We start from the raw sequence: 230,686 nt of genomic DNA, 5'->3' as shown, positions 1-230,686 counted from the left end.
TTTTCTTATTTAATTTTGTTCCCCCAGCTAAAGCTGGAGGCAATTCAAATTTTTCTCCAGTTAAAACTGGAAACCATTTATATTTATAATACAATCAGATTAACATGATTACAAAAGCAACAATCGAAGATATTCCAGCATTAACCATCTTAATAAACTCAGCCTACAGAGGCGAAACCTCAAAAAAAGGCTGGACAACCGAAGCCTATTTATTAGAAGGAAAAAGAACCGACGAACAAGAAATGACCGAAATCTTTCTGGATTCAAAAAATACAATTCTGAAATTTACAGAGAATGACAAGATTATTGGTTCGGTTTTATTGGTTGAAAAAGGTCATCAATTGTATTTAGGAATGCTGACCGTTTCACCTGAACTTCAAAATAGCGGCATCGGGAAAAAACTTTTGGCTGAAGCCGAAAATCATGCAAAATCTCTAGGATTGTCAAGTATTATTATGACAGTAATTTCGGTGCGTGATGAACTTGTAGCTTGGTACAAACGTCATGGTTATGTAGATACAGGAAAACGTGAAGCTTTTCCTGAGAGTGAAATTCATGTAACGGTTTCAGAAGAACCTTTGGAGTTTATATATTTAGAGAAGAAAATTTAGTTTATTTATTTCAGGTTTAAAGTTTAAAGTTTTTGGTAAGATTTGTCATTTCGAAGAAGGAGACCCAAGCGATAGCGAACAGGCGAAGCAAATCTCCACTAGAAGCTCTACAAAGATTGGATTATCGTTGCGGAGTTACTTGCTAGGATTTCTCCTTCGTCGAAATGACAAACTGCAAGGGAACTTTATATAAAATCTTCCCGTCTCAGCTCCCGAATAGCTATCGGGATTGTGAGATTTTCATGTAAAGTGAGACGCACTACAGTGCGTCTCTAAAGAAAACCTTTGTCACTTTGTTACTCTGAACCTTAACATCTTAGCACCTCCTTTTTATCTTCGAAAGAAACTCGTGAGAAACTCCCAAATACGAAGACAAATTCTTATTGTTTATCGAACTTACCTTTTGCGGATAACGCTCTTTAAAATCAAGATAACGCTGTTTCGAAGTTTTATTAAGAACATCCAATAGTCTTTGCTGGATGGCAACATTAGCACGTTCAATCATAAGAACGTGAAACTGCATAATTTTTGGAATTTCTTGAAACAGCTGCGCTTTTTTGATTTTACTGATAACCAAAATTTCGCTGTCTTCAATGGCTTTAATGTTGTAGGTCGTTGGTTTTTGATGGTAAAAACTTTCCAGGTCACACATCCATTCGTCTTCAAAGGAAAAGAAAATTACGGTTTCTGTTCCGTTTTCGTTTACGATGTAGGTTTTAAACGATCCTTTTAAAATGAATCCTTCATAACTGTTATGAGAATCCTGAATCTGCAAGAACTGATTTTTCTTTAATTTTACAAGTTCTGCTTTTGAAACAATAATGTTCCATTCTTCATCAGTGAGCGGAACTTTCCTTTCAATGTTTTTTCGTAGTAGGTTGTACATTTTGTGTTTTGTTTAAGGAATAAAAGTGGTTACTCAATTCATTATTAATTAGGGGCTTAAATAATGTAATCGATTACGTAAAAATACACTATTCATGCATTTTTGTAAATTTACAACTGTTAAAAAAACACATTTACAAGATTTTTTTACAAAAGTTTGAACTTGTTCAATTTTTTTTCTACAGATAATTCTGAGTTTTGCGTTGTTAAACTTTTATAAATAACCAAACTTATTATGAACTTAAAATTAAAACTTTCAATGTTTTTACTAACATTGACTTTCGGATTTACAGCATGTAACTCTGAAGAAATTGCTTCGAACACAGAAGCAAAAACTGAAGCAGTAACCGAAACTCCTTCAGGCAATTTAACTGCTAAAATTGGAAACTGTGCCGAAGTTCCGGGCTGGGCTTCTCAAAACGGCGGAACAACCGGCGGAGGTTCTGCTGCTGAAACTACGGTTACTACTTATGCTCAGCTGAAATCGGCTATTGAAAACAGCTCTGTAAAAGTTATTAAAATTTCAGGAACTATTACAGTTACGACCAGATTGTCATTTCAGGATCAAACCGGTAAAACTATTTATGGTGCAAACGGTGCAAAGTTGGTTTCGACTAATCAGACAAAAGATGCTTCTGGAATCATCAACATCAAAAGATGTAAAAACATTATCATTAGAAACCTAATTTTTGAAGGCCCGGGTGCTTATGATACTGACGGATGGGACAATGCAATTTTGGACGAATGTACAAATGTATGGGTTGACCACTGCGAATTTAGAGATGGTGTTGATGGAAACTTCGACATTAAAAACAAATCTGATTATATTTCGGTTACGTATTCTAAATTCCATTATTTAAAACCGCCAAAAGCTGGAGGTTCTGGAGGATCTGATGATCACAGATATTCAAACTTAATTGGTTCAAGCGACGGTGCAACAGGCGACCGCGGAAAATTGAGAATCACTTTTGCAAGATGCTGGTGGGCTCCTGGATGTAAAGAAAGAATGCCGAGAGTTCGTTTTGGGAAAGTACATATCGTAAACAGTTTCTTTAACAGTACGGTAAGCAACAAATGCATCGCTGCAGGTTTTGAAGCTGATATTCGCGTAGAAAGCAATGTTTTTGAAGGTGTAAAAACACCAATCGATTTAATGACAGGTTATACTGCAGTTACAGCAACCGACAACGTATTTACAAGTGTATCAGGAAATCAGGCTGGAAGCGGTACAGCTTTTACACCGCCTTATTCTATTGTAAAGCTTAATAAAACAGCTGTAAAAGCCGATATTTCTGCTAACGCAGGAGCAACTTTGGGCGGTAACATTTGCGGCTCTTTCTAATAAACTCTGGATAGCAAAAAAATGAGTTAGTTTTAGTTTCTAAAACCACGGATTGCAGTAAGGCAGTTCGTGGTTTTTTATTTTTTTTACTAAGACACAAGGACATAAAGTTTTTATTTAATCTTGTAATCACGATAAGCGTTGATAGAGAGGAGAAAAGATTTTTCACGCAGATTTAAAAAGATTTAAGCAGATTTTAAATAGATGAATTTATTAAATTAAATCTGCGTAAATCTGGAAAATCTGCGTGAAACTAAAATCATTTTAATCCCTTTAATCTGTGGCAAATACCTAAACGCATTGGAGTGCATCACAGAAAACCTTAGAATCTTAGCCCCTTTTAAAGCACCAACTCTTCAAACAATCTCTGAATGGTTTTCTCTAAATCCTGACACAATCCCGGATGAGGTCTTGAAGTTTGTATTGCAGAACTTCTAATAGCTGTTAACCAGCGAAAACGCTCTGGAATCTCAAATTCAGCAATTGGACCGCCATCTTTGGCTCCGTTTGCAATTTTTTCTAATGATGTTAAATTGCATTCTAATTGTTCGATGTCAAAATCAGAAGAAAGCGCTTGTATTTTTTCTTTATTAAGATGAAAAAGCACTTTAATAAACTTGGCTTTTTTGCAGAATAAAATGATTCCGATATTTAGGAATTCTTCGCGTTCTACCCTTGGCACAACACGAATCACAGCATATTCGTATAAGTGATTATCTTGCATTTTGAGCCTGATTTACAAATATTTCTGAATTCTCTAATCTTGTTTTTAAAAACTGTAAATAAACGTTTCGTAAGCCTTCTGGTGTTTCATCTGCATCTTCCCACTGCAGCCAGTCAAGCGGAATTGTGTTTACAATTTCTTCTAAAATTTCCGGCGTTAAAATGGCTTTAAACTCAGCGTCTACTTCTTTTAAAAGTGAAGCCTGAGGCAGTAAAACGTGATCTTTTATCAATGCAAACGGACTTTTGGCATGCTGTTCCCAGTTGTTCCATGAATGATGGAAATACAAACACGCTCCGTGGTCGATAAGCCATAATTCTTTATGCCAGATCAACATATTGGTATTTTTAAAAGTTCTGTCTACGTTTGTAATATAAGCATCAAGCCAGACAATCTGCGAAGCTAATTTTGCATCGACTGTTGTTACGGCAGGATCAAAAGTTATCGCGCCGGATAAAAAATGAAGTGCCAGGTTTAATCCCTGACTTCCCTGCAGTAAATCCTGAATTTCTTCATCGGCTTCGGTTCTTCCAAAAGCTTCGTCGAGATTTGCGAATACTAATTCTGGTAATTGTAGTTTTAAAGCTTTTGCAATTTGTCCGCCTACTAATTCGGCTATAAGGGCTTTTACACCGTGACCGGCTCCCCTGAATTTTAATACGTATTTAAAATCGTCATCGGCTTCTGCCAAAGCAGGTAAAGAACCTCCTTCGCGCAGCGGCGTTATATAACGCATGACATTTACTGTTCTAAGATCGAAGTTGTTTTTCATTTTTTAAAGGTTCAAAGATGCTAAGGTACTGAGTTGCTAAGTTTCTAATCTTTGATATTACAAACTTACAATTTTTGATTTTTTATTTAACCGCAAAGTTCGCTAAGATTTTATTTAATGAGGATTTTACAAAATCGCAAAGTTCGCAAAGCTATGTCTAAAAAACCTTGCGAACCTTGCGTTCCCGATAGCTATCGGGATTGCGTACTTTGCGGTTAAACTAAACTCAAAAACGCTTTTCCAAGATATTTAATAATGGTAGAAGCCGTAAAAGACTCATAACCTGTTTTGGGTAAAGCTAAATCAGCTGTTAATCCATGAAGATAAACTCCTAATTTTGAAGCGTATTTAGGTTCATAACCTTGCGCTAAAAGACTGGTGAGGATTCCGGTTAAGACATCGCCGCTTCCTGCTGTTGCAAGTGCCGCGTTTCCGGTTGTATTTTCGTAGACTGAAGTTCTGTTTATAATGAATGTTGGTGCGCCTTTCATGACAACAATGATTTTATATTTTTCTGAAAAGGCGATTGTTTTTTGAAATTTTTCAGCTTCAGAATTCCATTTGCCTATCAGGCGTTCTAATTCTTTTGGATGAGGTGTTACTATTGTGTCTTCGGGAACTAATTCTAACCAGGATTGGTTTTCTGCTAAAATATTCAATGCGTCTGCATCTATAACTAATGGCGCTTTGTTGATTCTTAAAAATTCGAATAAAGCTTTTTGTGTTCCGAGTTCTTTTCCTATTCCGGGTCCAATTCCAACAGCCTGCGGCTGTAATGGTAAATGAATACTGGTTATAAAATTGGTATTTTCGTCTGTCACAGTCATCACTTCTGGAATGGAAATTTGAAGGATTTGATAACCGCATTTTGGTATAAAAGTCGTTACGAGTCCGCAGCCAGATTTTAAGCAGGATTTTGAGGCCAGAACTCCTGCTCCAATTTTGCCATAACTTCCGGCAATAATCACGGCATGTCCTTGAATTCCCTTATGTGTGTGCGGATTTACGGGTTTATAAATCTTTACAATTTCTTCTTTGTTGATTAAAAACGGAGACTTCATTTGATGGCTTTTTATTTTAAACACATAGAATCATAGTTTTTTCTTTGCGGATAAAGGCGTTTCACTTGTTTAATAAACATAGCTAAACTTGAAAAAGTATGACTTTATATATATTAAAGTTACATAAAAAATCGAAAGCATAAACGTTACTTTCTAACGGTCACCCCTAGCCCTGATAGCAGCGGCATCCTTTTTGTTTTTTCTTTAAAAACAAAAAGATATAGCGGATAGCAGGAAATAGCTCCTAATTATTGCGAAATTTATAATTTAAGGCATTCTAATTAGATATTTTTTGAATAGATTTGCAAAACAATTTTATAAAACAACACAATGAAAAATACTGCGCTTACGCACATACATGAGAGTCTGGGAGCGAAAATGCTGCCTTTTGCAGGTTATAACATGCCTATTACATACGAAGGTGTAAATGCTGAACATGAAACGGTTCGTAATGGTGTGGGAGTTTTTGATGTTTCGCACATGGGAGAATTTTTGCTGACTGGTCCTAATGCATTGGCATTGATTCAAAAAGTAACTTCAAATGATGCTTCGACGTTGACAATTGGAAGAGCGCAATATTCTTGTCTGCCAAATAATGAAGGCGGAATCGTTGACGATTTGATTATTTATAAAATGAAAGAAGAGCAGTATTTGCTAGTTGTAAATGCTTCGAATATTGAAAAAGACTGGAACTGGATTTCTTCTTATAATGATTTGGGAGTTGAAATGAGAAATCTTTCTGATGACTATTCTTTATTGGCAATTCAGGGACCAAAAGCAGTTGAAGCTATGCAGGCTTTAACTTCTGTAGACTTGTCTGCAATTACGTATTACCATTTTGAGGTAGGCGATTTTGCCGGAATCGAACATGTAATTATTTCTGCTACAGGTTATACTGGTTCTGGCGGATTTGAAATTTACTGTAAAAACAACGAAGTAGAACAAATCTGGAATAAAGTTTTTGAAGCTGGAGCTGCTTACGGAATCAAACCTATTGGTCTTGCGGCACGTGACACTTTGCGTCTTGAAATGGGATTCTGTTTATACGGAAATGATATTAACGATACTACTTCTCCACTTGAAGCTGGTCTAGGATGGATTACTAAATTCACCAAAGATTTTACAAACTCTGAAGCTCTTAAAAAACAAAAAGAAGCTGGTGTTGCCAGAAAATTAATTGCTTTTGAAATGCAGGAGCGTGCGGTGCCAAGACACGATTATGAAATTGTAGACGGTGAAGGAAATGTTATAGGAATTGTAACTTCTGGAACTATGTCGCCTTCTATGAATAAAGGGATTGGTTTAGGATATGTAACGGTGGCAAACAGTGCTGTTGACAGCGATATTTTTATTAGAATCAGAAAAAATGATGTTCCTGCTAAAGTGGTAAAATTACCTTTTTACAAGAAATAATTTTTTAAACATATAATTTTCATAATGCATTACAAGTCAAATTGTAATGCATTTTTTTATGGCAGATTAATTCATTTTAAAGTTAATTCTTTACATATTTCAATCATTAAAGTTTAGATCGAGTATTTATCTGTAAGATTTTTTAGAAATAATATAAAATCGTATCACAAAATTAGCGTAACTTTAATGTAGATATTGACATCAAACTTATGAGAAAATTTTCGCCGCTGTTTTTACTGATTACCTCTTTCCTATTTAGTCAAAATAGCGCGGAGACATGCGAAATACTGAACAAAATAAATGCAGTTATCCAAACTGAACATCTAAGACCAAAACCTGTAGATGACAGCTTGTCTGTTTTTGTTTTTGATAATTTAATCAACGAATTAGATCCGTCCCGAAACATTTTCTTTAAAAGTGAATATGACGAATTAGCTGCTAAATATCGTTTAAATATTGACGATTTAATACTTGAAAATGACTGCAGTTTTTTGACTGATATTACGGCAAAGTATATAAATGGATTAATAAGAACAAAGGAAGTTCTCGAAAAGATTCAGTCGACCGCTTTTGATTATACGAAGAAAGATACTATTCGATTTTATAAAAAATCATTCGCTTTTTACCTTAAAAAAGAAGATCTGGAAAAAGTATGGCGTAAAAAACTCCGCTATCAAATCCTGGATGATATAGCCGAAGTAAGTAACAATTTAGATTCCATAAAAACCAACTTTAATTCGATTGAAGCAAAATCCAGAAAACTGATTTTGTCAAATGAAATATGCCGTATAAGCACGCTTTTGGAAACTAAAACAAAACAAGACGAAAATCTGTATAATTTCTTTTGCACTTATTTTGATCCGCATACAGCTTATTTTAGCAATGATTCTAAATCGAGTTTTGTAGCGTCATTATCAAAAGAACATTTATCTTTAGGAATGACCGTTAATTTAAACGAAAAAAATGAAATTATTGTACACGAAATTGACCCAAATGGTCCAGCTTACCAAACAGGATTGATAAAAAAAGGAGATCAGATTATTTCGGTTTCTAACCATAAAGAAACGCTTCAGGTATCGTGTGCTTCATTAGAATCTATTTCTACAATGATTATGTCTGAAGCTAATAAAAGCCTTACGCTTACGCTGAAAAGAAACTCAGGCAAAAACTTTGACGTGCATATTGAAAAGCAAGTTATGAAAGACGAAGAAAATTCGGTTTTCAGTTTTATAATAGGTAAAGAAAGTAAAATAGGTTACATAAAAATTCCGAGTTTTTATGCTGATTTAGATGGAAACAGCCGTAAAGGCTGCGCCGATGATGTAGCACGCGAAGTTATTAAACTCGAAAGAGATAATATTAAAGGTCTCGTTATTGATTTAATTGATAATGGCGGTGGTTCTATGGAAGAGGCTATAAAACTGGCCGGAATGTTTATTGATTACGGGCCTCTTTCGATAGTAGTCGATCATACTAAAGAAAAATCAGTAATAAACGATCCATACAAAGGTCTAATTTACAGAGGTCCAATTGTGGTTTTGGTAAATAGCAACACGGCTTCGGCAAGTGAATTCTTTTCTTCTATCATGCAGGATTACAATAGAGCGCTTTTACTTGGAAGCAGTACGCTTGGAAAAGCTACCATGCAGACGATTCTTTCGCTGGACGAAACTAAAAATACAGATTTCTTAAAAATTACAATCAATAAGTTTTATCGCGTTACTGGAAAAAGTCATCAATATATTGGCGTTACTCCAGATGTTGTTCTTCCGGAATTTTATGAAGATGTTTATCAAAAAGAAAGTGATTTTCCTACTGCTATTAAAAATGACAGTATTGAATCTGTTCTAAAATACCGCCCTTATGTAAAACGCAGCCTGATTGATAAAATAGCTAAAAACAGTACTTTGAGGCTAGCTGACAATTATTATTTTAACGGAATTAAAAAAATCAATCAAAAAATAGATCAGCTGGTTAATACTCCAAAAGCAGAAATTCCGATGACTTTAGATGCTGTTTTTAAACAGAAAAAAGTTGTGAATTCACTTTGGACTGAGATTAACACTTTTAATGACGAGAACAATCCGCTGGATGTTTACAACTCTTCTGTAAATCAGCTTTTATTAGGCGTTTATCCAAACGACAAAACAATCAACCAATATCAAATGGATAATTTGAAAACAAATCCTTATCTAAACGAAGCCGTAAATATTATTAATGAGTTTAACGGTTCGAAGTAAGCTCTTTTTTTCAAGTTTGAGGTTTCAAGTTAAAAACTGAGACTGCAAACCTGAAACAAATAGAAAAAACTTAAATTTTGATTTTGGATAAATAAGGAATAACCTTTATTTTTGCAACACAAAACTAAAAATTAGAAATGGGAAGAGCGTTCGAATTTAGAAAAGGAAGAAAAATGAAACGTTGGTCTGCAATGGCCAAAACATTTACCAGAATTGGTAAAGACATCGTTATGGCTGTTAAAGAAGGCGGTCCTAACCCTGACGCCAATTCTAGATTAAGAGCTGTTATACAAAACGCGAAAGCAGCCAACATGCCAAAAGACAATGTTGAGCGTGCAATAAAAAATGCAAGTAACAAAGATACTGCAAACTATAAAGAGATTTTATTTGAAGGATATGCTCCTCATGGAATTGCTATTTTGATCGAAACTGCATCTGATAACAATAACAGAACAGTAGCAAACATTAGAAGCTATTTTAATAAATGCAACGGTACAATGGGAACTCAGGGTTCTGTTGAATTTATGTTCGATCATACTTGTAATTTCAGAATTGCAAAAGATGGCATCGATGCTGAAGAATTAGAACTTGAATTAATTGATTTTGGTGCCGAAGAAGTTTTTGAAGACGAAGATGGAATCTTGATCTACGCTCCTTTTGGAAGTTTTGGTGCTTTACAAAAAGAATTAGAAAACAGAGGTCTTGAAATTTTATCTTCTGGTTTTGAGCGCATTCCTCAAATCACAAAAGAATTAACAGAAGCCCAAATCGCTGATGTTGAAAAATTAATCGAAAAAATCGAAGAAGATGATGACGTTATGAACGTTTATCATACTATGAAAGAAGAATAGTTTTTTCTGAAAATACATTATTAAAGCTCCGGATTTTTCTGGAGCTTTTTTTGTTTTAGCACGCTTTGGCTTTTTTAAATCAAATAAAAAATTATATTTGCTAATCTCAGCAATAAACTTAACTAAATATAATTTTATGCAAACCTCAAAAATCACACGATACGCTGTAATATTACTAGTAGTTCTATTTATAGTAATCAGCGTAATCAGCTAGAAAAACAAAAGCCTTCTGAATTTCAGAAGGCTTTTTTATATATAAAAATTACCAATTACTTTTTTGGAGCGCCATTTGTCACTTTAATCAAATAAGTACCTTCTGGTAAATCGGTGATATTAGAAGCGTTAATTCCTGGAATTTGTTTGCCTTGTGAGAAAACCTCAACATTTTTACTCATTTTATAAGATTCAACCGGAGGAGCAGCACTTGAAGACAATGAGGTCTTAGCAGGCAGAATAGTTACTTTTCTTGCAGTAGAAATTGGTGCAGTTTCAGTTACCGCAGGAACCGGCTTTGAACTGTTATACGATTCCATAACCTGTTCATCTGTCATTGCTACAGTATATAATTTTAAATCATCAATATCAGCGTTAATACTTGTCGATGTATTCAGTTTTCCGATATTTAAAATATAACCTTTTGTAGCACGCGAAATTCCTTCAGCAGTTTTTATTAATACTCCGTTACGATATACTTTTGAAACATTTCCGTCATAGGTAATACTATAAAAATACCAAGTATCTTTTGCAAGCGGAACAGAAGCCACAACATTACCTGCATCTCCCCAGCCTATCAGGCTTACATCTGAATTTCCTCCTGCCGCTGTTTGCTGTGACAAACCAAAATACTGTCCGTTTACTGCTGTACCATAACCTAAAACATAATTAGGCAGTGTTATGGTATTAAATTTAACCCAAACAGAAATTGTTCTTGGTTTATTAGCTTGCGGAAGATCGCCAACTACAGCCTGAAATGCTTTATTATTTAATCGTAAAGCTCCGTTTGCCACACCCAGCCTGTCTGGAGCAAAAGTTGGCGAGCCTAAAAACGAAATAGAATTGTCAGCACTATTTAAATTTCCATTAAAATTAAATTCCTGAACGGGATTCTGAGCGTTCACGCTTAAAAAACTCACAAACAAGAAAGTGAGTAATGTTTTTTTCATATGCAAAAAGAGATTATATGGTATATTTTATATGTTTTTCAATAATATAAGTCACAGTAAAAGCCTTCTGCTTCTTAAAATATTAATTATATTTTTACAAATTTTGTTAAAACTATAATTTTAATTCAACATCACCAAGCAATTCTTACACACAAATATAGAATTCTCACAAAAATAAAAACACACCTTTTTCTGAATCATTTTAACGAAGCATGAAGTTATTTGAATACTCAAAAATCAAAAAGCCTCCTGAAATTCCAGAAGGCTTTTTTCGTATTCCAAAACCTGATTGCTGCTAAAAAATATAAAAAAACTAACTAACTATTTAAAATTAAAGTAATGCCTTATTTCGAAGTAATTTTCTTGCCTGGTGTATTTGTTATTTTCAACAGATAAGTTCCTTCCGGAAGATCGCTCATAGTAATTGAACTATTATTCCCCAGTACCTTCTGCCCTTGTGAAAACACTTCGATATTTTTTGAACCCGCATTTAAATCAGCAGCTGCAATTATTGAACCTGATCCTGCTGATTTAATATTGGTTTTAGTTTTTGCTATTCCCTTTACTGCTTTTGCTGTAGTTGTTGTTTCTGAAATCGCCGGAATAAGTGGTTTTGAGCTATTATAAGACTCCAAAACCTGATCATCTGTCAAAGCAATATTATAAATCTTTAAATCGTCTATATCAGCATTGATTCCTACCAATGTATTGATTTCTCCTAATCTAAATATATTTCCGTTTGTAGAACGCTTTAAACCGCTTATATACTTCAACAATTCTCCATTTCTATACATTTTGGAAACAGTTCCATCAAATGTTATCGTGTATTGGTACCAAATTCCTTTTGCTAATGGAGTCGAAACAATAACATCATTACTTGCTCCCCATCCTGCCAGACTTAAATCTGAGTTTGATGATGTTGTACCTTGCTGCAATAAGCCAAAATACTGTGCATTATAAGCCGAGCCGTAACCCCAAATATAATTTGCCGAAGCAATATCATTAAATTTAACCCAAATACTTATTGTTCTTGCTGTATTAGCCTGAGGCAGATTATCTATTACAGCTTCTAACGCTTTATTGTTTAGTCTTTGGGCTTTTCCCACAGCTCCAGTCCTATCAGCAACAAAATCATTTGTCCCCATGAAAGAAGTTGTATTAGAGGTATTATTTAAAGTTCCATTGAAATTAAACTCCTGAATTGGATTTTGAGCATCAACATTCAAATAACTTACAAACAGCAACGAGAGTAGTATTTTTTTCATGATAATAGATTTAAAGGGTTAAAACTAAGTGTGTTAATTTTACACCCGCTAATCTATGTTAATATGCTGTTCGTCGAAAATTTCTTCGTTAAGTAACCTAAAAAATCGTTAAAACAACCAAATTTGATGATTTTGACTCTAAATCAGATTGTTATACTTTAGGATTTTTTATTAAAATTATAATTTTATTTCAATCAAAAACATTATTTCCTACGTATTAATACTGTATTTCTAAATAAATACCAATATTTAACATTTGCAAAAAACAAGATTTCTCCACAAAAGATACAATTTAGACAATAAAATAAATATGATTAATAAAAAAAACTCCATTCTTGGCGAATGGAGTTTTAAATATATTTAAGATAAATCTTATTTTACAAATTCAATTTTTTGAGCTTCTTCTTCATTAACACTATCAAAGAAACCTTGTTCATTCATCCAGTCGTCGCTGAATACTTTACTCATGTAGCGTGAACCATGATCAGGGAAAATCGCTATAATATTACTGTCTTTTGTAAACTCACCTTCTTCTGCATATTGTTTAATCGCCTGCATTACTGCTCCAGATGTATAACCAACAAATAAACCTTCTTTACGAGTGATTTCTCTTGCTGAGTGTGCACTTTCTTCATCGGTCACTTTCATGAATTTATCGATGATATCGAAATCTGTAGCTGATGGAATTAAATTTTTACCTAAACCTTCTATACGATATGGGTAAATTTCTTTGCTGTCAAACTCTCTTGTTTCATGATATTTTTTCAATACTGATCCAAAAGCATCAACACCTAAGATTCTAATATTCGGATTTTGCTCTTTTAAGAATTTCGCCGTTCCTGAAATTGTTCCTCCGGTTCCGCTGCAAGCAATAAGATGTGTAATTTTTCCTTTTGTTTGTTCCCAGATTTCGGGACCTGTAGTGTTGTAGTGGGCATCAATATTTAGCTGGTTGAAATATTGATTAATGTAAACTGAACCTTTTGTTTCCTCGTGTAAACGTTTTGCTACATTATAATAAGATCTTTCATCATCTGCAGAAACGTGGGCCGGACAGACATACACTTTTGCTCCTAAACTTCGCAGCATGTCAATTTTGTCCTTAGATGATTTTGAACTTACAGCCAGAATACAATTATACCCTTTTATTATACTTACCATCGCTAAGCTGAAACCTGTATTACCAGATGTTGTCTCAATTATGGTGTCGCCTGGTGATAATATTCCTTTTCTTTCGGCTTCTTCAATAATATATAACGCTATTCTATCTTTTGAGGAATGACCTGGATTAAAAGCTTCTACCTTTGCGTAGAAATTTCCTTCTAACTCTTCGGTGATTTTATTTAGTTTAATAAGTGGGGTGTTACCTATTAACTCTAAAACATTATTATAAGCGTTTATTTCTTCTTTCATAAAAAAATAGTTAATCGAAGGTATTTTTAAATAACCTTGATAGGTTGCAAATTTAACAAAAAATTTCTAATTAGCTTTTAATTTTTTCTAAATCTAATAAAAAACTAAATTCTTTTGCTAAGTCTTTTAAAGCCTCAAAACGTCCTGAAGCCCCGCCATGTCCGGCATCCATATTAGTATCTAAAAACAATTGATTATTATTTGTTTTTAAAATTCTCAATTTGGCCACCCATTTAGCTGGCTCCCAATATTGTACCTGCGAATCATGTAATCCTGTAGACACATACATATTAGGATAATTTTGCGCTTTTACATTGTCGTAAGGTGAATACGACAACATATAATCATAATACTTTTTATTATTTGGGTTTCCCCATTCGTCATATTCTCCTGTTGTAAGCGGAATACTGTCATCCAGCATTGTTGTAATAACATCTACAAAAGGTACCTGAGCAATAACGCCGTTGTATAATTCTGGTGCTTCATTTACAATAACACCCATTAAAAGTCCTCCTGCAGATCCACCTTCAGCATAAAGATGTTCTGGCGAAGTATATTTCTCGTCTATTACAAATTTAGAGCAATCGATGAAATCTGTAAAGGTATTTTTCTTTTTTAACAGTTTTCCATCCTCATACCATTGTCTTCCTAAGTCCTCTCCTCCTCTAATATGCGCGATTGCATAAACAAATCCGCGGTCTAATAAAGAAAGTCTAGTTGATGAGAAATAAGTATCCATTGTAATTCCGTATGAACCGTAAGCATAAAGAAGTAACGGATTTTTACCGTTTTTCTGTAACCCTTTTCGGTAAATCATCGAAATTGGCACTTTTACGCCATCTCTGGCAGTTGCCCAAACACGTTCTTCTACATAATTTTCTTTATCAAATTTTCCGCCTAAAACCTGCTGCTCTTTTAAGATCTCTTTGGTTTTAGTTTTCATATTAAAATCAATTACCGAAGAAGGTGTTGCCAGCGACTGATAACTGTAACGCAGAATATCGGTATCAAAATCAATATTTGTAGTAGTGAAAGCACTATAAGTTTCACTTCCAAATGGCAGATAATAATCTGGTTCGTCATTCCAGGGCATAATTCTAATATGGTTTAAACCATTAGAACGCTCCTCTACCACTAAATAGTTTTTAAAGATCTCAATATCTTCTAATAAAACATCTTCTCTATGCGGAATCACATCAACCCAATTTTTTTTGCCTGTTTTATTTTCAGGCGTTTTCATCAGCTTAAAATTGGTCGCTTTATCTTTATTCGTTAAGATATAAAATGAATCTTCGTAATGAGAAATACTGTATTCTAAACCGCGTACACGAGGCTGAAATACCTCAAACTCTCCATCTGGATTATCAGAATTCAGAATTCTATATTCAGTCGTTAAAGTACTTCCTGAACTAATTACAATATATTTTCTTGATTTTTCTTTGTTTACCGAAACATTAAAAGTATCGTCGGTTTCATTATAAACCAAAACGTCAGAAGCTGAATCTGTATTTAATTTATGTCTGAAAATTTTATCAGCTCTTAAAGTAACTTCGTCCTGTTTGGTATAAAAAATAGTGTTGTTATCATTGGCCCAAACTGATCCTCCTGTAGCATTTTCGATTTTATCTGCCAGAATTTCTCCTGTTTCGAGGTTTTTAATTTGAATTGTATAAATTCTTCTTCCTACAATATCGGTTCCAAAAGTCGCAAATTTGTTATCCGGACTTATGCTTAAACCTCCTAATTTAAAATACGCGTGGCCTTTTGCTAATTCATTGCAATTAAAAAGAATTTCTTCATCTGCCGAAAGGCTTCCTTTTTTTCTGGCGAAAATAGGGTAATCCTGTCCCGTTTCAAATCGTGTAATGTAGAAATAACCGTTGTAGAAATAAGGAACAGACGAATCGTCTTCTTTAATTCTTCCTTTCATTTCCTCATATAAAGATTCTTGTAAACCTTTTGTATGAGCGGTCGATTTTTGGTAGTATTCGTTTTCTTTATTCAGATAATCGATAACTTCTGGATTTTCTCTGTCATTCAGCCAAAAATAATTATCGATTCTTGTTTCTTTATGTTTCTTTAATGATTTTGGAATTTCTTTAGCCTTTGGAGCCAGTATATCGTTCTGCATTGATTTAATTAAGCATTAGGTTTTTAATTCGGAGACGCAAAAATACTACAATCACATATAGAACGAAATTAAATTTTTCATAAAATATTCTATTGTAATCATACAGCAATATACTAATTTTGTATGAAATAATATTAAAATCAACAAAAAATGGATTTAATGGGAATGATGGGTAAACTTAAAGAAACCCAGCAAAAAATTGAAGATACAAAGAAACGCCTTGATACTGTTTTAATTGACGAACAAAGCGCTGACGGATTATTAAAAATTACAGTTACTGCAAATAGAAAAGTAAAATCAATCTCTATCGATGATTCTCTTTTAGAAGATAAAGAACAATTAGAAGATTACTTAGTTGTAACTCTAAACAAAGTAATCGAAAAAGCAACAAGTGTAAATGAAAGAGAACTTGATGCTGTTGCCAGAATGGACATGCCTTCTATTCCTGGAATGGATAATTTGTTTAAATAATTTTAAGAAACAAAGGTTCAGAGATACAAAGGGACAAAGGTTTTTTATTATGAAAACCTTGAATCAAAAAAAAGACGCAAATAATGCGTCTTTTTTTTTAACCTTTGCCCCTCTAAACCTTTGTCCCTCTTTCCTAAATCTTCGAAAGCGTTTCAACTACATAAGTATGCATTACCTCTTTATAATCTAAATGCGTAACGATTCTAAGTTTATTATGACCTAAAGAGCTTATTAAAATATTTTTTTGTTTTAATTTTTCTATCAAAAGCTGGTCGCTGTAGCCTTCTGCTAATGAAAAAATCAAAATATTTGTTTCAACTGGTTCTACTGAAGCCACCCAAGATTTGGTGCTTAAAATTGCTCCAATTTCTTTTGCTCTGCGATGATCTTCGGCAAGACGTTCAATATTGTTTGCCAAAGCATATAATCCCGCTGCAGCCAAATAACCTACCTGACGCATTCCACCACCTAATATCTTTCTGATTCTCAACGCTCTATGAATATCAGCTTTACTTCCAAGCAAAACAGAACCAATTGGAGCTCCTAATCCTTTAGACAAACAAACTGAAATAGTATCGAAAATAGCTCCAAATTCCTTCGGGTTTTGTCTTTTAGCAACCAATGCATTCCAAATTCTGGCACCGTCTAAGTGGAACTTCAAATTATTAGCGTCGCAAACTTTTTTAATATCTCTTAAATCCTGCAATTCATAACAAGCACCTCCGCCTTTGTTTGTTGTGTTTTCTACACAAACCAAACTCGTCAGCGGACTATGGTAAAATTCCGGATCGTTTATCGCTGCAGCAACCTGTTTTGCATTTATCATACCGCGGTCTCCATCTAACAAACAGCATGAAACACCACTGTTAAAAGAAACTCCTCCTCCTTCATAATGAAAAACATGAGCATATTTATCAGCAATTAACTGTTCACCCGGCTGTGTATGAAGTTTAATTGCAGTTTGATTTGCCATAGTTCCAGACGGAAAAAAAAGTCCAGCTTCCATACCAAAAAACTCGGCTACTCTTGTCTCTAATTCGATAACCGTAGGATCTTGCTTGTATACATCGTCGCCAACGTGAGCGTTAAACATATACTGAAGCATCTCATACGTAGGCTTAGTAATGGTATCGCTGATTAAATTTATTTCCATATAAAACTATATATTTTGGACTGCAAAATTACGTATAACTGTTTGTTAATAATCTCAAGTTTTAATAAATTTTAACTTAGAGATTACATAGAACCAAATTAACGTAATATTTATAAAAAACATATAAAACTAGCATTAATAATTCAAAAATTGATTTCTTATTTTTCTAAACAATTGTTTTTACTAAAAAATTAGTTCTCAAATATCTCTCTTTTTTGCACCATAATTTATAGCTGTATTCTAAAAACTAAATCTTATTTTTGTACAACGAAATTAAGCATTGGGTTTTAAAATCTAAACCAATGCAATATCAACAAAAAACATCTAAAACAAGTTATTAATTTATGACAACAGCCGAACAAGTAAAAGGTATTGTGGAGCGCCTTGGTGCGTTGAGGAGGTATCTTTGACGTTGATGCCAAGCTAATCGAAATTGCAAACGAAGAAGAAAAAACTTTTGCTCCTGACTTTTGGAACAATCCTAAGGAAGCAGAAAACATTGTAAAAAATCTTCGAAACAAGAAAAAATGGATTGAAGATTATGATAAAGCCGTATCTCTAACAGATGAATTACAGCTTGCTTATGATTTTTATAAAGAAGGTGAGCTTTCTACAGAAGAATTAGACGAACAATACAATGTAACTCAGTCTCATATAGAAAACATCGAATTCAAAAACATGCTTTCTGACGAAGGTGACAGTTTAAGTGCAGTAGTTCAAATTACGGCCGGAGCCGGAGGAACAGAAAGTTGTGACTGGGCCGGAATGCTGATGCGTATGTACATGATGTGGGGAGAAAGTTATGGTTACAAAATAAAAGAACTTAACTTTCAGGAAGGTGATGTAGCAGGAATTAAAACTGTAACTTTAGAGTTCGAAGGCGATTATTCTTTTGGGTATTTAAAAGGCGAAAACGGAGTTCACCGTCTGGTTAGAATTTCTCCTTTTGATAGTAATGCTAAACGTCATACTTCATTCGTGTCTGTATATGTTTATCCGCTTGTTGATGACAGTATCGAAATTGACATTAATCCTGCCGATATTGAAATTACAACGTCACGATCAAGTGGTGCCGGAGGACAGAACGTAAATAAAGTTGAAACAAAAGTTCAATTAGTACATAAACCAACCGGAATCCAGATTCAGTGTTCTGAGACAAGATCACAACAGGACAACAGACAGCGTGCTATGCAGATGCTTCGTTCTCAATTGTATGAAATTGAGTTAAAGAAACAACAAGCTCAACGTGCCGATATTGAAGCCGGAAAAATGAAAATCGAATGGGGTTCGCAGATTCGTAACTACGTTATGCAGCCTTATAAATTAGTAAAAGACGTTCGTACAGGTTATGAAACCAGCGATGTCGACGGCGTTATGAATGGAAATATAGATGCATTCCTGAAAGCCTATTTAATGATGATGGGACAGAAGGAAGAGGAATAGTATTCAGTCGCAGTCTCAGTTTTCAATAAACTGAGACTGTACTGAGACTGAAAACTGAGACTGAAAACTAAAAAAAATAGTTATGATAAAATGGGCAGATGTAATTCATTTTACAAATAAAGGAAATCCAACTCCGGATAAAAGAGTAGAGAAAACAGAAGAAGAATGGAAACAGCTTTTAACTCCTGAAGAATATCAGGTAACACGTTTAAAAGGAACCGAAAGATCTTTCAGCTCTGAAATGTGCAGTTTATTTGATCCTGGAATTTACGAATGCAAATGCTGCGGAACTGTTCTTTTTGATGCGAGTGAAAAATTTGAATCAGGAACAGGCTGGCCTTCTTTTACACAGCCAATTAAAGAAAATGCAATTGGTTATCATGCAGACAAATCATACGGCATGATACGTGTTGAAGTTGTCTGTAATGTATGCGACGCGCATTTAGGACACGTATTCCCTGATGGACCTCCTCCAACAGGTTTACGATACTGCATAAATGCCATTTCACTATCAAAAATTAAAGAATAAATTCTACAAGCGATTCCTTCAAAAAAAAGCGAATCGCTTTTTTTTAATCTTCACTGAACTAAACAATTAACAAAACAAATGTAAGTCGCTACTTATCAATTAAATTATTTATTTCCTACAGCATCAAAATTTAAGACAATTAAGTCAAAAACACAGCTACAGCAATTCCAAACATTAAAAAACTTTCAGTAATTTAATAGTTAAAATGTTAATTTTGTAATATTTAGACTTCTATTTTAAATATTTATTAAGAAACATAAAAAATTTATTAGGTAATTAAAATCTAATTTGTTTTATTTGGCAAAAATTAACCCTAAGTCGATTAAAATTGTCAATGAGATCCTATTCAATTCAAGAAATTAATGAAGTAATTAATGGCGTAATTTACGGCACTACTTCGCAGAACATTACCGCAACTGAGCAATTAGAAAAAGCTACAACTTCAGAGATTTCTTTTATAGGAAATAAAAAATACGAAAAATACTGGTCGACATCAAATGCTTCAATTGCAGTTGTAAACGAGGATATTTCGATTGAACCTGGTGAAAATCGCGCTTTTATTAAGGTTAAAAATGCAGATTTGGCGATGTCACAAATCCTTGCTCTTTTTGCTCCTCCTACACCAATATTCCATAACAATATACACAAAACCGCCACTATAGACGAAACAGCTGTAATTGGTGAAGGTGCTAAAATTGGTGCGGGATGTTATATTGGACCTAAAGTTGAAATTGGTGCTAATGCAACGATTTACCCAAACGTTACCATTTTGGATGAATGTACTATTGGAAAAAACACCATTATCTGGTCAGGAAGCGTTGTACGTGAGCGTTGTCATATTGGAAGTGATTGTATTATTCACCCAAATGCTACAATTGGAGCCGATGGTTTTGGATTTCGTCCTTGTACTGAAAAAGGTTTAGTAAAAATTCCTCAAATTGGAAACGTAATCATTGGAAACGGAGTTGAAATCGGAGCCAATTCCTGCGTTGACCGTGGAAAATTCAGTTCGACCGTTTTAGGCGACGGCTGTAAAATTGACAATTTAGTACAAATTGGACATAACAGTAAATTAGGCCGATTCTGTATTATGGCTGGAAACAGTGGTTTAGCAGGTTCTGTAACTTTAGGAAACGGAGTTATTATTGGCGGAAGCGCTTCAATAAAAGACCATACCACAATTGGTGACGGAGCTGTAATTGGCGCCGGATCTGGTGTTACTGGAGATGTTCCTGCCGGAAAAACAATGCTGGGTTATCCTGCTGTTGAAGCTCGTGATGCATTAAAACAATGGGCAATGCTAAAACGAATGGTTTGCGCTCCTAAAAAATAATCTGCAATTCTAAATATTTTTAAACACATAGAAACATAGATTTTGTTTTCGCAAAAGGCAATTTCATTTGCATTAACAAATATAGCCTATGTGTAAATGATATATCATTTTTTTTTTAATCTTTATTAAGAAAACTAAAAACCTATGTTTCTATGTGTTTAAATTAATTACACACAATCGTTTATATAAAAAAAAACATCCGCTGCAACGGATGTTTTCTGTTTTTATAAGGCTTCACATTCGAAACCAATTACTTTCATTAAAAAAATTACCTTTTCAATATTATCATCTTTACATTCAAATCGCAGAATATTATCACAATCTTCGAGATCAAAATTCCATTTTGAATTGGGAAATAACCGATTCAGTTTTGGGGTAACTTTCTTTACTTTCGAAATGCTGTCAACGTTTGTTTTGAATACAAAAATCATAAATTTTAATGGTTTTGAATTTTACTTAAAATCTTAGAATCGATGTAAAAAGTACCAAATGGAATTACACAGGCCAAAAGTACTTTCCAGGTTGTGTCCTTAAATTTCCAGTTCTGCTCTACTCCAACACTTAAAGTGTTAAAAACAAAAAGCAGAAATAAAGCGCCATGAATTGTCCCAACAGGTCTCGTTAAAAATGGCATTTCAAAAACATATTTCATTGGCATTGCAATAAAAAGCAGAATTAAAAGTGATGTTCCTTCAAGGAAACCAATAATTCGTAATCGTCCGGTATTTGTATTTAATAAATTTTTCATAATTATCTAAAATAAGGTCGGCTTGCAAGAGGAGAAAATGGCCACGGAATGGCAATAAAAATAATTATCAAAGCAATTGAAAACCACAAAAACATGGTTCTGAATTTTTGCTCATCAGAAAGTTTTCTTTTGGCTAAAGCCGAACCAATTGTAATAAAAACTATCGCAGTTAACATTAAAAAGATATGAATAATTCCAAAAAATGAAGCATCCAGATTTAGAAAAGCATCTTTGTAATTTCTCCAGAAATATTTCACAATTGGACTCTGCATATAAACCAAAATTCCAAAAAGAAGCTGGATATGAGCAATTGTTGCTGTCCAGTGCCGGATGAGATTATCTTTTTTGGTAAAAGGAAGTTTTTGAGAATAACCTTTGTAAGCGATATACATAGAATATAATAAGCTTAACAATACGAGCCATCTTATAAACGAATGGCCTGATAAAAGAGTTTGATACATTGTTTTTTGATTTAGACAATGCAAATATATTCAAAAAACATACTAATTAGTATGTTTTAAAAAATAATTTTATTTCAAACCGTCCAAATATTTCTTAAGCTCTTCTAAATAAATAAGATATACTGAATTATCATTTTGAAGTTTTCCAAAATTTCGTATTCCCCAATAGCCTGAAAGGATAAAAAAAGCTACTTGTTCACCAATAACATCTTTGCGAATCAAACCAGATTCTTTACCTTTTTCAATTGAATTTATAATTGTAGTTTTCCATAAATTGACTAATTCAGTCAAAGCTTCGCTAAACTTAGTATTCCAGGGCGTCATTTCCTGAGTAAGATTTCCAACCGGACAGCCATATTTTACCTGCAAAAAAGGATCTTCTAATAACAGATATGAAATCATATTATAAAAATCTTCTATTGGATTTTGAGAAACTTCAGTTGGTTTTATAAAATGTTCCTGCATTGTCGGCTTTAGAATTTCTTCTATAATTGCAACTCCCATTTCATCTTTATTTTTAAAATGATAATAAAAAGCTCCTTTTGTAACTTGAGTAGTTGCAATAATTTCATCAACACTAGTAGTTTGATATCCTTTAGTGTATATCAATTCAAATGCTTTATGAAGAATAGTAAGTCGGGTATTGGCAGCTTTAGACATAAAAATACTAATTGGTATGAAAAAGCAAATTAAAGAAAAATAATTGGTGTAATTGATTTAAACACATAGAAACAGAAATATAAACTTTTTCTTAATTCACAAAGCAATCGGTTTATTTCAATTGATTTTGTAAATTAGCCAACACTATTTTGTAAAATCAATATTATATCATGGATTTAAACTTCAATAAAAACGAAGATCACAATAAACTCTTACTTTCAGAATTAAAACAAAAATTTGCCAAAGTAAAATTGGGCGGAGGCGAAAAACGAATTGAAAAATTACATGCCGAAGGAAAAATGACGGCTCGTGAACGTATCGATTATTTATTAGATGAAAATTCAAATAGTATTGAAATTGGCGGTTTTGCCGGCGAAGGAATGTACGCTGAACACGGCGGATGTCCGTCTGGCGGAGTTGTAATTAAAATAGGATACATAAAAGGAAAGCAATGCATTGTGGTTGCGAATGATGCGACGGTAAAAGCCGGAGCCTGGTTTCCAATAACAGGAAAAAAGAATCTTCGAGCGCAGGAAATTGCAATCGAAAACAGACTTCCAATTATATATTTAGTAGACAGTGCCGGAGTTTACCTGCCTATGCAGGATGAAATTTTTCCTGACAAAGAACATTTCGGACGCATTTTTAGAAATAATGCTCAAATGAGCAGTATGGGAATTACACAAATCGCTGCCGTTATGGGAAGCTGTGTTGCCGGAGGTGCTTATCTGCCCATTATGAGCGATGAAGCTTTAATTGTAGACAAAACAGGCAGTATTTTCCTTGCCGGAAGTTATTTGGTTAAAGCAGCAATTGGAGAAACTATCGACAACGAAACTCTGGGCGGTGCAACAACACACTGCGAAATTTCTGGAGTTACAGACTATAAAGCTAAAGATGACAAAGATGCTTTAGATAAAATTAAAAATATTGTAGATAAAATTGGTGATTTTGATAAAGCCGGCTACAGCCGAATCAAAGCTGAAAAACCTGCTTTAGACCAAAATGACATTTACGGAATTTTACCAAAAGCCAGAACAGATCAATACGACATGATGGAAATCATAAAACGTTTGGTTGATAATTCAGAATTTGAAGCGTATAAAGAAGGTTACGGACAATCATTAATAACCGGTTATGCCAGAATAGACGGCTGGGCTGTCGGAATTGTGGCGAACCAGCGAAAAGTGGTAAAGACCAAAAAAGGCGAAATGCAGTTTGGAGGCGTAATTTACTCTGACAGCGCAGACAAAGCAACCCGATTTATTGCAAATTGCAATCAAAAAAAGATTCCGCTGGTATTTTTACAAGATGTTACCGGATTTATGGTAGGTTCAAAATCTGAACATGGCGGAATTATTAAAGATGGTGCTAAAATGGTAAACGCAGTAAGCAATTCTGTTGTACCAAAATTCACAGTAATTGTAGGTAATTCTTATGGTGCAGGAAATTATGCGATGTGCGGAAAAGCCTATGATCCAAGATTAATTTTCGCATGGCCAAGTGCAGAACTTGCTGTTATGGGAGGAACTCAGGCAGCTAAAGTTTTAGCGCAAATTGAAGCTTCTTCGCTTAAAGCTAAAGGCGAAGTTATTGATGAAGCCAAAGAAGCAGAATTATTCAATAAAATAAAAGCACGTTACGACGAGCAGACTTCTCCATATTATGCGGCATCAAGATTATGGACAGATGCTATTATCGATCCGCTTGATACCCGCAAATGGATCTCAATGGGAATCGAAGCAGCAAACCACGCTCCTATTCAAAAACCATTTAATTTGGGAGTTATTCAGGTTTAGCAGTTTTAAAATTTTGAAAAGCTGTTAAATAAATATCAAAAAACTCATTTTCAGATACTTAAATTAAATATATCATTAAAAATTAGTAACTTTATATGTAATTTTTAATCACGTAGTATCATGGAAAATGTTAAAAGCTTAAATAAGTGGGCTAATTCGCATACTTATTTACCAGTAGATTTGGTGCGTATTATATTGGGTGTTTTTTTATTTATGAAAGGAATTTCATTTGTAACAAACATTCAGTATTTACATGATTTAATTTCTCCTATAGATCAGTTTGGGGGCGGAATGTTTCTTCTGCATTATATTGCACCGGCCCACATGATTGGAGGCATAATGATTGTATTCGGGCTGCTTACCCGCTGGGCAATTGCAGCTCAATTACCTGTACTATTTGGTGCTGTTCTCGTTAATTTTATGGGACGCATGCACTCTGAAAGTTTAATTCTTGCCATAGTAGTTTTACTGCTTTGCATCTTCTTCTTATTTTACGGAGGAGGAAAACACTCAGCCGACTATTACTTTAAAATGCAGCAATAAATAATTTTATCCTCAACTATTCTACAAATGTTGAGGATAAAATAATAAAGCTACTTTTAAGAAGTAATTAGCACTTAAAATTTCATTTATTGTGTTTTATGAACTAAATTCGCAGCCATGAATTGGATTCGTAAAACCATATTTTTTGTATCACTTTTGATCATCGGACTTTTTGCTGCTCAGGCAAACGAGTTTCCTGTGCAAAAAAATGAAAGTCAAAAAACGGATACCAATTTCTGCAAAGAAACAGCCGATTCATCAGCATTTATTCAGCCTCAGGGCAGTTATCAATTTGCTGCAAATATTAAAACAGATACAGCCGTTGTCATCAAATGGTTTGATGCGCTGTTAGTTGTTATTCCGCCTCACAAAGCAGTTAAATCTGCATTCAACTTTACAAATCAGTTTACTGCTCAGAGCAAAAAAATCATGTTATTGCTCTACGCCTTCCATTTTTTCTGGTAAATAAAACTTGAATTTTATTCTGAAGAGCAATTCTTCACAAATAAGTAAACCGTTTTCAACCTGAAAACTGTTTATCATTTCATTTATTTTTCACCAAAAACTTAAATCAAAAATGGAAACAAGTGTAACCATAATTGGTATTGTGATCGCCATCATAGTAGCCATTCCAATGTATTTTTCGGCACGATCGAGCGCTGCAAACAAATCAAGAATATTAAATATCAAGAAGAAATTCAATCCAAATAATCCAGAGCAATTTGATTTGACTGAATCTCAAAACAACAAAACACTTACGATTGATCAAAAAAACAGAAAATTCATTTTAATGAATTTCAATCCAAATCAACAGGAATCTACTTATGTAGATTTAAAGAGTGTTTCGTCTTGTAAATTAGTTTTAACTACAGAAGGCAGTTCAGATACAATCGTAAAAATTGATTTTGAATTTCAGGATAAAGAAACTTCTAGAAAAATAATAATTCCATTCTATGATTTTGATGATGACCGCATTAAACAAATAAGCGTTTATCAGGATCATATGTTTGCGAAAAAATGGCATAAAATCATTCAGGATTCTATTTAATGTTAGTTATTTAATTCAGTAGAAAGAGGCTCTTTATGGGTCTCTTTTTTTTTGTTAATTAATATGATATTTGTCATTTTATACCCCGGTTTCGTGTAGTAATTTTGGTGAAAACTAAATCCGTCTTTATGAAAATTTCACTAACCCAAAAGTACAATGTACCAGGGCCAAGATACACCAGTTATCCTACCGTACCTTATTGGAATGAAGCTGCTTTTACGATAGAAGAATGGAAATCATCATTTCAGAGAGCGTTTTCTGAAAGCAATTCTCAAAACGGAATAAGTTTATACATTCATCTTCCATTTTGCGAAAGCATGTGCACCTTTTGCGGCTGCAACAAACGAATTACAAAGAATCATACTGTTGAAGAAAAATACATACAAGCCGTTTTAAAAGAATGGAGATTGTACTGCAAATTATTACCAGAAAGACCTCTTATAAAGGAAATTCATTTAGGAGGCGGAACACCTACTTTTTTTTCAGCACATAATTTAGAGCATTTAATAAATGGTATTTTCAGCTTTGCCAATAAAGCCGAAAATCATGAGTTTAGTTTTGAAGGGCATCCCAATAACACTACTTATGATCAATTAAAAAGATTATATGATTTAGGCTTTCGCCGGGTTAGTTTTGGAGTTCAGGATTATTCTGAAAAAGTACAGAAGGCAATCAACCGAATTCAGCCTTTTCACAATGTAGCCAAAGTAACTTTTTGGGCCAAAGAAATTGGTTACACTTCTATAGGACACGATATTATATTTGGGCTTCCTTTTCAAACGGTTGAAGATGTAATTGATACAGTCGAAAAAACCAATTCTGTAAAACCAGACAGACTGGCATTTTACAGTTATGCTCACGTACCCTGGATAAAAGGAAACGGACAACGCGGTTTTAATGAAGAAAACCTCCCAAAAGATGGCGAGAAAAGAAAACTTTACGAAACTGGTAAACTATTACTTTCTGCAAATGGGTATCATGAAATTGGCATGGATCATTTTGCTTTAAAGTCTGACAGTTTATATCACTCGGCACAAAACAAAACAATGCATCGAAATTTTATGGGTTACAGTGCTTCTAAAACACAGCTTATGATTGGTTTAGGAGTTTCTTCAATTAGCGACAGCTGGTATGGCTTTGCTCAAAATACTAAAAACCTGGAAGATTACTATCAAATTTTAGAATGGAACCAGCTTCCGGTTGTAAAAGGTCATATTTTAAGTGATGAAGATCTTATCATTAGAAAACATATTTTAAACTTAACCTGTGAGCTTGAAACATCATGGAGCAATGATTCTTTATATTTTAAAGAACTGCCTGAAGTTTTATTATCTCTAAAAGAAATAGAAAGCGATCAATTGATTTTAATTGAAGAGAATAAAATAAAAATTACTGAAGCCGGAAGACCATTTGTTCGTAATATCTGTATGGCTTTTGATTTACATTTAAAAAGAAAGTCACCGGAAACCAATTTGTTTTCGATGACGGTTTAATGACAATTAGGAGTTCCCTGAACAAACAAACTCATATTTGAAGGAGATAAATAGGGAATTCCTAAACCTAAACCTCTCAGAATAAACAAAATTCCAATAATTACTGCAACATAAGGAATTGCTTTTTGAATCTTATTTCTAAATGGTAATTTTAAAAGTGATTTTACATAAACCACAATTGTCATTAAAGGAATAGTTCCTAATCCGTACAGGAACATATACAAAACACCAAAGCCGGCACTCTGCATGGCAATTGCCCCAAATAAAGCAACATAAACCATTCCGCAAGGTAAAAACCCATTAAGTAAACCAATCGTAAAAAGAGATTTATAACTTTTCTTTTTAAACTGGCTTCCTAAACTTGATTTTATGTTTGAGATAACTTTATAAACGGGTTTTGAAAAGTTGTATCTGGCAAATATTTTTTCTGGTATCAAAGCAATTAAAATCATTGCAATACCAATAAAAATAGACATTCGCTGCTGCATTCCTGCCAGGAAAAATCCCCTGCCCAATAATCCGAAGATTAAACCAATTGCTGCATATGCTGTTAACCTTCCTAAATGATAAGTAATAATCTGCGTTACTTTTTTAGCTTCATTTTGATGATCAACTGGAAGCATCATAGCAATTGGCCCGCACATTCCAACACAATGCAGACTGCTGATAAGACCTAATATAAAAGCTGAAAACAACATTTTATTTGTTTTTATAATTAATTCAGAAAAATATCTAGTCCCTGCGAGACTTTTTTCGTGGGGACTGTATTACTTTAGGGTAAAAGACGAATCAATTTACGTAGATAACTTCTTTCGTTAAGTATTTTTTACCTTCATACTGCCATTCCATATTAACATCCCAGCGTCCTTTAATTAACTTTTTGTGCGGAATAACTATAGAAGAATTGGTTAAGGCAATTTGCGTATCAAAATCAAATTTTTTATTTGAAGGTCTGTATAATAAAATGTTACCTTTTATTTTATCACTTTCAAAAGTGGCAGGAAAAGTAACTTTTACTCCTTCTTCTTCAAATTTAATTGAAGGTTTATGCTGTAAATCATGCGCATTCTGAATTCGGGCCATTTCTTCCTGAAAATGCGTATCATGTTTGTAATATTCTTCTACAACCAAATCATTGTCATATTTACTATTTGATTGTACTTCAAAAACAAAATATAAAATAAAGGTCATAAACAATGCAAATGCAATGACAATTCCTGTTCCCCAATTAATTTTCATGATGGTATATATTTTAATTAAAACTTCGTGGTCCTAAGAAATTTGTTTTGGTAGTTTCTAGAAGTTCTTTGCCGTTGTACACACCAATTTTTACATTAGTTTTATCACTTTCCAACAGTACTTCATCAATTTCTATAAACAATGTTCCTTGAGAAATCCCTTCTTTTGGTACTTTAAAATGCTGTTTTCCTACATTTCTAATTTCACCTTTTTGATCGATTAATTCAAAATGAATATCGTTGTAATCTTTCATTGTCTTGTTGACAATTTTATAAGTATAAACGTTGCTTATTTTTTCTCCTTTATGTTGAAAAAGCTGCCCTGGCAAACGTAAAACAACAGCCTGAAGATCAGTTCTGAGAAACAACATTCCAACAAAAATACTCAATAATATAAATAAAACTGCACTGTAGCCTTTCATTCTGGCAGTGAACTTAAAAGGTTCTTTTTTAACGATTTCATCTTCTGACGCATAACGTATAAGTCCTTTTGGCAGTCCTACACTTTCCATAATATGATCACATTCGTCAATACAAGCTGTACAGTTTGTACATTCTAACTGAGTTCCGTTTCTAATGTCAATTCCCATTGGGCAGACATGAACACATTGAAGACAATCAATACAATCTCCTTTTCCGGTTAAAGCTCTGTCTTCTTTTTTATTAAACTTTGCTCTTCCTTCTTCTTTTTCTCCTCTAACAAAATCATACGCTACATTGATTGATTTATTATCTAAAAGAACGCCTTGCAATCTTCCATAAGGACAGGCAATGATACAAACCTGCTCACGAAACCACACAAAAACAAAGTAGAAAACTCCGGTAAAAATTAAAAGTGCAATAAAATTGCTTGCCTGCTGAATTGGGCCTTGTTCAATCATTAGCAGCAAAGCATCACTTCCTACCAAATAAGCTAAAAAGACATTTGCAATAGCGAAAGAAATTATAAAGAAAATCGTCCACTTAATCAATCTCTTTCTTATTTTTTCGGCATTCCATTCCTGTCTTGCCAAACGTGATTGTGAACCGCGGTCACCGTCAATCCAATATTCTATCCGGCGAAAAACCATTTCAAGAAAGATGGTCTGCGGACAAATCCAGCCGCAAAATATTCGGCCAAAAACAACGGTAAATAAGATTATAAATACAACGCCTACAAGCATTGAAATTACGAAGAGGTAAAAATCTTGCGGCCAAAACGGAAATCCGAAGATATTAAAACGACGTTCAATGATATTGAACATCATAAACTGGTTTCCGTTTACTTTTATAAACGGATTTATGACTAAAATTGCCAGCAAAACATAACTGACTATTTTGCGGTAATCATAAAATTTACCAGACGGTTTTTTGGGAAAAATAAATTTCCTTTTACCACCTTCATCTATTGTTCCAATGGTATCTCTAAAAGCTTCGTCTGGTAAATTTGACATGGTATTCTATTTTATTTTTTAACTTCTGTGGTATCTTTTTTTGGTGCAGCTGAGGTTGCATCGTTGATTGGTGCACTTTCGTCTACCCAAACTTCACCTTCTGCTTCTTTTGGATCTTTAGGATTACTTCCTTGTAAAGACAAAATATAACTCGCAACTTTTTGAATTTCTTTTGGTTTCAGAGTACCTTTCCAGGCGATCATCCCTTTTCCGTCACGGCCTCCGTTTGTAATTGTGTGGAATAAGTTTTTAATTCCTCCTCCTAAAATCCAACGGTCGTCTGTTAAGTTTGGACCAATCTGCCCTCCTGCATCTGCTCTGTGACAAGCTGCACAATTGTTTGTAAAGATTTCTTTTCCTGCCGCAAGGCTTGGTTCATCTGTAAGTAAAACAACTGTTTTTTCATCCATTAAATCCGGTGCAGTTTTCAGGTATTCTTCAACATCAATTTTTGCCTGAGCCATTTCTTTCTTAAGCTCCATTTCCTGATCGTCAGCTCCTAATACATCGTAACGAACTACGTAGATTACTCCAAAAATGATACAGATATAGAATAAATACACCCACCAAGGCGGCAAATTGTTGTCTAGCTCTTTAATTCCGTCATAATCATGATCCATTAATAAGTCAGCTTCTTTAGACATTGGTTCTGTCTTAGTAAGCTTGTGCATTAATTCTTTGAACCAAGTGCTTTCTTTTAAGCTTAAACTATTTTCGTATTCTAATTTTGCTTTTTCTTCCGGAGACATTAATTGATACATCACTCTGTTTACAGCACTAAGTGTAACTTCGATTGCAATCAAAATGAATAAGAAAACAAATAAAAAGACAGATACCATTGGATATTTAATAAAAGCGGGCTTATCGCCTGAATCTATAAAATATTCCATCAAAGCAAATACGATGAAGAAAATCAACGGTACTCTAACATATACTGGGAAAAACTTTTTCATTTTTTATCTATCTTTTGAGATTATAACTTGTCCTTCTTCTAAAGGTATATTACTCATTTCCTGAATTTTATCTTTTCCATAAGAAAACACCCAAATGCCTAATCCTACGAAAAAGAAGAAGAAAATCAAGAGGGAAAGTATCGGGTAAATTTCTACACCCGATATCGTTTCCATATTGTGTTTTATTTGTTCAAACATAATGCTGTTATTTAGTTTCTTTTACTTTAATATCAGTACCAAGTCTTTGTATATAAGCAATCAAAGCGACAATTTCTCTTTCATTCATCGGAATGAATTTTTCTCCTTTTGCAGCTGCTTTTTTCTTGCTGTCTTCGTAGCTTTTCACAAAGTCAGGATCACTTTCTAAGCTTTTCTCAATCTTAACTGCCTGTTCTCTTAATGTTCTTTGTGCATTTTCAACATCTTGTGCTGAATAAGGAACTCCTAGTGAAATCATGGCATTCATTTTCTTTTGTGTCAATGAAATATCAAGCGGTTTGTTATCAAATAACCATTTGTATCCTGGCATAATAGATCCTGCCGATGTACTTTGAGGATTCCACATGTGGTTAAAGTGCCAGTTATCGTTGTACTTACCACCTACTCTTAATAAATCTGGCCCTGTACGTTTTGATCCCCATAAGAATGGATGGTCGTAAACAAACTCTCCAGCTTTTGACTGTACTCCGTAACGTTCAACTTCACTTCTAAACGGACGAACTGACTGAGAGTGACATCCTACACAACCTTCTCTGATATATAAATCACGTCCTTCAAGTTCTAACGGTGTATATGGTTTTACACTCGAAATAGTTGGAATATTTGATTTTACCATAATGGTTGGTACAATTTGAATAATACCTCCTATTAAAATGGCAATAGTAGCCAGAATAGTTAACTGAATTGGTTTTCTTTCTAACCATGAGTGGAATTTTTCTCCGCTCAATCTGTTGCTGCTTATTTTTTGTAAAGCCGGAGCCTGAGCTAATTCGTCTTCAACTGGCTCACCAGCTCTAACTGTCATGATGATGTTATAAACTAATGTCAGCATTCCTATTAAGTACAAACTACCTCCAATAGCTCTCATCCAATACATTGGCATAATCGCTGTAACTGTCTCTAGGAAGTTTCCGTAAGTTAAAGTTCCGTCTGGATTAAATTGTTTCCACATCGAAGCTTGTTGGAATCCGGCAACATATAAAGGAATTGTATAGACAATAATACCCAGAGTACCAATCCAGAAATGGAAGTTTGCCAGTTTCTTAGAGAACAAAGTTGTTTTTGTCATTCTTGGAATCAACCAGTAAATAATTGCAAATGACATAAATCCGTTCCAAGCTAAAGCACCTACGTGTACGTGCGCTACGATCCAGTCAGTATAGTGCGCAATAGCATTTACATTTTTAAGAGATAACATCGGCCCTTCAAAAGTCGCCATTCCGTAACCTGTAATTGCTACTACGAAGAATTTTAAAACCGGTTCTTCACGAACTTTATCCCATGCACCTCTTAATGTTAAAAGTCCGTTGATCATACCTCCCCAAGATGGAGCGATAAGCATTACTGAAAACGCAACTCCTAAGTTTTGAGCCCAGTTTGGTAAAGCTGAATATAATAAGTGGTGAGGTCCTGCCCAGATATAGATAAAAATTAAAGACCAGAAGTGAATAATTGATAATCTGTAAGAGTAAATAGGACGGTTTGCAATTTTAGGAACAAAATAATACATCAATCCTAAAAATGGTGTTGTTAAGAAAAACGCAACTGCATTGTGTCCGTACCACCATTGCACTAAAGCATCCTGAACACCTGCATAAACTGAATAACTTTTTAATGCTGAAACCGGAATTTCGATGTTGTTAAAAATATGCAGTACAGCAACCGTAACAAACGTAGCAAGGTAAAACCAAATTGCTACATACAGGTGGCGCTCTCTTCTTCGAAGCATTGTACCTATCATATTAATTCCCATTACTACCCAAATTAACGCTATAGCAATATCAATAGGCCATTCAAGCTCTGCATACTCTTTTGAAGAAGTATATCCTAATGGTAATGTAATTGCGGCAGCAACAATAATTAACTGCCATCCCCAAAAGTGCAGATTACTTAAAAAGTCACTGAACATTCTGGCTTTCAGCAATCTTTGCATTGAGTAATACATACCTGCAAAGAAAGCATTCCCAACAAAGGCAAAAATAACAGCATTAGTGTGCAAAGGTCTTAAACGACCGTAACTAAGCCATGAGATCCCGTCTGTGATATTGGGAAAAAGGTACATAACCGCTAAGGTCAGTCCCACTAACATACCCACGACTCCAAAAAGAATGGTGGCGTAAATGAATTTTTTTACAATTTTGTTGTCGTAATAAAACTGTTCCATTTCCATAATTTATACTTGTTTTTCTTCGATTGGTGAATTATTATTTTGGGAAGTAATTTTTGTCTCGTCATCAAAAAGAATTCTGACCGAGGGCGTATAATCGTCATCGTACTGACCGGATTTTACAGCAATAATGAAAGCAATAAAGAAACAAACTGCTACGAAAATACTTACTGAAATTAATAGATAAATAACACTCATACCATAAATTTATATTAACAAAATTACTAGGTGATTGGCGTTTAAAATATGATAATTATCATAGTCGGAGAAGAATACTAAAATTAAAAAAAATATTCTTTGAATTATTTAAATCTAATCTAAATTACTCTTGCTGAAATAGTTAGACATAATAGTAACGAAGCTTACAATGGTAATTGTACTAAGCGGCATTATGATTGCAGCAACGAGCGGATTTAGATTTCCGGTGACTGCAAATGCCAATCCTACTACATTATAAAGCAGCGATAAAGTAAAGCTCATTTTAATTATTAAAATTGACTTATGAGACAGTTTTAAAAAGTAATTCAATTTTGAAAATACACCTGCATCTAAGATCGCATCGCAGGCCGGAGAAAATACATTTACATTCTCAGAAACTGAAATACCAACGTTACTTTGCGCTAAAGCTCCAGCATCGTTTAGACCATCTCCAACCATCATAACGTTTTTGCCTTGCGATTGAAGTCCTTTGATAAATTCTAATTTCTGTTCTGGTTTTTGATTAAAAACCAATTCTGTATTGTTTGGCAGGATTTCTTCAAGAGTATTTCTTTCTCCATCATTATCTCCAGAAAGGACTTTGATGTTGTACTCTTTGCTGAGTGTTGCAAATAATTTTTCTAACCCTTCGCGATATTGGTTTTGAAAAACGAATTTTCCCAGATAAAGATTATCTATTTTGATATGAAGCGCTGTTCGTTCTATCTCAGATACCTCTGCAACAGGACTTTCTACAAATGATGAAGACCCTATTTTTATTTCTTTACCTTCTACGACTGCCAGAATACCTTTTCCGGTAATTTCCTGGAAATCATCAATTTTAATTCGTTTGTTTTCAGGCAAAAAGTCATACAACATTCTGCTTAACGGATGATTAGATCCTCGGAGAACATTTTTAATCAACAAATAATTATCGTCAGAAATATTTGTTCCTTCGTATATGATATTCGATTTTTTATTGGTTGTAATAGTTCCTGTTTTATCAAAAACGATGGTATCAACTTTATCCAATTGCTCTATAACCAAAGCATTTTTTAGATACATCTTTTGTTTTCCCATTATTCTGAGAATGTTTCCAAAAGTAAACGGAGCTGTTAAAGCCAATGCACAAGGGCATGCAACAATTAAAACTGCCGTAAAAACATTAAAAGCTGTATTGGCATCAATAAATATCCAATAACCAAATCCTGCAAATGCAATTAATAATAAAATTGGCGTAAAATAACGGCTTATTGCATCTGTAATTGTTTTATGCTTTTGCTGCACTTTTTTCTGAAAAACTTCATTGCTCCATAACTGTGTTAAGTAACTTTGAGAAACAGAATGTAAAACTTCCATTTCTATCACTTTTCCAATTTGTTTTCCGCCGGCAAAAACTTTATCTCCCGATTTTTTTGTAATTGGAACTGCTTCTCCCGTTACAAAACTATAATCGATCTCAGCTTTTTCACTAATTAAAATACCATCAACAGGAATTAGCTCCTGATTTCTAATTAAGAGTCTGTTTCCTTTTAAAACATCGTAAATTGGCACACTTTCTTCAGATGCATCTGAATTAATTCGGGTAACAGCAATAGGAAAATAGGATTTAAAATCTCTTTCAAAACTTAAAAAACTGTAGGTTTTAATTTGAAACATTTTCCCAAGCAGCATAAAGAAAACCAAACTGGCAAGACTGTCAAAAAATCCCGGTCCGTGGTCCATTAGCATATCATAAGTACTTCGTATAAACATTACAATGATTCCTAATGCAATTGGAATATCAATGTTAAGCATACCGCTTTTGATACTTTTATAGGCCGAAACGTAATAACCACTCGCTGAATAAAAGAAGCTTGGCAGAGCCAAAACAAAAATCAAGAGTCTAAAAAACGGTTTGTAGCTATCTAACCAAAATTCTTTCATTTCGAAATATTCCGGAAAAGAAAGCAGCATAATATTTCCAAAGCAGAAAAAGGCAACTCCCAGTTTATAAGTTAAACTTCTGTCTACTTTTGTTTTTCCTGTTTCGTAGTTTTCTAAGCTTATATAAGGTTCATAACCAATTGAACTCAATAAATAGGCAATTTCTTTCAGTGATACGATTTCTGAATTAAAAGTGATTCTAACTCTTTTTTCCGGAAAATTAACCTGAGAACTGCTTATACCTGAATTTAATCTGTTTAAGTTTTCCAGAATCCAGATACATGAACTGCAGTGAATGTGAGGGATATTTAAAGAAACTATTGAAGTATTTGATTCCTGAAACTCTAAAACTTTTGCAAGAATAGATTCGTTGTCTAAAAAATCATATTTGCCTTTAATATCCTGCGGAGTTGCGCCAGGAGATTTTTCGAAATCATAATAACAGGTTAAATCATTTAGACTAAAAATTTCGTAAACTGTTTTACAGCCTGTACAACAAAATGTTTTTTCATCAAAATTGATCTCTTCATCTTTAGGAATTTCAAGCCCGCAATGAAAACAACTCTGCTCACTCATAATTTGTTTTTTTAATTCGACAAATATTCCAAAAAAGCAGTAATTATAACTATGATATTTATCATGTTACAATGAATTCAAAATTCTAATTTAGCAAATTAAAACGCTCAAACAGCGATAATCACTTTTTTATGTATTTTTTAGACAATAAAATTACCAAGAAAGCCCAATATTGGTTAATTTTGCATCAAACTTTTTTTAATTGCTATGAGTAAATGTGATCAATGTATCGTTAGACAGCTTTCTTCATTAAAGGCTCTTAATAAAGATGAAGTTGTAAAACTTGCCAGCAGTAAAACGACTTACACTATTAAAAAAGGTGAGGCTATTTTTGAAGAAGGTGAAGTTACCAACGGCGTTTTTTGTGTTAAGGACGGAGTTGGAAAACTATCTAAATTAAGCGCCAACGGAAAAGACCAGATTGTAAAACTTGTAAAATCTGGTGAACTTTTAGGCCAGCGTTCTATGATTAGCAATGAACCAGCCAATTTATCTGCAAAAGCAATTGCTGATATGGAAGTTTGTTTTATTCCGAAATCTGAAATTATTCATTTCTTTAATAACAACAATCAATTTTCTTTGAACCTGATGCAGTCTGTATGCGAAGATTTGAAGGAATCTGATAATGACAAAATCGCTTTAGTTCAAAAAACGGTAAAACAGCGTCTGGCTGAAACCTTACTGCAGCTTCATGATGATTTTGGTGAAAATCCAGATAAAACCCTTAAAGTACAGCTTACCAGAGAAGAACTTGCCGGAATAATTGGTACTGCAACTGAAAGCTGTATTCGATTACTATCTGATTTTAATAAATTGGAATTGATTGAATTAGTTGGTAAAAAAATTATGCTGAAAAACGTAAAAGCCTTAAAAAAACTGGCAGAATAGTTTTATTGCTTTTTCGCTTCATTCCAAAAAACATCCATTTCGGCCAGAGTCATATCCATTAAAGGTTTTCCTAATTCTGAAGCTTTGCTTTCTAAATATTGAAAACGCTTAATGAATTTTTTATTGGTGCGTTCTAAAGCATCTTCCGGATTAACATTTAAAAATCGGGCATAATTAATCATCGAGAATAAAACATCTCCAAATTCAGCTTCAATTTTATCCTGATCTCCAGTCTGAACTTCAACTTGTAATTCTTCCAGCTCTTCCTGAACTTTATCCCAAACCTGATGCGGTTCTTCCCAGTCAAAACCAACGCCTTTTACTTTATCCTGAATTCGGCTTGCTTTTACTAATGCGGGTAAACTTCTCGGAACACCTTCTAAAACTGATTTTTTACCTTCTTTCAATTTTAGTTTTTCCCAGTTTTGTTTTACTTCTTCTTCATCTTTTACAACAGTATCGCTGTAAATATGCGGATGACGATGAATTAATTTATCGCAGATTTCATTGCAGACATCGGCAATATCAAAATCATTGGTTTCTGAACCTATTTTTGCATAAAACACGATATGTAGCAGTAAATCGCCAAGTTCTTTTTTAACTTCGTTTAAATCATTATCCAAAATAGCATCGCCCAATTCATAGGTTTCTTCAATAGTTAAATGCCTTAGTGTCTGCAAAGTCTGTTTTTTATCCCACGGACACTGCTCACGAAGTTCATCCATTATAATTAATAATCTTTCGAAGGCTTTTAATTGAAGTTCTCTGCTCATTTTTGAAGTATTTTTGATATTGTAACCGAATATGTAAAAGTAAAAAATCCTGTCAAGAAAACATCTTAACAGGATTAATATATTTTGAATGCAGTAAACTGCTATTCTTCTTTTTTAGCTTTTGCTTTTTTAGCAGCTGGCGCTTTTTTTGGTTTTTCTTCAGCAGCAGGAGCTTCTTCCGGAGTTTCAGCAGCAGCCGGAGCTAAATCTGTTACTAAACCTTTAGCCTGAAGTGTATTGTACCAGTTTAATACTTTTTTAATATCTGAAGGATAAACTCTTTCTTCATCATATTCTGGCAAAATTTCTTTGAAGTAAGCACTTAAAGTTGCATTATCTTCCTTATGAGAAATAGCCTGACCTTTGTTTTCTTTTACTGCAATTTTTTGCATTACTTCAGTCAATGGTTTTTCACCTTCGTATGTATAAATTGAAATTTCAGATAATAAACTTACGTTACTTTTTAAGTTTACTGTGATTTTTTTTCCATCTAATAATGATTCTGCCACAAAACCTGTACGAGTCTGCACTTTCAATACATATAAACCTGGTTTCCCAGAAATGGCTAAAATTTTGTCTAAATTCATGTTTATTAAAATTAGTATTAAGAATTTCTAGTATTTTTTTGATGTTCTTTTTTTAGAACATTATCTGCCTTTTTTAGCGGCTGCAAATTTCATTCTGTATTCCTGAAACGTTTTGCCTTCTGTGATATTTTTCAATTTCTTTTGAATCAAACGCTTTTTCAAAGAAGATATTTTATCTGTAAATAAAACTCCTTCGATGTGGTCGTATTCGTGTTGAATTACTCTTGCAATTAAACCGTCAAAAACTTCTGTTTTCATTACAAAATCTTCTTCGCAGTATTCAATTGTAACAGTTGGTTTTCTGTAAACATCTTCACGAACATCCGGAATACTTAAACATCCTTCGTTAAAACTCCACTCCTCACCTTCTTCTTTAACAATTTTAGCATTGATAAAAGTTCTTTTAAAACCTTTTAAATCCTTTTGTTCATCTGCCGGCAAATCCTCGTCATCACTAAAAGGTGTTGTATCGATAACAAATATACGTATTGGCAAACCTACCTGCGGTGCAGCAAGTCCAACTCCGTAAGCATTATACATGGTTTCATACATGTTTGCTATTGTCTCTTTTAAGTTAGGATAATCTGGCGTAATTGCCGTACCTACTTTTCTTAAAACAGGATCACCATATCCTACAATTGGTAAAATCATTTGTTTTTATTTAATGTTTTTCTAACGAAAACCTTAAAAATCGGTTCTCATAATTCAGCTGGCAAAAATAGTAAAAAATAGTCAACCAATAGTTGTAAACGCACATTATAACATATTTTTTATATGCTTTGGAAAACTCAGCTATAATTATGCCAAAATATTTCGTACAATTCTTAACTTTGCTAGTAAACCTCATTATATGTTTGACCGCATCTCAAAATTTACAAACAGTACTTCTTTTTTAAACGCTTCAAAAGTAACAATTGCTTCAGTTGTGCCCGTTTTAATTTTGAATTTTTTAGGCCATTTCGAAATAGGTTTTACTATTGCACTGGGTGCTTTTTATACTTATCCCAGTGATATCCCAAGTTCTTTAAGCCACAAAATTAAAGGATTAATCGTTGCATCGTTTATCGTATCGGGTGTAAATTTATTAGTAAATCTTGCTTATCCTTTTCCTTTTTTATTTTATCCTTTTTTAGGATTTTTATTGTTTTTATGTTCGATGATTTCAGTTTATGGACAGCGTGCCACACTGGTTTCGTTTTCTGCCTTATTGTCTATTTCGTTATCGTTTGGACATTTGCACGAAGGCTGGGAAGCTTTTCAATATTCTGGGTTTATTTTTATTGGAGGAATTTTATATCTGATAGTTTCACTTGTTTTTCATTTTGTACAGCCCTATAAATATGTAGAATTGCAAATTGCAGAAGGTATAAAGCTGACGGCAAAATATTTAAAACTAAGAGGAGATTTATGGAGTCCAGAAGCGAATCGCGAAAAAATAATTGAAAAACAGCTTGCCATACAAGTCGATTTGAATTTGATTCATGAAGATTTGCGTAAAATGCTTATAGGAAATCAAAATGCATCTGGAACAACAAGCCAAAACCGAAAAATGCTTTTGGTTTTTATTACTTTGGTTGAAATTCAGGAACTTGCATTATATACATCATTCGATCATAGTAAACTTCATGAAAAATTTGCTAAACATCCTGAAGTTCTTCGTACGTATCAAAATGTAGCTTACAAACTGGCTTCAACACTTAAAAAGCTTTCTAAAAATGTACATCATATTGCGGTTTATGTTGACAAAGACGATCTTAAAAATGAATTAGATGCTTTAGAATTTGCCATTTTTGATTATGAAAAAACATTAGGAAAAGAAGAAGCTGCAGAAGGCGTTTTAATGCTGACCAATATGCTGAAATATGCCAAAAATCAGGTTGGAAAAATTAAAATTATTCAGCGTGCGTTATCACTGGCAATGCAGTCTTATAAATTGAAAGATAAAGATAAGGAGTTAGAAAAATTCTTAACACCTCAATACTACCCTTTAAGAACACTTACTGAAAATTTAAGTTACTCTTCGTCTATTTTCAGGCATTCTCTGCGATTAACCATTACGATTTTAATTGGTTTATTTATTGGAGAAATGCTGGATCTTCAAAACGTTTATTGGATTTTACTAACCATTGTAGTAATTATGCGCCCTGGTTACGGATTAACCAAAGAACGATCTTATAATCGTATGTTTGGGACTATTCTAGGCGGATTATTAGCCTTTGGAATTGTGTCCATAATTCAAAATCATGTTGCATTAAGTATTTTTTCAATTGTATGCATGCTTTTAGGTATTTCTTTTACTCAAATTAACTATAAAATAAGTGCAACATTTGTAACTATGTATGTTGTATTTATCTATGGTATTTTAACTCCAAATGTTGTAGAAGTTATTCAGTTTAGAATTTTAGATACGCTTACCGGAGCGACTTTGGCATTTATAGCCAATCAGTTTTTATGGCCTGCCTGGGAGTTTATAAACACGCCTATTCATATCGAAAATGCAATCAGGGCAAATCGAAATTACCTTAAAGAAATTGCTGATTTTTATAATAAAAAAGGAGAAATTCCAACTTCATACCGATTAGCCAGAAAAAATGCTTTTGTTGAAATTGGAAATTTAATGACTTCTTTTCAGCGTATGATGCAGGAGCCAAAATCTAAGCAAAAAACAATGCCTTTGGTAAATAAACTGGTAGTTTTAAATCATTCGCTTTTGTCTGCATTAGCGTCTTTATCAACTTATATTCAGTCACATCAAACAACATCTGCTTCAGATTCATTCAATTATATTATAAAAACCATTTTATCTAATTTAGATAACTCTATTTCTATTTTAAGAAATGAAACTATAATTACGGATACTTTTTTTGACAAAGAAGATGTGACTTTACAGTTTGAGGAACTAAAACGCAAAAACTTCACTCGTCTGGCAACAGATGATGAATTGGATAAAGAAACTCGTCAGGCAAAAATGCAGGAAGCTTCAATGGTTATTGAGCAGTTAATCTGGATGAGCAATCTTGCCGAGAAAATTTTAAAAATAACAAAAGAATTAAAAGCCGTAAAGAACGATTAAGGCTTTTAATTCTTTTATTTTCTTTGTTTTTATTTGATATTTTGTTTTACAAAATCAGTTGTTACAACAGCTGCAAATTCATTGTTTAAACTTGCCAAAGCGGTTTCATGAATTAGTTCTGCCGAAAAATTCTGTCCGTCCACTCCTTTTTTATTAAAGGTTGCTGTCGCATCTGAAACGATAAAAGTATCAAAACCAAAATTTCCTGCCATTCTTGTTGTTGTCGACACACAGTGATCTGTTGTTAAACCTACAATTACCAATGTCGTTATTTTAGCATTATCCAATTTTTCTTTTAAATTTGTACCTATAAAAGCGCTGTTTACATTCTTTTTAATAACGATTTCTCCTTCATTTGGTTTTACCACATCTTTAAACTCATTCCCCGCATTATTTTCGTTGAGCAAAGAATTTGGATTTGAAGAACAATGCTGAATATGAAAAACTGGCAGATTATTTTGTCTCCACAGATTTAAAATTTCAGCAGCGTTTTCTTCTGCATTTACATTATTTCTCTGTCCGCCCCAATAATCAATATCATCAAATCCTTTTTGAATATCGATTAAAATTAATGCCGGATTGTTTGTTTTTGAAAGTGCCATATTCTTTTTGGTTAAAATTAAAAAAGGACTCAGTTATTTACAAACTAAGTCCTTGGGTATTATTTACATTTCGAAATTTTAATTATTTAATTTTTAAAACTTCAGCCGTATGTTTTCTCATTTCTGCTAAAAGCTCTGGTTTGTCGTTCAGAGTTTTACCGTAAGAAGGAATCATTTCTTTCATTTTAGCTTCCCACTCAGGAGTTTTAATCTGATTGGTAAAACATCTGCTGATTAAGTCAACCATAATAGCTACTGCAGTTGATGCTCCCGGAGAAGCTCCTAATAAAACTGCCAGAGTTCCGTCGTGTGTATTGATTACTTCTGTACCAAATTCTAAAACACCGCCGCCATCTTTTCCTTTTTTAATAACCTGAACACGCTGACCTGCTTTTTCTAATTTCCAGTCTTTAGAGCGTGCAGTAGGCAAATATTCACGAAGTGCTTTCATTCTGTCTTTTGGAGACTGACGAACCTGCTCGATTAAATATTTCGTTAATGGAATATTATGGAATCCCGCAGAAAGCATTGGGATTAAATTGTTTGCTTTTATAGATAGAGGTAAATCTAGATATGAACCATTTTTTAAGAAACGTGTTGAGAATCCGGCGAAAGGGCCAAAAAGAAGTGCTTTTTCACCATCGATTACACGTGTATCAATATGAGGAACTGACATTGGAGGTGCTCCAACACTAGCTTTACCATAAACTTTTGCCTGGTGTTTTGCAATAACTTCCGGATTAGTACATTTCAGCCATTGTCCGCTAACTGGGAAACCGCCGTAACCGTGACCTTCCGGAACATCTGCTTTTTCTAATAATGGCAATGAACCGCCGCCAGCACCAATAAATACAAATTTTGTATATGCTTTGCGTTTTTGTCCTGTCGACAAATCTGTAATTTTAATTCTCCATGATTTATCTTCACGCTGTTTTAACTTTTTAACTTCGTGATTAAAGTATAAAGTAACGCCGTCTAACTTTTCAAGATAATTAAACATGCTTCTTGTTAAGGCTCCAAAATTAACATCGGTACCTATTTCCATGTGAGTTGCAGCTAATTTTTCATCTGCTTCTCTTCCTTCCATTACAAGAGGCATCCATTCTTTTAACTGATTAAAATCAGTACTGAATGTCATATCTGCAAAAATTGGGTTACTTTGAAGTGCTTCGAATCTTTTTCTTAAATATTCTACATTTTTGTCTCCCCATACAAAACTCATGTGAGGAACACTTTTTATAAAATTTTCCGGAGATGGAACTTTATTCTGCTGTACTAAATACGACCAAAACTGTCGTGAAATTTCAAATGATTCAGCAATACTGATTGCTTTTTTAGGGTCAATACTTCCATCAGCCTTTTCTGGAGTATAATTTAATTCACAAAAAGCTGAGTGTCCGGTTCCTGCATTATTCCAGGCATCCGAGCTTTCGGCAGCCGCCACATCTAATCTTTCGTAAATTTCAATTTTTATATCCGGCTGCAGCTCTTTTAAAATTAATCCAAGAGTTGCACTCATAATTCCAGCTCCAATAAGCACTACTTCACTATTGGAACGTATTGTATTGTCAGGCATAACAGTATTTTGTTTTTAAAGTGCAAAGGTACTTCTTTCAATCGCAAAAAAAAACTAATTTTTGCATGATAAAAGTTAGGAAACTATAATTTTTTCTAAAAAAGAAAAATTAATCAGAAATACACTTAAAAACGTTTAGAAGAAAGATAATCCTGAAGCATAATTGTTGCCGAAATTTCGTCGATTAAACCTTTGTTCTGGCGTTGTTTTTTGCTGAGTCCGCTGTCGAGCATGGTTTGAAATGCCATTTTTGAAGTAAAACGTTCATCAACACGAATTACTTTCATGTCAGGAAAAATATTTGAAAAGTGAGTTACAAACCCATTAATAACAGATGCACTTTCAGATGGCTGGCCATTCATTTGTTTGGGCTCGCCAATTAAAACGGCTTCAACTTTTTCTTTAGCAAAATAATCTTTAAGAAAATCGATTAAAGTGTGAGTTGGAATCGTAGTTAAACCAGATGCTATTATCTGCATTTCATCTGTAACTGCTATTCCGGTACGTTTTTGTCCGTAATCTATAGAGAGTATTCTTGGCATTGTATTTTTTTAGCAGGTTTACCTTAAAATAATTTATTGTGTTTTAAAAAACCAATAATATAAACAATTTCTAATTCCGATTCAATTCTAATAATTGCAGTGTAACCTTTAAAAACATAGTCTCGATACTTTTCCTCATCAAAATAAATGGATTTTTTAAAGTAAAAAGGGTTTACCAAATCTTTTTTAATATTCTTAAGCAAATCTTTTTTAAATTTTCTCGCAGCAATTGGTTTATCTTTAGCTATATATTTTATTTGTTCTTTTAGTTGCAACATAAAATCCTCAGTAAAGCTAACTTTCATATTTAGAAATAGTTTTTTCTAAGATTTCATCTAATTCCTCAAATGTGTAAATCTTTGCTGTACCATTATCAATTTTAGCCGCTGCAGCCTCTAATTTTCTTTTATTTTTAATAAAATTAGGATCAACAAAATTACTCTCCTCAACTATTTTCAATTCATCAGAAGAAAATGAACTTAATAATTTCAATATCTTTTCCTTAATTTCTGGCTGAAATTCCAATCTTATTGCTTCCATAATACTTTATTTTACAATACAAATATAAAGCTTTTTGAATTGATGTTTTTACAATTTAACTTACTTCAAAAAGTCCATAATTTAATCTCTTAATTATTTAACCCAAAAGGTCCGCCTTGAGCGAACTCAAAACGGACCCGAACCTAAATATTTAAAAACTAAAACTTTATTCTATCTATTAAATAATCTGCTGAAAAAACCTTTGTGTTCTTCAGTATCTTGTTCTTCTTCATAATGAGCAAATTTTGCTTGTGCTTTTTCGTGCTCAAAAATTAACTCTTTAATATATTCTACATAAGTTCTCTTTTTTTCTTCTAAGAAACCTATTAGGTATTTTTCACTAAATTCTACTCCGCTTGCTGCTTCAATTTGAAGCAGTTTTTTATATAATGGTTCAATATGCATTGTAACAACCTCTTGCGGAACGGCTTGTCTTCTTCCAAAGTAGTTTACAATAACTCCATTTTCGTCTCTGGCGATATCAAAGTCAGTTATAACCCAATAGTATCTTCCAGATTTAGCTAAGTTTTTTACTATTGCATGAAAGTTTTTTCCGTTTTTAAGATTTTCCCACAGGACTTTAAAAATAACTTTTGGCATATCCGGATGACGAATAATGTTATGCGGCTGTCCCATTAACTCATAATCTTCGTAACCACAAACGTCAACAAAAACTTCATTGGCATATTCAATAATACCAAAAGCATTTGTTTTGCTCATAATTACCTGCGTTTTATCCCAAGTAACTTCTTTATCAATAACTGTAACTGGTGTTCGAAGTTGATTTTCTTGATTCATGTCTCGTAAATTTAATATGTTTTTGGATTGGATTTTTTAATTCTGGTTTGTAAGAATTAATTACACAAAAGTAGAGAGAAGAAAAAGTGCAAAATCTGACTTTTGTCATATTTTGATATAAAAAAAACTTTTAGTGGATGTTTTTTAAATTTATTCCACTTAAAGACCATTAAAAAAATTTATCAAATTAAAAACAAAATGTTACATATGTAACATTTTCAATCTCGTTTACTTTTTTGCTTTTCTTTAAATACTTTATCTTTGCCAAAAATTTAAACTATGAATTCTTTACAGACTACAATTGAACAAGCTTGGGAAAACAGAGCTTTATTACAAGAAACAGCTACAACTGATGCTATTAGAGAAGTTATCGAATTGGTTGATGCAGGAAAATTACGTGTTGCTGAACCAGTTGGTGATAAATGGCAGGTAAACGAATGGGTTAAGAAAGCGGTTGTAATGTATTTCCCAATTCAAAAAATGGAAACATGGGAATCTGGTATTTTTGAATACCACGATAAAATGCTCCTTAAAAGAAATTATGCTGAGAAAGGAATTCGTGTAGTACCAAATGCTGTTGCACGTTATGGAGCTTATATTTCAAGCGGTGTTATTTTAATGCCTAGTTATGTAAACATTGGTGCTTATGTTGATGAGGGAACTATGGTTGATACATGGGCAACTGTTGGAAGCTGTGCACAAATTGGTAAAAACGTACACTTAAGCGGTGGTGTTGGAATTGGCGGTGTTTTAGAGCCATTACAAGCTGCTCCGGTAATTATTGAAGACGGTGCTTTTATTGGTTCTCGTTGTATTGTTGTAGAAGGTGTTCACGTTGGTAAAGAAGCTGTTCTTGGTGCTAACGTTTGTTTAACTGCTTCAACAAAAATTATTGATGTTACGGGTGACGAACCAGTTGAAATGAAAGGTTTTGTTCCTGCACGTTCTGTTGTAATTCCAGGAAGTTACACTAAGAAATTTGCTGCTGGTGAATTCCAAGTTCCATGCGCTTTAATCATTGGAACTCGTAAACCTTCTACAGATTTAAAAACTTCATTAAATAATGCACTTCGCGAATACGATGTTGCAGTATAGATTTTAAAAATCAATAAAAAATCCAAATTTCGATTGAAATTTGGATTTTTTATTATTTATTACTTTTCTGAAGTTTCAAAAGCTTCGCATATTTCATGTAAGAGAAAAAAGCCTGAATCATTGAAAACGTTATACCATCCAATCCGTTTAAAAAACCTTTTTTAAAGAAATAGCATCTTATAAAAGAAACTGTTCCATTTAATACAGGTTTAAAAGCATTGACTCTTTTTCCCTGATCATAAAGCTGCTGCGAATGCCAGGTAGTGTATAAATTTTTCTTGGCGATAAATTGATCAAAATTTTCCCAAGCGTAATGATTTATATGAACATTTAAATGGGTCTTATTGCTTTCGCAAACTTTTTGATGAACTCTCTCATTTGATGGAGAAGCTGTTTTTTTATTAAAAAAACGTGCTGTTTTATCAGGATACCAGCCTGCAAAATTTATTTTTTTACCCCCCAGATAATTATACAATCTAAAAGTATAGACATCAAAATCTTGATTTTCATGTTTTCCTGATAATATGAATTTTTCGGCATCTTCGGCTAAAATCTCATCTGCGTCCAGATTTAAAATCCAGTCGTTTTTACAATATTGAAGTCCATGAATTCGCTGTGGTCCATCGCCTAAAAACTTCTGCGGGATAACTTTAGCTCCTTTTTCTTCTGCAATTTTTACTGTATTATCAACACTTAATGAATCTATTACGATTACTTCATCACAAATTCTAAAAAGTGCATCTATACATTTACCTATATTTTTCTCCTCATTATAGGTTATTACCAATCCGCTGATTTTCATGTATTATTTAAAATAATTTAAGTTTTCCAATCTTTAATTTTAACCTAAATCTAAACAGACTGTCCTCTCCTTTTATGTCAATTCTTTTTACTAAATAATTATTTTTAAAAGGAAATTTATTAACCCTGTTTCCAATTCTCAAACCATATTTTATGCCATTATCGCGCATAATTTTTTCAAAAACAGCAAATTGAGCCTCTTTTTTAGCATAATTACCATAAGGATAAGCTAAAACTGGTTTTATATCTAATTGATTTTTTTTTATAAAATCATTTGACTTAATGAAATCAGCTTCTAATTCTTCTTTTGATAATGAGCTGTATCTTTTATGTTCAAAAGAATGATACCCTAATTCAATAAGATTAGTGTTTAATTCTTTTAATTGGTCAACACTCATTATTTTTTCTTTTCCTTCAATCCAATAATCAAAATTACCAACGAAAGAAAATGGTATAAAAAAAGAAGCTTTTAATTGATATTTTTCAAGCAAAGGCACCGCATACAAAAGCTGGCATTCTGTAACATCATCAAAAGTGATGATAATGCTTTTTGAAGGCAGCTCATTTAAATTCTCTAAATCCTTAAAATGAAATGTTGTATAATTATTATCATGCAGAAACTTTAATTGAGATTCCAGCTTAGAAATAGAAATACTTAAATTCAAAGATTTAGCTTCATCCACAACAACATTGTGGTACATTAAAATGGGTAACTTTGACATCTACTTTTTTGTGCAAATCTATATATTTATAGAATTGATTAACAAAAAAAAGAAAAAATTAAACAAAAAATAATATTTCACATATTTCAAGCCTATTATTGTAAGAATTACGAATCATTTTCTTAATTCACTTAGAAATGCATAATTGAGCAATATATAAGAATATAAATACAATTAATACAACCAAAAGACTTTGTTGTTTATAAGATGGTTTTAATAGATCACTCAGCAGGTTTAGAGTACTATTATTTTAAAAAAAAGCTGAAATTTTATTTCAGCTTTTTTTGAAGTTTTAAAAGTTTAGCATATTTCATATAAGAGAAAAAGCTTTGGATCATTGCGATTGACAATCCATCGATGCCATTAAAGACTCCTTTTTTGAAAAAGTAACAGCGTATAAAAGATACTGTACCATGAATTACAGGTTTTAAAGCATTAATTCTTCTCCCCTGATCAAATAATTGTTGTGCATGCCAGCCAGAATATTGATTTTTTTTAGAAATAATCTGATCTAAAGAATCCCAGCCATAGTGCAAAATATGCACGGCAACTTTTTTTTCATTTTGAGTAATTATTTTCTGATGCACTTTAGAATCAGAGGGATGGGCAGTTTTCTTATTGAAAAAACGAACTTTATGATCTGGATACCAGCCTGAAAAATCAATCAGTTTATCTGCTAAAAAGTTTTTCACTCTAAAACTAAAAGCATCATAATTACCTTGCAGATATTTTTCATTAAGGATAAACTGTTCAGCATCTTTATCCAAAAACTCATCGGCATCAAGATTTAAAATCCAATCATTTTTGCAATAAGGCAAACCATGTGTTCGTTGTGGGCCATCTCCTAAAAAAGCCTGTTCAATAACTATTGCACCCTTTTCTTTTGCAATTTCAACTGTACGATCCTTACTGAAAGAATCTACAATAATAACTTCATTGCATACTTTCAATAAAGCATCAATACATTTTCCAATGTTCTTTTCTTCGTTGAACGTAATGACGAGGCCGCTAATTTTCATTCTAAATTTTAATTTGATTTTTACAAAAATAACACATTTTATTTTAATTCATTTTTAATGTCTGGAATGGTTGCACACTTCATAAAATAGTTTGTAATTTAGCCTTCAAATTGAACTGAAAAAAATGAGGATATTAGTTATTCAACAAAAAAGGATTGGAGACGTACTAACGAGTACAATAATTTGTAACAACTTAAAGGCTAAGTTTCCAGATTCGGTAATCGACTATATGTGTTATCCAAATTCTATAGATGTACTAAAAGAAAATCCAAACATCGACAACATTATTCCGTTGTCAAACGAAGTTAGAAAATCTATTCCTTCTCTTTTTAAATTCATTTTTCAAATTCGCAGAAAAAAATATGATGCGGTAATTGATGTGTATTCAAAATTAGAAACTAACCTGATTACCTTATTTTCTGGAGCAAAATATAAAGTTTCGTACCATAAATGGTATACTAAAATATTCTACAATTATACATACGAACGTTTTGATGCCGTAGAATCTGAGCACGGTTTAGCAATTGAAAACCGATTATTACTTTTAAAACCTTTTATTTCAGAAAAAATTACAAATGTTAAACCTAAAATATTTTTAAAAGACTCTGAGATTAACGAAGCTAAACAACTTTTAAAAAGTTACAACATAGACAGCGAAAAACCGCTTATTATGTTTGGTATTTTAGGAAGCGAAGTTTATAAAACCTATCCTCTTGAAGGAATGGCAAAAATTATAGATTTTACAGTAGCAAAAACTAATGCAACCATAATTTTTAATTACGTTCCATACCAAAAAGATTTGGCATTAGAAGTATATAACTATTGCAGTGAAGAGACAAAAAAACATATTGTTTTCGATTTGTACTGTACAGAACTTCGTCCGTTTTTAGCCTTACTTTCACAATGCGAAATGTTAATTGGAAACGAAGGCGGTGCCGTTAATATGGCCAAAGCGCTTGAAATTCCAACTTTTTCAATCTTTACACCTTCTGTTAGAAAAGAAACATGGCAGATATTCGAAAATGAAGCAAAAAACTTCTCTATTCACTTAAAAGACTTAAAACCAGAAATATACAAACAGCATACTGAGCAATATATTAAAGAACATACTTTTGAATATTATGCTGAGTATCCTCTGTCTTTAATATTGGAAAAATTAGAAGCTTATTTTCGAGAGTACAAAAATTGAGAAAAGTATAAGCATCGGATGAATACTACTGAAAAACAAAAGCTGTCGGTTTTAATTATTACTTTTAATGAAGAGCGATACATAAAATCCCTGCTCGAAGATGTTGATTTTGCTGATGAAATCATCGTTGTTGATTCTTACAGTACCGATTCTACAATTAAAATAGTGCAATCTTTTCCAAATGTTACTTTAATTGAAAAGAAATTTGTTGACTATACTTCTCAAAGAAATTTTGCAATAGATCAGGCAAAAAACGATTGGATATTATTTATTGATGCCGATGAACGTTTAACTCCAGAACTGAAAACTGAAATTATTTCGACAATACACAATAAAGATGCTGTAAGTGCTTATCTGGTTTACAGAATTTTTATGTTTAAAAACAGTAAATTACGTTTTAGCGGCTGGCAGACTGATAAGATTTTCAGGCTTTTTAATAAAACTTACTGCAGGTACACCGAAGACAGAATGGTACATGAAAAGCTTATCGTAAACGGAAAAATAGGTATCTTAAAAAATAAAATCATTCACTTTTCTTATACTTCATATCAGGAATATAAACTGAAAATGTATAAGTATGGTATTTTAAAGGCGAATGAAAAAGTAAAAAAAGGACAAAAACCAGTTCGAATATTACTGATTTTTCATCCTCTTTATACATTTTTATATCAATATTTAATAAGACTTGGTTTTTTAGACGGCATAAATGGAATTATAATATGCTACCTAAATGCTTACAGCATTTATATTCGTTACAAAGAATTTTTCCGTCTTACTTCTTCCAAAATTTAAGCTTCTTTTTTAGGCGTTTCTTTCTATAAAACTGCTCCTGAAAATCGGCTGTATATTTCCACAAAGTTTCAAAAATCTTTTCCTCAGATTCTTTTTTATACAATTTTGCATATTCATTACTCATAACTGCAACCATTTCCTTAAGAGGAGTCAAACGGCACAGGTTTTTCATTCGCATTTCAAAAGTCATCGATTCATGAAATTCCATTCTGTTTAAATCAACAAGAAAAAAATCATAAGTACCTTCACTATTCTTTTTAATTAGGGTATTTCCTGGAGAATGGTCTAAAAATTCAATTCCTTTTTCGTGTAGTCCAAAACTAAATCTGGTAAACTGTCTTAATATATTTTCATTATCTGGATAATTTGGAATTTCTACCAGTTCTCTATATGTTAAATCAGCATTTAAATGCTCACTTACATAATAACTGTCTTTTAATCCCAGAATATTAAAATTTTCAAGAAATGCAATTGGTTCGGGCGTTCCAATTCCTTTTTCTAATAAAATAGTTGCATATTCAAATGATCGTCTTGCTTTTGACTTTCTAAAATATCGATAAGCAATCTTGTTAATTAAATTCGGAATTTTAAATGACTTTATATTGATTTTTTTTTCGTTAAAATCAAATAATTTTATCTTATTACGATCTCCATTTCCAAAAAGTTCACCCGTAGAACTGAACATTTTGATTGTATTAAGTATCGACTCAGTGCTATTTTCGAAAATTGGATTTACTTTAAAATTCATCAGCTTTTTTTTATAAACAACAAAAATACGTATACGATCTAAGACTTCAAATTATTATTGTATTTTCGTAAAAAAAAGAAAAAAAATGCCACCTAAGATTTTTCTGGAAACACATAATATAAGCAATCGGGCAGCTGGCTTAGGAACTTTCAATTATGAACTGGTAAAAGGTTTATCTGCTTTGGATTTTAAAGATTATGAACTAATTTTAAACACTCCTGAGCCTGATATTTTAAAAGAGGAATTCAAAGCTAAATTTAAATATCACAAATACAGTAGCTTATCAAGACATCCGTTATTTAGAGTTCGTAAAAAACACGATTTATGGCACTCTGTAAATCAAAATACTAAAGTCGAACCTTTTTCTTGTAATAAATATCTGTTAACTATTCATGATGTTCATTTTATTGAAGAAGTTTCTCCAGATCCTAATCATAGACTGAATCGATTATTTAGGGCTAAACTTGAAAAATCAACTGCCATAACTTATATCTCAGAGTTTGCAAAGTCTGAGACCCATAAAAATTTTAATGTGCCAGATGTTCCAGAATATGTAATTCATAACGGAAATCCGATTTCTACAGTATTAGACACATCTAAATACATTACAAATATTCCTGTTGACAGGCCTTTTTTCTATGCTATTGGAGATTTTCTTGAAAGAAAAAATTATCAGTCGATTGTCAATATGATGAGACATGTAAAAGACTTCAATTTAATTATTTCCGGGAACAATGATAAAAAATACGGTGACAAAATAAAGCAGTTAATTGCTGATAACGGATTAACGAAGCGAGTATTTTTGACTGGAAAAGTAAGCGAAGAAGGCAAACAGTTTTTTATGAAAAATTGTACTGCATTTCTTTTCCCTTCAATTAGAGAAGGTTTTGGACTTCCGCCAATTGAAGCAATGAGTTTTGGAAAACCTACTTTTTTATCAAATAAAACATCTTTGCCTGAAATTGGAGGTGAAGCATCAATTTATTGGGATAATTTTGATCCTGAATACATGACGAATGTTTTAATTGAAGGGTTGCATGATTATGAAACCAATAAAACTGAAAGAGAAGCAATCATAAAAAAACGAGCAGCCGACTTTGATTGGAAAAGAACAGCTGCTGATTATTTTGATGTTTATAGATCTATTTTAGAGTAATTATTTGAACAAAAATTTAAACCACTGTCCAAAATTTTTAGAAAACAAATAGGTCTTAGAGAGCTTTAAGACCTTAGATTTTATTACAAATTCTTTAATTTGTTTTAAATCTTTACTTGGAAAATAATTTAATCGTTTCCATCTTTCCGGTTCTATGTAATAGAAATTTTCAAACTGAGAGTAGTTGTTTTCATTTACTTTAATCCATTTATCTAAGAACTCCGGGTTCACTTCGCGTTTATGTCCCCAATTTTCTAACTTAAAGCGTAACTCTTCTTCAGTTCTGGATAAGGATTCATGCAAAACAATATTATCTGTGTAGATTACCTGTGCTTTTGTTCGTCTTGCACAAGTATAATCAGGATAATTGGTAGCAAATACTGCTTTCATTGGCAGATCAACATACAATATTCCATTGTCAGTATATTTATAAAGTATTACCCAAAAAGCAGCAATCTGAATTTTCTTTTTTTCTGGATTGTCAAGATAATGGTCAAATTTTCTTAAATCTTTGACAAATTTTTCAAAATCAAAAAAATACTCGTCGCTGTCTACCTGAATAAGCCAATTTCCTATTCCCATTTTTAGAGAGAGTAAATGACGCTCTCTGGTATCCATATCAATTTCAGTAAGAGATGGGATATAGAAATTATCTTTATAAATTTCAATCTTTTTATCTACATCAAACTCTTCTAACCAATCAAAGAAAGAAGGATCTACTTCGAACTTATTTCCTGACCACGTAATGAAATTTTCATCCATAGCAATAAAAATTCTATCAGAAGCTTCATAAACAGGAGGAATGGACAACTTTAATTTCTCATAATCATGCGAAAATAAAAAGCCAACATGGATTTTCTTCATATACATTTGTCAATCAAGGGGGAGTTATTTCTTTCCAATTTTAGGCAAAAATAACAATAATATACTAATAAACCCTTTTAATAACTTCCAGCTGAGTTTATTTTTTCTTATATGCTGAAATTGTAAGAATCTTTTTGAATTTAAAACTTCAACTTCTTTATAGTCATCCGCAAATGCGGGAAAATATTTTTGAAAAGTTTGTTTTTTTTCTTCATTATACAAATCTCTAAATTTTGGATTTGAAGAGATTCCTGTAAAATCATAAATGGCAATAGTTTTCTTTAAATACTTGTAAGCAACATTTTGATGACATATAGTGTAAACAAAAAATTCCCAATCTGAAGCAATTTTATAATTTTCGTTATAATAAAAATATTTATCAAAAAGACTTTTTCTTATAAATGTTGACTGATGATTGATAGAACTTGTATAAAAAAAAGAAAAATGAAGTTTTTCAGTATATGTTTTTAGTCTTTTTGATCCATTACTTTGTTTATAATTGTCGCCATAATAAATATCATATTCAGATGTCAGACTTGAAACATTATCTTGTAATACCAAATTATCATTAAAGCAGTCTCCACCATTCATAAATATTACAAATTCTCCTGTTGCAGCTTTAATCCCCTTATTCATGGCATTAAAAACACCACTATCTTTTTCACTAACCCAATATGTAATTTTGTCTTGATATTCTTCAATCAATTCTTTACTTCCATCCGTACTTCCTCCATCTATTACAATGAATTCAAAATCTTTGTATGATTGATTAGTAACACTTTCAAGTGTTTTCTGCAATCCATTTTTATCATTAAAATTTACAGTTATTACAGATATTACACTCATATTATTCTTAATTATATTTTTTCCAAAATTTTAATTTTCTCCACTTATTTTTTCTTCTCTTTCTTTCTACATTAAACTCTCTGGATAAGGTAAAAAAATCAGCATTTTTGCTGGCAAGAACCAAAATAGGATGTGTGATCTCTCCGAGTTTTTCAGTTTTAAGATTTGAAAAAGTATCGTTAACATCCATAGTGTGTGTAGCATTTACACCAAAACCTATATTACTAATTAAATTTACATTAGGAATAATTGACAAACTATTATTAAAAAAATTAGTTATGGTCCATTGATAATCCCATGTATCAATTCCGTTTCTTAGCATTTTATTAAAAATATACTTCCAGCTATCAACAATAATTGGATCGCTGAAAATCAATTTAAAACTGCTTTCAGCATCAATATCTTTATATTTCGAAAGCTCAACATCATAATCTTTCCAAGCTCTACGCCATGAGGCCCATCCCCATACATGAGTTAAATTAGAAAAATAATAACTGTCTTGTCCATGTTTTTGTCCCATTTGCAAATTACTGCCGCCAATATGTCTTATTCTAGTATCATATCGGTATTTTTCAAGCATTGCATCGCAAAAGATGAAAAAATCATCAGAAGGAAGACAATCATCTTCTAAAATAATTCCTTCTTCTTCATTTTCAAAAAACCAATTTATCGCAGATGAAACTGCATATTTACAACCTAAATTTTCATCACGAAACAAGGTTTTAACTTCACAATTCCAGTCAATTTTATTTATAATACTTCTGGTTTCGCTGCAAAGTTCTTCTTCATTAGACTTGTCTTTTCTAGGGCCATCAGCAGCTACATACAACTTTTCAGGCTGCATTTTTTTAATCTGTTCAAAAACCTGCTCAGTTACATCTGGACGATTAAAAATTAAAAATAGTACTGGTGATTTTGTTTTATAGTTATTCATTCTTTTCTAATTAATTTGAACTGACTTTTTATAAAGATCTAGACATTGCTGTGCGGCGTTTTCCCAAGTAAACCTTTTAATTTGTTCGATACCTTTTAATGAAAATTCTATTCTCATTGCTTCATTTTCAAGAAGACTTTGAATCTTGTTTCTTAAATCATCTTTACTATTAACATCAAAATAAACTCCTGCATTTCCTGCCACCTCAGGAAAAGAACTATGATTTCCTAAAACCACCGGGCATTCGCAAGCCATCGATTCTAACACAGGAATTCCAAAACCTTCATAAAGGGAAGGAAACACAAAACATTTTGCTTTTTTATAAAAATATCCCAATTCATGTTCTTTAAAATCCAGCTGCAATATTTGTTTTTCTAAATCTAAACTTTTTATAAATTCGATTTCCTCCTTATCAAATTTTCCTCCTCCTGCACAAACTAAAAACAAATTCGGATTATTCTTTAAAAGTACTTTTATAGAATCTGCTAAAAATTTAAAGTTTTTATAATCTGATCTGGAACCAACATATAGAATATAATTTTCTGGTAAATCCGCCTCAGTATTTTCATTCACTTTAATTGATGTACCATGATAGATGACTTCTATTTTTGATTCATCTATATGAGGATACAATGTTAAAATGTCTTTTTTTGTATTTTGAGAAACAGCAATAATTTTTGCGGCCTTTTCGATTAATAATAATTTATTTTTTTTCAGTTCATCTGCATCAGAAAAGTATTCGGGAAAGAGCTCATGAATCATATCGTAAACTGTTAAAACGAAAGGCTTTCCATTTATTAAATTCAAAAAATAAGGATCGTAGTATGTTGGTACAAATACATCAAAAGTATCCTTTGAATTCAATCTATTAATAGTTCTGGAATAGTTTAGTTTTTTACTTTTCTTCCTAATACTAATTCCTAATTTAGATAAAAGCTCTAAAAAAAAAGTGTTTTGCTTCTGTGTCTTATTGTAGAGCACACTTTCCTTGTAATATATATTTCTTGTATAAAACCAAGGCGTAATAATTTCTAAGTTGTCTTTTTTAGAAAGAATAGAAAAAATCTCTGTATAATATCTTGAAACCCCTCCATATTTCTGGTAATTAAAAGCTTGCGAATCGAGGATTATTTTCATCATTAAAAATTAAATTTCAAGTTTAAAATAAAAAATAGTTATTAATTTATCTAATGCAAAGTATAACAAATAACAATGCAAAATAAGCGTTAAAAAAACTTATACCCTATTTTTTTATCGGTTTTTAAAATAATTATTTGAGCATTTTTTCATTAAACTCAATTACTTTTTCAAACATCTTTTTTTTGCGTTTATTATTTACCTTTGCATTTCTTTATCTTTAAAGAACAAATTACTTATTATGGATACTATAAATCAAGAAATAATCAACGCTTACGAAGTTATAAAAGAAGGCGGAATCATACTTTATCCAACTGATACCGTTTGGGGAATTGGCTGTGATGCGACGAATCCGGAAGCTGTTGCAAAAATATACAAGTTAAAACAACGTGCCGAAACACAAAGCATGATCGTTTTAATGAATGGAGAAAAAATGATGTACAATGTTTTTAAGAATATTCCCGAAGTCGCATGGCAGATTTTAGATTTATCTGAAAAACCAACAACATTAATCCTGGACGATGCCAGAAATGTAGCTCACAATGTTATTTCTGCAGATAAATCACTTGGAGTTAGATTAGTAAAAGAGCCTTTTTGCTACAAACTAATGGAAAGAATGAAAAAACCTTTGGTTTCTACATCGGCAAATATTTCCGGACAGCCAACACCAATGTCTTTTAAAGAGATCAGTCCTGAAATTATTAATGGAGTCGATTATGTCGTAAAACTAAATCAGGATAAAGTTGCCGGAAAACCTTCGACAATTATAAAACTGACAAATGATTCTCAGGTAAAAATTATTCGAAAATAGAACTTAAATTAAAAAGCCGGATCAAATTGTTTTTTGATCCGGCTTTTTATTATTTTAAAAAATGCAAACTCAGAGTTGTACATCTTTTTAAACATTTTTTAAACTCTCAATCAGCCAGTCGATATCTTCTCTTGTATTGTAATGACTAAATGAAATTCTGAGATTTGGCAGTTTTAAGTCAGCTTCTGAAAGCATTTCTTTTAAAACATGCGAAGGCTTTATACTTCCTGACTGACAGGCACTTCCTCTAGAAACAGCAATCCCCTTCATATCCAAACTAAACAAAAGCATAGAAGTTTTATCTGAAGAAAATGGCAGTGTAATATTTATAATATTATAAAAATCATCCTTTTTCCCGTTTATTCTAAAACCCGGAAATTCAATTTCTAATTGTTGTATTAGATATTTCTTTAAATCAGAAATATAATTTCTCTCCTGATCTAAATTTTCATAAGAAAGAGACAGCGCTTTAGCCATTCCGGCAATTTGATGCACTGCTTCTGTCCCAGCACGCAATCCTTTTTCCTGCTCACCTCCAAAAATTAAAGGCTGTAAACCAGTATTTTTTCGAATAAAAGCAAAACCAATACCTTTTGGTCCATGAAATTTATGTGCGCTTGCTAAAATAAAGTCTACAGAAGTTTTTTGAAGATCAATTTCTGTTTTACCAACTGACTGAACTGTATCTGAATGAAATAAGGCATTATATTGCTTGCAAATAACACTTACTCTTTCTAAATCTAAAATAGTTCCTGTTTCGTTGTTTACATGCATTAAACTAACGATTGTCTTCTTTTCGTCAGATAATAAATTAGACAGATGCGTTAAATCAATGCTTCCGTCAGTATTTACATTTACATAATCAACCTGAATATTATAATCAGACTGTAAAGCCAAAACAGTGTATAAAACGGCATGATGTTCAATTCTTGAAGTAATAATACGTTCTACCTTAAGATCTTCAACTGCCGATCTTAAAATCCAGTTATCAGCTTCAGTCCCGCCCGAAGTAAAAAGAATTTCCTGTGCAGAACAATTTAAATATTTAGCAATAGTTTTTCTTGAAAGTTCTAAAATTGTTTTTGCATTACGTCCAAAACTATGTGTAGATGATGGATTTCCAAAATCTTCACTCATAATTTTAGTCATTTCCTGAACAACTTCTGGACGCATCGCAGTAGTTGAGGCGTTATCGAGATATACTTTTTTCATTAATGCAAAGTTATAAAATATCAATTGTCTAATCTTAAATATCATTTGCCAAATTTTTCACTATTTTTGGCACAAATAAAACTACAATGAAAAAATATGCAAGCCTTATATTTCTGGCGTTTTTGTTAAACGGCTGCGACGATGGTGATCTAACCGTAGACGAAATCAATTTTGATTCTGTAACTCCTGTAAGCTGTACTACATTTACAGAAAACTCGCTTAGTACTGATCCTACGATAATATATAAGTTAAAAACTCAAGAAGCATTTGTTTTACAGCTGCCTCAAACCAATGGACTTGTAAATAACAATGGAACTGTAACGTACGACATCGATAACTCAATATACCGAGTTTTATACAGAGCTTATAACGGAGCGGTCGCAAAAGATAATATCTGCGGCACTATTCCGCCTAGTTCTCCAAATGTTACTGAAGAATGGGTTGGAGCTTCTGGAAAAATAAAAATTGTTTCTTCTCAGGTTCCTACAACGACAGATGCAAATGATTCATTTCGAATCGAGGCATATAATCATGTTATTACATTTGAAAACATTACTTTTCAAAAACCATCTGGTCCTCAGGTTCAGGAAATATTTGAGTTTGGTACTTTCAAAACAACTGTTACACCTGCTGATTTAACATTTCAAAATACTGATACTGGAGAAGCTTTTAACTGTCCTGACAATAAAAAAATCTATAATTACAATGCTTCATTTACTTTAACAGTAGAGAATTTAGATCCTGCTTTACTTACTAATGAAGCAACTGCACCGAATCAACCAAGATCTCAAGCAATTACTGCAACAACCAATAAAGTTGTTTATCGAAATTTTGTAAACGGGTCTGGAAGTATTACTTCTACATATGATTTCTGCGCAGCTCAAATTCCAAGCTTGCCATTACTAAATCAAACCTGGATTGGTGCTGATACAAGTGAAACAAAAAAAGCAACTATAGAAGTAACTACAGAAAAAATTGGAGACAAAACATTTATCCATACAGTTGTACTAAAAAATGTAAAACTAACAAAAGACAGCAGTTACTTTCAGTTAGGGAACACTTTTACTTTGGGTAAAATAACAGTAAACTTATAGTAAAAACAAAAGGATTCACAGCTTTTATTTCTTACAAAAAAAACGTCCGTTTTTCATTTGATTTTTAAATTAAATCAATACTGAAAAACGGACGTTTTTTTATGCTCTAAAATGAATGATTTTAAACTATAAAAACAATTTTATTTGTTACTCTGACGAATATAAACTTCGGTTGCACCTAAGCCGTATTTTTGATAATTCGCATCCTGAAAATCAATTCCGTCATAACGGCCTAATAAAAAATCAAGTTCGGCTTTTAAAATTCCTTCGCCGACACCGTGAATAAAAACAATTTTTGGAATGCGGTTTCGTATCGCAAATTCAATATGTCTTTTTGCAGTTTCAGTCTGCAGAGTCAGGATATCATAATTTGACATTCCTCGTTTATTTGGAACCAGTTTTTCGATATGTAAATCAAATTCTGGAACTGCAACATCGCGTTTATCCTTCTTTTCTTTTACAAAACTTCTCGGTTTAGGCTCAGTTTTCTCTTTTGTAACTTCTTCTAAATTAATTCTTTTAATAGAATTCATTAAATCACTGGAATCTTGTATTTTAACTAATTCATTGACAAAAAATGTCATCGTAAATCCGTCTTCAGTTTCTATTAAAACTTCATTGTTTTTAACCGAAACCACAGTTCCGTTTATTGCCTCGTCTAAAACCGAAACTTTATCTCCTTTAGTCAACATCCTGCTCTTCTTTTTCTTGATTCTTACTTGGTGTTTTTGCGCTCAGCTGCATCATTCCGTACATGAAAACTGCAATTGCAATAACCATTACATAGATATTTTTTTGATCTGAAACCTGCTCGTACAAAGCAACTGAAATAGCAAGAATCATGATTATAATTTTAAACGTTTTCATTTTTTTGAGTTTGAGATTTCAAAAGTATAAAACTTTAAATTAACTGTTGTTTTTCTTTTAAAATGTTATCCAATATTTTTTTGTAAAATTGTAAAAAAATCACCCGTGAATTTAGAGAAATATATGATCCCCTGCCCGTTTAAAAAACTCTTTGGTTTTGAGTGTCTGGGCTGTGGTTTTCAACGCTCTTTATTCTTACTTTTTAAAGGCGAATTTTCGGCAGCATTTTATATGTATCCGGCAATTTACACAACTCTTCTTTTTTTAGTTTTAGTTGGTTTATATTTTTTGGATAAATCCAGAAATTATCACAAAATAATATGGAAAGCAGCAACCCTGAATATCATTTTTATGTGCATTGGTTACATCTATAAACACTTTTATATTTAATTTTAAGAAAGCAGTTTTACTTCTTAACCTGGTTCAAAATATCATTCATCATTTCGATCTGCACTTTTTGAATTTCAATTAATTCTTGCTGCTGATGCATAATAAGATGATCAATTTTATCGTGAATCATTCTAATTTCTAATTCAGATTTCAGATTAATCATGTAATCTTTTTTAGCGCGGTTTCGGTCTTTTTCTTCCTGACGGTTTTGGCTCATCATGATTACCGGAGCCTGAAGTGCCGCAATACATGATAAAATTAAATTCAATAAAATAAACGGATACGGATCAAAACCTTTGTTAACCAAAATATAAACATTTGAGCCAATCCAAATGACAATAAAAACAACAAAAGAAATTATAAACGTCCAGCTTCCGCCAAAATCTGCCACTTTATCGGCTATTTTTTGACCAAAACTTCTCGTTTCATCTTCATCTTCAACAATGCTTACAATCGATTTGTCTTCTTTTAATGACGAAATAACATTTTTCTCAAGATCAGAAAGCATTCCTATCTCAGTAGACAAATAATTCGAAATATACTTTTGACGGTATTCATTTAATTCCTGAACCGAAATAGAATCATCATCACAAAAAGAAGGATGATCTTTTACAATAAGGCTTAAAATTGGATCATGAATCGATTTACCGTAAATTTTCTCGCTTTCGGGAAAAGAAATACTAGAAATCGCACTTTTAAAAGTTGAATTGTTTTTCATTTTTGCAAATTTTATCTGCTAATTTACACAATTAACTTCTTAAGAATCATATAAAATATAACCATTTATAAGTGCTTGATTTATCACAAATAGGATTTTTAAAACAAAATTTCTTTAGTTAATTCGTGTCCTTATTTACAAAAAACACCTTACTTTTAACGTTTTAAAATATCCACTCAATTTTATTATTGTGACAAAAGACAATATCATACAAAATATTAAGGCTTTAAAGAGCCATTCTAATATAAATTACGGTATCAAAACCAAAACTGAAGATTTTACCGAGAAGCTTTTCTATACCCTTTTTGATTCGAATGCCGCACTTGACGAAAGCATTGACGAACTTGAAATTCGTTTTAAAGAAATTGCTGTTTTAGCCTGCAAAAAACCCGAAAATCTTTGCGAATCAATCTGGGATCGCTTTGTAGAAAAACTTCCGGGCGTTTTAGAAAAATTAAACGAAGATGCTGCTTATATTCTTGAAAATGATCCGGCATCAAACAGTATCGATGAAGTTTATCTAGGATATCCTGGTTTTTATGCCATTGCAATTTACAGATTAAGCCACGAATTATACAAACTAGATCTATTGTTGTTTTCGAGATTAATGAGCGAATATGCACATAGAATTACCGGAACTGATATTCATGCTGGTGCTGATATTGCTTCGCCATTTTTTATAGATCACGCCACAGGAATCGTTATTGGCGAAACTACCGTTATTAAAAAACATGTCAAGATTTATCAAGGAGTTACTTTAGGAGCTTTAAGCGTAAGCAAAGACATGAAAAATGCCAAAAGACATCCAACCGTTGAAGCAAATGTCTGTATTTATGCCAATGCCACCATTTTGGGCGGAGGCACAATTATAGGAAAAAATAGTGTTATTGGAGGAAATTCATGGGTTACTAAATCTATTCCCGAAGATTCTATCGTATTAAACACCACTACAACAGAAGTCAAAATAAAAGAAAAAAAATAAAATGGGTCCACAGAAACTGCTAAACCTAATTGGAAATACTCCATTAATGGAAACGGTCAATTTGGTTAAAAATAAAAACGTTAAACTTTTACTGAAACTCGAAGGAAACAATCCGGGAGGAAGCGTAAAAGACAGAGCAGCATATAACATGATTGCAGCAGCTCTTGAAAGAGGCGAAATTAAAAAAGGAGACAAATTAATTGAAGCAACAAGCGGTAATACAGGAATTGCCCTTGCTATGATTGCACAGTTGTTTGGAATAGAAATCGAATTGGTTTTACCGGAAGATTCAACAAAAGAAAGAACACAAACCATGCGTGCTTATGGCGCTACGGTTATTTTAACGCCTGCTGAAGAAGGAATTATCGGTTCAAGAGATTATGCTGATAAAAAAGTAGCACAAGGCGGATATCTTATGCTGAATCAGTTTGCAAATGATGACAACTGGAAAGCACATTACAAAACAACCGGACCAGAAATATGGAATGATACAGAAGGAACTGTAACACATTTTGTTTCGGCAATGGGAACAACCGGAACTATTATTGGAACTTCGACTTATTTAAAAGAAAAAAATCCGGCCATTCAAATTATTGGCGCACAGCCAAGCGACGGATCGCAAATACCGGGAATCCGTAAATGGCCTCAGGAATATTTACCTAAAATTTTTGATGCTTCGAAAGTAGATACTGTTGTAGATGTCAGCGAAGAAGAAGCCCGAGAAATGACCAAAAGACTAGCTCTTGAAGAAGGTGTTTTTGCCGGAATGAGCAGCGGCGGTTCTGTAGCTGTTGCCCTTAAAATTGCTGAACAATTAGAATCTGGAGTTATAGTTGCCGTTATCTGCGACCGCGGCGACAGATATTTGTCATCGGATTTATTTGACTAAAAAGGAACAAAGCGACAAAGGTTCAAAGGGACAAAGGCAGTCACAAACTACAACCCTTATACCCAAAAAAGACGCACTGCTGTGCGCCTCTATAAAAAACCTTTACACCTTTGTACCTCTGAACCTTTGTAACTTAAAAAGAAAATGAACTACAGAAAACTAGGAAAAACCAATTTTAATATCTCTGAAATCTCTCTGGGAACCTGGCAGGTTGGCGGAAAATGGGGATCAGGATTTAATGATAAAACAGCCGACGAATTAATAAATACTGCCATAGATAATGGCGTAAATTTTATTGATACGGCCGATGTTTATGAAAACGGACTAAGCGAAACTGCTGTTGGACGAGTAGTTCGTTCACGATCTGAACGTATTTATGTAGCCACAAAATGCGGACGCCAGATTAATCCGCATGTGAATGAAGGCTATCAGCCAAAAGTACTTCAAAAGTTTGTTGAAGACAGTTTAAAAAGAACTGGATTAGAAACTTTAGATTTAATTCAGCTGCACTGTCCGCCGACAGAAGTATATTACCGTCCTGAAATCTTCGAAATGTTTGATCGTTTAAAAGATCAGGGTAAAATTCAAAATTTAGGAGTAAGTGTCGAAAAAGTTGAAGAAGCTTTAAAAGCAATCGAATACTCTAATGTAACGACTGTTCAGATTATTTTTAACCTGTTTCGTCAGCGTCCGTCGCAATTATTCTTCTCAGAAGCCAAAAAGAAAGATATTGGAATCATTGCGCGTGTTCCTCTTGCCAGCGGACTTTTAACGGGTAAATTTGATGCTAAAACGACTTTTGATGCTCAGGATCATCGTAATTTCAACAGAAACGGAGATGCTTTTGATAAAGGCGAAACTTTTTCAGGAATCGATTATGATTTAGGTTTAAAAGCTGTTGAAGAATTAAAAGCACTTTTTCCTGAAACTACAAACCTCGCTCCTATTGCACTGCAATGGATTTTAAGTTTTAACGAAATAAGCTGTATTATTCCGGGAGCTTCAAAAGAAAGTCATGTACTTTCCAATTTATCTGTTTATGATCTGCCAAAATTATCTCCTGAGAAAATTTTGGCTATGAATAAAATTTACGAAGAGTATATTAAACCTTCTGTGCATCATCTTTGGTAGCTTTATGCTTCTAAGATATTAAGCAGCTGAGTTTTTAAGTTTTTCCAGGCTTAGAAACTCAGTTTTTATTTTTCTTCCTGACGCAACCATTTTACTAAAGAAACATCTTACTAATAAAACTAACCCTAAAATTCACTAACCATGAAAAAATTAAGTTTTATTTTGTTTTCGATCTGCCTGATATTTGCTTCTTGCAGCAGTGATAATGAAGAATCTGCTGAAGAAACATCAAAAAGATTAGACAAGATGTATAATGAAATTATCGAACTTTCCTTAATTAACTCCCAAACTTGCACAAATCCGGAAGAATGGGGCTTTGAACTTCTCAGCTCGTCAGGATGCGGTACCAATAGAGGTTATATTCTATATTCTAAAAAAGCTGACAAAGCTAAACTAGATGCAAAAATAAATGAGTATATCAAAACAAAATCAGAGTATGTAACAAAATGGAATGTTCTTGGCGATTGTGCTCCTACTAATGCGCCAACCAGCATTAACTGCGTTGATGGAAAAGCAAAACTTGTTTTTCAAAATCCCTTATAAACGAATTATTGCTTAATTCAATTTCCTGCAAAAAATAAGGTCATTAAGAGTGAAAATCTTAATGACCTTATTTTTTTTAATTGATATCGAACTCAATTTTAAACTCGGCGCCTTTATTTTTACCTTCGCTTAAAGCACTTAATCGGCCTTTATTTTTTTCGATAATTTTTTTACATAAATAAAGTCCAATTCCAGTTGATGATTCATTCGCAGTTCCCAATCGGCTCATTTTGGTAAACTTCTTAAATAACTCTTCTATTTGATGTTTATCAAAACCAATTCCCCTGTCGGCAACTGTTATAATCAAATCTGATTGTTCTTTATAAATTCTGACTTTAATTACACTGTCAAAATAAGAGAATTTTACAGCATTGCTAATCAAATTCACAATCACCTGAACTAAGAGACCTTCATCTATTCTAAGTTTAGCTTCATCTATTTCAAGACTTAAATTAAGTATTATGTTTTTGTCTAATAAACGCTGTTCGACCTGCTCATTTATAAGAGGCAGAATATTTTGGAAATTAATGATTCTGGATTCAGATGTTATTTTTGAAATCTGATCCTGCTCTTTTAATAATTTTATGAAGTTTTCGATGTAACGAAACTGTAAATTAGTCGATTCGCAAATTAAATCGGCTAAATGTTTTACAGATTCAGATGGATTTTCACTTAAAATTAGTTTCGCCAGTCCCTGCGGATTTCCGGCAAAATTTTTCAAATCATGCGAAAGCATATAAATCAAATCCTGCTTTTCATTTATAAAACTCTCAGACTCATAAATCGATTCCTGAATGTTGCACATCAGCAAACCTGCTTCATCGGTATATTCGGTTGGAAGTATAGACAATTTACGGCTGTTTCTGTAATCGTCTAAAGATTTTGATGCAATAGAAATGGGTTTAATAAGCTGTTTTAAAACCATTAGAGTTATTGCTGTCGCCAGCAATGTCATTATTAATGAAAAAAACAAGATTGATGCAGGAGAAATAGTGTGCTCAAAAAAAAGGACAAAAAAAAGGATTCCTATTAACGGAATATGTATTCCTATAAAAGCAACAAACAAAAATTTAAACGCATAACTTTTTTTCAAAAAGCTAATTTGCGAAAGGTTATGATATAATTTCATAAAACATAACAAAACTATAGGTTATATACTGCAGCTTGGGGCTCAATAGCAGAAACAAAGTTAACTTTTAAAGTTAATTAAACTAGCAAATTACATAATTTGATAAAATATTATGAAAATAAAATTTGTAAAAGTTTACAAAGGCTTATTTTTGCGCTATGGGAAGAAAAAATACAGACAAAGTTGTCTTTCATCAAATTCAGGTTCTTGATGCCGGAGCCAAGGGAGTATCAGTAGCAAAAGCTCCTGACGGAAAAGTTATCTTTATTCCAAATGTCGTTCCTGGAGATGTTGTTGATGTACAAACATTCAAAAAAAGAAAAGCATATTACGAAGGAAAAGCCGTAAAATTTCACGAATTATCAGAACATCGTGTAGATCCTATCTGCGAACATTTTGGTGTTTGCGGCGGATGCAAATGGCAGAATATGAAATACAGCCAGCAGCTGTATTACAAACAAAACGAAGTAAAAAATCATTTACAGCGTATTGGAAAAGTTGAATTGCCGGAATTTGAAACTATTTTGGGTTCGGAAAAACAGTTTTTTTACAGAAATAAAATGGAATTTTCGTTTTCTAACAGCCGTTGGTTAACCGAAAAAGAAATAGGAAGCACTGAAGATTTAGGAAACAGAAATGCATTAGGATTTCATATTCCAAAAATGTGGGATAAGATTCTGGACATCGAAAAATGTCATTTACAGGAAGATCCGTCAAATGCTATTAGAAACGAAATTAGAGCTTTTGCCAACGAGCATAATTTAGCTTTTTTTAATCCAAGAGAACATTCCGGACTTTTAAGAACTTTAATGATACGTACGGCTTCAACCGGAGAAATCATGGTTTTGATCCAGTTTTTTGAAGATGATAAAGCAAACCGCGAATTGGTTTTAGATCATTTATACGAGAAATTTCCGCAGATTACTTCATTACAATATGTGGTAAATGCCAAACAAAACGATACTATTTACGATCAGGATATAAAACTTTACAAAGGAAGAAATTATATCTTAGAAGAAATGGAAGGCTTAAAATTCAGCATTAATGCTAAATCTTTTTACCAAACCAACTCTGATCAGGCTTACGAATTATACAAAATTACACGTGATTATGCAGGACTAACAGGAGAAGAAACTGTTTATGACTTGTATACAGGAACAGGAACTATTGCACAGTTCGTTTCTAAAAAAGCAAAAAAAGTAATTGGTGTAGAAAGTGTTCCTGAGGCAATTTTAGACGCTAAAGCAAATGCAGAACGCAATAATATTACCAATTGTGAGTTTTTTGTTGGAGACATGAAAGTCGTATTCAACGAAGCTTTTATTGCACAGCACGGAAAACCAGATGTTATTATTACAGATCCTCCAAGAGACGGAATGCACGCTGCGGTTATCGATCAGATTTTAAAAATTGCGCCTAAAAAAGTAGTTTATGTAAGCTGTAATTCTGCAACACAAGCACGTGATTTAGCTTTAATGGACGAAAAATACAAAGTAACACGTGTACGTCCGGTTGATATGTTCCCTCAAACGCATCATGTTGAAAATGTTGTACTTTTAGAACTTCGATAATTATAAAACTGTAAATGAAAAAAATAATCTCTCTTTTATTACTTTTTACTTTTGGCTTGTCCAGCTGTGAGAAAGATGATATTTGCGACGCAAATACGCCTACAACTCCCAGACTTGTAATTACATTTTATGATAACGCAGCTCCAACAAGTCTTAAAACGGTTACCAATTTAAAAGTAGTCGGCGAAGGTAAAGAGGATACTGATGCAATTATTTTTAACGAAACCGGAACTTCGGTAACTAAGTATTTAACAAATGCAAATACTATTTCTATTCCGTTAAAAACAGATGCAAAAACAACAACATACAAGTTTATTTATAATGCAACAAGCGCAACTCCAAATATCGATGTTTTGACGTTTAATTATGAAACTCAAAGTGTTTATGTTTCGAGAGCCTGCGGTTTTAAAACCACTTTTACACTAAATCCTCGTGATAATACAGCCAATTCAGGATTGATAAGAACAGATCCCGCTGGTGACGGACTTTGGATGCTGAATATAAATGTAGTTAATTCTAATATCGAACTTGAAAATGAAACACACGTTAAAGTATACTTTTAGTCTTTGTTTTCTTTTATCAATGTTCTTGGGATATTCTCAGGTGGTAATAAAAGATACCGTAACAGTAAGAGATCTTGATGATCAAAAACCGAAAACTGAAGTTGCGGCAAAACCTTCAGTCAAAGAAATTAAAAAAGACAGTATTTCTATAAAAACTGATCGTTATGGTTTAAGAGTTGGTGTCGATCTATATAAACTAACCAGAGGCTTTTATGATAAAAATTATAAAGGAATTGAGTTTACAGCAGACTGGCGTTTAACTAAAAAGTATTACATCGCAGCCGAATTAGGTTTTGAAGATAAAACTACAGATGACGATAGATTAAATTCTACAGCTACAGGAACGTACATAAAAGGAGGTTTTGATTATAATTTATATGACAACTGGCTTGATATGGAAAACCTTATAACGATTGGTTTAAGAGGAGGTTTTAGTTCTTTCAGCCAGGATTTAAACAGTTATAAAATATACAATCCAAATCCATATTGGGGAGAACAGCCCGCAATGTCAGCAAATCAAAAATACAACGGATTATCTGCTGCCTGGTTAGAAGTTGCATTGGGAGTAAAAGCCAAAGTTTTCAATAATATCTTTGTTGGATTTGGTGTACAGCTTAAACTTTTGGCAATGAACAACAAACCTTCAGGATTTGATAATCTTTACATTCCGGGATTCAACAGAACGTATGACGGAAGTTTTGGAGTAGGATTCAATTACACTGTTTCGTATTTCATTCCTATCTACAAGAAAAAAACAATTGTACCTGAAATCATAAACCAAGCTCCAAAAAAGTAACGTTTTAATTCATAAAAAAAGCCCTGAATTTAAAAATTCAGGGCTTTTTTATTTAAGACAACTGAAATTCAACAGCCGCTTTTGCGTGTATTAAAGTCGTATCAAAAATAGGAACAGATAAATCGCCTTCTTTTATTACTAACGGAATTTCTGTACATCCTAAAATAATACCTTCTGCTCCATTTTTAATTAATTCGTCTGCAATTTCAAGATAACGTTTCTTTGTTTCATCTGTCACAATTCCTCTTCCCAGTTCTTCAAAAATAGTATAATGAACAAAATCTTTATCTTCCTGACTGGCTGGAATTACAGCTTCAATTCCTTTTTGTTTTAATTTATCTTTAAAAAAATCAAGCTCCATTGTAAACTTAGTTCCCAATAAACCTACTTTTTTAAGATTCTGTTTTTGAATTTCAATCGCTGTTTCGGCAGCAATATGAATGACCGGAAGACCAATTGCTTCCTGAAGTTTATCTGCAATTAAATGCATCGTATTGGCGCATAAAACAATAGCTTCTGCCCCGCCCGATTTTAAAAATTCACAACCTTTAAAAAGCATCTTAAAAGTAGAATCCCAATCGTTGTTATCGTTATTCTTTTTAATATCAGCATAATTGAAAGAGTAAACTAAACATTCAGAAAAGTTTAAACCTCCTAGTTTTTCGTTTATTCCAAGATTTATAAGTTTATAATAATCTGTAGTCGAAACCCAGCTTATACCGCCAATAAGTCCAATTTTTTTCATATTGCTGATTTAAAAATTTTATCCAATCTCTCTAATTCCTTTTATAAAAATCCATTTCATAAAAAGCTTTTCGCCGTCTTTTGTTTTCACAGCCTGAAATTTAGGCGAAATCAAAGTAGCCGCGATAAAAGCAGTCATAGGAATCCAAAGTCCCGTTAGACCCGTGTACATTGCCACCAAAAATCTTCCTAAAATAAATAAAATTGCGAAACATCCTAATTGATATAGAAATGCTCTTACTTGTAGTTTTGTCATTTTTTTTTGAGATTCAAAGCTGCAAAGTGACAAAGGGACAAAGTTTTTTTCTTTGCGACTTGAAGCTTTATATTATTTACTTGACTTATTATTTCATTTTTTTGAGATTCAAAGCGGGCAAAGTTTTAAAACCTTTGTTACTTTGAACCTTTGTTACTTTGTAACTATTCAGAAACCTGAAACTTCGTTCTCTTACTTCCTTCGTACATTTCGTATTTTACCAAACGTGCTTCAAGACTTCCGTTAAAAAGTTTAATTTTTCTTGACGGTTTTAATCCAACGAATTTTAAAGCTTCAAGGTTTGCAGTTATAAACCACGCATTTGTTCCCGGATAATTTTTCTTTAAAGTATCGCCGATATTTTTGTAGAACTGCTCCATGTGAATATCCAGACGCTCATCATACGGCGGATTAAAAACAATATGCAGTTTTCCTTCTACTTCTTTTTCAGTATCAAAAAAGTTATCTTCATGAATTGTTATATAATCTTCAAGATTCGCATTTCTAATATTGTCTTTCGCTTTGCTTACAGCACTTGGCGCTTTATCAAAACCTTTTATGGTGTAATGAAACTCTCTTGTTTTCTTCATCAAACTGTCAACAATAGTATCAAACAAATCGTTGTCCCAGTCTTTCCATTTCTCAAAAGCAAATTCTTTACGATTAATATTTGCCGGAATATTGCAGGCAATCATAGCTGCTTCGGCAAGAAAAGTTCCAGATCCGCACATTGGATCTAAAAAGTGAGTTTGTCCGTCCCAGCCTGATAATAAAAGAATTCCAGCTGCTAAAACCTCGTTTATAGGCGCAATATTAGTTGCCGTTCTGTAACCGCGCTGATGAAGTGAACTTCCCGAAGTATCTAAAGAAACCGAAACCTGATCTTTATCAATATGAACATTAATTCTTAAATCCGGATATTGTTTATCAATACTTGGTCGTTGTCCCGTTCTTTCTCTAAACTGGTCAACAATAGCATCTTTACATTTTTGAGAAACAAACTCAGAATGATTAAAATAAGTAGAATGAACTGTTGAATCAATTACAAAAGTCTGATTAGCGTTCAACAACTTCGACCAGTTAATGCCCGAAATTCCCTTATACAAAGCCTGTTCATTGTTAGCTCTGAAAGAATAAATTGGTTTCAGGATTTTTAATGCAGTTCTAAGCGACAAATTGGCTTTGTACATAAAACCTTTATCTCCTTTAAAACTTACCATACGCACTCCTTTTTCAACATCCTGAGCCCCAAGCGTGCGCAATTCTTTCTCTAATATTTCCTCAAAGCCAAAAAAACATTTGGCTATCATTCTAAAATTTTCTTCCATTTTTACTTTTTGTATTAAAAACAACCCCAATCGCAGACAGATGCCGCGAAATAGTTATTTTTCGGCAAAAATACACTAAATTTGCCGGACTTTGAATTAATTGAAATAGAATAAATGTCTGACGCACCGAACTCATCAACACCAAATCAGGAAAGAAACACTGAAAACTGGTTTACATCATGGTTTGATACTCCATATTATCATATTCTGTATAAGGATAGAAACTATAGAGAAGCTCAGATTTTCATGGATAATTTAACGCATTATTTAAATCTTCCCGAAAAAGCTAAAGTTCTTGACTTAGCCTGCGGAAAAGGACGCCATTCTATTTACTTAAACCAATTAGGTTATAATGTTTTAGGCGCAGATTTATCTGAAAACAGCATCGCCGAAGCGAATAAAAACAGCAACGAACATCTTCATTTTAAAGTGCACGATATGCGCGAACCTTTTGAAGAAAAATTCGATGCCATTTTTAATCTTTTTACCAGCTTTGGTTACTTCGAAAATGACGATGATAACCTGACAACACTAAAAGCCATCAAAGAAAGCTTATCTGAATATGGTTTTGCGGTTATCGATTTTATGAATGTAAATCAGGTAATTGAAACTCTCGTTCCTGAGGAAGTTAAAACCGTTGACGGAATTGATTTTCACATCAAAAGATATGTAGAAGACGGACATATTTTAAAAGAAATTGATTTTGAAGACCAAGGCAGAAAATACCATTTTACCGAAAAAGTAAAAGCCTTAACTTTAAAAGATTTTCAGGATTTAATGGATGAAGCCGGAATCTATCTTTTAGATATCTTTGGAGATTATAAGCTTAAAAAGTTCCATAAAACTGAAAGCGAAAGATTAATCATGATTTTTAAATAGGTTTAATTGGTAAACCGTTTATTTGTTTAACCGTCAAACCGATTAAACAAATACAACGATTAAACGATTAAACAACAAAAAACGATTAAACAAAAATGAATTATCTACTACCCTTATTTTCTGTACTTTTAGGATATAGTGTGGCTTTGTTTATAAAACCCGAAAACAAAACCAATTTAAAATTGCTTCTGGCATTCAGCGGTTCATTTTTGTTATCGTTAACTGTAATGCATCTTCTGCCCGAAGTTTACAGTACTCACAATCATAAAATTGGAATATTTATAATGATTGGGATTTTATTTCAGATTGTTTTGGAATTTTTCTCAAAAGGAGCTGAACACGGACATGTTCATGGTCATGCAAAAATGTCACAGATTCCGTGGTTGCTTTTCATCAGTTTGTGTATTCATGCCTTTTTAGAAGGATTTCCGGTAAGTCATCATCATGATCTGGCCGTCGGAATTGCCATTCATCATTTGCCAATTGCTGTGATTCTAACGACATTTTTTATCAATGCCGATCTTAACAAAAAAGCTATTTTTGCTTTTATGCTGACTTTTGCCCTCATGACACCGCTTGGAACTGTGGCTTCTCAATATTTACAATTCTTAAACGATTATTATACCGAAATAACAGCCATTGTAATTGGTATTTTATTCCATATTTCTTCGACCATTATTTTTGAAAGCAGCGAAGGACACAAATTTAATATCGCCAAAGTTTCGATGATTGTTCTCGGAATCATATTGGCATCTTTTTTATAATCTGGACAATTTAATAAAAATGCTCCAGAGGAGCAGAATATCTATAACAATTATTTCCCCTTGATTTCAAGCTCCAGAGGAGCGAAACCTACATTGTTTAAAATTATGCAGCTCCTCTGGAGCTTTTATACATGGGAATAAATTGATTATGTTATAAATATCATGCTTCTCTGAAGCTTTGAATTATCTAATTACCTAATTGACTAATTTTCTAATTACTTACCTGTTCGTTTTTTCTCCTCTTTATTTCCAAAATCACGTTCCTGAACTTTAATTTTCTTATTTCCAAAATTATACGTTGCAGATAATCTCACAAATCGGTTGCTTTCATTTTGGCTGTAAACCTGCACTACTCCGTTTACAATTGATTTATAATCTTTTAAATAAGAAGTATTAAAAATATCATTCACCAAAAAAGTCAATTGCAGATTGTTTTTCAAGAAACTTTGTCTAATTGCAATATTCAATCCCGCCATATAACCAATTTCATATAAACCTTTTTTGAAAGGTGAACTGTAAAAATATTCCAATTGCAGTTTTGTAGTTTCACTCAGTGAAAAAGAATTTTCGGTTGTAAAATAAACCTGTGCACTATTTGACGGAACCGCATTTATATTCGAAATAAACGAAGTTTTTGAACCTAAAAGATAAACCGAAGTCTGTGTTTCAAACCAGTTTGTAACTTCTGCCGAATAGCTTTCACCAATTCCAAAAGAACTTTCGTCAAAATAATTCTCTCTCGTTACAATCTGTGTATTGATTTCAGGATTTGAAGTAAAAACAACACCGTAACCATTAGTATTTTTATTAAAGAAAATATTAGTTCTTAAATTCTTTTTAAACGAATATGTAAAATCAAAATTATTACTGAAAGACGGTCTTAAAAACGGATTTCCTTCTGAATAACTGTTACTGTTAATATAAGATCGAAACGGATTTAATAATCCAAATCCCGGACGGTTAATACGTTTTCCGTAAGTAAAATTAAAACCATGATTGTCATTCAGCTGATAATCCAGATACAAACTCGGAAACAGTTTTAAATAATCATTTTTTACTTCTTGATCTAAAGTTGCAGAATAACCGTTTGTCTGTGTATTTTCTAATCGGAAACCAAGCTGAACAGAGATTTTATCATTGATTTTTTTATTTCCATTCAAATAAACTGCCTGATTATTTTCTTTGTATTCAAAAACATTCGACTGATTGGGATCCAGAACTTCGCTTCCCGAAATGGTATTGTAATAAAACACATCGCTGTTACTTTTTACAAAACTTACTTTTCCTCCGTAAGACAAATTAACAGCTTTCATTGGGTATTCAAAATCAGCTTTTAAACTAAAATTATCAATATTCTGATTTGAGTTGTTTCGTGCTGCCTGATTCGTATTTTGATACGTTCCGTCTGGCAGATACGATTTGGCTGTGAAATTTTTATCAAATTTTGAGTCGTAAGTAAAATAATCCACATCAACGCTTACTTTTCTGCCAATAGAATCCAGTTTCGAAATCAAATGTGTGTTATAAGTCTGGCTTCCTGAATATTTATTATTAAAACCTTTATTTATAAGGACAGAATCTATTGAATTAGAATTGTTAAAAATGGAAATAACTGTATTCGAATTCATATCAGGATTATAACTTTCGTTTAAATACTGAAAACCAATTGTAGTTTTATCAGAAACATCATAATCTAAAGAAAAACGTCCTGAAATACTGTTTTCCTTTTGCTTAGAAACGTCTCTTAATTCCCAAAGCCCTGTTGGATAATAAATATCTAAATCTTCTGTATTATTGGTGTTTCCAATTCTTCCATTTCCGCTGAAAGCAAATCTAAATTTGTTTTTGTTGTAGAAAAAGCTATTTCTTAAAGTATAAATTCCGTACTTATTTTGGTCGTAAGAAATTGTTGTCGCATTTTTCCATGAATCGCGGATTCCTTTTTTCAAAATGATATTGATGATGCCGCCTGTTCCATTTGCTTCATATTTTGCCGGCGGATTCGCAATAACTTCGATACTTTTAATATCATTGGCAGAAATAGATTTTAAATAACTATTTAATTCTTCGCCTGATAATTCAATCATTCTGCCATCGATCATGACTCTCGACGCGCCTTTTCCTAAAATATTGATAACATTGTTCTGCACCACAACGCCCGGAGCCGTATTTATAGCTGTAAGTGCATCTCCGCCAGTTACTGAAATATTATTTTCGACATTGTAAACAACTCGATCTATCTTTTGTTCTACCGTTTTCTTTTTGGTTTGAATTACAACTTCTCCCAAATTGGTTGTGGTTTCTTTTAAAATAATGATTCCTAAATCTGTATCTTTTTCTATCGAAATTTCTTTTTCATATTCTGAATATCCCAAAAGACTGATTGTAATTTTATAAGTTCCTTTTTTAAGATTGATTTCAAAACTTCCGTCTTGTTTGGTTGTCGTTCCATCAATAATTTTCCCTTCTGAATTGAATACAGAAACATCTGCCCATTCTAATCCTGCAGTTTCATTTGACACTTTCCCTTTTAATTTTAAAGTTGACTGCGCTAAACAAAACAAAGGCAATAATAAAAAGATAAGGAGATTTGACTTTTTCATAATTTCTAATTTTAACTTGTTCGATTAATTTGAAGCAAAGCTGCGTTAGAAAATCTCCCTGCGCGACCGACAAAAAAAGTCGAACCATTTTCTAACTCAGAAATTGGTTCGACTTTATTTGTTATGAAGTACGACTTTTTACAAAACGTTTATTTTCAACTGTTTCTATAAGCTGTTGGCGTTAAATTGGTATATTTTTTAAAAGAAGTATTAAACGAAGATTTTGAATTAAAACCTACTTCGTATAAGATTTCTAAAACTGTAAGCTCTTTTTTTGATGGATTTTTTAAAATACTCATGGCTTTTTGAATGCGGTATTCATTTACAAAATCAAAAAAATGCTGATCGATATGATGATTAATCAAAACTGATAAATCGCGAACGGGAATATTGATTTGGTTTGCCAATTCCTGTATCGTAAGCGACGGATCGAGATAAGGTTCTTTCTCAGTCATATATTGTCTTAAAGTCTCAATTTGAGCACTAATTACACCATTTTGAGAGTTTGCGGTTTCTGATTTTATTTCGCCTTCAGGCAGAATATCTTTTGTGAGTTTCAGCTTAGAGTTAATTCCCCTGAAAAGTTCCGGATGATTCAGGGCTTTCATTATAAACCAGCAGGTAATCAATAACGCAATGCTTCCTACCAAAACATTGGCCCAGAGAAAGGTTTCATTTAAATCTGTATATCGCAATAACGTTTTTAATACTACAATAATATGTGCGATCAGGAAAACGGTTGCCATTTGAAAAAGCCACATATAAGTTGAAAAACCTGTATTGGCGTAATTCTCTAAATAAAGTTTTTTGTATTTCTTTAAAATTAAAAATACACCTACAATATAATATACATACTGAAACTCAACAATTGAACGAAAGATCAGCATTTCGGGCATTTGATTGTGTATTCTAAAAAACTGTATTTTTTCTACTTCACCTGCCAGATAAAACCTTGGAACAAAAATTAAATTAACAGCCAAAAACGGAAAGAGATGCCATAAATGTTTCCACTGTAATCTAAAATCAGAATAACATACAGCAAGAACAAATAAATAAAACAAAGGCATTCCAAGCAGGCAGGTTGTCCATCTAAAAACCTCAAGATCAAATTGTCCGTCTATAAATTCATAGAAAAAAAATCCGCTGAGATCAATAGCAGATAAAATAAAAAAGAAAGCAAATAAACGATTGGCAAGTTTATTTTGGGTTTTTACCGTAAATAAAAAGAAAGCCAGAAGCATAGAAACAAAAACAGCAATCCAGGCAATACCATTCAAAAAACTTAGTTTATCCATTTGTCTATTAATATTAAACAAATATAATATTTTAGTTCTTGTAACAAAACGGCATGTGGGTAGTCTTTATACAGAAAAATAAGAAGAAAAAAAAGAGTATAAATCTTTGAGACTTTGCAAGATTGAGATAAAAAATATTAATTTTGACTGGTCTAAATAACACTAAAATGACATTTACGAAAACCACTGAACAATCATCAAAATACGAGCATTTAGAAAAAATGTCTGTTCATGAATTGTTATCAAATATTAATCAGGAAGACAAAACTGTTCCTTATGCAGTAGAAAAAGCTCTTCCGCAAATAGAAGCTTTAGTACCGCAAATCGTGGCAAAATTAAAGCTGGGCGGAAGATTATTTTATATAGGAGCAGGAACTTCTGGCAGACTTGGTGTGGTAGATGCATCTGAATGTCCTCCAACTTTTGGTGTTCCGTTTGATTTAGTAAATGGCATAATTGCCGGCGGCGATACTGCTATTCGTCGTGCAGTAGAAAACGCCGAAGACAATGCAGCACAGGCGTGGATTGATTTGCAAGCGCATAATATTGGCGAAAATGATGTGGTTATAGGAATTGCGGCCTCTGGAACAACTCCGTATGTTATTGGCGGATTAGAGACTTGCAATCAAAATAATATTGTTACAGGCTGTATTACAAACAATGCCGGAAGTCCGCTGGCGTTAACAGCAAAATTTCCAATTGAAGTTGTCGTGGGACCTGAATTTGTTACCGGAAGTTCAAGAATGAAAGCCGGAACAGCTCAAAAACTGGTTTTAAATATGATTTCGACCGCTTCGATGATTCAGCTTGGAAAAGTAAAAGGCAACAAAATGGTCGACATGCAGTTAAGCAACATAAAACTGGTTGATCGCGGCGTAAAAATGATTATGGGAGAAATTCCGGTTTCGTATGAAGAAGCTTCAGAATTATTAAAAAAATACGGCAGTGTAAGAAACGCTGTTGACAATTATATAAAGTAAAAGGTTTTCTGCTTAGTTATTTAACCGCAAAGCGTGCAAAGGTTTTTCGCAAAGTACGCAAAGTTTAAATTAATAAATCTTTGTCAAAATTTAAAACTTGAGACAAAGCAGACCTGAAACTTGAAACAAAAAATAAAATGGCAACAAACAAACAATTATTAGGGAAAGGAATTAAATATCTAACAGGCGCTCTGCCTTTAATGTTTATTGGGCCGTCATTGATTTATAATGCTTTTATGAATCAGCATACAAATTGGCATTACTTAGTTTTAGGGATTGGAATTGTGGCTTGTCTGAGTTCTATGGTTTTGATTTTCTTAGGATTGAAAATCATTATGAAAGGTATATTTAATGACTAATTTGTATCTTTACTAAAATTCTTTATTATGGATATACAGGCAGAAATAAATTGGATTCATCAGGAAATCGATAAAGTAAAAGATCCTTCTTTTGTAGAAAAACTAAAACATCTTTTACAATCAATTAATAATACCTCAGTTGACTCAGATGCGTCTTATAATTTAGACATCGAAAATGCCTTAAATAATATAAAAAAAGGTAATTTTTATACTGAAGACGAAGCAAAAGAGATTGCAAAAAAATGGGGAAGAAAATAATTTGGTCAAGCGATGCTTTAGATCAATTAGAAGACATTCATTTTTACATTTTCTTTGAAAGTAAATCAATTAAAATTGCAGACAAGGTTGTCAATACAATTTTTGACAGCACAGATATACTGAAAACACAGCCGGAGGTTTATAAATTAGATAAACAAAAAAATAAAAACGACGGCAGTTTTAGAGTTTATTTCGTTTATAACTACGCTGTTTCATATCAAGTAACAGAAGAAAACATCTATATTCTTCGAGTTCGTCACAATGCACAGAAACCCCAAAAACACTCATGGAAGAAATAATTCACATTCAGAAAACATTTGAGAAAGTTGTTTATATCGATAAAAGAATAAACAACAGGGAATTTGAAGACTGTGTGTTTAAAAACTGTGATTTTTCGAATAGTAATTTCGGCTCTAATACATTTTTGGACTGTGAATTTATTGACTGTAACTTATCTATGACAACTCTAGCCGGAACGAGTTTAAAAAATGTGAGTTTTAGGAACTGTAAACTTCTGGGAATTGCTTTTAATGAATGTGATGATTTCTTATTTCAGGTTCATTTTGAAGACTGCACTTTAGATTATGCTGTTTTTTCAAATAAAAAAATGCCAAAAACAAAATTCATCAATTCTTCGGTGCGTGAAGTAACTTTTATTGGCACTAATTTAACAAGCTCTGTTTTTGACAATTGTAATCTTGACGGTGCAATTTTTAATGAAACCCAATTGGCAGGTGTCAATTTTAAAACAGCTTATAATTATAAAATCGATCCAGAATTCAACCCAATGAGAAAAGCACAATTTTCTACAGAGGGAATTGTTGGACTTTTAGATAAATACGATATTAAGATCGTATAAGAAATTTTAAACAGCATAAATTTTACTTTTCAATTGTTCTCAGTGCTTTCTTTATAATATAGGCAGTTTCTTTTGTTGGACTTTCTGTCTGCCATTTTTGACATAAATCTTTAACAAAATCAGGCCGTGATTTGCTTGCATCATTGAGCCAGTTACCTACACTATCCTGAACATATTTAGAAGAATCCGATTTCAGTAAATCTAAAATTTTCAAAGCTGATTCCGGTTTTTTCTTAAGCTCTTCGATATGTTCACACCAAACACCTCTTGGTCTTATTGCTTCAGTTGCAAAACGTCGGATATTTTCATCTTCAGATGAAGTCCATTTTAATAAAATTTCAAAACTTCTGTCCAAATTCTTAGTAATATTATGGCGGACAGCTAACCATGAAATTTCCCGAACTCCAAAATGTTTATCGGCTGCCAAAAACTGAATCTGCTCTAACATTTCTTCAATTGTAAATTTGGAATTTCTGCCAATTGCATATGCTGACCAGCATCGAACTAAATCTGATTTATGCTTAGAAATAATTGATACAATTTTTAAATCATTATTTAAAACAGACTGTTTTAATATTCCTGTTCCAATTGCTTCGTTTATCGTATTAACTGTTTGCTTTTTTAAATTTCTAACATCTATTAAAACAGGTTCCAGATATTCAATTTTATTCAATTCATTTAATACATTCTTAAGAAGCACAATTTGATCTACTGCCAGCCATTCAACCAAATTTGCTGATTCAATTTCACCTTTATTAAGCTGTTCTAAAATAGAGACTGGAATATCTTTGGCAGATCGCGCCCCTTTACGTTTTACTTCCTTCATAATACGTTAATTAATTCTTCAATATCAATCCTATTCATATAATTTACATCTAGGAATTTATAAATTATAATTCCGTTTTCGTTTACTGCAAAAACAGCAGGAACCGGCAATGTATTCTCTTGATCTTTATTAAAATCTTCAAGATTAATACCAAGAGTTTGATAATGCGGTATGACAAAATCCTGCAGCTGAAAAGTAATCCCTAACTGTTTTGCATAAGCATTATGTAAATCTGTAAGCACTTCAAACTGTAAATTGTGTTTTTCTTTAAGTGTTAAACTATTATCTGAACTCTGCGGTGAGATTGCGACTAAAGTCGTATTTTTTGCCGTAATTCTCAAAAGATTTTCTTGTAATGTTCTTAACTCCAAATTGCAATAAGGACACCAGCTTCCTCTGTAAAACGCGATTATCATTTTTCCATTCCTTAAAATACAGTCAGATGTAATGGTATCATTTACTGCATTTTTTAAAGAAAAATCTGGAATTTTATCTCCAACTTTTAAACTATTAATTTCTATATTCAGACTTTTCAAATCTTGAATTGATTTTTGGAAAGCTCCCAGTATTTCTTGTGGAACCTGTTTTAAAAGTTCGATATTCAATGTTTCAATTTGATGAGCTAAATCATTCATTCTACTTTAATTTTTGATTATTTTTGCAAAGATCGGAAAGCCGGATAGGTCTGGCAATACCGCATATTTTTGTCTCATAGGGATATAAAAGTCAATTTTATGCAAACAAAGGAACGTAGCACAGAAAATAAAATCTGCCCATTAGAAATTGCTGTAAATACTATCAGCGGAAAATGGAAAATCCCCATTGTCTGGCAGATTAATGATGGAAAAAAAAGACCAAGCGAATTTTTGCGCGGTATTGCTAAGGTAGACAGACGTGTTTTAAACCAGCAGTTAAATGAAATGGTTGAAGATGGCATATTAATCAAACATTCTTTTAACGAACTGCCTCCGCGGGTTGAATACACTTTGACCGAAACAGGAAAACAATTAGTCGAAATACTTTGGAAACTAAATGACTGGGGAAAAACACTGATTTCTGAAAACAAAACCGAACTCCAATCTTAAAACATTTCAATCATGAAAACTGATGAATCATATCTGGAAAGCGTAAAAAAGCAATTTCTATACTACAAAATGCTTGGAGAAAAGGCAATGGATCAATTAGAGCCGGAACAGCTTTTTACAGCCATAAATGAAGATACGAACAGTATCACCGCTATTGTAAAACACATTTCGGGTAATATGCTTTCGCGCTGGACCGATTTTTTAACTTCAGACGGTGAGAAAGAATGGCGAAACCGCGATGCAGAATTTGAAAATGATTTACACTCAAAAGAAGAAGTTTTAGAGATCTGGAATAAAGGCTGGAATTGTCTCGAAAATGCTTTAGAGAGTTTAAAACCAGAACAGCTTTCAGATATTATTTATATTAGAAATGAAGGTCATACAGTTATTGAAGCCATAAATCGTCAATTAGCGCATTATCCTTATCATGTGGGACAAATCGTTTTTTATGCCAAACAATTGAAAAAGAGTTCATGGGAAAGTTTATCAATTCCGAAAAATAAATCCGGAAATTATAACGCCGAAAAGTTTGCCAAAGAAAAAGAAATCAAGAACTTTACCGATGATGAATTAAAGAGATTGAAATGATAAAAGCCATGGGCTTAAAGCATAAAAAAATGAAAAAAATACTATTCTTATTTCCGGTACTGGCTTTAGTTTCCTGTTATAATGCCGAACATAATTGCAAAGATTTCAAAAACGGAAAATTTAAATTTGAGTTTGAAGTAAACGGCGTAAAAAAGGTGACTTTTTTTGAACGCAAGGACAGCATCGAAATTGAAACTTTTGAAGGAAAAACAGATACTGCAACCATTCGCTGGGTAAGTGACTGCGAATATGTACTGCAAAAAAAACATCCAAAAAATATGGCTGAAGAAAAAGCCATAAGCATGAAAATTTTAACAACAGCAAAAGATTCTTATACTTTTGAATTTGGAATGGTTGGTTCTGAAGAGAAACAACGAGGCACTGTTCACAAAGTTGATTAAATCTGATTTTATAATATAAAGCTCCTTATGGGGCTTTTTTTATGCCGTTAAGCCACTAAGTTTTTTGTATTCTCATTTTTAAAAACCTTACAGCTCTGTATCTTTTCTCTTTACTACTAAAAAATAAACGTGTTTCTTTTACATTTCTATTTTAAATAGTACATTAGAACTCTAATCTAACCCAATGAAAAATACCATTTCGCAAAGAGTTGCCGACTTTTTAAAAAATTATCCGCCTTTTAATTTCCTGCATCCAATGGATCTTGAAAAGCTTTCGGAACAAATTTCTATTGTTTATAAAGATAAAGACGCCGTAATTTTTGCCGAAAATGATAAAACACATGATTCTTTTTATGTGGTACATAAAGGTGCGGTGGCACTCAAAAAAAGCACAAAAAACTCAGTTTTAGATATGTGCGACGAAGGCGATATATTTGGACTTCGCCCACTTTTGGCACAGGAAAATTACATTATGGAAGCGGTGGCGCATGAAGAAAGTATTCTTTACGCCATTCCTATTGCCGTTTTTAAACCTTACGCACTTGAAAACAGAAATGTGGGTAATTTCCTGATCGAAAGTTATGCTTCTAACACAAGAAATCCGTATTCTGACATTCATAAAGACAAATTATACGGTGATGATCTCTTAAATGAAAATCTGCATTCCAGCAATCATTCTTTTGATTTAGCACCGATAAAATATTCAAAAAAAATAGTAACCTGCAGTCCGTCAACTACCGTTAAAGAAATTGCCAGGATAATGAATAAAAAGAAAGTCGGAGTGATTTTAATTGTAGACGAAATGCTGCCAATAGGAATTTTGACAGATAAAGATCTCCGCAATAAAATTGTAACAGGAGATTTTCCGATTACCACAACGGCCGAAACGATAATGACAAAACCCGTTATTACGTATCCAAAAAAAATGACCGTTACAGAAGCTCAAATGGCGATGATGAAAAGCAACATCAGCCATTTATGCCTTACTAAAGATGGTACTGTTAATACCAAAGCTGTCGGGATTTTGTCGAAACACGATGTAATGGTGGCTTTAGGAAATAATCCAGCCGTTTTAATTAAAGCTTTAAAAAGAGCTAAAAAAACAAAGGAAATAAAACCTATTCGAAACCGAATCATGCAGCTGCTTCAGGGATATTTAGATCAAAATATTCCGATGACTTTAATTTCTAAAATCATAACAGAGCTCAATGAAGCTTGTACAACTCGTGTTATTGAAATATGTTTAGAAAAAATGAGCAGTCCGCCGCCGGTAAAATTTGCGTGGCTGGCAATGGGAAGTCAGGGACGTGGTGAACAAATGCTGCATACAGATCAGGATAATGCGATTGTTTACGAAAATGTAAATGAAGTTTTTAGGGACGAAACGAGAATTTATTTTCTGAAATTTGCCGGACTTGTTAATAAAGGTCTCTTTGAAATTGGTTACGATTATTGCCCTGCAGATATGATGGCATCAAGTCCAAAATGGTGTATGAGTCTGGATGAATGGAAAAATCAGGTACACCACTGGATTACCAATCCGGGGAAAAATGAGGTTTTATTGTCGTTCATTTTCTTTGATTACAGCATGACATACGGCGACGCTGAAACTGTAGATCAATTATCAGAATATATTTTTGAAACCATAAAAGCAAACCCGATTTTTTATATGCATTTAGTGAGCGGTGCTTTACAAAGCCCGTCTCCTACTGGTTTCTTCAGACAATTTTTAGTAGAGCAAGACGGTGCCAATAAAGATAATTTTGATATTAAACGAAGAGCTTTAATGCCGTTGACAGATGCTGCGCGTGTTTTGATTTTATCACATTCTGTAAAGTCAATCAGCAATACGGCAGAACGCTTTGAAAAACTGGCCGAACTAGAACCTAATAATCGTGAATTGTATTTATCATGTTCATATTCTTTTAAAGCTTTACTGAAATTCAGAACCAAACAAGGGCTTTTACATCATGATTCGGGTCAGTTTATTGAACTTGAATCTCTAACCAAAATGGAGAAAATTAAACTGAAACGCACTTTTAAAACCATTAAAGAGCTTCAGGAATTAATTTCTGTTCGTTTTAATATTTCAAATCTGGTATAAAATGGGATTATTCAGTTTTTGGAAAAAAGAAGAAAATCTCTTCGATGAAAGTATTACTATAGAAGAAACCAGGTTTGTGGTTTTAGATACCGAAACTACTGGTTTTGATTATGAAAACGACCGAATTTTATGCATCGGCGCTTTGGCATTACAAAACGGCGTAATTTCGGTTCAGGATAGTTTTGAAATATATTTACATCAGGATCATTATGATAAATCGACAGCGCAGATTCACGGAATTTTAAAAGATCTGCTTGTTAAACGTCCAACAGAACTAGAAGCTTTACAGCAGTTTTTAGATTTTTTAGGCGATTCAATAATCATCGCACATCATACTGTTTTTGATGTTACTATGATTAATAAAGCTCTCGAAAGAAACGGACTGCCTCAACTCACAAATAAAACTTTAGATACAGCTTATTTATACAAGAAAACCTTGATTCAGTCGCATTTATTTGAGCGAAAAGATCATTATACTTTAGATGATCTGGCAGATAAATTCGATATTTCTAAAAAAGACAGACACACTGCTCTAGGAGATGCTTATATAACTGCTATTGCTTTTCTTAAAATTGTAAAGAAATTGCGGGAGAAAAAGGCAGTTTCATTAAATCAGCTTTTTAAAAATTAAGATATTTTTATGAAGCTTAAATTTATATTTGACTGAAAATTTTACATTTTAGTAATACAAGACTTATTATTTGTTAGCAATAAGAAAAAATTCACGTAACATGTATTTTATTTTTGAAAGATAGCTTTGCTTAATCAAAAAAAATAAAAACACAGTTATGAAACTAAATTTTCTAAAATCAATTGCACTGCTTGGTATTACAGGTTTCTCTGTAATAAGCTGTCAGAATGATGACAAAGATTCTTCAAACGATGTAAATACAAGCATCGATTTTACTTCACATTCAAAAGTTCCTGCTTTTGTTTATCCAATGACAGGTTTTGAAAACTTAAAAATCAGCACTTTAATCGCAAGTTCTGATGTTTTACCAGAATCACCTTCATTTGTTTATGGTGCACAGCCAGATGGTGCAGGATTAATGAGAAATCCAAATGGTGAAGGTTACATCATGATTACAAATCACGAAATCCTTCAATCAGTTTCAAGAGTTTATTTAGATAAAACTTTCAAACCTGTAAAAGGAGATTATATAGTTGACGGCGTTGGAGGTTTAACACGTTTATGTTCTGCGACTTTGGCTACTCCTGAAATCCACGGGTTTGGACCAATCTTTTTAACTGCCGGAGAAAGCGGACAGGAAAGTATGGTTCACGGAATTAATCCGCTTGGATTATCTTCTGATAAAGCAAGAACTGACAGAGTTTTGCCAGCTTTAGGAAAAGCAAGTATGGAAAACGCTGTTCCACTTACAAAAGAAGCATATCCTGGAAAAACAGTTATTTTAATTGGAGAAGATCAATCGTATGCAACTTCTCACGTAAGTGCAGGACAATTAATCATGTACATCGGTTCTTCTGTTGGTGACTTATCAAACGGAAAACTATATGCTTTAAAAAGAACAGATGGAAATCAGGTTGAAACTTCTATCACTTTAAATAATTCATATCCAGTTGAATTTGTTGAAATTCCAAATGCTAAAAACCTAACTGGAGCTGTTATTAATACTACTGTAAACGACTTAAAAGCAATTCGTTTTTCAAGAGTTGAAGATGTTGATTACAGAAAAGGAAGCGCAAGCAATAACAGAGAAATCTATTTTACAGCGACTGGTCAGGCAACAAACAACGCTCCTGTTGAAGGATATACAATGTGGGGAAGAGTTTATAAATTGAAATTGGATGCTGCAAATCCATTAAAAGGAACTTTAGAATTAGCTGTTGAAGGTGACAGTACTCCTGGAACCGGAATTATCAATCCAGACAATTTATGTGTAACTGAAAACTACGTTTACATTCAGGAAGATGGTGACAGTTATTATGCTGATGCTAAACACGATTCATACATCTGGCAGTACAGCATCGCAACAAAACAAAATAAACCGTGGTTAAACATGAACCATAAAAGAACTGATGCTGCATGGAATGGACTTTACAACCAAACTGGCGAAATGAGATTTGGAAGCTGGGAATTTGGTGCTATGGAAGATATTTCAGATATCATTGGTGTTCCGGATACTTTTACGGTAAATATTCACCCTCATACCTGGCAGAGTGATGCATTTAAAAATGCAGACGGTTCTGGTACTCAAACTAATAAAGAGGGAGGTCAAACTGTAATTATCAGAAACGTACAACGATAATAATTTCGTTTAAATCATAAAACAACCCTTATTTTCAATAAGGGTTGTTTCTATTACAATACTATTATGAAATTAAAACATTTTACTTTCCTGATTTTACTACTTTGTTTTTTCTTTTCATGTCAGAAGAATGAAAAATCAAAAGCAACAATACAACAAGATTTACTTATTGATTTAAGTAAACTAAATAATGAAATTGTTCAATTTCAAAAACTGGTAAATAACAATTCTTCTCAAAAAGAAATTGTAGAACAGTTTAAAAAATCGCGTCTGGTTTATAAAAAAGTCGAATGGGCTATTGAATATTTTGTTCCCGAAACTGCCCGATTTATGAACGGTCCAGCTCTTGACGAAATGGAACTGGAAGAAAACAGATCTTTTGAACCTCACGGTTTTCAGGTTATAGAAGAAATGATTTATCCGGAATATAATTCTGAAAGTAAAGAAGATTTAATTCGGGAACTGAATATTTTTCAGGCGAATATTAAACAGTTAAAAAGTACTTTTGAAGTTATTACAGTAAGTGATGATTATGTTCTGGATGCTGTTCAGCAAAATGTGTTCCGTGTGATTGCTCTGGGAATTACAGGTTTTGACAGTCCAATTTTACAATCTTCAATTCCCGAAGCGGGAGAAAGTTTAATTTCGATTCCTGAATCTCTTTCAAAAATTAATTCAAATAATAAATCATTAGCAGAATTAAAAAATCTGACTGAAAAAGCTCAAAAGTATTGTGCAGCTAATAACAATTTCAATGCCTTTAACAGAGCTGTTTTTATAAGTGAATATTTGAATCCGATTTCTAAAAAGCTAAAAGCTTTCCAGAAAGAAGAAAACATTAAAAACGTAAAGAAAAACAGTCCGCTAAAACCAACAATTGAAACTTTATTTGATAAAGATGCTTTTGATGTAAATGCTTTTGTGCTTTCTAAAGAATATAATTTCACGAAAGAAAAAGCGATTTTAGGCGAAAAATTATTCTACGATAAAAGCCTTTCTAAAAACAACGATAGAAGCTGTGCAACCTGTCATAATCCTGAAAAGGCTTTTACAGACGGCTTAAAAACCAATGTTTCATTAACCGGAATAAATTTACCCCGAAATACTCCTACTCTAACCTATGCTTCGTTACAAAATGCCCAGTTTTGGGATATGCGTCAGCTGGATTTAGAAAAACAAAGTGTAGATGTAATACAGAATAAAGATGAAATGCACGGCTCAATGGAAAATATTCATGCTAAAATTCAATTAGACAAAGAATATATCGATCTTTTCAAAAAGGCCTATCCAGGAAATTCGAAACCTGAAGCCTGGCAGATTCAAAACGCTATTGCAAGTTATGTACGTTCTCTAAACTCTTTTGATTCGAGATTTGACGAATATATGAGAGGAAAGAAAAATGCGTTAAATAATGAAGAAATTGAAGGAATGAACTTGTTTATGGGAAAAGCAAAATGTGCCACCTGTCATTTTACTCCATTGTTTAATGGAACGGTTCCGCCAAGTTATTCCAAAACCGAACACGAAGTTATTGGAACTCCAAATGAACCTTCCGGAAAATCCATAAGTCCGGATAAAGGACGTTATATATACAATCAAATGCCTCAATTGGTTGGTGCTTTTAAAACTCCTACAGTTAGAAATGCTGCTGTAACTGCACCATATATGCACAACGGAGTTTTTAAAACACTGGAAGAAGTAGTTTCTTTTTACAATAAAGGCGGTGGAATTGGTTTAGGTTATGAAGTAGAAAACCAAACACTTCCTTTCGACAAACTAAATTTGACTGTAAAAGAAGAACAGTCGCTTGTTGCTTTTATGAAGACACTTACAGATAAAAAATATCAGTAAAACCAGAATAATTTTTTAACCAAAAAAGCCGGAAAATAAGCAATCCGGCTTTTAACTATTTTGAAAATTCGCTCTCTTCTTTAAATAAATAAATTTTATGCTTTTTTAGATTTCTCTTACTAAACATTCCCAGAGAATCTGGTCTGCGGTATACTTTTTTTACTTCATATTCCTCTTTCTGCAATAGTATTATACAATCTTTATTTGATTTTATTTTAGCAGAAAAATAACCCGTACTGTCTGTTTGGGTTGCTATACCATTTATATTGACCTGTACGTCTTTTATTGGTTTTTCTGTATCATAGTCATAAACATAACCAAAAAATTTATTATTAGTACAGCCGGATAGTAATACTATCAGAAAAATATATTTGAACTTCATACTAAAATATAGTGTTTAATTTACTAAGAAATACAAATGTAAGTTGCAGATATTGAGAAAAAGTCTAGTATAGGTTTTAAAACTATAACAATAAGCCTTTTTTAATAACATAAAAAAAACGCTAAGAGTTATTTCTTAGCGTCTTATTTATATTATTCTAAAACCAATCCTATTTGGCCGTCGTCGTCTAATTCTGTTTCTACAGGATCATCTTCTGATATTTCCGGTTTTTCAGGAATTTCTTCAATCGGCTCTTCGTAAGGAAGCGGATCTAAGAGATTTACTTGTTTTAATTTATCTGTTGTTAATTGATTTCCTAGAGCTTTGAAACCTTTTACAGCTATAAAGTCTTCTACATCAATATGCAAATCGTCTTTTTGAACGCCTTTTACTTTGGCAAAAACCAATTGTGCTACCGGACGATAATCAGTCGATACAATCTCTAACTGCGAATTTGGATGGTCTGTAATAAAGCTTTCTTCTTTTCCTTCATTTTCAACAAGGAAACGTTTTAAGAAATAACGCTCTTTTTCCCCATCATAATAAATCGCAGAAATTGGTTTTTTAGGTTTCCATTTTTCCAGAACAATCATGTCTTCATCAAAATGAGTTGATAATTCAGGGATTATTACTTTTAATTTACCTGACTGATTAATTATTAAGATTTTGTCTGTTGGTTTAAATTCACCTAACAACTCTCCTCTTGCATCAACATTTAAACGTTTTACAGTATCATCAAACCAAACTTTTCTTGGCAGTAATGTCGAAATTCCTTTTTCTTTCAATTCGATTTTCTTAATTGGATATTTGGTCACCAAATTTCCTTTAGAACCACGTCCTTTAATTGCTAACTTAGCAAAATCAATATCGAATTTCAGTTTCTTAATCGTTCCAACCTGACGCAGCAATATAGTAACTACCTCAGCTTCACCATTTGGATTATGTGAAAAATAAACTACCTGAGAACCGTTTGTACCATTTGTTAAGTCGTAAGCTTTATCACGGGTTACACCGGTAACATTGAAACGTTTTATATAAGACGGCCCTGATTTACCATCACGGTACATCATGTTATAAATGGTACGTTTATCGTTTTTATCAAAAACTGCAACGTGTATAATGTCTTTTCCAATAAAAGTTTTGGCGTCGACTTTGGTTATCATCAATGTTCCGTCTCGTAAAAACACAATAACATCATCAATATCCGAACAATCGCCAACGTATTCATCTTTCTTTAAACTCGTTCCTACGAAACCTTCTTCGCGGTTTACGTAAAGTTTTGTATTACGTAAAACTACTTTTGTAGCCTCAACGTTATCAAAAACACGAAGCTCTGTCTGACGTTCGCGGCCTTTTCCGTATTTCTCTTTTAATTTAGTAAAGTAAGCAATTGCAAAATCTGTTAAATGTTCCAGATTATGCTCTACTTCTTTCATTTCGTCTTCTAACTTCGCGATTAAATCATCAGCTTTATCAGAGTCGAAACGTGTAATACGAATCATCGGGATTTGAGTCAGTCTTTGTAAATCGTCGTCATTAATTTCTCTGACAAATGATTTTTTGAAAGGCTCAAAACGATCGTATAAATATTTGTAAAGTGATTCTCTGTCTCCGTATAATTTGAAGTCGATATACATTTCTTCACGAATGAATATTTTCTCCAAAGTAGAAAAGTGCCACTTATTTTTTAATTCTTCTAACTGAATTTCTAATTCCTGACGAAGTAAATCAACTGTTCTGTGTGTTGAAATTTTCAACATTTGGGAAACACCAATAAACAACGGTTTATTGTCTTCGATAACACATCCTAAAGGCGCTACAGAAGTTTCGCAGGCTGTAAAAGCAAACAAAGCATCAATTGTTTTGTCTGGTGAAACGCCTGGGAAAAGATGGATTAAAATCTCAACATCAGCAGCCGTATTATCTTCAATTTTTTTGATTTTGATTTTACCTTTATCATTGGCTTTCAAAATACTATCAATTAAACTCGATGTATTGGTAGAAAACGGAATCTGTGTAATTACCAATGTATTTTTGTCTAATTGCGAAATTTTAGCACGTACACGCACACGTCCGCCGCGCATTCCGTCGTTATAATTTGAAACGTCGGCAATACCCTGCGTCATAAAATCAGGATAAAGCGTAAACGGTTTTCCTTTTAAGATTTTAATCGAAGCATCGATTAATTCGTTAAAGTTATGAGGCAGTACTTTTGTAGAAAGTCCAACCGCAATACCTTCTGCTCCCTGCGCTAAAAGCATTGGGAATTTTACCGGAAGATTAATCGGTTCGGCTTTTCTACCGTCATATGATAGTCCCCATTCTGTAATTTTTGGAGAATATAAAACTTCTAAAGCAAATTTAGATAAACGTGCCTCAATATAACGGGGTGCAGCTGCACCGTCGCCCGTTAAGATATTTCCCCAGTTACCCTGGCAGTCAATTAATAAATCTTTCTGACCAATCTGCACCATGGCATCACCAATACTCGCATCTCCGTGTGGGTGATACTGCATGGTGTGACCTACAACATTGGCAACTTTATTATAACGACCATCGTCCAGCTCTTTTAAAGAGTGCATAATACGACGCTGAACAGGCTTAAATCCGTCCTCGATAGCAGGAACTGCACGTTCCAGAATTACATACGAAGCATAATCCAAAAACCAGTCCTTGTACATTCCCGTTACTTTAGTAATAACGTCCTCGCCTTCTTCTTCCTGATTTTCGTAAAAATGCTGTCCCTCGAAATGCTTCGCATCTACGTTTATAATATCCTCGTCATCTCCATCCTGATTGTCATCCATCAGGTTTTCATCTTGATTATTCTCGTCGTCGTTTGGAATTATGTTATCGTCTTCTTCGTCTTTCATTTTTATGCTGAATTATTTCAGTATTTTCTATTTTTCTATTTAGATTTTCGAATATTTTCTATAAAATCAATTTCTTCCTTTACTCTTTTTTCATCACCACTTTCAATAAAAAGGGTTATTCCAAAGTTCTCTAATAGTTTTTGCATATCCGAATAACAATATTTTTGGAATCCGTTTAAGTTATCAGAACTTCTTGAACCAACACATTCGATGCAAAATTCATCGTAACCAATAATTCTGTTTTTCTTATCTCGAAACAAAATCATATGTCTTGGTTTGTAACATGCAGCGGATATTTGCTCAGGAACACAAGTATCACAAACCATCAAATTAAGAAGTTCTTTTTCTTGTACTTTATTTAATATAACTCTCTCTTGTATTTTTGTACTATCAAAAGTTAATTTATAATTGTCAACCAAAACTTTATTAAAAGGTACTTCCTTTTTATATTCTAAAGCATCCCACATTATTCTGTCATAATAAGAAACAACTTCAATTTTGGAAAAATCCTTTATTGGAAATTCTCTTTTATAAATTGTTCTACTAACCGATTTTACAATTGGAGTTCCTTCGTCTTCTATTGATAAATTCTTTGACTTTTTATCATAACAAGCTATCACACTAAAAACAATAATAAATAAGCAAAAGATTTTCTTCATACAAAACCAGTTCAATTAAGCTTCTTCTAATTCATCAATCTCAACCTTCAGGTTCTTAATAATAAACTCTTGTCTATCTGGCGTATTTTTACCCATGTAGAACGATAACAACTGCTCGATAGAAGTATTTTTATCCATCATAACCGGATCAAGACGGATAGTGTCTCCAATAAAGTTCTTGAACTCGTCTGGCGAAATCTCTCCTAAACCTTTAAATCGGGTGATTTCCGGTTTTGGTTTTAGTTTCTCGATAGCGTCTTTTCTTTCTTCATCAGAATAACAGTAAATTGTTTCTTTTTTGTTTCGAACCCTGAAAAGCGGTGTTTGTAAAATATACAAATGCCCTTCTTTTATTAACTCAGGGAAAAACTGTAAAAAGAATGTAATTAAAAGCAAGCGAATGTGCATTCCGTCGACATCGGCATCGGTTGCGATTACGATATTGTTGTAACGTAATTTTTCTAATCCGTCTTCGATATCAAGTGCTGCCTGCAATAAATTGAATTCTTCGTTTTCATACACGATTTTCTTCGTCATTCCGTATGAATTCAAAGGTTTACCACGCAAACTGAAAACTGCTTGTGTATTCACGTCACGCGACTTTGTAATCGATCCGGAAGCCGAATCTCCCTCGGTAATAAAAAGCGTGCTTTCTAAGTTTCTTGGGTTTTTGGTATCAGGAAGATGCGCGCGGCAATCTCTTAATTTTTTATTATGAAGATTCGCTTTTTTAGCACGATCTGTTGCCAGTTTTCTAATTCCTGATAATTCTTTGCGCTCACGTTCTGCCTGCAGAATTTTACGCAATAAAGCATCTGCAGTTGTTGGATTTTTATGCAGGTAATTATCCAGTTTCGTTTTGATAAAATCGTTTACGAAAGTACGAACAGAAACTGCTGGTGTTCCGTCATCAGAACCCATATCTGTAGAACCTAATTTTGTTTTGGTCTGAGACTCAAAAACCGGTTCCATTACTTTAATACTAATCGCACTTACAATCGATTTACGAACATCTGATGCTTCGAAATTCTTATTGTAAAACTCACGAATCGTTTTTACAACGGCTTCTCGATAGGCCGCTAAGTGCGTTCCACCCTGCGTTGTGTTCTGACCGTTCACAAAAGAGTGATATTCTTCGCTGTACTGCGTTTTACTGTGTGTAAGCGCAACCTCGATATCATGCTCTTTTAAGTGGATAATTGGGTATTCTAAATCTTCTTCGCTGATTGTTTCTTCTAATAAATCACGAAGTCCATTTTCTGAATAATATTTTTCTCCATTAAAAATAATTGTCAAACCATTGTTTAAGTAACAATAGTTTTTAACCATTTTGATAACGTATTCTAAACGGAATTTATAGTTTTTGAAAATCGTTTCGTCTGGCGTAAAAGTTACTTTTGTTCCTTTACGTTTTGTAGTATCGATTACATCTTCTTCTGAAACTAAATTCCCGCCGGAAAACTCCGCCGCTTTTTGTTTATCATCACGAACCGATTCTACACGGAAATAGGTAGAAAGCGCATTTACCGCTTTTGTTCCGACACCATTCAAACCAACTGATTTCTGGAAAGCTTTAGAATCGTACTTTCCTCCTGTGTTCATTTTCGAAACTACATCGACCACTTTCCCCAACGGAATTCCACGCCCGTAATCACGAACCGAAACCGTTTTATCTTTTATCGTTACCTCAATAGTTTTTCCAGAGCCCATTACGAACTCATCGATACAGTTATCTAAAACCTCTTTTAATAGAATATAAATACCATCATCTGGAGAAGAACCGTCTCCAAGTTTTCCGATATACATTCCCGGACGCATACGGATATGTTCTTTCCAATCAAGTGAACGAATATTATCTTCGGTATATTGATTTTGCTCTAGCATATATGAATTTAGGATTTTTTGCTAATGTACCATTTCTTAGCAAAAAATGAAAGCGTATTTTCTTTTTGTTATGAATAATAACAGTTTAAAATCTATTTAAATTGATTTTAAAATAAAATGGGCGGTAAAATTATAAAAAACTGCTTTTTTGTCAAAAAAAATACTATTTGATTCCCAGTACTTCTTTTGCCAAAGCAATCATTTCGGGCGTTCCTGTGTTTTTATTTTTCTCGTCAGAAAGTTTAACTACACCTTGCCAATGTATATTATCAGGTTTTGTATCCGTTAATTTTATAACCATATTCATAGCTGGAAGTCCAACATCGTTGGTGAAATTTGTCCCGATTCCAAATGACATTTTTATTTTGTCCTGACAGAAATCAACAATCTTTTTTACTTTATCGTAATTGAGTGAATCTGAAAAAACAATAACTTTTGATTTTGGATCAATTCCCATTTTGGTATAATGAGAAATTACTTTTTGGGCAAACTCAATTGGATCACCGCTGTCATGTCGAACGCCGTCAAAAAGTTTGGAATATTTTTTATCGAATTGGTTGAAAAATATTTCTGTAGTATAAGTATCTGTTAAAGCAATTCCGAGATCACCTCCGTAGACTTTTGTCCAGTTTTCGAGACTTATAAAATTCGCTACCTGAAAACCATATTGAGCAGCATGAAACATAAACCATTCATGAGCGTGAGTTCCCAAAGGCCTTCTATTGTTAACCATTGCAAAGTGTACGTTGCTGGTTCCAATAAAACTGTTTCCTCCGTAGGTTCTTAAAGTTTCATTTACTAAATCATGAACATCGTAAGAATGACGTCTTCTTGTTCCAAATTCTAAAATCGAAACTCCTAATTTATTATAATTATCAATTTTCTCTTTTGTCAGCTCTTTTATGGCTTCATCATTTAAACGAATTAAATGATTTGATTTATAAAAAAGTTCCGAAATCAAAGCCATTAAAGGAACTTCCCATAAAATAGTTCTGTACCAATAACCTTCTACGGTTACTGAAATTTCTGAACCTTCCTGACTAATTTGAACTTCAGATGGATCAAAACTATATCCTTGCAGAAAATCTAAATAGGTTGGGTCGAGATAAGGACAATAATGAGCTAAATAACTTTTTTCTTCTTTTGTTAAACGAAGTTCAGACAATGCATCAACTGAACGTCGAAGTAAATCTGCAAATCCTTCAGGAAAGATATGTTTACCACGATTTATAAATCCGTAACGAACTTTTGCTTTTGGAAAAAGTTTAATTACAGCATGCTGCATCGTAAATTTATAGAAATCATTATCTAAGATCGATTTCAGAAAAGTCGCTTCCATAGTGTTCAAATTCGAATCATTCTTGCTAAGATACGGCAATTTCAGAAAAGATTAAAATTTGTATAATCCTTAAATAAATTATTTTGAAACTACTTTAAAAGAAACAACACTGTTCGTATCTGCAAAAACAGTGATATAATCTCCAATATTGTTATCTATAGTAATTTGAAATTCTAACCCTCCTCTTTTTTCTTTCGGGTTTTGAACTTTAACCGGCTGATTCTTTTTATTTAAATAAAAAACCTGATTGGATTTTGAGAGATTTTTGATTTCTACCGTAATCTTATCTCCATTTCTGGCTTCAATTATACCAGAGTCCGGTGATTTAATTTTATAATCTTTTTCGATTGTGGTATTGTAAATCAATGGACCGTTTAGAAAATCGTCTTTACTTAATCTTTCTCCTAAATAAGTTCCGGAATCCGGAAAATGTTTGGCAAAAAAGTAATCCGGATCTGTGTCAAAGTAAACGGGATTAAAATCGTTTACCATTCTGCCTTTGCTGCTGTCATAATAGCCTTGTCCCCAGGTCACATCAATCAAGCGCCATTTTTTATCAATCAAAACCATATTCCAGGCATGATTGAATGAAGTAGTTTTTCTTCCGATATCTCTAACTGAAATTTTAGAATCGCCGCGGATTATTTCGCATTTAATTCCCATTAGAGAAGCCAAATGCTGATACAAAGCCGTAAAACCTTCACAAACTGCTTTCTTTGATTTGAAAGCTTTCTGAATGAGGTTATCATTTAATTGTTTGATTTTACGCTGTTTTTCTGCTTCTGTAGAATAACTAAATCCCTGCACTCTCGTCGGATTCAAATACGCATTATAATCGTATCTTATATTAAAGGCAATCCAGCCGTAAATAGCGCGTGCACGCTCAGCATCTGAATCAAAATCTTTTTCGATTCTTTCTGCTAACTTTTCGGTGCTGTCAAAACTTTTAGGATATTTTGCAACTATTTTATCGACTTCGCTAATCTTTTGAGAAAACGTAAAATTGATAAAAATGCTATTTAATAAAAGGAAAATAAGGGCAAATTTTTTTTGTGGCATTTAAAAATTTGATTTAATAATGTTTTTCAGTTCATTATCTAACTCAACGTTAGAAATTTTATTTTCCTGTAAATCAAAATTCGAGCCAAATACTGGTAATGAGAAACTTCCTTTAATTTCTGCCCCATAACGAGGAAAAAGAGTTTGGGCAATTCCCAAGACAGATGCTCCTCCTCTGCCGCCTGGAGAAGTTGCTAATAATAACATTGGTTTATGCTGAAAAACATCTTTTTCAATTCTTGAACTCCAATCGAAAACATTCTTGAAAGCAACAGAATAATTTCCGTTATTTTCTGCCATTGAAACAACCAGAATATCAGCTTTTTTAAGTTTATTCAGGAATGCCTGCGCCACTTCATGCTGACCTATTTCTTTTTCAAGATCTACGCTGAATACAGGCATTGCAAAATCATTAAGATCTAAAACCTCAACTTCTGCATTTTCAAATAAACTTGACGCGTAAGCCGCTAAACGTTTGTTGATTGACTGCTTACTGTTACTTCCTCCAAAGGCAATTATTTTCATATGTGGTATTTGTTTTTTGCCACAGATTAAGAGGATTAAAATGTTTTTTTAATCTGCTGCGGTTCTTTAATTATTTTCTATTTCAAAAATTTCTTTTTGAATTTCAACTGAATATTCATTTGGGTAAATTTTACCGCCGTAAGACTTTGCATATACTTTAGTAAATTCTGCTCCAAAATACAGAATAATTGCCGAATAATAAACCCAAACCAAAATAATTATTACAGATCCCGCCGCTCCATAAACAGAAGCTACAGTTGAACTTCCTAAATAAAAACCTATCGCAAACTTCCCGATCATAAATAGTACCGCAGTAACTCCTGATCCTATAAAAGCATCTTTCCATCTTATTTTTCCGTCTGGTAAAGTCCTAAAAATTATAGTAAAAAGAAGTGTTATACTTGCCAGTACAATCACTACATTAACAACATAAAACAAATAAACGGTACTTTCCGGAAAGTAGATTTTTAATCGCGAACTCACTAAATCTAATGTTGTATTTACGAGTAAACTCACCAGCATTAAAAAGCCTACAGATGCTATCATTGAAAAGGACATTAATCGATTCTGAATGAATTTCTTAATGCCTTTATCTGGTTTGGCGCGTAATCCCCAAATAAAATTAATAGAACTTTGTATTTCTGCAAAAACCCCAGATGCTCCAATTAACAGCATCACGATTCCAAACACAGTTGCAAACATATTATCTCCAGACAATTGCACATTTTTTATAGCTTCCTGAATTTGAATTGCGGCACTATTTCCTACCATTCCGTTTATTTGACCATACAGCTGGCCGGTTACTGCATCTTCTCCAAAAAAGAAACCACAAATAGTAATGATAATAATTAACAGCGGAGGCAGTGCAAATATCGTATAATACGATAATGCCGCGCTGAGCTTAATAGCGTTGTCATCATTAAATTCTAAAAAAGTATTCTTTAATAGAAACCATATTTTTTTTAAGATATTTTTGATTTTCATCTGCTGATTAATTTGATATTCTCTCAAATTTACGCAATAATAAAAAATCTTGAATTCTCGTTTTTTAATGGAATTTTATATTTTTTCCATCTGCCAATATTTAATTCCCAGCGGAATAACTGTAGTGAAAAACATGTTTTAGTTACCAACATTTATAATTCCATAATTTGAATTAACAATATACATTATGAAATAATCTCGTAGAGATTCAACATTGGTAACTAAAAAACTAACATCTGAAGAATGTCCCATGAGGACAGTATTTATACATTATTTATAATGATAGAAAATCCCTTTATCATAAACGGTCCATAAGCTGGCTTTTTGGTTCGCCGCTTTTAGCGCGTTATTTGCCCAAGTATTGCAGGTATAAAAAAGACTATAACTTCCTTTGGCTTCATAAAAAGCATCTTTTTTTCCGTAGCTGTGTCCCTGAATCCATTCGGGATGAACTGGATCACTAAAACTATTTGAAATATAGTTCACTAACTTTTGATAATCATCTTTTGAAACTAAAATACGTTTACAATCATCGCCTTCTCTCAACTGCTTAAAAAATGTAGCATGTACAGCCGATGAACTGATTCCAAACGCAGCTTTAAATGCTGTGCTTGCTTTTAAATCTGCCCATTCTGGAGTTTCAAGATAAAATCCTTTATCTCCCCAGCCAAAAGCGATATAATTCATTAAAGAATCTTTTGATTGTGTTTGATTAAATTGAATTTCACTTCGCCAGTCTTTAATCTCATTTTTTATTGGAACAACAATATCAGTATGGACTCCGTTTGAAAGAATGTAAATTGGAACGGCATCTTGTTCTTCGACTTTCGCAATATCTGAATTGACCGTAATTTTAGAAATAATTAAAACAGATGTAACATACAAAGCAAGAAAACTGAAAATTCCGAAAAGCGTCCAGCCTAGAATTTTAAATGATTTTTTCAGCATTTTAATTTGGTTGATTTTAGATTAGTAATTGGTTAATTTTTTACTAACCAATTTTTGAGCCAAAAATTTTTAAGCAGTTAATTTGTTTGCAAAATGGGACGCGGATTCTACTGATTCGCTTTCGCGAAAGCGCGGATTTAAACGGATTTTTTGTCATTGCGAGGAACGAAACAATCACACTACGAAAAGCGACAAAGAGAATCGACAATCTTTGCGGGCTTCGACTTCGCTCAGCCTGACAATAAAAACCTAAATAATAAAAACAAAAAAAACTGCTGAATTCCTCCAGCAGTTTTAGTCTATTCTCTTTGTTCTTTCTTCTTCTCTCTAAAAAAGATTAAACATTAAAACGGAAATGCATTACATCACCATCTTTCACGATATATTCTTTTCCTTCAACTCTGAATTTTCCAGCTTCTTTTGCTTTTGCCTCAGAACCATACTGAACATAATCATCGTATGAAATTACCTCTGCACGGATGAAACCTTTTTCAAAATCTGTATGGATAACTCCAGCTGCTTGCGGTGCTGTAGCTCCAATATTGATTGTCCAGGCACGAACTTCTTTTACACCAGCAGTAAAGTAAGTCTGCTGTTTCAATAATTTATAAGCTGCACGAATTAGAACAGATGCTCCCGGCTCTTCTAATCCCATATCTTCAAGGAAAACCTGACGCTCTTCATAGCTTTCTAATTCTGTAATATCAGCTTCTGCTCCTACTGAAAGTACAATCACTTCAGCTTCTTCATCTTTTACTAATTCACGAACCTGATCAACATATTTGTTTCCGTTTACAGCAGAGCTTTCGTCAACGTTACAAACGTATAAAACTGGTTTTGCTGTAATTAATTGGAAAGCTTCCATAAGAACTTCTTCATCATTGTTTTGAGGAACAATTGTTCTTGCAGATTTTGCCTGTAAAAGAGCTTCTCTAATTCTGTTTAATAATGCTTCTTCTGCCTGAGCTTCTTTATTTCCGGTTTTTGCAGCACGTTTTACTTTTTCTAAACGTTTTTCGACTGTTTCTAAATCTTTTAACTGCAATTCGATATCAATTGTTTCTTTGTCACGAATTGGGTTTACGTTTCCGTCAACGTGTACAATATTGTCATTATCAAAACAACGTAAAACGTGAATGATAGCATTACACTCTCTAATGTTTCCTAAAAACTGGTTTCCAAGACCTTCTCCTTTACTTGCTCCTTTTACCAAACCTGCAATATCTACGATATCTACAGTTGCCATTTGAACGCGTTCTGGTTTTACCAATTCCTCTAACTTGTTGATTCTTGGATCTGGAACGTTTACAACACCAATATTAGGTTCGATAGTACAAAATGGAAAGTTCGCACTCTGCGCTTTTGCATTAGATAAACAATTAAATAATGTTGATTTTCCAACATTTGGCAATCCTACAATTCCTGCTTTCATTTCTTGTTTCTGTTTATTTTATTCGACACTGAACTATCAGGTCTGGTCATTAACAATTGTATTGTAATGATTTATGATTTACGTTTTTATTTTTCGTTTCTGCCAAAATGATATTTTTTGGCTTTAAAATTTTGCAAATATAAGATTTAATACCTCTTAACCGAAGTAAAAATGTGCATTAATATAATTTTAAGGCTATTCTTAAAAATTTTTAAACTTTTTATAAAGTTTTTGTAAAATAATAGTAATTTTATAAAAATTTCCAACAAAAAACAAACCAAAAAACCAATAACCATGAAAAAGATTGCATTATTTTTATTGATGCTGAATTCAGCATTTCTTTTTGCGCAGAAAGAAGTATCGGGTGTCGTTAGAGACAAAGCAGGTTCACCGCTTCCTGGAGTTAATATTGTTGAAAAAGGAACTTCAAATGGTGTCTCAACCGATTTTGAAGGAGGATTTAAAATTAAAGTAAAAGAAGGAGCAGTATTAATTTTCAGTTATGTTGGTTTTGCTTCAATCGAAAAAGCAGCTTCAGATAAAATGAATATCACTTTAGATGAAAGCGGCGGACAGGTTTTGAGTGACGTTGTAGTAGTAGGTTCCAGAAATACCAAAAGAACCGTTGTAAACTCTGCCGTACCTATTGATGTTATTAACGTAAAAGAGGTTACAACACAAAGCGGAAAAATCGAAATCAATCAATTACTGCAGTATGTAGCACCTTCATTTAATGCCAATAAACAATCGGGTTCTGATGGTGCCGACCACGTTGATCCTGCTTCATTAAGAGGAATGGGACCTGACCAGACTTTAGTTTTAATTAATGGAAAAAGAAGACACCAATCATCTTTAATTAATTTATTTGGAACTCGCGGACGTGGAAATACTGGTACCGACTTAAATGCAATTCCGGCAGCTTCTATTAAAAGAATCGAAATTCTGCGTGACGGCGCAGCAGCTCAATACGGTTCTGATGCAATTGCAGGTGTTATCAATATCGTTACCAATGATAATGTAAACGAACTTACAGGTTCTGTTACGTATGGAGTTTTTAACACAAATGCAAAAGGCGATTTCCTGCCTGGAACTCCAAACACAAAAGGATATAGATTAGATCAGCATGGAAACGGAAATTCATACGGAAAAGATCAGGATTTTGACGGAGGTTCTGTAAGAGTTGCCGCCAATTATGGTGTTGCATTAGGAACAAAAGGCGGTTATGCCAATTTTACGGGAGAATTTTTAAACAAAAATAAAACCCTGAGACCAGCCTACGATTTTAGAAAAGGTTTTGGCGATGCCGAAATGCAGGGCGTTAATCTCTTTGTTAATCTTGCTGTTCCAATTGCTGACAAAACTGAATTTTATGCTTTTGGAGGAAGCAATTTTAGAGATACTGATGCGTATGCTTTTACCAGAAATGATGGCGAAAGAGTCGTAGAATCAGTTTATCCGGGAGGTTACACACCAAGAATTACTTCAAAAATTAATGACAACTCGGTTGCTGCAGGAATTAGAACAGAATCTGGCGGAGGATGGAAATTTGATTTAAGCAACACTTTTGGAAAAAATAAATTTCAATACGATATTAAAGGAACTATAAATGCTTCTCTTGAGGAAAAATCTCCACATGAATTTGACGCTGGAGGTCACAGTTTACTTCAAAACACAACTAATTTTGACATTTCTAAAAACTATGACAGCGTTCTTAGCGGTTTCAACATCGCATTTGGAACCGAATTTAGAGTTGAACAGTTTAAGATTTTTGCCGGCGAAGAAGGCTCTTATGCTACTTATGACACAAACGGACAGCCAATAACCGATCCAACGACTCAAAGTCCGCCAACAGTTCCTAATCCTGATTACGATCCTTCAGATCCTACTTCGTCACCAACAATTCCAAGACCAGGCGGTTCGCAAGGTTTTCCAGGATACAGTCCTGCCAATGAGGTTAATAAAAACCGTACAAACTTCTCTTTGTATGCAGATGGAGAATTGGATATTACAGAGGCTTTAATGGTAAGTGGAGCAGTTCGTTTTGAAAATTACAGCGATTTTGGAAGCACCGTAAACGGAAAATTAGCATCAAGATTAAAAATAAACAAACATATTAATTTAAGAGGATCTGTAAGTACTGGTTTCCGTGCGCCTTCATTAGCGCAGATTTATTACAATTTACGTTTCACCAACTTTAACGCAAGCGGTGCGACCGAAGTTTTACTGGCTCCAAATGACAGTGAAGTTACAAGAGCTTTTGGGATCAGCAAGTTAAACGAAGAAAAAGCAGTTAATGCTTCTTTAGGTTTTACAGCTTCTTTTGGAGATTTTACTGCAACTGTCGACGGTTACTATATTAAGGTAAAAGACCGTATTGTACTTACTGGATATTTTGATGCTGAGTCTTTAAACTTAGGCGTTTCAGAAGCACAGTTTTTTGCTAACGGAGTTGACACAAGCACACATGGTTTAGATTTGGTTTTATCCTGGAAAAAAGCATTTGATTTTGGTCAATTGAACGCCACTTTGGTAGGAAATATAAATGACATGAAAATTGACAAAGTAAAAAATGGTCCTCTGGACGAAGCTACTTTCTTTGGTAAAAGAGAAAAAGCCTTTTTACTAGCCTCTGCACCTGATAACAAATTTGCTTTAAATTTAAATTATGCCAAAAATAAATTCGATGCAGGATTAGCTTTTACCCGTTTCAGCAAAGTAGTTTTAGTTGATTATGCCGATGAAGATGATGTTTACAATCCAAGATTGGTTACAGATTTGACTTTGGGTTATCAATTAAGCAAAAGTTTAAAACTAAGCATTGGAAGCAACAACTTATTTAATGTATACCCAACGAAACAAGATGAACAAGGAAATACTGAAGCCGGAGGTTATTGGGACGCTGTACAAATGGGCTTCAGCGGTGCATATTACTATGCCAGACTTGGATTTAATTTCTAAGTTTCTCACAAAGCTTATGAATTGCTCAGCCTGACAATACAATTTACATACACCCTAAAACAAAAAATCCTGAACTATTGTTCAGGATTTTTTTATATCCAAAAGACATTTCACAGTTTACATTTTACAAAAAAGTCTACAATTACAACTTAAATTCTAACGAGTTTATAATTGCTTTTTCTTCGTCAGTTGCTGTAAAACCAGAAATATCCCAATAATTTGTCAAGATTTTGTTCTTTTTATTAAACAGTGATTTCTCTTTAAAAACATCGCTTTCACTATAAGTAAAATTCTGTCTGTTAAAATTCGTGGTTACAAAACTATTTCTCACCTGAATTTTCTTTACCTCTTCTTTTAACATAAGATTATAGGCAATTTCTTCATTTGAATTCAGCAGATAATAATCTTGTCCGTCAAATCTATAATCTACTTTAACAGAAGACTTTGTAATATTTTTTGAGTTTACCGTTGTTTTCTCTTCAATTTTATCAAGATTTTGAGGCGTAATATCTATTGTAAAACCCATAATAAGCTTTTTTACAGGATCGTACACAATCTCAAAATTATCTACAGCTTCCTTCGCTTTGTCAAGAGGTGTAACATACATTACATAATAATCTTTATTTTTAGCATGCCCTCTAATAACAAAATCATATCCTTTTTTTGTTTTTGAATCCAGTAACGGATCAAAATATTTAAAATCAGAATAATTTTTCATGATATTATTCAAATCATACCCTCTCAAGTCTGCACTTATATCAGTTTCCAACAATCCATATGACCTGTTTTGTTCAACAAGCAAAGTGGTTGCATTATTATTTTTATCGAACTGAAAATTAACTAATCCGTCATTATAATACGAATACTGATTATTGAGCATAAAAAACTCCCTTACATATACTTTTTGTCTATGCGAAATGCTGATTTTTTTGGTAGAATTTGAAACTAATTTCTGCAGTATTTTTTCCGGATCTTCTCTAGACAAAACCACTTCGTCCAGTTTATTGTTTTTACTCTTTAAATAAATAACAAATTTTTGATCTCCATTTAATGATGTCCAGCGTACAGTCGCATCCTCATAATCTGTTTGAGAGACCTGAACATTAGAACCGCCCGTAAGCATAAAAGTTACCTTACCTTCTTCATTGCTTAATAAAATCTGTTTGGTTTTCATTATTACAACAGCAGCATTTTCGATAGGCAGTAACGTTTCTATATCTCGCACAAAAATAGAATACTCTTCATTTTGTGAGAAAACACCAACACTAAACAAAACAAAAAATAAAAGTATACTTCTCCTCATAAGCTTGTTAAATTTTCAACTAAAGTATTGTTTTTTTAACATTAAAGCAACACCCTAAAAAATAAAACATTCGTTATCAAGAAACTAACTTTTACAAATACCTGATATCAGGGTAAAAAAAATCCTGAGTAAAACTCAGGATTTCTATATCATTAAATCAAAAGATTTATTATTCACCGTGCAGAAACGCTTGTCTGTTTAACAAAGTTTCGTCATCTTCTACGTGGTTATCATCTGGCACACAACAATCAACAGGACATACAGCTGCACATTGAGGTTCATCATGAAAACCTTTACATTCTGTACATTTTCCTGGAACGATATAATAAATTTCATCAGAAATTGGAGTTTGTGCATCATCTGCATCAACTTCAGTTCCGTCAGGTAAAATTACAGTTCCAGAAAGACTTGTTCCGTCTTTATATCTCCAGTCATCCGCTCCTTCATATATTGCTGTATTTGGGCATTCTGGTTCGCAGGCCCCGCAGTTTATGCATTCGTCAGTTATAATTATTGCCATCGTTTATTATTCTTAGAGTTAAAAGTCTTAAAGTTCTAAAGTCAAAATAAAGACAAGCATAGCTTTTGACTTTATGACTTTTGACTTTCGACTTAATTATGCTTATTTTTGTGCAAAATTACAATCAAAACAATTCATAAACAAACATTATGACATTAGAAACAAAAAAAAGTGTTTTTGTTGAATTAGGAAAATTTTTAAGTCAGTTTTCTGAAGGTGCTTCTGCAAGAAAGTCTGACGTTTTATACAATGATATCTTTTTTGATGATTTCGAAAAACTTATACATTTATCACAGTCCCATAACGGCTGGTACACACCGGAGCAGGTTTATTTTGCCATAAAATCATGGGCAGACGCTCTAACAGACGAAAACATTGCCAAATGGATTTCTAAATATGATTTTAGCGCCAATCAAAAAGAAAAGACTGTTGCTTTGATTTTGGCGGGAAATATTCCGTTAGTTGGTTTTCATGATTTTTTATCTGTTTTAATTACCGGAAACAAAGCATTAATAAAAACTTCTTCAAATGATCAGCATTTACTGCCGTTTTTAGCTAAGTATTTAATCGCTGTTGATGACAGTTTAAAAGATAAAATCACTTTCGTGGAAGGTAAACTGGAAAATTTCGACACAGTAATCGCTACCGGAAGCAACAATACCGCTCGTTATTTTGAATATTATTTTAAAGATAAACCTTCGATTATTCGAAAAAACAGAAATTCGGCAGCTGTTTTAAACGGAAAAGAAACCAAAGAAGATTTAGAAGCTTTGGGTGAAGATATTTTTAGATATTTTGGTTTAGGATGCCGAAATGTTTCTAAACTTTTTGTTCCTAAAGACTATTCTTTTGAAAATTTCTTTCAGGCTGTTTTTAAATATCAGGACGTTATACATTATGAAAAATACGCTAATAATTACGATTATAACAAAGCGGTTTTCTTAATGAGTAATTTCAAGCTGACAGATAATGGTTTCCTTACCTTAAAAGAAGATTCAAGTTACGCCTCGCCTATTTCGAGCGTTTTCTTTGAATACTACGAAAATCTTGAAGATTTAAAATCCCGCCTTAAAGCCGAGGAAGAACAAATTCAATGCATCGTAAGCAATAATTTAATCGAAAATAGTGTTTCGTTTGGGCAGACCCAAAATCCTCAATTGTGGGATTATGCAGATAACGTTGATACTATAACGTTTTTGTTAACAACAAAGTAAAAAAATGTTTAATTATTTCGAATTATTTATCGCTTTTTCAGCTCCTATTACCGAAATTTGCATCTTTAAATTTTTCGACAAATTTTTCGACTATTAACAACAACCATGAAAAAACACAACTACAGCGCAGGACCTAGTATTTTACCTCAGGAAGTTTTTGAAAAAGCATCAAAAGCAGTTTTAAATTTTAATGATTCAGGATTATCTATTCTTGAAATTTCGCACCGAAGCAAAGATTTTGTGGCTGTTATGGATGAAGCTCGTTCGCTGGCTTTAGAATTATTAGGACTTCAGGGAAAAGGATATCAGGCTTTGTTTTTACAAGGTGGTGCAAGTACTGCATTCTTGATGGCTCCTTATAACTTAATGAAAGAAAACGGAAAAGCAGCTTATTTAGATTCAGGAACGTGGGCAACTGCGGCTATTAAAGAAGCTAAACTTTTTGGAGAAACTGTTATCGTAGGCTCTTCAAAAGATGACAATTATACTTATATTCCAAAAGGTTACGAAATACCAGCCGATGCTGATTATTTTCACTGTACAAGCAACAATACTATTTTTGGAACTCAAATACAGGAATTCCCATCGACTAACATTCCAGTAGTGTGCGATATGAGTTCTGATATTTTCTCTCGTGAATTGGATTTTTCTAAATTCGATTTAATCTATGCCGGAGCTCAAAAAAATATGGGACCTGCAGGAACAACTCTTGTTGTAGTTAAAGAAGAAATCTTAGGCAAAAACGGAAGAACAATTCCTAGTATGTTAGATTATGCTAAGCATATCAAAGCAGAAAGTATGTACAATACTCCTTCTGTATTTGCTGTATATGTTTCATTACTGACATTACAATGGATTAAAGCTAAAGGCGGAATTGCAGCTGTTGAAAAATTAAACAATGCAAAAGCAGATTTACTTTATGCTGAAATTGACAGAAACCCATTATTTAAAGGTGCTGCTAATGTAGAAGATCGTTCTAAAATGAACGTTACTTTCTTATTAAACAACCCTGAGCATACTGAAACTTTTGACGCTTTATGGAAAGCTGCAGGAATTTCTGGATTGCCGGGACACCGTTCTGTTGGTGGTTACAGAGCTTCTATTTACAACGCTATGCCTATCGAAAGTGTTCAGGTTTTAGTTGATGTAATGAAAGCATTGGAATCTAAAGTTTAGTTTTCAGTTTTCAGTCTCAGTTTTCAGCAAACTGAGACTGAAAACTGAGACTGAGTACTAACCTAGCCCCGATAGAAGTAGAAATCCTTTTTTGTTTTTTCTTTAAAAACAAAAAAGATTGTAAGGAATAGCGGGATTAGCTCCTAAATCAAAAAAAAATATAATACTTGGTTCATCGATTAAACAATTAAACGAATAAACAGTTAAACTTTTATACGATTAACCAAATAAACAATAAACACACAATGAAAGTATTAGCAAATGACGGAATTTCTAAAAGTGGAATTCTAGCCTTAGAAAAAGGCGGATTTGAAGTTATAACTACAAAAGTAGCTCAGGAACAAGTAGCTAACTTTATTAATGAAAATAATGTAGACGTAATTTTAGTGCGCAGTGCGACTAAAGTTCGTAAAGATATTATCGACGCTTGTCCTGGTATCAAAATCATCGGACGTGGTGGTGTTGGTATGGATAACATCGATGTTGATTATGCTAAAAGCAAAGGAATTCATGTAATTAATACTCCAGCTTCATCTTCAGAATCTGTTGCTGAATTGGTATTTGGACACTTATTTTCTGGTGTTCGTTTCTTACATGATTCAAACAGAAATATGCCTCTTGAAGGAGATTCTAACTTTGACGGTTTGAAAAAAGCGTATGCAAACGGAGTTGAATTAAGAGGAAAAACTCTTGGTATTGTTGGTATTGGACGTATCGGACAAGCTACTGCAAAAATGGCGCTTGGTCTTGGTATGAAAGTTATCGCTGCAGACAGCTTTATTCCTCAGGTAGACATAAAAGTTGAATTTTTCGACGGACAGTCTATCACGACTACAATCGTTTCTCAATCATTAGAATCTTTATTTAAAGAAGCTGATTTCATTACATTACACGTTCCTGCACAAGATGGTTACATCATTGGAGAAAAAGAACTTGCAATCATGAAAGATGGTATTGGAATTGTAAACTGTGCTCGCGGCGGTGTTATTGATGAAGTAGCTTTAGTAAAAGCTTTAGATTCAGGAAAAGTAGCTTTCGCTGGTTTAGACGTTTTTGAAAGTGAGCCAAAACCAGAAATGGCAATCTTAATGCATTCTAAAATCTCTTTAACTCCTCACATTGGAGCTGCGACAGGAGAAGCACAAGACAGAATTGGTACTGAATTAGCTTCACAAATTATTACTTTGTTGAGTTAAATATCAAAAAAAAACAAATAAATCTATTAAAGGGATTTACTGCTTATTTGCAGTAAATCCCTTTCTTTTTAATTAGTTTTGACGCACAATCTTGTAATTATGAAAATTGATACAAAAAAATCTGTTTATAAATGGATTATCCTTTTGATAGTATTAACAGGTACAATTATTTTATACTGCACAACTATCTTAGCAAATACATTTTCGCTTATTATCGAAAAAGAATATTTTATACCAAAGCAGTCTTCAATTTTTACTTTTAAAGAAACTGTAAAAAATGATGGTTCAAGTGATGTATGGAGATATGGAGAAGATTGCACTAATTATTATTACAACCTAAGCACATTTAATAATGATGTACTGGTTTTTCCTAAAAAGAAAACTAATAATTGCCCTGGATTTAATCCTGAAAACATAAACACTTAGTGCGGAGTAAAAATACCGAAAACTATATTTACTATTGATTCCTATTTAAAGTCAAATAAGTAAACAAAAAAACATAACTACTTATAAATAAATCATTTGAAAAACATTTATTAACATCGTTTACTAAATCCCTTTCTTTTTTTGACTAAATTTGATTTCTAATCCCTAATTTATCGAAATCATGTTTGAACAATTAACCCAATTAGTACAGCAATATGGAGGCGATGCTGTTACAAACAATGCCGCTGTCCCAAATGAACATAACGAAGCCGTAATAAATGAAACCAGCAGTTCTATTTTTGAAGGCTTAAAAAAAATTGCTTCAGAAGGCGGAGGTGAACAACTTGCCGGATTATTTAATGGAAATTCCCCTATAGACAATTCAAATCCTGTTGTACAGCAGATCACACAACAATTATCCGGAAATTTAGGAGAAAAATTTGGTTTAAGCAGTACTGCTTCATCAGGTGTTGCTTCAAGTTTAATTCCACAGATTTTAGGCTCGCTGGTTAACAAAGCAAAAGATCCAAACGACAGCAGTTTTCAAATTTCAGATATAATTAATTCTATTTCTGGAAACAGTACACAAGCGTCTGGAATTATGGATACAATTTCAAAATATGGGGTTCAATTTGGACTTGACCAAAACAACGACGGAAAACTAGACGTTGCCGATGTTCTTGTAGTAACCAAAAGTAAAGGCGGTATTGCAGGATTTATTGGTAAATTATTTGGAAGCAAGTAGAACCGCTAAGGTTTTGAGATTTTAAGATACTGAGTTTTCAGTATCATTTATAAATAATTAAAAAGCTGTTTGTAAACCAAACAGCTTTTTTAATTATATAAATCTCTAACACTGCTAAACCTCTTTATAAACTGTTAAATAACACTTCTCTTTCCTCAATAAATCGTAACTTTAAATCTTCAAGAATAGTCATGAAAAAATATATTTCCATATTAATCCTTCTGCTTATTATAATTGCGTGTTCGACAACCTCGCAGACTATTGCCAATAATGATAGTACTTCTGCAAAAAAAATAAACGATACGGTTAGAATTGCAAATGATTCTCTTGAATATGAAGTAATAATTATCGATAACGGCTTTAGCACCTGGCTTGCATCAAGAGCATATCCTAGAAATTATTATTCATTGCAGTACCTTGAAAATAAAAACTATTTGTACGTAACAGAATGGAACAATCGTGTCTTACAGCCGCAGCGTTATAATCCAAATTTATACGAAATGTCAATAAACTACAGACCAGACATTCATTACGGATATGAAGTAAATTATCTAATTTATAATTATATGATTTATTTTCAAAATACTTACAAACAAAAGCTTTGGGGTAACGTTCCTTCAAGATAATATACTATATTTGTAATCATTACAAATAACAATGAATAGATTAAAAAAACGCTGGGGAATTACCTCAAATTTACAAGCCATTATTATACTTACCGTTTTTGCTATCACTGGATCAGCTTCTGCCTGGCTGTCTAAACCATTCTGCGTTTGGCTGGGTATTACTAAAGAAGATTTTGCAGGCTGGTTTACCTTAATTCGTTTAATAATTATTTTCCCTATTTATCAGGTTTTACTGGTTGCAATTGGAACCGTTTTTGGGCAGTTTAAATTCTTCTGGAACTTTGAAAAGAAAATGCTCAAAAATATGGGATTAGGATTTTTATTTAAAAATGATATCTCTAAAAATTAAAATCATTTTTCATTTCTAATTTCCTGTTTTTTCATTTCCATTTCTATTTCATTTTTCATCCCCAATTGTATACAAGATACCTGCATCTCTACCCTTTTCTGCTTTTCTCTCAATTTGATTTCTAAAAATAAATAAGCAAAAAATTAAGATAAAAAATACACTTTACTAAAAAATAAATACAATTAAGTGTAAAAAACACATTTTTACAGGATAGTGCAGGATAGTTTTATTTTAAGTATTCCCAATATTTACATTACTCATAATCATAGAGTTATTTCTAAATCAACACGTAATATCTAACCAATATTACCATTTTCAGCCATTTAGAAAACAAATAATTTTATGACAAAGAGTAACCTAGATTTTACTTAACTAACCTAAAAACATTATGTCTAAAAGCTCTATGAAATTACGTTATGTAATGGCATTAGCCTGCCTTACAATGACATTTACTGCACTTTTTGCACAAAACCCTGTAGTAAAAATTGATTTTGACCAATCCGGCCGACCAAAAGCCGAAGTCAACGAACCTGATTACACCGCTTGGGTAATAGGATCAGGAAACACCAGCACTTATACTGAAAATGGAGTAACTTTTACGGTTACGAGAGTCGGAAATAACGGAGATGCCCTGGGAACCAACTGGTATAAAGCCGGAATACAGGCACCTTATTATGCCCGATTAGTCTGCGACGGACTCACAGTAAAAGGAAACACCGCTAATCTGGGTGCTCAAATTGAACTTAGAATATCAGGACTAGCTCCCGGACAGCACACTTTATTAGCTTTTTTTAATGCTGTAGATAGTCCAACAACCAACACCTTTAGCCCAATTGACATTTCTATAGACGGCAGCTTAGTAGTCGATAATTTAATTCCTAGTGTAAGAGCCACAAAAACAGCCGATGCTAAATCTACCTATTTGAAATTTCAGGCAAATACGGATACCGATGTAGTTTTCTTATTTGCTGCTGAAACTTCAGGAACTGAAAATGTAAAAAACTTTATTTTAAATGGTTTCGAATTAAATACTCCAAACATTTTTTATCAGGCAACAAATCCTTCGCCAAAACATAACGATGAGCATATTGAATTAACTTCAAAAAATCGGGTTTTAGGATGGACAGCTGCTGCAAATGCTTTATCGCACAATGTTTATTTTGGAACAGATCCTGCAGCTGTTGAGGCTGCCACAACATCATCACCGGAATATAAAGGAAATCAAAGTTTAGCCAATACCACTTTTCAGGTTAACGGACTTTATACCGGAGCAACTTATTATTGGAGAATTGACGAAGTTTTAGCTAACAATGCAGTAGAAAAAGGCAATTTATGGCGTTTTCGTCCTGCACAGCTTGCTTTTCCTGATGCAGAAGGTTACGGACGTTTTGCACGAGGCGGAAGAGGCGGAAAAGTCATTGCCGTAACCAATTTAAACGACAGCGGTCCGGGAAGTTTACGCGAAGCCGTAACCAATGACATTGGTCCAAGAACAATTGTATTTAATACTTCGGGAATTATTCAGCTTACTTCACGTTTGGTTTTAAGCCAGCCTTATGTAACGGTTGCCGGTCAGACTGCTCCGGGAAAAGGTATTTGTATAAAATCAGCTCCTTTTGGCGTGACCGGAAATGATGCAGTAGTTCAAAATATTCGTGTTCGTGTTGGCGGCGGTCCTACTTTTGACGGAATGGGTTTAACCGGAGCAGATCACAGTATAATAGATCACTGCTCAATAAGCTGGACAATCGACGAAGCTTTCAGTTCCCGTTCTGGCAAAAACATTACTTTGCAAAGAACCTTAATATCTGAAGCATTAAATGCCGCTGGTCATCAAAATTATCCTGCCGGAACAGAACATGGTTATGCCGCTACCATAGGAGGTGACATTGGAAGTTTTCATCATAATCTTTTAGCGCACTGCTACGGCCGTAACTGGAGTTTAGGAGGCGGACTTGACGGAAGCGGTGCTTATACTGGAAAAATGGACATTACAAACAATGTTGTTTATAATTGGGGAAGCAGAACAACTGACGGCGGTACTAAAGAAGTAAATTTTGTAAACAACTATTATAAACCTGGTGCCGGATCAAAAATATTTGTGGCGTTTAACCAGCAAAATGAAGGCGTAGGAACCGGAATGCAGCAATGTTATTTTAACGGGAATGTAATGCCCGGCTATTTTGATGAAAGCAGTCAGACTGCAGGAAGAAAAGCTTCCGGAATAACAGTTTCTTACGAAAATTTTGTAAACACACCGTTTTTTCCTTCTTATGTAACTACACAATCAGCTAAAAATGCCTATAAAATTGTTCTTTCAGATGTAGGATGTGTTCAGCCTGAATTTGACGAACACGATCAAAGAATAATCTCTGAAACCTTAAACGGAACATATTCAATAAGAGGAAGCGTAACTAACAAACCCGGATTTCCGGATAATGAAGCAGATGTTGGCGGTTATGAAGATTATCCGGTTGTAAATAGAAATGAAGATTGGGACACTGATCAGGACGGACTGCCAAATTGGTGGGAAAATATCATTGGCACCAATGTAAACTCTGCAACAGGTGATTTCTCAGATTCAAATGCCGATGCTGATCAGGACGGTTATACTAATCTTGACAATTATTTACAATGGATGTCCCTGCCTCATTACGAATCGACAGACGGAAATAAAATTGATATTAATATTCAAAAACTATCCAGAGGATTTACCAGCGGTGTTTCATACAGCATTTCAGATATAGTAAACGGAAATGCCGTATTAAATACAGATACTGTTGCATTTACTCCATCTGCCAAAGGATTAGCTTCTTTTAACTTTACAGTAATCGATTCTGAAGGCGGTACAATGACCAGAAAAGTAAATATCCTAAGCGGCTATTCTACCTTATCTGTAAAAGAAAATAATAAAGAAACTGCCGACAGTTTTAAAGTCTGGCCGGTGCCAACTAACGGGAATTTTTCTGTTTTGCTAGATAATGAAATTGAAAAAGCAGATCTTAAAATTTATGATGTTTTAGGAAAAGAAGTTCAAAAACGCAACATAAATGGAAAAACTACAGAAAATATTCATCTTCGAGAAAAAGGTGTTTATATCTTAAAAGTTTCCAATCCAAATAATAAAAAAGTACTACACGTTAAAAAAATTATAGTACAGTAAAACAAAAAGGCCTTTTCATTAATTGAAAAGGCCTTCTTTTATATTCAAACTCTAAAATGAGTCATTGTTTTCTCTTTGAAAAAAATAAGTATAAATCCATGTCAGGGTAAAAGAAGGAATTATATCCGTAAACGGAAGTATCTCCTCAAGAAAAGTCAAAACTCCGGCTACTTTCCCTACTCTGCCTCTATACATTTTGGCCATAATAATACCTGCAATAGGTGCCCAGATTACATCTGAAAATTCACCAAGAAGCGGAATCGAAAAAGAAATCATACCAATTCCGTCCAAAATTAACCCAATTATTAATTTTGACATTCTGTTATCTTCTACAACCTTTAAGTCCTGCATTTTAAGTCTTATTTGAGTTTATTCGAAATTAAAAATAATTCACGAAAACTGTTTTATTTCATTATTAAATTTAATTTCTAAATTCCCATACAATAAATGTACCCTTTTTTAAAATACAGATTTCTGATTTTAAATTTAAATTGAAACAAAGCCAAAGTTTTGGAATTTAAAATATTGCAATTTGATTATAATTATAATCTTCGTTTCTTTGTAAAAACAGTTTCACTAAATGATACACGCAAAAAACATACATAAATTCTACGACAAACTTGAGGTTTTAAAAGGAGTTGATTTACATATTAAAAAAGGCGAAATTGTTTCGATTGTCGGCGCTTCCGGAGCCGGAAAAACAACTTTACTGCAAATTTTAGGAACACTGGATAAACCTGAAAGAAACCCAGATTCATCTTTAACTATAAATGGAGAAAACATTTTAAAACTGCAGGATATTGAAAACGATAATTCAAAACAAGAAAAAACTTTTAAAATCATAACCTGGGCAGGTTCTCTTTATATCATTATCCTGGCTGTTTATTTATTGTTTTTTAAAACTAAAATTTTCGACGATACGTTACGCATAGTAGTAGTTACAGCTTTATTTTTACCTATAATTTCAATGCTTGTTTACTATAACAGATATTTTAAAAAGAAAAGCAAGCAAGACAAAATACTATCTGATTTTAGAAATTTAAATCTCGGATTCATTTTTCAGTTTCACCAGTTACTGCCTGAATTTACTGCCTTAGAAAACGTTTGTATTCCCGCTTTTATGGCCAATAAACCAAAAGCTGAAACCGAAAAAGAAGCAAAAAAAATCTTAGAATATTTAGGGTTGTCACACCGAATTAACCATAAACCCAACGAACTTTCGGGTGGAGAACAGCAGCGTGTTGCTGTTGCAAGAGCCTTAATTAACAAACCCGATGTTATTTTTGCCGATGAGCCGTCTGGAAATCTGGATACCCATTCTGCAGAAAATTTACATCAGTTGTTTTTTCAGCTTCGTGACGAATTCGGACAGACTTTTGTAATCGTAACCCACAATGAGGAATTAGCCAATATGGCTGATAGAAAATTAATCATGGTCGACGGCCAGATTAGCAATTAAGCATTCCCATCAAAATGAATCAAAAAGAACTCAAAGAATTTCTCGACGAGAAAGTCATACAATATAACAATCAGGATTTTATAGAAAGTGATCCTGTTCAGATTCCACATTTATTTTCTCAAAAAGAAGACATTGAAATTGCAGGTTTTCTTAGTGCTTCAATCGCTTGGGGAAACCGTAAAATGATCATCAAGAATTCACATAAAATGATGGAATTAATGGGCAATACGCCTTACGATTTCGTTATGTCACATTCTGAAGATAATTTAGCCGATTTAGAAACGTTTGTTCACCGTACTTTCAACGGAAAAGATTTTGGAGGATTTATAAAAGGCTTAAAGCATATTTACCAAAACCATAACGGACTTGAAGCTGTTTTTGCTAAAAATCAGGAAAAAGACAGTCTGCAGAAAAGTATCAGCGAATTCAAAAAAATATTTTTTGAAACAGATCATTTAGCCCGAACTCAAAAACACATTTCAGATCCCCTAAATAATTCGGCAGCAAAACGCATTAATATGTACCTGCGCTGGATGGTTCGCCAGGACACAAAAGGAGTCGATTTAGGAATCTGGAAAAGCATTTCACCAGCAGTTTTATCATGTCCGCTTGATGTACATTCCGGAAATGTAGCAAGAAAATTGGGCATTTTAGAACGAAAACAAAACGACGCAAAAGCTTTGGCAGAATTAGACAAAAAACTCCGCAAAATGGACGCTGCAGATCCTGTAAAGTATGATTTTGCTTTGTTTGGTTTAGGTGTTTTTGAAGGGTTTTAAAATTGAAAATCAAATAATTATCATTACAAATTATTAGATGATTCGAAAATTTTAGTGATCTAACCGTCATTTTAATGTACATTTGCACAAAATTTAATGCAAATGAGCACTTTCGAAAAATTCAATCTCCCAAAATCATTACAAAAAGCAGTTGACGAATTAGGGTTTGTTACGCCTACTCCTATTCAGGAAAAATCTTTTTCTGTAATCATGTCTGGACGCGATATGATGGGAATTGCACAAACCGGAACCGGTAAAACTTTTGCTTATTTACTGCCTCTTTTAAAACTATATAAGTTTACCCATACCAATACGCCAAAAATCGTAGTGCTTGTACCAACCCGCGAATTAGTAGTTCAGGTGGTTGAAGAAGTAGAAAAGCTGACCAAATACATGTCAGTTAAAACTTTAGGTATTTATGGCGGCGTAAACATCAATACACAAAAAAAAGCCGTTTACGAAGGTGTCGACATTTTGGTTGGAACACCAGGACGTACAATGGATTTAGCGCTTGATGCTGTCGTTCGTTTTGACGAAACTCAAAAATTAGTTATAGACGAGTTTGACGAAATGTTGAATTTAGGTTTCAGACCACAGCTGACTTCACTTTTTGCGATGATGAAAACCAAACGTCAAAACATTCTGTTCTCGGCAACGATGACAGATGAAGTTGATGATATCTTAAATGATTATTTTGATTTCCCGGAAGAAGTAACATTAGCACCATCTGGAACACCGCTTGAAAAAATTACACAGTTTACTTATAATGTTCCAAACTTCAATACAAAAGTAAATTTGCTGAAACATTTATTAGAAACCGACGAAAGCATGAATCGTATTTTGGTTTTCGTAAACAACAAAAAGATTTCGGATATGCTTTTCAATCGTATTGATGAGCTTTTTGAAGGTCAGTTTGGTGTTATCCACTCTAATAAATCTCAAAATTACCGTTTGAGCACAATGGCTGAATTTCAGGAAGGAAACCTTCGCGGTTTAATTACAACCGACGTTATGGCGAGAGGTTTGGATATTTCGAATATCACTCACGTAATTAACTTCGAACTTCCGGAAGAACCAGAATTGTATATGCACAGAATTGGTCGTACAGGTCGTGCAGATGCAACTGGAACAGCTATTAGTTTTGTTACACCAAGAGAAGAAGAATTCAAAATTGAAACTGAACTTTTAATGGATCAGGAACTTAAAATTTCTGATTTTCCTGAAGAAGTAGAAATTTCTGAAAAATTGATTGAAGCTGAAAAAGATAAACTGCCAAGAAAGTTTTTATTGAAAAAACCAAAACTTGAAGGTGACGGTGCTTTTCACGAAAAATCTAAGAAGAATCAAAAAATTAATCTGGGCGGTCCTTCAAAAACCAAAAAGAAAACACACGGATCAGTTAATAGAAATATGCTGAAAACGAGAAATGAGAAGAAGAAAAAAAATAATAAGTAACTTTTTTTAGTTACAAAGTGACAAAGGAACAAAGTGACAAAGTAATAAAAAAGGCTCAAAAGTACAGTTATAAACCTCTGTACCTTTGAGCCTTTGTTACTTTGAACCTTTAAAAAAACTATATTTTCGTAAAAACCAATCCAACAGGCGAACACAATTGAATTCTTTTTCCTGTGTCTGTAAGTTTTCCTGTTGCAATATCTCTTTTAAAAATTACAATATCATTTGTGTATTGATGTCCCACTAAAAGATAATTTCCAGTTGGATCAATAGCAAAATCTCTTGGGCCTTTTCCTAAAGTACTCTGCTGTTCTACCTGTTCAATACTTCCGTTTTTAAGAATTTTATAAACTGTAATCGAATTTGCATCTACACGATCAGAAACATATAAAAAGTTTCCGTCAGGAGAAATTTTTATCGCTGCTGCTCCCGTTCCTCCTTTAAAATCTTTTGGAAGAATACTTGTTTCTGCAATTTGTTTTAAACTTCCGGTTTTATCATAACTAAAAGAAGTAAGTGTTCCATCTAATTCCTGAACCAGATAAACAAATTTCCCGTCTTTACTAAAAGTCAAATGTCTTGGACCGCTTCCAGGTTTTACATCAACACTGCTTTTTAAAGTCAGAATTTCATTTTTAGAAGCTGGATTATATTTATAAATAAAAATTTTATCCAATCCTAAATCATTTACCAAAACAAACTTTTTATCCGGAGAAAAAGTAACCATGTGTACGTGTGCTTTTTCCTGACGCGCAGCATTTGGACCTTTTCCTTCATGCTGAATCAGCTGCTGTACCTCTGAAATACTTCCGTCTGCATTCTTTTTATAAACAACAATACTTCCGCCCGAATAATTGGCTGCAATTACATTTTTATCGTCATTAATTAAATGACACGGATCTGCTCCTAAAGCATCATTTTTATTTAATAAACTAATTTTTCCCGAAGCAGAATCATAACTAAAGGCACTTACAGTACTATGGCTTCCGTTTTCGTTTACAGCATAAATAAATTTATTATCTGCTGATACTGATAAATAACTTGGACTTACCACATTCTCTGAAGATTTCTTCAATTTAAAATCACCAGATGAAGCATCAAATTCGTAAACGTAAATTCCGTTACTCTGGCATGTGTTGGTATAGGTTCCAACCAATAGGTTAAATTTATTCTGCGCTTTTGCCGTTGTGAAAGCTAAAGCAGAAAATAATACAAGATATATTTTTTTCATAGTTTGTTTTTTTGAATAGCTAAAATACACATTAAAATCTTTTAGAAATAGTTTCTTTGTTACAAAGAAATTACAAAAGTTACATTTCTGCACTTTTTTTCAACGTACAAGTTATATAAACCTATTTTAATTTCATTCTAAACTTTCCTTGCTCTCTTATATAAACTTATATGGTTTAAATAATTTTTAATTTGTATTTTTGACCTGCATCTTCGCGAAAAATAAAACGTAGCGAAGTAAATCGAAGCTAGAATGCACTTTAAACACCCCGAAATTCTATACTTTCTGTTTTTATTGATTGTTCCAATTTTGGTTCATTTATTTCAATTACGACGTTTTAAAACTTCTTATTTTACCAATGTTCTTTTCTTAAAAGAACTTGCAATACAAACCCGTAAAAGTTCTAAAATCAAAAAACGTTTATTGCTTGCCACTCGTATTTTACTGCTTACCTGTGCCATAATCGCTTTTGCGCAGCCATTTTTTGAGGCGAAAGACAGCAAAAATGCATCAAACGAAATGTACATTATTTTAGACAATTCGTTTAGTATGCAGGCAAAAGGCAAAAAAGGAGAATTATTAAAACGTGCCGTTCAGGAATTACTCGAAAACACGCCCGAAACTGCTCAGTTTTCATTACTTACAAATACCGAAAACTACTGGAATACAGATATTAAATCAGTAAAAAGTTCTTTACAGAATTTAAAATACAGTGCCGCGCCATTTGAACTTTCGTCGATTATGGCAAAAGTAAAAGCGCACAAATCTGCATATAATAAAGATATTGTAATTATTTCGGATGCAGTTGGCTTAACTGATATTAAAAATATTGATACTGGAAAAAAACCTTATTTTATAATTCCCGAAGCAGAGCAAAAAAACAATGTATCTATTGACAGCGTTTACATTAATCAGACTTTAGAGAATTTCTACGAAATTGGTGTTGATTTATCAGGCTACGGAGAAGATTTCAAACCCATTTCTACAGCATTATACAATCAAAACAAACTGATTGCCAAAACAATCATCAATTTTGATACAAAGAAAAAGAAAATCAGCTTCACGATTCCAAAAGAAGCTTTTCATGGTTATGTTTCAATAGAAGACAATGGTTTGACTTACGATAATAAATTGTTTTTCAGCATTTCTAAAAACAAAAAAACAAACGTAATCAGCATTGGCGAACCCGAAAAAAGTAATTTCTTATCAAGAATTTATACTTCTGCCGAATTCAATTACAACAATTACTCTATCAGTTCTCTGGATTACAATAGTTTAGAGAAACAAAATACGATAATCTTAAACGAATTAGCTGAAATTCCGCAGGCTTTGCAGACCACTTTAAAAGCATTTGTTTCAAAAGGCGGTAATTTAGTTGTAATTCCTTCTGAAAAAACTTCAGTTTCAAATCTAAATTCGTTTTTAGGAAATTTTGGAAAAGTTCAGTTTAACAATCTAAAAACAGAAAGTAAACTCATTACCAAAATTAATTTTGATCATCCGTTATTTTCTGGTGTTTTCGAAAATAAAATCACAAATTTTCAATATCCAAAAACAAATAGTTCATTTGATATTTCAAGCCCATATCCGGCTGTTTTATCTTATGAAGATCAAAGTGCATTTGTAACGGCAGTTCAAAATCCTACAGCTGGAATTACAGTTTTTTCGGCTCCTATAAATGCCTCTAATTCAAATTTTCAGCAATCACCTCTAATTGTACCGTTGTTTTACAAAATAGCGCAGCACAATCAAAAAACTGGTATAAATGCCTTAACAATTGGCAGCAACCAGCCTTATTTCGTTGATGTTTTATTGACAAAAGATGCTATTTTGGAAGTAAAAGGAACTGAAGATTCGTTTATTCCGATTCAGCAGATTTTGAATAATAAAGTCAAATTAACATTTAATGATTTTCCTGAAACAGCTGGAAATTACAGCATTTTTGATAAAAAAGAATGGGTTGAAAATTTGAGTTTTAATTATAAAAGAACCGAAAGTGATTTGAGTAAGGTAAACACAAATGTAGTTTCTGATTTTAAAACTGCGGATACGATTTCGACCATTTTTAACACCTTACAAACTGAGCGTACCGACAGTCAAATTTGGAAATGGTTTGTTATCTTTGCACTGTTATTTTTAGCATTAGAAATGGCAATTATAAAATTTGTAAAATAATTTTTTCACCATTAAAGAACATTAAGAATATTAAGCTTTCTCTTTATTAACTTAATTCTTCATGGTTCAAAAAAATTAAGCACTAATGTTTTAAAAATAATTTTACTTTTTACAGAAATCATTTTACGACAAAAAAATATCTACATATGAAAATAATCATCAAAAGCGCCAAAATTATCGACTCAAAAAGTCCGTTTCACAACCAGACCGTTGATCTTTTAATTGCAGATGGTTTAATAGAAAAAATAGGAGTTTCTCTTCCCGATGATGGTGCCGAAATAGTTCGATTTGATGATCTGTATGTTTCTCAGGGATGGTTTGACAGCAGTGTTTCTCTTGGAGAACCTGGTTACGAAGACAGAGAAACCATTGCAAACGGACTTAACGTTGCTGCAAAAAGCGGTTTTACAGCAATTGGTTTACAGCCAAACTCCTTACCTGTTATCGACAACCAGTCGCAGGTAAGTTTTGTAAAAAACAAAGCAAATGGTTTTGCGACAGAAATTTTCCCAATTGGAGCTTTAACCAAAGCAAGTGAAGGAAAAGATATGGCAGAACTTTTTGATATGAAAAACGCCGGCGCAATCGCTTTTGGAGATTATAACAAAAGTATCGACAACGCTAATATCCTAAAGATCGCTTTGCAGTATGTACAAGATTTTGACGGATTGGTAATTGCATATTCGCAAGACCCGAATATTAAAGGAAACGGCGTTGCAAACGAAGGAATCGTTTCTACAAGATTAGGTTTAAAAGGAATTCCAAATCTAGCCGAAGAACTGCAAATTTCAAGAAACTTATTTTTATTGGAATATACAGGCGGAAAACTTCACATTCCAACTATTTCAACAGCAAAATCAGTAGAATTAATTAGAGAAGCTAAAGCTAAAGGCTTAAATGTAACAGCAAGCGCATCTGTACACCATTTGGTTTTAACCGATGAGAAACTAGACGGTTTTGATACTCGTTTTAAAGTTACGCCGCCATTAAGAACTGAGGTTGACAGACAGGCTTTACTAAACGGAATCGCCGATGGAACTATTGACATGATTACTTCTGACCACAACCCAATTGATATTGAATTCAAAAAAATGGAATTTGATACGGCCAAAAACGGAACAATTGGCTTAGAAAGTGCTTTTGGAGCATTATTAACCGTTTTACCAGTTGAAACTATAGTTGCAAAACTAACTGCAGCAAGAACGGTTTTTGGTCTTGAAAATCATACTATTCAGGAAGGAGCAAAAGCAAATATCACTTTATTTACAACCGAAGGTAAGTCAACTTTTACGAAAGAAAACATTCTTTCAAAATCTAAAAATTCTGCTTTTTTAGGAACTGAACTTAAAGGTTCTGTGTACGGAATTTTAAATCAAAATCAACTTGTTACAAAATAATACAATGAACAATACAATCGAAGAGGGAAAATCAATCGCAATTACCAGTTATATTTTAATTATTGGTGTTTTGATTGCAATGTCTATGAATTCTGAAAATAAAAACAGTTTTGCGTCTTTTCACATTCGCCAGGCTTTAGGTTTATCACTAACTTTTATTTCTTTTGGAGCGATCATCAGCAATTTTGACAGCTTTTATATCACTTTCCCAATGTGGATCTGTATTTCGATTCTTTGGACATATGGGATTTTCAGCGCTATTCAAGGCCAGATGAGACCAATTCCTTTAGTTGGAAATGTATTTCAAAAATGGTTTAAATCTATTGGGTAAATATTCGGAATTTTGAACTTCCCAAAAAGAAATCTGTTCAAATCAGCGTTTTCGCTTTTAGCGAATCTGTTTTATCAGCGTATAAATTTAGAACACAGATAACACGGATTTGCAAGCAAAAACACGGATTTCAACGGATTTACCTAATAACATCATCAACAAAGTTTGTTAAAGTTAACAACTAAAAATTGAGACTGCGACTGAAAATCAACAATTCACAATTTACAATTCACAATTAAAAATATGAGTCTATCTTTAGAATACAAAATAAGAGAACCAAAAGTAATTTTAGATAAAAATCCGTTGTTGCTTTTATTACACGGATACGGAAGCAATGAGGCTGATTTATTCTCATTTGCATCTGAACTTCCTGATAATTACTATATAATTTCGGCAAGAGCACCTTATGATTTACAATATGGAGCTTATGCCTGGTACGCGATTAATTTTGATGCAGATCAGAATAAATTTTCAGACAATGAACAAGCCAGAACTTCAAGAGATGTAATTGCAGGTTTTATTGATGAATTAGTGGCAAATTACCCTATTGATGCCAATAATGTGACTTTGATTGGTTTCAGCCAGGGATCAATTTTAAGCTATGCGGCAGCACTTTCTTATCCTGAAAAAATTCAGAGAGTTGTAGCAATGAGCGGTTATTTTAATGATGAAATTATAAAAGAAGGTTTTGAAAATAATGATTTCAAAAACCTAAAATTTTTCGCTTCACACGGAACTGTAGATCAGGTTATTCCAATTGAATGGGCTAGAAAAACCCCGGCAATTCTAGAAAAATTAAATATTCCGGTTATGTATAAAGAATATCCTGTTGGTCACGGCGTTGCACCGCAGAATTTCTTTGATTTTAAAAATTGGTTAACACTATAGTTCATTGAAGGAAATATCTTTCATTTTAATTTAATTTTTCATTTTTAAGTTTTAACTTTGAAGCCAAAAAGTTGACTCATTTGTATTGAGTTTACAATAAATTTAAATGGCTATGAGCAAATTTCCTGAAATATTAACTGATGAAAAAATCAAAGAAAATAAACCTGATTTTAGAAAAGCTTTATTTTTTTTAGATAAGAATTTGATTGATAAAAACAATATTAGTCATCTAATAAGAATTTATTCTACTACAAAACATCTTGATATAAGAAATAAAATATTAAAATTATTATATGACTGCGATTTTCCAGAATTAAAAGATTTCTTTAATAATGCTTATAAAAAAGAAAAATATCTGGACATGAAGATATACGCTCTTCGCGGGCTTGCAAAATTTATATCTGAAAAAGAGATAGAAAAGCTTCTGATAAAATTTAATGAAATATTAAAAAAAATACAGGTAACTACGCCTTATAATTATCAGGAATATGAGCTATTAAGAGGAAAAAATGCTTTACCATACCTCGCTGATAAATATAAATACAATTGTTTCAAAGTAACTCTAGATCAGGTAAATGAACAATATGAAGTAATGCCGGAAGTGTTTAAAGGAATTTTTACAATAGATGAAAATGGAGAATTTATACAATTGAAACAACCTGAGGAAACTTCAAAATCATTGACTGCCTTTTTTGATAATAAATAAAAGACTTTAGTCAAATTAAAAAAAGTAAATATGTCAGATTGGTTTAGAAAAAAAAACATGGGCGAAAGATGATGAAGAACATTTCTTTACTAAACTTGCACGTGCAAGAAAAGATGGACGTGCGCAATATCTAAAAATTCAGGCTATTGAATTATTGTACACTAAAGACAATAAACTTTTAAAAATTGCAAAAGAATTACTTCAAAAAGTTCTTGATGACTATCCTGACAATAATTTGGAGAAAAGTTCTGTTTATAAAACTTTTGGAGATATTTTTTTACTTGAAAAAAATTTAGAAAAAGCAATCGAATATTATAGAAAAGCAATTGATTTTGAAAAGGTTTACCCAAACGTAAAAACAAATTCCGATATAATTTATTCTGAGTTAATTATCAAAAATAAATTAACTAATGAATATTTAAATGTAGAAAAGATATTAGAAGAGAAAATATCTGGTTTATTATTTCCTATTGATAAGTATAAAGTTTTTTCGATGCTGGCAATTCTAAATTATTATAATTCCAACATTCAAACTGCAAAAGGATATGCTCTGTTAGCAAATGAAAATGCACAGGCTGAAACTTCTGGATTGCGTTATCATAAACACTTAGGAATCGTTTCTGAAAGAGATGACTTTTTTGATCGAATAATAAATAAATTATAGCAAAAAAAGTCGCAGTTTTCAGCCCAACAACTGAGACTAAAAACTGCGACTGTAAACTTTATTTCCCAGTATAAAGAATTTTCCCTGATTTCTTCAAAACATATCCTTTCCACGGAATTAACTGCCAATCGCCATTAATCCACGAATCTCCTTCTGATTTTCTTTCTAAAATGATTGATTCTTTTTGAGTATCTAAGAAAAGTTCGGCTTTATTTCCTTCGAAGATTACGTAAGAAACTGTAGTATAGGTTTTACCATCATCGTAATGCGACAGTTTTGTTCCTTCAAAAACTCTAACACATTCTTTTTTAAGCGTTGACCAGGTATAGCCGGCTGAACCTTTACATCCGTGTTCATCAGAATCTCCTCCAACTAATTTCTTTTCCTGCGGTTCTTTTACAACAGTATTTTCCTGAGAAACTTTTTTAGCACAAGAAAATCCCGCAATTGCAATAATCGTTAACAAAAACATCTTTTTCATAATCCTATCTATTTTATTGGGTCAAAAAAAAATAGGATTAAAAAATCCTATTTTTGATATAACCAAGTTTGATTTACTTCAAAGGTAATGTTATCATCATTATCAACAAAATATTTTAACAAGACTTCTCCCCATAATTCTCCGTTACTGTAATCTGCAATGATCCAACGGTGGTTTAAAAGTTTCACTTTGTTAATGATAAATTTATTTGGTCCAATTTGGTCTTGTCCTGTATATGGATTCCCTTTTGGATTTGCATTAAAATCTAATAATTTCTCTGTTACAACCGGAATCAGTTTTTCAAATAAAATTACTTTTCCTCCAGATGCACTGTTATCAAAATAGTTTTGTGCATTTTCGTTATGTTCCAAAGAAAAATAATCTGCTTCGGCTAATTTAGCTGAAACCAAATTTATGCTGTCTCTTAGCTTTTTAGTTGTTTTCTCATATCTTTCTTCACCAAATTTAACTTCGCGGCTATAAAACATGTATGTAAAAACATTCATTAATATCGCAAGGATAAAAAGGTAAAGCATTAAGGATTTTTTCATTTTTGTGGTATAATTAAATTGTAATTTCTAAATTATCGTAAGCCAGAAAAACATTTTCCGGAAGTTGTTTCTGCACTTCTTCATGAAAACCTAATACGTGGCTGATATGTGTTAAATACGCTTTTTCTGGTTTTACCAAATTAATAAAATCCAGTGCTTCCTGAAGGTTAAAGTGAGTGTCATGAGGTTCTACACGCAAGGCATTTACCACTAAAACTTTTAAACCTTTTAGTTTATCTATTTCAGCTTGTTCAATCGTTTTTACATCAGTTAAATACGCAAAATCCTGAATGCGGTATCCAAAAACCTGTAAATCACCATGCATCGCGTTTATTGGGATCGCTGTTTTATCTCCAACGGCAAAAGGTTCATTGTTTTTTACTTCAATAGTTTTTACGCTCGGTGCTCCGGGATATTTATTTACGGTTTCAAAAACATAATCAAAACGACGTCTTAAATTATCGAGAACGCGTTTATGTCCGTAAATTGGAATTTCTCCCTGACGGAAATTAAACGGACGTATATCATCTAAACCAGCCGTATGATCAGAATGTTCGTGAGTAAACAAAATAGCATCGAGTTTACGGCATCCGCATGAAAGCATTTGCTGCCTGAAATCGGGACCGCAATCGATTACATACGAATGCTCCTCCCATGTAATCCAGATGGATACACGGAGTCTTTTGTCCTTAGCATCAGTGCTTTTACAAACAGGATGATCGATTCCGATGATAGGAATGCCTTGAGAAGTACCAGTACCTAAAAAATAGACCTTCAATTGAACTTATTTTTTTTACAAAAATAGGATTATTTCCTTTCATTAAAAGCCTAATTTACTAACTTTGTAACAAATCTATTTAAAATAAAATGGGTACAGAAATAAAACTCAAAGGTGACAAAGTCATCGAACAGATTCCTTCTATAAAAGACAAAGCATTACGCATTAATTTAAACGAGAATATTTACGGAACATTTGCTGAAATTGGAGCTGGACAAGAGACAGTTAGACATTTTTTCAGATCCGGAGGTTCATCAGGAACTATTGCAAAAGCGATGTCTGCCTATGACAAAGATTTTAGCGACGCCGTTTATGGTGCTGAAAACGACGGAAGATATGTTACTGAAGAGCGTTTAAAAAAAATGCTTACCCATGAAGGACAGATCATTGAAGAGCGTTTAAGCCGCGAAAAACATCCAACCAAACTTTTTTTCAGTTACGCCAATACGGTTGCTACAATAGATTTTGCTAAACAATTTAAAGGTCACGGATGGGTTGGAATTCGATACCAAATTGAACCAGACGAAGCTTACAACGAAATTATTCTTCATATTCGTTTTAAAGAGACTGATGCAAGACTACAACAAGAAACACTTGGAATTTTAGGTGTAAACTTAATTTACGGTGCTTTTTACAAATACAACGATCCAAAACGATTACTTCGTTACTTATACGATCACTTAGACAAAGATCAGTTAGAAATTGACACTATTAACTTCTCCGGACCTCGTTTTGCTGATGTTGATAATCGTTTGATGAGTTTACAACTGGTTAAAAACGGAATGACTGACGCGGTGATGTTTAACCCTGAGGGAAAAAATATTCTGCCTGCTGCTATTCTTTACAAAAAGAACCTTTTAGCTTTAAGAGGAAGTTTCCGCCCGGTTACGAAAGTAAACATGGACATGTATGAGAAATCATTAGAGATGTTCCTTAAAGAAAATAAAGTAGAAAAAAATAACACTCTTGTTGTTTTTGAAATCACGCTTTCAAATTTACGTTCTGATGGTGAGATTGACGAACGTGATTTTATGGATAGAGCCGAACTGCTTTGTTCATTAGGACAAACAGTTATGATCTCGAATTTCCAGGAGTATTATAAAGTAGTAGAATATTTCGCTAATTATACTAAAGCCCGTATGGGTCTGGCAATGGGTGTAAACAACCTTGTTGATATTTTTGACGAGAAATACTATCGTCATTTGAGCGGAGGAATTCTTGAAGCGTTTGGAAAATTATTCTATCGTGATATGAAAGTATTCTTATATCCAATGTTAGATGAAGATGGTGTATTGATGAATTCAAACAACTTAAAAGTACATCCAAGAATGAAAGAACTTTACAAGTTCTTTAAGTTTAACGGAAAAGTTGTTGATATTGAAGATTACGATCCGGATAATTTATCAGTATTCTCTCGTGAAGTTCTAAAAATGATCAATCAGGGTAAAAAAGGCTGGGAACCTATGCTTCCAACCGGTATTTCAGAGATTATAAAAGAACATCATCTTTTTGGATATCATCCTCAGAAAGAATTAGAACAAAATACGTAATAAAAAAAGTCCCTTTATTGGGACTTTTTTTTTGTTTCAAGTTTCAAGTTATTGTTGGAGCGGGTATTTTTTTACCGCAAAGCACGCTAAGTTTTTTTATGGGCCAAACTTAATAAATGCGCAAAGTTCGCAAAGCTTTATACAGATTTAGCTTTGCGAACTTTGCGGGTTTCAGCTCAAGCTCAAGCAAAAAAACTTAGCGTGCTTTGCGGTAAAACTAAGCGTTAAGTAAAACAACTTGAAACATGAAACTTGAAACAAAAAAACTCTATTTCAAAATCTGCGAAGCGTGTTCTTTTGTTTTTACTTTTTCAATTACTTCTTCGATGATTCCTTTTTCATCGATTACAAAAGTAGTTCTGTGAATTCCGTCGTATTCTTTTCCCATAAACTTCTTTGGTCCCCAAACTCCAAAAGCATTAATAACAGCTTTATCTTCATCTGCAATTAATGGAAAAGGAAATTCATATTTGTCTTTAAATTTTGACTGTGCTTTCTGGCTGTCTGCACTTACTCCCAAAAGTTCGTAATTATTTGCTTTAAAGCGCTCAAAGTTATCTCTCAAATCGCAGGCTTCGGCTGTACATCCGGGTGTGCTTGCTTTTGGATAAAAAAATACTACAAGTTTTTTTCCAGCATAATCTGCTAGTTTATGTGTTTTTCCGTCTTGATCTGTTCCTGAAAAGTTTGGTGCTTTATCTCCGGCTTTTAATGTTGTCATATTTTTATTTTAGGTTTTAGATTGTTGATTTTAGGTTTTATTAACTTTCGATTTCAAATTTATGTAATACTAGTTTTGTTTTGTCATCAGGTTCAAACAAAGACGTAAATATTTTATAACATCCCTTTTTAATATTTATTTCCAAATATTGTTTTATTTTCTTATCGAACGAATTAACTGAATCAAACAAAAATTGTTTATCCGAAAAAAAATCAATTATAAATTCAAAATGCCAATTTTCAATCAAATCCAATTCAATATTCAATAAAAAATAATTAACCGAAGCTTTATCTTCTCCATAAATCCATCTTGCTAAAACAGGTTTTTCAGACACAAAAAAGAATGATGTTGATAAAGGTTCATCTGCAATTACTAATACATCTTCATTTTGAACTTTAACAAGTCCTAAATAATTATTAATCATACAAGCCTTTCCGTAATCAGTTTCATTTGGATCTAAAAAATCTTCTACATCTTCTTTAATTTTTGCTAAATATGCGCTTCGTTTTAATATTCCACTCCAAAATTCTGCTGATTTATCAGAAATAAGAACAAGAGGACCTCCTGATGAATCTACCCATTGTAAATTACCCATATTTTATATTATTACTAAACTGCTCAAGTAAAATTTATATTACTTTTACGACTTTAAAATTACGGAAATGAATAAAGAAGCCCGCGTACAATTTGTTATAAATACCTTAAAAGAACTCTACCCTACTATACCTGTTCCGCTTGACCATAAAGATCCATATACTTTATTAATTGCCGTATTGCTTTCTGCTCAATGCACAGATGTACGTGTGAACCAGATTACACCTCTTTTGTTTGCAAAAGCAGATAACCCGTATGACATGGTGAAGATGTCGATTGAAGAAATTAAGGAAATTATTCGTCCGTGTGGTTTATCGCCAATGAAATCAAAAGGAATTCATGGTTTATCTGAAATATTAATTGAAAAACATAATGGAGAAGTACCGCAGAGTTTTGAAGCGCTTGAAGAATTACCAGCTGTAGGACACAAAACAGCAAGTGTTGTAATGTCTCAGGCTTTTGGCGTTCCGGCATTTCCTGTAGATACACATATTCATAGATTGATGCACAGATGGAATTTGTCGAACGGAAAAAGTGTAGCTCAGACTGAAAAAGATGCTAAACGATTATTCCCAAGAGATTTATGGAACGATTTGCATTTACAGATCATTTGGTATGGCCGAGAATATTCTCCTGCCCGTGGATGGAGTCTTGAAAAAGATATTATTACCAGAACTGTCGGCAAAAAATCAATATTAGAAGAAGCTGCTAAAAAGAAAGTCTAGCAGCTTCTGTTTTTTTTACATCCCGTTTTTTAACGCATTGTATTCATTTGTCATATCAAGTGATCGATATACGCCTAAAAGTGTTTTTGTAGCTTCTTCATTTTTAGGTTCAATTGTCAATGCTTTTTTAAGATAAGGAATGGCACTTTTTACAATTTCATCTTTTTGTGCACTTAGTTTGTCATACTCTTTCATTTCTTTTGGACTATTACCCAATTGATTCATCTGATCCAGTATTTCTTTTTTTAACTGCATTTTTACATAAGCAAGGTTAATACAGCAATCCAGGCAATTTGGATTTAACTGAAGATCGCTTTCGTAATATTTTGCTGCATTGACATAATCATTTCTTTCTAAGTAGCAATATCCTAATGATATAAGAATATCTTCTTTTTTAGACGGAGGCAGAAAATCTCTGGGTTTTTCATAAAGTCCGGCCTGAATATTTGATTCTCGCGCACTTCTTGAAATAAAAGCTTCTTCTGTTTTTGTTTTTTTATTCATAGCATAATAAACCATCCCTTTACCGGTATAATTTATCTTTCTAAGCTCTTCATAATACTTAATTGCAGAAACATAATCTTTTCCGTTTAATGAAGATCCTGCCGCATTGAAAAGGTTCAAAGTATCTTTTTTATCTATGAGATAAACTTCATAACTTTTAGCTGCGCTTTCTTTAAACTTTCCTGCTTTGTAATCACTAAATGCTCCGTCTACTAATGTAGATTTCATACCTTTTAAAGCTAAATTGGCTTTGAAAGCATATTTGTAATTACGGGAATCATTTTCATACAGAAGAACATCCTGATAAGCGCTGGAAGCCTGAGCAAAATTATTTATTGCATCTATATTTTTTGCTGCTAAATCTTTGCAGATGTTTCCTTTTAAATAAAAGAAATCCGACTTATCTGAATCTGATGCATTTATGATCAAATATTCTGTTTTTTTTAAAACTGCTAATGCCTCTTCGTTTTTTCCTTTATCATATAAAGACTGGGCTTCTTTTATCTGGTCTTTTTGAGCAAATGCTCCTACTGTTACCAATAGAAATATTGATAACACAATAAGGTTATTTTTCATTTCTTGTAAAGTTTTGTTATTAAATAGACTGGGGTTTTAAAAGATTTTACGTTTTATAAAATCCTGCTCTTAATAAGTATTAAGGTCTAAACAAAACTAAAATGAAGCTGAGTAGTTTTTCGCCATACAATTACTGGTATTAAATTAAACATTTATTACTGGTTGGTTAGTTGGTTTATATTAAAAGTAAACATTACTCATTTTTACTGAAATAAAAATTACTTTTTAACTAAAATAAAATTAATAATCGAAAAAACTAACAAATAAGAGTAAAAATTAAAAACTTTAACAAATAACAATAAAAAACCACCAAAAACCTTACATTATTTAAATTTCACCAAGTTTATTGCATAAAAAAACTCACTATCTGTATCTGCATACAAATAGTGAGCTTTTAACCAAAACGACCATTTGGTTTTTCTTTCGAAATAAACATCCGACCAAAGCAGCGGGCTGTTTAATTAGCTATGATTTCAAAACTTTTATCTTCGATTTTCACAACTTTTAAAGCTTGTGAATAACTTAATAAAAAAGAAACTACTTCTTTTTTAGGTTTTAAATCTTTAGAAGCTAATGCTTTTTTTGAGTAAATTTTCGCCATACTATGTTAGTGTTTTATTATAGTATAACGGGCTAATTTTCAAAATAGTATTAGTTGGTCAAAATAATTTGATGTTTGTCGATAATTTTTCTCAAATTCATCAACGCATAACGCATTCTTCCTAATGCTGTATTGATACTTACGTCTGTTAATTCTGATATTTCTTTAAAGCTCATGTCCTGATACATTCTCATTACCAAAACTTCTTTTTGGTCTTCAGGAAGTTCTTCAATTAGTCTTTTTAAGTCCACCTCAACCTGATCGACAATCATTCTGCTTTCGATGTTTAGCGAATCATCAGACATAATTGAGAATATTGAAAACTCTTCGGTTTCTCTGTACATTGGCATCTTTTTGGTTTTGCGAAAGTGATCCACAATTAAATTGTGTGAAATACGCATGACCCACGGAAGAAATTTCCCTTCTTCGTTATAAGAATTGCTTTTTAATGTTTTTATCACTTTAATAAAAGTGTCTTGGAAAATATCATTTGAAATGTCTCTATCAGCAATCTTAGAATATATAAAACCATATATCTTAGATTCGTGCCTTTTAATTAATGTTGCAAGAGCAGCTTCACTGCCTTCAACATAATTTTTTACTAATAGAGCGTCTGGAGTATGCAGATCAGCCATAATACTACTTTTTTAGTTTTAATAATTTGGAGTAATTCTAAAAAGTAATTTTATTTTATAGGCGGATCTCTTTTTTGAGTTATGTTAATATTGTGACCAAATTTAACAAATATTTATTTTAAAAAGCAAACAAAAACAATAATAATTAACAATAAATCGTTAAGTTTTTTACTGCAAAGTTTTATTTCATTAAAAATAGTTAAAAAAATGGATTTAAAAAAACTATTTGCAATATTTAAAAAACAGATGTAAATAACTTACAATTAATCACTTAAACTACTTACACCTGCTTTATTACTGAAATTTTAAGGTATTATTTTTTATTGGTAAACTCGTACATAATCTACGTAATATTTTTGCGGTAACACAGAATCATCTACTTCCGGACCTCCAAAATTGCCTCCAATTGCCAAATTTACAATGATATAAAATGGTTTATCAAAAGGCCATGTATCTTCATTTTTTACTTCTGGATTGAAGGTGTAAACTAAAGTTGTATCAACAAAAAAATCAATTTTGTCCTTGTTCCACTCAATGGCATATACATGATAACCTTCTTCAATATTTGGAAATTCTGTACGTTTTGTATTGATTGTATTTCCGTGGCTGTCTTGCGTATGCAGGGTTGTATAAACCATATGAGGATCTCTGCCTATATATTCTAAGATATCAATTTCACCTGTTTTTGGCCATTTTACCTCATCAATATTAGCTCCAAGCATCCAAAATGCCGGCCATAAACCGTGTCCGATTGGCAGTTTTGCCCTTGCTTCAATTCTGCCGTATTTAAACTCCTTTTTGCCTTTTGTAGTAATTTTGGTCGAAGTATATATATTTCCTTCTTTCCTGGCTTCAATAATTAAATTTCCATCTTTTATTTCGTGATTTGTTTTGGTATAAATCTGTCTTTCATTATTTCCGTAACCACATAAATCTGGACAGCCGTCGCCAAGTTCAAAATTCCAGTCTTTTTCGTTTATATTTTTTTTACTGAAATTTTCTTCCCAGACTAATTTTCTTTTTGTTTCCTGTGCATACGAAAAACTACAGATTAACAGCAGTAAAACTATTTTATTCATATTCTTTTTTTAATTAAGAAGGCCAGCCGAAACTGACCTTCTCAGAATTACTAATTAATTAACTCAACTTATTGATATACTCTAACATAATCAACCTCCATAGAAGATTGTGAAAAAGCACCATCAATAGCTCCTCCTAAATTACCTCCCATTGCAACATTTAAAATCAAGAAAAAGCTGCTGTTAAAAGGTAATGATGCAGTATTTGCCAGTGTATGAATCAGTGTATCATCAACATAAATTGAGATAGATTCCGGACTCCAGATTGTTTTATAAACATGAAACTCTGTAGATACATTTGGAATTGTTTTCGATGCTGTATCTGCGTTTCCGCCAAAACGTGCCGGATAATGAAATGTACCGTGAATCACGTTCTGATTGTTTCCTACGTGTTCCATAATATCAATTTCTCCGCAGGCAGGCCATGGTTTTGTTGCATAATTCTGCCCAAGCATCCAGATAGCCGGCCAGGTTCCGCCGCCAGAAGGAAGTTTTGCTCTAACCTCAACTTTACCATATGTAAAAGAATATTTTCCATCTGATTTAAGTCTTGCCGAAGAATAATCTGCTCCGCCGGAAGCTTCTTTTTTAGCTGTAATAATTAAGCTTCCGCCTTGTACTTTTATGTTTGAAGCTGAACTGGTATAATTTTGTTTTTCATTATTTCCCCAGCCGTTATCGCCTCTTCCTAAATCATAAACCCATTTTGCAGGATCTGGCGCTCCGTCTGTATTAAATTCGTCCTGCCATACAAGGTTTGTATAATCCGTTGATGGATTTGGATTTTGATTTGGAGGCGTAGTTGTAAAGGTATGGTACCATGCCAATGCCGGATTTCCGCCCATTACTGCTCTTACAACCATACGGTTAGCAGTAAGTGATAAAATCTCATAAGAATTTTGACCAATATAGTACCCCATAAATCCATTGTCAGAGAAGTTCATTGTTGTACCTCTTGTCTGCTCTGCATGTTTTGGATTATTCATTATTACAGATTCAGAAGGACTTAATGAAACTGTTTTTGCAGCACCAGTGTTATAGCTTAAACACATGTCTTCTGATAAACCAGATGCTCCTGCAACGCTTCCAAAATCTTTATTGAAGAATGTTGCTCCGCCGTTATCTAATTGGAATTTAAGCTGATCCCCATCAAGAGAGAATGTCAATACGTTATCGTATAAACAGCTGCTGTTTGGTGAATTTGCTTTTTCAAATGCTCCTGCACTGTAGTAATTAGGGAAGAAGTTTTTCTCTGCATCGCCATCGTTCTGACCTACACCAAGATGTCCTGGTTCTCCGGCAGCCCAATACCATTTTTTAGAAGATCCGCCTGTAAGCAATTGAACGGCCTGATCGTCGCTAAAATCACTTTTTACTTCAACATCGATTGTTGTATTTGTTGCTACTCCTCCTGCTCCTGTTGCAACAATAGTTACGGTATAGGTGTTAACTCCTGTTTTGGTAAATCTTTTAGAGATTTTTCCGCTTGGAGCATTATCAGAAGTCCCGTCTGGATAAACATATTTATACGAAATAGCATTATCTGCTGTTGCAGCAAACTTTACTATTCCAGATCCGTCTCCATAAGGAGCATCAGCTGTTTTACCAACAATTTCGGCTGTTACCTTTAAATTAGATGGTGTAGTTATTGATCCGAATGTAAAATCGTCTTTCTGACAACCCGTCATCAAGAGAATCGTAAATAGGGATACTATCTTTATAATTAATTTCTTGCTCATGATTTCTTGTTTTAATTGGATTGTTTTATATCATCAAAGTAATACGTTTCTCCTAGTCCGTTTTTACCAAAATCAGGGAATAGAATTACTCTGTCGTATTTTATACTGCTGTTAAAAGAAGCAGCGCTTGTAAGATCAAATGTCAGGACTTCCCAGGCATTGGCAACAGTTGTAAGCACCTGTACCTCAAAATTAACCGTTGGATTTCCATTACCGTCTTTTGGTGATGTAGAAAGTTCCATTTTGTATAATATTGGGGCTCCAACTTTTGGCGACCATACTGCTACTTTTACTTTAGTTCCTTTTGTACCATCAAATGGATTTTCAAGATTTAAGCTTGCTCCTCCCCAGGTTTCTGCTCCATTTTTCTTATCTATCTTCACTACTTTATTAGAAACATTTAATCCAGTTTTATTAGGATTTGTAACTACTGAAGCATCTACATTTCCAAATCCGCCCCAAGCGTAAGTTAAAGCTGCAGATTCAAAGTCAATTGGCAGTCCTATTGTTTCAGCAGCTGTTTTATAGAAATAAATATTATCAATATAAACGCTTTTTCCTGCCGTAACAGCATCTAATTTTAATTGGAAAATATCAGCAACTGTAAAACCAGACTGACTTGTAAAGTCTGAAATAGGAATGTCTATACTAGTCCATTGGTTTGCTGTAAGATCTTTTACAACCTTTCTTTCTCCGTTTGATTTACTAATTGGGAAAATTGCCAGTTTATCTAAATCTGCTGTCCAGATATCCATGTGAAGATATTCCATTCCTGAAACATCAATCGTAACATTATCTGCCAGCGCAATTCCCTGATAGTTTAGATTTGTATAGTTCAACATTTTATCTCCATCTAAATCAAATTCAGCAAATCCTGTTGACTGTCCCCAGTTTGGATAAAAATTAGTTCCTGCAATATCTGTGTATTTAGAGCTGAAAATTGAAATAACATCTCCTGCTTGTCTGCCTGGCTGTGCCGGTGCAGATGTAGTTGGGTTCAATACTAATTTTGCTGTAACTTCTTCTGTGTGCTCAGTTGTTTTAATAGCTGCACTTTTAGAAACAACTTTAATTGTATAAACTCCTGCAGCCTGATAAGTGTACGAAACTGGTTCTCCATTATTAGCTGAAACTGGATCAGGATGTCCTGCTTCTCCAAAATAGACATCATAAAACAAGGCAAAATCAGCGGTTGCTGTAACGGTTATTTTATTAGAAACCAATTTATCATTTGTTACAACAACTTGTAAATTTTCCGGAGCTCTAAAAGAAACAACAACTTCTTTCTCTATTTCAGCTGTTTTGCCGCTAAGTCCTGATGCAATAATTTTTGACTTATAAACGCCTTCTTTGTAAACGTGAGAAACTGTCGATCCAACTCCTATGTAATCAGAGTCTGGTGTTCCGTCGCCAAAACTAATTTTGAACTGCGTTGCACCTTCACCTTTTGGCAGGAAGGTAACTTTTCCGGTATTATCCTGCGTAACTGTTGTTAAGACCGAAATATTTGCCGGGGCAGCTATTCCGTCTAAATCAATATCTAAGTCATCGTTTGCACAGCCTATGAGTACTGCCAAAACGAAAAAATTTATAATAAAATGTATTTTTTTCATAATTGATGTTTTTTAGTATCCAGGATTTTGTGCCCAGTTTCCGTTAGCAAATTGAATTTCTTCAATAGGAAGTGGAAATAATTCGTTTTTATTCGCTTTAAAGCCAGGGATAGTTCCGGCAGCTTTACCAGTTCTAACCAAGTCAAAGAAACGATGTCCTTCGCCAAAAAGCTCAACTCTTCTTTCTTCTAAAATATTATCAGTCAAAGCCGCTCCCGAAGTTGCAATATCATGATTTGTATCCCCAAAAGCACGTCTTCTTACTTCATTTAAATATGTTCTTGCTTTTCCATCATCAATTCCTCCTCTGTTATACGCTTCTGCTGCCATTAAAAGTACATCTGCATAACGGATTGCTCTGTAGTTGTTTGGATTTGTTAAATTCAAATCTCCAGCTGCATCTTTGCTTCTTTTTCTTGGAAGATATTTTCTATTGAAGAAACCTGTATCTTCATTTCCTTTTCCGAATGTGATACCGTTTCCGTTATCATAAGAAGCATTAGCCAAAGCCCATGCATTAATATCTAAAATAGCTACATCTTTGCGTTTATCTCCGCTTTTAAATGCATCATACGATTCCTGAGTTGGAATATTAAAGCTGTATCCAGAAGAGAATAAAGGCCCAGAATAGTTACGAATACCATTAAAACCAACAGCTACGTTTCCTTCACTACATTGTAAACATCCAAATCCTGCTCCTTCAACATCAGTATACTGCACTTCAAAAACAGATTCTGTTCCGTTTTCTCCTTCTGCTTCAAACATTGCATTATAATCTGTTACCAATTTGTATTTCCCAGAAGTAATTACAGCATCAAGTGAAGCTGCAGCCTGAGCAAATTTATTTTGGTACAAATAGGCTTTTCCTAATAATGCCTGAGCAGCGCCTTTTGTTATGCGTCCCTGCTGCGCTGCATTTGGAGACAGATTAGCAGATGCGAAAATCAAATCGGCTTCAATAGAAGCGTACACTTCCTGAACTGATGAGCGGGGAATTATTTTTTCATCTCCAATTTTAAATCTCGCATCTCCTTTCATCGGGATACCTCCAAACCATTTTACTAACTCAAACTGATAATACGCTCTTAAAAAACGTGCTTCTGCTATGACTTGGGTTCTTCCCGGAAAATCTGTTTTATTTTGAAATTCAAGGATATAATTTGCTCTTTGAACACCGGCAAACATCCAATTCCAGATATCTCTTAAATTACTGTTTACAGGTGTATGAATCATATCATCGATCTGCTGGAAACCAATTACATCGGTTGGGCTTTCTCCTCCGCAAAGTGTATTATCTGAAGCAATTTCTCCTAATAAAACATTTACATAAGAAGACTGCAGTAAATCATAAGCTGCAATTAATGCATTGTCATATTCTTCTTTAGAATTAAAGTAATTCTCAGCATCGATAGAATATTCTGGTTTTGGATCTACAAACTCATCCGAACATGATGTTAGTACGGTCGAGAATAAAACCAGTGTTATAGTGGAAATAAATAAATACTTTTTCATTTTAACTGAAATTAAAAATTAATGTTTAAGCCCATTAAATAGGTTCTTGGGATTGGATAGAAACCATAATCGATTCCTCCTCCAATTGGAGCTCCATTTGAAGCACCTGGATCAAAACCTTTGTATTTTGTAAATGTGTAAAGGTTATTTACTCCTGCATAAAGTCTTAATTTAGATACTCCTGCTCTTTTTGATATTTCCGGATTAAGTGTATAACCAAGCTGTACATTTTGAATTCTTACATAAGAAGCATCTTCTACAAAATAATTTGAAAAAACATTATTTGATGTTGCTCCTGTTGTTACTCTTGGCGTCGAATTACTTGTCCCAGGTCCTGTCCATCTGTCTAAAACATAATTTATACGATTGGCATCAGAAAGTGTTCTTTCGTAGTTACGCACCATATCATTTCCTACTGATGCAAATGTAAATACAGCGAAATCAAGTGACTTGTAATTTAACTGCAGATTGAAACCCATTGTAGCGTCTGGAATTGGATTACCAATATCCGTTTTATCTTTTGTATCAATTACACCGTCTCCGTTTAAGTCAACATAACGAATGTCTCCAGGCGCAGCATTTGCTCCTAAAGCCACCTGAGATGGATGTGCGTCAACTTCTGCCTGAGTCTGAAAAATTCCGTCAGTTTTGTATCCATAGAAATACCCCATCGGTTTACCAACTTCCATTCTTGAAGGAGCAGGCTGTCCTACACCAAATGCACCGCCTTCAATAAATCCTGTTCCGTTATTCACTTCAGTAACTTTATTTTTAAGGAAAGTAACATTGTAACCTACGCTGAAAGTCAGTGCATCAGATATTTTATCTTTATAATCTATAGAGAATTCAAAACCTGAATTTTTAACTGTTCCAGCATTTAAAGTCGGTGCACTCGCACCTGGCGCACCAGTACCGTTAATACCTGAAACCGGAATATTAGGAATCAATAAATCTTTTCTGGTATCAATAAAATAATCAGCAACGATGAAAACTTTGTCATTTAATATTTTTAAGTCTAAACCAACATCAAACTTCTGAGCTTCTTCCCATTTCAAATTTGGATTTGGCACCTGCCCGTTTGCTGTTCCGTTTACTAAAGCTCCATTAAATATATAAGTAGCTTCTCCATTTAATAATCCTAAATAACCGTAGTTAGGAATCTGGTCATTTCCTAAAGTTCCGTAACTCGCTCTAAATTTCAGGAAGTTTACAAATTTAGGCTGTCCAAAGAAACTTTCGTCAGAAACTACCCATCCAGCTGTAAACGAAGGGAAGTAACCTACTTTGTTTCCAGGTCCGAATTTTGTAGAAGAATCACGTCTTAACATAGCAGAAAGTAGATATTTTCCTTTGTAATCGTATTGTAATCTTCCAAAATAAGAAAGTCTTCTTTGATCGTAAACATAAGAACTATTGGTAAGTGTTTCTGAAGTTCCTTTTGTTAAAGAGATATCGGCATTTTCCCAAACATTATTAGGCACATCAAAACCAGTTGCTGTCAAGCCATTCCCCCATTCTTTAAAAATGGTTGTTCCAATTGTTCCTGTAATATTATGAGATTGTGCAATTTTTGCATTGTATGTACCAAAAAGGTCAAATGAGTAATTGTTATCATTTACAGCTCCTTGTGTAACTGAGCTTCTTTGTACATCAAAAACTTTTCCGCCGTAGCTTATTTGTTTATTAAACGTTTTTGATTCACTGTTTGACGTATTAAAACCTATAGAACTCGATAAGGTAAATCCTTTGAAGATTTTATAATCTAAACCAAAATTTCCGTTTAATTTTTTATAATTATAATCATTGTAAGTATTAGCAATCTGCGCCAAAGGATTAATAATTTCGGTTCCTAAACCTGCTGTACTCGGCACTAGAGTAAAATCGCCGTTTGCATCATACGGACTTAATGTTGCCGGAACGTTTAAAGCGTTAAAAAGAACAGATCCTAATCCGTTTTCATTTAATGTATTTCTTGTAAAATAGGTATAAATAACGTTGGTCTTTAATTTAATTTTATCGCTTAAATCTGCACCTAGACCAATTCTGGCTGTATTTCTTAAAAATCCAGATTTGTCGCCTCCCACAATACCTTCCTGATCTAAATGAGAACCACTGATAGAATAAGTAATTTTATCAGATCCGCCGGAAATTGTTAAATCGTTATTGATAATTGGAGCATTTTGAAAAACTTCATCCTGCCAGTTTGTTCCTTTTCCTAGTGAACTCACATTTGGATAAGGCAGTGGTCTTCCTCCATTTGCATAACTTTCATTTAAAAGCAGTGCATATTCTGTAGCGTTTAAAGTAGGCAGTTTTCTTGAAGTCTGCTGAAAACCTGCATAACTATTAAATGAAACTCTGGTTTGAGAATTCTTTTTCCCCATTTTAGTAGTAACCAAAATGATTCCGTTTGCACCAATTGTACCGTAGATTGCTGCCTGAGCATCTTTTAAAACTGTAATGGTTTCTATATCATTAGGATTTAAAAGTCCTAAATCTCCAACATAACCGTCAATAATAACCGTTGGTCTGTTTTCACCATTTGTGGCTATACCACGAATACGAATATCAAGCGGTGCACCCGGCGCTCCTGACTGCGTCGTTACATTCACTCCTGAAACAGTTCCCTGCAGAGCCTGCTCGATTCTGGCTGGTTTCAAAACATCTAGTGTTTTGCTGTCTACAACAGCAACAGACCCGGTAACTTCTCTTTTTTTCTGAGTACCGTAACCAATAACAACGACCTCATCAAGTGACTTAGCATCGTCGCTCATTTTAACTGTCATTTTAGTTCCAGAAACAGCAGCCTCCTGTGTTCTGTAACCAATATAACTAAAAACAATTACAGTTCCTTTTGGAACATCGGTTAGTTTAAAAGATCCGTCGAAGTCCGTGGTTGTACTTTTAGACGAATTTTTAACTTTTACATTTACACCTGGCAATGATAAACCAGAAGCATCTAATACCGTTCCTGATACATCTAAGTTCTGCGAGAATGCAAAAGATGTAAACAGTAATAGTACTGTTAGTAATAATTTGGATTTCATAATTAGTTAGTTTTTATTGAAAGTTAAATTTATTTGTTCCTCTTATTAAAACGATAAAATTAACCTCAACAAAAAACATACATCATAAAAAAACAAAGCCTAAATTCAGGATATGATAAAATAAAGCACCAAATAACTACAATTTCAGAATGTTAATTTTGTTAACATTTCCCTCTTAAATTCCTAATAAAACCATAATGTTGTGGTAATGTATAGGTATTTTATACTGATTTTGGGATTACTATACAGCCAGAATATATTCTACTAAACCGATTTCGTGTTGCAAATCCATCTTTTTTCGCAAACGGTATCGTTTTATCTCAACGCTTCGTACCGAAATATTAAACATTGGAGCAATTTCTTTAGATGAAAGATTCAATCTGAGATAAGCACACAAACGCAGATCATTTGGCGTTAAGGCTGGATGCATTTGTTTTATTCGTTTAAGGAAATCTTTATCGGCATTATCAAAAGCTTCTTTAAACACATTCCACGAATCTTCTTCGGTAATGTTTTTATTGATGGTACTAATTACAGATTTAATATTTGAACTGTCATTTTGAGCTGTTTTTTTCAAATCTTCTTTAATAAAAGCCAGTAATTCGTTCTTACTGTTTAAACTCATCGTAGAAACTGCCAGTTCACGGTTTTTATTATCTACATCCTGAGAAAGCTGTTCGTTGCGAAGTTTCATTAACTGCTGTTCGTTTTCAAGCTCTTTAATCTCTAATAAAAGGTTGTTTTCTTCAATAAGTTTTTCTTTCTGCTTTTGATAATAGTTTCGATACGCCTTATTAATAAAATAAGCCATTGCAAGCATCAAAAGAAAATAAATAAAATAAGCCAGATTAGTTAAATACCACGGTTTTAAAACCACAAATGTATATGAGGCCGGATTTTGCAAAATTACATTGGCATATTTTGCCCTGACTCTAAAAGTATATTTTCCCGGAGGAAGATTTTTAAAATTCACCGTTGCTTTTGTACTCCATTCGCTCCATTCATTCTGAAAGCCTTCCAGCAGATATTGATATTCAGAATTGATGTATTTATTGTATTCCGGAACTGTATAATTCAGGGTAATGTTATTTTCATCAGACTTAAAACTTCCTTCGTTAAAAATCGCAGCATTTCTAAAGGTTTCATTTTGTTTATTAGTCATAATATCAGTAATAAAAACATTGTAATTTTTAAAACTCAGATCATCAATATTAAGCGTATAATATCCGTCTGTAGTTCCTATTAAATAAGTCGATTTTGAAATTTGGGTGATATTTTCATATCCTAACATCGAATTGGTCAGCGAAGACGGAATTGGTATTATATTTTCTTTTAACTGACTGCTCAATTTACTGGCTGAGAAATAATGAATGTAGTTTTTAGAAAACAGCCAGATTTTGTTTGAATTATCAACAATTAATTTACCCGATGTATATTCGTCTTTTTCAAAAATAGAGCTTAATACATTGTCTTTTACAAACTGTTTTGTTTTTGGGTTTAGTTTAAAAATACCGCCTTTATAAGCGTAATAAATCGAATTATTGAATTTTGTTAAGCTCGCATATTTTCCTTTATCGGGACTTTTATACGTATAGAATCCTTGTGTTTTTGATAAAGACGAATCCAGTTTTAATCTAAAAATCCCTTTGTATTCATGACTTACATATACTTCGAGATTATCACCTATTTCAAAATAACGCGATGAATAATCAAATCCCTGTACTTTATTTTTGAAAACCCACTGATTTCCTGTTTTTTCTAAAACCGATAGACCATAATAATTTCCCTGAAGTAATTGGTTTTTATTTCCCGGAACCGGTTCAAATTTCCAGGTTCCTGAAGCCGAAAATATACTTTTGGCAATATCATTTATCACTACAAAAGTTCCCGAATCATGTCCGCAGAAAAGCGTATCATCATAAACTGCTAAAGACCAGACCTGCCCTTTTGTGCCGTTTATAAATTTAAAATCAGAATTACTTTGACTTGGTTTGCAAAACAATCCCTGATTGGTTCCAATATACAGCATTCCGTTATGAATTGCAGATGCGTAAACGGTTCCTAAAACACCCGAATCATCGGTAAAACTACGCACCGGCGACTGCATATTGATGCAGTTTATTCCGTTATCGAGTCCCGTCCATAAATTTTGGTCTTTATCTTCAAAAAGAGATAAAGCAGTATTATTGCTCAAACCTTTGCTCTGTGTCAGGTGATATTTCAGTTTTCCTTTATCAGACAAAATAAAAATCCCGTTTGAAACAGTTCCTAAAGCAAAACTGCCGTCCTGTAAACGCTGGCTGCTGTAAACAAAACTTGCTTTTAATTCGGCATCAACATCTGTCACTATACGGCTTAATGAGTTTCCCGTAAGTTTATGTATTCCGTCTAACTGTGTTTGGATTATCAAGCCTTCATCTGCTGCAAAAACATTGGCAACGGTAAATTTTTTCAAAATCGGATCATCTGAAACTAATTTGGCTTTACCGCTTTCTATTTCAAAAAGTCCTTCTTTTAAAGTCTGAAAATAAATAGCATTGGTTGAAGCAAACGATTTTACAACACCATTTTTGGGTGCAATTATTTTAAACTGCATCATTTTGGTATCATAAATATAAATTCGGTTTAAAGACTGAAACAATATCCAATGATCATATTTTAGGATATTCCAAAACTGTTCATCATCTAAAATTTTATTTTTTATACTGTCACTCAGCGAAGTATATTTTAGCTTCCCGTCTGCTTGTCTCGTCCAGAAACCAAAATTCATATAACTGCCCGTATACACTTTATTGCCAATCACTTTTACAGATCGAATAATGGTTTCGTTTGGCCCCGGATATAACTGCCAGCTTGTTCCGTTATATTCTAACAATCCGTCATTATTAGCGAAATACAAATAATTATTATGATCCTGCGAAATCATCCAGCTCTGATTTCCGGCTCCATAAACAGAAGGCGAATATTTTACGATGGGTGGAAATTCCTGAGAGAACATCAGGAAATGAATTAAAAGCAGTAAGGTAGATAGTTTAGTTTTCAAAATTTGGTCAGGATATTAAAATAGTACTAAAACAGTTCTAAAGTAGGATATTTTTACAATGAAATAACAAATTTTCAATAAAAAAATGTCTGCTTATAATCAGATGTTAACATGGTAATTCTGTTAAGATTTGGAACAATATCCTTAACAAAACTCTGCTTAAAATTGATTACTTTTGTAAAAATTGACTTTTTTTATGCAAATTGATCTTTCTACACTCGACCCAAAGCAAAATATTATAATAAAGGGCGCACAAGTACATAATTTAAAAAATGTAGATGTTGCCATTCCGCGAAACAAACTCGTTGTTATTACAGGGCTTTCGGGGTCGGGAAAATCAAGTTTGGCTTTTGATACTTTATATGCCGAAGGACAGCGTCGTTATGTTGAAAGTTTGTCATCATATGCACGTCAGTTCCTTGGACGTTTAGATAAACCAAAAGTTGAATATATAAAAGGGATTGCTCCTGCAATTGCTATTGAGCAAAAAGTAAATACAACCAATGCCCGCTCAACGGTTGGAACTTCTACAGAAATATACGATTACATTAAACTTTTATTTGCCAGAATTGGAAGAACTTATTCGCCAATTTCAGGTCAGGAAGTCAAAAAAAATACTGTAACAGATGTTGTTTCTGATGTTAAAACGCTCGAAATCGACAGCAGATGGCTTCTTCTTGCTCCTATTCATTTAGAAGAAGGACGACAGCTTGAAGATAAACTAAAAATACTTTTGCAGCAGGGTTTTGCACGTATTTTGGTTGGAAATGAAATGGTTCGTTTAGATGAATTTTCTACAGAAAACATTCATGAATTAGACAATAAGGATATTCTCTTAATTATTGACCGTATTGTAGTTAAGGAAGAAGAAGAATTTTACAACCGTCTTTCAGATGCTGTACAAACAGCATTTTTTGAAGGAAAAGGAATTTGTTACCTGCAAGAAGTGGGTACAGATAAAAGATTTTCTTATTCTAACAATTTTGAATTAGACGGAATTTCGTTTCTGGAACCAAACGTACATTTGTTCAGCTTTAATAATCCTTATGGAGCTTGTCCTGTTTGTGAAGGTTATGGAAATATTATTGGTATTGATGCTGATCTTGTAGTTCCAAACACTTCTTTATCTGTTTTTGAAAGTGCTATTTATCCTTGGCGCGGCGACAGTATGAGCTGGTATAAAGACGAATTGGTTAAACACGCTTATAAATTCGATTTCCCAATTCATAAGCCTTATTTTGAACTTTCAGAAAGTCAAAAAGATTTAATCTGGACTGGAAATCAATATTTTCAGGGATTAAATGATTTCTTTAGAGAATTAGAAGAGAAAAATTATAAAATACAAAACCGTGTGATGCTTTCTCGTTATCGCGGGAAAACAAAATGCCACGCCTGCCGTGGGAAACGTTTACGCGAAGAAGCTTCATACGTAAAAATTGGAGGAAAAACGGTTTCAGATTTAGTAGATCTTCCTATTAAGCATTTGGTTACATTTTTTAAAAATCTGGAATTAAACCCATACGAACAGCAGATCGCAAAGCGTTTAATGGTAGAAATCAACAATCGTTTGTCATTTCTAACCGAAGTTGGTTTAGATTATTTAACCTTAAATAGAAATTCTTCTACACTTTCTGGAGGAGAATCACAGCGTATAAACCTTGCTACTTCTTTAGGAAGCAGTTTAGTGGGCTCAATGTATATTCTGGATGAACCAAGTATTGGCCTGCATCCAAAAGATTCAGAACGATTGATAAAAGTTCTCCTTTCACTTCGTGATTTAGGAAATACCGTAATTGTGGTAGAACATGATGAAGACATCATGAAAGCAGCTGATATGATTATTGATATTGGCCCGGAAGCCGGAACTTTTGGAGGCCAGCTAGTTGCTCAGGGAACTTATCCTGAAATTTTAAAATCAGATTCGCTTACTTCTAAATACCTGAACGGCGATCTTGAAATTTCTGTTCCAAAGAAAAGACGAAAATTCAAAAATCATATTGATATAATTGGTGCCCGAGAAAACAACCTGAAAAATATCAATGTTACTTTTCCTCTTGATATTTTAACAGTTGTAACCGGAGTTTCAGGAAGCGGAAAAAGTACTTTGATTAAAAAGATCTTATTTCCTGCCATGCAGAAAAAACTGGAGAATGCAGCCGAAAAAGCAGGTCAGTTTAGTGAACTTTCAGGTTCTTTTTCGCAGATTAAGCATATCGAATATGTAGATCAAAATCCTATTGGAAGAAGCTCTAGATCGAATCCAGTTACTTACATAAAAGCTTATGATGATATCCGTGATTTATACGCCAAAGAAAAATTATCCAAAATAAGAGGTTATCAGGCAAAACATTTCTCTTTTAATGTTGATGGCGGCCGATGCGAAACTTGTAAAGGAGAAGGCTCTATAAACGTTGAAATGGTCTTTATGGCCGATGTTTCGCTGCCTTGTGAAACTTGCGGCGGTAAACGATTTAAAAAAGAGATTCTGGAAGTGACTTTTGATAATCAAAACATCAACGATGTCCTTACCATGACTATTGATGATGCAATTGCTTTTTTTGAAAAAAACAAACAATCTAAAATCACACAAAAATTACAACCTCTACAGGATGTAGGTTTAGGATATGTACAATTAGGGCAATCTTCTTCTACCCTTTCAGGCGGTGAAGCACAGCGAATTAAACTGGCTTCCTTTTTAGTAAAAGGTGCTACAAAAGACAAAGCTTTGTTTGTTTTTGATGAACCAACAACTGGACTGCATTTTCATGATATTAAAAAGCTTTTAGCTTCATTTGATGCTTTAATCGAAAAAGGACATTCGATAATTGTAATTGAGCATAATCTTGACCTGATTAAATGTGCCGACTGGATTATAGATTTAGGCCCGGAAGGCGGTGAAAACGGCGGTCATTTATTAGCAGCCGGAACTCCCGAAGATATAGTTAAGGTTAAAGAATCGGTTACTGGGGTTTATTTGAAAGATAAATTATAGAAAAGGTTCTGTGAGATACTAAGCTTTTTTTAGAGCTTAGCTGACTAAAAATAAAAATTCCAAATTCCGATGACTTATTAATCATATCTGGAATTTGGAATTTTTTAATTTTGAAATTTAAGCTGCTAAGCAACTAAACATTTTTCTTCGAAAGGGAAACCATCTTCGTCAATGGCAACTAATACCTTTTTTTGTTTTGAAGCCTCAAATGTTAGATAAAGCCACGCAAATGACCATAATCCGAGGGTTAAACAAAAAATCATGAAATTTAAACTGTGGTTAACTACTTTTCCTCCTTTGGAAAGAACAGCAAAAAGTAACTCATCATTTCTCTCTTCTAGTGTGAATCCGTTATGAACTTTATTAGATATCATATTAGAGAACACCTGTACACTTTGTTCCTGACTTAGCTTATTGCTTTTCATAATCATCTGTTTTGGTTTGTCTGTTTTGATACTTAAAAAATTAATAATATTGAATGGGTATTTCAATTTTAATAAAACACTTATATATCTCTTTTATTGCATTTTATAAAACATTTTCTACAATAAAAATGTAAGAGTGTTCAAAAAATGAACATAAAATTAATTTTAATAAATTGAATTTCAAAGAAATGAGCCAAAAAAGTTAAGATTATATTCACATTTTCAACATCTTACAAAAAGAGACTAACTTTTATTCTTAATATTAAAAAATGAAGGTTCATAATCATCATTTAGATAATCTGGCGGTATTGTAGTAGTGTTTCCATCTCTTAAAGCACTGTAATGAGGTGACATAATCTCTATTCTGGCAGCATTAAAAGAATCCTGAATATTTTGATGGAGTGATGAATAAATTCTAGGCTGTTTTGTTGGTTCTTTTGTGTAAACATTGATTTGATACGAAACATAAAAATCATCCAAACTTGTCTGGAGTACAAAAGGTGTTGGTTCTTTTTCAGTCATTTCTGTTTTTAGAGCGGCATCTATTAATGCTTTATGAATGTCTTTCCACGGAACATCGTAACCAATTGTTACTGTTGTATGTATTAGTAAACCATTATTGTTTTGTTTCGTATTAGCAGAAAAATTGGTTGAAGTGCTAGATAAAACAGTTGAATTGGGAATGGTAATATCTTCAAATTTTGGAGTTCTGATTCGGGTTACTAAAGCTGTTTTTTCTATTACTTCACCGCTTACATCGCCAATTTTTATAAAATCGCCAATTTTAAACGGACGCATATAAGTAATAACTAATCCGGCTACCATATTGGCTATGGCATTTGATGAACCTAAAGAAAATAAAACCCCGACAAACACTGAAACACCTTTAAAAATAGGAGAATCTGAACCGGGAAGATAGGGAAATATAACTACAATCATAAAAGCAAAAAGCAATAATCTGATGATATTAAAGGTAGGCATTGCCCAATCGCTGTAAAAACCATCAATTTTGATATTCTCTTGTTTTATTTCGTCAAAAAAGAACTTAATGACTTTTATTGCATACTTAAAAATGAAAATTATAACGATTATAGTAACTAAACTTGGTAAAAATCGAATAAAGCCCATTAACGTCGATTTTGCAGGCGAAAGAATCCAGTGCAGCAATGTTTTGGTATAATTTTCAGTGGCAGGAAAAATACTGAATAAGGCAGGAAGCGAAAGATAAACGATAAAAATTAAGGCTGCAATTTTTATAAAGCCATACAATCGCATTAATAATGACTGCTGTCTTTGAGGCGATAAAAAATTTATATTATTGTAACTGACACCCTTAAAATACTTGTCGCTGTTTTTTAAGATGTATAATTTTATTCTGTTAAAAATTTTCCCGACTACATATAAAATTATACCAATAATTAAAATCAACAATGCCGTATATCCAAGTCTTTTTGGAAGCAGTGAATAATTTTCATTTTGATAAATTACTGCTTTCTTTATTATATTTAAATTCCGTTTTGCAATAAAAGCAGTTGTTTGATTTTCTGCTTTTGCATCGGCTTCAAGAATCGACATGATAATAAAATCATTTTTATAAATAATATCTTGTGACAGATCTGAAGGAACGACTAAAATAGAATCTTGTTCGAAAAAAGAATCTTCATAAAGCTTTCTAATTTTTTCTGTAATGGCATGTGCCCGGTTTTCGGCAGAAAATGAACCAACTTTATTGTAGATAAAGAAAAGTGTATCCTTAAATGGAGCAACCGGATATGGTTTTAATTTGGGCTTAACTTCAATTTTATGTAAAGTATCGTGATTGCTCTTTTGAGCAAATGAAGCCCAATAAAACGAAACAGTGAAAACAGCTAAAAACCAAAGTAATTTATTTTTCATATTTCATTTATAATTAGTTAGTTACTACTAACAAATATAAAAACAAAATAGATTCGATTTTAAATTACCCTCCTTATTTCGAAATAAAATCGTACTAAATTTTAATTCCTATTTTTCTCAGAATGTTGTCTATAACTTTATTAATATCCGGAGAAATATTAAATCTGTAATTCAGGTAAACATATAAAATGGTTACCAAAATAGATTTTAAGGCAATACTGATAAGCTGAAAAAATGGAAACTCCCAGAAATAAAATACTAAAAACAAAGCAAATGTTAATAGCATTGACGAGATTGTTTCTTTTGTAAAAGGATATAAATTAAGCTTTTTAACCACAAAAAGCAGCTTAGCTAAACTGTATAATGTAATAGATAATAAAGTAGCAAAAGCAGACCCGAATATTCCGAAAATTGGAATAAAGATCATATTTAAAACAACTGTTAGTACAACCAGCATTAATCCTAAATAAAGCACCATGCGGTAATATTTAGTATTAAAAATGATAGCGTTATTGTTTCCTAAAATTAAATCAAAGTACTTAGATAAACCAATCATAAATACAACTGCAATTCCGCCGCTGTATTCTTTTGGAACCAACTCATACAACTGATTAATGTTTACGAATATGCAAAGCATTACAAAACCACCCACAATCTGCAGGTTTATAGAAGTCTTTTTATAAAGCTGATTCAGTTCGTCATGTTTATTTTCATGCATTAATTTTGCCGTAATGGGATATACAATTTGGTGCATGGCACGACTCGGAACCGAAATTACCAAAGCAATATAAGTTGCTACAGAATAGAACGCAATATTTTCAATCTGCATGTACTGATTCAATATCATTTTATCTCCATCTAAAAGCAAATTGGCAACGCTTCCAGATAAAATAATATAAAATGTATATATCAATATATCTTTTGTATTAACTGGTATTGTAAACTGAAAAGTTGGCTTTTGAATACTGAACGCGTATAACATCGTAACCAGAAATGCCAAAAAGTATAAAACAGCTGTTGCATACACAAAACCTTCTACACTGAGCCAATCGTAATAAACGCCTATCAATAGAAATAATGAAAACAATCGTAAACCTACTTCTTTAATAAAGTTTCCAAAAACGGAATGCATATTTACACGGAGCCAGGCATAAAAAATTTCAAAATAAGCCATGCACAGCCCTATAAATGGTATTAACCAGATATAACTTTTTACAATCGCATTCTTTTTTGATACAAAGAATATAATCTCATCATAAAAAACAAGACCAATAAGCAAAAGTGGAATTATTAATAACAGCGGAAATAAAACCGTAAAGGATAAAAAACGGGATTTTTCTTCATCTGTTTGGTACTGCGAATAAAATTTAACCAAAGTATTCTGCATTCCAATTGCAAACAAAGGCATAATAACATTTGCTGCAGATGTGATATAATTCGTTAAACCATAAAAAGTTGCGCCTAAAAAAACAGGGTATAAATAAAGCGTATTAATGGCTCCAATTCCAAAGCCTATATATGTAATTATGGTGTTTTTAAAAGACTGGTTTAAGACAATACCCATTTTTTGATTGCAGAGTTTAGATTGTAGAGTTAAGATTTTTGATTTTCTGCTCTCTTTTTATTTTTGAAATTGTTGTTTTAATTTATCAATTGTACTAATTGCTTTGTCAGGTTTTTTCGTGAATACTGCTGTAAACCAACACCATTAGCTTGTAACTTTCCTTCCAAAAATTGATTATAAAAGTCCAAAATTACACTTTTTAACTTCGCTTTTTCTGAATAATCAAAAAATACTCCTGTATTTGTTTCTTTTATAATATCGGCAAAATCAGAACCATTTGGTCCAATCGCAATTATTGGGCGGTTTGAGACCATATATTCAAACAATTTACCCGGAATAATGCTTTTGGTATCTTCTGAATTAATTTCGATTAAAAGCAGAACCTGAGATTTTTTTTGATGTGCAATCGCTTCATTGTGCGAAACATATCCTAAAAGGTTCAAATAGTCATTTAATTTAAATTCGTTTATAGAATCTAAAATTTCCTGACTTACGGCTCCAATTAGTTTAATTTCTAAATGAGATTTAAAATCTTGGATTTCCTGAAGTAGTTCAACTAGACATTCCCATAAGAATTTAGGATTTCGGTCTGATAAAAATGAACCAATATGCGCAAGAGTGAATTTTTCGTCTAAAGGCTGTTTTTCAACCTTTTCAATATCGTATCCGTTTGTAATTACAGAAATCGGCTTATTAGTAATCGCTTCAAATTCTGTTTTTGTTGTTTTACTCGTTACAATAATAGTATCAGCAGAATTCAGAACTTTGTGTTCTAAATTTTTATGTTTTTTAGCTGCATAGCCAGATAAACGAAGTGCTTTATGATAGCCAATAGTTGTCCACGGATCGCGGAAATCGGCAAACCATTTTACATTTAGTTTTTCTTTTAATTCTAAACCTATCAAATGCAGACTATGCGGCGGTCCAGAAGTTACAATAGTATCAATATTGTTTTCTTTGATATATTTCTCAAGGTAAGCAACAGAAGGTTTTACCCAAAAAACGCGTGCATCCGGAATGAATAAATTACCACGCACCCAAAGAAAAGTTTTATCTAAAAAAGTCTGCTTTTTTTTATGCGGAAAAATTCCGGAACTGATTTTCTTAGTCTTATTTTTTGAAAACACAGAAGCCAGCTGGTAGGGCTCCCAAATTTTATTTTTTAGAACAATTGCTTTATCTGATATTTCGCTTACTAAACCTTCATCAACAATTGGATATGTTGGATTTTCTGGAACATAAACAATAGGCTGAACACCAAAATCCGGCAGATATTTTACAAATTTCAACCAGCGTTGTACTCCCGGTCCGCCAGCTGGAGGAAAGTAATACGTAATAATTAAAAGCTTTTTTTGTTCCAATGAAAATCGATTATTATTTAAAGTGCAAACTGATGCTAATTACTTAGCTTGTTCGCTAAACTTCTTTCTTTCAAAATATATTCCTCCAATTAAAAGCACAAACATTCCAATAGAACTAACCAGGTTAATTGTACCTCCTGTTTTAATAACATTTGGCTCAAACTTAAATTCAATTGTATGTTTTCCACCCGGAATTTCCATAGCTCTTAAAACATAATCAACAGGGAAATGATCCGTTAATTGTCCGTCAATGTAAGCGTTCCAGCCGTTTTTATAATAGATTTCAGAGAAAACAGCCAATCCGTCTTTTCCATTATCAGATTGGTATTTAATGTAGTTTGGTTTGTATTGAACTAGTTTTATTGTTCCGGTTGTATCCCATTGCTTTTTCATACGGGCATTTCTAAACTTGCCTTCATGCTCATGAACATTGAAAACAGCCACCTTTTTAGTATCAAGATGATCTAAAGTTTTCATAACTTCATCAGCTTTATTAACCAGCTTAATTGAGCTTACAAACCATGCATTTCCATTTGCATCGGGATTGATTGTTGGAATTTCTTTTCCTTCTTTATCGGTTTGAATCACATACTTAACATTTAACATATTAAGTACTTCCAGATTGTTTTTAGCAATTTGATAATCGAATAACTGCTGCATTCTTCTTGGTTTTGCTGCATGATAACCTCCAATAGAATGGTGAAAAAAGGAAGCTCTTGCGCTTGACATATTACCGTTTACTTCAAAAACTCTATAATGTGTTGTATCTTCTAAAATTTTTGCATCAGCAGGTGTTTCCTGAAACGGAGCCGCAATTTGAACCGGGCTCACAAAATCTTTCGCAGAAACATATTTTTTGTCAACAAAAAACAAATCAAAAATCATTAAAAGAGCTACAATTACCAAAGTAGTTGTTTGCGAGAACTTATTTTTAATAAACAGCCATAAAGCTCCAAAAGTCACGACTATAAAAAATCCTGAACGAAGTAAATCAGCTAGGTATAAAGATTTTCTGTCTTCTTTTAATGCATCTACAAATGCTGCTCCATAACTTTGAAGGAAATAATTATCATTGCTTCCTGTAAAGTGGAAAAAGCCTTTTGCAAAAACTAAAATCAAAATAACTCCTATACCAAAAACTCCTGTTTGTATAAGAGCTTTTTGCTGTAATTTAGGCTCTTCTTTTGCTTTAAAAAACGATTGAATTCCCATTACTGCTAATACTGGAAAACACAATTCTAAAATAACCTGAATAGATGATACTGCTCTAAACTTATCATACATTGGCACATAATCAATGAAGAAATCAGTCAAAAGCGAGAAATTTTTTCCCCAAGAAAGCACTAATGAAAACAATGCTCCTGAAAGAAATACGTATTTTATTTTTCTTTCATCAATAAATAATGCCAATACTGCCAGGAAAAAAACAACTATACCAATGTAAGCAGGTGCAGCAACTATTGGCTGATCTCCCCAGTATGTCGGCATTCCTGATACAAAATCTTCTGCCTGACTTGCCGGTACTCCCTGCTCCATCATAAAAGAGTACATACTGCTGTCAGTTCCTATATTTTCGTGGTTAGAACCTCCAAAAAGTCTTGGAGCAATAAGGTTAAAACTTTCAGCTATTCCGTAACTATACTCAGTAATATACTCACGGCTTAAAGCATTTTCATTTGTCTTTTTTGTTCCATCTGGATTAAAAGTCAATTCACTATTGCTTCGTGTACTAAATTTAGCATACTCGCTAGTTGCCATTAAATTGGCTGCATTGGCACCAATAGCAAAAATTCCGGCAACAGCCAAAGTTCCAATTGCAATTAAAAGCGGTTTATATTCTTTATCTTTTATAAAATTGAAGGTAAAATAACCTGATAATATCAATAAGAAAATCAATAAATAATAGGTCATTTGAAAGTGGTTGGCGTTAACTTCTAACGCAACGGCAAACATGGTAAGCAGACCTCCCCAAATGTATTTTTTCTGAAAAACGAGTATAAATCCGGCAATAACCAATGGCATATACGCAATAGCATGTGCCTTAGCATTGTGCCCAACTCCAAGAATAATAATTAAATAAGTAGAAAATCCAAACGCAATAGCGCCAATAAAAGCTTTTAACGGATCTGTTTTTAAAACCAATAACAAACCATAAAAACCTAAGAAATATAGAAATAAATAATCTGCAGGACGCGGCAGAAAACGAAGCATATCATCTATTTTACCCACAAAATCGTTTGGATAATTAGCCCCTAACTGGTAAGTCGGCATTCCTCCAAAAGCAGAGTTTGTCCAGTATGGTTCAGCGTGTTCTGCTGCTCTAAAATCATTTTGCTCTTTGGCCATTCCGGTGTATTGAGCTATATCTGACTGGAAGATTTGTTTTCCCTGCAGAACCGGATAAAAATAAATTAATGAAACGAGAATAAAGCCCAGTACTACAAGGGCATGCGGATAGAATTTATTTACTATTTTCAATTTTGGGCTGGTTTGGTTAAATGATGAATCCTTATTTGTCAGGATGCAAACTTAATCTATTTCTTCGTAATCAACATAATCCCCCACTTTTTTGGTCTCGCGCGGCTTTTTAGCATTAGCGGTATTGATGATTATTTCGTCATTGTTGTTATTGCGGGTTTGCTGCCATGAATTATCCTGGCTGTATTGCTGTTGTCTTTGGAAGTTTTCTCCTGCCTTTTCAACTGCTTTTTTTACCAATACAGGCAAAAAGATTCGAGCCAAAAATTTAAAAATATAATAAAACGCAATAATCCACATTATCGTTTTAAACAAATTTGTAAAAGATGCTTCTTGCATGATCATATAATTTTTTTCCAAAATTAGTAAATCCGTTGTTTAAAATTAAAATATCAATCTTAAATAAATAATAAAATATAGTACATTTGAATTGCGTTATTATTTTTCTAATCCCCAAATAATTATGTTGAAAATTAAAAAATTACTTTTTACCGCACTTTTTTTTACTCCGCAAATTTTCTTTGCACAATACACAGACGTCATTAATTCAAACCGTCCCGGCGAAAGTATGTCTGCTTATTCAGTTGGAAAATCAGTTATTCAAGGTGAAATAGGTGTTTATGGCATTAAAGAAAAACACAATTTACTAGATTATGACGCCTCTGGTTTTGGTACAGATTTAAGCATTAGATATGGTGCTTTTCTGGAACAGCTGGAATTTGTTCTGGATGTTCAATATCAAATGGAAAACTTTGACACACCTTATACCAGCTACAAAAAAAACAATTTCAGACAAACGCTTTTAGGAGCAAAATATCTTATTTACGATCCGTACAAAAACTACAAAAGAGAAGCTAATATTTACAGCTACAAAGCCAATCGTAATTTTCAATGGCGCGAATTGATCCCGGCGGTTTCTGTTTTTGCTGGAGCTAACTTTGTTGGAGCTGATAATCCGTATTATTTTTCTCCTGATGGTGCCATTTCTCCAAAAGTTTCGTTAATTACACAAAACTTATTAGGAGGCGGATCATGGGTTTTTGTAACAAACATTTTTGCTGATTATATAAGTACAGATTACCCAAGTTATGGTTATATCTTAACTTTAACGCACGGATTTAATGACAGATGGTCTGGTTTTGTTGAAAACCAAGGATTTAAAAGTGATTTTTACAGTGACGCAATTATTCGCGGCGGTGCAGCTTTTCTTTTATCATCAAACATGCAGGTTGATACTTCAATAAGCACCAATTTCAAGAACACTCCTTCTGTTTTGTATGGCGGAGTTGGATTCTCTTGGCGTTATGACGGATGGTATAAAGAGAAAGTTATTGAATACAAAAACAAAGAAAGAGCCAAAAAGAACATCGATAATAAAAAACCTATCGATTATCAGGAAAAAGAAAGAAAACGTAAAGCTAAGTACGAATAAAATAAACAATCAAATACCTCTGTAAAAAGAGCAAATACCAACTTAATGATTACAATTAAAGAAGCCAAAACCAAAAAGGAATTAACTGAGTATATCAAATTTCCGTTTTCACTTTACAAAGACAATCCATATTGGGTTCCTCCTATTATTGCTGATGAATTAGAATCATTTGATAAAACTAAAAATCCTGCTTTTGATAACGCCGAAGCTTATTTTTACCTTGCTTACAAAGACAATCAAATTGTTGGAAGAATAACAGCAATTATTAATTGGGCAGAAGTAAACAATCAGCACAAGCGAAAAGTTCGTTTTGGATGGTTTGATGTTATTGATGATATTGAAGTAACAAAAGCACTTCTTGACAAAGTATTTGAATTAGGAAGAAAACACAATCTGGAACATGCAGAAGGTCCAATGGGATTTTCGAATCTGGATAAAGTGGGAGTTCTTACAGAAGGATATGATCAGGTTGGAACTATGATTACGTGGTACAACCACCCATATTATGTAACACATTTAGAACAACTAGGATTTGCAGTAGAAAAACAATACATCGAAAGCATATTTCCTTTTTCGAATGTTAAACCTGAATTTTTCCAAAAAGCCCAGGAATTAATTAAAAAACGTTACGGACTAAAAGCGCTTAATTTTACAAAAACTAAAGACATTATGCCTCATGTAGACAAAATGTTTGATTTGTTTAATGAATCTTATGAAAAACTGGCTTCGTTTGTAGCGATTTCTGATGTTCAAAAAGAATATTTTAAAAAGAAATATATCAGTTTTATCAATCCGGAATATATAAAATTTGTAGTTGATAAAGATGATAATTTAGTAGCTTTCAGTATCGTAATGCCAAGTTTTACAGAAGCATTGCAAAAAATAAGAGGTAAATTATTTCCTTTTGGTTTTTTAAAGCTGCTAAAAGCAAAAAAACACAGTAAAGACGTAGTTTTTTATTTAATTGGAATTCGTCCGGAATATCAAAATAAAGGTGTTACAGCCATTATTTTTGATGAGTATTATAAAACTTTTTCTGAAAAAGGAATTCAAAATTGCATTAGAACTCCTGAACTTTTGGAGAATAATGCTATTCACTTACTTTGGAAAAACTTTGACCCAACGATTCATTGCCAGAGAAAGACTTATTTGAAGAATCTTTAAAAAAGTTTTCTGTTCAACTTACGTGAACACTAAACACTTTGTTATAATATAAAAAAAATCCATTCGCCCCCAAAACGAATGGATTTTTCACTTTATAAACACTTCATTTATTCTACTTTACAATCTACTTTAGTAAGTGTATTTTTTGGATCAAATTTCAATTTTGTTTTATCTTTAAAAGTCACTTTGTCATTTGCAGATACTACATCTCCATATCCTTCAATAAAGGTATTTTCTCTTTTTAAAAAAGCAACCTCTCTTACTGATGAAACCCCTTCAGAATTAAAAGTATAATCAGCAATTAAAGTATCACCTTTCATATTACCAATCAGAGTTCCTTCATTTTTATCTTTTCCTACTATATCAACTTTTAATTTTCCATTTACTTCCTGATGAGAGTTTACATTAAAACTCATCTCCATAATGCTTCCGTTTGATCTCCATTCATAACATTGATCTCCGGCTGGTTCTACAATTTCGGCCTTTTTTGGCGGGCTTGGAGTAATTTGTATTGGCTCTGTTTCGGTTGCTTTTTTACAAGAAATAAGAACCGTAAAAACAAGGGCCGTTAGTGTTAGTACTTTTTTCATAATGCTGTTTTTATTTTGTGATTATGAAATAAAGTTACCTCAAATAAAAAAAATCCATTCGCATAACGAATGGATTTTTTTACATAATTCCCATGTGAGAATTTATTTTTAAATCAATTACGAAACGTCTACTGTTGTACGTTCTGCAATTTCTTTATACGTTCCGTTTACCAGTTTCTCACGAATTGCTTCAAAAGCTGCTAATGTTTCTTTGATATCTTCTAATGTATGAGAAGCTGTTGGAATCATTCTTAACAAAATAATTCCTTTTGGAATAACAGGATATACAACAATAGAAAGGAAAATACCGTAATTTTCTCTTAAATCGTTAACCATTACCATTGCTTCTGGAATACTTCCTTCTAAATAAACTGGTGTAATACAAGTATTTGTATCTCCAATATTAAATCCTCTTTCTTTAAGACCGCTTTGTAAAGCATTTACGTTTTCCCAAAGTTTGTCTTTAATTGCAGAAGACTGGCGTAATAACTCTAAACGTTTCAAAGAACCAATTGTTTGAATCATTGGTAATGCTTTTGCAAACATCTGAGAACGTAAGTTATATTTTAAGTAATCAATAACTGTTTTATCTGCTGCTACGAAAGCACCAATATTAGCCATAGATTTTGCAAAAGTAGAGAAATAAACATCAATATCTGCCTGAACTCCCTGCTCCTCACCTGCTCCTGCACCTGTTTTACCAAGTGTACCAAAACCGTGTGCATCATCAACTAATAAACGGAAATTGTATTTTTGCTTTAACGCAACAATTTCTTTTAATTTTCCCTGCTGTCCGCGCATTCCAAAAACACCTTCGGTAATAAATAAAATACCTCCACCTGTTTCTTCAGCCATTTTAGTAGCACGCTGCAGGTTTTTTTCCATACTTTCAAGATCATTGTGTTTGTAAGTAAAACGTTTACCCATGTGCAAACGAACACCATCAATAATACAAGCATGTGAATCTACATCATAAACAATGATATCATTTTTTGTAACCAAAGCATCAATAATAGAAACCATTCCCTGGTAACCAAAATTCAATAAATAAGCTGATTCTTTCATTACAAAAGAAGCCAGTTCATTTTCTAATTGCTCATGATAAGTAGTGTGTCCAGACATCATACGAGCACCCATTGGGTAAGCTGCACCAAACTGAGCTGCTGCATCTGTATCAGCCTTACGAACTTCTGGATGATTAGCTAAACCTAAATAATCATTTAAACTCCAGTTTAGGATATTTTTTCCATGAAATTGCATTCTAGGACCCAACTCTCCTTCTAACTTTGGGAAAACGTAATAACCTTCTGCCTGAGAAGCCCATTTTCCTAAAGGTCCCTTATTGTCCTGAATTCTTTCGAATAAATCTTTTACCATAATATAGTGTAGTAATTTTTTTAACTTAATCAGCGAGCAAAAATAATCATTATTATTCTAAAATTCAGACAGTCATTTATTTTTATTAAAAAATAATCAACATACATTTTTTAACAAGATTTAACTCTGGCTTTTTCAGTTTTTATAATTAGCAAATTAATTTTTTCTTTCTCTTCAAAGTATGACTTTTATCATAATAAAAGACAAATTAGTCTTTTATTTTTGATAAAAATTTTAAACCTGAAAAATAAAAACTAAGTCTTATGAAAAAGAATAACTGCATTTTAATAAAATTATTGGTTTATTCTCTTTTTGTCGTCCTGTTTTTAGGAAGCTGTAAAAAGGAAGAATCAAAAAACTATGCTGATATCATGACCGAAGGAGAAATGGAAGCAGAACTTACCTCTCCGCCTCATGTGCCAAAACCAGTAGGTAACAGGACAGCCGTGAAACTAAAACTAAACATGGAAATCAAAGAACAGGAAGGTACAATGACCGATGGCGTAAAATATACCTATTGGACATTTGGAGGTTCTGTACCGGGAAGTTTTATCAGAACTCGTGTGGGTGACGAAGTAGAATTTCATCTAAAAAATCACCCAGACAATAAACTGCCTCATAATATTGATTTACACGCCGTAACAGGTCCAGGTGGCGGAGCAACCTCATCATTAGTCGCTCCGGGGCATGAAAAAGTATTCAGCTTTAAAGTAATTAACCCAGGGCTCTATGTTTATCATTGCGCTACTGCGCCTGTTGGAATGCATATTGCAAACGGTATGTATGGTTTGATTTTGGTTGAGCCGGAAGGCGGACTTCCTCCGGTTGATAAGGAATACTATGTTATGCAGGGAGATTTTTATACTCAGGGCGAATATGGAGAAAAAGGTTTACAGCCTTTTGATATGAACAAAGCTGTAAAAGAAACTCCGGATTATGTAGTTTTTAACGGAAAAGTGGGTTCTTTAACAAATGGCGGTGAATTGACAGCAAAAGTGGGCGAAACTGTACGTTTGTTTGTTGGAAACGGCGGACCAAATTTGGTTTCTTCTTTCCACGTAATTGGTGAAATCTTCGACAGTGTTCATATAGAAGGCGGAAGCACTATCAATAAAAATGTTCAAACTACTTTAATTCCTGCCGGCGGTGCAGCAATTGTAGATTTTAAAGTAGAAACTCCGGGAACTTTTATTTTGGTTGACCACTCTATTTTCAGAGCATTTAATAAAGGGGCGCTGGGAATGCTGAAAGTTGAAGGAAAAGAAAACAAAAACATCTACTCTGGAACAATTCAGGAAGGTATTTATCTGCCGGAAGGAGGAACAATTCAAAAAATGCCGGGAGGTTCAACTGCAAAAACCGTTGTTCCGAAACGTACAGTTGAAGAGAAAATTAAAATTGGAAAAGAAATATTTGGTACAACCTGCTTTGCCTGTCATCAATCTGAAGGGCAGGGAATTCCAAGTACTTTCCCTCCTCTTGCCAAATCAGATTACTTAAATGCCGATTCTAAACGCGCTATTACAACAATATTACATGGTTTAACTGGCGAAGTAACTGTAAACGGAAAAAAATACAACAACGTAATGCCCGCTCAAAATTTATCTGATGATGAAATAGCAAACGTTCTAACTTATATCTACAACAGCTGGGGCAATAATAAAACAGAGATTACTCCAGAAATGGTAAAAGCATTAAGATAACAGCAATTCTTTAGCATGAAAATACACTTTTTCATTATTACCTTTTTTTTGATGCTCTCAGGGTTTTCAAGGGCTCAGGAAAATGGAATGGTTCCGGTAAAGGAGGGCACGTTTGTCCCTCTTTACGGAGCCTCTTCCAAAAAGCCTGTACTTGTAAAATCTTTTTATATGGATGTTTACCCAGTTACAAATGCAGAATTTTTAAATTTTATTAAAAAAAATCAGCAGTACAGTAAATCAAAAATAAAAGGAATTTTTGCAGACAAAAGTTATCTGTCGTATTGGAAAAGCGATTTTGATTTTGGAAATGCTGACTCTAAATCGCCTGTAACTAGTGTTTCATGGTTTGCTGCAAAAAAATACTGTGAATGTCAGGGAAAGCGGTTACCTACAATGGATGAATGGGAATACGCGGCTATGGCCGATGAAAAAAAAGTAGATGCCAGAACCAAAAAAGAGTTTAACGAATATATTTTATCCTGGTATGAAAAGTCCAAAACCTATGAAAATAAAATTGGGCAGACTTTTAAAAATTATTGGGGTATTTATGATATGCACGGTTTAGTCTGGGAATGGACATCTGACTTTAACAGCATTTTTTTATCGGGAGAATCAAGAAAAGACAAAAGCAGTGATAAGAATTTATTCTGCGGAAGCGCTTCTGTAAATGCCACCGATTTAATGGATTATGCAGCTTTTATGCGATATGCTTTTAGAGGAAGTCTTAAGGCCCAATATTCAACCCGAAATCTTGGTTTTAGATGTGCATCCAGCACAAAACCAAAACTCTAATTTTAATTTATTATGAAATGAAAAAAATAATAATTGCTCTTTTTATCTTCTCATTTTCTTTGCAAAGCTGCAAAGAAGGTGATAAAAAAGATATTCCCGCAGAAAAAAGTAAAGAAATCAGCGATTTGTCAATTTACAACCTGCCGTCAAAATGGACTACTCAGGACAATAAAGAGATAGAACTAAAAAGTCTTAAAGGAAATGTTTTGGTAATGGTTATGATTTATACAAGCTGTAAAGCTGCCTGCCCAAGATTAGTTGCTGATATGCGAGATATTGAATCGAAACTCGACAAGAAAACAAAAAAGAATGTAAAACTGATTTTGGTAAGCATAGATCCAAAAACCGATACTCCAAAAAGACTGAAATCTTTTGCAATCGAAAATAAAATGAATCAGGAACCCTGGCTTTTCCTTCGTTCATCTGAAGAAAATACACGAGAATTTGCTGCTGTTTTGGCTGTTAATTACAAACAAATATCTCCGGTAGATTTTTCGCACTCAAATATTATAAGTGTATTTAATGAGGCTGGAGAATTAGTGTTTCAGCAGGAAGGTTTAGGCGTAAACAATGAAAAAACAATTGAAGCAATAAATAGGGAAGCACAAAAAATATAAAGATTACACATTTTGATTTAGGAGGAAAACAAGAGGAGATTTTTTAGGAATGGATCGACTCTTGTTTTTTGTTTTTTTTAACTCTGTTCAGTTTTAAGCTCCAGAGGAACATATTCTAAATTTATTACTGGATACCATCATTAAAATTAATCCAAATACCAAAAGCACACTAAAAACAAAAATACTTTCATAATATCCTGCAAGCATTGCTTTACCAAAATAAAGAAGCGCACCCTGAAGAAAAAGCAAAATTTCGGTTGCTAAATAACCTATTATAAAAGCTTTTACTCCTATTTTTAATACTCTTGAATCAGCAGAAAGCATTTTATTCTGCAATAATATTCCAAATAAAAATCCGGTTATAATTCCCAAAGTTGTTAAATGAATAAATCCAATTACAAAATTTCGGATTTGATGCGAAACTTCGGATAAATTGGGAGAAATCGTCAATAACTGAATTCCTACTTTGAGAAACAACGAAAATAAAGCCAAACCATAAACTGTTTTAGTCATTTTATCCAAAGAATTTTTAAAATGATGAATTTGCGGCTGCAGCATTTTATAGAAATAAACAAAAGCCAGCAGTTGAACCAAAACTCCCAGAACATTAATGTAATTCAATATATTATTTTCTACAAACCATCGCATTGGAAAAGAAACCGTTAAAAGCGTTGAAATAATAATTAAAAGATAAAATTTTCTAAAATTTACCTCATCTATTTTATTTTGAAATTGTTTTAAAAACAACGCTAAAATTGCCAGTATAAACCAGCCGTTAAACTGAAAATGAAGAAAAAACTGAATCGCAATTTGATAAAAAGCACTTTGCTTTCCAAGTGTACTTACAGCCGGGCCTAAACACCAAACTCCAAAAGTCGACAAAATCATAAACAAAACAGAAGTCCGTAAAAGTCTTTGCTGCGGTGTTTTTTCTTTAGCAGTATCTTTCCAAACCAATCTGCAAAAAACATAACTCAGCAAAATATGCAGAGTCGAAAAAACAATAGAAAACAAGGCATAACCCTGAATAGGAAAAGCAATCATCATTCCGATAACCGAAAATTGTGTCAGCCAGAATAAACGATTATAAATTCGATTTTGTCTTTTCTCCTTCGGAATAAAAAAGCAGACAATTAGAACGTAAATCATCATATATACCCAGCCCAGCATTGCAGCATGAGAATGTGCGTGAAGCAGAAAACTGTAGTTTATAAAATCTAAAGGAAAAAGATACACCAGCCGCATTACTAATCCGAATACACAAGCAATCAGAAAATTAAAAAAACAGCAGATTATCCAGGCTTTTTGAGAATTCATACATGAATAAATTTTATTTAAACACATAGAAACATAGATTTTGCAAGCGTTTAAAAGGCGTTTCACTTGCATGAATACACATAGCTATGTGCAAAAATCTAGATTTTCTCAAATCGTCTTTCAAGTTTGTTAAAATCTATGTTTCTATGTGTTTATTTTTTTTAGTAAAACTCAATGAGTTAAAAATAACATTTCTTCAAATAAAAAACACCGATAAATATCATTTTAAAATGTGCTATCGGTGCTTTTCGAACTATTAAAATTTATTTTTATTCTACTTCAACAAAATCTTTTTCTAAAAGAACTGCTTTTGGAAACAGGATATTATTTTCTAAATGAATGTGCTTATGCAAATCTTCTTCAAATTCCTTAAGCATTGCAAAAGTTACTTTATACGTTGTACAAGCATCTGCAGGCGGCGTGTAATGATCTGTTAAAGCAGCAATTTCTCTAAAACGCTCTCCCTCATTATCGTGTTCGTGCATCATCATCGCGATTGGATTTGAAACTGAACCAAACGAAGGCTGAGATAAAATCCCGTCAGATTCTTTGGTTTTTGTCATTCTTTTCACAAAAGGAAATAAAATTAATTCCTCTTTTTTCATGTGCTGTGATAATTCGCCGGCACAGCCAATAAACAATTCGTTTATCTTAAATAACTCAGGATAATTGGCTCCGTGAACTTTGCATAACTTATCTAAAAAAGCAAGCAGTGTATGTGTCTTATCTTCAACATAACGATGATGTGTTTTTTCGATATAATCTGCCAGCAAATCCAACGGCCATGAGTTAAAATCAATCGAACCGTTGTTTTCAGACTGAATAACTTCGTGAATGTTTTGCAATAAAACATCGGCGTCAATATTTTGTTTTTCGCAGACTTCGTCTACGGTTCTGTTTCCTTTGCAGCAAAAATCAATTCTGTATTTAGAGAAAACCGCAGCAGTTCTATAATCCTGAGCTACGAATGATCCTATTGTTTTGTTTTTTAAATTTTCCATGATACTCAATTTTAAATTTGTTTTTATTTTTTGTTTTTTAAGGTCAGGTCAAATACAAACCATGCCATTGTTATAAATCCGATTCCGAAAATAGAATCTCCTATCGCACGAAGCCATTTTAAGGTAATCATTGCCGGCTGCTGCATTAATTCTGATGAGCGTGCATACCACATTCCGTGATCGATACTCTCAATTGCCTGCCATACTCCAATTGGAAGTAAACTCAATACTGCCATTAAAAACAAACCAATATTCAGCGACCAAAAAGTAATTTTCAGCAGTTTTGTATTCCAGTTTACATTTCTGTATAAACTTCTTAGTACAAACAATACCAGTCCAATTCCCAGCATTCCGTAAACTCCAAATAAAGCCGTATGTCCGTGTAATGGCGTTGTATTTAAACCTTGTATGTAATAAAGCGCAATTGGCGGATTAATAATGAATCCGAAAATTCCGGCTCCAAGGAAATTCCAAAACGCAACAGAAATCATAAAATAAATCGGCCATTTGTAATCCGCAATCCATTGGGTTGATTTTGAGATTTTATAGTTTTGATAGGCTTCAAATCCTATTAAAGTTAAAGGCACAACTTCTAGCGCGCTGAAAGTCGCTCCAAGAGCCATAATCGCGGTTGGCGTTCCTGAGAAATACAAGTGATGGAATGTTCCTAAAATCCCTCCCGACATGAAAATAATGGTCGCAAACAATACATTTAAAGTAGCTGTTTTGGTTTTCAGCAATCCTAAACGAACAAATAAGAAAGCCATAACAACGGTTGCAAAAACTTCGAAGAAACCTTCAACCCAAAGGTGAACTACCCACCATCTCCAATATTCAGCAACGGCTAAATTGGTTTGTCTTCCCCACATTAATCCTGCGCCGTAAAACATGGCAATTGCAGTACAAGAAATCAAGAAAAGAATAATAAGGTTTTTCTCTTGTGTTTTTTTCTTTAAAATCGGGATTAAAGGGCGAATCATTAAGGCAAGCCATAAAAACAATCCAACTAAAAGGAAAATCTGCCAGAATCGCCCTAAATCAACATATTCGTAACCTTGATGACCAAACCAGAAGTTTTGTACCAAATCTAATTTCTGCATTACACCAAACCATTGTCCCGCCATTGAACCTAAAACAATAATGAGCAGGGCGATAAATAAGAAGTTGATGCCAAAACATTGAAATTTAGGATCTTTACCAGAAACCGCCGGAGCAATATATAATCCGGTTGCCAGCCATGCCGTCGCAATCCAAAAAATAGCCAATTGGGTATGCCATGTACGTGTAACGGCGTAAGGCAGAATCTGATCAATTGGAATTCCGTACAAGCCGTTTCCTTCTACTCCGTAATGTGCCGTTATGATTCCAAAAGCCATTTGTAAAATCATCAGTAAACTTACAATCCAGAAATATTTTACAACCAGTTTCATCGAAGGTGTTTTGCCCTGATTGATGATTGGATCTTCTTTTGGAAGCGGAAATTCTTCTTCTTCACCTGATTTTGCATGATAGAAAACTAGAATTCCAATACTTAAAATCAGCAGAATAATACTGACTCCAGACCATGCCAAAAGTTCTTTGGTTGCTTTGTTTCCAACCAATTCATCTGAAGGCCAGTTGTGTGTATACGAAATATCAGAATCCGGACGGTTGGTAACTGTTGCCCAGGTAGCCCAAAAGAAAAACGCATTCATTTTGTGCATTCTCGCATCATCTTTTATTGAGTTTTTCGGAATTGCATATTCTTCTCTCAGTTTATCAAACTTAGGATCGTTTGTAAAAAGTCCTTTGTAATATTCGCTTAAACTCTTAATAGCTGCTAAACGGTTTTCAGATATTGTAAGAACTCCTGTATTGGCATCATAGCGATTGGTTCTAAGATCTTTTTGCAGACGAATTTTTAAAGCCGATTGTTTTTCGGCATCCAAATCGTCAAACTTTTTATTAAAATCTTCTTTGGCAAATTTATCCAGTATAAAAAGTGCTTCTCTGTGCAGCCAATCAGCAGTCCAGTCCGGGGCAACGTAAGCACCGTGTCCCCAGATAGATCCTACCTCCTGGCCTCCTATACTCTGCCAGATATTCTGCCCGTCTTTAATTTCGGTTTCAGTAAAAACCACTTTTCCTGAATCGGTTATAATTTCTTTAGGAACCGGAGGCGCCTGCTGATAAATTTCATAACCATAATAACCAAGCACGGCAAATGATATACTCATTACCAATGCAAAAACGAACCATAATTTTTTTTCTCTTTTCATTTCTCTTGGGGGAAATCTATTAATAAAAGACAAAACTATCTTTTATTGGTTTTTAAAAAAACTCCAAACCTATTTTCAGCATTTGGAGTCTATATTATTTACTCAACAATTAATACACCTTTCATCATAGCCACGTGGCCAGGAAAAGAACAGATAAACGGATATGATCCTTTTTTATCAATTGTAAATTCGATTGTATCTTCTTCTCCGCCGCCTAATAATTTAGTATGTGCAATGATAGAAGCTTTTTCAGATTCAGGAATATAATCAGTCGCTTTCGCATCATTGGCTTTTAAAGCAAATGCACTCTGGTCTGTTCCTTCCTGAAGAATTATTAAATTGTGGCCCATTGCTTCTTTTGGAATTTTACCAACGTGTTTTAAAGTCAATTTAATTGGTTTTCCTGCAACTGCTTTTAATTCATTTTTATTAAACTGCATTTGGTCGTTTCCTTCAATAACCAATACATTTTCTTCAGCTGGCGCAGCTGTTGGAGCTTGTTCGCCTTCTGTAGAAGTTTCTGTTTGTTCTTCAACCGGAGCTGTTTCTTTTTTACCGCAAGAAGTTATAGTTAAAAATCCCATTAGGATCAATAGTGAAATTTTGGTTTTTGTATTCATTTTTAAGTAATTTATTTAATGTTAATCGTTTGTATTTACTGTTTTTAGAAAAAAGTCTCCTGATTTTACTCCCAAAGCAAGCTGTTCTAAAGTTGTTGTTGAAAGCATTTGTAAAAGAAGACCTCTTATTTTTTTAAATTCAAAATGCACAGGACATGGATGTTCTTCTGAACATTCTTTTAAACCAATACCGCATCCTCTGTAAATTTTATCACCGTCGATTGCATCAACAATCTGAATTAGTTTTATTGACTTTAATGCTTCCTTTGAAACTTCAAAACCGCCTCCTACTCCTTTAGCTGAATGAATAATGCCGTTTTTGGTTAAAATCTGCATAATCTTGGCAGTAAATGGTTCCGGCGAATCAATTTCTTTGGCAACATCTTTTATTCCCACCCGAATCCCTTTTGAAGATTTGGTAGCAATAAAAATAGAAGCTCTGATTCCGTACTCACACGCTTTTGAAAACATACACTGATTGGATTAATTCTTTACAAATGTATTAAAGTTTAAAATAAAAGACAAATTTATCTTTAATTAATTTTATTGAAGAAAAACCTTATTTATAATGAAACTAATTAGTACTGAAAAAACTACTTATTCGGCTTTGACTTTCTATAAAAACCAATTTTAATTTTAACTTTGAGAGTATTTAATTTTCTAATATCTAAATATGCCTTTAAGCAACTCAAAAGATTTAAAACTGGCAGTCCTGATTGATGCCGATAATGTGCCATACAGTAATGTGAAAGGTATGATGGAGGAAATTGCAAAATTTGGAACACCAACTACCAAAAGGATTTATGCAGACTGGACAAAGCCGAATGCAAATGGCTGGAAAGCCGTTTTACTAGAACATGCTATTACCCCCATACAGCAATATAGTTACACGGTTGGAAAAAATTCATCAGATTCTGCGTTGATTATTGATGCTATGGATTTGCTGTATTCCGGGAAATTAGATGGTTTCTGCATCGTTTCCAGCGACAGCGATTTTACCCGATTAGCGGTTCGATTAAGAGAATCCGGCATGAAAGTAATTGGTATTGGCGAAAAGAAAACCCCAAGTTCTTTTATCGTAGCCTGCGACCGTTTTATTTATATTGAGGTTTTGGATGGCGCAATTCAGAAGAAAAAACCAAAAGTAAACACAGCCGACACCAAAAAACCTGTGGAAAAACCTGCTGAAAAAGCACTTCATAAAGTAGATAAACAAACCATTGAACTTATTGAAGCTACAATTGAAGATATTGAAGATGATGACGGCTGGGCATTTCTAGGTGATGTCGGGAATCTGATTGTAAAGAAAAAACCAGAATTTGACCCAAGAAATTATGGTTATTCTAAGCTTACGCCAATGCTGAAATCATTGACGGATATTTTGGAAATCGACGAAAGAGAATCGGATAAAAAAGGCATAAAACACGTTTATGTGCGTTTACGATTCAACTAATTAATTTATTACCCTATTATTATTTAAAAACATGAGAAAGAAATTCTTTATTTACGGATTCTTATTGTTTCTAATTGTTGCTGCAATTTATTATTACACCGGACGAGGTTACTTACTCGTTTTTATTATCCCTCTTTTATTGATTATTGGAGCTTATAATGCTTCTCAAAAAAAACATGCTATTTTAAGGAACTTCCCGGTCTTGGGTTATTTTAGATATTTATTTGAAATGATTGCGCCCGAAATTCAGCAGTATTTTATTGAAAGATCTACTGATGGAAAACCTTTTTCAAGAAACCAGCGTTCTTTAGTGTATCAAAGAGCAAAAAATATTGACTCAAGTACACCTTTTGGAACACAGCAAAACTTAAATACTGAAAGCTACGAAGGAATAAAACATTCTATTTTCCCTGCAAAAGTAAATGAAGAACTTCCGAGAGTTTTAGTTGGAGGAAAAGATTGTAAACAGCCTTATTCTGCTTCTTTGTTTAATGTTTCGGCTATGAGTTTTGGTTCTTTGAGTGAACATGCAGTACGAGCCATTAATATTGGTGCCAAAAAAGGAAATTTTTACCAAAACACAGGCGAAGGAGGTTTAACTGATTTTCATCTTGAAGGCGGCGGTGATATTACCTGGCAGATTGGAACGGGTTATTTTGGATGCCGTGATGCTGAAGGAAATTTCAGCCCTGAAAAATTCTCAGAAAAGGCAAATCTTCCAAATGTAAAAATGATCGAAATTAAGCTTTCGCAAGGTGCAAAACCAGGTCACGGAGGTGTACTTCCGGCTGCAAAGAATACTGAACAGATTGCTAAAATTAGAGGAGTTGTACCGCATACCATGATTCTTTCTCCTCCCGGACACACTGCTTTTTCTGATACAAAAGGATTAATTCAGTTTATTAAACAATTACGCGAATTATCGAATGGAAAACCAATAGGTTTTAAATTATGTATTGGAAATACTGCTGAGTTTGAAGCTATCTGCCATGAAATGATCGCCGAAGATACTTATCCTGATTTTATTACAATTGATGGTGCTGAAGGCGGAACCGGAGCTGCTCCGTTAGAATTTGCAGACGGTGTTGGAATGCCGTTTGAACCGGCTTTAATTTTCGTCAACAAAACATTAATCGGATTAAATATTCGTGATAAAATGCGCATTATAGGAAGCGGGAAAATTATTTCCGGATATTCCATTCTTCATGCTGTTGCTTTGGGTGCAGATATGTGTAACAGTGCGAGAGGTTTTATGTTCTCTTTAGGTTGCATTCAGGCTTTACGCTGTCATAATAACGAATGTCCGACTGGAGTTGCCACTCAAAACAAAATGCTGATGAAAGGTTTGGTTGTAACCGATAAATCAGATCGAGTGTATCATTTCCATAAAAACACACTTCATTCTGCAAATGAACTTTTGGCTGCGGCCGGAAAAACATCTTTTGCAGATGTTGATATCAATATCTTTATGCGAGGTGACGAGTTTACAAATCTATCAGAATTGTATTTCCCTGATAATTTAACGAACGTTACCAAACGTAACTAAAAATAAAAGCCTCTTTGGAAATTCAAAGAGGCTTTTATTTTTTATATTAAATCTTAGAGTTTTGCAGTTTCTTTATTATCTGTGGCAGCTCCGCTTTCTAAAACAGCTAATTCTTCTTTATCAACTAATTGCTGGGCTAATATTGCATTATTATAAGCCAGGAAATATACGTCAAATTTTACTCCTTCGTCGATTAGTTCTGTCGAAATCTGATTGTTTTGAATCATTTCTTTTAATAAATCAGGGAATGATTCTTTGTAGGCTGCTTTATTAGAATCATTTTCTTCTAAATTAGTTTCAATTCTAATCTCGATTTTATTGTCATTTAGAAATGCTTTAGCCGCTGTACTTGTAATTCCGTGTCCTTTTATTGTTGATGAATTATTATAAGTACTTACGTGCTCCTGAATTTTTTGTTTGGTATTTTTACAGCTTACCAATACTAACATTGTTGCAAAAATAAATGCGATTTGGGTAATTTTTTTCATAATTTTTTGGTTTATTAGTTAATTTTTAACTCAAACATAATGAAATTAAAATAAAAAAACAACATCAAATCAGATTTTTAAAAAATGTAATTATTTAACTACAAGTCAATTACATAAAGTTTAAAATAGAAAGGATTAAACTTAGATAAACTAAAAAAGCCTCTTTAAAATAATTAAAGAGGCTTTCTGTTTTGAGCATTTTATACAGCTCAATTATTCTTTCAATAATTCAGGCAGAGATTCTTTTGTAATCACTTCTTTTACAAAAACAGTATTATCATCTGCTAAAAAATAAGCATCAAACTGCACACCTTCGTTAACTAATTCTTCCGGAATTTGATTTTTATCGAACATATCTTTTAACAACTTGGGAAACGATATATTCGCTGCTGTTTTATTAGCGTCATTCTGCTCTAAATCAGTTTCAAAACGCAATTCAATTTTATTGTCGTTTATATAACCTCTTGCTGTAGTAAGTGTTACATTTTCAGCCTTAAAACTAGAAGCAGTTGCATTGTATTTCACTACAAATTCCTGAAGTTTTTGTTTGGTATTTTTACAGCCTGCAAGCATCAATACCATAATAATTGCAAACGAAATCTGGCTTATTTTCTTTACCATAATTTTTTATTTTATTTTTTGAAGTCTTAAAAGTGCTTCAAGATAATAATAATCTGCGTAATTTATAGAACAATCTATTTCACTTCCTGCAGGTTTGTGTCCGGTTGAATGAAGTAAAAAGGCTGAATTTACATCTCGACTCTGGTAATGATCTGAAAGTGAAACAATCATCTTTTTAGACTTTGTTAGATATTCGTTTTTTAGGTTTTTATCTTTTGTGTAAGAACTCAACTCTAAAAGTGCCGAAGAAACAATCGCCGCCGCCGAAGCATCTCTTGGAGCATTTGGAATATCAGGCGCATTAAAATCCCAATATGGAATTAAATCTTCTGTTGTAAGTTTATCTAAATAAACTCGTGTTAGTTTATGTGCAAAATCTAAAAACTTAGGATCTTTTGTTTCTCTGTAAGTCATTGTAAAACCATAAATTGCCCAAGCCTGACCACGCGCCCACATACTGTCATCACTGTATCCCTGAGCCGTTCTTCCTTTTATTTTTTTACCAGTTTCATAATCATAAATAATAACATGATAAGAAGTATTATCTGGTCTGAAATGATTTGCCATTGTCGTTTCGGCATGTTTTACAGCAATATCATACAGCTTTTTGTTTCCTCCATTTTTAGATGCCCAAAACAGAAGCTCCAGATTCATCATATTATCAATAATTGTATTATGACCGCCCATTTTATTATGAGGCCAGGACAGAATCGTTCCCACTTTTGGATTAAAAAGTGCTGCCAGAGTATCGGCTGTTTTAAGGATAATTTCTTTGTATTCCGGATTTTTTGTCAATCGATATCCGTTTCCAAAACTATTAAAAATCTGAAAACCCAAATCATGGTCAGCTGCTTTGCTGACAGATAAAGGCGTTAAGAAACGGCTGAATTTATCTGCTTCTTTTTCCCATTTTTTATCCTTTGTTGCTTCATATAAATACCACAATTCACCAGGCCAAAATCCGCTTGTCCAGTCTTTGTAACTAACAAATTTCCAGTCTTTGCTTCCATTTGGAACTGTTCTTGGTGAAGTTCCGTCATCTGGAATTACTTTTAAAGTTTTGGATGCCTGTTCTGCACAATACTCTAATTGTTTTTGAATATTAAACGAATTGTTTTTTTGAGCATAGATTTGGTTTCCGATAAGAAACAAAGCCGTAATCAGCGTGAAAAATTTTGAATTCATGTGGTTATTTTTGATAGAAAGTTTATTAACCGATAAATTTATGAAATAAAGTAAAATCATTTAAGGTTTGTATTTTTCGTTCCCTAAAAATGTACTATTAAACTCCTTTTATCTGAGTTTATCTTAACTAACGAAGTAAACAAATAATAAACCTGTTAAATCAGTTTCATCTGTGTGCTGTTTAATATAAATTTGTTTGAACAAAACCACTGTAAACTTGAAATCCAGAATCTATTATTTCACCCTTTTTCTATTCATCATTTTTCTTGGAATCTGCTCCAGAAAAACAACATTTGTCCCATTATGGATAGGCGATTTTCTGTACGCTGTAATGATTTACTTTTTGGTTCGAATATTTCTTCCATTTAAGAATGCTTTTTCAATTGCATTACTTTCGCTTTTGATTTGCTATTCCATTGAGTTTTTACAATTGTATCAAGGCGAATGGATGATCGAACTTAGAAAGACACTTTTTGGCAGATATGTTTTAGGACAGGGATTTCTTTGGGAAGATATTCTGGCTTATACTTTTGGAATTTTTACGGTTTTTGTTTTTGAAAAAATAATTTTGAATTATTTCAGTCAAAAGTCTGTGTGATTTTTTCGATGTTTAAACTGTTTGCCATTGCCATAAATATTTGATGATACGTTCCTTTATTATCATATAATTCATCATGGGTTCCCTTTTCAACGCATCGTCCTTTTTCTAAAACAATAATATTCGCCGCATCGATAATTTGAGAAATGCTGTGCGAAATTATAATTACAGTTCGGTCTTTTTTAATGGCATCGAGAGATTTTTTTATTTGTTCTGTTGCAATGGCATCTAAACTGGCAGTTGGTTCATCCAGAAAAATAATTGGCGGATTTTTAAGAAAAAGTCTTGCAATCGCAATTCGCTGCTGCTGCCCTCCCGAAAGCAAATGCGCATCAGAATCATAACCTTTTGGCAGTTGTATTACCTGTTCATGAATATAAGCTTGTTTTGCAGCTTCGATAATTTCTGGGTGTGAAGCTTCGGGATTTCCGTATAAAATATTTTCTGCAATAGTTCCCTTAAAAATATGATTCTTCTGCAAAACCAAACCAATGTTTTTACGCAGAAAGTCCGTATTATAATCGACTAAATCAACTCCATCTAAAAATATTTGCCCTGATGATGGCAGGTAAAATTTATCTAATAAATTAATAATAGTACTTTTTCCGGCGCCGCTTAATCCTACCAAAGCAGTAGTTTCATTAGGTTTTACCGTAAAATTAATATCATAAAGCGCCTGAGTGCCGTTTGGGTAAATAAAGTCTACATTTTTAACTTCTATCAATCCTGAAATTTTTTCAGGCATATAATTACCGCTGGTTTCAATTTCTTTATCTGATTCTAAAATATCAAAGAAACCTTCCGAATAAATTAAGGCATCATTTACCTCGTCATAAATTCGGTGCAATTGCCTGATTGGAGACGAAACATTATTAAACAACATAATATGAAACATTATGGCACCAATTGTCATTTGATTATTCAGCACAAAATAAGCCGTCAAAATAATGATAATCACAACTCCTATCTGCTCGACAAAACTTTTAATACTTTCAAAAATAAAACTGGTTTTTCTGGTTTCCAGCTGATTTTCGGTCATTTCATACTGAATTTTTTCATGGCGATCTGCTTCGGTCGATTCTCGAACAAAAGATTTAATTACCGTTATGGATTCAATTAAGCTAATAATTCCGTTATTTTTAGTTTCGCGGTAATTTCGCATTCTTCTCCTAAAACCACTTAATTTCGTGGCTTGCAATTGGCTGATGTAAAAATAAATAGGAATAATACACAAACTCACTAATCCCACATACACATTGGCATAAAACATGATTACCAAAGCCACAAAAGCATTGGCAAACAAAGGCAGAATATCAATAAAAAAGTTCTGAACCAGTCGTGTTAAACTGCTAATGCCCAGATCGATTCTCGTTTGAAGTTTTCCGCTTTCATTTTCATCCGAAGTGTAAAATTCCATTCTATAACTTAGAATTTTTTCTACAATTGTCTGTGATATATCTCGTGTGATGAAAATACGAAGTTTTTCTCCATAGAATTTCTGTCCAAACTGCACCACAGAATTAACCAATTCTTTAGTTAATAATACAACACTAATAATACCAATTAAATGAAACCCTTTGGATAATGGTTCGTGGGCAACCATTAAATTATTAATTGTATCGACAGTATATTTTAAAATTACAGCATTTACCTGCGCCGCAAACGAACCTAAAAATGTAAGCAGTAAAGTGGCAATTACCATTTTTTTGTAAGGTTTTACAAACGGCAGGATTTTTTTATATAAAACAGATAATTGCATTTATTTTATTTTTAGGCAGTATATCAAATATAAGAATTCTAAATTTGTGTTTAAAATCATTTAAACACTTAATTCTATGAAACTCGTTTTCGCTTCAAACAACAAAAATAAAATTGCAGAAATACAAAGCATGCTTCCTGAAAGTATTACAATATTAAGTTTAGAAGATATTAATTGTTTTGAAGATATTCCTGAAACTGCAGATACAATTGAAGGAAATGCCATTTTGAAAGCGGATTACGTAACACAAAAGTATGGTTACGATTGTTTTGCAGATGATACTGGACTGGAAGTAGATGCTATAAATGGAGAACCCGGAGTGTATTCTGCACGTTACGCAGGCGAGCAAAAAAATGCCGACGATAACATGAATAAACTTTTAAAGGCATTAGAAAACAACAAAAATCGAAGCGCTCAGTTTAAAACCGTTATCACTTTAAACCTGGAAGGAAAGCAATATATATTTACTGGAATTGCAAAAGGAGAAATTACAGAAACCAAAACAGGTACAAATGGTTTTGGATACGACCCAATTTTCAAACCTGAAAATTTTGACAAAACCTTTGCAGAACTGCCTTTGGAAATAAAAAACACCATTGGACATCGTGGAAAAGCTGTTCAGCAACTAATTGATCTCCTGACTGCCACAAAATAATTGTTTCAAATACAACATTTTAAAGCTCAAATTTTACATTTTCAGACGTGTTTTTGGGGCAAATTCTGGATTTTTTACAAAAAATCATTTTACCTAAATCGTAACTTTTTGATAATCAAATCATAACAAATGTATAATTCTTGAAATTGCATTAGTTTATGTGAATAATTAACAGTAATTTTGCACCCTATTTTAAATACATATATGAATAAATTTGAACAATTAGGATTGAATGAATCGTTACTGAAGGCGATTTTAGATCTAGGATTTGAAAATCCGTCAGAGGTACAGGAAAAGGCGATTCCCCTATTATTGGAAAAAGACACAGATATGGTTGCGTTGGCTCAGACAGGGACAGGGAAAACGGCAGCTTTCGGTTTTCCGCTAATTCAAAAAATTGATGCTGACAATAGAAACACACAAGCATTAGTTTTATCGCCAACACGAGAACTTTGTTTACAGATTACCAACGAACTTAAAAACTACTCAAAATACGAAAAAGGTATTAATGTGGTAGCAGTTTACGGCGGGGCTAGTATTACAGAGCAAGCTAGAGAGATTAAAAGAGGCGCACAAATTATTGTGGCTACTCCAGGAAGAATGCAAGACATGATTAACAGAGGTTTAGTTAACATTAAAAATATAGATTACTGTATTCTTGATGAAGCTGATGAGATGTTGAACATGGGATTCTATGAAGACATCGTATCTATTTTATCAGATACTCCAGATCAAAAAAACACATGGTTGTTCTCTGCAACTATGCCGCAAGAGGTTGCCAGAATTGCAAAACAATTCATGAGCGAACCGGTTGAAATTACTGTTGGTGCTAAGAACTCAGGTTCTGCAACAGTTTCTCACGAATTTTACTTAGTAAATGCTCGTGATCGTTACGAAGCTCTAAAACGTTTAGCAGATGCTAACCCGGATATTTTCTCTGTAGTTTTCTGTCGTACTAAAAGAGATACACAGGCTGTAGCTGAAAAATTAATTGAAGATGGATATAGCGCCGCTGCGTTACACGGAGATTTATCTCAGGCACAACGTGACGGGGTAATGAAATCGTTCCGTGGAAGACAAATTCAGATGCTTGTTGCTACTGACGTTGCTGCACGTGGTATTGACGTTGATAACGTAACTCACGTTGTAAACTACCAATTACCAGATGAGATTGAAACTTACAACCACCGTTCTGGACGTACAGGTAGAGCTGGAAAATTAGGAACTTCTATTGTAATCGTTACAAAAAGTGAGTTACGTAAAATTTCTTCTATCGAGAGAATCATTAAACAAAAATTCGAAGAAAAAGCTATTCCATCTGGAATTGAAATCTGCGAAATTCAGTTATTACACTTAGCAAACAAAATTAAAGATACTGAGGTTGATCACGAAATTGACAACTATTTACCAGCAATTAACAATGTTCTTGAAGATTTATCTAAAGAAGAATTGATTAAGAAAATGGTATCTGTAGAATTTAACCGTTTCATTACTTACTACAAAAAGAATAGAGATATCTCTACTCAATCTTCTGGAGAAAGACGTGAAAGAGGTGATTCTGAGCCAAGAGAATTCAACAACAACGGAGCTGTTCGTTATTTTGTAAACATTGGTTCTAGAGACAATTTTGACTGGATGTCTTTAAAAGATTACTTGAAAGAAACATTAGACTTAGGTCGTGATGACGTTTTCAAAGTAGATGTAAAAGAAGGTTTCTCTTTCTTTAACACTGATCCTGAGCACACTGATAAAGTAATGGATATTTTAAACAACGTTCAATTAGAAGGACGTCGTATTAATGTTGAAATTTCTAAAAATGACGGAGGCGGAAGACGTGACCACAACAATCGTGGCGGCGGAAGAAATTCTGGCGGACAAAGAAGAGAAGGAAACTTCGCTCCAAGACGTGAAGGTTCTGGCGGAGGTTTTAGAAGCGACAGAAATTCTGCTCCAAGACGTGAAGGTTCTGGAGGCGGATTTAGAAGCGACAGAAACTCTGCTCCAAGAGAAGGAGGTTTTAGAAGAAACGAAGGTGGTTCTGACAGAGCTCCAAGACGTTCTGAAAGTTTTGGTGATTCATCAAGACCAAGAAGACCAAGAAGAGATTAATTATTTAATATCTTAAAAATACAAAATCCCAAATTCCAGACATAATTGGAATTTGGGATTTTTTCATATTAAGAATCTTACTCAACAAAATAAGTTTTGTAATTCGAAGTATTTTAATTTATCGTCTATACTGCTTTTTATTAAAATACTAAAAGCTATACTGATGCCATTGTTAATTTTCTTATAATTATATTCCAAGACTACGAAATATTTAATCTCGATTTACTACTTTTAGTGCTTTAAATCAGGATATGAAATATTTCGCAGTTTTCTTTTTTTTACTATTCTCGGCTGTTAGTTTTGCGCAAGATGTTGACTCATCTACCCCGCAAAGAGTTTCAGGTTACATTATAAACGACGATAGTAAACAGCCTCTTCCAAATGTAAATATCATTAACACAAACAAAGTACGCGGTGCAAAATCAGATTCAAAAGGGTATTTTGAAATTGATGTACAGCCTAATGATACTATTCATTTCTCTCTTTTAGGATTTCAATCTCTTAGAATCAGAGTAACAAATGACTGGATAAAAAACAAAGTAACTCGAATTCAGCTTACTGAAAAAGCTATTGCTCTTGAAGAAGTTATCATTGCTCCTTTCAGTTTAACAGGATATCTTGAAATTGACTCTAAACTGATCCCTACAAAAGAAAACTACCGTTATAGTATTTCTGGTCTTACACAAGGTTATGAAGCAGGAGAATACTCTCCAAATGCTTTTGGTAAAGTATTAGGCTCTATTTTTAATCCTGCCGATATGCTTTATAATTTCTTCGGAAAAAACAGCAGGGAGCTTAAAAAACTTAAGGACATGAAAAAAGACGATACAATTAGAAATCTTTTAGAAACCAAATACGACCGTGAAACCATTGCTGTTTTATTAGGAATAAGCAAAGACGAAATCCCTGAAATTATGCATCGCTGCAACTATTCTGATGCTTTTATTCAATCAGCAAATGACTTACAGATTTTAGATGCCATAAGCGGTTGTTACGAACAATATAAAGTACTAAAAAGGAATTAAAACTCTACTCTTATCATACAAATCCTCAATTTTTAAAATTGGGGATTTTTTTATGCCTTTTAGGATTTAAAAAACCTATATTTACTTAATAATCAATTTAAAACAATTAAAACAAATATCAATGGCAAAAAGTCAGGATGCTAAAAAACAGCAAAAAAAAGAACCGTTAAAAACCGCTAAAGAAAAGAAAGAAGAAAAAAGAGAGAAGAAAAATGCTCCAAAAAGGGATTAAGTTTTCAGTCGCAGTCACAGTTTTCAGCATCTAAGGAAACTGAAAACCGTAACTGACTACTGAGACTGTAAACCGAGACTATTTAACTGGTATATTTGAAAGAATCTCTAATACAAATTTCCAATATTTCTGCGCAGATGAAATGCTTGCTCTTTCGTCTGGAGAGTGCGCTCCGTGAATTGTTGGTCCAAAAGAAATCATATCCATTCCTGGATAATTTGTCCCTAAAATTCCACATTCTAAACCAGCGTGACAAGCTACAACTTTAGGCTGTTCGCCATTTTGTTTTTCGTAAATATCTTTTAAAACTTCTAATATTTCAGAATTCACATTTGGAGTCCATCCCGGATAAGAACCAGAAAGTTCTACTTCACATCCTACTAATTCAAATGCAGAACGTAACGAATTAGCTAAATCAAATTTTGAAGATTCTACAGAAGAACGTGTTAAACATCCCACTAAAATTTCTCCGTCTTTTACAACAACGCGAGCAATATTATTTGAAGTTTCAACTAAATCAGTCATATCAGGACTCATTCTGTAAACTCCGTTTTGCGCAGCATAAATCGCTCTTATAATACCTTCCTGAACGCCTAAATCCACTACTTTTTCAGGCAAATCAGATTTTACGATTTCAATCGTTAAGTTAGGTTCTGTTGTTTTGTATTCAGCTTTAATATCAGAAATAACTTCCTGCATGTCATACACATACGCTTCATCAAACATTTGAGAAATAATTACTTTCGCAACACTTTCTCTAGGAATTGCATTTCTAAGACTTCCTCCGTTAATTTCAGAAACCTGCAGTCCAAAATTTTCAAAACCATCAAATAATAAACGGTTCATAATTTTGTTTGCGTTTCCTAAACCTTTATGAATATCCATTCCAGAATGTCCTCCGTTTAAGCCTTTTACCGTAATAGTATAACCAACTGAAGCTTCAGGAACTTCTTCTTCATTATAAGTTCTTGTTGCCGTTACATCGATTCCACCAGCACATCCAATATCAATTTCATCATCTTCCTCTGTATCAAGATTCAACAAAATCTGTCCTTGCAGAATCCCACCTTTTAGATTTAAAGCCCCAGTCATTCCTGTTTCTTCATCAACAGTAAATAAGGCCTCAATTGCAGGATGCGGAATATCTTTGCTTTCCAAAACAGCCATAATAGTTGCCACTCCTAACCCATTGTCGGCTCCTAAAGTTGTACCACGCGCACGAACCCAGTCACCATCAACATACATATCAATTCCTTGTGTATCGAAATCAAAAACGGTATCAGCATTTTTTTGGTGCACCATATCCAGGTGTCCCTGCATTACGATTGGTTTACGGTTTTCCATTCCCGGAGTTGCCGGTTTTCTGATGATTACATTTCGGATTTCATCTTCAAAAGTTTCTAAACCCAAGCTGTTTCCAAAGTTTTTCATAAACTCGATTACTCGCTCTTCTTTCTTCGAAGGACGCGGAACAGCGTTTAAATCTGCAAATTTGTTCCAAAGTGCTTTTGGTTCCAGATTTCTTATTTCCTGACTCATTATATTTTGTTTGATGTTTAACAATTAAGAGCCTCAAAGTTACAAAGTTTAAATGCTTTTTCCGCCTCGAATTTCACGAATTAGCGCAAATTAAAACGACTTTAATATAGAATTACACGAATATTCTATTTAAAGCAAGAATTAAGAAAATAAATTCAATTTTCTTAAAGAGGATATTTTGCAGGATTCATTGAAGTATTAAAAACAGATAAAATATATACTGTTTTTAATTTCTCATCTAGGAAATAAAAAATGATAAATGGAAATTTTTTAGTGGGAAGACCACGATAATCTTTATATCTGATTTCAAAAAAAGGATTTTTAGATAATGTATCTAAATGTTCGTCAATTACTTTATAAAAATACTCACCTAAACCGCTTTGCTTAGACTCATAATAATCAATAGCATTTTGTATATCAACGAGCGCTCTTGGCTCAATAACAACATTAAAAATCATTTGCCTTATTTAAAACGCAATTTCTTTTTTGCTTCATTCCAAGGAAGAAACTCATCAGCTTTTGAAGTTGATCTTCTTTCGTCTAACAAATTTTTCATTTCTTCAGTCACTGAAAATTCATTTATTACAGTTTCATAATTGAATTTTTCTATTAACTGCATAAAGAATGACAATTCATTATCTGGAATATTTAAAGTGATTTGTGTCATTTTTTCCTTATTATTGAATAACAAATTTACAAAAAATAACACTAACTATCTTTTAATTATTATTTTTATACAAACGTAATAACCGTGACAAGAAAACATATCCTTCCCCTATTTCTTTTAATTCAGATTATCTTTTTAAAAGTTCTTCCTTTTTTTCCTGACTTTGTTGAAGGCTTTTACAGCAACAATTTATACATTAGAATTTCTCATTTCTTACGAATAGTTTTAGGTAAAATTCCTTTTTCTGTGGGCGACTGCATTTACGGTATTTTGATTATATCAATTATCAGCTGGTTCTGGAAAATTAGAAAAACATGGAAAACCGAATGGAAAGATCATATCTTAAAAATTTTAGGCAAAATTTCTGTTTATTATTTTCTGTTTCATGTGCTTTGGGCTTTTAATTATTATCGTGAACCTCTTTTCCAGAAAATGGAAATTAAAAGAGAATACAGCGATGCTGATTTATTAGCGTTCACAAAAAAACTGATTGTTAGAACCAATGAAATCCAGTTTAAGATCACAAAAAATAAGAACGAGAAAATTCAACTTCCGTATTCACAGGAAGAAGTTTTTAAAATGAATTTAAGCGGATATAACAATTTAGCACAAGAGCATCCATATTTTAAATACAACACATTAAGCGTTAAAAAATCACTATTCAGCGTTCCATTAACTTATATGGGATTTGGCGGTTATTTAAATCCGTTTACCAATGAAGCACAGGTAAATGATTTACTGCCTATGTATTCTTTCCCGCTCACGGCTTCACATGAAATGGCTCATCAAATTGGTTTTGCGAGTGAAAATGAATGTAATTTTATCGGCGTTTTGGCATGTGTGAAGAATGATAATTTATATTTTCAATATTCAGGATACAGCTTTGCATTGCGTTATTGTCTTGGAATATGGAAGTTTAAAAATGAAAAAGTTTTTGAAAAATTAAAAAAAGAGATAAATCCCGGAATTTTAAAAAACTATCAGGAAAGCCAGGATTTCTGGAAAAAATACGACACCTTTATAGATAAAGGTTTTCACTTTCTGTATGATAATTTCCTGAAATCGAACAATCAAAAAGACGGAATGGAAAGCTACAGCAAGTTTATAGATTTGATGATTAATTATTATAAAACGAGAAAATTTTAGATTTTTCTGCCACAGATCGCACAGAGTAAAAGGATTTTTATTTTGTATTAAACAACTAAAAGAAATTATAATCTTTTAACGTGCGTCAAAAAAAATAAATTTAACTGTAACAAAAATGATTTCATAACTACTAATACTTTTATGAGCGAAAATCTAGAACAGTCATTTGTTGCACAATTGCAGGCAAATCAGAATATAATCCACAAGATTTGTAGGTTGTATACTGATGGCGAAGACGCTCATAAAGATTTATTTCAGGAAATCACCATTCAGCTCTGGAAAGCTTATCCAAAATTTAGAGGCGACAGTAAATTTTCGACCTGGACGTACCGTGTTGCTTTAAATACAGCAATTACATTATACCGAAAAACCAAAAGGACCATATCTACCGTAGATTATGAAAGTCATCAGCACTTTGTAAAAGATGTTGATTACAATTATGAAGAGGAAGAACAGATAAAATTGATGTATAAAGCAGTTTATCAGCTTAATGACATCGAAAAAGCATTAGTTTTTATGTATTTAGAAGACAAAGATTATCAAGAAATAGCCGAAACCTTAGGAATCAGCGAAGTGAATGCGCGTGTGAAAATGAATAGAATTAAAGGGAAACTTAAAAAAATACTAAATCCTTAAAAATTATTATGAAAGAACTGGATTTATTAAAAAAAGACTGGAAAAAGAACTCTGATTCTTTTCAACAAATTTCTGAAACAGAAATCTACAGAATGATTCACAAAAAATCATCTTCTATTGTAAAATGGATTTTGATTATTAGTATTCTGGAAATTTCATTTTGGACTTTCTCAAATTTGTTTATCAATACAGATGATGTTTTAAGAAAAATAAATCATCCTGAGATTGTTGTTACCCTTGAATATTTAACTTATTTGAATTATCTGGTGGGATTAATTTTTGTTTTTATTTTCTACAAAAATTATACTACGATTTCTACAACTGTTGCTACAAAATCTTTAATGAGCGCTATTTTAAGAACCAGAAAAACGGTTCAGTATTATGTGTGGTACAACTTAGGAATGATTGTGGTTACGTCTATTTTAAGCTTTTTTATCGCTTTTGTCTACAATCCTGACATGGCTTTTTTAAGAGAAAAATTAGCCGTAAACGGAAAAGCAATGTTTACCACAATTGGAATTTTAATTCTGGTAATCCTAGGTTTCTTTGGAGTCTTCTGGTGTTTCTACAGATTATTGTACGGAACTCTTTTACGCAGATTGTATGTGAATTACAAGGAGTTGAAGAAGATAGATTTTTAATTGAGGTTCAAAGGTTCAGAGCGACAAAGGCTCAAAGGTGCTAGTTTTCCAACTTGAAACTTGAAACCTGAAACTTGAAACAAAAAAATAACCTAAAATTCTAGTAATCCCAGCGTCTCATTTTGTTAAGTTCTTCCTGTGCTTTTATTTCTTCGGCTGGAATAACTTTTAAAAATGATGGGTGCTGTTCGATTGCGTATTCTACTTTTTCTACGATCTGTTCGATAGTATCATTTTCATAATCGATTTCAAGAGGCTCTTTAATTATGAAAGACTGAAGTATATTTTTCTTTTTCATACGAAGTCCCTTTTTATCAAAAGAACGTCGGAAACCGTCAATTACAATAGGAATTACGATAGGTTTATGCTGTTTGATGATATGCGCTGTTCCTTTACGAACAGGTTTAAAAGATTTTGTTGTTCCCTGCGGAAAAGTAATAACCCAGCCATCTTCAAGAGCAATTCTAATATTTTCGGTATCATTTGGGTTTACATCACGTTTTTCTGTAACGTCAACTCCTTTTGATCTCCAGGTTCTTTCAACCGTAATAGCCCCAACATAAGCCAAAATTCTTGGCAGTAATCCTGCCTGCATAGTTTCTTTTGCAGCAACATAATAAATATTCATTTTTGGCTGCCATAAATAACCAATGTTCTTAATAGTATCTTGACGTCCGCTTAAACTTGCGTTAAACACATGAAACATTGCTACAACATCGGCAAAATACGTTTGGTGATTTGATATAAACAAAACATTTGTATCCGGAAGCGTTTTAATAATTTCAGATCCTTCAATCTGCAATTCATTAAAACCTCTATATCTTCTATGTGTCATGGCACCCAAAATACGGATTAACCATTTCTTGATGAATAATATATGACCGAAAGGATTTCGTTTAAACAATCCCATAATGCTGTTTTGTGTTATTTTTGGTTAAGTCGCAAACATACAAAAATTATTCTTTTAGCAATAGTTTTATACAATTTACAGAATAAAACACTATCATCATGAATATCAAATTGTTAATTTTATTCTATTACGAATTTTCTGCAAAAGTTGTTTTTAAAACATCTCTCAGTTCGCTTAAAATCATCGCTGTTGCTCCCCATACAATATGATTTTGAATATAGAATGCCGGAACCAGAATATCATTTCCATAAGAAGTTGATAATGTGGTTTCGATCATAATTTCATCATCTAAAAAAACAGACAGCGGCAGTTCGATAATTGAAGCTACTTCACGCGCATCCGGATAAAATGAAAGTTCTTCTTTTGCAATTCCCAAATATGGATGAACCAAGAAGTTACTTGGCGGAATATACATGGGTGTAAAATGCTTTATAATTTCTATTTTCTCAGGAAGAACACCAATTTCTTCGCTTGTTTCACGCAAAGCTGTTTCCTGATAATCCCTATCTGTTATTTCATATTTACCTCCCGGAAAAGCTATTTGTGAGGAATGAACTCCGTTGTAAGCATTTCGGACAATTAAAATAAGATGTGTTTTTTCGTTTTTAGGATAAAACAGCATCATAACTGCAGCAATTCGCGGATTCTTTGCGTTAATATCTAAGTTTTTCAACGCCTGAATGCGTTCTAGAGGGGCCATTTTAGCGTGTGCCGTTTCTGCCGGAAGTTCAACTGGAATTAAATTAGGAACATATTGTAAAAATTGTTGAAAATCCATATTCAAAGTTTATTTTTGTACTTTCAATTAAAATATAAATATACTCTAGAAAATGCGGTTCTACAAGTTTTCTAAAACAAAGCCATAAAAATGTACAGCAGAGAAGAATCACAAAGAATGAAAAGGGAATTTTGGGTAGCTTTTGCAGAAAAGTATCCTAGAAAATGGGTTCTTTATGATACCAAAATAAAAGATTTCTCTTTTAAATTTTATGTAGACAATAAAAAAGCTCAGGTTTTAATTGACATTGAACACCGAAGCGATGAAAAACGATATGCTTATTTCGAAAAACTGGAAGCGTTAAAGAATATTCTGGAAGAAGAATTCATTAAAGATTTGGTTTTTGAAAAAAACTATACTCTTGAAAGTGGTAAAAACATAAGCCGAATCTGGGTTGAAAAACTTGGTGTTGGTTTTAGCAACCGCAATAACTGGGACGCAATTTTTGATTTTTTCAACGAAAAAATGCACGCTCTAGAAATGTTTTATCTGGAATATGATGAGTTTATTAAGGAAATTGACTCTTTATAGACTCTAAGGTTCTGAGATACTAAGTTACTAAGTTTTTTTTATTATTAAATCCAAAGTACTTAGTATCTTAGAAGCTTATTTTAAACCGTAAAAATATTATAAACGATAATATGGTCATCGTAATTGATATAGAGCTGTTTACGGAAATCCTGTTTTTTTCTGGTAATGATTGAAAGTTTACATTCTTTTCCGTCGTTATCTTTACACAAGAAAGAATACACAATATCAGTATCGTTTTCTTCTCTTTCTATATAATCCAAAATATTAAAAAGCTGGATTTCCTGAGAGTACACAACAATACGGTGTTTATCTGTATCTAACACAACCGAAAGATTTACCAAGTCAAGGTTCGACCATTCGCCCCATTTCCCTCTCTCATTTTTTTGCAGTACGCTGAAACCCGAAGTTTTAAAATGATAGGATTGGCTTTGAACTTGCTGCAGTCCAAAAGTTAAAAACAATATAATTATATAAGTGCGAATAGAATTCATAAATTTTTCTTGCGGATAATTAAAAATCAAATGTAGCTTTTTCTTCGCGAGCAGCTTTAAAATCGGCTATCATTTCTTGAACAATTTGTTCGACAGGTAAAATTTCATGAATCAGTCCGGCGATTTGTCCTATTTCGAGTTCGCCTTCTTCCAAATCACCTTCAAACATTCCTTTTTTGGCTCTGGCTCTTCCTAATAATTCAATCAAATCTTCTTTAGAAGGACATTTTTCATATAAAGCCTGAACATCATTATAAAACTTATTTTTAACCAATCGAACCGGAGCTAATTCTTTTAAAGTCAATTGAGTATCTCCTTCTTTTATATTAACTATCGTTTGTTTAAAATTATTGTGGGCAGATGATTCTATCGATGCTGCAAAACGGCTTCCAACCTGAACACCATCGGCACCTAAAACCATTGCAGCAAGCATTCCCCTTCCGGTTGCAATTCCGCCGGCAGCAATAATTGGAATTTGGATTTTTTCCTTTACCATCGGAATCAAAGTAACAGTAGTAGTTTCATCGCGTCCGTTATGTCCGCCCGCTTCGAAACCTTCGGCCACAATAGCATCTACGCCAGCTTCTTGTGCTTTTAAGGCAAAAACACTGCTGCTGACTACATGTACTACTGTTATTCCTTTTTCTTTTAAAAATGAAGTCCATGTTTTTGGATTTCCTGCCGAAGTAAAAACGATTTTAACGCCTTCTTCAATCACGATATTCATGATCTCTTCAATATTAGGATATAACATCGGAATATTAACTCCAAACGGCTTATCAGTCGCTTTTTTACATTTCTGAATATGTTCTCTCAAAACATCAGGATACATCGATCCTGCGCCAATTAAACCTAACCCGCCAGCATTACTCACTGCCGATGCTAATTTATAACCGCTATTCCAAATCATGCCACCTTGAATAATTGGATATTTTATATTAAAAAGCGTTGTAATTCTATTCATTAAAACTATTATTGTTTTATTATTTTTCCTGTTTTATGTAAGCTTCCCGCATCGAAAGTATAAAAATAAAGTCCGTTTGTTAAACCTTCTACAGAAAGTACCGGATTTTGATTTGTGATTTGTTTTTCAATCAGCTTTTGTCCTAATAACGAATAGATAGAAACAGAAGCGGTTTCGTTATCAAACAAAAATGAGATATTTGATTTTGTTGGATTTGGATAAACCAAAAAATCTGAAGTTGACAGGAAAGTTTGAGTTCCTAAAGTAGAACCAAAATTTGGTATTCCATATCCATAACTAGTATCAGGAGTAGTATATCTGTCGGCAGAAGCCAAAATCATTTGTCTGATTTCTTTATTGGTTTTAGTTGGAAAAGCCTGCCATAAAGAAGCTGCCATTCCTGCTATAATTGGACATGAAAAAGAAGTTCCATCGGCAGTTCCTATACTTCCGTTTGCATTAGCTACTGTCGCCGCAGATCCCTGTGCCATTACATCCGGCTTTATTCTGTTATCATAACTTGGCCCAATCGAACTGAAACTCGATTTTACTTTAGAAGCTGTAACCGCACCAATTGCCAGAACTGAAACAGCATCGGCTGGAGAACCAACATGTTTTTCTGTCGTATTTCCTTCATTTCCGGCAGAAGCTAAAACCAATATTCCTTTACTAAAAGCTATTTCAGCGCCTCGCGAAATAAAAGTTGTTATTCCGTTCATATCGCTGTAGGTATGATTATATCTCGGCTCTGTGCGGTCACCAAAATATCCTAATGAAGTAGTTATTATATCAACTCCCAAAGCATCAGCTCTTTCGGCAGCTTCAACCCATAAAGATTCTTCTACAGGATTTTCTACAGCATCGATTTCGGTAATAAAAAGATAATATGATGCATTTGGAGCTGTTCCAACCAAGGCATTTTCTTTATAACCTCCCATAGTTGAAAGTACTAAAGTTCCGTGATCGTCTCCCGTGTAAAAATTGTCATTTCGGGTGGTGAAGTCGTAACCTCCCAGAATTCGGTTGTTATTTCTAAGATTTTCAAAAGGCTGGGCTGTATTTACACCTGGAAATCCAGCATCTAAAACGGCTATAATTTTTCCTTCTCCGGTAAAATTCTGCTGATGCAGAACCTGACCGTTTAACATCTGAATTTGATTGGCAGAATTACCATACGAATAATCAACAGTAGTTTTTAACTTATCAAGTGTTTGACTTGTTTTTGCTACTGAGACTTTTTTTCCAGTAGTATTTAAACTTTTATCAGCAAACTCAACTTTTGCTACAAAAGACAATCCTTTTAAAGCATTGATATTAGTTTGTGTACCGCGAATGTGAAGTGCATTAAGCCATTTAGACTGTGCCATCAACGTTATTCCTGTACTAGATTTAATTTGATTTACAAATGAAGCTTCTAACGGTGCATCTGTTAAATCTAAAACTATATTTTGATTTGTTCTTCGGTCTAAAGCTCTTTGCGATAGTTCTGATAAAGGATTACTAAAGAATGCCTGAGCATTGGGTTTTGCATTAAAATAAACCCACGCTTCTTCCTGCGCAAAAATGGCAAACGAAACGAAGAATAAAAGAAAAGTAAAGTTATATCTCATAGTATACTTTTTATGGAATTTCTTCCTAAGAAAGTATAAAGCTAAGAAATTACTCCCGAACCAACTAATTCATTTTCTAAATACCAGGCAACAAATTGTCCTTCTGTAATAGCAGACTGAGGCTCATCAAAATGAACATACATTCCGTTTGCAAACTGATGTAAAGTTGCTTTTTGCAATGGCTGACGATAACGAATTCTCGCCATTACTTCCATCTGTTCGCCTTCTTTCAGTTTCAAATCTTCACGAACCCAGTGTACTTCAGAATTGCCAACAAATAAAGCTTTTTTAAACAACCCAGGATGATTACTCGTTAAACCAGTATAAATTGTATTGGTATCAACATCAGTAGCAATTACAAATAATGGGTCTGTAGTACCTCCAACATTCAATCCTTTTCTTTGTCCAACAGTAAAATAATGTGCTCCCTGATGTTTACCCATAACTTTACCCATTTCCGGACGGTAGTTCAGTTTTTGAGATTCGATTTTTAATTCTTCTTCTAAAGACAATCCAGCTTGCTTTTCAACATTGTATATAGGATCATTTTTATCAATCTGAACAATTGTACCTTCTTTTGGCTGTAATTTTTGCTGTAAAAATTCAGGTAAACGCACTTTTCCAATAAAGCAAAGTCCTTGCGAATCTTTCTTTTCGGCAGTAACCAATTCCATTTCGGCTGCAATTTCGCGAACTTCTGGTTTTGTCAAAGCCCCAATTGGAAACAATGCTTTTGATAATTGTTCCTGAGATAACTGGCATAAAAAATACGACTGATCTTTGTTAACATCATTTCCGGCAATTAATTGATAAACCGTTTTTCCGTCAACTTCAATTTCGCTTTTCTGGCAGTAATGACCAGTCGCAACATAATCAGCTCCAAGACTTAGAGCAATTTTCATAAAAACATCAAATTTGATTTCGCGGTTACAAAGCACGTCAGGATTTGGAGTTCTTCCTTTTTCGTATTCGTTGAACATATAATCAACGATTTTTTCTTTGTATTCTTCACTTAAATCAACTGTCTGAAACGGTATTCCAAGTTTTTCTGCAACCAATAAAGCATCGTTACTATCTTCTAACCAAGGACATTCGTTAGAAATAGTAACCGAATCATCGTGCCAGTTCTTCATAAAAAGGCCAATAACTTCGTATCCTTGCTGCTGCAATAAATAAGCTGCAACACTAGAATCTACTCCACCAGAAAGACCAACTACTACTCGTTTCATTTTAAAATATTTATTTTTACAAGGGTGCAAAGATACGCCATATTTTAGAAAATCGTAATGGTTTTGATTGGTTTATATAATCCGGTGGTAGATAAAACTTATGGTTTAAATACTTACTTTTAATATTCAATAAAATTGTCATGAAAAAATACATTTACAGCTTGTTTTTCTTTCTCATTTTTATGTCTTTAAGTGCGCAGAGATATTCTTCATCATTAGAAAATTACGAAGCATATAAGGCATTTAGAGGAAAACCTTTGTCTGATAAATTCTCGAATATCGTATCTGTAAAAGTAATTTACGATTTACGAAAACAGAAAATGTATTATTTCAACAGCACCTTAATTCCACTTCATTATGATTTCGTAATTAATTATCTGCATTACAATCAGGATTTAGAAGTTTTTAATAATGATAATTACAGCAATACTCAAAAAAACCGCGATTTTTTACTTGGAAATCTAAATCATATTAAAGGAACTGATAAATGGATTTTTGAATTGGCAGCTTCAGATCACATGCCTGTTGAACTTATAGAACGATTTTTCAATCTGGTTAAAAAATCAACTTTTATTGGCGAAAACCTAAAGTTTTATCTCAATAATCCAGAACAAATGGAATGGTTTCGTTTGGAACAGTTTAAAATACCTTGTGTAAAATCAGATTATATTTTTAATGAAATACAATATCAGGAAGTCGTTTCCGGAACCAATATTGGTATTTTAAGACAATACAAAATCAAGGATTTAGAAAAAGTAAAACCTAATCCGGATGAAATTGTTGTTTTAGACGGAACGCCGGATATTTTGCCAAACGTAAGAGGAATTATAGTCAACGAACTCCAAACGCCGCTAAGTCATTTGGTGCTTTTAGGCAAAAACAGAAAAATTCCAATTATGGCATATACAATGGCCTTAAAAGATGAAAACATAAAGAAACTAATTTCTAAAAAAGTAGAATTAAAAATCAAGTCTGATACTTTTTTTATTAAAGAAACTGATAAAAAAATAGTCCTTAAAACGAATTCAAAAAAGAAAAAACTCACTATTGATAACACGGTTACAGATTTAGTAGATTTATCTAAAATTCCAAAAAAAGGAGTAAATTATATTGGATCTAAGGCGCAGAACATGTCGTATTTAATTGCGATATCTAAAGAAATTCCGTTTAGAACTCCAGAAGATGCACATGCCATTCCGTTTTATTTTTATACAAAACATATTCAAAAAGAATCGATTTCGCCTCTAATAAAGGAGCTTTTGGCATTTCCTAATAAAGATTCTACGGTTTGGATTAATCAGCAGTTAAAAAAAATACGCGATGCCATTAAAAAAGAACCTGTAGATCCTGAATTAATTTCTAAACTGAATCTGGCTTTTAAAAATGCTAAATTCAAAAATTTCAGATTCCGCTCGTCAACAAATGCGGAAGATTTGGATGATTTTAACGGGGCAGGTTTATATGATTCTAAAACCGGAATTTTAGGCGACAGTATTAAAACATTTGAAAAAGCAATTAAACAAGTCTGGGCAAGTGTCTGGAATGAAGCTTCATATAATGAAAGAGAACTATTTGGAATCGATCAGCAGAATATTGCAATGGGTGTTTTGGTTCACCGTTCTTTTCCAGATGAACTGGCAAATGGCGTTGTGATTACAAAGAATATTTTCAGACAAAATTTTCCAGGAATTACAGTAAATGTTCAAAAAGGAGAAAACTCAGTTGTAAAGCCGGAAAAAGGTGAAATATGCGAACAGTTTGTGGCTTATCACTTTAATTCCGGAACTAACGATGATGATTTTGATGTTGATTATACTTCAAACTCAAATCTAAATGACAATGAACCTTTGCTAAGCAGAAAAGAAATGAGCCGGCTTTTTATGGTCAGTAAAAAAATTGAAGAAAAGATGTATCGTTATTGGCGAAAAAGTCTATTTCATCCTGTAGATATCGAATTTAAAATTGTGGGAGAAAATCGGGATTTATACATTAAACAGGTTCGCCCTTTTAATGATTAGGTACAATTGACATTTAGGCTATCGGTGGCGAAGAATAAATTTATTCTGCCACAGATTAAGGGATTATAAATTATTTAAAAATATGCTGGCAAACTCTCGCAGATTCTGCAGATCTAGCAGATTATTTTTCTGGAAACTTTATTAATAATCCCAGAGGGATTGCATATTTATAGAATAAAATGATTTTGTGTATAAACAAAGCCCCATCGGGGTGGCATATGGTAATTTCGCTCCTCTGGAGCTTTATTCGGTGCGAATAATCGCTTTTCTATAAATATTAAACTCCTGCGAAGCTTTTGAATTAACCTTAATAAAAAACCAAAAGATCTATTTCGTTTGTAACCGTATTGACCAAAACGATTTTAAAATCGAAATCTTTAATATTTATTTTTTCCTGAATTGCTCTGCGGATGTTTCCATTTTCTAAAGAAAAATCACTTACTAAAGGAATTTTCATATCGACTGCATTTAAATAGCTGGAAGCTTTTTTATTGACAATAACCGAGGCCGCAATATAAAAACCAATTATGATAACCTGAAAAAAGAGCAATATTTCAATTTTTTCAAAAGGATACATAATATCTAAAATAGAAAGTGTGATGGTAGCAAAAAGAAAAATTATAGCGTTTACTGTAAAGGATTGGGTTCTAAATCTCAGAATCGAAAAAATGGCGAATAAGCCAAAACCAATTCCAACACCGATTTCGATTTTTGTAAACAAATAGCAAAGCGAAAATGTACAAAGTCCCACAATTACCATTAATGGATTTATGGTTTCATTATCTTTTCGGTTAGAGAAAAAATACAGAACCAGTATCGAAAGAAACAATAACAAAAATCGTCCTGTAAGTTCGTTTAAATCCATTGAATCAAATTATTAGCAAATCAAATTTAAACAATTAGACAAAAAAAAAGAGCCGCAAATTCACAAATTTTAGTTTTATAATAAATTCGTGAATTCGCGGCTGAAAATTTTAAATATTTTAAAATCTTTAATTGCTCATTTTAGGTTTAGAATCAGCTTTATAGCTTGCTTTTGGGTCGCTCATATTTACTTCCTTAGTCAATTTGCCTTTAGTATAAAACTGCCACATTCCGGCTTTTTTTCCGTTTACAAATTTCCCCTTAGATGCTATAGCGCCGTCTGCGTCATAAAAAACGGCATCACCATTAAACTCATTATTTTTATATGTCGCATCTTCTAAAAGTGTTCCGTTTTGTCCGTATTTTTTATAATTCCCTTCTCTTGAACCATTCTGATACGTCATTTCTTCGGCAACTTTAGCATTTGGATAATAAACTGTTTTTAATCCTTGAAGTTTGCCGTTTTTATAGTTTTCAGTACTCATTAAAACTTTAGAAGCTTTGTGATAATATTTCCATTCTCCCTCTCTCTCCTTTCCTATTTCTTTTCCTTCGCTTACTTTATTTTTTTTCTGATCGTAAAAAATAGTGTATGAACTTCCATCATTAGCCGTAAAATCACGCGTTGCAATTATGTCGCCTTTTTGTGTGTCATCAAAAAAATTAAAAATTCCGGTTTCTTTTCCGTGGCTGAAAGTACCTTCATAACGAGGACGTTTAGATTCATAAACTCCTTTCCAGACACCGTCTTTTTTACCGTTTGCATCTAATTTATTAAACTCCGTTTGAGCGCTTAAAATAAAAACATTTAATAATGTCAGTCCAATTGCTAGTTTTTTAGAAATCATGTTTTATTCAATTTTTAAGTTAAACGAAAAATCGTTTCACAAAGTATAATTGGTGTTTCTCAAAAAATAAAATTTTGATTATTTTTCCTGAAAACCAACTCTCTAAAATAAAAAAATCCCGATTGAATCGAGATTTTTTTATTATTTAATTATTTCTTTTTATTTTGATTTTTCTTCGCCGCTTCTTGTTGTTCCATTACTTCCTGAAGACGCTGTTGGAATTTGCTTGGCTTTTTAGGTTCTCTTTGTTTGTTCTCCTGAATTTGAGCGTGAATTTTATCACTGTCTACAATATAATTTTTGATTACAAACATAATTCCAATAGTAATTAAGTTTGAAATAAAGTTATACAAACTCAATCCAGCTCCATAACTATTGAAGAAAATTAACATCATTAATGGCGAAACATAAATCATGATTTTCATCATTTTTGCCATATCCGGCATGCCTTCCTGCTGAGGCGCAGCCATTTGCTGATCTCCAGAAGTCATTTTCATGTAGAAGAAAATCGCAATTGCAGCCAAAATTGGGAACAAACTAATGTGATCTCCGTACAATGGAATATGGAATGGTAATTTTACAACTGAATCAAAAGATGATAAATCGTCTGCCCAAAGGAAACCTTTTTGTCTTAATTCAAAAGCAGCAGGGAAAAACTGGAACGAAGCATACATAAAAGGAAGCTGAATCAATGCCGGAATACATCCTGCCATTGGGTTTACTCCTGCTTTGTTGTACAGTTTCATTGTTTCCTGTTGTTTTTTCATTGGGTCTTTTTTGAATTTTTCTCCCAACTCTGCAATATCAGGACGTAAAACTTTCATTTTAGCCTGAGACAGGAACGATTTATAGGTAATTGGCGACATTGCCAATTTGATAATAATGGTAAAAATGATAATTGCAATTCCTAATGATAATCCAATTGTTGAACTTAAGAATCCAAATAATGGTACAAATATCAATTTATTAATCCATCCAAAGATTCCCCATCCCAGCGGAATAATTTTTTGGAAATTCTTATCATATGATTTTAAAACTTTATAATCTGCTGGTCCAAAATACCATTGCATTTTATAATCAATTTCGCCATTTGAAAATGCTAATGGAACGTTTGCTTTGAACTGTTTAGTAAAAACAGTGTCGATTTTTTCGTCATTTACTAAATTAGTTGACTCCAATTTAGTAGTTTCAAATGGTTTATCTGTTACTAAAATAGAAGTAAAGAAGTGTTGTTTGTAAGCTATAAAACTAACTTTATCAACTGTTTCTTCTTCATGTTTTCCTAAACCTGCATAATTTATCTTCCCATCTTCATGCTCATAATAAATTTCAGCATAACGGTTTTCATAAGAAATACTTTTTTCGTTTCTGTAAGTTTTTAAATCCCACTGTAAATCCAATGGTTTAGCCGAATTTAAAACTTTGTTTAATCCTTGAGAACGAACATCAAAACCAACTAAATAATCATTTGGTTTTAATACATATTTATATTCTAAAAATTCATTAGCCCCAGCTTTTAAACGCATAGATAAAACCTGATCTGCTCCAATTTTTTCTAAAGTTGGTTCGAAAAACAAATCTTTAGTATTTAAAGTTCTGTTATCGACTGTTTGCAGCTGAATATTTAAATGAGCATTATTGTCTTTAATCAATTCAACTAACTGACCTGAATTTTTTTCAAACTTTTTAAATTCTTTTAAAGTAGCTTCAACTATATAACCACCTTTATTAGCGATTTTAAGTTTGATCTTTTCATTTTCAATAGTTGTAAAAGCTTCTTTTGCAGAAGGAAGCGCAGCAGAATATGCAAAACCGCCTAAAGTTTTTTGCAATTGTGCCAATTGAACTGTATCACCTGGTGTTACCGCAGTTGGAGCAACAGCTGTTTTAGCTTTATCAGCTTTTGCCTGAGCTTCTTGTTTAGCTACTAATTCTTTCTTGGCTTTTTCAGCAGCAATTTCTTTCTCAGAAGGCTGATTTTGATACATGATCCAAATCAAAATTCCGAATATCAATACAAAACCAATGATTGAATTAAGGTCTAATTTTTTTTCTTCCATTATTAATTTAAAAAAGTTATTCGTTGAAGCTTATTAGTAATGAGTTGATCTCAAAAGTTACATTCTTCTCAGAATATTAATTATTATTTTTTATGCGCATTTACAGCAGCTGCCACAAAGTTTACAAATATTGGGTGCGGATTTGCAACTGTACTTTTGTATTCTGGGTGGTATTGTACACCAATAAAAAACGGGTGGTTTTCAAGCTCTACGATTTCAACTAATCCGGTATCCGGGTTTACTCCAGATGCTTTTAAACCTGCTTTCTGTAATTCATCAGCATATTTATTATTGTACTCATAACGGTGGCGGTGACGTTCTGAAATTGTTTTTTCACCGTAAATTCTGTGTGCCAGTGTATTTGGTTTAATATCACATTTCCAAGCTCCTAAACGCATTGTTCCGCCTTTATCTGTAATATTTTTTTGCTCTTCCATTAAATTCACAACCGGATGAGGCGTTTTCTCGTTCATCTCTGTTGAATTGGCATCGGCATAACCTAAAATATTTCTAGAATACTCGATAACAGACATCTGCATTCCTAAACAAATTCCGAAAAACGGAATATTGTTTTCACGAACATAACGAACTGCTTCGATTTTTCCTTCAATACCTCTTTCTCCAAATCCTGGAGCAACTAAAACTCCGTCAAGAGTTCCTAATTTCTCTTCTACGTTATCAGCATTAATATGCTCTGAGTGAATTGAAATTACATTTACTTTAGTTTCATTTGCAGCACCTGCATGAATGAACGCCTCTAAAATAGATTTGTAACAATCCTGCATTTCTACATATTTTCCAACCAAACCAATATTTACAGTTTGTTTTGGACTTTTTAATCTTTTTAAGAAAGTATTCCAGTTTTTAAGATCCGGAGATGCTTTTTTAGGCAGATCTAATTTCTTTAAAGCTACAACATCTAATCCTTCTTCAAGCATTAAATTTGGAACTTCATATATAGTAGAAGCATCAATAGACTGGATAACTGCTTCTTTTTTAACATTACAAAACAAAGCTAGTTTTTGACGTAATTCCTGAGATAATTCGTGCTCAGTTCTACAAACCAAAATATCAGCTTTAATTCCGCTTTCCATTAAAGTTTTTACAGAGTGCTGTGTTGGCTTTGTTTTCAACTCACCAGCTGCAGCCAAATAAGGAACTAAAGTTAAATGAATAACAATTCCATTATTTTCTCCTAATTCCCAAACTAACTGACGAACAGATTCTATATAAGGTAATGATTCAATATCACCTACAGTTCCACCAATTTCAGTAATTACAATATCATAATCGCCAGATTTACCCAGCAACTGCATTCTGTCTTTGATTTCGTTTGTGATGTGAGGAACAACCTGAACTGTTTTTCCTAAAAACTCTCCTCTTCTTTCTTTTTCAATAACCGAAAGATACACTCTTCCTGTAGTAACGTTATTGGCCTGAGAAGTAGGAACGTTAAGAAAACGCTCGTAATGACCTAAATCTAAATCTGTTTCTGCACCATCATCTGTTACATAACATTCTCCGTGCTCATACGGGTTTAGTGTTCCCGGATCCACATTAATATACGGATCAAATTTTTGAATAGTTGTACGGTATCCTCTTCCTTGTAACAATTTTGCTAAAGATGCTGCAATGATCCCTTTTCCTAATGAAGAAGTCACACCGCCTGTAACAAAAATATATTTTGTTTGATTCATTCTGTTGTTGTTTGTAAGTAGTTGTGTAAAAAACTTGGCAAAAGTACAAATTTAATTAGACAATTTATCAATTCGATAATGAGATAATTTGCAAATTTTTAAACAGATTGATTACTTGGTTTTGTAATCGATAATTTTAACTTTTAATTAGAGATTTTTTTAAAGAATATCCTTATTTCTGATTGAAAAATGTTTTTGAGAAACTTAAAAAAATAAGGTTAATTTATTAGATATTCGTTTGAAGTAATACGAAGGTGATAAGAAAGGTTTTAAAACAAAAAAAATATTATAATTTAAAAACACTGACTTGTACACATTATATGAATTCAGTCTTGAATTCTGTGGTATCACTTTGTTTTTAGAAATTATAATATTTTTGTATTTCAAACTTATATAAAAAAAATCAAACAACCAAAGATTTTTCTTACTATTTTACAGGTTTAGGATATTGTTTCTTAATATTTCGTATCAATTCTTCTAAACCATTAAGTTTTAACTCATAAATAAGCTGTAACTGCTGGCCTAATTCTCCTTTTGGAAAACCTTTATTATGATACCAAACCACATAGTATTCTGGTAAATCAATTAAAAAACGTCCTTCGTATTTCCCGAAAGGCATTTTAGTATGTGCTAATTTTATGAGAAGTTTTTTGTCTTGTTCCATTTTTTTAAGAAAAAAGAAGCAAGAAGAAAGAATATATACTATTCCTCCTTCTTGCTTTTGATTGCTTACAAAGCTATTATTATTTTTCTTCTTTTGCTACAGATTAAAAAATAGTTTTCAGTCTTGTTTTTCAGTCTCAGTATCAAATTGACTGCTCATTGACACTGCAAACTGTGACTCCGACTGACAACTAAAAAGCTTAGCATCTTAATAATGCCATCTCACAAAAGCTTCCATTGCAGCATAACTTGCCAAACCTAATTGCTGATACAAAGCTGCTGTTTCGCTGTTTCGGTCTTCGGCTCTCTGCCAGAACTCTCTTGCATCAGTTCCCTGAAAAACAACACCGTCTTTTTGCGACTGGTGCTTGAAGATTCCGTGACGTTTTGCCAAAACCTGATCCGGGCTCATTGGTACCGCCATTTCTACTTCATCAATTCCCCATTCCTGCCAAGCACCGCGGTATAACCATAACCAGCAGTCGTTCATAAACTCTTTTGGTTTTAAAACTTTTACAGCTTCAAAAATAGCATCCAGACAAACTTTGTGTGTTCCGTGCGGATCTGCTAAATCTCCTGCTGCGTAGATTTGGTGCGGTTTAATTTTTTCAATTAAATCTACTGTTAACTGAATATCTTCTGGTCCAATTGGTTTTTTCTCAATTGTTCCCGTTTCATAGAAAGGTAGTTCCATAAAATGAATCTGACTGTCTGGCAGACCAACAAAATGACTTGTTGCTCTTGCTTCTCCTTTTCTAATTAATCCTTTTATATATCGTACTTCAGGAATATCAATTTCACTGTTCTTTTTATTTTCTAAAAAGGTTTGTGCTTTTTGATAAATGTTATCAGCTTCTTCGCTCTTGATTCCGAATTTTTCATTGTAATCAATTACGAATCTGGCAAAACGCAATGCTTCATCATCGGCAACAGCAATATTCCCTGATGTCTGATAAGCTACGTGCACTTCATGCCCCTGCTCCTGCAAACGCATAAAAGTTCCTCCCATACTAATAATATCATCATCTGGATGCGGACTAAAAATCAATACGCGCTTTTTAGCAGGCTCAGCTCTTTCAGGACGATTTGCATCTTCTGCATTTGGTTTTCCGCCCGGCCAGCCTGTAATTGTATTTTGTAATTTATTGAATATCTTGATATTGATATCGTATGCCGGACCAGAATCTGCTAATAAATCGCTCATTCCGTTTTCGATATAATCAGCATCAGTAAGCATTAAAATTGGTTTTTTAAGATCCAGAGCCAATCCTAAAACTGCTTTACGAGTTAATTTATCTGTCCAGACAATTTTCTCTACAAGCCATGGTTTGTTGATACTTGTAAGTTTTGAAGAAGCTTCTTTATCTAAAATAAAAACTGCATTATCGTGTTCTTGCAGGAATGAAGCCGGAACTCTGTTTGTAACTTCATCTTCAACCGATTTTTTTACAATATTGGCTTTTCCTTCACCCCAAGCTAATAAAATAACTCTTTTAGCCTCCATGATTTTTTTAACCCCAAGTGTAATTGCAGTTCTTGGCGTATTATTTAATCCGAAGAAATCTTTACTTGCAGCAACTCTTGTAATATGATCCAAAGCTACTAAACGTGTTTTTGAGTTTTGAAGCGATCCTGATTCATTAAAACCAATATGTCCGTTTCCTCCAATTCCAAGAATCTGCAAATCAATGCCGCCCAGGGCTTCAATTTTAGCCTCATATTCGTGGCAGTAGTCTGCAATTTGTTCTTTAGTTAAAAGTCCGTCTGGAACATGAGCATTTTCAGGTAAAATATCCACATGATCAAACAATAATTCTTTCATAAAACGAACATAACTATTGATAGAGTTTGGCTCCATCGGGTAATATTCGTCAAGATTAAAACTGATTACGTTTTTAAAACTCAAACCTTCTTCTTTATGCAGACGCACTAATTCAGCATACAAACCTTTTGGAGAAGAACCTGTAGCCAAACCTAAAATACAAGGCTTGTTTTCTTTTTGTTTTGATTGAATTAAAGCTGCGATTTCCTGTGCAACTGCTTTTGAAGCTTCGTTTGAATTTTCAAAAACAACGGTATTGATGTTTTCGAAGCGTTTTTCAAAACCGGTTGCTTTGTCTATTTTACTTTTTAACATGATATAGTTTTTTTTATTCTTCAGATTATGTGTGCTGGGTTAAAACCCTAAAATTTCATTTTTCAATTGAAAAAACGCAAGTCAAATCATTGCTAAAATAATAGCAATCAATACCATATAAAGATAAAACCTTTATAAATGGAATACAACAAAATTTAAATTATTGATTTGGAGTAGAATTTGGAATATCATTTTTATCTCACTTAGAGATTCCAAATAATATTAAAAAAGTGATTCTCGTTTTCACTTTTTAAGACTGCGTTATTTTTGCATTAACATGCGTATTTTTTGCAAGACAAAGATACTTCAATATATTTTTAAGACCCAAAATTTGGCATGAATATTTTGTTAATTTTTGCATTTATATGAATTGCATAAAAAAAGCTGCCAATATTGACAGCTTTTTATACTATATTCTAAAAAAATTATTCCCAATTAAAGGTTACATTTTTTTCAATTTCTGAACTTAAACTCAAAAACACCGGACAAGTCATTGCAGCACGTTCTAAAATGGTTTTACTTTTTTCATCGGCATTGCTTTTCATTTGAAAAACAATTTCAATTGCGCCAATTCTTCTTGGCTCAGCATTCATTATTTTTGTTACTTCGGCTGTAGAGCCGGTAAAATCTACTTCTAAATCACGAGCTTTGATGCCCATAATTGTCATCATACAGCTTGCCAAAGCATTTGCAACTGTATCTGTTGGAGAAAAAGCTTCTCCTTTTCCGTTATTATCAAGCGGTGCATCAGAAATGATTTCACTTCCTGATTGTATATGAATTGATTTTGTTCTTAAATCGCCTAAGTAAGTTACTTTTGATGTCATTAATTTGCTGCTTTTAAAGTTAAGTCTGAATCGTAATATAAAATGTAGACACCTTTATTTGAGTGTCCGCCATCTTCTTTTTTATAAAATTGAAATTTATTGTCAACCTGTTGTGTTGTCATTAAATCTGCTGTTTCCTGATACGTTTTTCCCTGAACCAAACGCATCATGGTATCAAAAGTTACATCAAAACCTCTTGTTGCGTATGTATTTGGATAGGCTTTATTTTTCAATTTATATTCTTTTTTGAAAATTGCAGCTCCTTGTTCGTCACTGTCGCGAGTTACAGAAGGATACATTAATTTCAACTGAACCAAATTATCAAAACTAATCTCGTCTGTATCAAGCGTACTGTTTGGTTCTAGAATTACCAACTGCACCTGACATGTTTTTTGAGAATCAATCAAAGCTTTTATAGTTGCTTTTATCATCGCCGTATTTCCTGTTTCCATTACCACATAATTCAAACGTGTCGGCAGTAAAAGGCTTTTTAAATTGGCAGCATCTAAACCTCCGGTTTCTGTTAATCCGGCAAAAACAACTCCTTTTTGATTTTGTTTGATATAATTGATAACCGATTCTTTTTTCTTGTCTACAACAGCCACAATGTTTCCGTTTTTAGCTCTCATATAATCAAAAATCGCATTTCGAACTACATCATTTGATGGAACTGTCTGATATAAATTATCGATAGGATTTGCCGCATCTTTTGACAATGGCGAAATCACCGGAACATTGTATAAACGAAGCGAATTTGCTGTAGATTCTGCATTATTTTGGTAAAACGGCCCAACAACTGCATCTGCTTCCTGCAATTTATTCTGCGCAATTAAAGAAGCAATATTCGATGTAGTTTTAGTTTCCTGCGAATCGTAAATCGAAACATCAATTGGCAGTTTTAATGTTTTAGCAGAGTCTATTGCCATCATGGCTCCAGAATAAAAATCAAGTGTCATGTTTAAAAATTTGTCTGTTTTTAAACGTGCCGCCATTCCGGTTGTATCAGTTTGTAATTTTGCTAAATTAAAAGGAAGTAATAAAACTAATTTCTGGCGGTCATTTTGTCCTTTTTTCTTAGTTAATTCAACAATTTCAGGATCTGCCGAAACAGTTTCAGATTTTACCTTATCTATAATTTTAATACCGCCTCCTGTATTTTCTGCAGGTTTTTCAACTACTACCGGTGTAGAAACAGCTACTTTTTCAGCTGGCTGAGATTGAGCCACGATTGGTGCCGGTGCTACATATCCCGCAGGAACTTTAAGAACCATTCCTTCTTTTACTCCTTCTGATAATGACGGATTTAAAGCAACTAACTCATCTTGTGTTAAATGAAAAACTCTACCTAAACTATAAAAAGTCTCTTTTGGTTTTACTTGATATTCCATATAAGAAACTGTTTTTTTAGATTCAGTTTTCTTAGGTTCTTCAGCTTTAGAAACCGGCGCCGCAGTTTCTGTTTTTGGAGCAGTTCCTTTTATAGTAACTCTGTATCCAACTGGTAAGCTGGAAACGATTTCAGGATTTCTTTTCTCTAAATCTTCAACTGTTGTATTGTATTGTTTTGCAATCGAATACTTTGTTTCTTTTGCCTGAACCTCATGGTATACATATTTTTCTGGTCCTTTTTCTTTTGTTTTTTTCTCTGCTGCAGCTGTATTTTTAGGAGCTGCTCCTTTTGCAGGAATCACAAGTTTCTGACCAATCTGAACCCCGTTCTTTTCAAGAATTGGATTTGCCGCTTTTAAGGCTTCATCAGAAATGCCATATTTTTTTTCGATGCTGTAAAAAGTTTCTTTTGGCTGTACTTCGTGAATAATTTCTTTAGAATTACCTGTCGATTTCGCCTCAGCTGTTTCTTTTTTATCCGCATTTTTATTTGCCGCAGCCGGAATCAATAAAACGGTATTAGGCTTTACTCCGCTGCGTGCATCAGGATTTAATTCATAAATATCGTAAGGTGTGACTTTGAATTTTTGAGCAATCTGATTGATTGTTTCTCCGCTGGATACAGTATATTTAATTACTTTTCCCTGCGAAAAAGCAGAACAGGTTATAAAAAAAACAAAGAATAATAATGTCGAAAAATATTTCATAATAAAGCTTAAAACAATTTTAATTTCTAATTCAAAAACAAGATACTAATTTCCTGCATACAAGATTCGCGCCATTTGTTAATCTTTTTTATTACTATCGAAGATCAATTTCTAACTTCGTAATAACAATATTCTTATATAACTCATCTTCTTCCTTTTTCTTGCACTGATATAAAACTTCGTCCATATTTTGGAACTTATCAGCATATACATAATAAGAAAGGCTGTTTATATTAAAGAAAAAACCAGCGTTAAAGTTACCTGAATCAATAAGCTGCATAATTAACTTATCTCTTGGTACTGCGTCTGTAAATATACCTAAAACTAAGTAATAGCCGTTCGAAACTTCTTTAAGATTATCATAAACTTCGATCTTTATATTTTTTTCATTCTTTAAAGGATTCTCTTTCAGCTCCCGACGCATCTCTTCTAATGAAACTATTTTTGAAGTTTCTGCACCGTTTGATTTTTTAACAGCTTCATCCTGGTATTTCTTTAATTTTACCAAAGCCAGTTTATCATCAAATTTTCGGGCTTCCATACTATAATAAGATGCTTTGCTGATATGACGTTTTACTTCAATTTGTTTTTGAGTGTCCAGCGAATCAATTTTAGAAATCAGCAGCTGATTTTTGGCATCACCCTGTTCCTGCTCGATTTTATAACGTTTAATTTCTTCTAAAGAAAGTCTCTGCTGAATTGAAGTAACATTATTATTTTTTTCGCTTTCTCGGATTTTCTTTTTGTATTCCTGATTTTCTTCTACAGCAATTTTCTCAACTTTATTCATTAATCCTGCATAAGCTTTACGGTTTTCAGCAAGTTCTTTTTTCAATTGAGAAGATAATTCACTGGTTTTTCCGATGCTTTCATACGATTGTTTTTCTAAACGTTTCGATTCATCAACATTTAAAATATCCATTCGTTTTAATTCTTTCAAATCATTATTCATCGTATTTACCAATGAATCTAATTTAGCCATTAAAACGTCCTGAACATTTTTATTGGCTTCTAAAACCAAACGCAGTTTTTCTACCGAGTTTTCTTTAGAACCATTCATATCATTTAGATTCACTTTTAAATCATTAATCTTTATGATCTTCTGATTCATTTCTTTTTGAACAACCAATCTGTCTTTTAAATCTTCTATTTCAACCGTTTTGGCTTTTGTTTTCTCAACTACAACTTGTTTTTCGGCAAGGGCAAGCATTAACTCTTCGCTTTCGTTTGCTGGCTTTATTTCTTTTGTATTGATCGCTAATTTGTTTCCAACAATTAATCCGTTTACAATTTCCGGATTTTGAGATTCTAACTGTCCGATTGAAATACCGTATTTTTTAGAAATCGAAAATTTAGTTTCTTTTGGTTCAACCACATGAAAAACTGTTTCCTGATTTATAACGCGGACTCTTCCGTCTAAGGTTTTTCTTTTATTCGGAATAGCGATTGTCTGCCCAATCTGCAATCCGTTAATCAAAATATCTTTGTTGAGATTTTCTAAATCCTGAACCGAAACATTGTATTGTCTGGCAATACTAAACAAAGATTCTTTTGCCACAACCTGATGTGTCACTTTTGATGAACCTGCTGTTTCAGTTTTAGATAAATTTGAAGAATTTGGAATATTTAATTCCTGCCCCACTTGAAGTCCGTTTATCAAAATCGCCTGATTGGCATTTTGAATAGCTTCTACCGAAACATGGTATTGTTTTGATAAACCGTACAGCGTTTCTTTTTCTCCAACTATGTGGGTAATCTGCTGGTCTGAATTTGTTTTTTCTGAAGAATGAACGGGAATCTTAATAATTTGACTGTCTTTGATTCCGTTTTGCGATTCGGGGTTGAGTTTGTAAATCTCCTCTACAGAAACCTTGTATTTTTGGGCAATGAAATAAGCAGTTTCTCCTTTTTGAATTTTGTGCTCAATTATTGAATCTTGTGCAGTGATTTTGTTAAAAGACAAAACAAACACAAGAGAAATCGTTAAAAGTTCTCTCATAAATAGTAGGTTATAAAAAATTAAGGCCTTACAAATGTAAGACCTTAATTTTAAAATACGCTGCTATTCCCACTCAATTGTTGCAGGTGGTTTTGAACTAATATCGTAAACTACACGATTCACGCCTTTTACCTTATTGATAATATCATTTGATACTTTCATCAAGAAATCATACGGTAAGTGAACCCAGTCAGCAGTCATACCATCTGTTGATTCTACTGCTCTAAGCGCTACTACTTTTTCGTAAGTACGCTCATCGCCCATAACTCCAACACTGTTTACTGGAAGCAAAATGGCTCCCGCCTGCCAAACTTTGTCATATAATCCCCAAGATTTTAATCCTTCTATAAATACAGAATCGACATCTTGTAAAATTTGTACTTTCTCCGGCGTAATATCTCCTAAAATTCTAATTGATAATCCTGGTCCTGGGAAAGGGTGTCTTCCTAATAATTCAGGATCTATTCCTAATGTAGCTCCAACTCTACGAACTTCGTCTTTAAACAACATTCTAAGCGGTTCTACAATTTTTAATTTCATATAATCCGGCAATCCACCCACATTGTGGTGCGATTTAATAGTTGCTGATGGTCCTTTTACCGAAACAGACTCAATTACGTCTGGGTAAATTGTTCCCTGCGCTAACCATTTTACGTCTTCTAATAAGTGTGATTCATCATCAAAAACTTCGATAAATACACGACCAATTGTTTTACGTTTTGTTTCTGGATCGCTGATTCCTGCTAATTCGCCAAGGAAACGATCTCCGGCATCTACACCTTTTACATTTAATCCCATTCCTTTGTATTGATCTAATACATTTTGGAATTCGTTTTTACGTAAAAGTCCGTTGTTAACGAAGATGCAATATAAATTTTGTCCGATTGCTTTGTTTAATAAAACTGCTGCTACAGTAGAATCTACTCCTCCAGATAAACCAAGAACCACTTTATCGTTTCCTAATTTTTCTTTTAATTCTGCCACCATTTCGTCAACGAAAGCATTTGGAGTAAAGTTTTGAGGAACTTCAGCAATTTTTACCAAGAAGTTTTCCAGCATTTTTTTACCATCTGTTGAATGGTAAACTTCTGGGTGATATTGAATAGCATAAGTAGTTTCGCCTTCAATTTTATAAGCTGCGTATTCTACGTCATGCGTGCTTGCTAATTTTACAGCATTTGTTGGAAGCGCTTTGATACTATCGCTGTGGCTCATCCAAACCTGGCTGTTTTCTGAAACTCCTTCGAAGAAAGTCTCGCCTTCTTTAATATAAGACAAATTTGCTCTTCCGTATTCTCTTGTATTAGAAGCTGCCACTTCTCCACCGCTGAAATGAGCTAAATATTGAGCTCCGTAACAAACAGCAAGCAAAGGCATTTTACCTCTAATTTGTGATAAATCAGGATGCGGCGCATCTTCTCCTCTAACAGAGAAAGGGCTTCCTCCTAAAATTACGGCTTTATAACTTGATAAATCACTTGGAATGTGATTGTAAGGAAAAATTTCGCAGAATATATTTAATTCGCGAACTCTACGCGCAATAAGCTGAGTATATTGCGATCCGAAATCTAAAATAAGTACGTTGTGTTGCATGCGCAAAAATACTTTTTATATTCGAAATTGAAAAATTGGAACAATGAAAAAAAATATTTTTTTTTCATTGTTCCAATTTTTAGGTTCAAAGGCTTAGAGAGACAAAGGTTCAGAGTTTTTTATTTTGCTTTGCACCTTTGGGACTTTGAACCTTTGATCCTTATTTTTTTTAAAACATTATTTGCTTTGTTCCTTTGAACCTTTGCATCTTTGAAAAAAAACAAAAAACCAAACAATCCAAAAATTCGTATCTGTAGAAAAACCTATTTAAATTAAACTATGAAATCAAAACTTATTACCTTGACAGCTTGTTTATCAATCTTTTTTACTTCTTGTGATGCTGTTGATGATTTATTGACGTTTACTATATCGAATAACACTTCGATAAAAATTCAAAGCACATCACCTATTAATCTGCCGTCGGAAATAATCACTCCGGATGTTACTACTAATTCTACTGCTGAATTTGAAAACAACAAAACCAAAGCCAATCTGGTAAAAGATGTACATATCAAATCGCTTAAGCTTTCTATTTCTGATCCTTCAGATAAAACTTTTACTTTTTTAAAATCGGTTCACATATATATATCGACTACTAATTCTGACGAAATAGAATTGGCTTATCTGGATAACATCAACTCATCAAGCAGCGAAATTGATTTGGTTTGTACTGATGCAAGATTAGACCAGTACATTAAAGCTGACAGCTATAAAATTAGAACTAAGGTTACTCTTAAAGAAACTCTTACTAAAGATGTAACGGTTAAAGCTGATATGAAGTTTAAAGTTACTGCAGATCCTTTTTAATTTAAGGTTCTAAGGTGCTAAGTTTATTTTAAGGATTTAGACACAATAAAAAAAGAGGTTCTAAAATTAGAACCTCTTTTTTTTATTATATTTTTCCTTTCAAAGTAAAAACTCAGAAACTTAGAAGCTAAAAAAATCACTCTTTCGTAACAACTACCGAAGCCTTAAATCCTGCTGCAAGATTATCCCAGTAATCATTTGTTACTAACTGGCCTTTGTCATCATAAATCTGAATTTCGGCTGTGTTTCCTCCCAGAGTACCAATATTTAAAGCCTCAAAATCTAATTTATTAAAACCTTCTGCAAGATTTATTTTTACCTGTTTAAAGTTGGCATCTAATAATATCTGGCTTGCGATTACCACTTCATTTGAAGAAACTTTGACCAAATCTCCGTCGATAGCCCCAAAGTCACGAAGTTTGACAATAAAATATTCTGATTTGGTTTTAAAATCACCCAGTGAAATATTCTTCTTGACCAATGTTCCTCTTCCCTCTCTTAAACCGGCATCTTTTAATGCTTTGTTTAAATCTTTCTCCATTTTATCTACATACAAATCTCCCGGATTAGCAAAATCATTTTGCTGATACATCGAAAATTTGCTTTTTTCCTCACCAATCTGAAATTGAGATTTTGGAGTTATTGTTGTATTATCAAAAACATTAGGTGTTTTTATTCCCGGAATATCAGCAGTTTCTGCCTGCGGGTCTTTAACCTGCGGAAGCGGCGTTTTTTTCTTGGTGCTAAACTTTGGTGCAGGAATAGGTTTGTATTTTGTACCAAATTCTTGCGCTGAAACACTGACAGCGGCAAAAAATAATATGAAAAATAAAATATGCTTCATTGAAAAGAGATTATCGAATCGGCTTAAAAATTTTTTATCTGTAATAAAGTATAGCTTCACAAAAATAACATAAATAAGTTTGGCGCGACAACTTTAAGACTATTATAACAATATATTAGGCTAATTTTTGGAATCAAAAAACCTGCCAAAAAAAATACCATACTTTAAAATATTTTAAATTTATAGAGTAATAAATTTCTCCTAAAATAGCCTTCACCACTTTGATAGTTAACAACTTATTATTAACTTCAATACCTCATTTTATTTTATCTTAAATTTCAAAAAAGATGGATTATATCGACTATTATAAAACATTAGACGTTTCAAAATCAGCAACAGAAGCCGAGATTAAAAAAGCATATCGAAAACTGGCCAGAAAATATCATCCCGATTTGAATCCGAATGATAAAGAAGCCGAGAAAAAATTCAAGGAAATAAACGAAGCAAACGAAGTTTTAAGCAATCCCGAAAATCGTAAAAAATACGATAAATACGGAAAAGACTGGAAACATGCTGACGAATTTGAAAAAGCAGGTTACGATCCTAATCAGCAGCAATATACAAGACAACAGAGCAGCGGTCAGGATTTTTCTGGTTTTGGAGGAGGAGATTTTTCAGGAAGTGATTTTTCAGATTTTTTTAATTCGATGTACGGTTCTTCCGGCAGAAGCAGCCGAGGCCAGTCGAAATACAGAGGACAGGATTTTAATGCTGAATTACAATTAGATCTTGCTTCTGCTTATACAACACACAAACAAAGTTTAACCGTAAACGGCAAAAATATCCGAATTACAATTCCTGCCGGAGTAGAAAACGGCCAGGTAATTAAAATTCCGGGTCATGGAGGCCCCGGAGCAAACGGAGGACCTAACGGCGATTTGTATATCACTTTTATAATCGAAAACAATTCTGATTTTAAACGAGAAGGAAACAATTTATATTCTAATGTTGATTTAGACCTTTATACAGCTGTTTTAGGAGGTGAAATCAATATCAAAACTTTTGATGGAAAAGTAAAAATCAAAGTTCCTGCCGAAACTCAAACCGGAACAAAAGTCAAATTAAAAGGAAAAGGTTTTCCGATTTACAAAAAAGACAATCAGTTTGGGGATTTATACGTAACGTACAATTTGAAAATTCCCACCCAATTATCTCAAAAAGAAAAAGAGTTGTTTGCCGAATTATCTAAACTAAGAAATCATGAGTAATAAAAACTTAATCCAAATAAAACAATTTTGTGTGTATCATGAAATTGAAAACACCTTTATAAAAGAACTTAACAGTTATGGTTTAGTAGAAATTATAATTGAAAAAGATGACGAATATTTACAGCCGGAACAACTGCCTGCATTAGAAAAAATGATTCGAATGCATTATGACCTTAATATCAATTTAGAAGGTATTGATGCCATTTATCATTTATTGAATAAAATTGAAACACTACAGCAGCATCTTACCAATACACAAAATAAGCTTAGAATTTACGAGGAAAACCAAACCGATTAAAGCGTATTGAAATATCACAAAAAAATAGGATTTTCAAAATGATTTCAAGTCTTTATAATTCTTTTTGCCAAGCTTATTTCATAAATTGCAGCGCATTAATTAACCTGAATTTGTTTTTAAAAATCTCATAAAACAATTCGAAAAAACTCATAAAATGAAAAGAGAAAACATCTTAACAGGATCGCCGTGGGAAGACAAAATGGGATACTGCCGCGCTGTAAGAATTGGCAATATCATCGAAGTTTCGGGCACAGTAGCAATTGTTGACGGCGATAAGGTAAAAGCCGACGATGCTTATGCTCAGACTTATAATATAATTGAACGCGTTGAAAAAGTGCTGCAAGACTTAAATGTTGGAATTAAAGACGTAATCAGAACACGCATTTTTACAACAAATGTTGATACTTTTGAGGAAGTTGCAAGAGCACACTCTGCTTTTTTTAAAGATGTAAAACCAACTACAGGCTTTTATGAAATCAGTAAATTAGTTGCTCCTGAATATTTGGTTGAAATTGAATTTACAGCTGTAGTTCAGTAATTTTAGCAGCCACGAATTTTAAAAAAAATCATTTTTAATCCATTTAATCTGTGAAAAATCGTGAAATTCGTGGCTGAAATAATTTTACTCTTTGAATGACTTCTCAAAACACTAAACAATTCCTTCTTTCTCTTCCAAAATGGATTCTTATCTGTGCTTTAATTGGTATTTTATCAGGATCTGCATCTGCTTTTTTTCTTGTATCTTTAGAATGGGTAACACAGTTTAGAATTCAGCACGACTGGATTATCTGGCTTTTGCCTTTTGGCGGATTATTGGTTGGTTTGAGTTATTATTATTGGGGAGAATCGGTTGTAAAAGGCAACAATTTATTGCTTGAAGAATACGAAAAACCCAAAAAAGTCATTCCGTTTAAAATGGCACCTTTGGTTCTTTTAGGCACTTTACTTACTCATTTGTTTGGAGGTTCAGCCGGACGCGAAGGTACAGCCGTACAAATGGGAGGCGCAATCGCAGATCAATTCACTAAAATTTTTAACTTAGATAATGCAGAACGCCGAATTCTTATTATTCTGGGTATCAGCGCAGGTTTTGCCTCTGTTTTTGGAACACCCTTAGCAGGCGCTGTTTTTGCTTTAGAAGTTTTGTACTTCAGTAAAATCAATTTTAAAAGCGCTTTACTTTCTTTTGTAGTTGCTTATGCTGCTTATTTTACGGTAGAATTCTGGAAAATAAAACACACACATTACAGTATTCCGGTTGTTCCCGAACTTAATTTCGACACTATATTTTATACCATATTACTCGGACTTCTTTCAGGCTTTGCTGCGTTATTATTTTCGAGAAGCACACATTTCTGGGGTTCACTTTTCTCTAAAAACATCAAATATCCGCCGCTTCGTCCAGTTATTGGCGGTGTCGTTTTAGCTGTTGCTATTGCCGGTTTAGGTTTTACTAAATTCTCCGGACTTGGTGTGCCAGTTATTGTTGACTCATTTTCAAATCCAAGTGAATGGTATGATTTTCTGCTCAAAATTCTATTTACAGGATTCACTTTGGGAGCAGGCTTTAAAGGCGGAGAAGTAACACCTTTATTCTTTGTCGGCGCCACATTAGGAAGCGCATTATCAATATTTATCCCAATGCCTATTGCGCTTTTAGCCGGAGTTGGTTTCGTGTCTGTTTTTTCTGGTGCAACCCACACTCCTATTGCCTGCACTATTATGGGAATGGAATTATTTGGCATTCAGCCCGGAATTTTCATTGCTCTAGGATGTACAATAGCGTATTTTTCTTCAGGTTCTGTTGGTATTTACAAATCACAAATCGTTAAAGGTGCGAAGTATAAATTGTACCAAAGATTTCAGAAAAAAGAACTTCAAAATTTGTAAAATAAATTCCAAGTTTTGAATTTTAAATTCAAAAACTGAACTGATTACTGCGACTGTGACTGAAAACTAAAATTATTTTCAGCATTACATTAAAAAAATGTAAATTCGCACACTATGAAAATACAAGATATTCAGGCAATTCAATTATTGCTTGCTGCTCCAAAGAAAATTGTAATAATTCCGCACAGAGGCCCAGACGGCGACGCTATGGGTTCTACTCTTGCATTATACCATTTTTTATTAAAAAACAATCATCAGGCAACAGTAATTGCTCCTAATGATTTTCCTGATTTTCTGGCTTGGCTTCCAGGTTCTGAAACGGTAAAAATATTTGAAAAAGACACTGAAAACTGCATCAAAATATTAGAAGAAGCCGAATTAATTTTTACGCTTGATTTTAATGCTTTTCACCGAACAGGCGAAATGGAACATACGTTAGCCAGATTAACGGCTCCGTATATCATGATCGATCATCATGAAAAACCGCATGATTATGCCCTTTACACATATTCTGACCCAACATACGGATCGACTTGTGAAATGGTTTACAACTTTATTACTTTCCTGAACAAAAAGGAAGATATTGATAAAAATATTGCAACCTGCATATATACTGGAATTTTAACTGATTCCGGCTCTTTTCGCTTTCCGGGAACTACAGGAAACACACACCGAATTATTGCTGAACTAATTGACTTAGGAGTTGAGAATACTCAAATTCCGGTTTTGTTATACGATAACAGCTCATTCAGCCGTTTGCAGTTATTAGGCCGTGCTTTACAAAACATGAAAATTTTTGAAGAGCATAAAACGTCTTACATGACTTTGACTCAGGAAGAGTTAGATTCTTTTAATTATGTAAAAGGCGATACCGAAGGAATTGTTAATTATGGTTTAAGCATACGCGGAATTGTTTTTACAGCTATCTTTATCGAAAATAGAGACGAAAAAATAATTAAAATTTCTTTCCGTTCTCAAGGAGGATTTGATGTTAACCAATTTGCAAGAGACCATTTTAATGGAGGCGGACACATAAATGCAGCTGGCGGAAGATCTGAAGTTTCAATGGAAGAAACAGTTAAAAAATTCGAAGATTTAGTAACTAAACTAAAATTATAAAACCAATATGAACTACTTAAAAATCAGCATTTATTCACTGCTTTTTGCAGTTTTATTGGCGGGCTGTAAGCATCATGAAGAAGCGCGCAGGCCAATTTCCAGAGCTTCGGGGACTTTTATGAAAAAATCAGCCGACAGAAACAAAAAATTAGTAGCCAGCGAAGAAGATGTGATTAAAAAAATCATCAAAAGCAATCCGAAAGTAAAATATTACGCCACAAAAAAAGGATATTGGTTTAGTTATGATGAAAAAAATAACACCGAAACCACTGCACCGCGAAAAGGAGATATCGCTTACTTTAATTTAGAAGTTAAAGATATTGAAGGTAAAGTAATTTATTCAGAAGCTGATCTTGGCCCGCAGACTTATTATGTTGACAAACAAGACATCATGATGGGATTACGTGACGGGATTAAGTACATGAAAAAAAATGAAACTGTTACTTTTCTTTTTCCATCACATATGGCTTATGGATATCATGGAGATAACAAAAAAATTGGTCCTAATCAGTCTTTGATTTGTACTGTTACCTTAAGAAACTTTGTTCCGGATCCGGCGCAAAGCTCTGTTGCTGCTCCAGCGGCACAAACTAAACCTGCAGCAGCAAAACCTGCTGTTTCAAAACCTGCAGCTCAAACTAAAAAAGATACATTAAACCCATAAAAAACGTTTTAAAAAATGAAGAAGATTTTTCTATTGTTATTAGCCGTTAGCTCGTTTTATTCATGCAAGAACGAACACAGTAATCTGCCAGATGGTTTATATGCTGATATCGAAACTAATAAAGGACATATTATTGTTGAATTAGATTATAAAAAAGCACCAATAACTGTTGCTAATTTTGTAACGTTAGCCGAAGGTAAAAACGAATTTGTTACCAAAGATTATTTAAAAAGCAAACCTTTTTACAACGGATTAAAATTTCACAGAGTTATTGAAAATTTCATGATTCAATCTGGAGATCCGGAAGGAACTGGATCTGGAGATGCAGGATACAAATTTAAAGACGAATTTTCAGATTTAAAATTTGATAAAGCGGGTATTTTAGCCATGGCAAATAATGGTCCTGGAACAAACAGCAGCCAATTTTTTATTACACATGTTGATACTCCATGGTTAGACAATAAACACACTATATTTGGACATGTTGTTGACGAAAAAGGACAAGAAGTTGTAAATAAAGTGGTTCAGGGCGATACAATCGTTTCTGTAAGCATTATCAGAAATGGTGAAGCTGCTAAAAAATTTGATGCTGTAAAAGTATTTCACGACTATTTTGCAGAAGCAGCTAAAGAAAAAAGCAAATTTGCAGGAGCTCAAAAAGAAAAAGTAGATTATTATGCTTCAATAAAACCAAAAGCAACAAAAACTTCAAGCGGTTTAGAATATGTTATTACTGAAAAAGGTTCTGGTAAAAAACCAGCAACTGGAGCTCAGGTTTATATTCATTATGCCGGTTTTCTTGAAGACGGAACTTTATTTGATTCAAGTATAGAAGATGTTAATAAAACATTTGGAAAATTTGACGCTGCCAGAGCCGAAGCAAAAGGTTATCAGCCAATTCCATTTCAGGCAGGACGCAAAGACGGTTTAATTCCTGGATTTATCGAAGGTATCGAAAAACTTTCTTTTGGAGACAAAGCGGTTCTTTTTATTCCATCTCATTTAGCTTATGGAGCAACTGGTGCAGGAGGAGTTATCCCGCCAAATGCAAATATTATTTTTGAAGTTCAATTATTAGAGAAACCATAATTATTACATAACTAGTAATTATATTATAGACTTAAATTCTAGATACGATGAAATTTAAATTTCTATTTTTATTTTGTCTGGCTGTATTAAACATTCAGGCACAAACTAAAAAACCGGCAGCAAAAACAGCTCCTGCAAAAACTGTTGCAGCAACAGATCCAAACGATGGTATTTTTGCTACAATCTCTACAACAAAAGGAGATATTGTTTTATCATTAGAATATGTAAAAGCTCCGGTAACAGTAGCAAACTTTATTACTTTGGCAGAAGGAACAAATCCTAATGTTAAGGCATCCCTTAAAGGAAAACCATTTTATAACGGGTTAAAATTTCACAGAGTTATTAATGATTTCATGATTCAGGGAGGTGACCCAGACGGAAATGGTTCTGGAGGTCCTGGTTTTTCTTTTAAAGATGAATTTGTAGACGATTTAAAATTTGAAAAAGGCGGTGTTTTAGCCATGGCAAATTCTGGTCCTGCAACAAACGGAAGCCAATTTTTTATTACACATAAAGACACTCCGTGGTTAAATGGAAAACATACCATTTTTGGACACGTAGTTTCTGGAATGGACAATGTAAATAAAATTGTTCAGGATGATGTTATGACAAAAATTGTTATTACACGCAAAGGTGCAGCAGCAAAGAAATTTGATGCTTTAAAAGTTTTAAGCGACGATGTAAAAAAAGAAGCGGCTAAAAAAGAAGAAGCTAAAAAAGTAGTAGCTGCAAAAGCAGCTTATTTTGCAGCAACAAAAGCTAAAGCAACTACAACACCATCAAACTTAAAATATGTAATTACTAAAAAAGGAACTGGCGTAAAAGGTGCTGAAGGTTCTACAATCTATTTCCATTACGCTGGATATTTTGAAGACGGAACTCTTTTTGACAGCAGTATGGCCGAAGTTGCAAAAGCTTACGGAAAATACGATCCAAACAGAGATGCACAAGGAGGATATAAAGCTTTTCCTTTTACAGTGGGTAAAAAAGACGGTATGATTCCGGGATTTATTGAAGCTCTGGATATGATGACAGACGGAGAAAAAGCCATTTTCTTCCTGCCCTCTAATTTAGCTTATGGAGAAAAAGGTGCCGGGGGTGTAATTCCGCCAAATGCAACTTTGATTTTCGAAATCGAAACTTATCAAAATCAACCGGTAAAATAATTCTTTTACTTAAAATATATAAAAAGCCGTCAATTAAAAGTTGACGGCTTTTTTATTTCCGTATTCTGCTAAATCTTTAAAGTAAAACCAAATAAGGCACTTCAGGCAGGCACAATGATAACGTTTGCGTATATTTTCTATTAATTCCTAAATAAAATAGCTTACCTTTGCCGGCTTGAATTTTTTAAAACAAACAATCAAAATGTCACAAAACAACGTATTAAAAGGGGTAATTTTAGTTGCTTTAGGAGCTACAACTTACGGAATGTTAGCTACTTTCGTAAAAATGGCTTATTCAGAAGGATATACTACAGCAGAGGTAACAACATCTCAATTTATACTTGGAATTATCGGCGTTTTGATTATTAATACCTTTCAAAAATTAAAAAATAAAGATAAAGTAGTAAAAGCTACTCCAAAAAATATTTTCAGTTTAATGCTTGCCGGAACATCGTTAGGAATGACGAGTTTGTTTTATTATCTGGCAGTAAAATTTATTCCGGTTTCTATTGGAATCGTTTTATTAATGCAGACTGTTTGGATGGGAGTTTTACTGGAAATGATTTTAGAAAAAAAATTACCTTCAAAGCAAAAAGTGATTGCTGTTTTTATAGTTCTTTTTGGAACTGTTTTAGCTACAAATATTCTTAAAAATGATATCGCGCTTGACTGGAGAGGAATTGTCTGGGGTGTTTTAGCTGCAGCTTCTTTTACAACAACAATGTTTACTGCCAATCGTGTAGCAACCGAAATTTCACCAGCACAAAGAAGCTTATTTATGCTTTTAGGAGGTTCTATCATTGTATTTACATTTGGATTTATTACTCAGGTTACACCTTTCAATCTGGCAATTTTCCTAAAATGGGGAATTATTTTGTCTTTGTTTGGAACTATAATTCCTCCAATCCTTATGAATTTAGGTTTCCCGTTAACCGGAATTGGATTAGGAAGTATTGTTTCGGCTCTGGAACTGCCGGTTTCTGTTATGATGGCATTTGTTCTTTTGAATGAAAAAGTAATTCTTACGCAATGGATCGGAATTATTCTGATCATTCTTGCAATCATTATCATGAATATAAATTTCAAACGTAAAATTTAAGATTTTTTGCGCCTTATTAAAAAAAACTGCCTTGTAATGCAATAAGTGTTAATTTTTTTATAATTTCGTTATAAATAATTAACTATCATGAACTTACCCTGGCATTTATATTTAATGGCGATACTTTATATACTTGCCGGATTCAATCATTTTCGTAATCCCGGAATGTACATCAAAATCATTCCTCCTTTTTTTAAAAGCCCAAAATTAATAAATGCTGTAAGCGGTATTGCCGAAATTGTATTAGGCATCTTACTGATGTTTACCCTTACAACACAATATGCCGCATGGGGAATTATTGCACTTTTAATCGCGATATTCCCTGCAAATCTTTATATGTTTCAAAATAAAAAAGCAGGTTTTAACTTGCCAAAATGGATTTTATTTGTACGTTTGCCCTTACAATTAGTTTTGATTATTTGGGCATTCCAATATACCCTTTAACAATCAAATCTATTAATCTAAAATTATTTTATTATGAAAAAATTATTTGCTGAGTTCTTCGGAACTTATTGGCTGGTTTTTGGAGGATGCGGAAGCGCTGTCTTTGCTGCCGGATATCCTACTCTGGGAATTGGGTTTGCTGGTGTTGCCTTGGCATTTGGTTTAACGGTTTTAACAATGGCTTATGCCGTTGGGCACATCTCAGGCGGACATTTTAATCCTGCTGTTTCATTTGGTTTATGGGCTGGCGGACGATTTTCTGCCAAAGATCTTCTTCCTTACATTGCTGCCCAGTGTGTTGGTGCAATAACAGCAGCAGGAACCTTATATACAATTGCATCTGGAAAAGCTGGGTTTGTAATTGATAATACTAAAGCCGGAGCTTTTGCCTCAAATGGTTTTGGTGCTTTTTCTCCTGATGGATATTCATTTCAGGCTGCTTTTATTGCCGAATTTGTATTGACTTTATTTTTCTTACTGGTAATTTTAGGTGCTACAGATAAGTTTGCAAACGGAAGATTTGCCGGCATAGCAATAGGTCTTGCCTTAACCTTAATTCATTTAATTAGTATTCCAATTACCAATACATCTGTAAATCCTGCCAGATCATTATCTCAGGCTATATTTGTAGGCGGAACGCCTCTTACTCAGGTTTGGGTGTTTTGGGCAGCACCGATTTTAGGCGCAATTACAGCCGGATTTATTTACAAATCATTATTACAAAATCATACACAAGATCATACAAACTAAAACAAAATTTATTATATCATGAGTTTTTTATATTTTTTACTTATTGGAGCAATTTCGGGATGGCTGGCTGGCCAAATTTGGAAAGGTGCAGGTTTCGGACTAATTGGTAATATAATTGTTGGAATAATTGGCGGTATATTTGGCGGATGGCTGGCAGGCAAACTTGGTATTGGCGGCGGCGGACTTTTATGGCAGATTTTAATTGCTGTAGGAGGTGCCTGGATATTATTATTTATTATCAGTTTGATAAAAAAAGCATAAAAATATTTAACCAATTATAAAATTTAAAGAGAAAATCAGATATATTTATATTAGGTTTTCTCTTTTTCTTTAGATAAAATCAAAAAGGAAAAGCTTCTTTCTAACTCAAATCTAATTGTTATGAACGAAATTATTTCTTACTTCAGTACTATTCCGTCTTCACACCGGAGCTTAATTTTAGTGGGCGGTATTACCATTTTTTGGTTAATTGAAAATACATTTCCACTGTTTCAAATGCAGTACAAAAAATGGCATCATGCCGGAATCAATATTTTCTTTACCATTACCACAATTATCGTAAATTTTATTCTGGCTTTTATTCTAATAAAAACAGCTGCCTGGACAACAGAAAATCATTTTGGAATTCTGCAATGGCTTCCTCAAATGTCAATTTGGCTCTATACCATTATAGGTTTGCTTTTATTGGATTTAATAGGCGCTTATTTAGTACATTTAATCGAACATAAAGTAAAGTTTTTGTGGCGTTTTCATCTTATACACCATACCGATACCTGGATTGACACCACAACAGCAAACCGGCATCATCCCGGCGAAAGCGTAATACGTTTCGCTTTTACTACACTTGGCGTTTTAATTGTAGGAAGCCCTATGTGGATGGTTTTTCTTTATCAGTCACTTTCTGTGGTTGCCTCACAATTCAATCATGCTAATATTTCCCTGCCACATAAATTAGATGTTTTTCTGAGCTATTTTATTGTTTCTCCTAATATGCACAAAGTACATCATCATTATGTTTTACCTTATACAGACAGTAATTATGGTAATATTTTTTCGGTTTGGGACAGGCTTTTCGGCACATTTACCACTTTACCAAAAGATCAGTTAATTTATGGCGTAGATACGCACATGAAGCGTGAAGAAAACAACGAATTAAAAAATTTACTTCAAATTCCGTTTCAAAAATCCAGATCTGTTAAAAACACTAAAAATCAATAAAAAAAATTATAGTCCATCGAAACAACTAATTATTTTTTTTATTAATATTGATATATAAAATGAAAATCAATCTATTAATCATTAACCCTCTATTTTGAATTAATTTTCACGAGATGAAAAAGAGTAACCGCAAAGAGTTGAATTGGGAACAAACGGAAAAACTTGTTTCGTTAGCCTTAGAAGAAAGAAATCCATTTGAAATTATAAAAAAAGAATTTGGATTGGCAGAAAAAGAAGTTCTTGAAATCATGAAAAAGAAAATGCCTCTTGAAAAATTTGAGATGTGGAAAAAGAAGGCTATTGCAAATAAACCTAAACCAAAACCAATTAAAATTGATGATTTTGACGAAGATTTGGACGGAAAATATTATATAAAAAATAAATTTGACTAAGATTAAAACTCCTGATTTCGGGAGTTTTTTTTATATTTTTAAATTTATTGTAACTTTTAAACAATTTTTAAGTCCAATACACATAACTAAACATAAACAAATGAAAAAAATACTTTACACATTAGCTCTTGCCGTAACGCTTTGGAGCTGTAAAACAGGTAGCACTGCTGGAAAAAGCAATGTGGTAGATGTTAATATTAATTTAACTGATGTAAAAGATGATAAGGTTTTAGTAACGGTAACACCGCCAAAAATTAAAACAGATGAAATCGTTTACAGCATTCCAAAAACAGTCCCAGGAACGTATTCTACAGACAACTACGGAAAATATTCTGAAGATTTTAAAGCATTTGATGTTAAAGGAAATCCTTTAACTGTAAAAAGACTTGACGATAATTCATGGTCTATTTCAAATGCAAAAGCGCTGGCAAAAATTACCTATTTAGTTAATGATACTTTTGATACTGAAAAAGGAACCGGATTTGGTAATGATGATGTTTTCTCTCCAGCGGGAACAAATATCAATGCAGGTGTAAATTTCATGGTAAATACACATGGTTTTGTAGGTTATTTTAAAGATAATTTAGAAGTTCCTTACAAAGTGACCATTACACATCCTGAAACACTTTGGGGAGCAACTTCAATGACAGATGAAGATGCAAGCAAAACAAGCGATGTTTTTACAACACCTCGTTATGCGGTATTGGTAGAAAATCCAATTATGTATTCTAAACCAGATTATACAACATTTAACGTTAACGGAATGGATATTTTAATTGCGGTTTATTCTCCAACTGGAAAATTTACTGCAGAAAGTATTACTCCGGAAATGAAAACAATGATGACGGCTCAGAAAAACTTTTTAGGAAAAGTAAACTCTACTAAAAAATATACCGTTTTACTGTACTTATCAAGCATGGCTAAAGACGATGCACACGGTTTTGGAGCTTTAGAACACCCAACAGCAACTACAGTAGTACTTCCTGAGACTATGCCGAAAGAAAAACTGGTAGAATCTATGAAAGATGTGGTTTCTCACGAATTCTTTCATATTGTAACTCCATTAACCATTCACTCAAAAGAAATTCAGTATTTTGATTATAACGCACCAAAAATGTCTGAACATTTATGGATGTATGAAGGTGTAACAGAGTATTTTGCCAACCTTTTCCAAATTAATCAGGGATTAATTGATGAAGCTGAGTTCTATTCTCGTATTGCTGATAAAATTGAGCAGGCAAAAACTTTAGATGATACTATGTCATTTACTGTAATGAGTAAAAATGTATTAGAGCAGCCATATAAAGATCAATACTTAAATGTATATCAAAAAGGTGCTTTAATAGGTATGTGCATTGACATTATCATTAGAGAAAAAAGCAACGGAGAAAGAGGGATTCTTGATTTAATGCACAAACTTTCTGAAGAATATGGCGTTAATAAACCATTTAATGATGATGAGCTTTTTGCTAAAATAACGTCTTTAACTTATCCTGAAGTGGGCGAATTCCTAAACAAATATGTAGCAGGAACTACACCAATTCCTTACGATTTTTATCTGGCTAAAGCAGGAGTAACAAAATCAAAAGAAAAAAAGGCAGGTCCAATTTTCTTAAAAGGTCAAACTCCATACATCACAATTGATAAACAAACAAAAGAAATTGCTGTTCGTTCTGATATTGAACCAAGTGCATTCTTTAAAAATCTTAACTTAAAAGGAGGCGATAAAATTTTAGCAGTAAACAACAAAGCATATTCTTTAGAAAACATTTATGATCTTATTACTGAAAGTGAAAACTGGAAAGAAAATGATCCTATTACTTTAAAAGTAAAACGCGGCGGTAAAGAAGAAACCATAAAAGGAACCGTTAAACTTCCGTTTGAAGAAACTGAAACTTTTAAAGCGACTGATGCTTCAAAAGACAAAATTAAAAATGCATGGTTAAAAGGATAATCCTTTCTAACCCATAAAAAAACCGACAAGTGATTGTCGGTTTTTTTTATACTGGAACTTTATTAAGGTTGTCAGGCTGAGCGAAGTCGAAGCCTTCGCAAGTTAAATCTGCATTGGGTTGGGCTTCGACTTCGCTCAGCCTGACAAAAAAATAGTTTATTTCTTCACAGGAAATTTCCAGTCAAATTCATCTTTATTATTGATGATCGCTCCTATTTCGAATTTTACAACCTCATCAAATTCTGTTTGAAGAATAAACCAGTTGTCTTCATTGAAATAGTTTTCGAAAGTATCAAAAGTTTCCTGATTGTATTTTGTGATTCCTTTTGCAGCAAAATCTTTTTTAACATCGGCAATTTTTCTTCCAATTAATTTAAATCCGAAAACTTCCAGATCATTGCTAGAAGCCACAAGATAGCCTAATTTCAAATCTTCTTCTTCATAAAATGTCAATCTGATTTTGTGTGCATTGTATACAAAAATCACATTGTCATCTTCATCTTTATAGTTTTTATCAGGTTTTCCTAAAACAGCTGTAACATCGTTCTGCTTCATTCCGAAAAGCAGTTTATCAATTCCTGATTTTAAATTTATTTTCATATTTTATTGTCTTTATTTGAAGTGCAAATTTCGTGAAGTTTTTTGTTATTTGCCACGAATTCACGAATTATACTAATTTAATCTTTGTTCTCTTGTCCGGCTGAAAAATCTTTCTGTCAGGCTGAGCGAAGTCGAAGCCCTTTTTCGTTGCAAAAACCCTTCGACTACGCTCAGGGTGACAAATATAAAACTAATTTTGATATTGTTTCTTATTGGGTTTTGAACTCATATAAAACGTAATTTTCCCGCCATTTATAACATCAGCATGTTTTAAAAATGGTTTATCAAGCTGTTTTCCATTCAGCAAAACTTTACTTACGAACACATTTTTATTGGACTGGTTTACGGTTTCAACTTCAAATATTTTTCCGTTTTCTAAATTAAAAATACCTTTTTTAACAAGCGGACTTCCTAAAGCATATTCATCAGAACCCGGAGCAACAGGATAAAATCCTAAACTGCTGAAAATATACCAGGCACTCATTTGTCCGAAATCGTCATTTCCTCCTAAACCATCTGCCCCATTTCTGTACATTTTTTTCAGGATCATTCTAATTTTGTCTTGCGATTTCCAAGCCGAATCTGTCCAGTTGTATAAATAAACAACATGATGCGAAGGTTCGTTTCCATGAACATAATTTCCAATAATTCCTTCTCTTGTAATATCTTCTGTATTTTCGAAATACTTATCTGGTAAATGCATATTGAAAAGTGAATCTAGACGAATTTTAAATTTCTCATTTCCTCCCATCATTTTAATCATATCTGCGGGATCCTGCGGTACATACAAACTGTAATTCCATGAATTTCCTTCAATAAATCCCTGTCCGTGTGTATCAAGCGGATCAAATTCTTTTTTAAAAGTTCCGTCGTTTAATTTAGGACGCATAAATCCGGTTTTCTCATCGTAAACGTTTTTATAATTTTTAGATCTTTCGATAAATTCATTATAAACGTCTGTTTTACCCAGTTTCTTTGCTGCCTGTGCAATTGCCCAGTCGTCATAAGCATATTCTAAGGTTTTAGAAACAGATGAACCATTTTTATCTTCAGGAACATATCCTTTTTTCATATAATATTCTAATCCGTCATAATAAGGTACTTTTGCTGTATTAACACAAGCCTGAAGCGCTTTTTCGGCATCAAAACTAACATTACCTTTTACAATGGCATCTGCCACAACCGAAACGGAATGATACCCAATCATACACCAGTTTTCGTTAGCATAATGTGACCAAATTGGCAGCATTTTATGCACACTTTGATCAGAATGTGCCAGCATTGAACTTACCATATCGGCATTTCTTTTAGGCTGTACAATATTAAAGAATGGATGTAATGCTCTATAAGTATCCCAAAGTGAATAACTGGTATAATTGGTAAAGATTTCAGCTTTATGAACATTCATATCCAAACCTTTATAATTTCGGTCTAAATCCATGTATTCTGTCGGGCCAAGAAAAGCATGATACATTGCGGTATAAAAGTTTACCAAATCTTCTTTTTGAATGGTTTCAACCTGAATTTTATTCAATTCTTTGTTCCATACTTCCTGACTTTGTTTTTTAACTTGTTCAAAATCCCAGTTTGGAGTTTCTTTTTTCATGTTTTCTAAGGCTCCTGCAGAACTTACAGGCGATAAAGCCATTTTAATTTTAATTTTTTCTCCTTCATTGGTATCAAAATCAAAAAACAATTTCAGGTTTTGTCCTGCCATTTCAGGGAAATTTTTTGTTTGATCAAATCTTCCCCAAAAACCTCTGTAAACGCTTTTTTCCTGCACAGCCTGTCCGTAGCTTTTTATTGGTTTGCTAAAAGACATGGCAAAATAAACCGTTCTGGTTCTTGCCCAGCCGTTTGTTTGGCGATAACCTGTAATCAGAGTATCGTTTTCTACACGCACAAAAGTCCAAACATTCTTTTTATCGTAATTATAAATTCCAGAAGTTAAATCGAGAATAATATGGGCATCATCTGATTTTGGAAATGTGTATTGATGCATTCCAACTCTGGTTGTTGCAGTAAGTTCTGCTTTAATATTGTGATCTTCCAGAAGAACGCTGTAATAAGCCGGCTCTGCTTTTTCTGTTGAATGAGAAAATGCTGATCGATATCCTGACAATGGTTTTGATGCCACGCCTGGATTCAATTGCAGTTTTCCTGTGGTTGGCATAATTAGAAAATCTCCTAAATCTGAATGGCCTGTTCCGCTAAAATGTGTGTGGCTGAATCCTACAATGGTTTTATCTTCATATTGATATCCCGCACAGTATTTATAAACTTCTCCATTGTATTTTCCGTTTAAACTATACGCAATTGTATCGGTTTCCGGACTTAACTGCACACTGCCAAACGGAACTGTTGCACCAGGATAAGTATGTCCCATTTTTGCCGTTCCAATCATTGGATCAACATATTGAATTAAATTTTTATTGTCTGTCTTTTTTTGCGCATTACAGTTTACTGTAAAAGAAAATAGTAAAACTCCAATTATAAAACGAAAATTAGATTGCAGCAGAATATTCATGTGGTTTTATTAAGTTTTTTTAAGTCTAGAAAATTACAATAAAATTAGCCTTTTTAAAAATTTAAATTTTAAACTACTTGATAAACTAAAAGTAAGTATTTTCCTATGTTTTTAATATCTTTGAAAAAAGTATAATAATGAAACTAAAAGTAGTTATAAGTCCTGCAATAATTGATTTTCCTAATCTACACAATGAAAGATTATTATTAGAGAAACGCATTAATGAAATAGCAAATGAATATAAGTTCATAAATGAGCTGCCAGAATGGACCATTGAATTTTATATACTTTTGGGAAAAGGTAATTGGAATGGAATTTACAAAAAAGGAACAACAACATCTTCATTATCAATAAGAAGTCATTCTATATTTCTTTCGGTTCCATTTAGCAAAGAAATTGTATGGGGAATTAACGAAAAAAAATTCGCTCCTAGACCTGAATTAAATCAAAGTAAATTCAAAATAATATCATCTAACAATTGGAATTTATATGACAATTTGAATGATTACATAATTGAAGAATCATTCCTGCTAATTATCGATCTTTTAAAATCAGGTATAAAATTTAAAAATATTGATATACAAATTTAAAAACTTACAAATAGTAAAATCAAATTCGGTTTAAATATCTTTGATTTTTCTAATAAATGCCCAAATGAAAAAAATAACGCTGTTTTTGTTTCTCTTATACTCTGTATTTACTTTTTCTCAAAAAACCGAAAGCTATAAACTGTCAAAAGAACAAATTGCTCAAAGAGAACTTAATGAGATTGCCGATTTTCCTATTTATCGAGCTTTTGAATACAGCGATAAAGGCGGCGTTACGAATTTGATTTTAACCGAAAATCAAAAAAATATTTCGAAAAAAGATACTTTAAACACTAAAATTCAGGCGATTTGTGTCATGAATGATCATGGTGGTTTTTTAGAAAAATGGAGAATAAATGATTTGCTTGAAGATTATGAACCGAAAGAAACTAATATCTGGTTTTGGACAAAATACTGCAGCACTAAAGATATTGACGGCGATGGTTATATTGATCCGGTAATTGTTTACGGAACGAGAACGGAATATGGAGAAATCAGGAGAGTAAAAATTATTACAATTTACAATAACAAAAAATATGTTATTCGTGCTGTAGAATGTGATTTGGACTATTGCAGAAGTTTTAAAAAAGATGCAAATTGGAATTCTTTACCACAAAAGATTAAATTAAATATCGATCAATTACTAATCAAATTAAGAAAAGAACAGAATCTATTATTGAAAAACGGATAAGAATTAATTGTTAATTGTTAATTGTTAATTCTATAAAGTTTTTTCTCTAGATTTTCTTTTACCTCATCGAACCATTCATTTTTTAGAATACTTAAAACAATAGAATCTCGGCGAACATCGCTGTCTCGTGTTGGCATGTGGCTTCTTAAAACGCCTTCTACTTTACAGCCAATGCTTTTCATTGCGGCAATGCTACGTTCGTTATTATTATCGGCGCGGAATTCTACTCGTTCCATTCCAAGGGTTTCGAAAGCAAATTGTAGTAATAGATATTTGCAGTGTTTATTTAGTCCGGTTCCTCTAAACGCAGATCCGTACCAGGTATATCCTAACTGTAAGGTTTGAAAATCAAGGTTGATATCATAAAAACGTGTTGAACCAGCGTATTTTTGGGATTTTTTATCGAAAACTATAAATGGAAATTCTTTTTGGTTTTCTCTTGCCTTAACTGCCAATTGAATATAATGGATCAAATTTTCTTTTCCGTCAGCACCCACTAAGGAATATTTCCAGGTTTCTGGTTCGTTGATCGAAATTTCAAGTAAATTTTCTACGTCTGATTCTTGAAGTGAACGCAGTAAAACAGCATCGTCTTCTAAAATTATATTATCCGAAAAACTGAAATTTGATTTTGACATGGCTTATGTTTTTTGAAAATCTTTGAGAAAACTTATTCACTCATTTCATCATAACGTTCCGGAACCTGCGGATCGTAAAGCGGACATTTAAATTCTTCCATGATATCTACTAATTTATTCATGGTTTTACCTTCTGTCCCGTAGCAGTCAATTTTTATACTCTGCGGTGTTGTAATAACTTGAAATGCGCCTTTTCCTTTTGGATTTTTCCAGCTGTTATCGTCAACTCTTTCCCAATCTGAAAAGACAGAATTAATTCTGTTTACGATTACTTCAATTTGAAGTACTGCAAGACCTTCAACATCTTGTTTTTCTACAAGCGCTTCATAAACTTCCTGATTGTTCAGGTAAATTTCGTCCAGATATTTCCAAAAAAGTAATTCGTACATAATATAATGTGTTAAAAAAACATAGAGATGCACAATTATGCATCTCTAAATTTAATAATTATTTTAAAAGTTTCAAAGTCTTTGCAACTCTGAACCTTTGAACCTTTGTAACTTTAAAAATTAATATTCAAATGTTCCGTATTCGCTTGTAATTGTAAGTTTTTTAGAATCTGAAGCTTCTACTCTACCCACGATTTGTGCATCAACATTGAATGATTTTGAAATTTCGATAATATCCTGTGCGATATTTTCCGGAACGTAAAGCTCCATTCTGTGACCGCAGTTAAAAACCTGATACATTTCTTTCCAATCTGTTTTTGATTGTTCCTGAATTAACTTGAACAATGGCGGCACCGGAAATAAATTGTCTTTTATAACGTGTAAGTCTTTTACGAAATGTAAAATTTTAGTCTGCGCACCACCGCTGCAATGCACCATTCCGTGAATGTCTTTTGGTGTGTATTTGTCTAAAATTTTCTTGATAATTGGTGCGTAAGTTCTTGTTGGTGAAAGTACCAGCTGACCTGCATTTATTGGACTGTTTTCAACAGCATCGGTTAAATTTACCTGACCAGAATAAATTAATTCTTCTGGAACAGCTGCATCGTAACTTTCAGGATATTTTTTTGCTAAATATTTACCAAAAACATCATGACGGGCAGAAGTTAATCCGTTACTTCCCATTCCTCCGTTATATCCTTTTTCGTAAGAAGCCTGACCAAAAGAAGCCAAACCAACAATTACATCTCCAGCTTTAATATTAGCATTGTCTACAACATCCTCACGTTTCATACGAGCGGTAACAGTTGAATCTACAATAATGGTACGAACAACATCTCCAACGTCAGCAGTTTCTCCTCCTGTTGAATGAATTGTTACGCCAAATGATTTTAATTCGTTTATTAATTCCTCTGTTCCGTTAATAATTGCTGAGATAACTTCAGCAGGAATTAAGTTTTTATTTCTTCCAATAGTTGAAGAAAGCAAGATATTATCTGTTGCGCCAACACATAACAAATCGTCAATATTCATGATTAAGGCATCCTGAGCAATTCCTTTCCAAACCGAAAGATCTCCGGTTTCTTTCCAGTACATATAAGCTAAAGATGATTTTGTACCCGCTCCGTCAGCATGCATAATTAAGCAGTGCTCATTGTCCTGAGTTAAATAATCTGGGACAATTTTACAAAATGCCTGCGGAAATAAACCTTTGTCAATATTTTTTATAGCGTTATGTACGTCTTCTTTTGATGCCGAAACACCTCTTTGTGCATATCTTTTGCTAGAATCTGAACTCATGAAAATTAGTTTGTGTTGATGTGGTGCAAAGATAATCCCTTTTTTTAAATTCTTCGATTGATTCGTCTGTATGATTCATAAAAAAATCGGCAGATTTTGAATACTGCCGATTTTCTCCGATTAAAT

Annotated in this window: 218 protein-coding genes and 2 pseudogenes; 100 read left to right on the top strand and 120 right to left on the bottom strand. The window is 33.1% G+C overall.

Annotated features, from left to right (window positions below; translation table 11 throughout):
• Positions 1–104: 104 nt before the first annotated feature.
• Positions 105–611, top strand: a complete 507-nt coding sequence (locus FJOH_RS13325; RefSeq protein ID WP_012024634.1) for a GNAT family N-acetyltransferase — start codon at positions 105–107, stop codon at positions 609–611.
• A 316-nt stretch (positions 612–927) separates the two neighbouring features.
• Here the strand turns inward: FJOH_RS13325 and FJOH_RS13320 are convergent, their stop codons facing one another.
• Positions 928–1,497, bottom strand: a complete 570-nt coding sequence (locus FJOH_RS13320; RefSeq protein WP_012024633.1) for a Crp/Fnr family transcriptional regulator — start codon at positions 1,495–1,497, stop codon at positions 928–930.
• Positions 1,498–1,731: 234 nt separating this feature from the next.
• On the opposite strand from FJOH_RS13320, the gene FJOH_RS13315 reads away from it, so the two are divergent.
• Positions 1,732–2,838, top strand: a complete 1,107-nt coding sequence (locus FJOH_RS13315) for a pectate lyase family protein (protein WP_012024632.1) — start codon at positions 1,732–1,734, stop codon at positions 2,836–2,838.
• 340 nt (positions 2,839–3,178) lie between these two features.
• Here FJOH_RS13315 and FJOH_RS13310 read toward each other — a convergent pair whose 3' ends face one another.
• The 3 genes from FJOH_RS13310 to FJOH_RS13300 form a co-directional block, all read right to left on the bottom strand.
• Positions 3,179–3,562, bottom strand: coding sequence for a DUF3037 domain-containing protein (locus tag FJOH_RS13310; RefSeq protein ID WP_012024631.1), 384 nt, complete (start codon positions 3,560–3,562; stop codon positions 3,179–3,181).
• Complete coding sequence (locus tag FJOH_RS13305; protein WP_012024630.1) at positions 3,552–4,334, bottom strand: HipA family kinase; 783 nt, start codon at positions 4,332–4,334, stop codon at positions 3,552–3,554. Before FJOH_RS13305 ends, FJOH_RS13310 begins: the two co-directional genes overlap by 11 nt.
• A 215-nt stretch (positions 4,335–4,549) precedes the next feature.
• Positions 4,550–5,395, bottom strand: coding sequence for an NAD(P)H-hydrate dehydratase (locus tag FJOH_RS13300; RefSeq protein ID WP_012024629.1), 846 nt, complete (start codon positions 5,393–5,395; stop codon positions 4,550–4,552).
• Between the two features lie 330 nt (positions 5,396–5,725).
• Between FJOH_RS13300 and gcvT the strand changes: the two genes are divergently transcribed.
• From gcvT to FJOH_RS13285, 3 genes are all read left to right on the top strand, one after another.
• Positions 5,726–6,808 carry a glycine cleavage system aminomethyltransferase GcvT gene (gene gcvT / locus FJOH_RS13295; RefSeq protein WP_012024628.1) on the top strand — a complete coding sequence of 361 codons (1,083 nt, stop codon included), beginning with the start codon at positions 5,726–5,728 and terminating at the stop codon, positions 6,806–6,808.
• A gap of 209 nt (positions 6,809–7,017) precedes the next feature.
• Complete coding sequence (locus FJOH_RS13290; RefSeq protein ID WP_012024627.1) at positions 7,018–9,048, top strand: S41 family peptidase; 2,031 nt, start codon at positions 7,018–7,020, stop codon at positions 9,046–9,048.
• Between the two features lie 137 nt (positions 9,049–9,185).
• A complete protein-coding gene (locus FJOH_RS13285) occupies positions 9,186–9,899 on the top strand; it encodes a YebC/PmpR family DNA-binding transcriptional regulator (RefSeq protein WP_012024626.1) in 714 nt (237 codons plus the stop codon).
• A gap of 269 nt (positions 9,900–10,168) precedes the next feature.
• Here the strand turns inward: FJOH_RS13285 and FJOH_RS13280 are convergent, their stop codons facing one another.
• The 4 genes from FJOH_RS13280 to FJOH_RS13265 form a co-directional block, all read right to left on the bottom strand.
• Positions 10,169–11,062, bottom strand: coding sequence for a LamG domain-containing protein (locus tag FJOH_RS13280; protein WP_012024625.1), 894 nt, complete (start codon positions 11,060–11,062; stop codon positions 10,169–10,171).
• A 344-nt stretch (positions 11,063–11,406) separates the two neighbouring features.
• Positions 11,407–12,327 carry a LamG domain-containing protein gene (locus tag FJOH_RS13275; RefSeq protein WP_012024624.1) on the bottom strand — a complete coding sequence of 307 codons (921 nt, stop codon included), beginning with the start codon at positions 12,325–12,327 and terminating at the stop codon, positions 11,407–11,409.
• A 372-nt stretch (positions 12,328–12,699) separates the two neighbouring features.
• The gene (locus FJOH_RS13270) at positions 12,700–13,740 is read right to left on the bottom strand and encodes a PLP-dependent cysteine synthase family protein (protein WP_012024623.1); all 1,041 of its coding nucleotides are present in this window, start codon (positions 13,738–13,740) and stop codon (positions 12,700–12,702) included.
• 70 nt (positions 13,741–13,810) lie between these two features.
• Positions 13,811–15,871, bottom strand: coding sequence for a S9 family peptidase (locus FJOH_RS13265; protein ID WP_012024622.1), 2,061 nt, complete (start codon positions 15,869–15,871; stop codon positions 13,811–13,813).
• Between the two features lie 150 nt (positions 15,872–16,021).
• On the opposite strand from FJOH_RS13265, the gene FJOH_RS13260 reads away from it, so the two are divergent.
• Positions 16,022–16,342 carry a YbaB/EbfC family nucleoid-associated protein gene (locus FJOH_RS13260; RefSeq protein WP_012024621.1) on the top strand — a complete coding sequence of 107 codons (321 nt, stop codon included), beginning with the start codon at positions 16,022–16,024 and terminating at the stop codon, positions 16,340–16,342.
• A 133-nt stretch (positions 16,343–16,475) separates the two neighbouring features.
• Here FJOH_RS13260 and FJOH_RS13255 read toward each other — a convergent pair whose 3' ends face one another.
• Entirely contained in the window at positions 16,476–17,495 is a 1,020-nt protein-coding gene (locus FJOH_RS13255) for a threonine aldolase family protein (RefSeq protein WP_012024620.1), read from the bottom strand.
• Positions 17,496–17,839: 344 nt separating this feature from the next.
• On the opposite strand from FJOH_RS13255, the gene prfB reads away from it, so the two are divergent.
• The 3 genes from prfB (at position 17,840) to lpxD (ending at position 20,800) form a co-directional block, all read left to right on the top strand.
• A protein-coding gene (gene prfB / locus FJOH_RS13250) for a peptide chain release factor 2 (protein WP_121361670.1) occupies positions 17,840–18,938 on the top strand; the annotation gives its coding sequence in 2 pieces (ribosomal slippage) (positions 17,840–17,902 and positions 17,904–18,938; 1,098 coding nt in all).
• An 82-nt stretch (positions 18,939–19,020) separates the two neighbouring features.
• Positions 19,021–19,467: a peptide-methionine (R)-S-oxide reductase MsrB gene (gene msrB / locus FJOH_RS13245; protein WP_012024618.1), complete on the top strand. Its 447-nt coding sequence runs from the start codon at positions 19,021–19,023 to the stop codon at positions 19,465–19,467.
• Between the two features lie 334 nt (positions 19,468–19,801).
• Positions 19,802–20,800 (top strand): UDP-3-O-(3-hydroxymyristoyl)glucosamine N-acyltransferase, encoded by a 999-nt coding sequence (gene lpxD, locus FJOH_RS13240; RefSeq protein ID WP_012024617.1) that lies wholly within the window; start codon positions 19,802–19,804, stop codon positions 20,798–20,800.
• Between the two features lie 224 nt (positions 20,801–21,024).
• On the opposite strand, the gene FJOH_RS13235 is transcribed toward lpxD, so the two are convergent.
• The 4 genes from FJOH_RS13235 to FJOH_RS13220 all read right to left on the bottom strand — a co-directional run bounded on the left by FJOH_RS13235 (position 21,025) and on the right by FJOH_RS13220 (position 22,669).
• Complete coding sequence (locus tag FJOH_RS13235; protein ID WP_012024616.1) at positions 21,025–21,231, bottom strand: hypothetical protein; 207 nt, start codon at positions 21,229–21,231, stop codon at positions 21,025–21,027.
• 5 nt (positions 21,232–21,236) lie between these two features.
• Entirely contained in the window at positions 21,237–21,548 is a 312-nt protein-coding gene (locus tag FJOH_RS13230; RefSeq protein ID WP_012024615.1) for a DUF3817 domain-containing protein, read from the bottom strand.
• 2 nt (positions 21,549–21,550) lie between these two features.
• The gene (locus tag FJOH_RS13225) at positions 21,551–22,009 is read right to left on the bottom strand and encodes a hypothetical protein (protein WP_012024614.1); all 459 of its coding nucleotides are present in this window, start codon (positions 22,007–22,009) and stop codon (positions 21,551–21,553) included.
• Positions 22,010–22,078: 69 nt separating this feature from the next.
• The gene (locus tag FJOH_RS13220) at positions 22,079–22,669 is read right to left on the bottom strand and encodes a TetR/AcrR family transcriptional regulator (RefSeq protein WP_012024613.1); all 591 of its coding nucleotides are present in this window, start codon (positions 22,667–22,669) and stop codon (positions 22,079–22,081) included.
• A gap of 170 nt (positions 22,670–22,839) precedes the next feature.
• Between FJOH_RS13220 and FJOH_RS13215 the strand changes: the two genes are divergently transcribed.
• The 5 genes from FJOH_RS13215 (at position 22,840) to hemN (ending at position 27,552) form a co-directional block, all read left to right on the top strand.
• Entirely contained in the window at positions 22,840–24,468 is a 1,629-nt protein-coding gene (locus FJOH_RS13215) for an acyl-CoA carboxylase subunit beta (RefSeq protein WP_012024612.1), read from the top strand.
• Positions 24,469–24,588: 120 nt separating this feature from the next.
• Positions 24,589–25,011, top strand: coding sequence for a DoxX family protein (locus FJOH_RS13210; RefSeq protein ID WP_012024611.1), 423 nt, complete (start codon positions 24,589–24,591; stop codon positions 25,009–25,011).
• Positions 25,012–25,128: 117 nt separating this feature from the next.
• Entirely contained in the window at positions 25,129–25,476 is a 348-nt protein-coding gene (locus tag FJOH_RS13205) for a hypothetical protein (RefSeq protein WP_012024610.1), read from the top strand.
• A 112-nt stretch (positions 25,477–25,588) separates the two neighbouring features.
• Positions 25,589–26,059: a hypothetical protein gene (locus FJOH_RS13200; protein ID WP_012024609.1), complete on the top strand. Its 471-nt coding sequence runs from the start codon at positions 25,589–25,591 to the stop codon at positions 26,057–26,059.
• A 128-nt stretch (positions 26,060–26,187) separates the two neighbouring features.
• A complete protein-coding gene (gene hemN, locus FJOH_RS13195; protein WP_012024608.1) occupies positions 26,188–27,552 on the top strand; it encodes an oxygen-independent coproporphyrinogen III oxidase in 1,365 nt (454 codons plus the stop codon).
• On the opposite strand, the gene FJOH_RS13190 is transcribed toward hemN, so the two are convergent.
• The 8 genes from FJOH_RS13190 to FJOH_RS13155 all read right to left on the bottom strand — a co-directional run bounded on the left by FJOH_RS13190 (position 27,549) and on the right by FJOH_RS13155 (position 36,262).
• Positions 27,549–28,250: a sulfite exporter TauE/SafE family protein gene (locus FJOH_RS13190; RefSeq protein WP_012024607.1), complete on the bottom strand. Its 702-nt coding sequence runs from the start codon at positions 28,248–28,250 to the stop codon at positions 27,549–27,551. The genes hemN and FJOH_RS13190 overlap by 4 nt on opposite strands.
• Positions 28,251–28,341: 91 nt before the next feature.
• The gene (locus tag FJOH_RS13185; protein WP_012024606.1) at positions 28,342–28,791 is read right to left on the bottom strand and encodes a FixH family protein; all 450 of its coding nucleotides are present in this window, start codon (positions 28,789–28,791) and stop codon (positions 28,342–28,344) included.
• A gap of 13 nt (positions 28,792–28,804) precedes the next feature.
• Positions 28,805–30,223, bottom strand: coding sequence for a cytochrome c oxidase accessory protein CcoG (ccoG, locus tag FJOH_RS13180; protein ID WP_012024605.1), 1,419 nt, complete (start codon positions 30,221–30,223; stop codon positions 28,805–28,807).
• 11 nt (positions 30,224–30,234) lie between these two features.
• The gene (locus tag FJOH_RS13175) at positions 30,235–31,176 is read right to left on the bottom strand and encodes a cbb3-type cytochrome c oxidase N-terminal domain-containing protein (RefSeq protein ID WP_012024604.1); all 942 of its coding nucleotides are present in this window, start codon (positions 31,174–31,176) and stop codon (positions 30,235–30,237) included.
• Between the two features lie 3 nt (positions 31,177–31,179).
• Positions 31,180–31,374, bottom strand: coding sequence for a cytochrome c oxidase subunit IV (locus FJOH_RS13170; RefSeq protein WP_044047719.1), 195 nt, complete (start codon positions 31,372–31,374; stop codon positions 31,180–31,182).
• Positions 31,375–31,381: 7 nt separating this feature from the next.
• A complete protein-coding gene (gene ccoN / locus FJOH_RS13165; RefSeq protein WP_012024603.1) occupies positions 31,382–33,565 on the bottom strand; it encodes a cytochrome-c oxidase, cbb3-type subunit I in 2,184 nt (727 codons plus the stop codon).
• Between the two features lie 3 nt (positions 33,566–33,568).
• Positions 33,569–33,760, bottom strand: a complete 192-nt coding sequence (gene ccoS, locus FJOH_RS13160; RefSeq protein ID WP_044047718.1) for a cbb3-type cytochrome oxidase assembly protein CcoS — start codon at positions 33,758–33,760, stop codon at positions 33,569–33,571.
• Positions 33,761–33,874: 114 nt separating this feature from the next.
• The gene (locus FJOH_RS13155) at positions 33,875–36,262 is read right to left on the bottom strand and encodes a heavy metal translocating P-type ATPase (protein WP_012024602.1); all 2,388 of its coding nucleotides are present in this window, start codon (positions 36,260–36,262) and stop codon (positions 33,875–33,877) included.
• Positions 36,263–36,469: 207 nt separating this feature from the next.
• Here FJOH_RS13155 and FJOH_RS13150 point away from each other — a divergent pair, with 207 nt between their 5' ends.
• Entirely contained in the window at positions 36,470–37,150 is a 681-nt protein-coding gene (locus tag FJOH_RS13150; protein WP_012024601.1) for a Crp/Fnr family transcriptional regulator, read from the top strand.
• 2 nt (positions 37,151–37,152) lie between these two features.
• Here the strand turns inward: FJOH_RS13150 and mazG are convergent, their stop codons facing one another.
• The 3 genes from mazG to def form a co-directional block, all read right to left on the bottom strand.
• The gene (gene mazG / locus FJOH_RS13145) at positions 37,153–37,923 is read right to left on the bottom strand and encodes a nucleoside triphosphate pyrophosphohydrolase (RefSeq protein ID WP_012024600.1); all 771 of its coding nucleotides are present in this window, start codon (positions 37,921–37,923) and stop codon (positions 37,153–37,155) included.
• Between the two features lie 101 nt (positions 37,924–38,024).
• Positions 38,025–38,510, bottom strand: a complete 486-nt coding sequence (locus tag FJOH_RS13140) for a DUF5606 family protein (protein WP_012024599.1) — start codon at positions 38,508–38,510, stop codon at positions 38,025–38,027.
• A gap of 60 nt (positions 38,511–38,570) precedes the next feature.
• Positions 38,571–39,161 (bottom strand): peptide deformylase, encoded by a 591-nt coding sequence (def, locus tag FJOH_RS13135; RefSeq protein WP_012024598.1) that lies wholly within the window; start codon positions 39,159–39,161, stop codon positions 38,571–38,573.
• A gap of 199 nt (positions 39,162–39,360) precedes the next feature.
• On the opposite strand from def, the gene FJOH_RS13130 reads away from it, so the two are divergent.
• Positions 39,361–41,583, top strand: a complete 2,223-nt coding sequence (locus tag FJOH_RS13130; protein ID WP_012024597.1) for an FUSC family protein — start codon at positions 39,361–39,363, stop codon at positions 41,581–41,583.
• Between the two features lie 29 nt (positions 41,584–41,612).
• Here FJOH_RS13130 and FJOH_RS13125 read toward each other — a convergent pair whose 3' ends face one another.
• The 6 genes from FJOH_RS13125 to FJOH_RS13100 form a co-directional block, all read right to left on the bottom strand.
• Positions 41,613–42,185 (bottom strand): cysteine hydrolase family protein, encoded by a 573-nt coding sequence (locus FJOH_RS13125; protein ID WP_012024596.1) that lies wholly within the window; start codon positions 42,183–42,185, stop codon positions 41,613–41,615.
• Between the two features lie 82 nt (positions 42,186–42,267).
• Positions 42,268–43,761 carry a malate:quinone oxidoreductase gene (locus tag FJOH_RS13120; RefSeq protein ID WP_012024595.1) on the bottom strand — a complete coding sequence of 498 codons (1,494 nt, stop codon included), beginning with the start codon at positions 43,759–43,761 and terminating at the stop codon, positions 42,268–42,270.
• Between the two features lie 125 nt (positions 43,762–43,886).
• Positions 43,887–44,303 (bottom strand): Holliday junction resolvase RuvX, encoded by a 417-nt coding sequence (gene ruvX, locus FJOH_RS13115; protein ID WP_012024594.1) that lies wholly within the window; start codon positions 44,301–44,303, stop codon positions 43,887–43,889.
• A 23-nt stretch (positions 44,304–44,326) separates the two neighbouring features.
• Positions 44,327–44,608, bottom strand: a complete 282-nt coding sequence (locus FJOH_RS13110) for a type II toxin-antitoxin system RelE/ParE family toxin (protein ID WP_044047716.1) — start codon at positions 44,606–44,608, stop codon at positions 44,327–44,329.
• Positions 44,598–44,843: a hypothetical protein gene (locus tag FJOH_RS13105; protein WP_012024592.1), complete on the bottom strand. Its 246-nt coding sequence runs from the start codon at positions 44,841–44,843 to the stop codon at positions 44,598–44,600. Before FJOH_RS13105 ends, FJOH_RS13110 begins: the two co-directional genes overlap by 11 nt.
• A 171-nt stretch (positions 44,844–45,014) precedes the next feature.
• Positions 45,015–45,641, bottom strand: a complete 627-nt coding sequence (locus FJOH_RS13100) for a PAS domain-containing protein (protein WP_012024591.1) — start codon at positions 45,639–45,641, stop codon at positions 45,015–45,017.
• 279 nt (positions 45,642–45,920) lie between these two features.
• Here FJOH_RS13100 and FJOH_RS13095 point away from each other — a divergent pair, with 279 nt between their 5' ends.
• The gene (locus FJOH_RS13095; protein ID WP_012024590.1) at positions 45,921–46,736 is read left to right on the top strand and encodes a 2,3,4,5-tetrahydropyridine-2,6-dicarboxylate N-succinyltransferase; all 816 of its coding nucleotides are present in this window, start codon (positions 45,921–45,923) and stop codon (positions 46,734–46,736) included.
• A gap of 52 nt (positions 46,737–46,788) precedes the next feature.
• Here the strand turns inward: FJOH_RS13095 and FJOH_RS13090 are convergent, their stop codons facing one another.
• The 3 genes from FJOH_RS13090 to FJOH_RS13080 all read right to left on the bottom strand — a co-directional run bounded on the left by FJOH_RS13090 (position 46,789) and on the right by FJOH_RS13080 (position 49,278).
• Positions 46,789–47,538 (bottom strand): glycosyltransferase family 2 protein, encoded by a 750-nt coding sequence (locus FJOH_RS13090; protein WP_012024589.1) that lies wholly within the window; start codon positions 47,536–47,538, stop codon positions 46,789–46,791.
• Between the two features lie 7 nt (positions 47,539–47,545).
• On the bottom strand, positions 47,546–48,259 hold the full coding sequence (locus FJOH_RS13085) for a polysaccharide deacetylase family protein (protein ID WP_012024588.1): 714 nt from the start codon (positions 48,257–48,259) through the stop codon (positions 47,546–47,548).
• A gap of 269 nt (positions 48,260–48,528) precedes the next feature.
• A complete protein-coding gene (locus FJOH_RS13080; RefSeq protein ID WP_012024587.1) occupies positions 48,529–49,278 on the bottom strand; it encodes a glycosyltransferase family 2 protein in 750 nt (249 codons plus the stop codon).
• Between the two features lie 124 nt (positions 49,279–49,402).
• Between FJOH_RS13080 and FJOH_RS13075 the strand changes: the two genes are divergently transcribed.
• Positions 49,403–50,467 carry a glycosyltransferase family 9 protein gene (locus FJOH_RS13075; RefSeq protein ID WP_012024586.1) on the top strand — a complete coding sequence of 355 codons (1,065 nt, stop codon included), beginning with the start codon at positions 49,403–49,405 and terminating at the stop codon, positions 50,465–50,467.
• 18 nt (positions 50,468–50,485) lie between these two features.
• Entirely contained in the window at positions 50,486–51,259 is a 774-nt protein-coding gene (locus FJOH_RS13070) for a glycosyltransferase family 2 protein (RefSeq protein ID WP_012024585.1), read from the top strand.
• Here FJOH_RS13070 and FJOH_RS13065 read toward each other — a convergent pair.
• Positions 51,240–52,007, bottom strand: a complete 768-nt coding sequence (locus FJOH_RS13065) for a hypothetical protein (protein WP_012024584.1) — start codon at positions 52,005–52,007, stop codon at positions 51,240–51,242. The genes FJOH_RS13070 and FJOH_RS13065 overlap by 20 nt on opposite strands.
• A gap of 85 nt (positions 52,008–52,092) precedes the next feature.
• Between FJOH_RS13065 and FJOH_RS13060 the strand changes: the two genes are divergently transcribed.
• On the top strand, positions 52,093–53,163 hold the full coding sequence (locus tag FJOH_RS13060) for a glycosyltransferase family 4 protein (protein ID WP_012024583.1): 1,071 nt from the start codon (positions 52,093–52,095) through the stop codon (positions 53,161–53,163).
• Here the strand turns inward: FJOH_RS13060 and FJOH_RS13055 are convergent, their stop codons facing one another.
• Genes FJOH_RS13055 through FJOH_RS13040 form a run of 4 tightly spaced genes read right to left on the bottom strand, consistent with a single transcriptional unit; the run spans position 53,164 to position 56,947 of the window.
• Positions 53,164–54,027, bottom strand: coding sequence for a hypothetical protein (locus FJOH_RS13055; protein WP_044047714.1), 864 nt, complete (start codon positions 54,025–54,027; stop codon positions 53,164–53,166).
• A 24-nt stretch (positions 54,028–54,051) separates the two neighbouring features.
• A complete protein-coding gene (locus tag FJOH_RS13050) occupies positions 54,052–54,873 on the bottom strand; it encodes a glycosyltransferase family 2 protein (RefSeq protein ID WP_012024581.1) in 822 nt (273 codons plus the stop codon).
• Positions 54,874–54,880: 7 nt separating this feature from the next.
• Positions 54,881–55,807 (bottom strand): hypothetical protein, encoded by a 927-nt coding sequence (locus FJOH_RS13045; protein WP_012024580.1) that lies wholly within the window; start codon positions 55,805–55,807, stop codon positions 54,881–54,883.
• Between the two features lie 6 nt (positions 55,808–55,813).
• Positions 55,814–56,947, bottom strand: coding sequence for a glycosyltransferase family 4 protein (locus tag FJOH_RS13040; RefSeq protein WP_012024579.1), 1,134 nt, complete (start codon positions 56,945–56,947; stop codon positions 55,814–55,816).
• Between the two features lie 238 nt (positions 56,948–57,185).
• Between FJOH_RS13040 and FJOH_RS13035 the strand changes: the two genes are divergently transcribed.
• The gene (locus FJOH_RS13035; protein WP_012024578.1) at positions 57,186–57,755 is read left to right on the top strand and encodes an L-threonylcarbamoyladenylate synthase; all 570 of its coding nucleotides are present in this window, start codon (positions 57,186–57,188) and stop codon (positions 57,753–57,755) included.
• Between the two features lie 87 nt (positions 57,756–57,842).
• Here FJOH_RS13035 and FJOH_RS13030 read toward each other — a convergent pair whose 3' ends face one another.
• Complete coding sequence (locus tag FJOH_RS13030) at positions 57,843–58,967, bottom strand: cysteine desulfurase family protein (protein ID WP_044047709.1); 1,125 nt, start codon at positions 58,965–58,967, stop codon at positions 57,843–57,845.
• A gap of 86 nt (positions 58,968–59,053) precedes the next feature.
• Here FJOH_RS13030 and FJOH_RS13025 point away from each other — a divergent pair, with 86 nt between their 5' ends.
• Complete coding sequence (locus FJOH_RS13025) at positions 59,054–60,061, top strand: hypothetical protein (RefSeq protein WP_012024576.1); 1,008 nt, start codon at positions 59,054–59,056, stop codon at positions 60,059–60,061.
• A 140-nt stretch (positions 60,062–60,201) separates the two neighbouring features.
• Here the strand turns inward: FJOH_RS13025 and FJOH_RS13020 are convergent, their stop codons facing one another.
• Positions 60,202–60,753 carry a Smr/MutS family protein gene (locus FJOH_RS13020; RefSeq protein ID WP_012024575.1) on the bottom strand — a complete coding sequence of 184 codons (552 nt, stop codon included), beginning with the start codon at positions 60,751–60,753 and terminating at the stop codon, positions 60,202–60,204.
• Positions 60,743–60,928 carry a hypothetical protein gene (locus tag FJOH_RS13015; RefSeq protein ID WP_012024574.1) on the bottom strand — a complete coding sequence of 62 codons (186 nt, stop codon included), beginning with the start codon at positions 60,926–60,928 and terminating at the stop codon, positions 60,743–60,745. The genes FJOH_RS13020 and FJOH_RS13015 overlap by 11 nt, the downstream gene beginning before the upstream one ends.
• A 123-nt stretch (positions 60,929–61,051) precedes the next feature.
• Here FJOH_RS13015 and FJOH_RS13010 point away from each other — a divergent pair, with 123 nt between their 5' ends.
• Entirely contained in the window at positions 61,052–61,318 is a 267-nt protein-coding gene (locus tag FJOH_RS13010; RefSeq protein WP_235023084.1) for a DUF2752 domain-containing protein, read from the top strand.
• A 16-nt stretch (positions 61,319–61,334) separates the two neighbouring features.
• On the opposite strand, the gene FJOH_RS13005 is transcribed toward FJOH_RS13010, so the two are convergent.
• A complete protein-coding gene (locus tag FJOH_RS13005; protein ID WP_012024572.1) occupies positions 61,335–62,036 on the bottom strand; it encodes a DUF1003 domain-containing protein in 702 nt (233 codons plus the stop codon).
• Positions 62,037–62,226: 190 nt separating this feature from the next.
• Between FJOH_RS13005 and epsC the strand changes: the two genes are divergently transcribed.
• The 4 genes from epsC (at position 62,227) to FJOH_RS12985 (ending at position 65,581) form a co-directional block, all read left to right on the top strand.
• A complete protein-coding gene (epsC, locus tag FJOH_RS13000; RefSeq protein ID WP_012024571.1) occupies positions 62,227–63,018 on the top strand; it encodes a serine O-acetyltransferase EpsC in 792 nt (263 codons plus the stop codon).
• Between the two features lies 1 nt (position 63,019).
• Entirely contained in the window at positions 63,020–63,907 is an 888-nt protein-coding gene (gene cysM / locus FJOH_RS12995; protein ID WP_012024570.1) for a cysteine synthase CysM, read from the top strand.
• Positions 63,908–64,051: 144 nt separating this feature from the next.
• Positions 64,052–65,038: an aldo/keto reductase gene (locus tag FJOH_RS12990; protein WP_012024569.1), complete on the top strand. Its 987-nt coding sequence runs from the start codon at positions 64,052–64,054 to the stop codon at positions 65,036–65,038.
• 141 nt (positions 65,039–65,179) lie between these two features.
• Positions 65,180–65,581, top strand: a complete 402-nt coding sequence (locus FJOH_RS12985; protein ID WP_012024568.1) for a hypothetical protein — start codon at positions 65,180–65,182, stop codon at positions 65,579–65,581.
• Between the two features lie 76 nt (positions 65,582–65,657).
• On the opposite strand, the gene FJOH_RS12980 is transcribed toward FJOH_RS12985, so the two are convergent.
• On the bottom strand, positions 65,658–66,536 hold the full coding sequence (locus FJOH_RS12980) for a sensor histidine kinase (protein WP_235023080.1): 879 nt from the start codon (positions 66,534–66,536) through the stop codon (positions 65,658–65,660).
• A 332-nt stretch (positions 66,537–66,868) separates the two neighbouring features.
• On the opposite strand from FJOH_RS12980, the gene rlmD reads away from it, so the two are divergent.
• Genes rlmD through FJOH_RS12965 form a run of 3 tightly spaced genes read left to right on the top strand, consistent with a single transcriptional unit; the run spans position 66,869 to position 69,640 of the window.
• Entirely contained in the window at positions 66,869–68,281 is a 1,413-nt protein-coding gene (rlmD, locus tag FJOH_RS12975) for a 23S rRNA (uracil(1939)-C(5))-methyltransferase RlmD (protein ID WP_012024566.1), read from the top strand.
• A 14-nt stretch (positions 68,282–68,295) separates the two neighbouring features.
• Entirely contained in the window at positions 68,296–68,844 is a 549-nt protein-coding gene (locus tag FJOH_RS12970) for a DUF6452 family protein (protein ID WP_012024565.1), read from the top strand.
• Positions 68,816–69,640, top strand: coding sequence for a DUF6048 family protein (locus FJOH_RS12965; RefSeq protein ID WP_012024564.1), 825 nt, complete (start codon positions 68,816–68,818; stop codon positions 69,638–69,640). Before FJOH_RS12970 ends, FJOH_RS12965 begins: the two co-directional genes overlap by 29 nt.
• 52 nt (positions 69,641–69,692) lie before the next feature.
• Here the strand turns inward: FJOH_RS12965 and FJOH_RS12960 are convergent, their stop codons facing one another.
• From FJOH_RS12960 to FJOH_RS12950, 3 genes are all read right to left on the bottom strand, one after another.
• The gene (locus tag FJOH_RS12960) at positions 69,693–70,385 is read right to left on the bottom strand and encodes an aspartate/glutamate racemase family protein (RefSeq protein WP_012024563.1); all 693 of its coding nucleotides are present in this window, start codon (positions 70,383–70,385) and stop codon (positions 69,693–69,695) included.
• Between the two features lie 18 nt (positions 70,386–70,403).
• Entirely contained in the window at positions 70,404–70,640 is a 237-nt protein-coding gene (locus FJOH_RS12955) for a hypothetical protein (protein WP_012024562.1), read from the bottom strand.
• A 164-nt stretch (positions 70,641–70,804) separates the two neighbouring features.
• Positions 70,805–71,968: a THUMP domain-containing class I SAM-dependent RNA methyltransferase gene (locus tag FJOH_RS12950; protein WP_012024561.1), complete on the bottom strand. Its 1,164-nt coding sequence runs from the start codon at positions 71,966–71,968 to the stop codon at positions 70,805–70,807.
• Positions 71,969–72,082: 114 nt separating this feature from the next.
• On the opposite strand from FJOH_RS12950, the gene FJOH_RS12945 reads away from it, so the two are divergent.
• Positions 72,083–72,847, top strand: a complete 765-nt coding sequence (locus tag FJOH_RS12945) for a class I SAM-dependent methyltransferase (protein WP_012024560.1) — start codon at positions 72,083–72,085, stop codon at positions 72,845–72,847.
• A 95-nt stretch (positions 72,848–72,942) separates the two neighbouring features.
• Positions 72,943–73,611, top strand: a complete 669-nt coding sequence (locus FJOH_RS12940) for a ZIP family metal transporter (RefSeq protein ID WP_012024559.1) — start codon at positions 72,943–72,945, stop codon at positions 73,609–73,611.
• 215 nt (positions 73,612–73,826) lie between these two features.
• Here FJOH_RS12940 and FJOH_RS12935 read toward each other — a convergent pair whose 3' ends face one another.
• On the bottom strand, positions 73,827–76,214 hold the full coding sequence (locus FJOH_RS12935) for a TonB-dependent receptor domain-containing protein (protein ID WP_012024558.1): 2,388 nt from the start codon (positions 76,212–76,214) through the stop codon (positions 73,827–73,829).
• A 155-nt stretch (positions 76,215–76,369) separates the two neighbouring features.
• Positions 76,370–77,509 carry a helix-turn-helix domain-containing protein gene (locus FJOH_RS12930; protein ID WP_012024557.1) on the bottom strand — a complete coding sequence of 380 codons (1,140 nt, stop codon included), beginning with the start codon at positions 77,507–77,509 and terminating at the stop codon, positions 76,370–76,372.
• 167 nt (positions 77,510–77,676) lie between these two features.
• Here FJOH_RS12930 and murQ point away from each other — a divergent pair, with 167 nt between their 5' ends.
• From murQ to FJOH_RS12905, 5 genes are all read left to right on the top strand, one after another.
• A complete protein-coding gene (gene murQ, locus FJOH_RS12925; protein ID WP_012024556.1) occupies positions 77,677–78,489 on the top strand; it encodes an N-acetylmuramic acid 6-phosphate etherase in 813 nt (270 codons plus the stop codon).
• A 137-nt stretch (positions 78,490–78,626) separates the two neighbouring features.
• Positions 78,627–78,848 (top strand): DUF6095 family protein, encoded by a 222-nt coding sequence (locus FJOH_RS12920; RefSeq protein ID WP_012024555.1) that lies wholly within the window; start codon positions 78,627–78,629, stop codon positions 78,846–78,848.
• A 27-nt stretch (positions 78,849–78,875) separates the two neighbouring features.
• Entirely contained in the window at positions 78,876–79,106 is a 231-nt protein-coding gene (locus tag FJOH_RS12915) for a hypothetical protein (protein ID WP_012024554.1), read from the top strand.
• A complete protein-coding gene (locus FJOH_RS12910; protein WP_012024553.1) occupies positions 79,091–79,405 on the top strand; it encodes a type II toxin-antitoxin system RelE/ParE family toxin in 315 nt (104 codons plus the stop codon). Before FJOH_RS12915 ends, FJOH_RS12910 begins: the two co-directional genes overlap by 16 nt.
• Positions 79,393–79,965: a pentapeptide repeat-containing protein gene (locus tag FJOH_RS12905; RefSeq protein ID WP_012024552.1), complete on the top strand. Its 573-nt coding sequence runs from the start codon at positions 79,393–79,395 to the stop codon at positions 79,963–79,965. The genes FJOH_RS12910 and FJOH_RS12905 overlap by 13 nt, the downstream gene beginning before the upstream one ends.
• 22 nt (positions 79,966–79,987) lie before the next feature.
• Here FJOH_RS12905 and FJOH_RS12900 read toward each other — a convergent pair whose 3' ends face one another.
• Both FJOH_RS12900 and FJOH_RS12895 read right to left on the bottom strand, forming a co-directional pair.
• A complete protein-coding gene (locus tag FJOH_RS12900; protein ID WP_012024551.1) occupies positions 79,988–80,791 on the bottom strand; it encodes a DNA alkylation repair protein in 804 nt (267 codons plus the stop codon).
• Positions 80,788–81,426: a peroxiredoxin-like family protein gene (locus FJOH_RS12895; protein WP_012024550.1), complete on the bottom strand. Its 639-nt coding sequence runs from the start codon at positions 81,424–81,426 to the stop codon at positions 80,788–80,790. The genes FJOH_RS12900 and FJOH_RS12895 overlap by 4 nt, the downstream gene beginning before the upstream one ends.
• Before the next feature lie 99 nt (positions 81,427–81,525).
• On the opposite strand from FJOH_RS12895, the gene FJOH_RS12890 reads away from it, so the two are divergent.
• The 7 genes from FJOH_RS12890 (at position 81,526) to FJOH_RS12860 (ending at position 89,090) form a co-directional block, all read left to right on the top strand.
• Entirely contained in the window at positions 81,526–81,876 is a 351-nt protein-coding gene (locus tag FJOH_RS12890) for a winged helix-turn-helix transcriptional regulator (RefSeq protein ID WP_012024549.1), read from the top strand.
• A gap of 12 nt (positions 81,877–81,888) precedes the next feature.
• Positions 81,889–82,464 (top strand): DUF1572 family protein, encoded by a 576-nt coding sequence (locus FJOH_RS12885; protein WP_012024548.1) that lies wholly within the window; start codon positions 81,889–81,891, stop codon positions 82,462–82,464.
• A 29-nt stretch (positions 82,465–82,493) separates the two neighbouring features.
• Positions 82,494–82,865 (top strand): hypothetical protein, encoded by a 372-nt coding sequence (locus FJOH_RS12880; protein ID WP_044048306.1) that lies wholly within the window; start codon positions 82,494–82,496, stop codon positions 82,863–82,865.
• A gap of 184 nt (positions 82,866–83,049) precedes the next feature.
• Entirely contained in the window at positions 83,050–84,969 is a 1,920-nt protein-coding gene (locus FJOH_RS12875) for a DUF294 nucleotidyltransferase-like domain-containing protein (RefSeq protein WP_012024546.1), read from the top strand.
• Between the two features lies 1 nt (position 84,970).
• Positions 84,971–85,600: a 3'-5' exonuclease gene (locus tag FJOH_RS12870; protein ID WP_012024545.1), complete on the top strand. Its 630-nt coding sequence runs from the start codon at positions 84,971–84,973 to the stop codon at positions 85,598–85,600.
• A gap of 157 nt (positions 85,601–85,757) precedes the next feature.
• Positions 85,758–87,239 carry a PhoX family protein gene (locus FJOH_RS12865; RefSeq protein ID WP_012024544.1) on the top strand — a complete coding sequence of 494 codons (1,482 nt, stop codon included), beginning with the start codon at positions 85,758–85,760 and terminating at the stop codon, positions 87,237–87,239.
• A 66-nt stretch (positions 87,240–87,305) separates the two neighbouring features.
• A complete protein-coding gene (locus tag FJOH_RS12860) occupies positions 87,306–89,090 on the top strand; it encodes a cytochrome-c peroxidase (RefSeq protein ID WP_012024543.1) in 1,785 nt (594 codons plus the stop codon).
• 55 nt (positions 89,091–89,145) lie between these two features.
• On the opposite strand, the gene FJOH_RS12855 is transcribed toward FJOH_RS12860, so the two are convergent.
• From FJOH_RS12855 to ychF, 10 genes are all read right to left on the bottom strand, one after another.
• On the bottom strand, positions 89,146–89,472 hold the full coding sequence (locus tag FJOH_RS12855) for a hypothetical protein (protein ID WP_012024542.1): 327 nt from the start codon (positions 89,470–89,472) through the stop codon (positions 89,146–89,148).
• A 152-nt stretch (positions 89,473–89,624) separates the two neighbouring features.
• Positions 89,625–92,345 (bottom strand): DNA gyrase/topoisomerase IV subunit A, encoded by a 2,721-nt coding sequence (locus FJOH_RS12850; protein WP_012024541.1) that lies wholly within the window; start codon positions 92,343–92,345, stop codon positions 89,625–89,627.
• 35 nt (positions 92,346–92,380) lie between these two features.
• Complete coding sequence (locus FJOH_RS12845) at positions 92,381–93,004, bottom strand: hypothetical protein (protein ID WP_012024540.1); 624 nt, start codon at positions 93,002–93,004, stop codon at positions 92,381–92,383.
• A gap of 15 nt (positions 93,005–93,019) precedes the next feature.
• Positions 93,020–94,888: a DNA topoisomerase IV subunit B gene (locus FJOH_RS12840; protein WP_012024539.1), complete on the bottom strand. Its 1,869-nt coding sequence runs from the start codon at positions 94,886–94,888 to the stop codon at positions 93,020–93,022.
• 163 nt (positions 94,889–95,051) lie between these two features.
• Positions 95,052–96,227, bottom strand: coding sequence for a nicotinate phosphoribosyltransferase (pncB, locus tag FJOH_RS12835; RefSeq protein WP_012024538.1), 1,176 nt, complete (start codon positions 96,225–96,227; stop codon positions 95,052–95,054).
• Between the two features lie 78 nt (positions 96,228–96,305).
• Positions 96,306–97,286 (bottom strand): transglutaminase domain-containing protein, encoded by a 981-nt coding sequence (locus FJOH_RS12830; RefSeq protein WP_012024537.1) that lies wholly within the window; start codon positions 97,284–97,286, stop codon positions 96,306–96,308.
• Positions 97,287–97,811 carry an NADPH-dependent FMN reductase gene (locus tag FJOH_RS12825; RefSeq protein ID WP_012024536.1) on the bottom strand — a complete coding sequence of 175 codons (525 nt, stop codon included), beginning with the start codon at positions 97,809–97,811 and terminating at the stop codon, positions 97,287–97,289.
• Between the two features lie 66 nt (positions 97,812–97,877).
• Entirely contained in the window at positions 97,878–98,795 is a 918-nt protein-coding gene (locus tag FJOH_RS12820) for a YihY/virulence factor BrkB family protein (RefSeq protein ID WP_012024535.1), read from the bottom strand.
• A 270-nt stretch (positions 98,796–99,065) separates the two neighbouring features.
• Positions 99,066–99,743, bottom strand: coding sequence for a TIGR02117 family protein (locus tag FJOH_RS12815; RefSeq protein ID WP_012024534.1), 678 nt, complete (start codon positions 99,741–99,743; stop codon positions 99,066–99,068).
• 337 nt (positions 99,744–100,080) lie between these two features.
• Positions 100,081–101,175, bottom strand: coding sequence for a redox-regulated ATPase YchF (ychF, locus tag FJOH_RS12810; RefSeq protein ID WP_012024533.1), 1,095 nt, complete (start codon positions 101,173–101,175; stop codon positions 100,081–100,083).
• Between the two features lie 294 nt (positions 101,176–101,469).
• Between ychF and FJOH_RS12805 the strand changes: the two genes are divergently transcribed.
• Positions 101,470–104,133 (top strand): TonB-dependent receptor, encoded by a 2,664-nt coding sequence (locus tag FJOH_RS12805; protein WP_012024532.1) that lies wholly within the window; start codon positions 101,470–101,472, stop codon positions 104,131–104,133.
• Between the two features lie 142 nt (positions 104,134–104,275).
• Here the strand turns inward: FJOH_RS12805 and FJOH_RS12800 are convergent, their stop codons facing one another.
• Both FJOH_RS12800 and FJOH_RS12795 read right to left on the bottom strand, forming a co-directional pair.
• Entirely contained in the window at positions 104,276–105,436 is a 1,161-nt protein-coding gene (locus FJOH_RS12800; protein ID WP_012024531.1) for a hypothetical protein, read from the bottom strand.
• Between the two features lie 169 nt (positions 105,437–105,605).
• The gene (locus tag FJOH_RS12795; RefSeq protein ID WP_012024530.1) at positions 105,606–105,956 is read right to left on the bottom strand and encodes a 4Fe-4S dicluster domain-containing protein; all 351 of its coding nucleotides are present in this window, start codon (positions 105,954–105,956) and stop codon (positions 105,606–105,608) included.
• Positions 105,957–106,105: 149 nt separating this feature from the next.
• Between FJOH_RS12795 and FJOH_RS12790 the strand changes: the two genes are divergently transcribed.
• The 8 genes from FJOH_RS12790 to FJOH_RS12755 all read left to right on the top strand — a co-directional run bounded on the left by FJOH_RS12790 (position 106,106) and on the right by FJOH_RS12755 (position 114,851).
• Entirely contained in the window at positions 106,106–107,170 is a 1,065-nt protein-coding gene (locus FJOH_RS12790; RefSeq protein ID WP_012024529.1) for an acyl-CoA reductase, read from the top strand.
• Between the two features lie 105 nt (positions 107,171–107,275).
• A complete protein-coding gene (serC, locus tag FJOH_RS12785) occupies positions 107,276–108,346 on the top strand; it encodes a 3-phosphoserine/phosphohydroxythreonine transaminase (RefSeq protein WP_012024528.1) in 1,071 nt (356 codons plus the stop codon).
• Positions 108,347–108,591: 245 nt separating this feature from the next.
• Positions 108,592–109,542: a D-2-hydroxyacid dehydrogenase gene (locus FJOH_RS12780; protein ID WP_012024527.1), complete on the top strand. Its 951-nt coding sequence runs from the start codon at positions 108,592–108,594 to the stop codon at positions 109,540–109,542.
• 99 nt (positions 109,543–109,641) lie between these two features.
• Positions 109,642–109,968, top strand: coding sequence for a hypothetical protein (locus tag FJOH_RS12775; RefSeq protein ID WP_012024526.1), 327 nt, complete (start codon positions 109,642–109,644; stop codon positions 109,966–109,968).
• Between the two features lie 181 nt (positions 109,969–110,149).
• Positions 110,150–110,713 carry a DUF937 domain-containing protein gene (locus FJOH_RS12770; protein ID WP_012024525.1) on the top strand — a complete coding sequence of 188 codons (564 nt, stop codon included), beginning with the start codon at positions 110,150–110,152 and terminating at the stop codon, positions 110,711–110,713.
• Between the two features lie 191 nt (positions 110,714–110,904).
• Positions 110,905–111,339, top strand: coding sequence for a DUF6146 family protein (locus FJOH_RS12765; protein ID WP_012024524.1), 435 nt, complete (start codon positions 110,905–110,907; stop codon positions 111,337–111,339).
• A 31-nt stretch (positions 111,340–111,370) separates the two neighbouring features.
• Complete coding sequence (locus tag FJOH_RS12760) at positions 111,371–111,688, top strand: DUF6787 family protein (protein ID WP_012024523.1); 318 nt, start codon at positions 111,371–111,373, stop codon at positions 111,686–111,688.
• Positions 111,689–112,091: 403 nt separating this feature from the next.
• On the top strand, positions 112,092–114,851 hold the full coding sequence (locus FJOH_RS12755; protein ID WP_012024522.1) for a T9SS type A sorting domain-containing protein: 2,760 nt from the start codon (positions 112,092–112,094) through the stop codon (positions 114,849–114,851).
• 51 nt (positions 114,852–114,902) lie between these two features.
• Here the strand turns inward: FJOH_RS12755 and FJOH_RS12750 are convergent, their stop codons facing one another.
• A complete protein-coding gene (locus FJOH_RS12750; protein WP_012024521.1) occupies positions 114,903–115,202 on the bottom strand; it encodes a hypothetical protein in 300 nt (99 codons plus the stop codon).
• A 229-nt stretch (positions 115,203–115,431) separates the two neighbouring features.
• Here FJOH_RS12750 and FJOH_RS27220 point away from each other — a divergent pair.
• The 4 genes and pseudogenes from FJOH_RS27220 to FJOH_RS12735 form a co-directional block, all read left to right on the top strand.
• Positions 115,432–115,644 (top strand): annotated as a pseudogene (locus tag FJOH_RS27220) (ATP-binding cassette domain-containing protein); the annotation flags it as partial.
• Between the two features lie 219 nt (positions 115,645–115,863).
• Positions 115,864–116,310, top strand: a pseudogene (locus FJOH_RS27215) (ABC transporter ATP-binding protein); the annotation flags it as partial.
• 14 nt (positions 116,311–116,324) lie between these two features.
• Positions 116,325–117,089, top strand: coding sequence for a TIGR02757 family protein (locus FJOH_RS12740; protein WP_012024519.1), 765 nt, complete (start codon positions 116,325–116,327; stop codon positions 117,087–117,089).
• A 102-nt stretch (positions 117,090–117,191) separates the two neighbouring features.
• Positions 117,192–118,544: a DEAD/DEAH box helicase gene (locus FJOH_RS12735; protein ID WP_012024518.1), complete on the top strand. Its 1,353-nt coding sequence runs from the start codon at positions 117,192–117,194 to the stop codon at positions 118,542–118,544.
• Positions 118,545–118,662: 118 nt separating this feature from the next.
• Here the strand turns inward: FJOH_RS12735 and FJOH_RS12730 are convergent, their stop codons facing one another.
• The gene (locus FJOH_RS12730; protein ID WP_012024517.1) at positions 118,663–119,775 is read right to left on the bottom strand and encodes a lactonase family protein; all 1,113 of its coding nucleotides are present in this window, start codon (positions 119,773–119,775) and stop codon (positions 118,663–118,665) included.
• 252 nt (positions 119,776–120,027) lie between these two features.
• Here FJOH_RS12730 and FJOH_RS12725 point away from each other — a divergent pair, with 252 nt between their 5' ends.
• The 6 genes from FJOH_RS12725 to FJOH_RS12700 all read left to right on the top strand — a co-directional run bounded on the left by FJOH_RS12725 (position 120,028) and on the right by FJOH_RS12700 (position 125,936).
• Positions 120,028–121,950 (top strand): vWA domain-containing protein, encoded by a 1,923-nt coding sequence (locus tag FJOH_RS12725; RefSeq protein WP_012024516.1) that lies wholly within the window; start codon positions 120,028–120,030, stop codon positions 121,948–121,950.
• Between the two features lie 146 nt (positions 121,951–122,096).
• On the top strand, positions 122,097–123,347 hold the full coding sequence (locus FJOH_RS12720; protein ID WP_012024515.1) for a dihydroorotase: 1,251 nt from the start codon (positions 122,097–122,099) through the stop codon (positions 123,345–123,347).
• Between the two features lie 4 nt (positions 123,348–123,351).
• The gene (locus FJOH_RS12715; protein ID WP_012024514.1) at positions 123,352–123,678 is read left to right on the top strand and encodes a membrane protein; all 327 of its coding nucleotides are present in this window, start codon (positions 123,352–123,354) and stop codon (positions 123,676–123,678) included.
• 243 nt (positions 123,679–123,921) lie between these two features.
• Positions 123,922–124,566 (top strand): alpha/beta hydrolase, encoded by a 645-nt coding sequence (locus FJOH_RS12710; RefSeq protein WP_012024513.1) that lies wholly within the window; start codon positions 123,922–123,924, stop codon positions 124,564–124,566.
• 112 nt (positions 124,567–124,678) lie between these two features.
• A complete protein-coding gene (locus FJOH_RS26540; RefSeq protein WP_044048303.1) occupies positions 124,679–125,272 on the top strand; it encodes a hypothetical protein in 594 nt (197 codons plus the stop codon).
• 154 nt (positions 125,273–125,426) lie between these two features.
• Positions 125,427–125,936, top strand: coding sequence for a tetratricopeptide repeat protein (locus FJOH_RS12700; protein ID WP_012024511.1), 510 nt, complete (start codon positions 125,427–125,429; stop codon positions 125,934–125,936).
• A gap of 58 nt (positions 125,937–125,994) precedes the next feature.
• On the opposite strand, the gene FJOH_RS12695 is transcribed toward FJOH_RS12700, so the two are convergent.
• Genes FJOH_RS12695 through FJOH_RS12685 form a run of 3 tightly spaced genes read right to left on the bottom strand, consistent with a single transcriptional unit; the run spans position 125,995 to position 127,746 of the window.
• Complete coding sequence (locus tag FJOH_RS12695) at positions 125,995–126,417, bottom strand: hypothetical protein (protein ID WP_235023081.1); 423 nt, start codon at positions 126,415–126,417, stop codon at positions 125,995–125,997.
• Between the two features lie 47 nt (positions 126,418–126,464).
• Positions 126,465–126,968, bottom strand: coding sequence for a hypothetical protein (locus FJOH_RS12690; protein ID WP_012024509.1), 504 nt, complete (start codon positions 126,966–126,968; stop codon positions 126,465–126,467).
• Between the two features lie 13 nt (positions 126,969–126,981).
• Positions 126,982–127,746, bottom strand: a complete 765-nt coding sequence (locus FJOH_RS12685; RefSeq protein ID WP_012024508.1) for an MBL fold metallo-hydrolase — start codon at positions 127,744–127,746, stop codon at positions 126,982–126,984.
• A gap of 89 nt (positions 127,747–127,835) precedes the next feature.
• Here FJOH_RS12685 and FJOH_RS12680 point away from each other — a divergent pair, with 89 nt between their 5' ends.
• On the top strand, positions 127,836–129,296 hold the full coding sequence (locus FJOH_RS12680) for a TonB-dependent receptor (RefSeq protein ID WP_012024507.1): 1,461 nt from the start codon (positions 127,836–127,838) through the stop codon (positions 129,294–129,296).
• 268 nt (positions 129,297–129,564) lie between these two features.
• On the opposite strand, the gene bcp is transcribed toward FJOH_RS12680, so the two are convergent.
• Both bcp and FJOH_RS12670 read right to left on the bottom strand, forming a co-directional pair.
• Entirely contained in the window at positions 129,565–130,017 is a 453-nt protein-coding gene (bcp, locus tag FJOH_RS12675) for a thioredoxin-dependent thiol peroxidase (RefSeq protein WP_012024506.1), read from the bottom strand.
• Between the two features lie 40 nt (positions 130,018–130,057).
• Complete coding sequence (locus tag FJOH_RS12670; RefSeq protein ID WP_012024505.1) at positions 130,058–130,612, bottom strand: Imm21 family immunity protein; 555 nt, start codon at positions 130,610–130,612, stop codon at positions 130,058–130,060.
• Positions 130,613–130,679: 67 nt separating this feature from the next.
• Here FJOH_RS12670 and FJOH_RS12665 point away from each other — a divergent pair, with 67 nt between their 5' ends.
• Positions 130,680–131,336, top strand: coding sequence for an endonuclease III domain-containing protein (locus FJOH_RS12665; protein ID WP_012024504.1), 657 nt, complete (start codon positions 130,680–130,682; stop codon positions 131,334–131,336).
• A gap of 15 nt (positions 131,337–131,351) precedes the next feature.
• Here the strand turns inward: FJOH_RS12665 and FJOH_RS12660 are convergent, their stop codons facing one another.
• The 9 genes from FJOH_RS12660 to FJOH_RS12625 form a co-directional block, all read right to left on the bottom strand.
• Positions 131,352–132,416 (bottom strand): tetratricopeptide repeat protein, encoded by a 1,065-nt coding sequence (locus FJOH_RS12660; RefSeq protein WP_012024503.1) that lies wholly within the window; start codon positions 132,414–132,416, stop codon positions 131,352–131,354.
• Positions 132,417–132,873: 457 nt separating this feature from the next.
• The gene (locus tag FJOH_RS26975) at positions 132,874–133,017 is read right to left on the bottom strand and encodes a hypothetical protein (protein WP_165608771.1); all 144 of its coding nucleotides are present in this window, start codon (positions 133,015–133,017) and stop codon (positions 132,874–132,876) included.
• 50 nt (positions 133,018–133,067) lie between these two features.
• On the bottom strand, positions 133,068–133,652 hold the full coding sequence (locus FJOH_RS12655; protein WP_012024502.1) for an RNA polymerase sigma factor: 585 nt from the start codon (positions 133,650–133,652) through the stop codon (positions 133,068–133,070).
• Between the two features lie 320 nt (positions 133,653–133,972).
• Positions 133,973–134,731: a glycoside hydrolase family 16 protein gene (locus tag FJOH_RS12650; RefSeq protein ID WP_012024501.1), complete on the bottom strand. Its 759-nt coding sequence runs from the start codon at positions 134,729–134,731 to the stop codon at positions 133,973–133,975.
• Between the two features lie 68 nt (positions 134,732–134,799).
• On the bottom strand, positions 134,800–136,470 hold the full coding sequence (locus tag FJOH_RS12645; RefSeq protein ID WP_012024500.1) for a glycoside hydrolase family 16 protein: 1,671 nt from the start codon (positions 136,468–136,470) through the stop codon (positions 134,800–134,802).
• Between the two features lie 11 nt (positions 136,471–136,481).
• A complete protein-coding gene (locus FJOH_RS12640) occupies positions 136,482–138,083 on the bottom strand; it encodes a hypothetical protein (RefSeq protein WP_012024499.1) in 1,602 nt (533 codons plus the stop codon).
• A 12-nt stretch (positions 138,084–138,095) separates the two neighbouring features.
• Positions 138,096–139,595 carry a RagB/SusD family nutrient uptake outer membrane protein gene (locus tag FJOH_RS12635; RefSeq protein ID WP_012024498.1) on the bottom strand — a complete coding sequence of 500 codons (1,500 nt, stop codon included), beginning with the start codon at positions 139,593–139,595 and terminating at the stop codon, positions 138,096–138,098.
• A gap of 11 nt (positions 139,596–139,606) precedes the next feature.
• Complete coding sequence (locus tag FJOH_RS12630) at positions 139,607–142,642, bottom strand: SusC/RagA family TonB-linked outer membrane protein (protein WP_012024497.1); 3,036 nt, start codon at positions 142,640–142,642, stop codon at positions 139,607–139,609.
• Positions 142,643–142,883: 241 nt separating this feature from the next.
• Positions 142,884–145,685 carry a triple tyrosine motif-containing protein gene (locus FJOH_RS12625; RefSeq protein ID WP_235023082.1) on the bottom strand — a complete coding sequence of 934 codons (2,802 nt, stop codon included), beginning with the start codon at positions 145,683–145,685 and terminating at the stop codon, positions 142,884–142,886.
• A 196-nt stretch (positions 145,686–145,881) separates the two neighbouring features.
• On the opposite strand from FJOH_RS12625, the gene uvrA reads away from it, so the two are divergent.
• Positions 145,882–148,677, top strand: coding sequence for an excinuclease ABC subunit UvrA (gene uvrA / locus FJOH_RS12620; RefSeq protein WP_012024495.1), 2,796 nt, complete (start codon positions 145,882–145,884; stop codon positions 148,675–148,677).
• Between the two features lie 125 nt (positions 148,678–148,802).
• Here the strand turns inward: uvrA and FJOH_RS12615 are convergent, their stop codons facing one another.
• The 6 genes from FJOH_RS12615 to FJOH_RS12590 all read right to left on the bottom strand — a co-directional run bounded on the left by FJOH_RS12615 (position 148,803) and on the right by FJOH_RS12590 (position 156,740).
• On the bottom strand, positions 148,803–149,102 hold the full coding sequence (locus tag FJOH_RS12615) for a hypothetical protein (RefSeq protein ID WP_044047707.1): 300 nt from the start codon (positions 149,100–149,102) through the stop codon (positions 148,803–148,805).
• Between the two features lie 243 nt (positions 149,103–149,345).
• Positions 149,346–150,998, bottom strand: a complete 1,653-nt coding sequence (locus FJOH_RS12610) for a mechanosensitive ion channel family protein (RefSeq protein ID WP_012024493.1) — start codon at positions 150,996–150,998, stop codon at positions 149,346–149,348.
• 94 nt (positions 150,999–151,092) lie between these two features.
• Entirely contained in the window at positions 151,093–152,562 is a 1,470-nt protein-coding gene (locus tag FJOH_RS12605) for an oligosaccharide flippase family protein (protein ID WP_012024492.1), read from the bottom strand.
• 77 nt (positions 152,563–152,639) lie between these two features.
• A complete protein-coding gene (locus FJOH_RS12600; protein WP_012024491.1) occupies positions 152,640–153,923 on the bottom strand; it encodes a glycosyltransferase family 4 protein in 1,284 nt (427 codons plus the stop codon).
• Positions 153,924–153,962: 39 nt separating this feature from the next.
• Positions 153,963–156,401, bottom strand: a complete 2,439-nt coding sequence (locus tag FJOH_RS12595) for a YfhO family protein (protein ID WP_012024490.1) — start codon at positions 156,399–156,401, stop codon at positions 153,963–153,965.
• A gap of 51 nt (positions 156,402–156,452) precedes the next feature.
• Positions 156,453–156,740 (bottom strand): DUF4834 family protein, encoded by a 288-nt coding sequence (locus FJOH_RS12590; RefSeq protein ID WP_044048302.1) that lies wholly within the window; start codon positions 156,738–156,740, stop codon positions 156,453–156,455.
• Positions 156,741–156,864: 124 nt separating this feature from the next.
• On the opposite strand from FJOH_RS12590, the gene FJOH_RS12585 reads away from it, so the two are divergent.
• Both FJOH_RS12585 and FJOH_RS12580 read left to right on the top strand, forming a co-directional pair.
• Positions 156,865–157,833 carry a transporter gene (locus tag FJOH_RS12585; protein WP_012024488.1) on the top strand — a complete coding sequence of 323 codons (969 nt, stop codon included), beginning with the start codon at positions 156,865–156,867 and terminating at the stop codon, positions 157,831–157,833.
• Between the two features lie 45 nt (positions 157,834–157,878).
• Positions 157,879–158,997, top strand: a complete 1,119-nt coding sequence (locus FJOH_RS12580; RefSeq protein ID WP_012024487.1) for a hypothetical protein — start codon at positions 157,879–157,881, stop codon at positions 158,995–158,997.
• A 107-nt stretch (positions 158,998–159,104) separates the two neighbouring features.
• Here the strand turns inward: FJOH_RS12580 and FJOH_RS12575 are convergent, their stop codons facing one another.
• Positions 159,105–159,587, bottom strand: a complete 483-nt coding sequence (locus tag FJOH_RS12575; protein ID WP_012024486.1) for a hypothetical protein — start codon at positions 159,585–159,587, stop codon at positions 159,105–159,107.
• 117 nt (positions 159,588–159,704) lie between these two features.
• Positions 159,705–160,964, bottom strand: a complete 1,260-nt coding sequence (locus FJOH_RS12570; RefSeq protein WP_012024485.1) for an aminotransferase class I/II-fold pyridoxal phosphate-dependent enzyme — start codon at positions 160,962–160,964, stop codon at positions 159,705–159,707.
• Between the two features lie 263 nt (positions 160,965–161,227).
• Between FJOH_RS12570 and nirK the strand changes: the two genes are divergently transcribed.
• From nirK to FJOH_RS12555, 3 genes are read left to right on the top strand one after another with little or no spacing between them, the layout of a single operon-like run.
• The gene (gene nirK, locus FJOH_RS12565; protein WP_012024484.1) at positions 161,228–162,667 is read left to right on the top strand and encodes a copper-containing nitrite reductase; all 1,440 of its coding nucleotides are present in this window, start codon (positions 161,228–161,230) and stop codon (positions 162,665–162,667) included.
• A gap of 15 nt (positions 162,668–162,682) precedes the next feature.
• A complete protein-coding gene (locus FJOH_RS12560) occupies positions 162,683–163,459 on the top strand; it encodes a formylglycine-generating enzyme family protein (RefSeq protein WP_012024483.1) in 777 nt (258 codons plus the stop codon).
• A 17-nt stretch (positions 163,460–163,476) separates the two neighbouring features.
• Positions 163,477–164,076, top strand: coding sequence for an SCO family protein (locus FJOH_RS12555; protein WP_012024482.1), 600 nt, complete (start codon positions 163,477–163,479; stop codon positions 164,074–164,076).
• 93 nt (positions 164,077–164,169) lie between these two features.
• On the opposite strand, the gene FJOH_RS12550 is transcribed toward FJOH_RS12555, so the two are convergent.
• The 5 genes from FJOH_RS12550 to FJOH_RS12530 all read right to left on the bottom strand — a co-directional run bounded on the left by FJOH_RS12550 (position 164,170) and on the right by FJOH_RS12530 (position 169,743).
• Entirely contained in the window at positions 164,170–165,393 is a 1,224-nt protein-coding gene (locus FJOH_RS12550) for a hypothetical protein (RefSeq protein WP_073099563.1), read from the bottom strand.
• Positions 165,394–165,662: 269 nt separating this feature from the next.
• Entirely contained in the window at positions 165,663–166,394 is a 732-nt protein-coding gene (gene ric / locus FJOH_RS12545; RefSeq protein ID WP_012024480.1) for an iron-sulfur cluster repair di-iron protein, read from the bottom strand.
• Positions 166,395–166,417: 23 nt separating this feature from the next.
• Positions 166,418–168,652, bottom strand: a complete 2,235-nt coding sequence (locus FJOH_RS12540; protein WP_012024479.1) for a nitric-oxide reductase large subunit — start codon at positions 168,650–168,652, stop codon at positions 166,418–166,420.
• A 98-nt stretch (positions 168,653–168,750) separates the two neighbouring features.
• The gene (locus FJOH_RS12535) at positions 168,751–169,272 is read right to left on the bottom strand and encodes a plastocyanin/azurin family copper-binding protein (protein ID WP_012024478.1); all 522 of its coding nucleotides are present in this window, start codon (positions 169,270–169,272) and stop codon (positions 168,751–168,753) included.
• A gap of 21 nt (positions 169,273–169,293) precedes the next feature.
• Positions 169,294–169,743 (bottom strand): RrF2 family transcriptional regulator, encoded by a 450-nt coding sequence (locus FJOH_RS12530; protein WP_012024477.1) that lies wholly within the window; start codon positions 169,741–169,743, stop codon positions 169,294–169,296.
• A 202-nt stretch (positions 169,744–169,945) separates the two neighbouring features.
• Between FJOH_RS12530 and FJOH_RS12525 the strand changes: the two genes are divergently transcribed.
• On the top strand, positions 169,946–170,725 hold the full coding sequence (locus tag FJOH_RS12525) for an NYN domain-containing protein (protein WP_012024476.1): 780 nt from the start codon (positions 169,946–169,948) through the stop codon (positions 170,723–170,725).
• Between the two features lie 31 nt (positions 170,726–170,756).
• Positions 170,757–172,271, top strand: coding sequence for an FMN-binding glutamate synthase family protein (locus tag FJOH_RS12520; RefSeq protein ID WP_012024475.1), 1,515 nt, complete (start codon positions 170,757–170,759; stop codon positions 172,269–172,271).
• 53 nt (positions 172,272–172,324) lie between these two features.
• Here FJOH_RS12520 and FJOH_RS12515 read toward each other — a convergent pair whose 3' ends face one another.
• From FJOH_RS12515 to FJOH_RS12505, 3 genes are all read right to left on the bottom strand, one after another.
• Positions 172,325–172,759, bottom strand: a complete 435-nt coding sequence (locus FJOH_RS12515) for a hypothetical protein (RefSeq protein ID WP_012024474.1) — start codon at positions 172,757–172,759, stop codon at positions 172,325–172,327.
• A 213-nt stretch (positions 172,760–172,972) separates the two neighbouring features.
• On the bottom strand, positions 172,973–173,380 hold the full coding sequence (locus FJOH_RS12510) for a hypothetical protein (protein ID WP_012024473.1): 408 nt from the start codon (positions 173,378–173,380) through the stop codon (positions 172,973–172,975).
• A 6-nt stretch (positions 173,381–173,386) separates the two neighbouring features.
• Complete coding sequence (locus FJOH_RS12505) at positions 173,387–174,565, bottom strand: glycoside hydrolase family 88 protein (RefSeq protein WP_012024472.1); 1,179 nt, start codon at positions 174,563–174,565, stop codon at positions 173,387–173,389.
• A 196-nt stretch (positions 174,566–174,761) separates the two neighbouring features.
• Between FJOH_RS12505 and FJOH_RS12500 the strand changes: the two genes are divergently transcribed.
• Positions 174,762–175,163 carry a ribosomal maturation YjgA family protein gene (locus FJOH_RS12500; RefSeq protein WP_012024471.1) on the top strand — a complete coding sequence of 134 codons (402 nt, stop codon included), beginning with the start codon at positions 174,762–174,764 and terminating at the stop codon, positions 175,161–175,163.
• Here the strand turns inward: FJOH_RS12500 and FJOH_RS12495 are convergent.
• Positions 175,144–176,922, bottom strand: a complete 1,779-nt coding sequence (locus FJOH_RS12495; protein WP_012024470.1) for an ABC transporter ATP-binding protein — start codon at positions 176,920–176,922, stop codon at positions 175,144–175,146. The genes FJOH_RS12500 and FJOH_RS12495 overlap by 20 nt on opposite strands.
• A gap of 76 nt (positions 176,923–176,998) precedes the next feature.
• On the opposite strand from FJOH_RS12495, the gene FJOH_RS12490 reads away from it, so the two are divergent.
• From FJOH_RS12490 to FJOH_RS12480, 3 genes are all read left to right on the top strand, one after another.
• Positions 176,999–177,577: a non-canonical purine NTP diphosphatase gene (locus tag FJOH_RS12490; RefSeq protein ID WP_012024469.1), complete on the top strand. Its 579-nt coding sequence runs from the start codon at positions 176,999–177,001 to the stop codon at positions 177,575–177,577.
• A 204-nt stretch (positions 177,578–177,781) separates the two neighbouring features.
• The gene (locus tag FJOH_RS12485) at positions 177,782–179,686 is read left to right on the top strand and encodes a DEAD/DEAH box helicase (RefSeq protein ID WP_012024468.1); all 1,905 of its coding nucleotides are present in this window, start codon (positions 177,782–177,784) and stop codon (positions 179,684–179,686) included.
• A 251-nt stretch (positions 179,687–179,937) separates the two neighbouring features.
• On the top strand, positions 179,938–180,711 hold the full coding sequence (locus tag FJOH_RS12480) for a carboxypeptidase-like regulatory domain-containing protein (RefSeq protein ID WP_012024467.1): 774 nt from the start codon (positions 179,938–179,940) through the stop codon (positions 180,709–180,711).
• Between the two features lie 310 nt (positions 180,712–181,021).
• On the opposite strand, the gene FJOH_RS12475 is transcribed toward FJOH_RS12480, so the two are convergent.
• From FJOH_RS12475 to FJOH_RS12465, 3 genes are all read right to left on the bottom strand, one after another.
• Entirely contained in the window at positions 181,022–182,482 is a 1,461-nt protein-coding gene (locus FJOH_RS12475) for an aminoacyl-histidine dipeptidase (protein ID WP_012024466.1), read from the bottom strand.
• Between the two features lie 164 nt (positions 182,483–182,646).
• Positions 182,647–182,940: a type II toxin-antitoxin system RelE/ParE family toxin gene (locus tag FJOH_RS12470; protein ID WP_012024465.1), complete on the bottom strand. Its 294-nt coding sequence runs from the start codon at positions 182,938–182,940 to the stop codon at positions 182,647–182,649.
• 5 nt (positions 182,941–182,945) lie between these two features.
• Positions 182,946–183,149: a hypothetical protein gene (locus FJOH_RS12465; protein ID WP_044047702.1), complete on the bottom strand. Its 204-nt coding sequence runs from the start codon at positions 183,147–183,149 to the stop codon at positions 182,946–182,948.
• 84 nt (positions 183,150–183,233) lie between these two features.
• Here FJOH_RS12465 and FJOH_RS12460 point away from each other — a divergent pair, with 84 nt between their 5' ends.
• The 3 genes from FJOH_RS12460 to FJOH_RS12450 all read left to right on the top strand — a co-directional run bounded on the left by FJOH_RS12460 (position 183,234) and on the right by FJOH_RS12450 (position 185,572).
• Entirely contained in the window at positions 183,234–184,295 is a 1,062-nt protein-coding gene (locus FJOH_RS12460; protein WP_012024463.1) for a DUF3810 domain-containing protein, read from the top strand.
• Between the two features lie 141 nt (positions 184,296–184,436).
• The gene (locus FJOH_RS12455) at positions 184,437–184,931 is read left to right on the top strand and encodes an RNA polymerase sigma factor (protein WP_012024462.1); all 495 of its coding nucleotides are present in this window, start codon (positions 184,437–184,439) and stop codon (positions 184,929–184,931) included.
• An 8-nt stretch (positions 184,932–184,939) separates the two neighbouring features.
• The gene (locus tag FJOH_RS12450) at positions 184,940–185,572 is read left to right on the top strand and encodes a hypothetical protein (protein ID WP_012024461.1); all 633 of its coding nucleotides are present in this window, start codon (positions 184,940–184,942) and stop codon (positions 185,570–185,572) included.
• Positions 185,573–185,672: 100 nt separating this feature from the next.
• Here the strand turns inward: FJOH_RS12450 and FJOH_RS12445 are convergent, their stop codons facing one another.
• Both FJOH_RS12445 and FJOH_RS12440 read right to left on the bottom strand, forming a co-directional pair.
• Positions 185,673–186,482, bottom strand: a complete 810-nt coding sequence (locus FJOH_RS12445) for a lysophospholipid acyltransferase family protein (RefSeq protein WP_012024460.1) — start codon at positions 186,480–186,482, stop codon at positions 185,673–185,675.
• A gap of 127 nt (positions 186,483–186,609) precedes the next feature.
• Positions 186,610–187,260, bottom strand: coding sequence for an NUDIX hydrolase (locus FJOH_RS12440; RefSeq protein ID WP_012024459.1), 651 nt, complete (start codon positions 187,258–187,260; stop codon positions 186,610–186,612).
• 90 nt (positions 187,261–187,350) lie between these two features.
• On the opposite strand from FJOH_RS12440, the gene FJOH_RS12435 reads away from it, so the two are divergent.
• A complete protein-coding gene (locus FJOH_RS12435; protein WP_012024458.1) occupies positions 187,351–187,791 on the top strand; it encodes a DUF4268 domain-containing protein in 441 nt (146 codons plus the stop codon).
• 80 nt (positions 187,792–187,871) lie between these two features.
• On the opposite strand, the gene FJOH_RS12430 is transcribed toward FJOH_RS12435, so the two are convergent.
• Genes FJOH_RS12430 through mnmA form a run of 4 tightly spaced genes read right to left on the bottom strand, consistent with a single transcriptional unit; the run spans position 187,872 to position 192,085 of the window.
• Entirely contained in the window at positions 187,872–188,282 is a 411-nt protein-coding gene (locus tag FJOH_RS12430; RefSeq protein ID WP_012024457.1) for a hypothetical protein, read from the bottom strand.
• 19 nt (positions 188,283–188,301) lie between these two features.
• Positions 188,302–189,246, bottom strand: a complete 945-nt coding sequence (locus FJOH_RS12425; protein ID WP_012024456.1) for an NAD(P)H-dependent flavin oxidoreductase — start codon at positions 189,244–189,246, stop codon at positions 188,302–188,304.
• Between the two features lie 8 nt (positions 189,247–189,254).
• The gene (locus tag FJOH_RS12420; RefSeq protein ID WP_012024455.1) at positions 189,255–190,856 is read right to left on the bottom strand and encodes a S8 family serine peptidase; all 1,602 of its coding nucleotides are present in this window, start codon (positions 190,854–190,856) and stop codon (positions 189,255–189,257) included.
• Positions 190,857–190,897: 41 nt separating this feature from the next.
• On the bottom strand, positions 190,898–192,085 hold the full coding sequence (gene mnmA, locus FJOH_RS12415) for a tRNA 2-thiouridine(34) synthase MnmA (RefSeq protein ID WP_012024454.1): 1,188 nt from the start codon (positions 192,083–192,085) through the stop codon (positions 190,898–190,900).
• Positions 192,086–192,225: 140 nt separating this feature from the next.
• On the opposite strand from mnmA, the gene FJOH_RS12410 reads away from it, so the two are divergent.
• A complete protein-coding gene (locus FJOH_RS12410) occupies positions 192,226–194,103 on the top strand; it encodes a PEP/pyruvate-binding domain-containing protein (RefSeq protein WP_012024453.1) in 1,878 nt (625 codons plus the stop codon).
• A gap of 307 nt (positions 194,104–194,410) precedes the next feature.
• Here the strand turns inward: FJOH_RS12410 and FJOH_RS12405 are convergent, their stop codons facing one another.
• The 10 genes from FJOH_RS12405 to guaA form a co-directional block, all read right to left on the bottom strand.
• Positions 194,411–194,968 (bottom strand): DUF4956 domain-containing protein, encoded by a 558-nt coding sequence (locus FJOH_RS12405; protein WP_012024452.1) that lies wholly within the window; start codon positions 194,966–194,968, stop codon positions 194,411–194,413.
• Positions 194,969–195,095: 127 nt separating this feature from the next.
• Positions 195,096–195,815, bottom strand: coding sequence for a toxin-antitoxin system YwqK family antitoxin (locus tag FJOH_RS12400; RefSeq protein ID WP_012024451.1), 720 nt, complete (start codon positions 195,813–195,815; stop codon positions 195,096–195,098).
• A gap of 149 nt (positions 195,816–195,964) precedes the next feature.
• Positions 195,965–197,875, bottom strand: coding sequence for a membrane protein insertase YidC (yidC, locus tag FJOH_RS12395; protein WP_012024450.1), 1,911 nt, complete (start codon positions 197,873–197,875; stop codon positions 195,965–195,967).
• An 83-nt stretch (positions 197,876–197,958) separates the two neighbouring features.
• Positions 197,959–199,572, bottom strand: coding sequence for a CTP synthase (locus FJOH_RS12390; protein ID WP_012024449.1), 1,614 nt, complete (start codon positions 199,570–199,572; stop codon positions 197,959–197,961).
• Positions 199,573–199,999: 427 nt separating this feature from the next.
• Entirely contained in the window at positions 200,000–200,236 is a 237-nt protein-coding gene (locus FJOH_RS12385) for a DUF3820 family protein (protein WP_012024448.1), read from the bottom strand.
• A 207-nt stretch (positions 200,237–200,443) separates the two neighbouring features.
• The gene (gene nagB, locus FJOH_RS12380) at positions 200,444–202,372 is read right to left on the bottom strand and encodes a glucosamine-6-phosphate deaminase (protein ID WP_012024447.1); all 1,929 of its coding nucleotides are present in this window, start codon (positions 202,370–202,372) and stop codon (positions 200,444–200,446) included.
• 425 nt (positions 202,373–202,797) lie between these two features.
• Positions 202,798–203,199 (bottom strand): OsmC family protein, encoded by a 402-nt coding sequence (locus tag FJOH_RS12375; protein WP_012024446.1) that lies wholly within the window; start codon positions 203,197–203,199, stop codon positions 202,798–202,800.
• Positions 203,199–205,295: a PBP1 and LysM peptidoglycan-binding domain-containing protein gene (locus FJOH_RS12370; RefSeq protein WP_012024445.1), complete on the bottom strand. Its 2,097-nt coding sequence runs from the start codon at positions 205,293–205,295 to the stop codon at positions 203,199–203,201. Before FJOH_RS12370 ends, FJOH_RS12375 begins: the two co-directional genes overlap by 1 nt.
• Positions 205,296–205,389: 94 nt before the next feature.
• Positions 205,390–207,294 carry a lytic transglycosylase gene (locus tag FJOH_RS12365; protein ID WP_012024444.1) on the bottom strand — a complete coding sequence of 635 codons (1,905 nt, stop codon included), beginning with the start codon at positions 207,292–207,294 and terminating at the stop codon, positions 205,390–205,392.
• 63 nt (positions 207,295–207,357) lie between these two features.
• Positions 207,358–208,887: a glutamine-hydrolyzing GMP synthase gene (gene guaA / locus FJOH_RS12360; RefSeq protein WP_012024443.1), complete on the bottom strand. Its 1,530-nt coding sequence runs from the start codon at positions 208,885–208,887 to the stop codon at positions 207,358–207,360.
• A gap of 279 nt (positions 208,888–209,166) precedes the next feature.
• Between guaA and FJOH_RS12355 the strand changes: the two genes are divergently transcribed.
• A complete protein-coding gene (locus tag FJOH_RS12355; protein WP_012024442.1) occupies positions 209,167–209,694 on the top strand; it encodes a hypothetical protein in 528 nt (175 codons plus the stop codon).
• Positions 209,695–209,830: 136 nt separating this feature from the next.
• Here FJOH_RS12355 and FJOH_RS12350 read toward each other — a convergent pair whose 3' ends face one another.
• Positions 209,831–210,538: a hypothetical protein gene (locus tag FJOH_RS12350; RefSeq protein ID WP_012024441.1), complete on the bottom strand. Its 708-nt coding sequence runs from the start codon at positions 210,536–210,538 to the stop codon at positions 209,831–209,833.
• Positions 210,539–210,825: 287 nt separating this feature from the next.
• Between FJOH_RS12350 and FJOH_RS12345 the strand changes: the two genes are divergently transcribed.
• From FJOH_RS12345 to FJOH_RS12275, 15 genes are all read left to right on the top strand, one after another.
• Positions 210,826–211,746, top strand: a complete 921-nt coding sequence (locus FJOH_RS12345; RefSeq protein ID WP_012024440.1) for a DnaJ C-terminal domain-containing protein — start codon at positions 210,826–210,828, stop codon at positions 211,744–211,746.
• Positions 211,739–212,044 (top strand): chaperone modulator CbpM, encoded by a 306-nt coding sequence (locus tag FJOH_RS12340; protein WP_012024439.1) that lies wholly within the window; start codon positions 211,739–211,741, stop codon positions 212,042–212,044. Before FJOH_RS12345 ends, FJOH_RS12340 begins: the two co-directional genes overlap by 8 nt.
• 154 nt (positions 212,045–212,198) lie before the next feature.
• Entirely contained in the window at positions 212,199–212,582 is a 384-nt protein-coding gene (locus FJOH_RS12335) for a RidA family protein (protein WP_012024438.1), read from the top strand.
• A gap of 95 nt (positions 212,583–212,677) precedes the next feature.
• Positions 212,678–213,934 carry a voltage-gated chloride channel family protein gene (locus tag FJOH_RS12330; protein WP_012024437.1) on the top strand — a complete coding sequence of 419 codons (1,257 nt, stop codon included), beginning with the start codon at positions 212,678–212,680 and terminating at the stop codon, positions 213,932–213,934.
• Between the two features lie 114 nt (positions 213,935–214,048).
• Complete coding sequence (locus FJOH_RS12325) at positions 214,049–215,053, top strand: DHH family phosphoesterase (protein WP_012024436.1); 1,005 nt, start codon at positions 214,049–214,051, stop codon at positions 215,051–215,053.
• Positions 215,054–215,060: 7 nt separating this feature from the next.
• Entirely contained in the window at positions 215,061–215,717 is a 657-nt protein-coding gene (gene gldI / locus FJOH_RS12320; RefSeq protein ID WP_012024435.1) for a gliding motility-associated peptidyl-prolyl isomerase GldI, read from the top strand.
• A gap of 15 nt (positions 215,718–215,732) precedes the next feature.
• Complete coding sequence (locus FJOH_RS12315) at positions 215,733–216,806, top strand: peptidylprolyl isomerase (RefSeq protein ID WP_012024434.1); 1,074 nt, start codon at positions 215,733–215,735, stop codon at positions 216,804–216,806.
• Between the two features lie 47 nt (positions 216,807–216,853).
• The gene (locus tag FJOH_RS12310; RefSeq protein WP_012024433.1) at positions 216,854–217,972 is read left to right on the top strand and encodes a peptidylprolyl isomerase; all 1,119 of its coding nucleotides are present in this window, start codon (positions 216,854–216,856) and stop codon (positions 217,970–217,972) included.
• Positions 217,973–218,174: 202 nt separating this feature from the next.
• Positions 218,175–219,071 (top strand): EamA family transporter, encoded by an 897-nt coding sequence (locus FJOH_RS12305; protein ID WP_012024432.1) that lies wholly within the window; start codon positions 218,175–218,177, stop codon positions 219,069–219,071.
• 87 nt (positions 219,072–219,158) lie between these two features.
• Complete coding sequence (locus tag FJOH_RS12300) at positions 219,159–219,515, top strand: DoxX family protein (protein WP_012024431.1); 357 nt, start codon at positions 219,159–219,161, stop codon at positions 219,513–219,515.
• A gap of 33 nt (positions 219,516–219,548) precedes the next feature.
• On the top strand, positions 219,549–220,265 hold the full coding sequence (gene aqpZ / locus FJOH_RS12295; RefSeq protein ID WP_012024430.1) for an aquaporin Z: 717 nt from the start codon (positions 219,549–219,551) through the stop codon (positions 220,263–220,265).
• Between the two features lie 18 nt (positions 220,266–220,283).
• Positions 220,284–220,526 (top strand): GlsB/YeaQ/YmgE family stress response membrane protein, encoded by a 243-nt coding sequence (locus FJOH_RS12290; protein ID WP_012024429.1) that lies wholly within the window; start codon positions 220,284–220,286, stop codon positions 220,524–220,526.
• A 120-nt stretch (positions 220,527–220,646) separates the two neighbouring features.
• Positions 220,647–221,483 carry a sterol desaturase family protein gene (locus FJOH_RS12285; RefSeq protein ID WP_012024428.1) on the top strand — a complete coding sequence of 279 codons (837 nt, stop codon included), beginning with the start codon at positions 220,647–220,649 and terminating at the stop codon, positions 221,481–221,483.
• A gap of 113 nt (positions 221,484–221,596) precedes the next feature.
• Positions 221,597–221,875 carry a DUF2805 domain-containing protein gene (locus FJOH_RS12280; protein WP_012024427.1) on the top strand — a complete coding sequence of 93 codons (279 nt, stop codon included), beginning with the start codon at positions 221,597–221,599 and terminating at the stop codon, positions 221,873–221,875.
• Positions 221,876–221,975: 100 nt separating this feature from the next.
• The gene (locus FJOH_RS12275) at positions 221,976–223,829 is read left to right on the top strand and encodes a M61 family metallopeptidase (protein ID WP_012024426.1); all 1,854 of its coding nucleotides are present in this window, start codon (positions 221,976–221,978) and stop codon (positions 223,827–223,829) included.
• A 156-nt stretch (positions 223,830–223,985) separates the two neighbouring features.
• Here the strand turns inward: FJOH_RS12275 and FJOH_RS12270 are convergent, their stop codons facing one another.
• Both FJOH_RS12270 and FJOH_RS12265 read right to left on the bottom strand, forming a co-directional pair.
• The gene (locus FJOH_RS12270) at positions 223,986–224,429 is read right to left on the bottom strand and encodes a hypothetical protein (RefSeq protein WP_012024425.1); all 444 of its coding nucleotides are present in this window, start codon (positions 224,427–224,429) and stop codon (positions 223,986–223,988) included.
• Between the two features lie 190 nt (positions 224,430–224,619).
• The gene (locus FJOH_RS12265; RefSeq protein ID WP_012024424.1) at positions 224,620–226,956 is read right to left on the bottom strand and encodes a GH92 family glycosyl hydrolase; all 2,337 of its coding nucleotides are present in this window, start codon (positions 226,954–226,956) and stop codon (positions 224,620–224,622) included.
• A gap of 137 nt (positions 226,957–227,093) precedes the next feature.
• Between FJOH_RS12265 and imm9 the strand changes: the two genes are divergently transcribed.
• Entirely contained in the window at positions 227,094–227,546 is a 453-nt protein-coding gene (gene imm9 / locus FJOH_RS12260) for an Imm9 family immunity protein (protein WP_012024423.1), read from the top strand.
• Positions 227,547–227,610: 64 nt separating this feature from the next.
• On the top strand, positions 227,611–228,234 hold the full coding sequence (locus FJOH_RS12255; RefSeq protein WP_012024422.1) for a M949_RS01915 family surface polysaccharide biosynthesis protein: 624 nt from the start codon (positions 227,611–227,613) through the stop codon (positions 228,232–228,234).
• A 17-nt stretch (positions 228,235–228,251) separates the two neighbouring features.
• Here the strand turns inward: FJOH_RS12255 and FJOH_RS12250 are convergent, their stop codons facing one another.
• The 3 genes from FJOH_RS12250 to FJOH_RS12240 form a co-directional block, all read right to left on the bottom strand.
• On the bottom strand, positions 228,252–228,872 hold the full coding sequence (locus FJOH_RS12250) for a GNAT family N-acetyltransferase (protein ID WP_012024421.1): 621 nt from the start codon (positions 228,870–228,872) through the stop codon (positions 228,252–228,254).
• Between the two features lie 32 nt (positions 228,873–228,904).
• Positions 228,905–229,261 (bottom strand): hypothetical protein, encoded by a 357-nt coding sequence (locus FJOH_RS12245; protein ID WP_012024420.1) that lies wholly within the window; start codon positions 229,259–229,261, stop codon positions 228,905–228,907.
• Between the two features lie 120 nt (positions 229,262–229,381).
• A complete protein-coding gene (locus FJOH_RS12240; RefSeq protein WP_012024419.1) occupies positions 229,382–230,560 on the bottom strand; it encodes an AIR synthase related protein in 1,179 nt (392 codons plus the stop codon).
• Between the last annotated feature and the right edge of the window lie 126 nt (positions 230,561–230,686).

It is taken from the genome of Flavobacterium johnsoniae UW101 (genome assembly GCF_000016645.1).
Taxonomy (GTDB): Bacteria; Bacteroidota; Bacteroidia; order Flavobacteriales; family Flavobacteriaceae; genus Flavobacterium; species Flavobacterium johnsoniae.
Note: the sequence above shows the minus strand (reverse complement) of the source record. Positions and strands in the feature narration are given on the sequence as shown.

Excerpts from the sequence above, each read along its gene's own strand:
- FJOH_RS12640 (WP_012024499.1), bottom strand. The coding sequence starts at position 138,083 with ATGAAAAAAATACATTTTATTATAAATTTTTTCGTTTTGGCAGTACTC.
- FJOH_RS12690 (WP_012024509.1), bottom strand. The coding sequence starts at position 126,968 with ATGAAAAAATCCTTAATGCTTTACCTTTTTATCCTTGCGATATTAATG.
- FJOH_RS12755 (WP_012024522.1), top strand. The coding sequence starts at position 112,092 with ATGAAATTACGTTATGTAATGGCATTAGCCTGCCTTACAATGACATTT.
- FJOH_RS12285 (WP_012024428.1), top strand. The coding sequence starts at position 220,647 with ATGAACGAAATTATTTCTTACTTCAGTACTATTCCGTCTTCACACCGG.
- def (WP_012024598.1), bottom strand. The coding sequence starts at position 39,161 with ATGATTTTACCAATTGTAGGATATGGTGATCCTGTTTTAAGAAAAGTA.
- FJOH_RS12385 (WP_012024448.1), bottom strand. The coding sequence starts at position 200,236 with ATGGAACAAGACAAAAAACTTCTCATAAAATTAGCACATACTAAAATG.
- uvrA (WP_012024495.1), top strand. The coding sequence starts at position 145,882 with ATGCAAATTGATCTTTCTACACTCGACCCAAAGCAAAATATTATAATA.
- FJOH_RS12315 (WP_012024434.1), top strand. The coding sequence starts at position 215,733 with ATGAAGAAGATTTTTCTATTGTTATTAGCCGTTAGCTCGTTTTATTCA.
- FJOH_RS12560 (WP_012024483.1), top strand. The coding sequence starts at position 162,683 with ATGAAAATACACTTTTTCATTATTACCTTTTTTTTGATGCTCTCAGGG.
- FJOH_RS12430 (WP_012024457.1), bottom strand. The coding sequence starts at position 188,282 with ATGAATTCTATTCGCACTTATATAATTATATTGTTTTTAACTTTTGGA.
- FJOH_RS13285 (WP_012024626.1), top strand. The coding sequence starts at position 9,186 with ATGGGAAGAGCGTTCGAATTTAGAAAAGGAAGAAAAATGAAACGTTGG.
- FJOH_RS12570 (WP_012024485.1), bottom strand. The coding sequence starts at position 160,964 with ATGGTAAAAGATTTATTCGAAAGAATTCAGGACAATAAGGGACCTTTA.
- FJOH_RS12475 (WP_012024466.1), bottom strand. The coding sequence starts at position 182,482 with ATGAGTCAGGAAATAAGAAATCTGGAACCAAAAGCACTTTGGAACAAA.
- FJOH_RS12710 (WP_012024513.1), top strand. The coding sequence starts at position 123,922 with ATGAGTCTATCTTTAGAATACAAAATAAGAGAACCAAAAGTAATTTTA.
- FJOH_RS13030 (WP_044047709.1), bottom strand. The coding sequence starts at position 58,967 with ATGAAAAAAGTATATCTCGATAACGCCTCAACTACTGCGATGCGTCCA.
- nirK (WP_012024484.1), top strand. The coding sequence starts at position 161,228 with ATGAAAAAGAATAACTGCATTTTAATAAAATTATTGGTTTATTCTCTT.
- FJOH_RS12940 (WP_012024559.1), top strand. The coding sequence starts at position 72,943 with ATGAATTATCTACTACCCTTATTTTCTGTACTTTTAGGATATAGTGTG.
- FJOH_RS12815 (WP_012024534.1), bottom strand. The coding sequence starts at position 99,743 with ATGCTGAAAAAATCATTTAAAATTCTAGGCTGGACGCTTTTCGGAATT.
- FJOH_RS12555 (WP_012024482.1), top strand. The coding sequence starts at position 163,477 with ATGAAAAAAATAATAATTGCTCTTTTTATCTTCTCATTTTCTTTGCAA.
- FJOH_RS12860 (WP_012024543.1), top strand. The coding sequence starts at position 87,306 with ATGAAATTAAAACATTTTACTTTCCTGATTTTACTACTTTGTTTTTTC.
- FJOH_RS13200 (WP_012024609.1), top strand. The coding sequence starts at position 25,589 with ATGGAAACAAGTGTAACCATAATTGGTATTGTGATCGCCATCATAGTA.
- FJOH_RS13100 (WP_012024591.1), bottom strand. The coding sequence starts at position 45,641 with ATGAATCAAGAAAATCAACTTCGAACACCAGTTACAGTTATTGATAAA.
- FJOH_RS12790 (WP_012024529.1), top strand. The coding sequence starts at position 106,106 with ATGACATTAGAAACAAAAAAAAGTGTTTTTGTTGAATTAGGAAAATTT.
- FJOH_RS12935 (WP_012024558.1), bottom strand. The coding sequence starts at position 76,214 with ATGAAAAAGTCAAATCTCCTTATCTTTTTATTATTGCCTTTGTTTTGT.
- ccoG (WP_012024605.1), bottom strand. The coding sequence starts at position 30,223 with ATGTCAAATTTACCAGACGAAGCTTTTAGAGATACCATTGGAACAATA.
- FJOH_RS12465 (WP_044047702.1), bottom strand. The coding sequence starts at position 183,149 with ATGACACAAATCACTTTAAATATTCCAGATAATGAATTGTCATTCTTT.
- serC (WP_012024528.1), top strand. The coding sequence starts at position 107,276 with ATGAAAAAACACAACTACAGCGCAGGACCTAGTATTTTACCTCAGGAA.
- msrB (WP_012024618.1), top strand. The coding sequence starts at position 19,021 with ATGATAAAATGGGCAGATGTAATTCATTTTACAAATAAAGGAAATCCA.
- FJOH_RS13325 (WP_012024634.1), top strand. The coding sequence starts at position 105 with ATGATTACAAAAGCAACAATCGAAGATATTCCAGCATTAACCATCTTA.
- FJOH_RS12695 (WP_235023081.1), bottom strand. The coding sequence starts at position 126,417 with ATGAAAAAGATGTTTTTGTTAACGATTATTGCAATTGCGGGATTTTCT.
- mazG (WP_012024600.1), bottom strand. The coding sequence starts at position 37,923 with ATGAGCAGAGAACTTCAATTAAAAGCCTTCGAAAGATTATTAATTATA.
- FJOH_RS12610 (WP_012024493.1), bottom strand. The coding sequence starts at position 150,998 with ATGAAAAATAAATTACTTTGGTTTTTAGCTGTTTTCACTGTTTCGTTT.
- FJOH_RS12725 (WP_012024516.1), top strand. The coding sequence starts at position 120,028 with ATGCACTTTAAACACCCCGAAATTCTATACTTTCTGTTTTTATTGATT.
- FJOH_RS12900 (WP_012024551.1), bottom strand. The coding sequence starts at position 80,791 with ATGAAGGAAGTAAAACGTAAAGGGGCGCGATCTGCCAAAGATATTCCA.
- FJOH_RS13130 (WP_012024597.1), top strand. The coding sequence starts at position 39,361 with ATGTTTGACCGCATCTCAAAATTTACAAACAGTACTTCTTTTTTAAAC.
- FJOH_RS12445 (WP_012024460.1), bottom strand. The coding sequence starts at position 186,482 with ATGGGATTGTTTAAACGAAATCCTTTCGGTCATATATTATTCATCAAG.
- FJOH_RS12890 (WP_012024549.1), top strand. The coding sequence starts at position 81,526 with ATGCAAACAAAGGAACGTAGCACAGAAAATAAAATCTGCCCATTAGAA.
- FJOH_RS12440 (WP_012024459.1), bottom strand. The coding sequence starts at position 187,260 with ATGGATTTTCAACAATTTTTACAATATGTTCCTAATTTAATTCCAGTT.
- FJOH_RS13105 (WP_012024592.1), bottom strand. The coding sequence starts at position 44,843 with ATGGAAGCAATAAGATTGGAATTTCAGCCAGAAATTAAGGAAAAGATA.
- FJOH_RS13075 (WP_012024586.1), top strand. The coding sequence starts at position 49,403 with ATGAGGATATTAGTTATTCAACAAAAAAGGATTGGAGACGTACTAACG.
- FJOH_RS12760 (WP_012024523.1), top strand. The coding sequence starts at position 111,371 with ATGAATAGATTAAAAAAACGCTGGGGAATTACCTCAAATTTACAAGCC.
- FJOH_RS13215 (WP_012024612.1), top strand. The coding sequence starts at position 22,840 with ATGGATTTAAACTTCAATAAAAACGAAGATCACAATAAACTCTTACTT.
- FJOH_RS12880 (WP_044048306.1), top strand. The coding sequence starts at position 82,494 with ATGAAAAAAATACTATTCTTATTTCCGGTACTGGCTTTAGTTTCCTGT.
- FJOH_RS13170 (WP_044047719.1), bottom strand. The coding sequence starts at position 31,374 with ATGTTTGAACAAATAAAACACAATATGGAAACGATATCGGGTGTAGAA.
- FJOH_RS12280 (WP_012024427.1), top strand. The coding sequence starts at position 221,597 with ATGAAAAAGAGTAACCGCAAAGAGTTGAATTGGGAACAAACGGAAAAA.
- FJOH_RS12875 (WP_012024546.1), top strand. The coding sequence starts at position 83,050 with ATGAAAAATACCATTTCGCAAAGAGTTGCCGACTTTTTAAAAAATTAT.
- FJOH_RS13085 (WP_012024588.1), bottom strand. The coding sequence starts at position 48,259 with ATGTCAAAGTTACCCATTTTAATGTACCACAATGTTGTTGTGGATGAA.
- FJOH_RS12770 (WP_012024525.1), top strand. The coding sequence starts at position 110,150 with ATGTTTGAACAATTAACCCAATTAGTACAGCAATATGGAGGCGATGCT.
- gldI (WP_012024435.1), top strand. The coding sequence starts at position 215,061 with ATGAACTACTTAAAAATCAGCATTTATTCACTGCTTTTTGCAGTTTTA.
- FJOH_RS13125 (WP_012024596.1), bottom strand. The coding sequence starts at position 42,185 with ATGGCACTTTCAAAAACAAACAATCCGGCATTAATTTTAATCGATATT.
- FJOH_RS12255 (WP_012024422.1), top strand. The coding sequence starts at position 227,611 with ATGAAAAAAATAACGCTGTTTTTGTTTCTCTTATACTCTGTATTTACT.
- FJOH_RS12550 (WP_073099563.1), bottom strand. The coding sequence starts at position 165,393 with ATGAATTCTCAAAAAGCCTGGATAATCTGCTGTTTTTTTAATTTTCTG.
- FJOH_RS12290 (WP_012024429.1), top strand. The coding sequence starts at position 220,284 with ATGAGTTTTTTATATTTTTTACTTATTGGAGCAATTTCGGGATGGCTG.
- FJOH_RS12390 (WP_012024449.1), bottom strand. The coding sequence starts at position 199,572 with ATGAATCAAACAAAATATATTTTTGTTACAGGCGGTGTGACTTCTTCA.
- FJOH_RS12270 (WP_012024425.1), bottom strand. The coding sequence starts at position 224,429 with ATGAAAATAAATTTAAAATCAGGAATTGATAAACTGCTTTTCGGAATG.
- FJOH_RS12915 (WP_012024554.1), top strand. The coding sequence starts at position 78,876 with ATGGATATACAGGCAGAAATAAATTGGATTCATCAGGAAATCGATAAA.
- FJOH_RS13035 (WP_012024578.1), top strand. The coding sequence starts at position 57,186 with ATGGATACTATAAATCAAGAAATAATCAACGCTTACGAAGTTATAAAA.
- FJOH_RS13230 (WP_012024615.1), bottom strand. The coding sequence starts at position 21,548 with ATGAAAAATTTATTAAATACAAATACCGGACGATTACGAATTATTGGT.
- FJOH_RS12370 (WP_012024445.1), bottom strand. The coding sequence starts at position 205,295 with ATGAAATATTTTTCGACATTATTATTCTTTGTTTTTTTTATAACCTGT.
- FJOH_RS12865 (WP_012024544.1), top strand. The coding sequence starts at position 85,758 with ATGAAACTAAATTTTCTAAAATCAATTGCACTGCTTGGTATTACAGGT.
- FJOH_RS12240 (WP_012024419.1), bottom strand. The coding sequence starts at position 230,560 with ATGAGTTCAGATTCTAGCAAAAGATATGCACAAAGAGGTGTTTCGGCA.
- FJOH_RS12950 (WP_012024561.1), bottom strand. The coding sequence starts at position 71,968 with ATGGAAGAAAATTTTAGAATGATAGCCAAATGTTTTTTTGGCTTTGAG.
- FJOH_RS12505 (WP_012024472.1), bottom strand. The coding sequence starts at position 174,565 with ATGAATTCAAAATTTTTCACGCTGATTACGGCTTTGTTTCTTATCGGA.
- FJOH_RS13275 (WP_012024624.1), bottom strand. The coding sequence starts at position 12,327 with ATGAAAAAAATACTACTCTCGTTGCTGTTTGTAAGTTATTTGAATGTT.
- FJOH_RS12960 (WP_012024563.1), bottom strand. The coding sequence starts at position 70,385 with ATGAAAAAAATTGGACTTATTGGCGGTATAAGCTGGGTTTCGACTACA.
- FJOH_RS13155 (WP_012024602.1), bottom strand. The coding sequence starts at position 36,262 with ATGAGTGAGCAGAGTTGTTTTCATTGCGGGCTTGAAATTCCTAAAGAT.
- FJOH_RS12805 (WP_012024532.1), top strand. The coding sequence starts at position 101,470 with ATGAAAAAGATTGCATTATTTTTATTGATGCTGAATTCAGCATTTCTT.
- FJOH_RS13210 (WP_012024611.1), top strand. The coding sequence starts at position 24,589 with ATGGAAAATGTTAAAAGCTTAAATAAGTGGGCTAATTCGCATACTTAT.
- FJOH_RS12720 (WP_012024515.1), top strand. The coding sequence starts at position 122,097 with ATGAAAATAATCATCAAAAGCGCCAAAATTATCGACTCAAAAAGTCCG.
- FJOH_RS12830 (WP_012024537.1), bottom strand. The coding sequence starts at position 97,286 with ATGCCACAAAAAAAATTTGCCCTTATTTTCCTTTTATTAAATAGCATT.
- FJOH_RS12735 (WP_012024518.1), top strand. The coding sequence starts at position 117,192 with ATGAGCACTTTCGAAAAATTCAATCTCCCAAAATCATTACAAAAAGCA.
- bcp (WP_012024506.1), bottom strand. The coding sequence starts at position 130,017 with ATGACAACATTAAAAGCCGGAGATAAAGCACCAAACTTTTCAGGAACA.
- lpxD (WP_012024617.1), top strand. The coding sequence starts at position 19,802 with ATGAGATCCTATTCAATTCAAGAAATTAATGAAGTAATTAATGGCGTA.
- FJOH_RS12510 (WP_012024473.1), bottom strand. The coding sequence starts at position 173,380 with ATGGTAAAGAAAATAAGCCAGATTTCGTTTGCAATTATTATGGTATTG.
- imm9 (WP_012024423.1), top strand. The coding sequence starts at position 227,094 with ATGAAACTAAAAGTAGTTATAAGTCCTGCAATAATTGATTTTCCTAAT.
- FJOH_RS12340 (WP_012024439.1), top strand. The coding sequence starts at position 211,739 with ATGAGTAATAAAAACTTAATCCAAATAAAACAATTTTGTGTGTATCAT.
- FJOH_RS12405 (WP_012024452.1), bottom strand. The coding sequence starts at position 194,968 with ATGGATTTAAACGAACTTACAGGACGATTTTTGTTATTGTTTCTTTCG.
- FJOH_RS12365 (WP_012024444.1), bottom strand. The coding sequence starts at position 207,294 with ATGAGAGAACTTTTAACGATTTCTCTTGTGTTTGTTTTGTCTTTTAAC.
- FJOH_RS26975 (WP_165608771.1), bottom strand. The coding sequence starts at position 133,017 with ATGGCGAAAATTTACTCAAAAAAAGCATTAGCTTCTAAAGATTTAAAA.
- FJOH_RS13175 (WP_012024604.1), bottom strand. The coding sequence starts at position 31,176 with ATGAAAAAGTTTTTCCCAGTATATGTTAGAGTACCGTTGATTTTCTTC.
- FJOH_RS12485 (WP_012024468.1), top strand. The coding sequence starts at position 177,782 with ATGAATAAATTTGAACAATTAGGATTGAATGAATCGTTACTGAAGGCG.
- FJOH_RS13235 (WP_012024616.1), bottom strand. The coding sequence starts at position 21,231 with ATGATTTTTGTATTCAAAACAAACGTTGACAGCATTTCGAAAGTAAAG.
- FJOH_RS12375 (WP_012024446.1), bottom strand. The coding sequence starts at position 203,199 with ATGACATCAAAAGTAACTTACTTAGGCGATTTAAGAACAAAATCAATT.
- FJOH_RS12425 (WP_012024456.1), bottom strand. The coding sequence starts at position 189,246 with ATGAATAGAATTACAACGCTTTTTAATATAAAATATCCAATTATTCAA.
- FJOH_RS12495 (WP_012024470.1), bottom strand. The coding sequence starts at position 176,922 with ATGCAATTATCTGTTTTATATAAAAAAATCCTGCCGTTTGTAAAACCT.
- FJOH_RS12800 (WP_012024531.1), bottom strand. The coding sequence starts at position 105,436 with ATGAGGAGAAGTATACTTTTATTTTTTGTTTTGTTTAGTGTTGGTGTT.
- FJOH_RS13310 (WP_012024631.1), bottom strand. The coding sequence starts at position 3,562 with ATGCAAGATAATCACTTATACGAATATGCTGTGATTCGTGTTGTGCCA.
- gcvT (WP_012024628.1), top strand. The coding sequence starts at position 5,726 with ATGAAAAATACTGCGCTTACGCACATACATGAGAGTCTGGGAGCGAAA.
- FJOH_RS13225 (WP_012024614.1), bottom strand. The coding sequence starts at position 22,009 with ATGTATCAAACTCTTTTATCAGGCCATTCGTTTATAAGATGGCTCGTA.
- FJOH_RS12310 (WP_012024433.1), top strand. The coding sequence starts at position 216,854 with ATGAAATTTAAATTTCTATTTTTATTTTGTCTGGCTGTATTAAACATT.
- ruvX (WP_012024594.1), bottom strand. The coding sequence starts at position 44,303 with ATGCCAAGAATACTCTCTATAGATTACGGACAAAAACGTACCGGAATA.
- FJOH_RS12480 (WP_012024467.1), top strand. The coding sequence starts at position 179,938 with ATGAAATATTTCGCAGTTTTCTTTTTTTTACTATTCTCGGCTGTTAGT.
- FJOH_RS13305 (WP_012024630.1), bottom strand. The coding sequence starts at position 4,334 with ATGAAAAACAACTTCGATCTTAGAACAGTAAATGTCATGCGTTATATA.
- FJOH_RS12895 (WP_012024550.1), bottom strand. The coding sequence starts at position 81,426 with ATGAATGATTTAGCTCATCAAATTGAAACATTGAATATCGAACTTTTA.
- FJOH_RS13265 (WP_012024622.1), bottom strand. The coding sequence starts at position 15,871 with ATGCAGAACGATATACTGGCTCCAAAGGCTAAAGAAATTCCAAAATCA.
- FJOH_RS12670 (WP_012024505.1), bottom strand. The coding sequence starts at position 130,612 with ATGGGTAATTTACAATGGGTAGATTCATCAGGAGGTCCTCTTGTTCTT.
- FJOH_RS13055 (WP_044047714.1), bottom strand. The coding sequence starts at position 54,027 with ATGAAGAAAATCCATGTTGGCTTTTTATTTTCGCATGATTATGAGAAA.
- FJOH_RS12765 (WP_012024524.1), top strand. The coding sequence starts at position 110,905 with ATGAAAAAATATATTTCCATATTAATCCTTCTGCTTATTATAATTGCG.
- FJOH_RS12335 (WP_012024438.1), top strand. The coding sequence starts at position 212,199 with ATGAAAAGAGAAAACATCTTAACAGGATCGCCGTGGGAAGACAAAATG.
- FJOH_RS12775 (WP_012024526.1), top strand. The coding sequence starts at position 109,642 with ATGAAAATTGATACAAAAAAATCTGTTTATAAATGGATTATCCTTTTG.
- FJOH_RS13220 (WP_012024613.1), bottom strand. The coding sequence starts at position 22,669 with ATGTCTAAAGCTGCCAATACCCGACTTACTATTCTTCATAAAGCATTT.
- FJOH_RS13045 (WP_012024580.1), bottom strand. The coding sequence starts at position 55,807 with ATGAATAACTATAAAACAAAATCACCAGTACTATTTTTAATTTTTAAT.
- FJOH_RS13005 (WP_012024572.1), bottom strand. The coding sequence starts at position 62,036 with ATGAAAAACAATTCAACTTTTAAAAGTGCGATTTCTAGTATTTCTTTT.
- FJOH_RS12265 (WP_012024424.1), bottom strand. The coding sequence starts at position 226,956 with ATGAATATTCTGCTGCAATCTAATTTTCGTTTTATAATTGGAGTTTTA.
- FJOH_RS12740 (WP_012024519.1), top strand. The coding sequence starts at position 116,325 with ATGAATCAAAAAGAACTCAAAGAATTTCTCGACGAGAAAGTCATACAA.
- aqpZ (WP_012024430.1), top strand. The coding sequence starts at position 219,549 with ATGAAAAAATTATTTGCTGAGTTCTTCGGAACTTATTGGCTGGTTTTT.
- FJOH_RS12650 (WP_012024501.1), bottom strand. The coding sequence starts at position 134,731 with ATGAATAAAATAGTTTTACTGCTGTTAATCTGTAGTTTTTCGTATGCA.
- yidC (WP_012024450.1), bottom strand. The coding sequence starts at position 197,875 with ATGGAAGAAAAAAAATTAGACCTTAATTCAATCATTGGTTTTGTATTG.
- FJOH_RS12490 (WP_012024469.1), top strand. The coding sequence starts at position 176,999 with ATGAAACTCGTTTTCGCTTCAAACAACAAAAATAAAATTGCAGAAATA.
- FJOH_RS13080 (WP_012024587.1), bottom strand. The coding sequence starts at position 49,278 with ATGAAAATTAGCGGCCTCGTCATTACGTTCAACGAAGAAAAGAACATT.
- FJOH_RS12905 (WP_012024552.1), top strand. The coding sequence starts at position 79,393 with ATGGAAGAAATAATTCACATTCAGAAAACATTTGAGAAAGTTGTTTAT.
- FJOH_RS13280 (WP_012024625.1), bottom strand. The coding sequence starts at position 11,062 with ATGAAAAAAACATTACTCACTTTCTTGTTTGTGAGTTTTTTAAGCGTG.
- FJOH_RS13315 (WP_012024632.1), top strand. The coding sequence starts at position 1,732 with ATGAACTTAAAATTAAAACTTTCAATGTTTTTACTAACATTGACTTTC.
- FJOH_RS13150 (WP_012024601.1), top strand. The coding sequence starts at position 36,470 with ATGAGTAAATGTGATCAATGTATCGTTAGACAGCTTTCTTCATTAAAG.
- FJOH_RS26540 (WP_044048303.1), top strand. The coding sequence starts at position 124,679 with ATGAGCAAATTTCCTGAAATATTAACTGATGAAAAAATCAAAGAAAAT.
- FJOH_RS12780 (WP_012024527.1), top strand. The coding sequence starts at position 108,592 with ATGAAAGTATTAGCAAATGACGGAATTTCTAAAAGTGGAATTCTAGCC.
- FJOH_RS12350 (WP_012024441.1), bottom strand. The coding sequence starts at position 210,538 with ATGAAGCATATTTTATTTTTCATATTATTTTTTGCCGCTGTCAGTGTT.
- FJOH_RS12715 (WP_012024514.1), top strand. The coding sequence starts at position 123,352 with ATGAACAATACAATCGAAGAGGGAAAATCAATCGCAATTACCAGTTAT.
- FJOH_RS12870 (WP_012024545.1), top strand. The coding sequence starts at position 84,971 with ATGGGATTATTCAGTTTTTGGAAAAAAGAAGAAAATCTCTTCGATGAA.
- FJOH_RS13050 (WP_012024581.1), bottom strand. The coding sequence starts at position 54,873 with ATGAGTGTAATATCTGTAATAACTGTAAATTTTAATGATAAAAATGGA.
- FJOH_RS12435 (WP_012024458.1), top strand. The coding sequence starts at position 187,351 with ATGTACAGCAGAGAAGAATCACAAAGAATGAAAAGGGAATTTTGGGTA.
- FJOH_RS12305 (WP_012024432.1), top strand. The coding sequence starts at position 218,175 with ATGTCACAAAACAACGTATTAAAAGGGGTAATTTTAGTTGCTTTAGGA.
- FJOH_RS12930 (WP_012024557.1), bottom strand. The coding sequence starts at position 77,509 with ATGGATAAACTAAGTTTTTTGAATGGTATTGCCTGGATTGCTGTTTTT.
- FJOH_RS12275 (WP_012024426.1), top strand. The coding sequence starts at position 221,976 with ATGAAAAAAATACTTTACACATTAGCTCTTGCCGTAACGCTTTGGAGC.
- ccoN (WP_012024603.1), bottom strand. The coding sequence starts at position 33,565 with ATGGAAATGGAACAGTTTTATTACGACAACAAAATTGTAAAAAAATTC.
- FJOH_RS12615 (WP_044047707.1), bottom strand. The coding sequence starts at position 149,102 with ATGAAAAGCAATAAGCTAAGTCAGGAACAAAGTGTACAGGTGTTCTCT.
- FJOH_RS12910 (WP_012024553.1), top strand. The coding sequence starts at position 79,091 with ATGGGGAAGAAAATAATTTGGTCAAGCGATGCTTTAGATCAATTAGAA.
- FJOH_RS12245 (WP_012024420.1), bottom strand. The coding sequence starts at position 229,261 with ATGTACGAATTACTTTTTTGGAAATATCTGGACGAAATTTACCTGAAC.
- FJOH_RS12920 (WP_012024555.1), top strand. The coding sequence starts at position 78,627 with ATGGCAACAAACAAACAATTATTAGGGAAAGGAATTAAATATCTAACA.
- FJOH_RS12355 (WP_012024442.1), top strand. The coding sequence starts at position 209,167 with ATGAAATCAAAACTTATTACCTTGACAGCTTGTTTATCAATCTTTTTT.
- FJOH_RS13020 (WP_012024575.1), bottom strand. The coding sequence starts at position 60,753 with ATGTTGACTAAAGGAGATAAAGTTTCGGTTTTAGACGAGGCAATAAAC.
- ccoS (WP_044047718.1), bottom strand. The coding sequence starts at position 33,760 with ATGAGTGTTATTTATCTATTAATTTCAGTAAGTATTTTCGTAGCAGTT.
- FJOH_RS12965 (WP_012024564.1), top strand. The coding sequence starts at position 68,816 with ATGAAACACACGTTAAAGTATACTTTTAGTCTTTGTTTTCTTTTATCA.
- FJOH_RS13065 (WP_012024584.1), bottom strand. The coding sequence starts at position 52,007 with ATGAATTTTAAAGTAAATCCAATTTTCGAAAATAGCACTGAGTCGATA.
- FJOH_RS12750 (WP_012024521.1), bottom strand. The coding sequence starts at position 115,202 with ATGCAGGACTTAAAGGTTGTAGAAGATAACAGAATGTCAAAATTAATA.
- FJOH_RS12525 (WP_012024476.1), top strand. The coding sequence starts at position 169,946 with ATGCCTTTAAGCAACTCAAAAGATTTAAAACTGGCAGTCCTGATTGAT.
- FJOH_RS12945 (WP_012024560.1), top strand. The coding sequence starts at position 72,083 with ATGTCTGACGCACCGAACTCATCAACACCAAATCAGGAAAGAAACACT.
- ychF (WP_012024533.1), bottom strand. The coding sequence starts at position 101,175 with ATGAAAGCAGGAATTGTAGGATTGCCAAATGTTGGAAAATCAACATTA.
- FJOH_RS12840 (WP_012024539.1), bottom strand. The coding sequence starts at position 94,888 with ATGCTAGAGCAAAATCAATATACCGAAGATAATATTCGTTCACTTGAT.
- FJOH_RS12580 (WP_012024487.1), top strand. The coding sequence starts at position 157,879 with ATGATTACAATTAAAGAAGCCAAAACCAAAAAGGAATTAACTGAGTAT.
- FJOH_RS13040 (WP_012024579.1), bottom strand. The coding sequence starts at position 56,947 with ATGATGAAAATAATCCTCGATTCGCAAGCTTTTAATTACCAGAAATAT.
- mnmA (WP_012024454.1), bottom strand. The coding sequence starts at position 192,085 with ATGAAACGAGTAGTAGTTGGTCTTTCTGGTGGAGTAGATTCTAGTGTT.
- FJOH_RS12450 (WP_012024461.1), top strand. The coding sequence starts at position 184,940 with ATGAAAGAACTGGATTTATTAAAAAAAGACTGGAAAAAGAACTCTGAT.
- FJOH_RS12400 (WP_012024451.1), bottom strand. The coding sequence starts at position 195,815 with ATGATTTCTAAAAAACTAGCAATTGGACTGACATTATTAAATGTTTTT.
- FJOH_RS13060 (WP_012024583.1), top strand. The coding sequence starts at position 52,093 with ATGCCACCTAAGATTTTTCTGGAAACACATAATATAAGCAATCGGGCA.
- FJOH_RS13320 (WP_012024633.1), bottom strand. The coding sequence starts at position 1,497 with ATGTACAACCTACTACGAAAAAACATTGAAAGGAAAGTTCCGCTCACT.
- cysM (WP_012024570.1), top strand. The coding sequence starts at position 63,020 with ATGGGTCCACAGAAACTGCTAAACCTAATTGGAAATACTCCATTAATG.
- FJOH_RS12850 (WP_012024541.1), bottom strand. The coding sequence starts at position 92,345 with ATGAAAGACGAAGAAGACGATAACATAATTCCAAACGACGACGAGAAT.
- rlmD (WP_012024566.1), top strand. The coding sequence starts at position 66,869 with ATGGGAAGAAAAAATACAGACAAAGTTGTCTTTCATCAAATTCAGGTT.
- FJOH_RS13110 (WP_044047716.1), bottom strand. The coding sequence starts at position 44,608 with ATGAAAGTTAGCTTTACTGAGGATTTTATGTTGCAACTAAAAGAACAA.
- FJOH_RS13190 (WP_012024607.1), bottom strand. The coding sequence starts at position 28,250 with ATGTTGTTTTCAGCTTTTATATTAGGTCTTATCAGCAGTCTGCATTGT.
- FJOH_RS13090 (WP_012024589.1), bottom strand. The coding sequence starts at position 47,538 with ATGAAAATCAGCGGATTGGTAATAACCTATAATGAGGAGAAAAATATA.
- FJOH_RS12825 (WP_012024536.1), bottom strand. The coding sequence starts at position 97,811 with ATGAAAATAATTGCCTTTGGAGGAAGTAACAGTAAGCAGTCAATCAAC.
- FJOH_RS12635 (WP_012024498.1), bottom strand. The coding sequence starts at position 139,595 with ATGAAAAAGTATTTATTTATTTCCACTATAACACTGGTTTTATTCTCG.
- FJOH_RS13205 (WP_012024610.1), top strand. The coding sequence starts at position 25,129 with ATGAATTGGATTCGTAAAACCATATTTTTTGTATCACTTTTGATCATC.
- FJOH_RS13010 (WP_235023084.1), top strand. The coding sequence starts at position 61,052 with ATGATCCCCTGCCCGTTTAAAAAACTCTTTGGTTTTGAGTGTCTGGGC.
- FJOH_RS12855 (WP_012024542.1), bottom strand. The coding sequence starts at position 89,472 with ATGAAGTTCAAATATATTTTTCTGATAGTATTACTATCCGGCTGTACT.
- FJOH_RS12585 (WP_012024488.1), top strand. The coding sequence starts at position 156,865 with ATGTTGAAAATTAAAAAATTACTTTTTACCGCACTTTTTTTTACTCCG.
- FJOH_RS12540 (WP_012024479.1), bottom strand. The coding sequence starts at position 168,652 with ATGAAAAGAGAAAAAAAATTATGGTTCGTTTTTGCATTGGTAATGAGT.
- FJOH_RS13290 (WP_012024627.1), top strand. The coding sequence starts at position 7,018 with ATGAGAAAATTTTCGCCGCTGTTTTTACTGATTACCTCTTTCCTATTT.
- FJOH_RS13255 (WP_012024620.1), bottom strand. The coding sequence starts at position 17,495 with ATGGAAATAAATTTAATCAGCGATACCATTACTAAGCCTACGTATGAG.
- FJOH_RS12730 (WP_012024517.1), bottom strand. The coding sequence starts at position 119,775 with ATGAAAAAAATATATCTTGTATTATTTTCTGCTTTAGCTTTCACAACG.
- FJOH_RS12985 (WP_012024568.1), top strand. The coding sequence starts at position 65,180 with ATGAAAAAATTAAGTTTTATTTTGTTTTCGATCTGCCTGATATTTGCT.
- FJOH_RS12955 (WP_012024562.1), bottom strand. The coding sequence starts at position 70,640 with ATGACAAAACTACAAGTAAGAGCATTTCTATATCAATTAGGATGTTTC.
- FJOH_RS12420 (WP_012024455.1), bottom strand. The coding sequence starts at position 190,856 with ATGAGATATAACTTTACTTTTCTTTTATTCTTCGTTTCGTTTGCCATT.
- FJOH_RS12795 (WP_012024530.1), bottom strand. The coding sequence starts at position 105,956 with ATGGCAATAATTATAACTGACGAATGCATAAACTGCGGGGCCTGCGAA.
- FJOH_RS12980 (WP_235023080.1), bottom strand. The coding sequence starts at position 66,536 with ATGACATTGCTGGCGACAGCAATAACTCTAATGGTTTTAAAACAGCTT.
- FJOH_RS13185 (WP_012024606.1), bottom strand. The coding sequence starts at position 28,791 with ATGAAAATTAATTGGGGAACAGGAATTGTCATTGCATTTGCATTGTTT.
- FJOH_RS12820 (WP_012024535.1), bottom strand. The coding sequence starts at position 98,795 with ATGAAAATCAAAAATATCTTAAAAAAAATATGGTTTCTATTAAAGAAT.
- FJOH_RS12970 (WP_012024565.1), top strand. The coding sequence starts at position 68,296 with ATGAAAAAAATAATCTCTCTTTTATTACTTTTTACTTTTGGCTTGTCC.
- FJOH_RS12885 (WP_012024548.1), top strand. The coding sequence starts at position 81,889 with ATGAAAACTGATGAATCATATCTGGAAAGCGTAAAAAAGCAATTTCTA.
- FJOH_RS13120 (WP_012024595.1), bottom strand. The coding sequence starts at position 43,761 with ATGCCTGACAATACAATACGTTCCAATAGTGAAGTAGTGCTTATTGGA.
- FJOH_RS12345 (WP_012024440.1), top strand. The coding sequence starts at position 210,826 with ATGGATTATATCGACTATTATAAAACATTAGACGTTTCAAAATCAGCA.
- FJOH_RS12325 (WP_012024436.1), top strand. The coding sequence starts at position 214,049 with ATGAAAATACAAGATATTCAGGCAATTCAATTATTGCTTGCTGCTCCA.
- FJOH_RS12645 (WP_012024500.1), bottom strand. The coding sequence starts at position 136,470 with ATGAGCAAGAAATTAATTATAAAGATAGTATCCCTATTTACGATTCTC.
- FJOH_RS12520 (WP_012024475.1), top strand. The coding sequence starts at position 170,757 with ATGAGAAAGAAATTCTTTATTTACGGATTCTTATTGTTTCTAATTGTT.
- FJOH_RS12535 (WP_012024478.1), bottom strand. The coding sequence starts at position 169,272 with ATGAATACAAAAACCAAAATTTCACTATTGATCCTAATGGGATTTTTA.
- FJOH_RS12250 (WP_012024421.1), bottom strand. The coding sequence starts at position 228,872 with ATGTCAAAATCAAATTTCAGTTTTTCGGATAATATAATTTTAGAAGAC.
- FJOH_RS13095 (WP_012024590.1), top strand. The coding sequence starts at position 45,921 with ATGAATTCTTTACAGACTACAATTGAACAAGCTTGGGAAAACAGAGCT.
- FJOH_RS12590 (WP_044048302.1), bottom strand. The coding sequence starts at position 156,740 with ATGCAAGAAGCATCTTTTACAAATTTGTTTAAAACGATAATGTGGATT.
- FJOH_RS12605 (WP_012024492.1), bottom strand. The coding sequence starts at position 152,562 with ATGGGTATTGTCTTAAACCAGTCTTTTAAAAACACCATAATTACATAT.
- FJOH_RS12455 (WP_012024462.1), top strand. The coding sequence starts at position 184,437 with ATGAGCGAAAATCTAGAACAGTCATTTGTTGCACAATTGCAGGCAAAT.
- FJOH_RS13070 (WP_012024585.1), top strand. The coding sequence starts at position 50,486 with ATGAATACTACTGAAAAACAAAAGCTGTCGGTTTTAATTATTACTTTT.
- FJOH_RS12515 (WP_012024474.1), bottom strand. The coding sequence starts at position 172,759 with ATGAAAAAAATTACCCAAATCGCATTTATTTTTGCAACAATGTTAGTA.
- FJOH_RS12330 (WP_012024437.1), top strand. The coding sequence starts at position 212,678 with ATGACTTCTCAAAACACTAAACAATTCCTTCTTTCTCTTCCAAAATGG.
- FJOH_RS12665 (WP_012024504.1), top strand. The coding sequence starts at position 130,680 with ATGAATAAAGAAGCCCGCGTACAATTTGTTATAAATACCTTAAAAGAA.
- FJOH_RS13300 (WP_012024629.1), bottom strand. The coding sequence starts at position 5,395 with ATGAAGTCTCCGTTTTTAATCAACAAAGAAGAAATTGTAAAGATTTAT.
- FJOH_RS12845 (WP_012024540.1), bottom strand. The coding sequence starts at position 93,004 with ATGAAGAAAATCTTTTGCTTATTTATTATTGTTTTTAGTGTGATAGCT.
- FJOH_RS13140 (WP_012024599.1), bottom strand. The coding sequence starts at position 38,510 with ATGAATTTAGACAAAATTTTAGCCATTTCTGGGAAACCAGGTTTATAT.
- FJOH_RS12530 (WP_012024477.1), bottom strand. The coding sequence starts at position 169,743 with ATGTTTTCAAAAGCGTGTGAGTACGGAATCAGAGCTTCTATTTTTATT.
- FJOH_RS12630 (WP_012024497.1), bottom strand. The coding sequence starts at position 142,642 with ATGAAATCCAAATTATTACTAACAGTACTATTACTGTTTACATCTTTT.
- FJOH_RS12660 (WP_012024503.1), bottom strand. The coding sequence starts at position 132,416 with ATGAAAAATAACCTTATTGTGTTATCAATATTTCTATTGGTAACAGTA.
- FJOH_RS12575 (WP_012024486.1), bottom strand. The coding sequence starts at position 159,587 with ATGAAAAAAGTACTAACACTAACGGCCCTTGTTTTTACGGTTCTTATT.
- pncB (WP_012024538.1), bottom strand. The coding sequence starts at position 96,227 with ATGGAAGCGACTTTTCTGAAATCGATCTTAGATAATGATTTCTATAAA.
- FJOH_RS13260 (WP_012024621.1), top strand. The coding sequence starts at position 16,022 with ATGGATTTAATGGGAATGATGGGTAAACTTAAAGAAACCCAGCAAAAA.
- FJOH_RS12410 (WP_012024453.1), top strand. The coding sequence starts at position 192,226 with ATGAAAAAATACATTTACAGCTTGTTTTTCTTTCTCATTTTTATGTCT.
- hemN (WP_012024608.1), top strand. The coding sequence starts at position 26,188 with ATGAAAATTTCACTAACCCAAAAGTACAATGTACCAGGGCCAAGATAC.
- ric (WP_012024480.1), bottom strand. The coding sequence starts at position 166,394 with ATGGAAAATTTAAAAAACAAAACAATAGGATCATTCGTAGCTCAGGAT.
- FJOH_RS12300 (WP_012024431.1), top strand. The coding sequence starts at position 219,159 with ATGAACTTACCCTGGCATTTATATTTAATGGCGATACTTTATATACTT.
- FJOH_RS13015 (WP_012024574.1), bottom strand. The coding sequence starts at position 60,928 with ATGAAAACGTTTAAAATTATAATCATGATTCTTGCTATTTCAGTTGCT.
- murQ (WP_012024556.1), top strand. The coding sequence starts at position 77,677 with ATGACATTTACGAAAACCACTGAACAATCATCAAAATACGAGCATTTA.
- guaA (WP_012024443.1), bottom strand. The coding sequence starts at position 208,887 with ATGCAACACAACGTACTTATTTTAGATTTCGGATCGCAATATACTCAG.
- FJOH_RS12470 (WP_012024465.1), bottom strand. The coding sequence starts at position 182,940 with ATGATTTTTAATGTTGTTATTGAGCCAAGAGCGCTCGTTGATATACAA.
- FJOH_RS13270 (WP_012024623.1), bottom strand. The coding sequence starts at position 13,740 with ATGAAAGAAGAAATAAACGCTTATAATAATGTTTTAGAGTTAATAGGT.
- nagB (WP_012024447.1), bottom strand. The coding sequence starts at position 202,372 with ATGTTAAAAAGTAAAATAGACAAAGCAACCGGTTTTGAAAAACGCTTC.
- FJOH_RS13025 (WP_012024576.1), top strand. The coding sequence starts at position 59,054 with ATGAAAAAATATGCAAGCCTTATATTTCTGGCGTTTTTGTTAAACGGC.
- FJOH_RS12990 (WP_012024569.1), top strand. The coding sequence starts at position 64,052 with ATGAACTACAGAAAACTAGGAAAAACCAATTTTAATATCTCTGAAATC.
- FJOH_RS12655 (WP_012024502.1), bottom strand. The coding sequence starts at position 133,652 with ATGGCTGATCTGCATACTCCAGACGCTCTATTAGTAAAAAATTATGTT.
- FJOH_RS12680 (WP_012024507.1), top strand. The coding sequence starts at position 127,836 with ATGGGTACAGAAATAAAACTCAAAGGTGACAAAGTCATCGAACAGATT.